Origin of the sequence: Acidovorax sp. YS12 (assembly GCA_021496925.1) — a bacterium.
Taxonomy (GTDB): domain Bacteria; phylum Pseudomonadota; class Gammaproteobacteria; order Burkholderiales; family Burkholderiaceae_C; genus Paenacidovorax.
The window spans coordinates 787953-1018638 of the sequence record CP053915.1; the positions used below are offsets into that span (position 1 = coordinate 787953).

The window sequence follows — 230686 nt, forward strand, 5'->3', positions numbered from 1 at the left end:
CGAGCAGCAGCACCTTGGGCTCCACGGCCAGCGCGCGCGCCAGGGCAATGCGCTGGCGCTGCCCGCCCGAGAGCTGCGAGGGGTAGCGGTCGGCGATCCAGTCGAGCTGCACGAGCTTCAGCAGGTCCATCACCTTCTGGCGGATCTGGGCCTCGCTGGGCCGCTCCTTGCGCGGCTTCATGCGCAGGCCGAAGGCCACGTTGTCGAACACCGTCATATGGCGGAACAGCGCGTAGTGCTGGAACACGAAGCCCACGCCGCGCTCGCGCACGTGCACGTCGGTGGTGTCTTCGCCGCTGAAGTGGATGGTGCCGGTGTCGGGCGTTTCCAGCCCGGCGATGATGCGCAGCAGCGTGGTCTTGCCGCAGCCCGAGGGGCCGAGCAGCGCGATGAGTTCGCCCGAGTCGATGTTCAGGCTGACGTCCTTCAGCGCCTGGAAGTCGCCGAACTGCTTGCTGACGTTGCGGATTTCGATGCTCATAAATTAATAGCTTTCAGCGCTTTATCCATAAGCCCTAGGGGCCATTTTCATGGGGTATTCGGGCGTTCGGGCGGCAGCGCGGCGGCGGCCTTCATCTCTTGCTCGTTCTTCCACTCGGCCACCGTCTTGATGAGCAGCGTGACCAGGGCCAGCAGCGCCAGCAGCGAGGCGGCGGCGAAGGCCGCCACCGACTGGTACTCGTTGTAGAGAATCTCCACGTGCAGCGGAATGGTGTTGGTCTGCCCGCGGATGTGGCCGGAAACGACCGACACCGCGCCGAACTCGCCCATGGCGCGCGCGTTGCACAGGATCACGCCGTACAGCAGGCCCCACTTGATGTTGGGCAGCGTCACGTGCCAGAAGGTCTGCCAGCCGCTGGCGCCCAGCACCACGGCGGCCTGCTCCTCGTCGTTGCCCTGCGCCTGCATCAGCGGGATCAGCTCGCGCGCGATGAACGGGAAGGTGACGAACACGGTGGCCAGCACGATGCCCGGCACGGCGAAGATGATCTTGATGTCGTGCGCCGCCAGCCAGGGGCCGAACCAGCCGTTGGCGCCGAACACCAGCACGTACATCAGGCCCGCCACCACGGGCGAGATGGAGAACGGCAGGTCGATCAGCGTGGTCAGCAGCGCCTTGCCCTTGAACTCGTACTTGGCGATGGCCCAGGCCGCCGCCACGCCGAACACCAGGTTCAGCGGCACGGCAATCAGCGCCGTGACCAGCGTGAGCCGGATGGCCGACCAGGCGTCGGGCTCGCGCAGCCCGGCCAGGTAGGCATCCAGCCCCTTGCGCAGCGCCTCGGTGAACACCGCCGCGAGCGGCAGCACCAGGAACAGCAGCAGGAACGCCAGGGCCACGCCGATGAGCAGCCACTGGACCCAGCGCGCCTCGGTCGTGCCGGCCTGGGCGCGGCGGCGCGGCGCCGTGTGCCCGCCGGTGGCGGCGGCTGGCGCGCCCGTGGGCAGCGCGGTTGCGGTGTCGATGCCACTCATGCCGGCATCCCCGCGTGGCGGCGCTGCCAGGCCTGCAGCGCGTTGATGACCAGCAGCATGACGAAGGAGATGACCAGCATCACCACGGCCACGGCGGTGGCGCCGGCGTAGTCGTACTGCTCCAGCTTGCCGATGATGATGAGCGGCGTGATTTCGGAAACCATGGGCATGTTGCCTGCGATGAAGATGACCGAGCCGTACTCGCCCACGGCGCGCGCGAAGGCCATGGCGAAGCCCGTGAGCAGCGCGGGCGTGATCGCCGGCAGGATCACCTGGGTGAAGATCTGCCAGCGCGTGGCGCCCAGGCTGGTGGCGGCTTCCTCCAGCTCTTTCTCGGTGTCCTCCAGCACGGGCTGGACGGTGCGCACCACGAATGGCAGGCCGATGAAGATCAGAGCGATCACGATGCCGTTGGGGTTGAACGCCAGCTGGATGCCCAGCGGCTCCAGGTACTGGCCGATCCAGCCATTGCCCGCCAGCAGCGCGGTGAGCGAGATGCCGGCCACGGCCGTGGGCAGCGCGAAGGGCAGGTCCACCAGCGCATCGACCACTTTCTTGCCCGGGAACTGGTAGCGCACCAGCACCCAGGCGATGAGCAGGCCGAACACCAGGTTGACGCAGGCGGCGATGAACGACGCGCCGAACGTCAGCCGGTACGAAGCCAGCACGCGCGGCGCGCTGATGGCGGCCCAGAACTGCTCCCAGGTGAGCGAGAAGGTCTTGAACACCAGCGCCGACAGCGGGATCAGCACGATGACGCTCAGGTAGAACAGCGTGTAGCCCAGCGTCAGGCCGAAGCCGGGCAGCACGCGCTTGGGCGCGCGCTTCGGGAGCTGGGCCGTGCCCAGCGCTAGCGTGGTCATGGCGCGCTTACTTGCCGGGCGTGTAGAGCTTGTCGAACTGGCCGCCGTCGTTGAAGTGCACCTTCTGCGCTTCAGACAGCGAGCCGAAGTACTTGGCCACGGTGAACTGTTTGATGGGCTTGAACTGGTCGGCGTGCTTCTTCAGCACCGCCTCGGAGCGCGGACGGATGGCGTGCTTGGCCGCGATTTCCTGCGCCTCGTCGGAGTACAGGTAGTCCAGGTAGGCCTTGGCCAGTTCGCCCGTGCCCTTCTTGGCCACGGTGCGCTCGACCACGGCCACGGGGTTCTCGGCCGTGATGCTGACCGAGGGGTACACGGCATCGACCTTGCCCTTGCCGAATTCGCGATCCACCGACACCACTTCCGACTCGAAGGTGATGAGCACGTCGCCGATGTTGCGCTGCAGGAAGATGCTGGTCGCGTCGCGCCCGCCCTTGGCCAGCACCGGCACGTTCTTGTAGAACTTGCCGACGAAATCGGCCGCCTGCGCATCGCTGCCGCCCTTCTCGCGCACCGAGCCCCAGGCGGCCAGGTAGGCGTAGCGGCCGTTGCCGCCGGTCTTGGGGTTCACCACCACCACCTGCACGCCAGGTTTGATGAGGTCGTCCCAGTCCTTGATGTTCTTCGGGTTGCCGTTGCGCACCAGGAACAGCATGGTCGAGGTGGTGGGCGATGCGTCGTTGGGAAAGCGCTTGGCCCAGTCCTTGGCCACCACGCCGTTGTTCGCCAGGAACTCCACGTCGGTCGTGGTGTTGAACGTCACCACGTCGGCGTCCAGCCCGTCGTTCACGGCGCGCGCCTGGGCGCTGGAGCCGGCGTGCGACTGGTCCACCTTCACGTCCTTGCCGGTGGTCTTCTTGTAGTGGGCGGCGAAGGCGGCGTTGTAGTCCTTGTAGAACTCGCGCGCCACGTCGTAGGAGACGTTGAGCAACTGGTTTTGCGCAAAAGCCGCGCCGCCGAGCGTCAGGGCCAGGGCGGCCACCAGGGTCTTGAGTCGGGAGGAGTTCATGCAGGTATCGCCAAGGGATTGCTAAGGATCGGGCATTGTCCCGGGCGCTGCATAAAACTCAAACGAATATATTTTTGTTAATTAATCGAAATTTGGAATAAAGAACCATGCGGCGCAGTGGAAATATGTCAAAAATCGGCTCAAACCCTTTTGCAGCAAGCGCCAGAAGCTATCAATACAAGAGCAAGAAATCCCGTCAGCGCCCCACTGCGTCCAGCGCCGGATGCAACTGGTCGATCCAGTGGTCCAGTTCGTCGCGCGACACCTGCAGGAAGTCCAGGCACGCCTGGCCGTACTGGTGCCACTCGCGCGCGGGCTCCAGGCCCTCGTGCTGGTACACCAGGAAATCGGCCAGCGCCCCCAGCGCCACCAGCTGGCGCACCACCAGCGGGAAGCGTTCGTCCTGCAGGCAGGCGAAGTCGTGGTGCAGCCAGATGGCCTGGGCCACGTCCCCGGGCAGGTGCCAAGTGCGCGCCACGATGGCGCCGACCACGGCATGGTCGGTGCGGTGGTTGGCGTTCTCGGTCTGGGTGAAGGTGCGGTCCTTGCGCGCCAGCGCCTCCGTCACGGTGCTGGCGTAGCCGCGCACGGCCTTGAGCAGCACCGGAAAGCCCACATGGCAGAACAGCCCGAAGCTGTAGCCCAGGCCCGGCGGCAGGTTGTAGAGCTGCGCGCCGATGTGCTCGCAGGCGATGGCGCGGCGCTGCGAGCTTTCCCAGAAATGCTCCAGCAGCGGCGAACGCACCTGCAGCGCATGGCGGGTGATGAACGCCGTCATCAACTCCAGCGCCGGCCGCAGCCCGAGCACGGTGAGCGCCATGCCCACGGTCTGCACCGGCTGCACCAGCCCGTGCAGCGGGCTGTTGGCCTGGCGGATCAGCGCGGCGGCCAGCGCCACGTCGGAGGAAGCGAGCTGGTCCAGCGGCCCCATCTCGGGCTCGCCGCTGTGCACGATCCGCATCAGCTTCTGCAAGGCCTCGGGGCACGGCGGAATGATGATGGCGCGCACGGCGGGCAGGTTGCGGGCCTGGGCGATGTCCTGGTCAATGGGGTGCGTGGTCACGATGGCTGCGGCACTCATGTAGCAATTTGTTGCATTGTCGCCGCAAAGAAAGCCCCGCACTCCGATAAGCAGCGCGGGGCGCCGGTATTCAGCGCAGTTTCACGTTTGCGGGGCCGCCGCCGCGCGCATGGCCCAGCTGCTGCGCCCGGGCATGGTCTCGCCCAGGAAGTCGAGAAAATGCCGCACCGCCGGCGCCAGGCCGCGGCGCGAGGGAAAGACCGCATGCACGATGCCCTGCTGCGGCTCCCACTCGGGCAACACGTGCACCAGCTGGCGCGCGCGGATTTCCTCATGGCACATGTAGTCCGGCAGCCAGCAGATGCCCGTGCCCGCCAGCGCCGCGAACTTGAGCGTGAGCAGGTCGTCGGCCACGTAGCGCGGGCTGTGGTGCACCGTCTGCTGCGCCCCGTGCGGGCCCGAGAGCACCCAGACGGCCTTGCCATCGGGCGCCGACATGGCGATGCTGTCCATGCCCGCCAGATCGTCGAGGCTGGCGGGCAGCCCCTGGCGGGCGATCAGCTCCGGGCTGGCCACCAGCACCTGGCGGGCGCTGTCCAGCCGTTTCACGACCATGCTGCCGCTGTCGTCCAGCGTAGGACGCACGCGCAGCGCCACGTCGATGCCCTCCTCCACCAGGTTCACCGCGCGGTTGCTGACCTGCATGTCCACGCGCACCTGCGGGCAGCGCGCCAGGAAGTCCGGCATCAGCTCGCCCAGCACGGTCTGCGCCAGCGTAACCGGGCAGCTCACGCGCACCGTGCCGCGCGGCGCGGTCTGCACCTGGGCCACCAGGTCGGCCGCGGCCTCGGCCGACTCGCGCATGGCCTGGCAGTGGCGCAGGTAGGCCTCGCCCACCTCGGTCAGCGCCAGGCGCCGCGTGGTGCGCTGCAGCAGGCGCACGCCCAGTTGCGCCTCCAGCTCGGCCACGCGACGCGACAGGCGCGACTTCGGGATGCCCAGCGCGCGCCCGGCCGCGGCAAAGCCTCCGCGCTCGGCCACCTCGGCGAAATACAGCATGTCGTTCAGGTCCTGCATGGCCATGTACCTTCATCGTTCCACTAGCAGAACAATCTATCGCATCAAAGCCTACTTATCAACAGCAGCGGGCCAATCCACAATCCATCCATCGCCACACCACCGTGGCCTTTTTCTTTCAGGAGCCACCATGCAACTGCTGCACATCGATTCCGCCATCACCGGCGCCCAGTCCGTTTCCCGCCAGCTCTCGGCCCAGATCGTCGAGGCCTGGAAAGCCAGCCACCCCGGCACGCAGGTGCAGTACCTCGACCTGGTGCAGGACGCCCCCGCCCACTTCACCATGGACGCCATGGCCCCACGCACCGGCCAGACCGAGGGCCTGAGCGAAGCCCAGCAGCGCGAGAACGCCGTGTCCGAACGCCTGGTGGCGCAGTTCCTGGCCGCCGACGTGGTGGTGATCGGCGCGCCGTTCTACAACTTCACCATTCCGACCCAGCTCAAGGCCTGGATCGACCGCATCGCCCAGCCGGGCCGCACCTTCCGCTACACCGCCAACGGCCCCGAGGGCCTGGCCAAGGGCAAGACGGTGATCGTGGCCTCCAGCCGCGGCGGCATGTACTCGACCAGCGACGCGGGCCGCGCCATGGAGCACCAAGAGAGCTATCTGCAGACCGTGCTGGGCTTCTTCGGCGTGACCGACGTGCGCTTCGTGCGCGCCGAGGGCGTGGGCATGGGCCCCGAGGCCAAGGCCAAGGCCCTGGAAGCCGCCGCCCAGGTGATCGCGACCGAAGTGCATGGCGGCGCCGCCAACCAGGCGCGCGTGACGCAAGCCGCCTGAGCGGGGTACGTCCATCAAGTGACCTTGCCCCCGAAAGACGTATCCCTTGCTGAGTGTTTCAATGCAAGCAAGGAAGACGTAAATGACGAAGACGGCAAGAGCGCGCTACACGCTCGAATTCAAGCAAGAGGCAGTGCGGCTGGTTGAGGGCGGGCAGAGCATCGCGGCGGCAGCGCGCACCTTGGGCGTGGTCGAGCAGACCTTGTTCAACTGGGTCAAGGCGCAGCGCGAAGGCAAGCTCAGTGGCGCTGACAGCAAGCCTGTGAGCGCCGAGCAGATGGAGATCAGCCGGCTGCGCGCGGAACTGGCGCGTGTGAAGATGGAGCGCGACATCCTGGAAAAAGCGACGGCGTACTTCGCGAAAGCGCAGCGGTGAAGTACGCCTTCGTCCAACGCCACCGACGCGTGTGGCCGATCTCGGTGCAATGCCGGGTGCTGCGAATCAGCATAGCGGGCTACCACGAGCACTTTGTGCGCAAGGCCAGCCCGACGAGGGCTGGTTGTTCCTGGCGGTGGTGATCGACCTGTTCAGCCGCCAGGTGGTGGGCTGGTCGCTGCGGGGTGACATGACGCGCGACATCGTGATCGACGCGCTACGCATGGCGTGATTCAAGCGCCACCCGCACAAGCAGGCCGGGTTGATCTTCCACAGCGACCGGGGCAGCCAGTACGCCAGCCACGACTTCCAGGACGCGCTCAAGGCGTGCGGCATCACCAGTTCGATGAGCCGCAAAGCCAACTGCTGGGACAACGCCTGCAGCGAGACGCTGTTCGGGTCATTGAAGGTGGAGCGGCTGCACGGCCAGCGCTTCAAGACCAGGCGCGAGGCGAAGGACGAAACCATAGCCTGGCTGCTCTGGTACAACCGTGCTCGATTGCACTCGACGCTGGCCTGCGTCAGCCCAATGCAGTTCGAGCAGGACTGGCTTGCCAATCAACCACGGCAAGCCAACTCATGAGATCAGCTATGGGATACGGATTCCAGGGGCAAGGTCAGTCCAGGCCCACGCGGCCAGCGCAGCATCGCGGGTTGATCTGGGCGTAAGGGCGAGACATGGGCTAATTTTAGCCAATATCCATAAAGCAGCCGCGCAGCCCTTGCAGGACATGCGCGGCCAGCTACGGATTCAGTAGCGTTTATTTGCGCTGCGGCGGCACGTCCGTGCAGCTTCCGTGCGCGATCTCCGCCGCCATGCCGATGCTCTCGCCCAGCGTGGGGTGCGGGTGGATGGTCTTGCCGATGTCCACCGCGTCGGCACCCATCTCGATGGCCAGGGCGATCTCGCCGATCATGTCGCCCGCATGCGTACCCACGATGCCGCCGCCCAGGATCTTGCCGTGGCCGTGGGCCTCGGGGCTGTCGTCGAACAGCAGCTTGGTATAGCCCTCGTCGCGGCCGTTGGCGATGGCGCGGCCGGAGGCGGTCCAGGGGAACAGGCCCTTCTTGACCTTGATGCCCTGGGCCTTGGCCTGGTCCTCGGTCAGGCCCACCCAGGCGACTTCGGGGTCGGTGTAGGCCACGCTGGGGATCACGCGGGCGTTGAAGGCTGCTGCCGCCAGTTCCTTATTGCCCTGCAGTTCGCCGGCGATGACTTCCGCCGCCACGTGCGCCTCGTGCACCGCCTTGTGCGCCAGCATGGGCTGGCCCACGATGTCGCCGATGGCGAAGATGTGCGGCACGTTGGTGCGCATCTGGATGTCGACGTTGATGAAGCCCCGGTCCGTGACGGCGACGCCGGCCTTCTCGGCAGCGATCTTCTTGCCGTTGGGCGTGCGGCCCACGGCCTGCAGCACCAAGTCGTACACCTGCGGCTCGGGTGCGGTGCCGCCCTCTTCCGCTGGCGCGAACGTGACCTTGATGCCCTCGGCCGTGGCTTCGGCGCCCACCGTCTTGGTCTTCAACATGATGTTGTCGAAGCGGTGGGCGTTCATCTTCTGCCAGACCTTGACGAGGTCGCGGTCGGCGCCCTGCATCAGGCCGTCCATCATCTCCACCACGTCCAGGCGCGCGCCCAGGGTGCTGTACACCGTGCCCATTTCCAGGCCGATAATGCCGCCGCCCAGGATGAGCATGCGCTTGGGCACGCCCGCCAGCGCCAGCGCGCCGGTGGAATCCACCACGCGCGGGTCGTCGGGCATGAAGGGCAGGCGCACGGCCTGGCTGCCGGCAGCGATGATGGCGCGCTGGAAGGCGATGACCTTCTTGCCGCCCGTCTTCTCCTGGCCGGTGCCCGTGGTTTCCTCCACTTCGAGGTGGTTCGCGCCCACGAAACTGCCCAGGCCGCGCACGGTGGTCACCTTGCGCATCTTGGCCATGGCGGCCAAGCCGCCGGTCAGTTTGCCGATGACCTTTTCCTTATGGCCGCGCAGCGTGTCGATGTTGACCTGCGGCGCGCCGAACTCGATGCCGGCCGCCTTCAGGTGGCTGACTTCATCGACCACCGCCGCCACGTGCAGCAGCGCCTTGGAGGGGATGCAGCCCACGTTCAGGCACACGCCGCCCAGGGTGGCGTAGCGCTCGACCAGGACCACCTTGAGGCCCAGGTCCGCCGCGCGGAAGGCAGCGCTGTAGCCGCCGGGGCCGCCGCCGAGCACGAGCACGTCGCACTCCAGGTCGGCGTTGCCGCCAAAGCTGGCTGCTTCTATTTTAGGAGCTGTTGGCGCAGCTGCAGCGGGCGCTAGAGCCTGTTTTGGTTCGGAAGGAGCCGGGGCCGCTGCCGCGCCCGAGGCTTCGAGCGTGAGCACCACCGTGCCCTCGCTCACCTTGTCGCCCAGCTTCACCTTGAGCTCCTTGACCACGCCCGCGTGGCTCGACGGGATTTCCATCGACGCCTTGTCGGACTCCACGGTGATGAGGCTCTGCTCCGCCTTGACGGTATCGCCGGGTTTCACCAGCACTTCGATCACGCCGACTTCGTCGAAGTCGCCGATGTCGGGCACCTTGATGTCGATCACTGCCATGTCAGTCATCCTTTCACAGCAGGATGCGGCGGTAGTCCGCCAGCACTTGGCCCAGGAAGGCGTTGAAGCGGGCTGCCGCAGCGCCATCGATCACGCGGTGGTCGTAGCTCAGCGAGAGCGGCAGCGTCAAACGCGGCACGAACTGCTTGCCGTCCCACACGGGCTTCATCTGGCCCTTGGACAGGCCAAGGATCGCCACCTCGGGTGCGTTGATGATGGGCGTGAAATGCGTGCCGCCGATACCGCCCAACGACGAGATGGACATGCAGCCGCCCTGCATGTCGGCCGCGCCGAGCTTGCCGTCGCGCGCCTTCTTGGCGAGGTCGCCCATCTCCTGGCTGATCTGGATGATGCCCTTCTTGTCGGCGTCTTTCAGCACCGGCACCACCAGGCCGTTGGGCGTGTCGGCTGCGAAGCCGATGTGGTAGTACTGCTTGTAGACGAGCGTGTCGCCGTCCAGGCTGGTGTTGAACTCGGGGAACTTCTTGAGCGCGGCCACCACGGCCTTGATCACGAAGGCGAGCATGGTCACCTTCACGCCCGACTTCTCGTTCTCCTTGTTGGTGGAGACACGGAAGGCTTCCAGGTCGGTGATGTCGGCCTCGTCGTTGTTGGTGACGTGGGGGATCATCACCCAGTTGCGGTGCAGGTTGGCGCCGCTGATCTTCTTGATGCGGCTGAGGTCCTTGCGCTCCACGGTGCCGAACTTGCTGAAGTCCACCTTGGGCCAGGGCAGCAAGTCCAGGCCCGCGCCCGATCCGCCGCCAGAACCCGCTGCGGGGGCCTTGGCGGCCTGGGCCTGGGTTTGCAGGGCTCCGGCCATCACGGCGCGGGTGAAGCCCTGCACGTCGTCCTGGGTGATGCGGCCCTTGGGGCCGGTGCCCTTGACCTCGGCCAGCGGCACGCCCAGCTCGCGCGCAAACTTGCGCACCGAGGGGCTGGCGTGCGGCAGGCCTGCCGTGGGCGTGCCGGGCTGGTGGGCGGGCACAGCGGCGGCGGCTGAGGCGGGAGCCGCTGCTGCGGGTGCGGGTGCGGGTGCCGGCGCAGCGGCGGGCTGAGCTGCAGGCGCGGCGGCAGTCGCAGCCGGCGCGGAAGCGCCTGCAGCGCCTTCGAGCACAGCCACCAGGTCACCGATGTTCACTGTGTCGCCGATCTTGACCTTGAGTTCCTTGAGCACGCCGGCGGCGGGCGACGGGATCTCCATGGAGGCCTTGTCGGACTCGACGGTGAACAGGGACTGCTCGACCTTGATGGTGTCGCCCACCTTGACCAGCAGCTCGATCACGGCGACGTCCTTGAAGTCGCCGATGTCGGGCACGCGCACCTCGATGGTGGCGCTGGCTGCGGGTGCGGCCGCAGGCGCTTGCGTTTCGATAGCTGCCGCCGCAGGCGTGGCGGGCGCTGGAGCCGTTTTGGGCTCGGAAGCCACGGCAGCCGTTGCGGCCGCCTCGGCCGCCTCCAGCACAGCGATCACGCTGCCCTGCCTGACCTTGTCGCCGAGCTGGACCGTGATCTCCTTGACCACGCCGGCGTGACTCGACGGGATTTCCATCGACGCCTTGTCGGACTCGACCGTGATGAGCGACTGTTCGGCCGCCACGCGGTCGCCTGCCTTGACCAGCAGTTCGATCACGCCGACTTCGTCGAAGTCGCCGATGTCGGGAACCTGGATGTTTACCAATGCCATGACTGTGTCTCCCGGGTCTTCAGGCGTGCAGGGGGTTGCTCTTCTCGGTGTGGATGCCGTACTTCTGGATGGCCTCTGCCACCTTCGCCAGGGGCAGCGTACCCTCTTCGGCCAGGGCCTTGAGCGCGGCCACGGCGATGTAGTGGCGGTTGATCTCGAAGTGCTCGCGCAGCTTGCTGCGGAAGTCGCTGCGCCCGAAGCCGTCGGTGCCCAGCACCTTGTAGGCGCGGCTTGAACCGTCCTGATGGGGGGGGATGAAGGCGCGGATCTGCTCGGCGTAGTTCTTCATGTAGTCGGTCGATGCCACCACCGGGCCACTGCGCTGGCCGAGCTGCTGCGCCACGAAGGGCACGCGCGGCGCCTCCATCGGGTGCAGCAGGTTCCAGCGCTCGGCGTCCTGGCCATCGCGGGTCAGCTCGTTGAAGCTCGGGCAGCTCCACACGTCGGCCTGCACGCCCCAGTCGGCGGCCAGCAGTTTCTGCGCCTCCAGGCTCTCGCGCAGGATGGTGCCGGAGCCCAGCAACTGCACGCGCTTGTCACCTTCGGCGCCGGGCTTGCACAGGTACATGCCCTTGATGATCTGCTCCTCGGTGCCGGGCGTGAGGCCGGGCATGGCGTAGTTCTCGTTCAGCAGGGTGATGTAGTAGAAGACGTTCTCCTGGCGCTCCACCATGCGCTTGAGGCCATGGTGCATGATCACCGCCACCTCGTGCGCGAAGGTCGGGTCGTAGCTCACGCAGTTGGGGACGGTGCCGGCCAGGATGTGGCTGTGGCCGTCCTCGTGCTGCAGGCCCTCGCCGTTGAGCGTGGTGCGCCCCGACGTGCCGCCCAGCAGGAAGCCGCGCGCCTGCATGTCGCCGGCCGCCCAGGCCAGGTCGCCGATGCGCTGGAAGCCGAACATCGAGTAGTACACGAAGAACGGGATCATGATGCGGTTGTTCGTCGAATACGACGTGGCCGCCGCGATCCACGAGCACATGCCGCCCGCCTCGTTGATGCCTTCCTGCAGGATCTGGCCGGCCTTGTCTTCCTTGTAGTACATCACCTGGTCCTTGTCGACCGGGGTGTAGAGTTGGCCCTTGGGGTTGTAGATGCCGATCTGGCGGAACAGCCCTTCCATGCCGAAAGTGCGCGCTTCGTCCACCAGGATGGGCACCACGCGCGGGCCCAGGGCCTTGTCGCGCAGCAACTGCGTGAGGAAGCGCACGTAGGCCTGGGTGGTGGAGATCTCGCGCCCCTCGGCGGTAGGCTCCAGCACGGCCTTGAAGGTGTCGAGCGCCGGCACGGTGAAGCTTTCGTCGGCGTGCGTGCGGCGGTGCGGCAGGTAGCCGCCCAGGGCCTGGCGGCGCTCGTGCAGGTACTTCATCTCCGGCGTGTCGTCGGCCGGCTTGTAATACGGGATGTGGGGCAGCTCGCTGTCGGGGATCGGGATGTTGAAGCGGTCGCGGATGTACTTGATGTCTTCGTCCGCGAGCTTCTTGGTCTGGTGCACGGTGTTCTTGCCCTCGCCGGCCTTGCCCATGCCGTAGCCCTTCACGGTCTTGACCAGCAGCACCGAGGGCTGGCCCTTGTGCGCGTTGGCGGCGTGGAAGGCGGCGTACACCTTGGCGGGCTCGTGGCCGCCGCGGCGCAGCTCGAACACCTCCTCGTCGGTCATGTGCTCCACCAGCTTGAGCGTCTCGGGGTACTTGCCGAAGAAGTGCTTGCGCACGTAGGCGCCGTCGTTGGCCTTCATGGCCTGGTAGTCGCCGTCCAGCGTTTCCATCATCAGTTGCTTGAGCTTGCCGCTCTTGTCGCGCGCCAGCAGTTCATCCCAGCCGTAGCCCCACAGCAGCTTGATGACGTTCCAGCCGCTGCCACGGAACTCGCCTTCGAGCTCCTGCACGATCTTGCCGTTGCCGCGCACCGGGCCGTCCAGGCGCTGCAGGTTGCAGTTGATGACGAAGACCAGGTTGTCCAGGTTCTCGCGCGCCGCCAGGCCGATGGCGCCGAGCGATTCGGGCTCGTCCATCTCGCCATCGCCGCAGAACACCCAGACCTTGCGGTTCTCCGTATTGGCAATGCCGCGCGCGTGCAGGTATTTCAGGAAGCGCGCCTGGTAGATCGCCATCAGCGGGCCCAGGCCCATGCTGACGGTGGGGAACTGCCAGAACTCGGGCATCAGCTTGGGGTGCGGGTAGCTGGAAAGGCCCTTGCCGTCCACTTCCTGGCGGAAGTTGTCGAGCTGCTCCGCGGTCAGGCGCCCTTCGAGGAAGGCGCGGGCATAGATGCCGGGCGCGCTGTGGCCCTGGATGTAGAGCAGATCACCGCCGTGGTTCTCGCTCTCGGCGTGCCAGAAGTGGTTGAAGCCGGCGCCGAACATGCTGGCCACCGAGGCGAAGGAGCCGATGTGGCCGCCCAGGTCGCCGCCGTCGGCGGGGTTCAGGCGGTTGGCGCGCACCACCATGGCCATGGCGTTCCAGCGCATGTAGGCGCGCAGGCGCTTCTCGATCTGGATGTTGCCGGGGCAGCGGGCTTCCTGCGTCGGCTCGATGGTGTTCACGTAGCCCGTGTTGGCCGAGAACGGCAGGTCGATGCTGTTCTGGCGCGCGTGCTCCAGCAGTTGCTCCAGCAGGAAGTGCGCGCGCTCCGGGCCTTCCTTCTCGATGACGGCGGACAGCGCGTCCATCCACTCGCGGGTTTCCTGCAGGTCCTGGTCGTATGCGCTCATGCCGTTGCCGGCCTGTGGGTCGGGTTGTACCGCCATGTCTTGTCTCCTAGGGGTGGGGATGGGTTGGCATCAGGTCAGGTTAGCCCGAGGGCGCACGCGCGCACCAGCGGGAAAACTTGCATGCGAGTTTCGCACAGATTTTTGAAATTTCAAATTACGCCATTTGATTTCATATTATGGAATTTTGCTGCAACTGCACAAATCCAGCCAGGGCGTGGCATGGCGCTCCCCTACACTTGTGCCATGCAACCCACCCCCTTGGAAGCCGAGCCCGCGCCCGCCTCGCGCAGCCTGTGGCTGCGCTGGTGGCGCAGCCTCCCGCCCGTGCGCCAGGACCGCTTCGCCGCCCTGGCGCCGCTGGCGGCCGTGCTCATGTTCCTGGCCGCCATCCTCACGGCGTTCTGGTACCTGCGCATGGAAGAACTGGACCGCGAGCAGGAAGCCCTGCGGCGCGACGTGGAATACGCCCAGCAGCGCGTGCGCCTGCGCCTGCTGGAGCGCCAGGAGCAGCTCATGCGCGTGGCGCGCGACCTGTCCAACCGCGACCTTGACCGCAACGAATTCGCCAACCGCACCGAGGACCTGATCAGCCAGTATCCCGAGCTGCAGGCCATCACCTGGGTGGACGAACAGCGGCGCATCCGCGCCAGCCAGGCCGCGCCCACCGTGGCCAGCAGCCAGCTGCGCATGGCCGGCGAGGTGCTGCGCAACGGCGAGGCGGCCGAAATCTTCGGCCTGGTGCGCCAGCTGCAGCAGCCGGTGTATTCCCAGCCCGTGGCGGCGCCGGGCGAGCCCGCGCCGCTGCTGCAGTTGCAGGTGCCGCTGGCGGCCCGGGGCCGCTTCAGCGGCGTGCTCATGGCCGAATACTCGATCGACAGCCTGCTGCGCTACGGCACGCCCACGGAGGTGCTGGCACGCTACGCCCTGACGCTGCTCGACGCCCACCGCCAGGTGCTGGCCGGCACGCCACTGACGCAGGACGGCCCGGCCCAGTGGTGGGCGCCCTGGCGCACGCGCACCAACGCCTACGATGTCTCGGTTTCGCCCGTGGGCAACAGCCTGGTGCTGCGCGCGCAGGCCTACCGCACGTCGCTGGGCGTGGTGGGCAGCGGCCTGTTCTGGCTCGTGGGCACCCTGAGCGCGATGACCTCCTGGCTGCTGATCGCCACCTGGCGCCACACGCGCCGGCGCATGCGCACGCAGGAGGCGCTGATCGCCGAGACCAACTTCCGCCGCGCCATGGAGAACTCCATCCTCACCGGCATGCGCGCGCTCGACCTGCAGGGGCGCATCACCTACGTGAACGCCGCCTTCTGCCAGATGACCGGCTGGAGCGAAGCCGAGCTGGTGGGGCAACTGCCGCCCTACTCCTACTGGCCCGAGTCGGACCACGAGAACCTGCATGCGAAGCTGCGCGAGGAGCTGTCGGGCAAGACCATTCCAGGCGGCTTCCAGGTGCGCGTGCGCAAGCGCAACGGCGCGCTGTTCGACGCGCGCCTGTACGTCTCGCCGCTGATCGACGCGCATGGCCAGCAGACGGGCTGGATGACCTCGATGACCGACATCACCGAACCCAACCGCATCCGCGAACAGCTCTCGGCTTCGCACGAGCGCTTCACCATCGTGCTGGAAGCCCTCGACGCCTCGGTGTCCGTCGCCCCCCTGGGCAGCCAGGAGCTGCTGTTCGCCAACAAGCTGTACCGCCAGTGGTTCGGCTCGCACACGGGCGGCCACCTGCAGCTCGTGGCCCAGGCCGGCGTGCTGCCCGGCAGCAGCGGCGACGGCGGCGAGGACGAGGACGGCCTGATGGGCCTGCCCACGGACAGCCTGACCAGCGCCAACGCCGAAAACGCCGAGATCTACCTGCCCGAGCTGAACAAGTGGCTCGAAGTGCGTTCGCGCTACCTGAGCTGGGTGGACGGGCGCCTGGCGCAGATGGTCATCGCCACAGACATCACGCCGCGGCGCCTGGCCGAGGAACAGTCTGCGCGCCATGCCGAGCGCGCGCAGTCGGTGAGCCGCCTCATCACCATGGGCGAGATGGCATCCAGCGTAGCGCACGAGCTGAACCAGCCGCTCACCGCCATCAGCAACTACTGCAACGGCATGATCTCGCGCGCCGAGAGCGGGCAGTTGACGCAGGAAGCGCTGCTCACCGCGCTGCAGAAGACCAGCCACCAGGCCCTGCGCGCTGGGCAGATCATCCAGCGCATCCGCGCCTTCGTGAAGCGCAGCGAGCCCAACCGCCAGCGCTCCGACGTGGCCAGCATGGTCAACGAAGCCGTGGAACTGGCCGACATCGAGCTGCGCCGCCACAACGTGCGCCTGCGCCACTACGTGGCCGCGCGCCTGCCGCCCGTGATGGCCGACACCATCCTGATCGAGCAGGTGCTGGTCAACCTGATGAAAAACGGCGCCGAGTCCATCGCGCAGGCGCGGCGCCCCGCCCCTGACCGCAGTGTGGAATTGCGCGTGGTGCCCAAGCAGATCGAGGACCGGCCGGTGATCGAGTTCACCGTGCAGGACACGGGCCGCGGCCTGGCCCCGGAGGTGCTGGAGCGCCTGTTCGAGGCCTTCTTCTCGACCAAGAGCGAGGGCATGGGCATGGGCCTGAACCTGTGCCGCAGCATCGTCGAATCCCACCAGGGGCGCATGCGCGCGGAGAACCTCTACAATGGATCGGAGGTCGTCGGTTGCCGATTCTCCTTCTGGCTACCGCTGGATCAGCCTGCGGACGCCACTATAAATACCGTAGCAGAAGCAACGAAACCCTAGGACTGGCGCATGAGTTTGATTCCGAAAAAAGGCACTGTTTATGTAGTGGACGACGACGAGGCCGTCCGTGACTCCCTCCAGTGGCTGCTGGAAGGCAAAGACTACCGGGTACGCTGCTTTGATTCGGCCGAATCCTTTCTGTCCCGCTACGACCCGCGCGAGGTCGCCTGCCTGATCGTCGACATCCGCATGGGCGGCATGACCGGCCTGGAGCTGCAGGACCGCCTGCTGGAGCGCAAGTCGCCGCTGCCCATCGTCTTCATCACCGGCCACGGCGACGTGCCCATGGCCGTGAACACCATGAAGAAGGGCGCGCTCGACTTCATCCAGAAGCCCTTCAACGAGGACGACCTGCTGGCCCTGGTCGAGCGCATGCTCGACCACGCGCGCGAAGCCTTCGCAGGCCACCAGCAGGCCGCCAACCGCGACGCGCTGCTGTCCAAGCTCACCGGGCGCGAGTCGCAGGTGCTGGAGCGCATCGTCGCCGGCCGCCTGAACAAGCAGATCGCCGACGACCTGGGCATCAGCATCAAGACCGTGGAAGCGCACCGCGCCAACATCATGGAAAAGCTCGGCGCCAACACCGTGGCCGACCTGCTCAAGATCGCCCTGGGGCCGTCGGCTGCCAAGGCTTGAACTTCTGTTTCGATAGCTGCCAGCGCTTGCCCAGCAAGCGCTGCAGTGCTTTTTGACTGGTAATTTTCAAACATGACCGCCCAACTGATCGACGGCAACGCCCTCTCGCGCCAACTGCGCGCCGAAGTCGCCACGCGCACCAGCGCCCTGAAAAGCCGCGGCATCACCCCCGGCCTTGCCGTGATCCTGGTGGGCGACAACCCGGCCAGCCAGGTGTACGTGCGCAACAAGGTCAAGGCCTGCGAGGACGTGGGCTTCCACTCCGTGCTGGAAAAGTACGAGGCCACGCTGACCGAAGCCGAACTGCTCGCGCGCGTCGAGGCGCTGAACAACGACCCGGCCATTCACGGCATCCTGGTACAACTGCCGCTGCCCGCGCACATCGACGACCACAAGGTCATCGAAGCCATCTCGCCGCTGAAGGACGTGGACGGCTTCCACGTCGCCAGCGCCGGTGCGCTGATGGTGGGCGAGGTCGGCTTCAAGGCCTGCACGCCCTACGGCTGCATGAAGATGCTCGAATCCATCGGCATGAAGGACTTGCGTGGCAAGCATGCCGTGGTCATCGGCCGCAGCAACATCGTGGGCAAACCCATGGCGATGATGCTGCTGGCGCAGAACGCCACCGTCACCATCACCCACAGCGGCACCGCCGACCTCGCCGCCATGACGCGCCAGGCCGACATCGTGGTCGCCGCCGTGGGCAAGCGCAACGTGCTCACGGCGGACATGTGCAAGCCCGGCGCCGTGGTCATCGACGTGGGCATGAACCGCAATGACGAAGGCAAGCTCTGCGGCGACGTGGATTTCGACGGCGTGAAGCAAGTGGCCGGATACATCACCCCCGTGCCCGGCGGCGTCGGCCCCATGACCATCACCATGCTGCTGGTCAACACGCTCGAAGCCGCCGAGCGGCTGGCGGCTTGAGGCAACGCTGAACAAGTCCCCGCGTGTCGCGCATCCCTGCTTTGAGACGGTCTGCGGCGTTGCAAATCCTCGCCATAGCGATGGCTATGGCTGCGGTTTACGCCTTGCATCCCATCCCAAACCAGGGCGCGCACCATCGCGGCGACTTATTCAGCGCCGCCTTGAACCTTTTCCCTGGCGCCACCATCTGACTGCGCATGAGCAACCCTCTCCTCGATTTCCAAGACCTGCCGCTGTTCGACCGCATCGCCCCGGACGACGTGGCCCCGGCGGTGGACGCCCTGCTGGCCGCCGCCAACGCCGCACTGGAGCGCGTCACCGCGCCGGACTTTCCGGCCGACTGGAACGCCATCGCCCGTGAACTCGACGTGGCCACCGAGCGGCTGGGCCGTGCCTGGGGCGCCGTCAGCCACCTCAACAGCGTGGCCGACACGCCCGCGCTGCGCGCGGCCTACAACGAGGCATTGCCCCGGGTCACCGAGTTCTGGACGCGCCTGTCCTCGGACGAGCGCCTGTACGCCAAGTACAAGGCCATCGCCCCCGCCTCGCTCAACGGCGAGCAGCGCCAGGCGCTGCACAACGCAGTGCGCAACTTCGTGCTCTCCGGCGCCGAGCTGCAGGGCACGGCCAAGGAGCGCTTCGCCCAGATCCAGGAGCGCCAGGCCGAGCTGAGCCAGAAGTTCAGCGAAAACGCGCTCGACGCCACCGACGGCTACGCCTACTACGCCAGCGCAGCCGAAATCGCCGGTCTGCCCGCCGACGTGGCCCAGGCCGCGCGCGCCGCCGCCGAGGCCGACGGCCAGGACGGCTACAAGCTGACGCTGAAAATGCCAAGCTACCTGCCAGTGATGCAGTTCGCCGACCACGCCGCGCTGCGCGAGCGCCTGTACCGCGCCTACGTGACGCGCGCGTCCGACCAGGCCGAGGGCGAGGCCCGGCGCTTCGACAACACGGCGCTGATCCAGGAAATCCTGGCACTGCGCCAGGAAGAGGCGCGGCTGCTGGGCTATGCCAATTTCGCCGAGGTGTCCCTGGTGCCGAAGATGGCGCAGTCGCCCGCCCAGGTCATCGCCTTCCTGCGCGACCTGGCGCGCCGCGCCCGCCCCTACGCCGAGCGCGACGTGGCGGACGCGCGCGCCTTCGCCGCCGAGCACCTGGGCATCACCGGCCCACAGGCCTGGGACTGGCCCTACATCTCCGAAAAGCTCAAGGAAGCGAGCTACGCCTTCAGCGAGCAGGAGGTCAAGCAGTACTTCACCGCGCCCAAGGTGCTGGCGGGCCTGTTCAAGATCGTCGAGACCCTGTTCGACGTCGCCATCCGCCCCGACGCCGCCCCAGCGTGGCACCCCGCCGTGGCGTTCTACCGCATCGAGCGCGGCGGCCAGTTGCTGGGCCAGTTCTACCTCGACCAGCCCGCGCGCGCCGGCAAGCGCGGCGGCGCCTGGATGGACGACGTGCGCACACGTTGGCTGCGCCCCGACACCGGCGCGCTGCAAACGCCCGTGGCGCACCTGGTGTGCAACTTCGCCGAGGGCGTCGATGGCAAGCCCGCGCTGCTGACGCACGACGACGTGATCACCTTATTCCACGAATTCGGCCACGGCCTGCACCACATGCTCACGCAGGTGAGCGAGCGCGACGTTTCCGGCATCGGCGGCGTGGAATGGGACGCTGTGGAACTGCCCAGCCAGTTCATGGAGAACTTCTGCTGGGAATGGGACACGCTCAGGCACATGACGGCCCACGTTCATACTGCCGAGCCGCTGCCGCGCGCGCTCTACGACAAGATGATCGCGGCCAAGAACTTCCAAAGCGGCCTGGCCACGCTGCGCCAGATCGAGTTCGCGCTGTTCGACATGCTGCTGCACACCGAGCATGACCCTGCGCAGGACGTCATGCCCCTGCTGTGGCGCGTGCGCGAGGAAGTGGCGGTGCTGCAGCCGCCCGCGTTCAGCCGCACGCCGCACACCTTCAGCCACATCTTCGCGGGCGGCTACGCGGCGGGCTACTACAGCTACAAGTGGGCCGAGGTGCTCTCGGCCGACGCCTATGCCGCCTTCGAGGAAACGGTGCGCCCCGACGGTACGCCCGACCCGGCCACCGGCCGCCGCTACCGCGAGGCCATCCTCGAAGCCGGCGGCAGCCGCCCGGCCATGGAATCGTTCAAGGCCTTCCGGGGCCGCGAGCCTACACTGGATGCCCTGCTGCGCCACCAAGGCATGGCGGGCTGAACGCAGCGCAGAGAGGTCCACCCCATGATGCACATCTCCTTCCCCCTGGCGGCCGTGCTGGCCGCGTCGGCGCTGGCCGGCACGGCGGTGCAGGCCCAGCAGGTCTATCGCATCGTCGGCCCGGACGGCAAGGTCACATTCTCCGACCGCGCCCCGGACACGCAACTGGCCCCGACCGCCACGCGCGGCGGCGGCGCGCCCGCGGCGGACGCGGGCCTGCCCTACGAGCTGCGCCAAGTGGCCACGCGCTATCCGGTCACGCTCTACACCAGCAACGACTGCCAGCCCTGCAACAGCGCCCGCAACCTGCTCGTGGGCCGGGGCGTGCCGTTCAGCGAACGCACCATCACGACCAGCGAAGACGTCGAAGCCTTCAAGCGCATCTCGGGCGGCACCAGCTTGCCGTTCGGCACCATCGGTGGCCAGCAATTGCAAGGCTTCTCCGACGCAGAATGGACGCAATACCTCGACCTGGCCGGCTACCCCAAGCAGTCGCAACTGCCTGCCAGCTACCGCCGCCCGGCGGCAGCGCCGCTGGTCGCTGTCGTGGAGAAAAAAGCCCCGGCGCCTGCACCGGAAGCGGCACCGCGGCCTGAGCCAGCGCCTGCAGCACCCGCTAGGACACCGGCCAACCCCGCAGGCATCATCTTTTGACAAAAGCGCCTCTTGCAGGCGCTTTTTTCTCCGGGGTGGAAGGGCTCAGTATTCCAGCGTCTGCACGCCCTGCGCCGTGCCCATCAGGCACACCGCGGCCTTCTGGTGCGCGAACACGCCGACCGTCACCACGCCAGGCCACTGGTTTACCTCGGATTCGAAAGCCAGCGGATCGGCGATGGCCAAGCCACGCACATCCAGGATGTGCTGGCCGTTGTCGGTGACGAGCGGCTGGGCGTCCTTGAGGCGCAGCGTGGCTTGCCCCCCCATGGCGGCGAACCGGCGTGCGATCTGCTGCGCGGCCATCGGAATCACCTCGACTGGCAGCGGGAAGCGCCCGAGGGTTTGGACCCGCTTCGATTCGTCCACGATGCACACGAACCGCCGGGCCAGCGCCGCGACGATCTTCTCGCGCGTGAGCGCCGCGCCGCCGCCCTTGACCATGAAGCCATGGCCGTCGATCTCGTCGGCGCCATCGATATAGACCGACAGGCTCTGCACCGCATTGGCGTCGAACACGGGAATCCCCAGTGCCTGCAGGCGCTCGGTGCTGGCCACGGAGCTGGACACCGCGCCCTTGATCTGCCCTTTCATCGCGGCCAGGGCGTCGATGAACTTGTTGACCGTGGAGCCCGTGCCCACGCCGACGATCTCTCCGGGCACCACGTAGCGCAGCGCGGCCTGGCCTACCAGGGCCTTGAGTTCGTCTTGGGTCAGGGAGGAAGAGGATGCAGGTGTCGTCATGGGGGAGAATCGCGGCAAAGCTTTGAATTATCTCCATGTCCCTGATTCCTTACGCCCTCACTCGCCCTCTTCTCTTCGGTATGGATGCCGAGGCCGCGCACGACCTCACCATGGACATGCTGGCGCGCGGCCAGCGCACGCCGCTGCAATGGGCCTGGTGCAACGAAACCGTGCAAGACCCCATCCAGCTCGCGGGCCTGACCTTTCCGAACCGCGTGGGCCTGGCGGCAGGCCTGGACAAGAACGCCCGCTGCATCGACGCGCTGGGCGCGATGGGGTTCGGCTTCGTCGAGGTTGGCACCGTGACCCCCAAGCCCCAGCCAGGCAACCCCAAGCCGCGCATGTTCCGCCTGCCCGAACGCCAGGCACTGATCAACCGCTTTGGCTTCAACAACGACGGGCTGGAGGCCTTCCTGCGCAATGTGCAGCAAGCGCGCTTTCGCACGGCGGCGCGCCAGCATTCCATGCTGCTGGGCCTGAACATCGGCAAGAACGCCACGACACCCATCGAGGACGCCACCCGGGACTACCTGACCTGCCTGGATGGCGTGTACCCGCATGCCGACTACGTGACCGTGAACATCAGCTCGCCGAACACGCAGAACCTGCGCGCGCTGCAAAGCGACGCCGCGCTTGACGCCCTGCTTGCCGCAATCGCCGAACGGCGCGAAACCCTGGCCGCGCAGCAGGGACGGCGCGTTCCGGTGTTCGTGAAGATCGCGCCGGATCTGCAGGACGGCCAGGTGGCCGTGATCGCCGCCACGCTGCAGCGCCACGGCATGGATGGCGTGATCGCCACCAACACCACCATCGGCCGCGAGGCCGTCAAGGGCCTGCGCCACGCGGAAGAAGCCGGCGGGCTCAGCGGCGCGCCGGTCTACGAGGCCAGCAACCGCGTGATTGCCCAGCTGCGCGCAGCCCTCGGCCAGGGGTTCCCGATCATCGGGGTCGGCGGCATCCTGAGCGCGGAAGACGCCGTGGGCAAGATACGCGCTGGCGCCGACGTGGTGCAGATCTACACCGGGCTGGTGTACCAGGGGCCGGCCCTGGTGGCACAGGCGGCGCGGGCCATCCAGAAGATGGCCGGGCGCTGAAAGCGCCAGAGCCGCCTGCCGCCGTCAGCGGCGGCTGCGCAGCAGCAAAGGCAGCAGCACACCGGCCCAGCGCACCAGCCGGCGTGGCCCTGCGGCCATTGCCACAGCCGCGGCCGCGCTTGCGGTCACGCCAGGGTGCTCGCGCGCGAAGAGCACGGCCTTGGCCAGCCAGGGCATGTCGGCCGGCACACCCGTGTCCGCCACCGCCTGGGCCTCGGCCTGCTCATGGGCCGCCCGGCGTGCGCGCAAGCGCTCGCGCTGGGCGGCAATGCGCTCCAGCACCGCCTGCTGCTCAGGCGTAGGCGTAATGGAAGGAGGTACGAACGAATGGCTCACAACCGCTCCTTGCAGCTCTGCCAGTCCTGCCCCAGCTCGCGCCGGGTCAACGCGAAGCCCTGGCCCACCTGGCGCAACACGGAAAGCAATGCAGCGAGCGCGGCCACCCAGGCCAGGAGCCACGCAATGGCCAGCCCCCAGGCCACGGCCATGCGCTGCGGCGTATCCCAGAACTGGGCAATCAGCGCCAGCGACAGCAGCAGCAGCGCTACCACCGTCAGCCCTCCGACGGCCAGCGTGAGCAGCAGCGCGTGCAGCAGGTGGCGCTTTTGATCGCGCCACTCCAGCCGCGCCAATGCAACGCGGTCATCGAAGGCAATGGCACCTTCGATGACGGCGGCCTGCCAGCGCGCACGCAAGGCATCCAGCCCCAGCAGCGACAGCCAGTTCATGCGCGCGCCGCCTTTGCCACGGTTTGCACGGGGAGCGCCGCTCAACGGCGTGCCAGCAGGAAGCCCACCAGGGCCCCCACGGCCAGCGCAGCGCTGGCCACACGCCAGGGTTCGTCGTGGGCGTAGCGGTCGGCGGCCTGGGCCGCCTCCTTGGCCTGGCGCGCTGCCTCCTGGGCCGCGCGCACAGCGGAATCGCGGACCGTGGACATGCCGTCGTCAATGCGCTGGCGCAGCAGCTTGATTTCGGGAATGGTGTCGAGGTCCTTGTTCGCCAGCAGGCCGCGCAGGTCGCTCACCAGCTTTTCCAGTTCGGTCTGCGCGGTGGATACGGTATCGGTAACAGAAGCAGTCATAGCAGCCTTTCATAGCAGAAAACTCAATGAATGCGCGCCATGCAGCATGGTCGCGCTGCGTCCATGCCATCTTAGCAGTGCATCGGCGGCATGGTTGCATACGCCGGTAATGTTGCCCTGCTACCGCGCCACTGCGGCATCTCCGGAGGGTGCCGGGATACCCCGCCCGGAAACGCCCGCATGTAATGAAAAGCGCGCCAAAGGCAATACAGTCAAGCGCCAGGCGCTCCTTGAAAAATAGCAAACATCGAAGCGGACGGGGCCATGGCGTACACGCTTTGCTTTCTTGGCACATACAGGCGACTGGATGGCGAAGTTTTTTGTATCCAACTGTGGCTTGCCGCTACATTTGGCAAGGTCGCCATCCTCCGCACCCCATGCCACTGCACCCCAGCCACCAGCCCGAAGCGCGCCGCGCGCTGCGCACGGTCCTCATCCTGGCAGCCCTGCTGCTGGTGGCCTTGCTGGCGCCCTTGTCCACGCCATTCGGCGGGACTGCCGGTTACCTGCCGCTGCACATGGCACTGGAGACCCTGGCCATCGCCGTCACCGCGCTGGTCTTTGGCGTGGTGTGGAGCCTGCGCCGCGAACGGCTGCCCTACAACGCGCTGCTGCTGGCCTGTGCCTTCCTCGGGGTGGGGTTGCTGGATTTTTCGCACATGCTTTCGTACGTGGGCATGCCGGACTTCATCACGCCAAGCTCCCCGGAGAAAGCCATCCAGTTCTGGTTAAGCGCACGGCTGCTGGGCGCCTTGGCGCTGCTGGCAATCGCCCTGCCCTGGGGCACGCGCGACATGCCATGGCCCGCCTGGGCCGTGCTGTCCGCGGTACTGGCCCTCGTGATGGCGCTGCACGGGCTGTTTTTCATCTACCCGCAGGTGCTGCCGCGCACCTTCGTGCCGGGCCAAGGACTGACGGCGTTCAAGATAGGCTTCGAGTACACGCTGATTGCCCTGAACCTGATCGCCGCCGCACTCTTGTTGCGCCGCATGCGGCAGCCGCGCAGCTTCAATGCCAGCGGCCTGTTCGCCGCGGCCTGCACGATGGCCATGAGCGAGTTCTTCTTCACGCGCTACGCCGGTATCACCGACGCCTGCAACCTCGCCGGCCACGTCTACAAGGTGCTGGCGTATGCACTCCTGTACCGCGCGGTGTTCGTCGAGGCCGTGCAGCGCCCCTACACCTTGCTGCACGATTCCCGCAGGCAACTGGCGGCAACGCTCGACGCACTTCCGGATCTCCTGCTGGTGATGGATGCGCAGGGCCGCTACCTGGAAGTGCATGCAGCCCGCGCCGGCGACCTGACCACACCCGCCGAGCAACTGCACGGGCGCACCGTGCATGAAACCCTCCCCACCAAGGCGGCCGACACCCTGCTGGCGGCCATTGCACAGGCACGCGAACAGGGGAGTTCACGCGGCAAGGTCATCGAGCTGGCACTCGGAACGGAGAAAAAGGCCTGGTTCGAGCTTTCCGTGGCGCGCAAGGCGGCCCAGCCGGGCGAGGACGAGCACTTCATCATCATCTCGCGCAACATCACGGACCGGCAGGAGGCCGAGCAGACCCTGCGCAAGCTGTCCCTGGTCGTGGAGCAGAGCCCGATTTCGCTGGTCATCACCGACCTGCATGCGCGCATCGAGTACGTCAACGCGGCCTTCACCCGCACCAGCGGCTACGGTGCGCACGAGGCGGTGGGACAGAACCCGCGCATCCTGCAGTCGGGCAAGACGCCGGGATCGACCTACCAGGCCATGTGGGCCCAGCTGACCCAGGGCAAGCCGTGGCAGGGCGAGATCATCAACCGCAACAAGGCGGGCCAGGAGTACGTCGAGTCGGTGCTGATCTACCCCGTGCGAGACAACGAGGGGCAGGTCACGCACTATCTCGCCCACAAGGAAGACATCACCGAGAAGAAGCGCACGGCCGCGCGCATCCAGCAGCTCTCGCGGCACGACCAGCTCACGGGGCTGCCCAACCGCAGCCTGCTGCACGAGCATTTCCGCCATGCCACGGCCAGCCGGCAGCCCCTGGCCGTGCTGTGGATCGACCTGGACAACTTCAAGGACGTGAACGATTCCCTGGGCCACAGCATGGGCGACATGCTGCTGCTGGAGATGACGCGCCGCCTGCGCGCCAGCCTCCAGGCCCAGGACATCCTGTCGCGCCACGCCGGGGACGATTTCATCGCCCTGCTGCCGGCCAGCAGCCAGCACGCCGCAGCCGCGATGGCCGAAGAGCTGCTCGCCACCCTGTCCCAGCCGGTGCAACTGGCGGGGCAGGAGGTCTCGTGTACGGCCTCCATCGGCATCGCGCTCTACCCCACCGACGCCGAACCATTCGAGGCCCTGCTGCACAAGGCGGAAACCGCCATGTACCGCGTGAAGGAGGATGGCCGCAACAGCTACTGCTTCTTCACCCCCGCCATGCAGGAACGCTCGGCGCGCATCCTGGCGCTGGGCCACGCGCTCAAGCAGGCGCAGCAGCGCGGCGAGTTGCACCTGGTGTACCAGCCGCAGATGTCGCTGGCGGACGGCCGCATCGTCGGCGCCGAAGCGCTGCTGCGCTGGAACTCGCCGCAGTGGGGCGCCGTCTCGCCTGGGGAATTCATACCCATCGCCGAGGCCAACGGGCTCATCGTCGCCATCGGCGAATGGGTGCTGCGCAGCGTGCTGGCGCAGCTGCGCGCCTGGATGGACCAGGGCCTGGCGCCGGTCACGGTGGCCGTCAACCTCTCGGCGGTGCAGTTCAACCAGCCCGACCTGCCCGAGCTCGTGGGCCGCCTGCTCGAAGAAGCGGGCGTGCCGCCCTCCTGCCTGGAGCTGGAACTGACCGAAGCCATGGCCATGAAGAACCCCGAAGCGGCGGCGCAGCAGATGCGGGAACTCAACCAGCGCGGCATCCGGCTGTCGATCGACGATTTCGGCACGGGCTATTCGTCGCTGAGCTACCTGAAACGCTTTCGCATCCACAAGCTCAAGATCGACCAGTCGTTCGTGCGCGACATCGGCAGCGATGCCGACGACCAGGCGATCGCGACCGCCATCGTGCAGATGGCGCACAGCCTGGGCCTGTCCACCATCGCCGAAGGCGTGGAGACGGCCGAGCAGCTGGCCGGCCTGCGCTACCGCGGCTGCGACGAAATCCAGGGCTACTACTTCAGCCGCCCGCTGCCGCCGGCGCAGTTCGAGCAGTTCGTACGCGCCCAGGCGGTCGCATCGGCCCAGGCGTGACGAAGGCGCCGAGGCAGCAAAAAAGAAGGGCCTGGAAAATCCAGGCCCCTCTTGGTTTGGTGGGTGATACATGGATCGAACATGTGACCCCTGCCGTGTGAAGGCAGTGCTCTACCGCTGAGCTAATCACCCCTGAAGCCGCCACCTTGCAATGGCAACTTCATGGAAACGATGGTGGGTGATACATGGATCGAACATGTGACCCCTGCCGTGTGAAGGCAGTGCTCTACCGCTGAGCTAATCACCCATTGCCGCAAACATTGCGTTTGCGGCAGCCTTCTATTATGGCACAGCTTTTTCGCCGCTCTCGAAAGCGCGCCAAATTGTTTTGCCGCCGCTGGCCTTGTCGATCTGCGCCAGCACGTCCTCGTGCGCTGCCAGCTCCTGGGCGCTGGCGCGCAGCACCGGCAGCTGGAAGCCGCGCAGGTCGATGTGCGCGGCCTGCAGGCCCGGGGCGCCGCTGTCTGGCGCATCATCCGTCATCAGCAGCGCATCCTGCCCGCGCGTGAGGTTGATGTAGACGTCGGCGAGCAGCTCGGCATCGAGCAAGGCGCCGTGCAGCGTGCGGCCGGAATTGTCCACATCCAGGCGGTCGCACAGCGCATCGAGCGAGTTGCGCTTGCCCGGGAACATTTCCTTGGCCATGGCCAGGGTATCGATGATGCCGCTCACGTAGGTGGTGAACGGCGGCCGCCCGAGCCGCTCCAGTTCCTTGTTGATGAAGCCGACGTCGAACGCCGCGTTGTGGATGATGATCTCCGCGCCCTGCATGAAGTCCAGGATCTGGTCCGCCACCTCGGCGAACTTGGGCTTGTCGCGCAGGAACGCGGTAGTCAGCCCGTGCACGCGCAGCGCGTCCTCGTGGCTGTCGCGCTCGGGGTTGATGTACAGGTGCAGGTGGTTGCCGGTGAGCTTGCGGTTCAGCAGTTCCACGCAGCCGATCTCGATGATGCGGTCGCCGTTTTCGGCCGACAGGCCGGTGGTTTCCGTATCGAAGACGATTTGGCGGCTCATACGCTCCCCCTCAAAGAGGCGCGAGCTTGTTTGGAGCGGGCGCTCATCAGTGGTTTTCCTTGGCGTGGTTGATCGAGTACTTGGGAATCTCCACCGTCAGGTCCTTCTGCGCCACGATGGCCTGGCACGACAGGCGCGACTGCGGCGTCAGGCCCCAGGCGCGGTCGAGCAGGTCCTCTTCCTCTTCCTCGGCCTCGTTGAGCGAGGCCAGCCCTTCGCGCACGATGACGTGGCAGGTGGTACAGGCGCAGCTCATGTCGCAGGCATGCTCGATCTTGATGCCATTGTCGAGCAGTGCTTCGCAGATCGAGGTGCCGGCGGGCGCGGCGATCTCCGCGCCCTCGGGGCAGTACTCGGCATGGGGCAGGACTTTGATGGTCGGCATGTGGGGGAATTCGGTTCGTTAGAAGGATTGCACGCTCTTGCCCGCCAGCGCGTCGCGGATGCCGCGGTTCATGCGCTGGGCGGCGAACGCCTCGGTGCCCTTGGCCAGGGCTTCGGTGGCGGCTTCGATGGCGGCGGCGTCCTGCGCCTCCAGCACGGCGCGCACGGCCTGCATCAGGGCGTCGATGGCGGTGCGCTCGCCCGCCTCCAGCAGGTCGCCGTCGGCGTCGAGCGCGCTCTGCGTGGCCAGCAGCATGCGCTGGGCGTCCACGCGGGCCTCGACCACGGCGCGCGCCTGCATGTCGTCCTGCGCGGTGGCGAAGCCCTCCTGCAGCATGCGCGCGATCTGTGCGTCCGACAGGCCGTAGGACGGCTTGACGTTGATGTGCGCCTCCACGCCGCTGGTCAGCTCCTTGGCACCCACGGACAGCAGCCCGTCGGCGTCGATGGTGAAGGTGACGCGGATGCGCGCCGCGCCCGCCGCCATGGGCGGAATGCCGCGCAGCTCGAAGCGCGCGAGGCTGCGGCAGTCCTGCACCAGGTCGCGCTCGCCCTGCACCACGTGAATGGCCAGCGCGGTCTGGCCGTCCTGGTAGGTGGTGAAGTCCTGGGCGCGCGCGGTGGGAATGGTCTCGTTGCGCGCCACGATGCGCTCGACCAGCCCGCCCATGGTCTCGATGCCGAGCGACAGCGGAATCACGTCGAGCAGCAGCAGGTCGCCCGCCCCGCCCTCATCGCTTCGGTTGCCCGCGAGCTGGTTGGCCTGGATGGCAGCGCCCAGGGCCACCACTTCGTCGGGGTTCAGGTTGGTCAGCGGCGTGCGGCCGAAGAATTCGCCCACGGCGCGCTGGATCTGCGGCATGCGCGTGGAGCCGCCGACCATGACCACGCCCTGCACTTCGTCCTTGGTGAGCTGGGCGTCGCGCAGCGCGCGGCGCACGGCGGCCAGCGAGCGCTGGGTGAGCGCCGCCGTGGCGGCCTCGAAATCCGCGCGGGATACATCGAATTGCACGCTATCGCCCGCCAGGCAAGCGCTGAAAGCTACCATTTCAGTAGCAGTCAGCGCCTCCTTGCAGGCCCGCGCGGCCATGCGCGCGGCCGCCTTGTCAGTGGGGGTGTCGGCGCTGCGGCCCAGGCGCTGCAGCACCCAGTCGGCCAGCGCGGCGTCGTAGTCGTCGCCGCCCAGGGCCGAGTCGCCGCCGGTGGCGATGACCTCGAACACGCCCTGCGTCAGGCGCAGGATGGAGATGTCGAACGTGCCGCCGCCCAGGTCGTACACCGCGTAGACGCCCTCGGCGGCGTTGTCCAGGCCGTAGGCGATGGCGGCGGCCGTGGGCTCGTTGATGAGGCGCAGCAGGTGGATGCCGGCGAGCCGCGCCGCGTCCTTGGTGGCCTGGCGCTGCGCATCGTCGAAATACGCGGGCACGGTGATGACGGCGCCGTACAGGTCGGCGTCGAAGCTGTCCTCGGCGCGCTGGCGCAGCGTGGCCAGGATCTCGGCGCTGACCTCCACCGGCGACTTCACGCCATCCGCCGTGGCGAGGCCGACCATGCCGCCCTGCCCGCTTTCCTGCACGAAGTCGTAGGGCAGCTTGTCGGCGCCAGCGATGTCGGCCAGCGCGCGCCCCATGAAGCGTTTGGCCGAGGCCACGGTGTTGCGCGCGTCCTGCGCCTGGGCCAACACGGCCTCGTGGCCGATCTGGCGGCCGCCGCCCTGCAGGTAGCGCACCACCGAGGGCAGTAGCAAGCGGCCCTGGGCATCGGGCAGGCATTCGGCCACGCCGCTCTTCACGGCAGCCACCAGGGAATGCGTGGTGCCCAGGTCAATGCCGACCGCGATGCGCCGCTGGTGCGGGTCGGGGGACTGGCCGGGCTCGGAAATCTGCAAAAGCGCCATGGAATCTCGGAAGGGGTGAAAAGGAAAGGCAACCCGTTATTGTCCCAGTTGCTCCCGGCGGCGATCGACATCCTGCGCAAATCGCGCAAGGAACATGAGGGCTCTGACCTGCTGGGCAGCGCCCGCCCAGTCCTGCTGGCCGTCGATCAGCGCGCCCACGCGCGCCAGCGCGGCGGCGCGCGCCTGCTGCACCTCGTCGTCGAGCGCGTCGATGGCTGCCGCGCCGCCGGCCTCCTCCAGCGCCTCGCGCCACGCCATCTGCTGCATCAGGAAGGCGGTGGGCATGGCGGTGTTGTCCTCGGCGCGGATGGGCGCGCCGTGCAGCTCGCACAGGTAGGCCGCGCGCTTGAGCGGGTCCTTGAGGCGCTGGTAGGCCTCGTTGATGCGCACCGACCACTGCATGGCCACGCGCTGGGCCGCGGCGCCCTCTGCGGCGAAGCGGTCGGGGTGCGCCTGGCGCTGCAGGTCCTTCCAGCGCGCGTCGAGCGGGGCGCGCTCCTGCGCGAAGCGGCGCGGCACGCCGAAGAGTTCGAAGTCGTCGGATTGCAACTGCATGGTGAAGCTATGCTCTGGAAAAGTGAGCTGCTAGCGCTTGTCCGGCAAGGGTTTCCGTATCTTTCGATGCGATAAACCTTGCCAGTCAAGCGCTGCCAGCTATCGTTTTTGATGCCCTGCCCCGCGCTCCGGCAGAAAAAAACCGCCGGCAGGGCATGCGGGCGGTCGGTGGTGCCGGGGCGCAGCGTGGCCCGCATCCGTTCAGACGCGGAAGCTCTCCCCGCAGCCGCAGCGGTCGCGCTCGTTGGGGTTGTTGAACTTGAAGCCCTCGTTCAGCCCTTCGCGCACGAAATCCAGCTCGGTGCCGTCGATGTAGGCCAGGCTCTTGGGATCGATCAGCACCTTCACCCCGTGGTTCTCGAACACGATGTCCTCGGGCGCCGCCTCGTCCACGTACTCCAGCTTGTACGCCAAGCCGGAGCAGCCCGTGGTCTTGACGCCCAGGCGCACGCCCAGGCCCTTGCCGCGCCGGCCCAGGTAGCGGGTCACATGCCGTGCCGCAGCTTCCGTCAGCGTGATGGCCATGGCGCTCACACGGCCTCGGCGGCGGCAGCGGCGCCGTGCTTGGCCTTGTAGTCGTTCACCGCCGCTTTGATGGCGTCTTCCGCCAGGATGGAGCAGTGGATCTTCACCGGCGGCAGCGCCAGTTCCTCGGCGATGGCGCTGTTCTTGATCTGCGCCGCTTCGTCCAGCGTCTTGCCCTTGACCCATTCGGTCACGAGCGAACTGGAGGCGATGGCCGAGCCGCAGCCGTAGGTCTTGAAGCGCGCGTCCTCGATCACGCCGGTGTCGGGGTTCACCTTGATCTGCAGCTTCATCACGTCGCCGCAGGCCGGGGCGCCCACCATGCCGGTGCCCACGGTGTCGTCGCCTTTTTCAAAAGAGCCCACGTTGCGGGGGTTCTCGTAATGGTCGATCACTTTGTCGGAGTAAGCCATGTCGGTTCCTTTGGATTCTGGTCAGTGCGCTGCCCACTGGATGGTGCTGAGGTCCACGCCATCCTGGTACATCTCCCACAGCGGGCTGAGCGCGCGCAGCTTGGCGACGTTTTCGCGGATGGTGGCGACGGCGTAGTCGATCTCTTCCTCGGTCGTGAAGCGGCCGATGGTCATGCGCAGGCTGCTGTGCGCCAGTTCGTCGCTGCGGCCCAGGGCGCGCAGCACGTAGCTGGGCTCCAGGCTGGCCGAGGTGCAGGCCGAGCCGCTGGAGACAGCCAGGCCCTTGATGCCCATGATCAGCGATTCGCCTTCGACGAAGTTGAAGCTCATGTTCAGGTTCTGCGGCACGCGGTGCTCCATGCTGCCGTTGATGAACACCTGCTCGATGTCCTTCAGGCCGTCCAGCAGGCGCTGCTGCAGGGCGCGGGCCTTGGCGTTCACCTCGTTCATTTCGAGCTTGATGAGGCGGAAGGCTTCGCCCATGCCCACGATCTGGTGCGTGGGCAGCGTGCCCGAACGCATGCCGCGCTCATGGCCGCCGCCGTGGATCTGCGCCTCCAGGCGCACGCGCGGCTTGCGGCGCACGTACAGCGCACCCACGCCCTTGGGGCCATAGGTCTTGTGCGCGGTCATGCTCATCAGGTCGATGGGCAGGACCTTCATGTCGATCTCGACGCGGCCCGTGGCCTGCGCGGCATCGACGTGGAACAGGATGCCCTTCTCGCGGCAGAGGGCGCCGATGGCAGGGATGTCCTGGATCACGCCGATCTCGTTGTTCACGAACAGCACGCTGACCAGGATGGTGTCGGGGCGGATCGCGGCCTTGAACGCGTCGAGGTCGAGCAGGCCGTCTTCCTTGACGTCCATGTAGGTCACCTCGAAGCCCTGGCGCTCCAGCTCGCGCATGGTGTCGAGCACGGCCTTGTGCTCGGTCTTGAGCGTGATGAGGTGCTTGCCCTTGCCCTGGTAGAAATGGGCCGCGCCCTTGAGCGCGAGGTTGATGGATTCGGTGGCACCGCTGGTCCACACGATCTCGCGCGGGTCGGCGCCGATCAGGTCGGCCACCTGGCCACGCGCCTGCTCGATGGCCTCCTCGGCTTCCCAGCCCCAGGCGTGGCTGCGCGAGGCGGCATTGCCGAAGTGCTCGCGCAACCAGGGGATCATGGCATCGACCACCCGGGGGTCAACCGGGGTGGTGGCGCCGTAGTCAAGGTAAATCGGAAAATGGGGTGTCATATCCATGGCTGGCTCTATAGCGGAATCTGGCTGGCGTACGAACGCGAAACGGTCACCGGAAGGACGGCCGGGCACGCGGGCCCCGTCGCTCAGGACTTGGCGAACGCGTTGCCCAGGGCGAACACGGAATTGGGCGCGTTCACACGGATGGGCTTGACCACCGGCGTGGTGGAGATGGCGCGGCGCACCACCGGCTTGTCCTCGATCTGCACGCCCTTGGCGAGCTGCTCATCCACGAGCTTTTGCAGCGTGACCGAATCCAGGAACTCGACCATGCGCTGGTTCAGTGCGGACCACAGGTCGTGCGTCATGCAGCGGCCCGAGTCGCCCAGGCAGTTTTCCTTGCCGCCGCACTGGGTGGCGTCGATGGGTTCGTCCACCGAGACGATGATGTCGGCCACGGTGATGTCGCCCGCCTTGCGGGCCAGCGTGTAGCCGCCGCCCGGGCCGCGCGTGGACTCCACGAGTTCATGGCGGCGCAGCTTGCCGAAGAGCTGCTCTAGGTACGACAGCGAGATCTGCTGGCGCTGGCTGATGGCAGCCAGGGTGACGGGGCCGTTGTTCTGGCGCAGGGCCAGGTCGATCATGGCGGTGACCGCAAAACGGCCTTTGGTGGTGAGACGCATCGTGGAGCTCCTTTGGTCAGGATGTATTCGTTGCAGGGATGGCCGCGACGTCCGGCAAGGACGTGCCCGGCGCGCCGGTAGCTCTTGCACCGCCCCGGATCAGAGCGACTCCCTCGCAATAAGCTGATTTGTTGACTGTTTTGTAGGAGTATAACACAAAGCCCTATTGATTTTGTCGGGCAAGCACGACACAGGCCCGGCACCCCTGCGCAGCCTACGCCAGCACATCCCCGCCGTGCGCGCCGAACGCGCGGTCCTTGAGCAGCGCCAACTGGTCGCGCACCCGCGCCGCCTGCTCGAACTCCAGGTTGCGCGCGTGTTCCAGCATCTGCTTTTCCAGCCGCCGGATCTCCTTGGCGATGTCCTTTTCCGGCATGTCGGCCACCTTGGCACGCTGCAGCGCATCCTGTGCCAGGCGCTCGGCTTCCTTGCCCGCCTTTTCGCTGTAAACGCCATCAATCAGGTCTTTCACCTGCTTGACAATTGCGCGCGGCTGTATTCCGTGCGCCGCGTTGTGCGCGATCTGCCTGGCGCGGCGGCGTTCGGTCTCGCCCATGGCCTTCTTCATCGACTCGGTGATGCGGTCGGCGTACAGGATGGCCTTGCCGTGCAGGTTGCGCGCCGCGCGGCCGATGGTCTGGATCAGGCTGCGCTCGGCGCGCAGAAAGCCTTCCTTGTCGGCGTCGAGGATGGCCACGAGCGACACCTCGGGAATGTCCAGCCCCTCGCGCAGCAGGTTGATGCCCACCAGCACGTCGAACGCGCCCAGGCGCAGGTCGCGGATGATCTCCACGCGCTCCACCGTCTCCACGTCGGAATGCAGGTAGCGCACCTTCACGCCGTTGTCGGTCAGGTAGTCGGTGAGCTGCTCGGCCATGCGCTTGGTCAGCGTGGTGATGAGCACGCGCTCGTTGCGCTCCACGCGGATGCGGATTTCCTGCAGCACGTCGTCCACCTGGTGCGTGGCCGGGCGCACCTCCACCTCGGGGTCCACCAGGCCGGTGGGCCGCACCACTTGGTCCACCACCTGGCCGGAATGCCGCTTCTCGTAGTCCGCCGGCGTGGCCGAGACGAACACCACCTGGCGCATGCGCTGCTCGAACTCCTCGAACTTCAGCGGCCGGTTGTCCAGCGCCGACGGCAGGCGAAAGCCATATTCCACCAGCGTGGTCTTGCGCGCGCGGTCGCCGTTGTACATGGCGTTGAGCTGGCCGATCATCTGGTGGCTCTCGTCCAGGAACATCAGTGCGTCCCTGGGCAGGTAGTCGGTCAGCGTGCTCGGCGGCTCGCCCGGCGCGGCGCCCGAGAGGTGGCGCGTGTAGTTCTCGATGCCCTTGCAGTGCCCCACCTCGCTGAGCATCTCCAGGTCGAAGCGCGTGCGTTGCTCCAGGCGCTGGGCCTCGACCAGCTTGCCCTCGGCGACGAAGAATTTCAGCCGCTCGGCCAGCTCCTGCTTGATCGTCTCGACGGCCGCCAGCACCACGTCGCGCGGCGTCACGTAGTGGCTGCTGGGGTAGACGGTGAAGCGCGGGATCTTCTGCTGGATGCGCCCCGTGAGCGGGTCGAACAGCTGCAGGCTGTCCACTTCGTCGTCGAACAGCTCGATGCGCACCGCCAGTTCGGAATGCTCGGCCGGGAACACGTCGATGGTGTCGCCGCGCACGCGGAACTTGCCCCGGCTGAAATCCTGGTCGTTGCGCTGGTACTGCATGCGGATCAGCTGGGCGATGGCGTCGCGCTGGTTCAGGCGGTCGCCGGCGCGCAGCGTCATCACCATGCGGTGGTAGCTCTCGGGCTCGCCAATGCCGTAGATGGCCGACACCGTGGCCACGATCACCACGTCGCGCCGCTCCAGCAGGCTCTTGGTGCACGACAGGCGCATCTGCTCGATGTGCTCGTTGATCGCGCTGTCCTTCTCGATGAACAGGTCACGCTGCGGCACGTAGGCCTCGGGCTGGTAGTAGTCGTAGTAGCTGACGAAGTACTCCACCGCGTTCTTCGGGAAGAACTCGCGGAATTCGCTGTACAGCTGCGCGGCCAGCGTCTTGTTGGGCGCGAAGATGATGGCCGGCCGCCCCAGCCGGGCGATCACGTTGGCCATGGTGAAGGTCTTGCCCGAGCCCGTCACACCGAGCAGGGTCTGGAAGGCCTCGCCGTCGTTCACGCCTTCGACCAGCTTGGCGATCGCCTCGGGCTGGTCGCCGCCGGGCGGATACGGCTGGAACAGCGCGAACGGCGAATCCGGGAAATGCACGAACTGCCCCGCCGCAGGCGTGCCGTCCGTGGGCTGCGTGACAGGGGGCGTGTTCATGGGCGACTCCGTGCAATGGGCAAACGGCTGAGTTTACGAGCGGCGGTAGGTGGCCGGCGTCATCCCCGTCCATTGCCGGAAAGCGCGGTGGAATACCGCGACGGAGCTGAACCCCACCGCCTCGGCGATGGCCTCGATGCTCTTGTCCGTGTGGCGCAGGTCGCGGATGGCCATGTCGCGCCGCAAGCCATCCTTGATCCGCTGGAACGAGGAGCCCTCCGCCGCCAGTTGCCGGATCAGCGTGCGCGGCGAGCGGTGCAGCGCCTGGGCCGCCTGGTCGAGCGTGCAATCCATGCCCCCGCCGGTGTGCAGCAGCTCGCGCACCTTCAGCGGCAGCGCGTGCTCCTTGCCCGCCGTGAAGATCCAGTCGCGCGGCGCGCGCACGAGGAATTCGCGCATCTCGGCCGCCCGGCGGCCGACCGGCAGCCCGTCCACCGCAGGCGCGAAGCAGATCGCGGAATGCGGCGCGTCGAACCGGATGGCGGCGGGAAACAGGATCGGGTAGTCCTCGGCAAAGGCCGGCCGCGCGAACGCGAAATCCACGCAGGCCAGCGGCACCTCGCGCCCGGCCAGCCAGGAGGCGATGCCGTGCGTGAGCTTGAGCAGCAGCATGTGGCCAAAGCGGTGCAGCGGCACGGCCGCGCCGCGCGCCTCGAGCTGGATGCGGATCGTCCCATCAGCCTCCTGCGCCATCGCCAGGCAGAAGTCGTCGAGCAGCAGGTTCCAGAAGCGCGTGAAGCGCCACAGCGCGGTGCGCATCGACGGCGCGTCCACCACCGCCGCGCACAGCGCCTTGAGCGCGCCCGAGCGGATCGGGCGGCTCCACAGCCCCATCATTTCGTCGCCCGTGCCGACGGCCACCTCCTGGTACAGCCGCACGATCTGGTCGTGCGTGACGCGCCCGCCCGCGCCCTGCGCGTGCGCCATGAACCCGGCACGCGCCAGGAAGGTGGCGTACTGCGGCGCGCTGCAGCAGGCGCGGATGCTTTGCAGCCAGTCATCGACGAAGGCACGCGAGACGGTTGCGAGGTACTCACCTTCCAGCGGTTTGGCGGTTTTTGCAAATTCCTCGTCCATATTTGCAAGAAGTTTCCCATGAATATTGGGTCTCAATGGTATCCATGACGAAACGCCTTGAGGGAAAAATGGCATTTTTTGCCAATTCCACGTCACCCCAGGCCATGGCGCAAGGGCGGGCCGCTCCCTAGCATCGGAGCATTCCCTTTGACTTTCCTGCAAGGAGCGCCCATGCCCTACTCCAGCCTCAAGACCACGGAAGCCGGCCCCGTCGGCATCGTCACCCTGGCACGCCCGGAAAAGCGCAACGCGCTGGACGAACAGGCCATCGCGGAGATCGACGCCTACTTCTCCCGCATTCCCGCGCACATCCGCGCGGTGCTGCTGCAGGCCGAGGGCGCGCACTTCTGCGCCGGCCTCGACCTGAAGGAGCACCACGACAAGGCGCGCAGCGGCGTGGAATTCATGCGCGTGTGCCAGGGCTGGCACCGCGCGTTCGACAAGATCCAGCACGGCGGCATTCCCGTGGTGGCCTGCCTGCAGGGCGCCGTGGTGGGCGGCGGGCTGGAGCTGGCCAGCGCGGCCCACGTCCGCGTGGCCGACAGCGGCGCCTACTTCGCGCTGCCCGAGGGCACGCGGGGCATCTTCACCGGCGGCGGCGCCACGGTGCGCACGGCGCGCATCCTCTCCGCGCCCCGCATGGTCGAGATGATGCTGACCGGCCGGGTCATCGACGCCCACGAGGGGCGCCAGCTCGGCCTGGCGCACTACCTGTGCGATACCGCCCGGGGCGACACCCCGGCCTCCGAATTCGCGCTGGCCCTGGCGCAGAAGATCGCGGGCAACGCGCCGCTGTCGAACTACGCCATCGTCAGCGCCATCAGCCGCATCGCCGACATGTCGGCCACCGACGGCCTGTTCACCGAAGGCCTGGTCATGGCCATGGTGCAGCAGGGGCACGACGTGCAGGAGCGGCTGGCGGCCTTCGTCAACAAAACCGCCGCCAGGGTCAGGCCCGCGTGAAACAGGGGCGGCGCTAGAATCCCAGGCTTCGTCTCTAACCGCTTGCACACGCATCATGTCCCTTTTCTCTGCCGTCGAAATGGCCCCCCGCGACCCCATCCTGGGGCTCAACGAGCAATTCAACGCTGACTCCAACCCCAACAAGGTCAACCTGGGCGTGGGCGTGTATTTCGACGACAACGGCAAGCTCCCCCTGCTTGCCTGCGTGCAGGCCGCCGAGAAGGCCATGATGGAAAAGCCCGCCGCGCGCGGCTACCTGCCCATCGACGGCATCGTCGCCTATGACAACGCCGTCAAGGGCCTGGTGTTCGGCGCCGATTCCGAGCCCGTCACCTCCGGCCGCGTGGCCACCGTGCAGGCCATCGGCGGCACCGGCGGCCTGAAGATCGGCGCCGACTTCCTCAAGAAAGTCAGCCCCGATGCCAAGGTGCTGATCTCCGACCCGAGCTGGGAAAACCACCGCGCCCTGTTCACCAACGCCGGCTTCACGGTGGACACCTACGCCTACTACGACGCCGCCAAGCGCGGCGTGAACTTCGGCGGCATGCTGGCCAGCCTGAACGCCGCCGCGCCCGGCACCATCGTCGTGCTGCACGCCTGCTGCCACAACCCCACGGGCTACGACATCACGCCCGCGCAGTGGGACCAGGTGGTGGCCGCCGTCAAGGCCAAGGGCCTCACGGCCTTCCTCGACATGGCCTATCAGGGCTTCGGCCACGGCATCGCCGAGGACGGCGCCGTGATCCAGAAGTTCGTCGCCGCCGGCCTGAGCTTCTTCGTCTCCACCTCGTTCTCCAAGAGCTTCAGCCTGTACGGCGAGCGCGTGGGCGGCCTGTCGGTGCTGTGCGCCGACAAGGAGGAAGCCAGCCGCGTGCTGAGCCAGCTCAAGATCGTCATCCGCACCAACTACAGCAACCCGCCCACGCACGGCGGCGCCGTGGTGGCCGCGGTGCTCGGCAGCCCCGAGCTGCGCGCCCTGTGGGAAAAGGAACTGGGCGAGATGCGCGCGCGCATCAAGGCCATGCGCCAGAAGCTGGTCGACGGCCTGAAGGCCGCCGGCGTGCAGCAGGACATGTCGTTCATGACGCAGCAGATCGGCATGTTCAGCTACTCGGGCCTGACCAAGGAGCAGATGGTGCGCCTGCGCAGCGAGTTCGGCGTGTACGGCACCGACACCGGCCGCATCTGCGTGGCGGCGCTCAACAGCAAGAACATCGACTACGTCTGCCAGGCCATTGCCAAGGTCATCTGACGGTGCCGCGGCGGCGCTGCGCCGCCGCTTCGTGAGCCAAGCGCTCCAGAACCCGCACAACGCGGCCATTCTGGAGCGTTTGCCGCTTCTGGGCCTGCCCGACGCCTGGCTGGTGGCGGGCTGCCTGTTCCAGACCGTGTGGAACCTGCGCTCGGGCTGCGCGCCCACGGTGCACATCAAGGACTACGACCTGTTCTACTTCGACGCGGCGGACCTGTCCGCACACGCCGAACAGGCCGTGCAGGCCGGGGCGAGCGCGCTCTTCGCCGACCTGCCCATCGCCGTCGAGGCCAAGAACCAGGCACGCGTGCACCTCTGGTACGAGGACTGGTTCGGCCACCCCTACCGCGCGCTGCGGTCGTCGCGCGAGGGCATCGAGCGCTTCCTCATCCCCTGCACCTGCATCGGCCTGCAACCCGGCGCGAACCGCCACGCGCCCACGCTGTATGCGCCCAACGGGCTGGAGGAGCTGTACGCGGGCCTGCTGCGGCCCAACCCCCTGTGCCCGCACCTGGCGCTGTTCCGCGCCAAGGCGCAAAGCTACCAGGCGCGGTGGAACTGGCTGGAAATCCGGGAACCGGCCAGCGTGCGGGAATAAGCATGTTTTAGGCCTCCAGCCCTTACCCATCAAGCGCTGGAAGCTATCAAAAGCAGAGCTGCCCGCGCACCGCGCCCGCCCCCTCCCCGGCCGCCCGTGCCCATGGCCTGTCATGTAGGTTACTCCGCGGCCCCCTGATTGGCGGGGGTTTACCCGCGCCGTTCCGCTGTGCAGAATTTCCGGGTTGTCCGGCGTTCGTCCATCGCCCAAAGTTGGCTCCAGCGGCACGTTTTCCGGCGTGCCCGCAGCAGTCAAGGAGGCATGCATGAACCACGGCGGCAAGGAGGCGTGATGGACACGCTCCTGCAACAAATCCTCAACGGCCTGACCCTGGGCGGCATCTACGGCCTCGTGGCCCTGGGGCTGACGCTGGTGTACGGCATCCTGCACGTGCCCAACTTCGCGCACGGCGCCTTCTACATGGTGGGCGCGTTCGTCTCGTTCCACGCCATGAACGCCTGGGGCTGGAACTACTGGGTGGCCATGGCCGCCTCGGCGCTGGCGGTGGCGGCGCTGGCCGTGGCCAGCGAGCGGCTGGTGTTCCACCCGCTGCGCAAGGCCTCGGGCATCCACCCGATGATCGCCGCCATCGGCGTGCTGCTGTTCCTGGAGGCGGCGGCGCAGGCGCTGTGGGGCGCGGACTTCCAGCGCATGCAGACGCCCTACACCGCCATCGTGGACCTGGGCGGCATCACCGCGCCAGCGCAGCGCCTGCTCATCATCGCGGCGGCCTTCGCGCTGATGGTGGCGCTGCACCTGTTCCTCACGCGCACCACCATGGGCGCCACCATCATCGCCATGGCGCAGAACCGTGAGGGCGCCTCGCTCGTGGGCATCGACGCCCACCGCGTGGCCATGCTCACCTTCGCCATCTCGGGCGCGCTGGCGGCGGTGGCGGCCACGCTGTACGCGCCGATCAACCTGGTCTACCCGGCCATGGGGCACCTGGTCATCACCAAGGCGTTCGTCATCATCATCCTGGGCGGCATGGGCAGCGTGCCCGGCGCCATCGCGGGCGGCCTCATCATCGGCTTCGCCGAGAGCTTCGGCGCCTACTACGTCTCCACCGACTACAAGGACATCATCGCCTTCGTGCTGCTGGTGGTGATCCTGTCGATGCGCCCGCAGGGCCTGTTCGCCAAGAGGGGGCACTGAAGCCATGCGCAGATTCATCGACAGCCACGCCGCCTGGGGCCTGCTGCTGGCCGCGGGCCTGGCCTTTCCCTGGGCCACGGGCAACGACTACCACCTCACGGTGATGAGCACGGCCTACATCTTCGCCATCGCCACGCTGGGGCTGAACCTCATCACCGGCTACACCGGCCAGCTCAACCTGGCGCACGCGGGCTTCATGGCCGTGGGCGCGTACACGGTGGGCATCCTCACCGTGGACCACGGCTGGACCTTCTGGGGCGCGCTGGCGCTGTCGGGCGCAGCGTGCGTGGCGCTGGGCTGGTTCATCGGCATCGTCTCGCTGCGGCTCAAGGGGCACTACTTCTCGATCTTCACGCTGTGCGTGGGCTACATCATGTTCCTGGTGATCGAGAAGTGGGAGAGCCTCACGCACGGCACGGTGGGCATCATGGGCATCCCCGCGCCCGAGCCTATCGGCACGCTGGCGTTCGAGTCGCCGCTGGCGCTGTACTACCTGACGCTGGCCTTCCTGGTGCTGGCCGTGTGGGTGATGCGGCGCATCGTCAAGTCGCTGCTGGGGCGCACTTTCATCGCCATCCGCAACGGCGACGAACTGGCCGAGGCGCTGGGCATCAACCTGATGCGCAACAAGGTGCTGGCGTTCCAGCTCAGCGTCTGCTACGCGGGCCTGGCGGGCGGGCTGTACGCGGGCTTCGTTCGCTTCATCGGCCCCGGCGTGGCAGGCGTGGAACACACCTTCGACATGATGATCTTCATGCTCGTCGGCGGCCTGGGCACGGTGCTGGGGCCGCTGCTGGGCGCGCTGGCCATGCCGTGGCTCACGCAGTCGCTGCAGTTCCTGCAGGAGTACCGCTTCATCGTCTTCGGCCCCATCCTGGTGGCGCTGGTGATCTTCCTGCCCCACGGCGTGGTGGGCAGTTTTCTCGCGTGGCAGGCACGCCGCGACGCCAAGGAGGGCAAGCCCCATGCTCAAGATTGACCGGCTGACGAAGAAGTTCGGCGGGCTGGCCGCCGTGAACAACGTCAGCACCACCATCGAGGAAGGCAAGATCAACGCCATCATCGGCCCCAACGGCGCGGGCAAGACGACGTTCTTCAACCTCATCGCCGCCACGCACCGGCCCACCAGCGGCACCATCACCTTCGGCGGGCGCGACGTGACCGCGCTGCGCCCCGACCAGGTGGCGCGCCTGGGCATCGCGCGCACCTTCCAGAGCACCACGCTGTTCGACCACGCCACGGTGCTCGACAACCTCATCGTCGGCCACCGCCTGCGCACGCGCGCGGGCCTGTGGGACGTGCTGCGCGGCTCCAGCCTGCTGCGCGAGGAGGAGCGCGTGTGCCGCGAGAAGGCGCGCGAGGCGCTCGACTTCGTCGGCCTGTCGCACATCGCCCACCGCCTGGCGGGCGACGTGACGCAGGAGGAGCGCAAGCGCGTGGCCTTCGCGCTGGCGCTGGCCACCGACCCCCGGCTGATGCTGCTCGACGAACCCGCCGGCGGCGTCAACCCCGAAGAGACCGAGGGCCTGGCCGCGCTGATCCGCAAGATCGTGCGCCACGGCATCACGGTGGCGCTGATCGAGCACAAGATGAACATGATCATGCGCCTGGCCGACAAGATCCTGGTGCTGAGCTATGGCGAGAAGATCGCCGAGGGCACGCCCGAGCAGATCCGCCGTGACCCCGCCGTGATCGACGCCTACCTGGGGAGCGAGCATGCTGAAGTTTGAGAATGTCTCGCTGCGCTACGGCAGCTTCCTGGCGCTCGACCAGGTGAGCCTGCACGCCGCCCCGGGCGAACTGGTGGTGCTGCTGGGCGCCAACGGCGCGGGCAAGAGTTCTCTGTTCCTCACGGCCAGCGGCATCCACAAGGCCGCGGGCGGCGCCATCACCTGGAACAGCCAGGCGCTGACGGGCCGCAAGCCCTCGGCCATCGTCCAGGCCGGGCTGGTGCAGTGCCCCGAGGGGCGCAAGCTGTTCCCGCAGATGAGCGTGCGCAAGAACCTGGAGCTGGGCGCCTACGTGCACCGCCGCGACCCCGGCCCGAGCGCGAAAACGCTCGAAGAGGTGCTCGACCTGTTCCCCATCCTGCGCCAGAAGCAGCACGACCCGGCCGGCTCGCTCTCGGGCGGGCAGCAGCAGATGGTAGCCATCGGCCGCGCCATGATGGGCCGCCCCCAGGTGCTGCTGCTCGACGAACCCTCGCTCGGCCTAGCGCCGCTGGTCATCAAGCAGATGTTCGAGACCATCCAGCGCATCAACCAGGGCGGCACCACCGTGCTGCTGGCCGAGCAGAACGCCTACGCGGCGCTGCGCATCGCGCACCGGGCCTACGTGCTGGAGAGCGGCCGCATCGTGCGCGAGGGCCGGCCCGCCGAGCTGCTGGCCGACGACTCGATCCGCAAGGCGTACATCGGCGCCTGACCTTTTCCCCCCATTTCTTTCCCCGTTTTTACCCCCGTCACTTCCCAAGGAGACAGACATGCGCGCATTCCCCCTGTTCACCCGCCGCCGCCTGACCGCCGTGGCCCTGGCCAGCGGCCTGCTGGCGGCCGGTCCCGCCATGGCGCAGGAGGTGGTCAAGATCGGCTACTCCGGCCCGCTCTCGGGCGGCGCGGCGCAGTACGGCAAGAACGTGCTCGACGGCATGCAGCTGGCCGTGGCCGAGCTCAACGCCGCCGGCCCCGAGATCGCGGGCAAGAAGGTGAAGATCGAGATCGTGCCGCTGGACGACAAGTACAACCCGTCCGAAACCGCCATCAACGCCCAGCGCCTGGCGCAGCAGCACAAGACGCCCGCCATCCTGGTGCCGCACTCGGGCGGCATCTTCGCGCTGCAGACCACCAACGAGCGCAACAACTTCATCGTGCTGGCCTACAGCTCGGTGCCGCAGATCACCAGCCGGGGCAACAAGCTGACGCTGCGCATCCCGCCCGAATTCACCAGCTACATCGAGCCCTTCTCCAAATACACCATGGAGCGCTTCGGCAAGAAGGTGGCCATGGTGGGCGCCGACCACGACTACGCCAAGGCCTGGGCCGCCCTCTTCAAGCCCGGCTGGGAAAAGCTCGGCGGCACCGTGGTGGCCGAGAACCCGATGAGCTACAACCGCGCCACCGACTTCTACAGCGGCGTGAGCAAGGCGCTGGCCGAGAAGCCCGACGTGCTGTTCGTCGGCGGCGCCTCCGAGCCCACGGCGCTGGTCGTCAAGCAGGCGCGCGAGCTGGGCTTCAAGGGCGGCTTCGTGGTCATGGACCAGGCCAAGCTCGACGAAATGGCGCGCGTGGTCGGCGGCTACGGCCCGCTCGAAGGCGCCATCGGCGTCATGCCCGTCTCCGAGGACGGCAAGGCCGAAACCAAGGCCTTCGTGGAGCGCTTCGGCAAGGCCTACCCGGGCCGCATCCCCGGCTCGGAGGCGCAGTGGAACTACACCGCCGTCCATGCCACCGTGAAGGCCATGCAGCTCGCGGGCACGGCCAGCGACGCCAAGGCCATCCAGGCCAGGCTCGACGAAGCCTACAAGGCCCTCGCGCCCGGCGTGAACCCCGGCGGCATCAAGGGCGTGGACGAACGCGGCGGCACCCTGTCCGAGGAGCGCGGCGCGGGCGTGCGCGGCGGCAAGATCGAGGTCGTCAAGACCGGCGCGTGAGCGGCACGGCCGTCTTTTTCGCCATTTAGCTATTAAAAATGGAGCTTCCAGCGCTTGCCCAGCAAGGGCTGGAGGCCATTTTCACCCTACACGGCCAATCGCCTGCTGCAGGCGGCGCACCAGGCGCTCCAGCTCGGGCTGGGCGCGCTGGCGCAGGAAGTCCGCCGACACGACGTGGCCCGGGCCGCCGCAGCTCACCGCCATCAGCGGCAGGCCGCGCCCCGGCGCGAACGCCAGGGCCACGGCGTTGATGCCCGGATGCCAGTCGCCGAACGAATGGCACACCCAGGGCTGGGGCGCGTCCCGGGCCACGGGCCACTGGGGCAGTTGCGCCTGCGCCACCTGCCACTGCTCGGGCGCATGGGCCTGCAGGTAGTCCAGCGCCTGCTGCCGCTCGGCGGCGGTGCTGGCCGCCAGCCAGGCGCGGCCCATGGCGGTGGTGGCCAGCGGAATGCGCGCGCCCATGTCCAGGTCGGAGAAGAACGTCTGCGGGCTCGGGCAGTGCTCGATATAGACCATGTTGTGCCGGTCGCGCGTGGCCAGGGCCACCTCGGCCTGGGTCTGGGCCGCGAGCCTGTGCATCAGCGGCCGGGCCATCTGCCGCACGTCCAGCCCCGACAGCATGGCGCTGCCCAGCGCCAGCGTGGCCGTGCCCAGGCGGTACTTGCCCTCCTGCGGCACGTGCAGCAGGTAGCCCAGCGCCGTCAGCGTGCAGGTCAGCCGCGAGACAGTGGACTTGGGCAGGCCGCAGCGCCTGGCAATGTCCTGGTTGCCCAGCAGCTTCTCGCCCGAGCGGAAGCACGACAGCACCTCCAGCCCGCGCGCCAGCGCGGTGACGAAACGGCGGTCATCGGCATCGGCCGGGGCGGGCCGCAGGGTCATGGGGCGGCCCCTTCCCACAGCACCGAGCGCATCGACAGCGACGCGGCCTGGAACCCGGTGTTGAAGAAGCGCGGCACGTCGCCCGCCTGCACCGCGCCGGCGGCGTACAGCAGCGGCAGGAAATGGTCGTGCGTGGGGTGGGCCAGTTGGGCCACCGTGCCCCACTGGGCGAAGCCCGCCAGCGCGTCCAGCTGCCCGCTCTTGACCAGGTCGGCCACGCGCGCGTCGAACCCGCTGGCCCAGGTGTAGGCCGCGTTGATGCCGGTGCCCATGCGCATCGCCTCCAGGTTGTGCACCACGTTGCCGCTGGCCACGATGAGCACGCCGCGCTGGCGCAGGGGCGCGAGCTGCCGCCCCAGCGCCAGGTGCTCGGCGGGCGGGCGCGCGTAGTCCATGCTGAGCTGCACCACCGGAATGTCCGCCGCCGGGAACATGGGCTTGAGCACGCTCCAGGCGCCATGGTCCAGGCCCCACTCGTTCTCATCCCCGCCCTCGTCCACGCCCAGCGGCTTGCCCGTGGCGGGCGAGCGCAGCTGCGCCGCCAGCGCCCGCGCCACGGCGGGCGCCCCCGGCGCGGGGTACTGCTGCTCGAACAGGATGCGCGGAAAGCCGCTGAAATCGTGCAGCGTGCGCGGCCGCGCCATGCCCGTGAGCCACCAGCCGCCGCGCGTCAGCCAGTGCGCCGAGATGCACAGGATGAGCTGCGGCCGCACCGGCCGCGCCAGCAGCTCGCGCCCCAGGTCCTGCCAGGTGTGGTGCCAGGCGTTCTGCTCGATCGCGTTCATCGGGCTGCCATGGCCGACGAACAGCACCGGCAGGCGCGGCGAGGGTTGCAGGGCCAGCGGCGGCGCGGCATCGGGCAGTGAATTCATCGAAACTCCGGCAAAAGGGCGGCAAAGAATGGCACAGGGCGGCGTCGGCATGCTGCCACAAGCCGCCATTTTGTTTGTATAACCCCCTGTCCCCTTCTTGACCCGCGACCATGCCCCTCCAGCCCTTGCAGCCCCTCGCCCAGACCCGCATCCTCAGCCTGGCCCTGAACCTCCCCGGCCCCGCCGCCCTGCTGCGCTGCCGCGCCATGGGCGCCGAGTGCACCAAGCTGGAGCCGCCCGCGCCCGCCGGCCAGGCCAGCGCCGACCCCATGGCCGCGTACTGCGCGCCGGCCTACGCGCAGATGCACGAGGGCGTGCGCGTGCTGCAGGCCCACCTGAAGACGCCCGAGGGCCAGGCCGCGCTGCACGCCGAGCTGGAACGCAGCGACGTGCTCATCACCTCCTTCCGCCCCTCGGCCCTGGCCAAGCTCGGCCTGGGCTGGGAGGCGCTGCAGGCGCGCTACCCGCGCCTGTCGCTGGTGCGCATCGTCGGCGCCGCGGGCGCGCGCGCCGAAGAAGCCGGCCATGACCTGACCTACCAGGCGGAGGCCGGGCTGGTGGCCGGCACCGCCATGCCGCCCTCGCTCTACGCCGACATGGGCGGCGCCCTGGTGGCCAGCGAGGCCGTGCTGCAGGCCCTGCTGGCGCGCGCGGCCAGCGGGCGCGGCGCGTGCATCGAGGTGCCGCTGGCCGGCGCCGCCCAGTGGCTCGCCCTGCCCCGCCACTGGGGCCTGACCGCGCCCGGGGGCGACACCGGCGGCGCCCACGCGGGCTACCGCGTCTACCCCTGCGCCGACGGCCTGGTGGCCCTGGCCGCGCTGGAGCCGCACTTCGCCGCGCGACTGTGCGAGGCCGCCGGCCTGCCACCCGATGCCGACCCGCGCGCCGCCGCCACGCACGAAGGCGTGGCGCGCTTCGTGCAGGGGCAAAGCCGCGCGGCGCTCGACGCCTTGGCCCAGGCACGCGACATTCCGCTGTACACGCTGAACGGCGGCGCATGACGGCACAAGGCACCGTGCGAAGCTGGAACGCCGAAAAAGGGTTCGGCTTCATCCAGGGCACGCACAGCAGCAACGTGTTCTTCCATGTTCGCGACTTTCGCGGCGCAGGCGCCCCCGCCGTAGGCATGGCCGTGGTGTACGAGGAAATCCAGGTCGGCGGCAAAGGCCCTCGCGCCATGCAGGTGCGCCCCGCCAAAGCCACAGCGCCTGCTGCACCACGGCCCCGGCCGCCAGCGAAGCCCCAGCGCCGCAGCATGCAGGCGCCCGCAGGAAGCGGCCTGGCCCTGGCGCTGATGCTGCTGTGGCTCGGCCTGCTGGCCTGGGGCGCTGCCACCCGCGCGCTGCCGCCGTGGGTGCTGGGCGCCCTGGGCCTGCTCAACGCGGCCACTTTCCTCGCCTACGCGCTGGACAAGGACGCCGCACAAAAAGGCCGCTGGCGCACCAGCGAAAAGCACTTGCACCTGCTCGCCCTGCTGGGCGGCTGGCCTGCGGCGTGGTGGGCGCAACAATGGCTGCGCCACAAATCGTCGAAAGCGGAATTCCGCGCGGTGTACTGGGCCACGCTGCTGCTGAACTGCGCGGCGCTGGCGGTGCTGGTGTGGCGGCCCGCCTGGGCACGGCCTTTTTTGCTCTCTTTTCAATAGCTGGCACCGCTTCATTGGCGAGGGACAGGGCCTGAAAAGCACCTGAAACGCTGATGCACCAAGCGCTGCCAGCGCTCGTACAATCAAGACCTCTGCCCCGCTCTTTGCGGGGTAGCCCCCAGCCACGAGGTGCCCAGCCCATGCCATTACACAAACTCTCCCCTCTTTTCGTTCTTCTTCTGGCCGCCTGCGGCGGCGGTGGCGGTGACAATGGCACGCCTGCCAGCGAAAGCCGCGTGCTGCTGGAGCGGGTGGCCGGCCCGGCGGGCGACAGGCCAGGCGCGGCCACTGACCCGGCGCGCGGCTGCGTTGACGGCCCGGCTTCGGACATCCTCCTGGGCGGGGGCGATGCCCTGGCCATTGCGGCGAACGGGCAGACGCTGTACCTGGATGAGCACGGCATGTGCGATGGGCGCTATCGCATCCGCCAGCTCGACCTGGCCACCGGCCGGGTCACGACGCTGGCCACCAGCGCCGGGCGGCCCGCGCCGGACGCGCCCGTGCCGGTGCAGTTGCCCAGCTTTCTCACCCCCACCGCGCTGGCGCAGGCGCCGGACGGCACGCTGCTGATTGCCGACAGCGAAGTCTTCAGCGGCGGCCCGGCCCTCTCCTGGCGCACCCGGCCCGGGCTGGGCCATGGCGTGTGGGCGCTGGCGCCTGGCGGTGCCTTGCGCCAGGTGGCCGGGTTCGCCCAGCCCACGGGCACGCCCATGGCCGATGGCACGGGGCCAGGCGCGGTCTTCGCGTCGATTACCGCCCTCTGCGCCGACGCCCAGGGCGGCGTCTACCTCGAAGACCTGGGCCGCGTGCGCCGGCTGACGGCCGATGGCAAGGTGCAGACGCTGGCCGGCGCACAGGCCCATGGCCTGTATTGCGGCCCGGCAGGCCAGGCCCTGACGACCACGCGCCAAGCAGACGGCACCTACCGGCTGGCGGCGCTGCCCTCGGGGCAGACGCTCGGCGCCTGGGACGCGGCGAGCACCCCCTATGCCCCGGCAAGCGCGCGGACGGCGTGGGCTTGGGCGCCCGGGGCGCTGGTCCTGGCCGATCTGGAAAGCGGCAAGGGCCTGCCGGGCGCGCGCGTCCCGCTCAATACCTCGGGCGCATTGCAGATCGCGGGCCAGGCGTACACCCCCACACGCGAGGCGCTGCGGGCGGCCAGTGGCGAAGTGGCCTATCTGCGTACCGCCTACGGCATCGTGCGCATGACGTACCGTTGAAGCCAGCGCTATCGAATCGGTAGCTGCTAGCGCTTGCTGGGGCTTTATTTACGGTACATTTGATCGGGAAACCGAAGCACAACAAGCGCCAGCAGCTACTGAAAAAATAGCGCCAGTTCATGAAGCTGCCGGCGGCATGCGTCCCCGATCCGGCTACCGCCCCTTCTTCCGTGGCTTGGCCGCGCCCGTCGCACGCGGCGGCAGGCCGGTGTGCTGCGTGAGCACCTGCCCGGGCCGCGGATCGGCGCGGCGAAAGCGCACGTCGCCCTGCGGCTCCTGCGCCTCCTGCGGGCGGCGGCGCAGCGCCACGGCCTTGCCGTCCTTGTTCACGGTGTAGCCGAGTCCGCCGCCCTTGCCCTGGGGCGCGGCACCGGCCTTGGCGCCGCAGCCGGTCATGGGCTGGAAGGTCGGGATCAGGTGGTGCTTGCCGTTGCCGATCAGGTCGGCGCGGCCCATGGCCTTGAGCGCCTCGCGCAGCAGCGGCCAGTTGGCCGGGTCGTGGTAGCGCAGGAAGGCCTTGTGCAGGCGGCGGCGCTTCTCGCCGCGCACGATGTCCACGCGCTCGCCGCGTTCGTCGCGGTGCACGCCCTTGAGCGGGTTGTAGCCCGAGTGGTACATGGCCGTGGCGGTGGCCATGGGGCTGGGGTAGAAGGTCTGCACCTGGTCGGCGCGAAAGCCGTTCTTCTTCAGCCAGACGGCGAGGTTCATCATGTCCTCGTCGCTGGTGCCGGGGTGCGCGGCGATGAAGTACGGGATCAGGTACTGCTTCTTGCCCGCCTCCTCGGTGAACTTCTCGAACAGCACCTTGAAGCGGTCGTAGTTGCCGATGCCCGGCTTCATCATCTTCGACAGCGGCCCGGCCTCGGTGTGCTCGGGGGCGATCTTCAGGTAGCCGCCCACGTGGTGCTGCACCAGTTCCTTGATGTACGCGGGCGAGCGCAGCGCCAGGTCGTAGCGCAGGCCGGAGCCGATGAGGATTTTCTTGATGCCGCGCAGCGCCCGGCCGCGACGGTAGATGCGGATCAGCGGATCGTGGTTGGTCGTCAGGTTCTGGCAGATGCCGGGGAAGACGCAGCTGGGTTTGCGGCAGGCGGCCTCGATCTCAGGGCTGCGGCAGCCCAGGCGGTACATGTTGGCCGTGGGGCCGCCCAGGTCGGAGATGGTGCCGGTGAAGCCCTGCACCTTGTCGCGCACGTCCTCGATCTCGCGCAGGATGGAGTCTTCCGAGCGGCTCTGGATGATGCGCCCCTCGTGCTCGGTGATGGAGCAGAAGGTGCAGCCGCCGAAGCAGCCACGCATGATGTTGATGGAGAAGCGGATCATCTCCCACGCCGGGATCTTGGTCACGCCGTCGTGGCGGCCGTGCTCGTCGGCGTAGCGCGGGTGCGGGCTGCGCGCGTACGGCAGGTCGAACACCTGGTCCATCTCGGCCGTGGTGAGCGGGATCGGCGGCGGGTTGAGCCACACGTCGCGCGCCGTGGCGCCCTCGCCGTGCGCCTGCACCAGCGCGCGGGCGTTGCCGGGGTTGGTCTCCAGATGCAGCACGCGGTTGGCGTGGGCGTAGAGCACCGGATCGCTCTTGACCTGCTCGTAGCTGGGCAGGCGCACCACGCTCTTGTCGCGCGGCGGCAGGCTGCGGCGCGCGGCCAGCGCCGGGTTGGGCACGAAGCGCAGCGGCTGGGCCACGGGTTGGGCGTCTTTTTGGTCTCCAGCGCTTGTCCCGCAAGCGCTGGCAGCTCCTGAATCAGGAGCATCGCCCTGCGCACAGCTGGCGCCCTGGGCCGAGGCCTGCTCGCTGGTGGTCTGGTAGGGGTTGATGAGCGCGTCGATGCGGCCCGGCGTGTCCACGGTGCTGGAGTCGATCTCGAACCAGCCCTGGCCGGTGTCGTCGCCCGGGCGGCGCACGAAGGCGGTGCCGCGCACGTCGGTGATGCGCTCCACGGGCTCGCGCGCGGCCAAGCGGTGCGCGATCTCGACCAGGGCGCGCTCGGCGTTGCCGTACAGCAGCAGGTCGCACTTGCTGTCCACCACGATGGAGCGGCGCACCTTGTCGCTCCAGTAGTCGTAGTGGGCGATGCGGCGCAGCGAGCCCTCGATGCCGCCGAGCACGATCGGCACGTCCTTGTACGCCTCGCGGCAGCGCTGGCTGTAGACGATGGCGGCGCGGTCGGGGCGGCGGCTGCCCTCGGCGCCGGGGGTGTAGGCATCGTCGCTGCGGATCTTGCGGTCCGCCGTGTAGCGGTTGATCATGGAATCCATGTTGCCCGCCGTCACGCCCCAGAACAGGTTCGGCCGGCCCAGGGCCATGAACGGCTCGCTGCTGTGCCAGTCGGGCTGGGCGATGATGCCCACGCGAAAGCCCTGCGCCTCCAGCACGCGGCCGATCACGGCCATGCCGAAGCTCGGGTGGTCCACGTAGGCGTCGCCGGTCACCAGGACCACGTCGCAGCTGTCCCAGCCGAGCTGCTGCATCTCCTCGCGGCTCATGGGCAGGAACGGCGCCGTGCCGAAGCGCTTGGCCCAATAGGGGCGGTAGCTGCCCAGCGGCTTGGCGTCGCGCGGGAAAAAGGAAACGTCTACGGGGGCGTTCATGGCTGGCAGGTGGGCTGGCGGGGGGAGCGTGGGCGGGCGCGCCAGTGTAGTGGGCCGGGCCTTGGCGGGGCTGGCCTGGGGTTTCTCCTTGATCCAGCGCGAAAAGGAGCCCCCATGGAAAACGGTAGACTTGCGGTCTTCGCTCAGGCGGGCAAAAAAACCAAGAGTTTTCGTGCCAGCGCCTTTTTGTTCATCCAGGTACCAGGAGACACCATGAATACCCCCTTTCGCATGAAGACCGTGGCAGCAGCCCTCGGAATGGCCGGCGCGCTGTTCGCCGCAGGCGCCCATGCCCAGATCAAGATCGCCGTGGTCGGCCCCGGCACGGGCCCCGTCACCCAGTACGGCGACATGGTCAAGGAAGGTGTCAATACCGCGGTTGAAATGGCCAACGCCGCCGGCGGCATCAACGGCAAGAAGATCGAGATCGTGGCCGTGGACGACGCCTGCGAGCCCAAGCAAGGCCCGGTGGCCGCCAACCGCGTCATCAACGACAAGATCCACTACGTGGTCGGCCCCGTGTGCTCGGGCGCCAGCATCGCCGCCGCGCCAATCTACAACAACGAGGGCGTGGTCGTCGTGACCCCCTCGGCCACCTCGCCCGCGCTGACCGAGGGCAAGAACTACCACTTCATCTTCCGCACCATCGGCCGCGACGACCAGCAAGGCCCCGCCGCCGCCAAGTTCATCACCGAACACGTCAAGCCCAAGAAGGTCGCCGTGCTGCACGACAAGCAGTCCTACGGCCAGGGCATCGCCGCCTCGGTGCGCGACGACCTGAAGAAGGCCGGCGTGGCCGTGGCGCTGTTCGAAGGCATCAATGCCGGCGACAGCGACTACTCCGCCGTCATCACCAAGCTCAAGAGCGCGGGCGTGGACTTCGTCTACTACGGCGGCTACCACCCCGAAATGGGCCTGCTGCTGCGCCAGGCCTCCGAGCAGGGCCTGAAGGTGCGCATGATGGGCCCCGAGGGCGTGGGCAACCCCGAAGTGAACGCCATCGCCGGCCCGGCCGTGGAAGGCATGCTGCTGACGCTGCCCGCCGACTTCGCCTCCAACCCCAAGAACGCCGCCATCGTGAAGGCCTTCAAGGACAAGAAGCGCGACGCCGCCGGCGCCTTCCAGCTGTCGTCGTACGCTGCGGCCCAGGTCATCATCGACAGCATCAAGGCCGTGGGCGACGACCCCGCCAAGGTTGCGGATCACATGCACAAGGCCACGTTCGAGACGCCCATCGGCCCCGTGAGCTGGAACAAGGGCGGCGACCTGAAGTCCTTCGACTTCCAGGTGTTCCAGTGGCACAAGGACGGCACCAAGTCGGTCGCCAAGTAAGCGCATAGAACGTGTTTGCGACCTTTTCATGGTGCCCGCAAGGCAGCAAAGCGCCGCAACCTAGGCGCGCGCCGCTGGCCATGCTGGCGGCCTGGCCAAGGTGCGCAACGACGGGTGCGGCGCTTGGCTGCCTTGCCCGGAGGGTTGCCCCGCAAAGGCGGCATCTGCGGCGTTGCAAATGCTCGCCGGGCCACCAGCCCGGCTGCGCTTTGCGCCTTGCACCTGCCGCCTTTGCGGGGCAACGGGCACCATGAAAAGGTCGTAAACACGTTCTTTTCCCCGCCCCGACACCCACCCCACAAGGGACAGCGGTGGTCGGGGCTTCGTATTTTCCGGGGTATCCCCCTTCTTCGTTTTCTTCTCTTTATCGAGAGGCCCAGGATGTCTGAACTCCTGCCGCAGCTGGTACAACAGCTCTTCAACGGCCTGTCGCTCGGAGCGATCTATGCGCTGATTGCCATCGGCTACACCATGGTGTACGGCATCATCGGCATGATCAACTTCGCGCACGGCGAAATCTACATGATCGGCGCCTATGCGGGCCTGGTCACGCTCGCGGCCATCGGCACGCAAAGCGGCCTGCCGGTGGCCGTGGTCATCGGCCTGATGCTCCTCATGGCCGTGCTCGTCACGGGCGTGTACGGCTTCGTGGTCGAACAGGTCGCCTACAAGCCCGTGCGCAACGGCCCGCGCCTGGTGGCGCTGATCTCGGCCATCGGCATGTCGATCTTCCTGCAGAACTGGGTCGCCCTGGGCCAGGGCGCGCGCGACATGGCCGTGCCCTCGCTGCTGCCCGGCGCGCTGCGCTTCGGCGCCGAAGACGGCTTCGAGATCTTCGTGCCCTACACCCGCGTGCTCATCATCGCAGTGACGGTGGTGCTGATGATCGCGCTCACGCTGTACATCAAGCACTCGCGCATGGGCCGCGCCTCGCGCGCCTGCTCGCAGGACATGCACATGGCCGGCCTGCTCGGGATCGACGTGAACCGCGTGATCTCGTTCACCTTCATCCTCGGCGCCATGCTGGCGGCCGTGGGCGGCGTGCTGATCGCGCTGGCCGTGGGCAAGCTCAATCCGTTCATCGGCTTCATCGTCGGCGTCAAGGCCTTCACGGCGGCGGTGCTCGGCGGCATCGGCAGCATTCCCGGTGCCATGCTGGGCGGCGTGCTGCTGGGCGTGGCCGAGACGTTCGCCGCCGCCTACATCTCGTCGGAATACAAGGACATCGTGGCCTTTGGCCTGCTGGTGCTGATCCTGCTGTTCCGCCCCACCGGCCTGCTGGGCAAACCCGAGGTGGAGAAAGTCTGATGAGCGCCGCCATCCACACCTCCACGCGCCCCACCTGGCGCCAGAACCTCGCCCACGCGCTCACGGCCGCCGTGCTCACCGCCGTGGTGGTCACGCCCATCTTCGGCCTGCACCTGGAGCGCGCCGGCATGCGCACCGTGATCCAGCAGAACTGGAGCACCGTGGCCTGGGCCTGCCTGCTGGTCTTCGTGGTGCAGATGCTGCGCCCCCTGCTGTCCAGCAGCAGCATGCGCCTGCCGCGCTTCCAGTTGCCCGCCATTCCAGCGCGCCAGCGCAGCATCTGGATCGCCGCCGCGCTGCTGCTGGCCGTGGCCTGGCCTTTCTTCGCCGGCCGCAACGCGGTGGACATCGCCACGCTGGCCATGATCTACGTCATGCTCGGCCTGGGACTGAACGTCGTCGTCGGCTTCGCCGGCCTGCTCGACCTGGGCTTCGTCGGCTTCTACGCCGTCGGCGCCTACACCTATGCGCTGCTGTTCCACTGGGCCGGCTGGAGCTTCTGGGAAGCCCTGCCGCTGGCCGGCGCCGCGGCCGCGCTGTTCGGCTTCGTGCTCGGCTTTCCGGTGCTGCGCCTGCGCGGAGACTACCTGGCCATCGTGACGCTGGGCTTCGGCGAGATCATCCGCCTGCTGCTGGTCAACCTCACCGACTGGACCGGCGGCCCGGACGGCATCTCCAGCATCCCCAAGCCCTCGGTCTTCGGCTTGGAGCTGGCCCGCAGCCCCAGCGTGGAAGGCGGCACCACGTTCCACCAGTTCTTCGGGCTGGAATTCAATTCCATGCACATGGTGATCTTCCTGTACCTGATGGCGCTGGCGCTGGCCGTGGCCACGCTGTGGATCTCCAACCGGCTGATCCGCATGCCCATCGGCCGCGCCTGGGAGGCGCTGCGCGAGGACGAGATCGCCTGCCGCTCGCTCGGCCTGAACCCGATGAAGATCAAGCTCTCGGCCTTCACGCTGGGCGCCATGTTCGCGGGCTTCGGCGGCGCCTTCTTTGCGGCGCGCCAGGGCATCGTGAATCCCGAGTCGTTCACGTTCATCGAGTCGGCGCTGATCCTCGCCATCGTGGTGCTGGGCGGCATGGGCTCGCAGTTGGGCGTGATCCTGGCTGCCATCCTGCTCACCGTACTGCCGGAGCTGGCGCGCGAGTTCGCCGAGTACCGCATGCTGATCTTCGGCCTGGTCATGATCCTCATGATGGTGTGGCGCCCGCAGGGCCTGCTGCCCATGCAGCGCCACCAGGTGGAGGTGAAGTGATGGCCGGCAACAGCTTTTTGCAAGTCGATGGCCTGAGCATGCGCTTTGGCGGCCTGCTGGCCGTCGATGGCGTGGCCTTCGGCGTCAAGGACCGCGAGATCTTCGCCATCATCGGGCCCAACGGCGCGGGCAAGACCACGGTGTTCAACTGCATCAGCGGCTTCTACCGCCCCAGCACCGGCCGCATCAGCCTGCAGGGGCAGGACCTGGCCGGCCTGGGCAGCCACACGGTGGCGCAGCACGGGCTGGTGCGCACGTTCCAGAACGTGCGCCTGTTCAAGCACATGACGGCGCTGGAAAACCTGCTGGTGGCCCAGCACCGCCACCTGCGCACCGGCCTGCTGCCCGGCCTGTTCAAGACGCGCGGCTACCGCGAGAGCGAGCAGAAGGCCCTGGACAACGCGCTGCACTGGCTCGACTACATGGGCCTGCGCGCGTTCGCCAACCGCGAAGCTGGCAACCTGGCCTACGGCCACCAGCGGCGCCTGGAGATTGCGCGCTGCATGGTCACGCAGCCGCGCGTGCTCATGCTCGACGAGCCCGCCGCCGGCCTGAACCCCCAGGAGAAGAAAGACCTGCAGGGCCTGATCGAGCAGCTGCGCCAGCAGTACGGCGTGGCGGTGCTGCTGATCGAGCATGACATGAGCCTGGTGATGGGCGTGTCCGAGCGCATCTTGGTGATGGAGCACGGCCGCCCCATCGCCCTGGGAACGCCCGAAGCGATCCGCAACGACGAGCGCGTGATCAAGGCCTACCTGGGAGAAGAATGATGCAAGCCATGCTGGAGCTGAAAGGAATCAGCACCCATTACGGCGCGATCTGCGCCGTCAACAACGTGAGCCTGCACGTCGACCAGGGCGAGATCGTCTCGCTCATCGGGTCCAACGGCGCGGGCAAGACCTCGCTGCTGATGACCGTGTGCGGCAACCCGCGCGCCAGCGGCGGCAACGTGCTGTTCGAGGGGCAGGACATCACCAACCAGTCCTCGCACCTCATCATGCGCAAGGGCATCGCCATCTCGCCCGAGGGGCGGCGCGTCTTTCCGGCGCTCACGGTGGTCGAGAACCTGCAGATGGGCGGCTTCTTCCTCGCCAAGGACGAAATCGCCGCCGGCATGGAGCACGTGTTCAAGCTCTTCCCGCGCCTGCGCGACCGGGCCGGCCAGCGCGCCGGCACCATGTCGGGCGGCGAGCAGCAGATGCTGGCCATCGGCCGCGCGCTGATGAGCCGGCCGCGCCTGCTGCTGCTGGACGAGCCGACGCTGGGCCTGGCGCCGCTGATCATCGCGCAGATCTTCGAGATCATCCAGGCCATCCGCGCCGATGGCGTGACGGTGTTCCTGGTCGAGCAGAACGCCAACCGCGCGCTGCAGATCGCCGACCGCGGCTACGTGCTGGAAAACGGCCGCCTCGTTCTGGAGGACACCGGGGCCAACCTGCTCAAGAACGACGACGTGCGCAAGGCCTACCTCGGTCATTGATGGCCCAGACCCTGGCCGCCCCCGCGCACAGCGAGCTGATCATCAAGAAAAGCCGCTTCATCGGCTGCGTGCAGCCGATGCCCGACCGCGCCAGCGCCCAGGCCGCGGTCGATGCGCTGTGGCAGCAGCACCCGGGGGCGGCGCACGTCTGCTGGGCGCTGCTCGCGGGCGGCCAGTCGGCCGCCGTCGATGACGGCGAACCCAGCGGCACCGCCGGCCGTCCCATGCTCGACGTGCTGCGCCACCAGGCGCTGGAAGGCGTGCTGGCCACCGTGGTGCGCTATTTCGGCGGCGTCAAGCTCGGCGCGGGCGGCCTGGTGCGCGCCTACACCGACTGCGTGGCCCAGGCGCTGCTCACCGCCCCCAAGGTCACGCTGCAGCGCATGGCCACGCTGCGCTGCGAAGTGCCCTACGCGCTGGAGGGCCTGCTGCGCCGCGAAATCGCCGCCGCCAAGGCGGAACTGCTCGGCGTGGAGCACGGCACGGCGCTGGTCGCGCTGCAGTGGCGCCTGCCCGAGCCGGACGCCCCCGCGCTGGTGCAGCGCATCAACGACGGCTGCCAGGGACGCGCGGGCTGGAGCGATCCGCGCTGAAAACGCTCAAGAACCCCGCGCCGCCGCCGATAATGGGGCAAGCCTTTACTGGAGACCGCCATGGACGTCAGCCTTTCCAACAGCATCATGCACACCGCCACCGCGATGAAGAACGCCGAGACCGCCAACGCGGTGCAGGTGAACGTGCTGAAAAAGTCCATGGACATGCAGGAAAACGCAGCAGCCCAGCTGCTCCAGACCCTGCCCCAGCCGCAGCAGCTCGCCGCATCGGGCACCCTGGGCACGCAGGTCAACACCTACGCCTGAAAGCGCCTGCCCCACAACGTGAAACAGCCCGCAGATGCGGGCTGTTTGCTTTGGTAGGGCGAACAGGCGCTGCTACAGCTTGCGGCGCATCGCCAGATAGCGCGCCTCGTTGGTCACGTTCGACGCCGCGGCGAACTTGCTGCCCAGCAGCGGCTCCAGCCTGCTGGCGCGCTCGGCCGGGGCCGGGTGGGTGCTGAAGAGCATCTGGTAGTTGGCGTCGCTGCCCGAGCCGCTGGCCGCGTACATGCGCAGCACCTTCGGCAGGCCGTTGGCCTGGTAGCCCGCGCGCGCGGCGTACAGCAGGCCCTGGCGGTCAGCGTCGAACTCGTCGGACTGGTCCAGCCCCTTGGCGTACAGGTTGCGCACGGCGTTGACCATGGCGGCCGTCATGGCGCCGCCGTTGCGCGTCTGCGTCTGCACGATCCCACCCGCGATCTGCGCGAAGCCGCCCTTCTTCAATGCGCTCAGATAATGGCCGCGCACCACGTGCGCCACCTCGTGGGCCAGCACGCCGGCCAGCTCGGCCTCGTTGTTCAGCTTGCGCAGCAGCCCCACGGTAACAAACACGTAGCCGCCCGGCGTGGCGTAGGCGTTCACGGCGTCCGAGTCGATCACGCCGAAGCGCCAGGCGAACTGGATGTCGCGCCCGTCCTTGTCCTTGGGCGGCTCGGCCTGCAGCGCCACCCACCAGCCCACCTGGTTCACGTAGCGCTGCACCGCATCGTTGCGCAGCAGGGGGCGCGCGCCCAGCAGCACCGAGGAGAACTCCTGCCCCAGTGCGCGCTGCTCCTGCGGCGAATAGTCCTTGAACACGGCCGAGGCGCCACTGACCACGTCCTGGATGCCATTGGCCATGCCGGCCGAATTGCCGCTGCCGCCCATGGCGCCGCCAAGGGCCGCCGCCAGTCCACCGGCGCCGCCGCCGACGTTGGGCATGGTTTCGCAGCCCGGGAGCAAGAAGGCCGCGGCCAGCGCGGCCGCCCCGATTTTCCAGCGTCGCGTGTTCATTGCTCAGCTCCTGTGTAGGCGGGAATCGGCTGCGCCTTGAGCTTGCCGCCCTGGGCGAACTGCTGGGCCTGGGCCGCGTTGATGGCAAAGCCCTCCATGCGGCTGACCTCGGCGGGCGCGGGCTGGGCGTTGGCCAGTTGCTCCTGCGTCAGGCCGCGCGTGCCGGTCGTGGCCGTCGGGGTGTTGCTGCTGGCGCTGAACACGCCCGAAATCCCCGTCAGCGGGTTGCCCCCCGCCGAAGGCGCGGCGGCGGCGGCCGAGCGCACGTGGGTGGAGCGCACCCAGCCCTCGCTGCCCTTGAAGCGCACGCGCAGCCAGCCGCCCTGCTGCTGCAATTGCTCCACCTGCGCGCCCACGGGCAGCGCAGCCAGCGACTTGGCATTGAGCACCGGGCTGGCGCGCAGCTCGGTGGCCGTGGACACCTGCAGCGACTGGGCCTGGGCCCAGCCTGCCAGCGCGAGCACGGTGGCGGCGGCGAGCCGCCGGACGGTGGCAATTTTCATAGGAACCTCTCTTTGCTATGGTTTTCAACGCAGCGAATCATGCGGGCTCCCCGTTGCAGCGCCTGGGGCGCGGCTCAAACAACCGCACCGCCTGTTCCCGGCCCTTGACCTCGAAGGCCCCCCGGTCGATGAAATCGAACGCCTCGCCGCATTGTGCGCGCGTCGCCTCGGAAACGAGCACCGTGGCAACCCCCTTGGTGCAGCCCTCGATGCGGCTGGCCAGGTTCACGGTGTCGCCGATGGCCGTGTAGTCCAGGCGGCGCGGCGTGCCCAGAAAGCCGACCACCGCCGGGCCGGTGTGCACGCCGATGCCGATGGCGAAGCGCACCGCCGGGTCCTCGCGCGCCAGGTCGCCGGCAAAGCGCTCCAGCGCCTCGGCCATGCCCAGCGCGGCCTGCACGGCCAGCACGGCGTGCTGCGGCTGCGCCATGGGTGCGCCCCAGAAGGCCATGATGGCGTCGCCGATGAATTTGTCGAGCGTGCCCTGGTGGCGGAAGATCACCTCGACCTGCATCTCGAAATAGCGGTTCAGCAGCGCCACGATCTCCTCGGGCCGGCGGTGCTCCGACAGGCTGGTGAAGCCCCGGATGTCGGAAAACAGCACCGTCACCTCACGGCTGGCCGACACCTGGGCCTGCGCCACCTGGGCCGGCTCCGACAGCGCGGTGGCGATGCGCGGATCGACGAAGCGCGCGAACATGGCCTGCACGTGGCGGCGCTGCGCCATCTCCAGCCGCGCCGACAGCAGGCCGAACGCCAGCAGCGCCACGCCCCCCAGCACCAGGGCCGACACCGGAATCCAGTACACCTGCGCCTGCAGCGCCGCCAGCGCCCCGGCCAGGGCCAGCAGCACCGCCAGCGCGAACCCGGCCATGGTGGCCGCCTGCGGCAGGCGTGCGGCGAACGCCAGGCCCAGCGCCGCGACCAGGCCCAGCGCCAGCGCCGGGCTGGCCCAGGCCGGCGCGGGCCGCAGCCAATCGCCCTGGGCCAGGTTGGCCACGCCCGTGGCCAGCACGAAGGGCCCGGGCGTGGTCGCGGCCACCGGCGTGGGCACGAAGTCGTGCAGGCCGCTGGCGGTGGCGCCGATGATGATGACCTTGCCGCGCGCGTCGAACGGCAGTTGCCCGTCGCCCGTCTGCGTGGCCAAGTAGGCCCGGGCGTAGGGAATGCGCGTGAACTCGCGCCCATACCAGTGCAGGCGAAAGCGCGGCTGCGGCGGCTGCGGCAGCCCCAGGTCGTGCGCCACGCGGCCCAGCAGGTGCGGAATCCACCAGCCCTGCACGTCGCGGCCCAGCTCGGTGCTGCGGCCGATGCCGTCGTCGTCCTTGATGAAGTTGATGTAGCCGGTGCGCCAGACCTCGGGCGGCAGCGCCGTGGGGCCGTCGATGCCGTAGCGCGCATCAGGCTGCGCGCCCGGCCCGGGGCGGATGCCCATGGCCGGCGGCGCCAGCGCCAGCGGCGCCTGCTGGGCCGCATCCTCCAGCAGGACCATGGGCACGTAGGCGCGCTCGAAGGCCAGGGCCTCGGCCAGCGCGGCATCGTTCTCCGGGCGGAAGCGGTCGGGCGGCGAAAGGATCAGGTCGAGCAGGATGGCGCGCGGCTGCTGGCGCGCCAGCGCGGTGATCAGCTCGGCATGGATCACGCGCGGCCAGGCCCAGGCGCCGGCCAGCTCGAACATCTGCGGGTCCTTGAGCGAGGGCTGGTCGATGTCGATGATGACCACGTCCTGCGGCGGCACCCTGCCCTGCGCATGCCAGCGCAGCAGCACGTCGCCGAAGCGGTTGTCCAGCGCCTCCAGCAGGTGCAGGCCCTGCAGCTCGGCCAGCGCCAGGGCGGCCAGCAGCAGCCCCAGCGCGGCATGGAGCGCGCGGCGCCCCCAGCGCTGGCGCAGTTGCTGTAAAGAGATGTGCACGGCGCGAGTATGGCGGCAGGCGCACACTGGCGTCAACGCGTTTTTGCTCTTTTATTAATAGCTGCTAGCGCTTGACTGCAAAGGGCTGGAGCCTTTTTTTTACTCTGAATTCCCAGCGATGCTGGCGTCAATGCGCCGCCGTCTTGGAGAACAGCTGGATCACCGCCACCCCGGCCACGATGAGGCCGATGCCCAGCAGCGCCGCCAGGTCGAGCTTCTGCCCGTGCAGGAGCCAGCCCAGGGCCGAGATGAGGACGATGCCCAGCCCGGACCACACGGCGTACACCACGCCCGTGGGCAGGCTCTTCATGACCAGCGACAGCATGTAGAACGCCAGGCCGTAGCCCAGCACGCACACCACGCTGGGCAGCAGGCGCGTGAAGCCGTCGGAGGCCTTGAGCGCCGTGGTGGCGGCAACCTCGGCCACGATGGCGATGCCCAGCAGGGCCGTGGGGGGCAATGGCATGGCGTCACTCCTTGGTTTCGGGCGCCAGCAGCGCCGGCAGGCATTGCGCCGCCGTGCCGCGCAGCACGGCATGGGCGGCATCGTCGAGTTCGCTGGGCGCGGGGTTGAGCACCGCCACGCGCGCCCCGGCATCGCGCGCCAGGCGCGCCAGCCCGGCGGCGGGGTAGACGGCGCCCGCCGTGCCCACCACCAGCATCAGGTCGCAGGCGCGCGCGGCCTGCTGCGCCGCCTCCAGCACGGCCAGCGGCAAGGCTTCGCCAAACCAGACCACGCCGGGGCGCAGCAGGTTGCCGCAGCCGCTGCAGTACGGCGGCTCGCCGGCGGCGGCATCTTCCAAATGGCAGCAGGGGCGCGGCGGGTCGAGCCAGCGGTCGGCCAACAGGTCGCCGTGCAGGCACAGCACGTCCGGGCTGCCGGCCTGCTGGTGCAGGCCGTCCACGTTCTGGGTGATGAGCGCCAGGCGCCCGGGGTGGCGCTGCGCGAAATGCGCCAGCGCCAGGTGCCCGGCATTCGGCGCCACGCCGCGCAGCAGCGCGCGGCGGTGCGCATACCAGCGCCAGACCAGGCCGGGCTGGGCACGGTAGCCGGCCTCGGTGGCCATGTCCTCGGGACGGTACCGGGCCCAGTGGCCAGTTTGCGCATCGCGGAAGGTGGGCACGCCCGACTCGGCGCTCATGCCCGCGCCCGTGAGCACGGCAATGCGCCGGGCCGCCTGCAGCCAGGCGCGCACCCGCGCCACGTCCACCGGCCTACCCCCCGCGCTGGCGCAGCGCCTCGTACAGGCACACGGCGCTGGCCACGGAGACGTTCAGGCTCTCCACCGCGCCCTGCATGGGAATGCCGACCAGCTCGTCGCAGGTCTTGCGCGTGAGCTGGCGCATGCCCGGCCCCTCGGCGCCCAGCACCAGGGCCACGGGGCCTTTGAGGTCCACCTGGTACAGGGTCTTGCCGGCATCGCCGCTGGTGCCGATGACCCAGATGTTGCGCTCCTTCAGCTCGGTGAGCGTGCGCGCCAGGTTGGTCACCATGAAGTACGGCACTGTCTCGGCTGCGCCGCTGGCCACCTTGGCCACCGTGGCGTTGATGCCCACGGCGTGGTCCTTGGGCGCGATCACGGCGTGCGCGCCCGCGCCGTCGGCCACGCGCAGGCAGGCGCCGAGGTTGTGCGGGTCGGTCACGCCGTCGAGCACCAGCAGCAGCGGGTTGGCCACGCCGTCGGCTTCGAGCTGGTCGAGCAGTTCGTCCAGCGAGCGCTGCTGCGCCACCGCCTCCACGCGCGCGGCCACGCCCTGGTGGCCGTGGCTGCCGGCCAGCTTGGACAGGCGCAGGCCGTCGGCCTCGATCAGGCGCACCCCGGCCTCCTTGGCGCGCTCGATGAACTGCCGCATGCGCGCGTCGCGGCGCGTGGGCTCGTAGTAGATCTCGATGACGGATTGCGGCGCCGTCTTCAGGCGCACGCCCACGGCGTGGAAGCCGAACAGGACTTTGGGGGTGGAGGCAGACATGGGCGCGATTATCCGGCGGCACCGGCCGGGTAGACTTGCCCGTACCCCCGCCCCCGCTGAAAAACCATGACAGAAGCACAGACCCCCTCCCCCGCCGCCGCCCTGCCCGAACCCCAGGCCGTGACACAGCCGCAGGGCATGGCCGCGCATTTCATCGTGCTCGCCATCGCCCCCGGCGCGGCGGCGGAAGACGCGGTGCGCGGCTTCCTGGGCAACGCGGCCGGCCTGGCGCGCAGCGTGGGTCGGCGCCTGCCGGAGCACCGGCTGTCGCTGGTCGTGGGCATTGGCTCGGACGCCTGGGACCGGCTCTTCGGCGCGCCCCGGCCCGCCGGCCTGCACCCGTTCAAGGAACTGCGCGGCAGCCGGCACCACGCGCCCGCCACGCCGGGCGACCTGCTGCTGCACATCCGCGCGCAGACCGTGGACATGTGCTTCGAGCTGGCCATGCAGGCCATGCGCGCGCTGGAGGGCGCGGTGCAGCCGGTGGACGAGGTGCACGGCTTTCGCTACTTCGACGCGCGCAGCATGGTGGGCTTCGTCGATGGCACCGAGAACCCCGAGGGCCGCGAGGCGCTGGAGGCCACCTGCATCGGCGCCGAGGACGCGGCCTTCGCCGGCGGCAGCTACGCCATCGTGCAGAAGTACCTGCACGACATGGCGGCCTGGAACGCCCTGCCGGCCGAGGAGCAGGAGCGCGTGATCGGCCGCACCAAGCACGACGACATCGAACTGCCCGACGCGGTAAAGCCCGCCAACTCGCACGTCGCCCTGAACGTGGTCGAGGACGAAGACGGCAACGAGCTGGCCATCGTGCGCGCCAACCTGCCCTTCGCCACGCCCTCGCGCGGCGAGTACGGCACCTACTTCATCGGCTACGCGCGCGACCCGGCCGTGACCGAACAAATGCTGGCCAACATGTTCATCGGCCGCCCGCCGGGCAACCACGACCGCCTGCTCGACTACAGCCGCGCCGTGACCGGCACGCTGTTCTTCGTGCCCGCGCAGGCGCAGCTCGAAGCCCTGGCCGAAGGCAACCCCGCAGCGCCCGCGGCCGCCAGCGCGCCAGGCCAGGCCAGCCAGGCCGCGCCGGTGCTGGCTATCGGCTCGCTCAAGGGCCAGCCGCAGTAATCTCTCCCGCCTGTTTGCCTTTTTTCTACGGAGTCCCGCCATGAACAACCTGCACCGTGCCCTCGCCCCCATTTCCGACGCCGCCTGGGCGCAGATCGAGGAAGAAGTCGCGCGCACCTTCCGCCGCAACCTTGCCGGCCGCCGCGCCGTGGACGTGGCGCTGGCCGAGGCCGGCGCCAAGTGCTCCGCCATCGGCACCGGGCACCTGGCCACGCTCGCGCCGCCGCAGCCCGGCGTGACGGCGCGCCAGCGCATCGTCAAGCCGCTGGTGGAGCTGCGCGTGCCGTTCGAGCTGTCGCGCGAGGCCATCGACGACGTGGAGCGCGGCGCCCAGGATTCGGACTGGCAGCCCGCCAAGGACGCGGCCGAGCAACTGGCCTACGCCGAGGACCGGGCCATCTTCCTGGGCTACGCGGCAGCGGGCATCGAGGGCATCCGCGAAGGCACGTCCAACCCCGTGCTGCCGCTGCCCACCGCCGCCACCGAGTACCCCGACGCCATCGCCGCCGCGCTCAAGCAGCTCAAGCTGGCGGGCGTGGACGGCCCCTACGCCGCCGTGCTCGGCGCCGACGTGTACACCGCGCTGCAGGAGGCCAACGACAGGGGCTACCCGGTCATCAACCACATCCAGCGCCTGATCGGCAGCGAGAACATCCTCTGGGCCCCGGCCATCGAAGGCGCCTACGTGCTCTCCACGCGCGGCGGCGACTTCGAGCTGCACCTGGGCAGCGACCTCGCCATCGGCTACCTGAGCCACAGCGAGACGCACGTGAAGCTGTACCTGGAGGAGACGCTCACCTTCCGCCTGCTGACGGCCGAGGCGGCGGTGGCGATCCTGCCGGCGGCGCAAGCCTGATTTAAGCGCCGCGCAGCGCCCGCGCGTGGTGCGCCACGTGCTCGCCGATGAAGCTGGCGATGAAATAGTAGCTGTGGTCGTAGCCCGGCCACAGGCGCAGCGTAAGCGGGTGGCCGGCCTGGCTGCAGGCGGCGCGCAGCAGCTCGGGCTGCAGCTGGGGCAGGAATTCGTCGTCCTCGCCCTGGTCCACGAGCAGCGGCAGGCGCTCCCGGGCCGTGGCGACCAGCGCCACCGCGTCGTGCGCGGCCCAGGCGGTGCGATCGTCGCCCAGGTAGGCAGCGAACACCTTCTGCCCCCACGGCACCTGCGAGGGCGCCACGATGGGCGCGAAGGCCGACACGCTGGCGTAGCGCCCCGGGTGGCGCAGCGCCAGCGTCAGCGCGCCGTGCCCGCCCATGCTGTGGCCGAAGAGCGCTCTTTTCTCCGTGGCGGGAAAGTGCTGCTCCACCAGCGCGGGCAGCTCGTGCACCACGTAGTCCTCCATGCGGAAGTGCGGCGCCCAGGGGGCCTGCGTGGCGTCGAGGTAGAAGCCCGCGCCCTGCCCCAGGTCGTAGCCCGGGTCGTCGGCCACATCCGCGCCGCGTGGGCTGGTGTCCGGCGCCACCAGGATCAGCCCGTGCTGCGCCGCGTGCTGCTGCGCGCCGGCCTTGGTGATGAAGTTCTGCTCCGTGCAGGTCAGGCCCGAGAGCCAGTACAGCACCGGGCAGCGCTCGCCCGCCAGGGCTGCGGGCGGCAGGTACACGCCCAGCCGCATTTCACAGCCCAGCGCGCGGCTGGCGTGCTTCCACACTTCCTGGCGGCCGCCAAAGCTGGCATGGTGTTCGATGCGTTCCATCGCTGATTTGCTCCTGATTGAATAGCTGCCAGCGCCTTCTAGATAAGCGCTGGAGCCGTTTTTGCTTGAAATCCAGGCGGCGATCAGGCGTAGTGCACCACGCTGCGGATCGACTTGCCCTCGTGCATCAGGTCGAAGGCTTCGTTGATGCCGGTCAGCGGCATGGTGTGCGTGACGAAGGGTTCGAGCTGGATCTTGCCCGCCATGGCGTCCTCCACCATGCCCGGCAATTGCGAGCGGCCCTTGACGCCGCCGAAGGCCGTGCCCAGCCACTTGCGGCCCGTCACCAACTGGAACGGGCGCGTGGAGATCTCCTGCCCCGCGCCCGCCACGCCGATGATGACGCTCTGGCCCCAGCCGCGGTGCGCGCACTCCAGCGCTGCGCGCATCACGTTGACATTGCCGATGCACTCGAACGAATGGTCCACGCCCCAGCCCGTCATCTCGACGATCACCTGCTGGATCGGCTTGTCGAAGTCCTTGGGGTTCACGCAGTCGGTGGCGCCGAAGGTGCGCGCCAGGTCGAACTTGCCCGGATTGGTGTCCACGGCGATGATGCGCCCGGCCTTGGCCAGCTTGGCGCCCTGGATCACCGCGAGGCCGATGCCGCCCAGGCCGAACACGGCCACCGTGTCGCCCTCCTGCACCTTGGCGGTGTTCTTCACCGCGCCCAGGCCCGTGGTCACGCCGCAGCCCAGCAGGCACACCTGCTCGGGGTTGGCATCGGGATGCACCTTGGCCAGCGACACCTCGGCCACCACCGTGTATTCGCTGAAGGTGGAGCAGCCCATGTAGTGGTAGACCGGCTGGCCGTTGTACGAGAAGCGCGTGGTGCCGTCGGGCATCACGCCCTTGCCCTGGGTGGCGCGCACGGCCACGCACAGGTTGGTCTTGCCGCTTTGGCAGAACAGGCACTCGCCGCACTCGGCGGTGTAGAGCGGGATCACATGGTCGCCGGGCTTGACGCTGGTCACGCCCTCGCCCACCTCGACGACGATGCCCGCGCCCTCGTGGCCCAGCACGGCGGGGAAGAGGCCCTCCGGGTCGTCGCCGCTCAGGGTGAAGGCATCGGTATGGCACACGCCGGTGTGGGTGATGCGCACCAGCACCTCGCCCTTTTGCGGCGGCGCCACGTCGATCTCGACGATTTGCAGCGGCTCTCCAGCCTTGAAGGCAACGGCGGCACGGGATTTCATGGACGGATCTCCTGGAAAAAGTTACTTGAGGAAGGAACGCGCCAGGCGCGAGAGGCGGTCGAGTTCGTCCGGCGCCCCGGCATGGCCGAAGGTCTCGCGCAGGTGGCTGTCGAACACCTCGGCCATCAGGCTGGTGGCGGCGCCACGCAGCGCGGCGAGTTGCTGCAGCAGCGCGCCGCACTCGGTGCCGGCCTGCACCGCGCGCTCCAGCGCGGCGGCCTGCCCCTGGATGCGGCGCAGGCGCGCGACGACGCGCTTCTTTTCTTCGGCGGAATGGGGCATGGCAGGCGCTCCGGCATCCACTGCACGGGATACATGGGGGGAGTATAGGGCTTATAGCGCTTTTTCATCAAGCGCAAGAAAGATAGTACTCAGGGGGAGTATCAGGCCACAGGCGCTGCTTCGTCGCTCGCCACGCGCCCGGCCTCGATGGTGATGCAGCGTTCGCACTGCGCGGCAATGCCTCGGTCGTGCGTCACCAGCACCAGGGTCGTGCCGCGTTCGCGGTTGAGGTCGAACATCAGGCGCATCACGCTCTCGCCGGTGGCGAAGTCCAGGCTGCCCGTGGGCTCGTCGGCCAGCAGCAACGCGGGCTGCACGACGAAGGCGCGCGCCAGCGCCACGCGCTGCTGTTCGCCGCCCGAGAGCACCTTGGGGTAGTGCCCCAGGCGCTGGCCCAGGCCCACGCGGCCCAGCATCTCGGTGGCCTGCCGGCGCGCGTCGCGCTGCCCGGCGAGTTCCAGCGGCAGCATCACGTTCTCCAGCGCCGTGAGGTTGCCCATGAGCTGGAAGCTCTGGAACACGAAGCCCACCTGGCGCGCGCGCAGCGCGGCGCGCGCGTCTTCATCCAGCGCGAACAGGTCCTGTCCATTCAGCCGCACGGTGCCGCGCGTGGGCGTATCCAGCCCGGCGATGATGGACAGCAGCGTGCTCTTGCCCGAGCCCGAGGCGCCGACGATGGCGGCGGTTTCCCGCGCCGCCAGCCGGAAATCGATATCCCGCAGAATGTCGAGCGTGCCGGTGGAATCCGACACCGACTTGAAGACATGCTCGACCGCGACCAGCGGCGGGGAAGTGGAATCAGACATGAAAGGCCTAGCGTGGTGATGGGAACGGTGGATCGGCGTGACTTTATCCTGAGCCTGGCAGCCGCCGCCGCGGGGGGGCATGCCGCCGCCGCCCAGGGCGCGCGCGGCGCCACCATCCTGGTGCTGGGCGACTCCATGAGCGCCGAGTACGGGCTGGCGCGCGGCACGGGCTGGGTCGCCCTGCTGGCGCAGCGGCTGGCGCAGCAGAAGATCGCCGCCGAGGTGGTCAACGCCAGCATCAGCGGCGACACCACCGCTGGCGGCCGCGCGCGCCTGCCCGCGCTGCTGGCCCAGCACCGCCCTGGCATCGTGGTGATCGAACTCGGCGGCAACGACGCGCTGCGCGGCCTGCCGCTGCAATCCACCGAGGACAACCTGACCGCCATGGCGCAGGCGGCCCGCCAGGCCGGCGCGCGCGTGCTGCTGGTGGGCATGCAGGTGCCGCCGAACTACGGCGGCGACTACACGCGCCGCTTCGCCACGCTGTTCCAGACCGTGGCCCAGGCGCAGAAGGCGGCGCTGGTGCCCTTCCTGCTGCAGGGCGTGGCCGACGGGCCGGAGCCGGCCAGGCTGTTCCAAGCCGACCGCATCCACCCCACGGCGCAGGCGCAGCCGACGATGCTGGACAACGTCTGGCCCGCCTTGAAGAAGCTACTCTGACGACACGGGCTCCATAGGCGCCATGGGCTCCAGGGCCGCGCGGTAGGCGTGCCAGCTCGCGTGGCCCAGCAGCGGCCCGGTCACCAGCAGGCCCGCGCCCCAGGGCCACAGCGACAGCCCCACCAGCAGCGTGATGAGCGCGCCCCACCAGAGCATGACGCCGGGGTTCTCCAGCACCACGCGCATGCTGGTGATGGCGGCGGTCATGGCGTCGGTGTCGCGGTCCAGGATCATGGGAATGGATACCACCGTGCTGGAAAACACCAGCGCCGCGAACACGCCGCCCACCACCGTGTAGACCGCCACGAACTCCCAGTTCTCGGGATTGAACACGGCCTGCGCCACGCCCGTGGTGGACGGCATGCCGGTGTTGAAGAACACCGCGAACACCACCAGCGAGGCGCGCCCCCACAGCAGCTCCAGCACAATCAACACCAGCACCAGCATGCCCATGCTGCCCATATGGCTGCGCCAGCACACCAGCGACTGGCCCAGGTGCGCCGCCTGGCCCGCCTCGTGGCGCCGGCTGGCGTCGTACAGCCCCATGGCCAGGAAAGGCCCCAGCAGCAGGCAGCCGCTGGCCATCGACATGGTGTATTCAGGCTGCGTGCGGAACACCCAGCCCAGCACGGCGGCCATGAGCCAGAAGCACGCGCCGTAGAACAGCCCCACGGCGGGCGCACGCGCCATATCGCGCAGGCCCAGGGCGAGCCAGCGCAGCGGCGCCCCCATGCCGAGGGGACGCAGCACCACGTGCGAACTCCGTGGTGCGGGAGGTTGTGCAGCAGGGGCGGTCATGGCGGAAACCGGCGGCGCGGCGGCAGTGGCGGTGTGCCCACCTTAGCCGCGTTGCGTATTGACGGCCATCAAGGAAACTACCGAGCTGGCACCTGATGGGCCAGCCTGCCCGCATCGCTGCCAAACAGTGGTGAAACAGGCCCTGGCGCTTATCTGGAAAGCGCTGGCAGCTATCGAAACAGGAGTCCGCACCTGGTTCGTTGGCGCGCGTTCTTGTGCGCGGATCACACCACCGCGCGCAGCACCTGCGGCGCGGCCATGGCGACCCGAATCAGGGTCTGCGCCGCCCCGGAAGGCTGGGATCGGCCTTGCTCCCAGTTCTGCAGCGTGCGCACCGACACACCCAGCAGCGCGGCGAATTGCGATTGCGACAGCCCCACCCGTGCGCGCGCATCGGCGGCATCCGGCAGCTTGACCTGCGTGGCACATGCCGCACGGCCAGCCTTCATGTCGCGCACCGCTTCCAGCAGGTCGGCCTGGAAGGCTTGCATTTCAGGGTCGATCTTCTTGGGCATCGTCTATCTCCTCGGGCAAAGCCACCAGGAATTCCGTGGGCAGGTTGTCGAATTTGGCCTTGGTGTATCCGATCAGCAGCCATACCTGCCCATCTTCGGCGAGCACGTAGGTGATGATCCGCACACCGCCACGCTTGCCCTGCCCCGGATGTGACCAGCGCACCTTGCGCAGGCCGCCGGAGCCAACGATCACATCACCGGCCTGGGGATTGGCTGCAATCCAGTTGATGAACTCCGAGCGTTCACCATCGCCCCAAATGCCCTCCATCGTGCGAATGAATGCGCGGGTTTCGCTGACGGTGAGCATGGCCGGATCATACGCTAAAAGCGTATAGCCCCCCCCCCGCGCCTGGTCAAAGCGCGCCATCCCAGGCGAGCGCACCCCGGCGGGTCATGCCGATTCGTTGCCAAACGCCTGAGCCAGCGCCTGCGCGAGGTCGCGGCGCAGGTCCTCCTGCGCCTCCAGGCCGATGGAAAAGCGCACCACCGTGCCCGCGCACAGGTGCGGCGTGGGCCGCTGGCGCATGCTGGCCAGGTCGTAGGGCATGACCAGGCTCATGGGCCCGCCCCAGCTGTAGCCGATCTTGAACAACTGCAGGCTGTCGCAGAAGCGGTCCACCTGCGCCTGCGAATGGCGGGCGTCGATGACCACGCTGAACAGCCCTGCCGCCGCGTCCGCCGGGCCGCACAGCGCCTGCCAGTGCACATGCCCGGGCGCACCGGGCAGCGCGGGATGGAGCACCTGCGCCACGGCGGCCTGCGTGCCCAGCCAGCGCGCCAGTTCGCGCGCGGCCTGGTCGTGCGCGCGGTAGCGCAGCGCCATGCTGGGCAGCGCGCGCAGCACGGCCTCCGCGTCGTTGGCGCCCACGCCCAGGCCCAGGCGCATGTGGGCGAGCTTGATCTTCAGGTGCAGCGCCTCATCGCGCGTGACGATGCTGCCCATGAGCACGTCGCCGCCGCCGCTGGGGTACTTGGTGAGCGCGTGCGCCGACACGTCCACACCCAGGCTGCCGTCGCCGCACAGGTCGAACGGCGCGAAGGCCAGGCCCGCGCCCCAGGTGTTGTCCAGCGCCGTGCACACGCCGCGCGTGCGGCAGACGCGCACCAGCTCGGGCAGGTCGGGGAATTCGAGCGTGACCGAGCCCGGCGCCTCCAGCCACACCAGGCGCGTGGCGGGAGTGATCCTGGCGGCCAGATCCTGCGGGTCCATGGCGTCGTACAGCACGTGGCGGATGCCGTAGTGCGCCAGCTCCACCTCGGCCAGCGCCTTGTTCGGGCCGTAGGCGTTGTCGGGGATCAGCACCTCGTCGCCCGTGCGCAGCAGCGCCAGCGCCACGGTGGCCAGCGCGGCCAGCCCGCTGGGCACCAGCAGGCACTGCCGCCCGCCCTCCAGGGTGGCCAGGCGCTCTTCCAGCTGGTAGGTGGTGGGGGTGCCGTGCAGGCCGTAGGTGTAGCCTGTCTTGTCCTTCCACTCGCGCTCGCGCATGGCGGCGACGTTGGGAAAAATGACCGTGGAAGCCTTGAAAACCCCGGGCTGGGGTGCCACGAAACCTTCGGGCGGCTGGTAGGGGTGGTGGACGATGCGGGTGCGAATGTCGGGCGTGGAATCGTTCATGCCCGCATCGTAGCGCGCGGCCCGCCAGGGCGCGCGCGCCGGTGCGGCATCAGCCCGCCTGCACGGTGAGCTGGTTGTTCACACCGCCCACGCCCTTCACGCCCTTGGCGATGCCGGTGGCGCGCTCCTTGGCCTGGGCCGTGGGCGCCGGGCCGCTGAGGGTGACCACGCCGCCCTTGGTATCCACGTTGATCTTCAGGGCACTCAGTTCGGGGTCCTTGGCCAAGCCGGCGGCCACCTGGGCGGTGATCGCGGCGTCGTCCGCCACACCCAGCGCCTTGCCGGCCGCATCCTTGGCGGCATCGCCAGCGTCCTTCAGGGCGGTCTCGGCCTTGGCGGCGCCGTCTTCCACCTTGGCGGTGGTGGTCTCCATGGCCTGTTCGGTCTTGCGCTGTGCGTCCGCAGCCACCTGCTCCGCCTTGTGCTGGGCATCGGCGGCGGCCTGCTCGGTCTTGGCAACGGCGGCATCGAGCTTCTGGCCTACAGTCTGCTCCTCGTTGTTCTTGCCGCAGGCGGCCAAGCCCAGGGCCAGGGCACTGACGGCCAGGAGGCTCACCATGCGTTGGGTCGGTTGGCGGTAGTTCATGTGCATTACTCCTTGGTGCTCGTTGAAATGAAAATCCATGGCCGCACTGTACGGCCCCACGCGGCCGCAGGCGGTCGGACGCCGCCGAATCGGCTGTAGGACGGGGCCGCATCCCCCCGCGCAGGCGCTCGCGGCAAAGAGGCCCCGACAATCACGGCATGGCGCATGCATCCCTGACCCGCTGGTTTCCCTTCCTGGCCTGGCCCCGGCCCAGCCGCACCCTGCTGCGGGGCGAATTCTGGGCCGGCATCACCGTGGGGCTAATGCTGGTGCCGCAGGGCGTGGCCTACGCGCAGCTCGCGGGCATGCCGCTGGTGACCGGCATCTACGCCTCGCTCGTGCCCGCGCTGGTGGCCGTGCTGTGGAGCTCCTCCACGCGCCTGGGCGTCGGGCCCACGGCGCTGAGCAGCCTGCTCATCGGCACCTCGCTCACCGGGCTGGCCGAGCCCGGCAGCGCACACTGGGTGGCGCTGGCGGTGTGGATCGCGCTGCTGTCGGGCCTGCTGCAGCTGGTGCTGGGCGCGGTGCGCTTCGGCTGGCTGCTGAACCTGGTGACTTCGCCGGTGCTCACCGGCTTCACGCAGGCGGCAGCGCTGCTCATCCTGGCCTCGCAACTGCCCGCGCTGCTCGGGCTGCGCACCACCTGGCATGCGCTGGCCGCGAGCCCGTCGCTGCACCATTTCGACCCGCTGGCAGCCAGCCTCGGCCTGGGCAGCCTGGCGCTGCTGCTGGGCGCGCGGCGCCTGCGCCCAGGCTTTCCCAGCGCGCTCGTGGTACTGGCGCTGGCGGGCGTGCTGGCATGGGCCACGGGCTTCGCCGACCGCGGCGGCGCCGTGGTGGGCACGCTGCCCGAAGGGCTGCCCGCGCTCTACTGGCCCGGCTGGCCCAGCTGGGACGAACTCGGCAGCCTGCTCATGCCCGTGCTCATCATCACGCTGGTGAGCTTTCTGGAGACCGCCTCCAGCGCCAAGGTGGACCACCAGCGCAGCGGCACGCGCTGGAACGAGAACCAGGACCTGATCGCCCACGGCTTGGCCAAGATGAGTTCGGGCCTGTGCGGCAGTTTCGCCACCAGCGCCTCGTTCTCGCGCTCGGCCATCAACCTCTACGCGGGCGCGCAAAGCGGCTGGGCCACGCTGTTTGCCTGCGCGCTGGTGCTGGTCACGCTGCTGTGGCTCACGCCGCTGCTGTACCACGTGCCGCAGTCGGCGCTGGCGGCCCTGGTGGTGGTGGCCGTGGCCGGGCTGGTCCAGCCCGGCGCGCTGCTGCGGCTGTGGCGCGTCTCGCGCGTGGATGCCGTCATCGGCGGCGTGACCTTTGCCCTCACGCTGGCCACGGCGCCGCGCCTGTACTGGGGCGTGCTGGCCGGGCTGGTGATGAACCTGAGCCATTTCCTGTACCAGCGCCTGCACCCGCGCATCATCGAGGTCGGACTGCACCCCGACGGCAGCCTGCGCGACCGCCACCTGTGGCAACTGCCGCCGCTGGCGCCGCGCCTGCTGGCGCTGCGCATGGACGCGGCGCTGGACTTCGCCTCGGCCAGCAGCCTGGAGCGCCACGTGGCCGAACACCTGGCCGCACACCCCGAAGTGCGCCACCTGTGCCTCTTCGCCCAGCCCATCAACCGCATCGACGTGACGGGCGTGGAGGTGTTCGCGCGCCTGCGCGGCCTGCTGCGCACGCGCGCGGGCACGCTGCACGTCAGCGGCCTGAAGCTGCCCGTGCAGCAGACGCTGGAGCGCGCCGGCGCGCTCGCCCCGGGCCCGGACCTGGCGCTGTACCGGGCCGACGCCCAGGCCCTCGCCGCGCTGCGGGCGGGTGCCGAGCCCGGGACCCCGGCACAAGGCTGCTAAACTCAAGTTTCGTACTTTGTTGCACTTTGTGACCCAACCCGCAGTCCGCCCCCACGTGTTCTTGCACGACCTGCACCTTGCCACGGCGCATGCCCTGGTAGCGCAGGTCGGCGGCGACATGCCCGCGCTGCCCAGCGAGCCCCCGGCGCAGTACCTGCAGGCCCTGATCGACGGGCTGTGCGAGCTGTCGCTCAAGGACCCGCTGACCGGGCTGGCCAACCGCCGCTACCTCTACGCCACGCTCGACCGCGAGATCGACCGCGTGACCCGCGCGGGCGACTCGGCCCTGCTGCTGATGCTGGACATCGACCACTTCAAGCAGATCAACGACGCCCACGGCCACCTGGCGGGCGACCTGGTGCTGCAGTCGGTGGCGCGCACGCTCAACGCCTGCGTGCGGCCCATGGACACCATCGCGCGCTATGGCGGCGAGGAATTCGCCATCGTGCTGCCTTCGTGCCAGGCCAATTTCGCCCGCGTGGTGGGCGAGCGCGTGCGCCGCGCCATCGAATCGACGCCTATCCGCATCTCCCCCGTCGAGCAGGTGCACATCACCGTGAGCATCGGCGGCGCCTTCGCGCTGCAATGGATCCGCAGCACCAAGCAGCTGTGGGTGGAGCGCGCGGACCAGCAGCTGTACGTAGCCAAGCAGGCCGGGCGCAACCGCCTGAGCATCGCGGACCAACCCGACAGCACCGTGAGCGCCGAAGAGAAGAATATGCTGTTCGCCCCCGTCTTCACCCCTTCAGGCTGGGGCGAACTGCCCCCGCTTGACCCCCCAGGTAGCGTCAGATGAAAGCGACCGAGATGAGCGACGCACCATCCACCCCCTCCACCAACTCCGCGCAGGAGCCCCTGGCCCTGGGCACGGCGGCTGGCGCGCATGTCATTGCCGTCACCAGCGGCAAAGGCGGCGTCGGCAAAACCTTCATTTCCGCCAACCTGGCGGCGGCGTTGACGCGCCATGGCCTCAAGGTGCTGGTGCTCGACGCCGACCTGGGCCTAGCCAACCTCGACGTGGTGCTCAACCTGCACCCCAAGATCACGCTGCACGACGTGTTCACGGGCCGCGCCTCGCTGGAGGAAGCGGTGATCGAGGCGCCCGGCGGCTTCTCCGTGCTGCTGGCCGGCTCGGGCATGGTCGAGTACTCGCGCCTCACGCCCGAGGTGCGCAACCAGTTCATCAACGTGCTGCAGACGCTCACGCCGCGCTTCGACGTGGTGCTGCTCGATACCGGCGCGGGCATTTCCGACGTGGTGCTGTTCTCCGTGTCGCTGGCCGCCGAGGTGCTGATCGTGGCCACGCCCGAGCCCACCTCGCTGACCGACGCCTACGCCGCCATCAAGGTGCTGGCCACGCAGCAAAAGCGCCAGCACCTGCGCCTGGTGGTCAACCAGGCAGCGCGCGCGGGCGACGGCCGCGCCATCACCAGCCAGCTGCAGCAGGTGCTCAACCGCTTCGTCACCACCGACTCGGGCCGCCCGGTACGGCTGCTGCACCTGGGCGACATTCCCGCCGACAACGCCGTGCGCGAGGCCGTGATGCGCCGCCAGTTGCTGCTGCAGGGCGCCCCGGGCAGCCCGGCTTCGCTGGCCGTGGCGCAGCTGGCCAACAAGATCCAGGCCACGCTGCTGAGCTGACGAGCGCTCTCAAAAAAATAGCTGCCAGCGCTTTATTAACAAGGGCTGGCAGCTTTTTTATGCCAAATCTCAGGACTTGAAACTCAGGGCTTGAAGCGCCGTGGCGGCAAGGCAATCCACTCCGTCTCGCCCGGCACCTGGCCCATGGCCTGCGCCTCCCAGTCCTGCGCCGCCTGCACGATGCGCTCCTTGCGGCTGGAGACGAAGTTCCACCAGATGTGGCGCGGCCCGTCCAGCGGCGCGCCGCCGATCACCACCCAGCGCGCGGGCGCGGGCGCCCGCACCTGTGCGCCCTGCCCCGCGGGCAGCAGGCCCATGGTGCGCGCGGGCAAGGTCTGCGGCGCGCCATCCTCCAGCTGCAGTTCCAGATCGGCATCGACGCAGTACAGCGCCATCTCCGGTGCCAGCGCGGGCAGCGCCAGCGCCTCCCCAGCGGGCATGCGCACGTCGAGGTAGAGCGTCGGGCCCAGCGTCCGCACGGGCGAGGTCTGGCCCCAGGCCGTGCCCACCAGCACGCGCACCTGCGCCGCACCCTGGCACAGTTCGGGAATGGCCTCGGCAGGCGTATGCACGAACGCGGGCGCCGCTTCCTCGTGCGCGCGCGGCAGCGCCACCCACAGCTGCAGGCCATGGTTGACGTAGCTGCGCTGCGCCAGCGCGGGCGGACGGCGCTCGGAATGCACGATGCCGCGCCCGGCCGTCATCCAGTTGACCGCCCCGGGCGCGATCTCCTGCAGCGAGCCCAGGCTGTCGCGGTGCAGGATCGCGCCCTCGAACAGGTACGTCACCGTGGCCAGGCCGATGTGCGGGTGCGGGCGCACGTCGTGCTGGTCCTGCGGCTGCACCGTGACCGGACCGAAATGGTCGAAGAACACGAACGGCCCCACCGACTGGCGCTGCAGGGACGGCAGCAGGCGGCGCACGGTGAAGCCGCCGCCCAGGTCCTTGGCATGGCCGCCGAGCTGCAGCACGGCGCTCATGGCTGGCGCAGCACCGTGGTGCTGATCTCGGTCGTCACCTGGGTCATGAGCTTGTGCACCGGGCACTTCTGCGCCACCGCCTCCAGTTCGGCCAGTTGCGCGTCGCTCAGATCGCCGCTGACCTCCAGGCGCGTGGCCAGGCGGTAGGTGCCGCTGCGCTCGGCCGAGGCATCGCGCTCCACCACGGTGTGCACATCCTCCACCGGCAGGCCCTTGCGGCGCGCGTACCACAGCAGCGTCAGCGCCTTGCAGGCGCCCAGGGCTGCGTCGTACAGGTCATGCGGGTTGGGGCCGCTGTCGTCGCCGCCCTCGGCGGCGGTGCCGTCCACGCGCAAGGCATGGCCGCGGATGGTCAGCGTCTGCGCCATGGGGGTGGCGCCGATGCGGTGCAATTCGATGGTCATGGGGTTTCCTCCTGCAAAAACGGCGGCGCCCGGCAGCCGCCTGCGCACACTGTAGCCGCAGCCTTCGAGCGGCGGGCGGCAAGGGCCATGCCCCGGGCCCGCGCATCCACACCATGATGCAACTGCGGCCCGGCCTGCCTTGGCGCGTGTAGAGTGGCAGGCTGCAACGCATCCCTTCATGCGCCCGACGAAAGGCCCCGGAATGACCACACCCGCTTCCCACACCCCCACCCCGCCGCGCCCGCCGCGCCCGCCGGCGCGCCGCTTCGCCGTCATCGGTGCCGGCATGGCCGGCGTGGCCTGCGCGCGCACCCTCATGCAGGCGGGGCATGCCGTCAGCGTGTTCGAGCGCCAGGAGCACCCCGGCGGCCGCATGGCGACGCAGGAAACCCCTTTCGGCAGCTTCGACGCCGGTGCGCAGTACTTCACCGTGCGCGACGCCCGCTTCGAGCGCGCCCTGCAGACCGTGAACGGCCTGTGCCGCCCCTGGAGCGCCACCAGCCTGCGCGTGCTCGACGCCACGGGGCAGATGGTGGCCGCCGCCCCCGCGCCCGAGCCGCACTGGGTGGCGCAGCCGGGCATGCAGTCGCTGCTGGCGGCGTGGGCCGAGCCCATCGCCCAGGCCGGCAGCCTGCACACCGACACCCAGGCCGTGCGCCTGGAGCGCGACCGCCTGCGCCCGCAGGGCTGGCAACTGGCCTGCGAGGCCAGCGACGGCAGCGCCGCCGTGCACGCGGGCTTCGACGCCGTGCTGCTGGCCCTGCCCGCCCCCAAGGCCCACGCCCTGCTGCAGTCCAGCGGCGTGGACAGCACGCTGCAGGCGCCGCTGCACGGCGTGACCATCGCCCCGTGCTGGACCCTGATGCTGGCCTACCCCCAGGCCGTGCAGCCCGGCCTGACCACCCTGGGCCCGCAGTGGAACGCCGCGCGCAGCACGCACCACCGCATTGCCTGGCTGGCGCGCGAATCGAGCAAGCCCGGGCGCGGTCAGATCGAGCGCTGGACCGTGCAGGCCAGCCCCGAGTGGTCGCAGGAGCACTTCGACGACACGCCGCAGCGCGTGCAGGCCAAGCTGCAGCGGGCGTTTTCCGAGGTCACCGGCATCCATGCCGAGCCCGCGTGGAGCGACGTGCGCCGCTGGCGCCACGCCCGCACCCTCGCCCCGCTGGGCCGCAGCTACCTGTGGGACAGCGACACCGCCCTGGGCGCCTGCGGCGACTGGTGCCTGGGCCAGCGCGTCGAAGACGCCTTCATCTCAGGGCTGGAACTGGCCCTGGCCGTGGCTTGACGGCGCACGGCGGCTACACCGGCCGCTTCGCCCCCTCGCCCACCGGGCCGCTGCACGCGGGCTCCCTGGTGGCGGCGCTGGCCAGCTGGCTCGATGCGCGCACGCACGGCGGCCGCTGGCTGGTGCGCATCGAGGACGTGGACACGCCGCGCTGCGTGCCCGGCGCAGGCGAGCGCATCCTGGCGCAACTGGCCGCCTGCGGCCTGCACCCCGACGCGCCGCCGCTGTGGCAGTCGCAGCGCGGCGCGCACTACCAGGCGGCGCTGGCGCGGCTGCAGGCCGCAGGCTGGGCCTACCCCTGCGCCTGCACGCGCAAGGAGATCGAGACCGCCTGGGCCGCCCAGGGCCTGGCGCATGAACGCCACGTGGAGCGCCCCTACCCCGGCACCTGCCGCGCGGGGCTGCGCGGGCGCAGTGCGCGCGCCTGGCGCTTCCACACCGCTACTTATCAGAAAAAAGTGGCTCAAACCCTTACCCAGAAAGCGCAAGCAGCTCCCTTTTACATAGCAGATGACGACCTGCACTGGCACGACCGCCGGCTCGGCGCGCAGCGGCAGGACGTGGCGCGCAGCGTGGGCGACTTCGTGCTGCGCCGCGCCGACGGCCTCTGGGCCTACCAGCTGGCCGTGGTGGTGGACGATGCGCAGCAGGGCGTGACCCACGTCGTGCGCGGCGAAGACCTGGCGGACAACACCCCGCGCCAGATGCTGCTGCAGCACGCCCTGGGCGCGCCCGTGCCGCGCTACCTGCACACCCCGCTGGTGCGCACGGCCGATGGCGAAAAGCTCTCCAAGCAGCACGGCGCCCCGGCGCTGGCGCTGCACGCGCCGCAGGCACCGCTCACAGCCCTGGGCGCCGCCGCCCAGGCGCTGGGCCTGGCCCCGGCGCCGTCCGGCGCCGCGAACCTGAGCGATGCGCTCGCGCACTGGATTCGTGTGTGGGCAGATATTTACAATCGGGCCCCGTGACTCCATCGTTTGCTTCCCCGGCCGCCTGCGGCCCCACGCTCCCCCAGGACACAGCGCCTGCGGGCCAGGCCCCTGCGGGCATCCCCTACCCCAAGGCCATCAAGAGCTTCGTGCGCCGCGCCGGCCGCACCACCGCGGCGCAGGCCAAGGCCTTTGCCGACCAGGGGCCGCGCTTCCTGCTGCCCTACAGCGCCGCGCCGCTGGACGCCACGGCCGCGTTCGGGCGCCAAGCGCCGCTGGTCCTGGAGATCGGCTTCGGCATGGGCGAGGCCACGGCGCACATCGCGCGCGTGCGCCCCGGCGACAACTTCCTGTGCTGCGAAGTGCACGAGCCCGGCGTGGGCGCGCTGCTCAAGCGCATTGGCGAGCACGCCATCGGCAACATCCGCATCCTGCAGCACGACGCCGTGGAGGTGCTCGACCACATGCTGCCGCCCGGCAGCCTGGATGGCGTGCACATCTTCTTCCCCGACCCCTGGCACAAGAAGAAGCACAACAAGCGCCGCCTGATCCAGCCGCCGCTGGTGGCCAAGCTGGCGGCCCGGCTCAAGCCGGGCGGCTACCTGCACTGCGCCACCGACTGGCAGCCCTACGCCGAGCAGATGCTGGAAGTGCTCGGCGGCGAGCCCCTGCTGGCCAACACCGCCGATGGCTACGCCCCCCAGCCCGCCTACCGCCCCCTGACCAAGTTCGAGAACCGCGGCCTGCGGCTCGGCCATGGCGTATGGGATCTGGTCTTCATCCGCCGCGACATCGAAGACAGCATTCCGCCCCCCGGGCTGACATGAAAATGAGAAAACCCATTCTCCAGAACCTGGTGGAAATGACGGGCCTGCGCGACCACCTGCGGCTCGAATTGTCCGTGCTGTCCACGCTGCAGGCGCTGTCGGGCATCGTCGACATCCGGGCGCTGGAGCTGTTCACGCGCGAGGGCCAGACCTTCGTGCGGCCGCGCACCTGGCTGGAGCAGGGGCAGCTGCTGTCCAACGACGCGGAAGCGGCCCAGGATCCGCGCCGCGAGCCGCTGGAGCGCCACCCCGACCTGCAGGAGTGCATCGCCTCGCAAAGCGCCAGCGTGGTGCACGTGCCGCGGCGCGGGCGCTACGTGCTGTGGCTGCCGGTGTGGATGAACGACAAGGTCAGCACTTGCCTGGAGATCACCCAGTCGCGCGCCTTCTCGCAGCACCGCCTGGACGTGATCCTGGGCATTTTCCAGGTCTACAAGAACTACCAGAGCCTGCTGGACTACAGCGAGCGCGACGCGCTCACCGGCCTGTTCAACCGCAAGACCTTCGACGAGCAGTTCGCGCGCCACGCGGCCTCCGCCGCCCTGCTGCAGGGCGCGGAGCCCGGCGCCTCCTGCGCCGACGATGAGTACGGGCCACGCCAGCAGTGGCTGGCGGTCGTCGATATCGACCACTTCAAGCAGGTCAACGACCGCTTCGGCCACCTGTACGGCGACGAGGTGCTGATCCTCATGGCCAACCTGCTGCGCAGCTCGTTCCGCAGCCACGACCGCATCTTCCGCTTCGGCGGCGAGGAATTCGTGGTGCTGCTGCGCAACGCCACGCTGGAGACGGCGCGCAAGGCGTTCGAGCGCTTCCGTGAAACCGTGCAGGCCCACACCTTCCCGCAGGTCGGCCACGTGTCGGTGAGCATCGGCTTCGTCGGCACCTCCACGGGCTCGCCGGTGGAAATCCTCGGCCAGGCCGACCAGGCCCTGTACTTCGCCAAGGAGCATGGCCGCAACCAGGTGCATTACTACGACGACCTGGTGGCCGCCGGCCACCTGCAGGCCAAGATGGCCCACGACGACGTCGAGCTTTTCTAGCCCAATCGGCCTCCAGCCCTTATCCAGCAAGCGCTAGCAGCTCTCTTTTCAGGAGCGTCGATAGAAAAAAGCCCGCCCTGGCGAGGGGCGGGCTCGGTTGAGGGCGCAGCCGCGCGGCTTACAGGCGCTCGGCCACCCAGCCCTGCACCGCCGCCAGGGCCTGCGGCAGCGCTGCGGCATTGGTGCCGCCCGCCATGGCCATGTCGGGCTTGCCGCCGCCCTTGCCGCCAACCTGGCTGGCGACGAAGTTCACCAGCTCGCCGGCCTTGACCCGGCCCACGGCGTCGGACGTGACGCCCGCGGCCAGCTGCACCTTGTCGCCCTCGACGGCGGCCAGCACGATGGCGGCGCTCTTGAGCTTGTCCTTGAGCTTGTCCATGGTGTCGCGCAGCGTCCTGGCGTCGGCGCCTTCCAGGCGCGCGGCCAGCACCTTCAGGCCCTTGACCTCGACGGCCTGGCCTGCCAGCTCATCGCCCTGGCTGGAGGCCAGCTTGCCCTTGAGCGCGGCCAGCTCCTTTTCCAGCGCCTTGATCTGGTCCAGCGCGCCGCCGATGCGCGCCGTGAGTTCGGCCGTGGGGCTCTTGAGCGCGCCGGCGGCCTGGTTCACGGTGTCTTCGAGCTGCTGCAGGTAGGCCAGCGCGTTGGCGCCGGTCACGGCCTCGATGCGGCGCACGCCGGCGGCCACGCCGGATTCGCCCACGACCTTGAACAGGCCGATGTCGCCCGTGCGCTGCACGTGCGTGCCGCCGCACAGCTCGCGGCTGGTGCCGATGTCGAGTACGCGCACGGTCTCGCCGTACTTCTCGCCGAACAGCATCATGGCGCCGGTCTTCTGCGCCGATTCGATGTCCATCACGCGGGCATCAGTGGCCGTGTTGGCCAGGATCTCGGCGTTCACGCGGGCTTCGATGTCGCGGATCTGCGCGTCCGTCACCGGCGCGTTGTGCGCGAAGTCGAAGCGCGTGCGCTCGGCGTTCACCAGCGAGCCCTTTTGCTGCACGTGCGCGCCCAGCACCTCGCGCAGCGCCTTGTGCATGATGTGCGTGACCGAGTGGTTGCGCATGGTCGCGGCGCGCAGCGCGGTATCCACCTGCGCCTGCACCGCGTCGCCCACGTTGAGCGTGCCGCTGGCGAGCACGCCATGGTGGCCGAACACGTCGGCCTTGATCTTTTGCGTATCGGCCACGGCGAAGCGCGCCGAGCCCGCACCGATCTCGCCCTGGTCGCCCACCTGGCCGCCGCTTTCGGCGTAGAACGGCGTGCGGTCGAGCACCACCACGCCGCTCTGGCCTTCCTTCAGCGCGGCCACACTGGTGCCGTCGGCGTAGAGCGCGACGATCTTGGCAGCTTCGGCCAGGTGCTCGTAGCCGGTGAAGGCATTGGCCACGCCGGTGTATTCCAGCGCGCGGTCCATCTTGAACTTGCCGGCGGCGCGGGCCTTGTTCTTCTGCGCGTCCATGGCGGCGTTGAAACCGGCCTCATCGACGCCGACGCCGCGCTCGCGGCATACGTCGTTGGTCAGGTCGAGCGGGAAGCCATAGGTATCGTGCAGCTTGAAGGCCACGTCGCCGGGCAGCACCTTCTCGCCGGCACCGAGCGCCGCGTCCAGGATTTCCATGCCGTTGGCGAGCGTCTCGAAGAAGCGCTCTTCCTCGGCCTTGAGGATCTCGGTGATGCGCTGCTCCTGCACGCGCAGTTGGGGGTAGGCGTCGCCCATCTGCTGCACGAGATCCTTCACGAGCTTGTGGAAGAACGGCGTCTTTTGGCCCAGCTTGTAGCCATGGCGGATGGCGCGGCGCACGATGCGGCGCTGCACGTAGCCACGGCCCTCGTTGCTGGGGATCACGCCATCGCTCACGAGGAACGAGGTGGCGCGGATGTGGTCGGCGATGACCTTGAGCGAAGGGTTGGCGAGGTCGGTGGTGTGCGTCTCGCGCGCCGCGGCCTTGATGAGCGCATCGAACAGGTCGATCTCGTAGTTGCTGTGCACGTGCTGCAGGATGGCGGCCAGGCGCTCCAGGCCCATGCCGGTGTCCACGCAGGGCGCGGGCAGCGGCGTGACGGAACCGTCCTCCTTCATGTCGAACTGCATGAACACGTTGTTCCAGATCTCGATGAAGCGGTCGCCGTCCTCGTCGGGGCTGCCCGGGGGGCCGCCGGGGATCTCGGGACCGTGGTCGTAGAAGATCTCGGAGCACGGGCCGCAGGGGCCGGTGTCGGCCATCATCCAGAAGTTGTCGCTCTTGTAGCGCCCGCCCTTGTTGTCGCCGATGCGGATCACGCGCTCGGGCGGCAGGCCGATTTCCTTGGTCCAGATGTCGTAGGCCTCGTCGTCCTCTTCGTACACCGTGGCCAGCAGGCGCTCCTTGGGCAGCTTGTAGACCTCGGTCAGCAGCTCCCAGGCCCATTGGAGCGACTCGCGCTTGAAGTAGTCGCCGAACGACCAGTTGCCCAGCATCTCGAAGAAGGTGTGGTGGCGCGCGGTGTAGCCCACGTTCTCCAGGTCGTTGTGCTTGCCGCCCGCGCGCAGGCAGGCCTGCACCGAGGTGGCGCGGTTGTAGGGCCGCTTGTCGGTGCCCAGGAACACGTCCTTGAACTGCACCATGCCCGAGTTGGTGAACATCAGCGTCGGGTCGTTGCCCGGCACCAGCGAACTGGAGGGCACCACCGTGTGGCCCTTGGATGCGAAGAAGTCCAGGAAGGTCTTGCGGATGTCGGCAACGCTTGCCGGAGGGGTAGAGGTCGTCATGGGGGCTCTGAAGGCGTCAGGCGGAATAACCGGACATTCTATCCAGCGGCGCATGGCCGCAGGCTCACTGCGCGTCCTGGCCGCCGCGCTCGATGCAGCGGTCGAGAAAGCGCCACAGGCGCTCGTCCTGGCTGAACGCCACGTTGAAGCGCAGCCACCCCGTGGGGCGCGGCTCCACCAGGAAGAGCTGGCCCGGCCCCAGCATGATGCCCTCGCCCGTGGCCTGCTGCGAGAGCACGGCGCTGTCGGGCAGGTCCGGGTGGCGCGCCCACAGGTACATGCCGGCCTCGGGCTCGTGGAACAGCTCGAAGCCGCGGCTGTCCAGGCTGCGGCCCACCTGGCGGTGCGCCTCGGCCAGGCGCTCGCGCACCGACCGCAGGTGCTTGCGCCAGCGCCCGTCGGTCACCACGCCGAAAGTGATGCGCTCGGTGATCTCGGACGAAGTCAGGCCCGAGATCATCTTGAGCTGCGTCAACGCATCGAGCAGGTCGCGCCGCGCCAGCAGGAAGCCGGTGCGCAGGTTGGGCGAGATGGTCTTGGAGTAGCTGCCGATATAGACCACGCGCTCCAATTGGTCGAAGCTCGCCAGCGACGAGCGCTGGCTGCCGTCCATGTCGGCGTAGAGGTCGTTCTCCACGATGGTCAGGCCGTGCTGCGCCGCCAGTTGCAGCAGCCGGTGCAGGTGCGCGACCGAGGCCATGGAGCACGTGGGGCTCTGCAGGCGCGGCTGGGTGAAGAACACGCGCGGGCGGTGCCGCACGAGCAGCGCCTCCAACGCGGGCAGGTCGTAGCCCGTGGGCGTGCGCGGCACGCCCAGCAGGTGGGCGCCGGCGGCGCGCAGCACGAACAGCAGGTTGGGGTAGCCGGGGTCGTCCACCAGCACCACGTCGCCCGGCTTGACGAGGCAGCGCGCGGCCAGGTCCAGCGCCTGGCTGGAGCCCTGGGTGAGCAGCACCTGGTCGGCGTCCACGGCGAGCTGGTGCTCGGCCAGCGACTCGGCCACCACCATGCGCAGCGCCATGTGGCCCTGGGGCAGGCCGTAGCCGTCCAGCGCCGGGCCGTCGGTGGAGAGCTGGCGCAGGCTGCGGCGCACCGCATCGCCAAACAGCCAGTCGTGCGGCAGCCAGCCGCAGCCGGGCTTGAGCGGCAGGTTGCGGTTCTCGAAGATCTGCTTCAGGTACCAGGCCGCGTCGAAGCGCGGGCGCGGGCGCTGCGGCAGGGCGGCGCCGGGTGCCGCCGCGTCGTCGCGCCGCTTGACGAAGAAGCCCGCGTTGGCCCGCGAGACCAGCCAGCCCTGCGCGACCAGCCGGTCGTACGCCTCGACCACGGTGAACACGCTCACGCCGTGCGACGCGGCGAACGCGCGGATCGAAGGCAGCTTGGCCCCCGGCTTGAGCACCTGGCCAACGATCAGCCCGCGCAGCCCGTCCACGATCTGGCTCACCAGCGGGGTCTGGAGGTCGGGGCTGAGATGGAGCATGGGTGAGCGGAAAAGGGGCGCATTGTGCACCGTGTTGGCGCGCCCCCCATCAGGGATTGCCTGTACAGGGGCCGCGACCTGCACAGTACGCAAAAACGATGCCGTGCGTGTACATGGCCCGATGGCGGGAGCACTTCCAGAATCCGTTCCATTCCTTCACAGCCCGCACACACGCCATGCAGCAAGACCGCCACTTCACCAACGCCGCCCTCCTCGCCCGCCGCCACGCCGCCGTGGCGCGCGGCGTGGGACAGGCCCACGAAATCTTCGTCCAGCGCGCCCTCAACGCCGAGCTGTGGGACGTGGAGGGCCGCCGCTACATCGACTTCGCGGGCGGCATCGCCGTGCTCAACACCGGGCACCTGCACCCGCAGGTCATCGCCGCCGTGCAGCAGCAGCTGGAGCGCTACACGCACACCTGCTTCCAGGTCGTGGCCTACGAACCCTACGTGGAGGTGTGCGAGCGCCTGAACACGCTGGCGCCCGGCGCAACGCCCAAGAAAAGCCTGCTGCTGACCACCGGCGCCGAGGCGGTGGAGAACGCCGTCAAGATCGCCCGCGCCCACACCCGCCGCCCCGGCGTGATCGCCTTCACGGGCGGCTACCACGGCCGCACCAACCTGACGCTGGGCCTGACCGGCAAGGTGGCGCCGTACAAGACGGGCTTCGGCCCCTTCCCCGGCGAGGTCTACCACGCCCTCTTCCCCAACCCGCTGCACGGCGTGAGCGTGCGGGACGCGCTGCACACAGTGGAGCTGCTCTTCAAGAACGACGTGGAGCCCGAGCGCGTGGCGGCCTTCATCGTCGAGCCGGTGCAGGGCGAAGGCGGCTTCTACGTGGCGCCGCCGGAGTTCATCACCGGCCTGAAGGCGCTGGCCGAGCGCCACGGCATCCTGCTGATCGCCGACGAGGTGCAGACCGGCGCCGGCCGCACGGGCACCTGGTTCGCCTGCGAGCAGTGGCCGGTGGCGCCCGACCTCATCACCACGGCCAAGTCGCTGGCCGGGGGCTTTCCGCTCTCGGGCGTGGTGGGCCGCGCCGACGTGATGGACGCGCCCGCCCCCGGCGGCCTGGGCGGCACCTACGCCGGCAGCCCCGTGGCCTGCGCGGCGGCGCTGGCGGTGATCGACGCCTTCGCGCAGGAGCAACTGCTGGAGCGCAGCCGCGCCGTGGGCCAGCGCCTGGTGGCGGGCCTGCAGGCCCTGGCCGCGCAAGAGCCCGCCATCGGCGACGTGCGCGGCCTGGGGGCGATGGTGGCCATCGAGCTGTTCGAGGGCGGCGACCGCGCCCGGCCCGATGCGGCGCTCACGAAAAAGGTGGTGGCCGAGGCGCTGCGGCGCGGGCTCATCCTGCTGTCGTGCGGCACCTACGGCAACGTGATCCGCGTGCTGGTGCCGCTCACCGCCTCCGACGCGCTGCTGGACGAGGGCCTGGACGTGCTGGCCGCGAGCTTCGCCGCCGTGCGCTGATGCCGGGAGCAGAACCCATGGCCATGGACCCCCTGGTGCGCTTCAGCGGCGTGCAAAAGACCTACGACGGCGAGCAACTGGTGGTGCGCCAGCTCGACCTGGACATCCAGCGCGGCGAATTCCTGAGCCTGCTCGGCCCCTCGGGCTCGGGCAAGACCACCACGCTGATGATGCTGGCGGGGTTCGAATCGCCCACGGCGGGCGACATCCTGCTGGGCGGCCGCCAGATCACCGGCGTGCCGCCGCACCGGCGCAACTTCGGCATGGTGTTCCAGAACTACGCGCTGTTCCCCCACCTCACGGTGGCGCAGAACGTGGCCTACCCGCTCACCGTGCGCAAGGTGCCCAAGGACGAACAGGCCCGGCGCGTGCAGAAGGCGCTGGACATGGTGCGCCTGGCGGGCCTCGGCGAGCGCCTGCCCGCGCGCCTGTCGGGCGGGCAGCAGCAGCGCGTGGCGCTGGCGCGCGCGCTGGTGTTCGAGCCGCAGCTGGTGCTGATGGACGAGCCCCTGGGCGCGCTCGACAAGCAGCTGCGCGAACACATGCAGATTGAGCTGAAGGAGCTGCACCGCCAGCTCGGCGTGACCTTCGTCTACGTCACGCACGACCAGGGCGAGGCCCTGACCATGAGCGACCGCGTGGCCGTGTTCAACGAGGGCGTGATCCAGCAGCTCGACGGCGTGGAAGCGCTCTACGAGACGCCCGCCAACCGCTTCGTCGCGGGCTTCGTGGGCGACAGCACCGTGCTGCGCGGCACGCTGCAAGGCCAGGGCGACGGCGCCACGCTGGTGCTGGCCAACGGCCAGCGCCTGCAGGGCATCAACGTCAACGGCGCGGCGCCCGGCGCCGTGGTGGAGGCCTGCATCCGCCCCGAGCGCATCGCCCTGCACGAAGGCCCGGACGGCGCCCCCGGCGTGCTGGCCGCCACCGTCACCGGCTCCATCTACCACGGCGACCACCTGCGCCTGCTGTGCTACGTGGGCGCGAGCCAGTCCGAGGCCACCGTGAAGCTGCCGCTGGCGCGCCACGGCGGGCTGCCCCACCCGCAGCCGGGCGAGGCGGTGCGGCTCGAATTCCCGGCCGCCGCGCTGCGCCTGTACGCGGCGTAGCGCTCCCCCATTCCCCCCCGTCCCTCCGTCCCGCAACCTCCATACAGAAGGAAACCGCACCATGTCCCATCGCCTGATCGCCCTGGCCGCCGCCGCGTGCCTCGCCCTGCCTGCCCTGGCGCAGCAGCAGATCACCGTCGTCAACTTCGGCGGGGCCAACGCCAACGCGCAGAAGAAGGCCTACTACGAGCCCATCGAGAAGGCCGGCATCAAGGTCGTGCCGGTGGAATACAACGGCGAGCAGGCCAAGATCAAGGCCATGGTCGAGACCCGCAAGGTCACCTGGGACGTGGTCGAGGTCGAATCGCCCGACGCCGTGCGCGGCTGCGACGAGGGCCTGTTCGAGAAGCTGGACTACGCCAGGATCGCGCCCAAGGCCGACTTCCTGCCCGCCGCCGTCACCGAGTGCGCCGTGGGCGTGTTCGTCTGGTCCACCGTGATGGCCTACAACGGCGACAAGCTCAAGACCGCGCCCGCGAGCTGGGCCGACTTCTTCGACGTGGGCAAGATCCCCGGCAAGCGCGGCATGCGCAAGGGCGCGCGCTACAACCTGGAATTCGCCCTGCTGGCCGACGGCGTGGCCCCGGCCGATGTCTACAAGGTGCTGGCCACCAAGGCCGGCGCCGACCGCGCCTTCAAGAAGCTGACCGAACTCAAGCCCCATATCCAGTGGTGGGAAGCAGGCGCCCAGGCGCCGCAGTTCCTGGTGGCGGGCGACGTGGCGCTGACCACCGTGTTCAACGGCCGCATCGACGCCGCCAACCGCGAGGGCCGCAACCTCAAGATCTACTGGCCCGGCGGCATCTACGACCTGGACTACTGGGTCATCCCCAAGGGCGCGCCCAACAAGGACGCCGCCTACAAGTTCATCGCCTTCGCCTCGCAGCCGGAGAACCAGGCCGTCTATGCCCAGAACATCGCCTACGGCCCCAGCAACACCAAGGCCCTGGCCCGGCTCGACGCCAAGGTGCTGAACGACCTGCCCACCTCCCCGGCCAACGCCAAGGAAGCGCTGCAGTTCAGCGTGGGCTTCTGGGCCGACCAGGGCGAGGCGCTGGAAAAGCGCTTTGCCGCCTGGGCCACGCAGTAAGCCATACGTTCAAAAAAGATAGCTGCCAGCGCTTGATTGGCAAAGGTTTCAGATGGTTTTCCATCTGAAACCCAGAAGAAGAAAGCGCAAGCAGCTCATTTTTATATAGCAGGAGCCCCGCCCCATGCATGCCCTCCCCGCCCCCGGCGCGCTGCGCCAGGCCCTCTCGCGCGCCGAGGCGCGGCGCAAGTGGCGCGCCTTCGGCCTGACGCTGCCGCTGCTGGTCTTCCTGCTGCTCACGCTGCTGGTGCCCATCGTGGCGCTGCTACAGCGCGCGGTGGAAAACCCCGAGGTGGCGGGCGCCCTGCCCGCCACGGTGGAAGCGTTGGCCGCCTGGGACCGCCAGGGCCTGCCCAGCCCCGGCGCCTACGCGGCGCTGGCGCTGGACCTGACGCGCCTGCCCGACAGCGCCGACGCCGGCGCCGTGGCGCGGCGGCTGAACGCCGAGCTGCCCGGCGCGCGCTCGCTCATCATGGGCGCCTTCCGCGCGCGGCCCTACGAAGGCACGGCTGAGGCCATGCGCGCGCGGCTGCTGGAGGTGGATGCGCGCTGGGGCGAGGCCGCCATCTGGCAGGCCATTGCCAAGAACGGCACGCGCTGGACGCCGGACTACCTGCTCGCCTCCGTCGATCTGCACCGCGACGCCCACGGCCGCGTGGAACGCATGCCCGAGGAACAGCGCGCCTTCGGCGCCATCCTGGCGCGCACCTTCCACGTCAGCGCCGTGGTCACGCTGCTGTGCCTGCTGCTGGCCTACCCGCTCGCGTGGTGGCTGGCGCAGTTGCCCGCGCGCCAGGCGAACGTGCTGATGATCCTGGTGCTGGTGCCGTTCTGGACCTCCATCCTCGTGCGCGTGGCGGCGTGGATCGTGCTGCTGCAGTCCGAGGGGCTGGTGAACCGGGGGCTGATGGGCGCCGGACTCATCAGCGAGCCGCTGGCGCTGCTGTTCAACCGCACGGGCGTCATCATCGCCATGGTGCACATCCTGCTGCCGTTCATGATCCTGCCGCTGTACAGCGTGATGAAGAGCGTGCCGCCCACCTACGTGCGCGCCGCGGTGTCGCTGGGCAGCAGCCCGCTGGCAGCCTTCCTGCGCGTGTACGTGCCGCAGACCTACCCGGGCATCGGCGCAGGTGCGCTGCTGGTGTTCATCCTCTCCATCGGCTACTACGTCACGCCCGCGCTGCTGGGCGGCGCGGACGACCAGATGCTGAGCTACTACATCGCCCGCTACACCAACGTGGAAGTGAACTGGGGCATGGCCTGCGCCCTGGGCGCGCTGCTGCTGGCGGCCACCCTGGTGCTGTACGGCGTGTACCGCCGCATCGGCAAGGCCGACCTGGCCCTGGCCTGAAAGGAACGCCCCATGCTGCCCGAATTCCCCCGCTACGCCACCTTCGCCGACAAGCTCGGCTGGTGGCTGCTGCGCGCCGCCTGCGTGGGCGTGCTCGTCTTCCTGCTGGCGCCCATCCTGGCCATCGTGCCGCTGTCGTTCTCCGACAGCTCCTTCCTCGCCTACCCGGTGCCGGGCTGGTCGCTCAAGTGGTACCGCAACCTGTTCGAGTCGGCCGAGTGGACGCGCGCCACGCGCAACAGCTTCATCGTCGCGCCCGCCGCCACGCTCATCGCCACCGTGCTCGGCACGCTGGCCGCCGTGGGCCTGTCGCGCGGCGACTTTCCCGGCAAGGGGCTGCTGATGGCCGTGCTGATCGCGCCCATGGTGGTGCCCATCATCGTGGTGGGCGTGGCCACCTACCTGTACTTCGCCCCGCTGGGCCTGGCGGACACGTACTTCGGCCTGATCGTGGTGCACGCCGCGCTGGGCGCGCCCTTCGTGCTGACCACGGTGCTGGCGACGCTCGCCAACTTCAACCACAACCTGGTGCGCGCCTCGCTGAGCCTGGGCGAGACGCCGTTCAACACCTTCTTCCGCATCACGCTGCCGGTGATCGCGCCGGGTGTCATCAGCGGCGCGCTGTTCGCCTTCGCCACCTCGTTCGACGAGGTGGTGGTCACGCTCTTCCTGGCCGGTGCCGAACAGGCCACGCTGCCGCGCCAGATGTTCACCGGCATCCGCGAGAACATCTCGCCCACCATCGCCGCCGTAGCCACGCTGCTGATCCTGTTCACCACCGCGCTGCTGCTGGCGCTGGAATGGCTGCGCGGGCGCAAGGCATGAAGGCCTTGCGCGCCCGCATCCACCGCGCGGCAGACCAGGGTGATAGCCTGCTGCCGCCCAACCCTTCCTGACCGTAGACTCCCGCCATGACCACATCCGCCTCTCCCCTCGCCCTCCTGGCCGATCCCGGCCTGCTCAAGACCGACGCGCTCATCGACGGCCAATGGGTCGCCGGCACCAGCCGCTTCGACGTGCACGACCCCGCCACCGGCGCCAGGCTGGCCGACGTGGCCAACCTGGGCGCCCAGGATGCGAAGGCCGCCATCGCCGCCGCCAACGCCGCATGGCCGGCCTGGCGCGCCAAGACCGTCAAGGAGCGCAGCGCCATCCTGCGCAGGTGGTACGACCTGCTCATGGCGAACCAGGACGACCTGGGCCGCCTCATGACCGCCGAGCAGGGCAAGCCCCTGCCCGAAGCCAAGGGCGAGGTGGCCTACGGCGCCAGCTTCGTCGAATGGTTCGCCGAGCAGGCCAAGCGCATCGACGGGGAAACGCTGCCCAGCTTCGACAACAACAAGCGCCTGCTGGTACTGCAGCAGCCCATCGGCGTGTGCGCGGCCATCACGCCGTGGAACTTTCCCCTGGCCATGATCACCCGCAAGGTGGCGCCCGCGCTGGCGGCGGGCTGCCCGGTGGTCATCAAGCCCGCCGAGCTGACCCCGCTCACCGCCCTGGCCGCCGCCGAGCTGGCGCAGCGCGCCGGCATGCCGCCCGGGGTGCTCAACGTCGTCACGGCCGACAGCGCGCAGTCCGTGGCAGTCGGCAAGGAACTGTGCGCCAGCGACGTGGTGCGCCACCTGTCGTTCACCGGCTCCACCGAGGTCGGCCGCATCCTGATGGCGCAGTGTGCGCCGACGGTGAAGAAGCTCTCGCTGGAGCTGGGCGGCAATGCCCCGTTCATCGTGTTCGACGACGCCGACCTCGACAGCGCCGTGGAAGGCGCCTTCGCCAGCAAGTACCGCAACGCGGGCCAGACCTGCGTGTGCTCGAACCGCTTCTACGTGCAGGCGGGCGTGTACGAGGAATTCGTGGCCCGCTTCGCCGCCAAGGTGCGCACCGCCAAGGTGGGCAACGGCTTCGAGCCCGGCGTGAACCAGGGCCCGCTGATCGAGGAAGCGGCGCTGGACAAGGTGCAACGCCACCTCGACGACGCCCTGGCCAAGGGCGGCCGCGTGGTGGCGGGCGGCCAGCGCCTGCCCGGCCTGGGCAGCGGCCAGTTCTTCGAGCCCACCGTGGTGGCCGATGCCACGCCCGCCATGCTGTGCGCGCGCGAGGAAACCTTCGGCCCGTTCGCGCCCATCTTCCGCTTCGAGACCGAGCAGGAGGCGGTGGACGCGGCCAACGCCACCGAATTCGGCCTCGCCAGCTACTTCTACAGCCGCGACATCGGGCGCATCTTCCGCGTGGGCGAAGCGCTGGAATACGGCATGGTGGGCGTGAACACCGGCATCATTTCCACCGAACACGTGCCCTTCGGCGGCGTCAAGCAATCGGGCCTCGGGCGCGAGGGCTCGCGCCACGGCATCACGGAGTACCTGGAGACCAAGTACCTGTGCGTGGGCGACATCGAAAAATAACCCTGCACCGAGGAAAAACGCCACAGGCCAATGCTGGTGGCGTCAGGACGCGCTCAAAACACCTTGATCACCCGCAACTGGGTGAAGGTGCCCGACTTGGCGTTGCGCGAGTCGAAGGTTTTCATCACCTGGGCCGTGACGGCTGCGTCCAGCCCCGGGATCTTCGTCGTGAAGAAGACGCCGGCATTGGAACTGCGGAACCGGCTGGTGCCCCATGCGTTTCCGCTGTCGTCCTGGTACTGCTGCACCAGCACCGTGTGCACGCCAATGGCCCCCACAGGGGTCTTGTAGGCCAGCGCCCCTTCCAGACCGGCCCAGTTGCCGCTGCGCAGATCGTTGTCCTTGTTCCTCGTATTCCAGCCCAGCGTGATCTTGGCGGCACCGGCGAAATCTGGCGTAAAGAGATAGCCCACCTGCACTGCCGGGCGCAACGTATAGAAATTGCCGTAACCAATGTCCGGCCCGTCGCTGGCGCTGTACCGTCCGGTCGGAAGAACCAGCGAAACGCCGGCCAGTACCCGCAGCCTGTCATCGGTATATTGCCAGCCGCCCAGCAGTTCGATATCTCCGAGGCCGGACACTTCGCCGCTTTGGGCAGCCGCCTGCGCAGCAAGCCTTCCTTGGTAGGATGCGTTGAACTGGTTCTGCACCGCGGCCTGCGTCGACGCCGGGACGGCGGGGTTCCATTGGAGCGCGGGCGTCGCTGCGTTGGCCCCGAAGTTCTGCGTCTTCACGCCGTAGGGGACATTGATGCCCAGCGCGAGGCGCCCGCCGGCATAGCGGTCGGTGGTGACGTAGCCGATGGCCAGGTTGTAGACCTTGAACGTTCCATGAACGTCCACCTCGGCCGTGTTCGCCCCGTAGGTCGGATAGAGCGCGCTGGGGGCCGGGGCCGGCAAAGGCACCGTGCCGCCAGGCACCGGGCTCTTGAGCGTGTTGCCGTCGTTGCCCGTGATCTTGTTCACATTGATGTAAGTCATCGCGACGCCCATGGCCAGGCCAGACTGGTCTGGCGGGGCGAACACCTCGCCGCCCAGGCTGCCGGCAATGTTGTACCGGACCTGGAAATCTTCAGCCGCATGGGCAGTGCCGCCGAGCAGGCCCAGCAGGCCGAACGAGGCGATGGCGGAGGTTTTGGTGATGGGAAATGGCATGGTTGTCTCCTTTTTGGGGTTTGCCGATGGTTTCGCGTGAGAACTGTGCAGAGGCACCCCTCGGACCTGGCACGAGGCTCCGATGTCAAAGGGACGAGGGGGTAGCGCCTGCCGATTCAGTCGGGGGGGACTGGCAGGGGGTAATACGTCATGGAGAGCACGTGGCGATCGGAATCGCTCAGGCCATGCGGCAGGCCACCCGGCCCAGCGCCGCGATGCGCGCTTCGATCACATCGCCGGCCTGAACCGGCACCATCGGACCGAGTGCGCCGGAGAGAATCACCTCGCCGGCTTTCAGCCCCTGCCCCTGGGCCGCCATCGTGCGGGCCAGCCAATACGCGGCGCGCAGGGGATGACCGAGACAAGCGGCGCCGGTGCCCACGGATACCGGCTCGCCGCCACGCGCCATCGCCATGCCCAGGTCGCCCAAGGGCAGCGCGCCAATAGCCACCGGCTGATCGCCCAGGACGTACAGGCCCGACGAAGCGTTGTCGGCCACGGTGTCAAAGAGCGTGATCTTCCAGTCGGTGATCGCGCTGTCGACGATCTCCAGCGCGGGCAGTGCATAGGCCAAGCCATTGAGGAATTCCGCATAGGTCGGCGCCTCGCCATCGATGTCGCGCGCGACCACGAACGCCACCTCGGCCTCGATCTTCGGCTGGATCAGGCGTTCGCAGGGAATCTCGGCGCCATCGAGAAATTCCATGTCATCGAACAGCACGCCGAAGTCCGGCTGATCGACGCCGAGTTGCTGCTGCACAGCCTTGGCCGTGAGGCCGATCTTCTTCCCGACGATGCGGCGGCCTTCGGCCACCCGCGCGGCCGTGTTGAGTTCGGCGACCCGATAGGCATCGGCCAGGCTGGAAAGCCCGAAGGCGGCCGACACGGGCGGCACGGGGATTCGTTGCAGCCGTGCCTGGCGCAGGGCCGAGGCAGCGGCCGTGACGGCATCGGTTGGATTCATGCGGACTCCAGGGTTTGCAAAGGGGCGCCATGGCCGTGGCGCATGGGCTGTCCGGTTGTCGCAGGCTCGCGTTCCAACACCAGGACGTTCACGCCCTGCTGGCCCAGGGTATGCGCCAGCACGAGCCCCGTGGGGCCGAGCCCGGCGATGACGACGTCGTGCTCGATGGCGGCGGTCATGCCGCACCTCCCACCTGGTGCTCGCGCCGGGTCAGCGAGAGCAGGCCACGGCCGAACTGCCGGGCTTTCAGGCCCGCGGTCAGGTTTTCCGGGAAATGGCCCCACAGGCTGATGCCCTGGTAGGCCCCAGGCTGCCAGGCGGGCTCGTCTTCCTCGCTCACGGTGAGCGGATTCCAGCCCAGCTCGATCTCGAAATCCGACGGGGACTGCACGTAGAAGGACAGCTCCTTGTCGTTGGGATGCTGGCCGATGGCGCTGGCGATCGGATAGCCCAGCGCCCGGCACTGGCGGTAGCCCTGCACCACGTCGTCGAACGAGGCCGCCTGCAGGTTGAGATGGTGGATGCTCGTGCGCAGCGGATCAAGGCGCAGGCCGCGCGTCGAGGCGATCGCGATCGAATGGTGGCGCTCGTTGAGCCGCAGGAAGGCGAAGTCCATGGTCACGCCGTTCAGCCGGTCCTCGATGCGGTCGGAGAGGCGCGCATCGAAGGTTCTGGCCCAGAAGTGTTCCATCGCCTCGGGCTCGCGGCTGGTGATGGCCATGTGGCCGAGCCCGGACGCGCCCGTGACGAAACCGCTGGCGCGCATGCGCAAAGGCGCATCGGTCCGCTGGACGCAGGCCTCGGTGAACAGTTCGATGAACGTGCCCTTGGGCCCCTGGCAGCGCCAGCCCTCGTCGATTCCCCGCAGCGCGGCCTCGGGGCCGGACAGCCGAACGGGGGCCGGGCCCAGGGCGCGCAGGCGTGCCAGGGCCAGGCAGAGCGCATCGCAGTCGTCCATCTGCCAGCCCGTCGCCACCACGTCCTCGGCCGGGCCAGGGCGCACGACGATGCGGCGCTGGCGGTCGTCAACGCGCAGGGCCAAGGTGCCGTCGCTGGCGGCTTCCGCGTGAAGCCCCAGGCCTTGCGTGGCGAAGCGCTGCCATGCATCGAGCCGGCGCGACGCGATGAGCACGTAGCCAAGCCGCATGCGGCCGAAAAGGCTGCTGGTCATGCCGCGCTCTTCTCTTGGGGCTGCGGTTCGCGGGCGGTGGTGCCGGCGGCACGCCCGCAGAGCTTGGCGATCAGGTCCGAAGGCAAGGCCGGGATGGCGTTGCCGCGCCAGACGACGTGCTGGTCGCGCCGAACGATGAGCAGGGCGTGCTTGAAAGCCGGGTCGCCGCGGCGCGCCGGTACGTCCAGCAGCGCCAGCGGCATGCAGGCATTACGCGCCGCAGCCAGCAGGGGTTCGACCGCCACGGCCGGGTCGAAGCGCAGCAGCGTGTAGGCCGTCCCCAAGTGGTCGTACACCGAGTCGTCCGGTGCCAGCCAGAAATGCGGCATCCGGCAGCCGGGGACGGTCGAAGGCGTCATGCTGCCCATGGTGTACGGCGGTGCCTTCTCGCCGTCGTAGGCGATGACGGGGGAGCCTTCGTAGTAGTAGCCGAAGTTCAGCCCTTCGGGCGCGAACTGGGGCACGTTGAGCTTGTGCAGCTTGGCGCCGATCACCTTGCGCATTGCGATGCCCGCCGGATTGAAGCGCGATGCCAGGCTTGGCGGCACCGCGTTCTCCGCCATCACGTCCACCGTGTCCAGCATGCTTTGCATGGCCAGCCGCGAGACCTGCTCGGTGATGGGATGCCGCTCGGCCTCGTAGGCATCGAGCATGGCCGGGTCGGCCCAGCCTTCGAGCACGTTCGCCACCAGCCAGGCGATGTTCATGCCGTCCGCGATGCCTGCGTTCATGCCGTAGCCTGCAAAGGGCACCCACAGGTGCGCCGCATCGCCGGCCAGGAAGACGCGGCCATCCCGCAGGCGCGAGGCCACCATCCGGCGGCCGATCCAGTCCTCGTGGCTCAGGACTTCGTAGCGGAAATCCTCCGGCACGCCCAGCAGGTCGCGGATCGAGCCGTGCAGGTCCAGCGCGTCGAAGTCGCTCGCGCCCGAAGGCACCTGGCGGTGCAGCAGCCAGGTGTCGGCACCGTCGATGGCGACGGCGACGCCGCGCACCTTGTGGTTGGCGATCCAGGTCATCCAGGCCGGCCTGCGGCCATCGAACAAGGCCTTGAGGCCCGGGGCGCGCACGAGGGTCGAGCGCATGCGGGCCAGTTCCGCATCGCCCTGAAGCCGCACGCCCATCGCATGCCGGATCGCGCTGCGGCCGCCATCGGCGCCGATCAGATACTGGGCGGTCAGCGTCCGGGTTGCGCCTGTGCTGTCCTTCACCTGCACGCGGATCTGCCCGGCGTCCTGCTCGTAGCCCAGCACCTCGGTGTCATGCAGAACGGTGATGCCCGGCGTGGCATGCATGCGGCGGGCAAGGATCGGGTTGAGGTAGAGCTGGCTTACGCGCACGAAGGGCTCGGGGGTTCTCCAGCCCGTGTCGGGAAAGCCCTTCGGGAAGGGGTCGGGCCTGCGCTCGGCGCGTGACGGCAGGCCGATGCGCGTGAACTCCGGGCCGGCCACGCTGGAGGCGTAGACCACGTCGGTCGGAAAATCGTCAGGCAGTCCCGCACCCCGCACCTGCTGCGCGATGCCGAAGCCGCGCAGCGTTTCCATCGTGCGCGAGGCCACCGTGTTGCACTTGGCGTCGGCGGGCCGGTCGGCGGAACCCGCTTCCACGACCACGACGCCGATACCGCGGCTTGCCGCCGCGATGGCGGCACACATGCCGACCGGGCCGGCTCCGGCAATCAACAGGGGTGCGTTCATGCTTTTTCTCCTGCGTCGAGATGCTTGCGGGCGAAGGCGACGACAGCCGCATTGAATTCCGCGGACCGCTCCCACTGCACCCAGTGCCCGGTCCGGCTGAAGAGGTAGACGTCGCAATGGGGCATGCGGCGCTGCAGCGACTGCGCCCCGCTGGGCCGGTTGACCAGGTCCTCGGTGCCCCAGAGCACCAGGGTGGGCGTCTGCAGAGAGGACAGCCGGGGGTCGCGCGTGAAGTCGATCAGCTTGAACTTCGGCAGGCCCTTGGGCCGCACCAGTGGCGGCTTGGCCACGACGGCCGGGTCCATGCTGGCCTGGAAGCGGGCCTCGATGACGCTGTCGGGAATCCCGCTGCCGTCATGGACGAGGTAATTGCGGATGAAGACGCGCAGCTTCTCCTTGCTGGGACCTTCGCCCGCGTAGTAATCGAGCAGGAGCTTGAGCCCCTTGGTCGGCAGGCTGCGGGTGGTGTCCACGCCGCCGGGGCCCATCAGCACCAGTCCGGCGATCCGCTGCGGGTGATCGAGCGCCATGCGCAGCGCGCAGGCGCCGCCCAGGGAATTGCCCACCACGCAGGTGCGCCGGATCTTCAGATGGTCCAGCAAGGCCAGCATCGCCTTGGCGCAGTCGCCGAAAGGATCGGCACGGTCCAGCCCTTTCGTCGAGCCGCCGTAGCCCGGCATGTCCGGCACGATGACGCGGAAGTGGCGCGCCAGCTCGGCGATGTTGCGCTCGTAGTTGGGCACACCCGAGGCGCCCGGGCCGCCGCCGTGCAGCAGCACCAAGGGCTTGCCCGCGCCGGCTTCGGCGAAGTGGATGTCCTTGCCCGCGATGCGGACGGTCTGGGTCTTGAGGTCGGTCGAGGGAGGGCTGGCACTCATGGAAGGTTGGTGATGTCTTGATGTTCTCATAATGAGATATGTCTCATTATGAGAACATTGTCGTTTTCACCTAGACTCCTGCTTTTCTTTCTCTTGAGCCTTTCATCCCTACCTATGTCCAAGATGCCGAACGCCGACCATCGAACCCGGGTTGCCGCAGAGCGGCGGGAACGGATGCAGGCGCGGCTCGTCGAATGCGCCCTGGCCGTGTTTGCCGAAAAAGGCGTTGGCGCAAGCGTCATCCAGGACGTCATCGCCACCGCGGAAGTTTCACAAGGGACCTTCTACAACTACTTCAGGACCAATGACGAACTGCTGGCCGCCGTCGTGCAGGAACTGAGCAACGAACTGCTGGAAGGCATCGAGGGCGCGGTGAGCCGCCACGAGGATCCCGCCGCCCGCATCGCCCATGGCGTGCGGCTCTACCTCTACCGCGCAAGGGACTTTCCCTTGTTCGCGCGCTTCGTCGTGAGCGCCGCATTCCACCTGGCGAGCCCGAACAACCTCATCTATGAGTACCTGCCGCCCCACCTCGAAGCTGGCTTCGCCTCCGGCCGTTTCGTGAGGATCCCTGTCGAGGTGGCCCTCGATCTGGTCAGCGGCTTCGCGCTGGCGGCCATCGTCCGCTTGACGACCGGCGAGGTCGGCGGCGACTATCCGGAACAGGTGGTGTTGACACTGCTGCGTGCGCTCGGATTCGACGAGCAGAAAGCCCGCAACGTTGCGTTCGCGCCATTGGAACCCCTGCCCGTACCACCAATTTCGCTGATCTCCCGCGCTACGGCGCGACTCGATGCCTAGAGCGGAAACGATGCCTGTTGAACAAGCGGCTATGCCGCTTGTGTCGTGGACGGCCTCGATGCCGGTAGAGAGGCGCTGGCCAGTGCACGGGCTTCCGCACGAGACACGCCCAGTGAAACGAGCACCAGTTCGGCGGTGTCCGAACCCGCGTCGCGCCAGGTCTTGAAACCTTCCAGCACGACAAAGATCGCGCCCAATACCGAGCCCCCCAGCAAGCCGATGACGGAAGCGAGCTGCTCGGGCTGGAAGTGATACCTCCCGGTCTGCAGTCCCTCCATCAAGTCCAAGGCTGGCTGTCCCTTCCAAATCTGCTGCAGTGACGCGTTGCTGCAACCAAAGTGGGTCAGGAATCGCCCCCAGTGGGGCTCTTCGTGCGCCCGCCGGATGTAGAGCCGAATGCCGTTCGCCAGCCGCTGCGCGGGATCGGTAATTCCATCGAAGCCCGCCACAATCCGGTCATTCATCTCCTCGGCGAACTGCGCGGCGACCTCATCGAACAACCGGGCGGGATCGCTGAGATTGTTGTATACAGTGCCTCGGGCCACGCCTGCAGCATGGGCGAGTTCCCGCACGTTCACCTGGGTCACGCCCCGCTCGGCAAATAGCTTCAGCGCCGCAGCGTGAAGACGTTGCTGGGCTGCAGTCAGTGTTGTCACACGAATCGCTCCAATTTTCAAAATACGCTTGCAGTCACCAGCCTCCACCCAGCGCCTGATAGAGCTGCACGCTGGCGATGGCCTGCTCCATGCGCAACTGCGCCAAGGCATCCTCCGTTCGGGTGATCTCAACCCGGGCCTTCAGAACCTCGTCACGGGTCGCTTCTCCCGCATCGAACAGCAGTCGCTTCGATTCAGCAACGTGGCGAGACGCATCCAGGCTGCGCTCCAGCCCCGATATTCGAGCATCGAGCCCAAAGCGCATGCCATAGGCATTCTCCACGTCTTCCAGTGCCGCCAATACCGCTTTGTCGTAGTCGGCCACTGCGGCTTGCAATTGAGCATCGCCAGCACGGACATTCGCCTTCAGGCGACCGGCATTGAACAAGGGCAAGGAAACGCGCAGGCCCATCAGTCCTCCGAAACCGGAGACATCGGGAATGGTATCGAACGTCAGGCGCCCATCGCCACCCAGGAATACGATGCCGAAGCTGGGCAGCAGATCCGCCTTGAGGCGCTTGAGCTGCGCCACCCGAGCCTCCACCGCCCACAGCGCGGCACGTGCGTCCGGCCGGCGATTCAGGACGCTGGATGGCAGTTGACCGCTGGGCGGCGGCGGGACGGGCATGGCTTCGGACGCCAGCGCCGGCGCATGTTGTGGCGGCAGTCCGCACAGCACGGCCAGCCGGCGCAGACGTGTTTCAAACAGCGCTGCAAGATAAGGTCTCGCCGCCTGCTGTTCTTCCAGGTGGGCGCGCGTGAGGGCGACCTCGGCCGCCTTCACATGCCCCGCCGTGAAGCGGGCCTGCACATACCGGTGCAGTTCTTTGGTCGTGGCGATGGACTCGTCGAGGATCGCCAGGCGCTGACGCAGCGCGAGCGCCTGGCGGTAGTTTCCGGCGACCTCCGCCGCCACCAGGACGTGCGCGCCATGCAGCCTTTCCTCTGCGATGGCGGCTGCGGCGCGGGCGGCCTGCTCGTTGGCACGGTTGCCGCCGAATACGTCTGGCTCCCAAGCCGCGGACACACCGGCTCCGTAGCCTTTGACTTGGCTGGGGGGTGGAATGCTGGAGGTCAAGGGCGGCAGCATCGCGCGCCAAGGATCCTGATCCCGCCAGTCGATTTTCCCGGTGACGCCAGCCGCATTGGCGGAGAGCGTTGGGTACAGCGCGGACTCGGCCGCAGTGACCATCGCCCGGGCAGCTTCGAGGTTGGCCTGCGCAGTACGGATGTCGGGGTTCGCGGCCAGCGCCTGGTCTATCAGCGCGTGCATCGCCGGGTCGTTCCAGACATGCCACCACGCACGCACGTCCTGTTCGTCACCCGGCATACGCGCCACAGGCGCACTGAATGCCTGCGGCGGACTTGCCTGCGGGGAAGGAGGCTCGACATGAACAATGGAACTGCAGCCAGCAAGCAGGCCCAGCAGAAGCACGCAATGGGGAAGCGCAGAACAGCGCAGGAGTCTCATGATCAACCTTGTCTTGCCAGCATGGAACGGAAGCGCGACAGCGCGAGGCCGAGAAACAGTGCGCCAGACAGGGCAATGCCAATGATCTGCGCAGCGATGGTCTGGGCCCCGGCGCCTCGGTACAGCACCGCCTGCGAGAGTGCGACGAACTGGGTCGTGGGCAGAATTTGCACAATGCCCTGAAGCAGCACAGGCATGCTCTCCACGGGTGTGGCCGCGCCGGAAAGCAGATAGGAGATCGCATACACGGGCACCACCAGCAGACCGAACTGCGGCATGGTCGAAGTCAGCGTGGCCAGCCACATGCCCAGCGCGGTGGTGGAGAACAGGTACAGCGACATCACGGCGGCGAACAGCAGCCAGGAGCCTGCGATGGGCACGCCCAGGCCGAGATGCACCACCAGCCACAGGGACAGCATCGAAGCTACCAGTATGACCAGACCGTTTGCAAGGATCTTGCCCATCGCGATTTCGCTCGCGCGCACCGGCATCACCAGCAGGTGTTCGATGGTGCCGTGCTCGCGCTCCCGGATGACCGCGGCTCCCACCAGGATGATCGATAGGATCGTGATGTTGGTGACGATCTGCATCACCGAAGTGAACCAGGACGATTCGTTGTTGGGATTGAAGTGCAGGCGGCTCTCGACAACGAGCGGCATCATCGATTGCAAATCACGCGAGCGCATCCAGGCCAGGGTCTCCACCAGGAAGATCTGCTGGAAATAGGCGGCGCCCAGACCTGCCTGCGTCATTGCGGTCGCGTCCACCAGCACCTGCACGCCCGGTCGGCGGCCCGCAAGCACGTCGGCCTCGAATCGCGGCGGAAACTGCACCACGAAGATATAGCGGCCCGCGTCCATGTCCGGCCCTGCCCGGTCGCGCGGGATTTCAACCGGCGTCTTGAAGTACGGCGGCAGGATCGCGTCTCGCAGCCGCAGGCTCAGTTGCGAGCGGTCATCATCGATCACTGCCACCGAGGCATTCGATACGTCGGCGCGAATGCCGTGCGCAATCGAAACGATGGCGGCCGTGAACGCGAACACGATCAATGCCATCAGGATGTAGTCGCGCATGACGCTGCGCAGTTCCTTGCCCACCAGCAGCCCGACATTGACCAGCCAGCGTCCCATCTCATGCCTCCTGCTTACGCAGAAAAAGCCGTGCGCCGACCAGGCAGATCAGCGCGGTCGCCGCCAGCATGAAATAGGCCTGGCCGAAGCTGGCGGGCCCCAACCCCTTGGAGAAAGTGCCCAGGCTGACCAATTGGAACCAGGTGGAAGGGAAGAACTGCCCCAGCCAATAGCTGGCTCCCGTCAGCGTCGAGACCGGGTACAGCAGGCCGGAGAAGTTGACCGAAGGGATGAGGCACAGCAGCGCCGTACCGAAAATCGCCGCGACCTGCGAGCTGACCAGGGTCGACACCAGCAGCCCCAGCGCGGTGACCACCAGAACGAACAGCGCCCCGCCGAGAAACAGCGCCGCGAACGATCCCTTTAATGGCACGCCCAGCCACACCACAGTCAGCAGCACCAGCGTGAGAAAACTGAGAGCGGCCAGTACGGCATAGGGCAACTGCTTGCCGACCAGGAACTGGCCGACGCTGGCAGGAGACGCATAGAGATTGACGATGGAGCCAACCTCCTTTTCGCGCACTACGCCCAAGGCGGTGAGCATGGTAGGAATCAGGATCGTCGCCAGCATGAGCACGCCTGGCGCAATCGCATAGATGCTGCGGAAGTCCTGGTTGTAGACGAAGCGCGCCTCGACCCTGATCGGAAGCGCAGCCCCGACCTCCAGGGCCACCGGCTGCTGCCCGAGCAGCCTCCGTGTGTAGTCCAGGGTGATGGCATTGGCATAGGCACGCACATTGGCGGCGGTGAACGGCACGGCGCCGTCCACGGCGAAATCGACGACGGGTTGCCTGCCAGCCATCAGGTCGCGGCCGAAACCGGGCGGAATATCGATCAGCAAGCGCAGTTCTCCGTCACGCAACAGGTCATCCCCCCGCCCGCGGTCGGGCGGTGACGGCCTCTCGATGAAGTAGGGTGACCCCTGGAACTGCTCGATGAAGCCGCGGCTGGCTGCGGTGCGGTCATGGTCGAGCACCGCGAACGGAATGTTCGCCACGTCAAAGGAAATGCTGTAGGCGGCGATGATGCTCAACACGATCGGCCCCAGCAGGGCGAAGGCCAGGCGCTGGCGGTCCCGCGCCAGTTCGAGCGTCTCCCGGCGAGCGAAGGTCCATGCCATCGCCAGCCAGTGCCGCAAACCCGAACGCGGCGCGGATGCCGCTTCGCCGGGTCCGCGGGCGGCCTGCAGCGCCACGGCGGCACGCTCGTGGTCCGAAGCGTTCCCCTGTCTATCGGCCTCCACGTCGTCCAGGTAAGCGATGAAGGCTTCTTCCAGGTTGCCAAGGCCGCGCTGGCCCGCCAGATCGGCCGGCGTGCCAACCGCAAGCACCCGGCCCCGGTGCATCAGCGAGATGCGGTCACACCGCTCGGCCTCGTTCATGAAGTGCGTGGACACGAAGATGGTAACGCCCTTGTTACGCGAGAGCTCGGCCAGATGACGCCAGAACATGTCGCGCGCGGCAGGATCGACACCGGAAGTGGGCTCGTCCAGGATCAGGATTTCCGGCTGGTGCAGGCAGGCCGCGGCCAGTTGCAGGCGCTGGCGGATGCCCAGCGGCAGCGAGGAGGGCTGCAGATCCGCATACGGCTGCAACTCGAACTGCAGCAGCGCGCGCTCCACGACCGTTGCCGCCTCCTGCGCCGGTATTCGATACAGCCGCGCATGCAGCATCAGGTTGCGCCGCACGCTCAGTTCCTCATACAGCGAGAAAGCCTGCGACATATAGCCCACCCGCATGCGGGTCTCCATGTCGCCGTGGTGAATGGGCTGCCCGAGCAGTTCGGCGCTGCCGCTGGAGATGTCGAGCAGGCCCGTCAGCATCTTCATCGTGGTGCTCTTGCCGCAGCCGTTGGAGCCGAGGAAGCCGAAAATCTCGCCCCGTCCAATGCGGAAGCTGACATCGTCCACCGCGATGAAGTCGCCGAAGCGGCGGGTCAGATGGCTAGCCTGGATCGCCGGGGCGCCGCCAGGATCCTTCCAGGCAGGGATGGCCAGCTTTTCGGCGGGCGGGCGCCGCTCCGGGGGGAGAAACTGGGCATAAGCCTCCTCCAAGGTGGAGCAAGCCGTACGCTGCTTGAGTTCGTCGGGACTCCCCTGGGCGAGGATACGTCCATCGTCCATGGCCACCAACTGATCGAAGCGCTCGGCTTCGTCCATGTAGGCGGTGGAAATGACGACCGTCATATCCTTGCGCTCGCGGCGCAAATCGTCCACCAGCGCCCAGAATTGCCGACGCGACAGCGGATCCACCCCCGTGGTGGGCTCGTCCAGGATCAGCAAATCCGGGTCGTGCACCAGCGCGCAGCACAGCCCCAGTTTCTGCTTCATGCCGCCAGACAGCTTGCCCGCCGGACGGTCGGGAAAGGGCGCGAGGCCCGTGGCCTGCAGCAGGCGTTCGATACGGGCGTGCCGCTCGCCCGCATCCAGCCCGAACAGGCGGGCGAAGAAATCGACGTTCTCGTAAACGCTCAGGGTTGGATACAGGTTGTGGCCCAGGCCCTGCGGCATGAACGCCACACGCGAGGACAGGGCGCTGCGCTTGCGCGGGTCGGCAATGTCCTGACCGAGCACGCGTACCCGCCCCTGCTGCACGCGTTTGACGCCCGACACCAGGGCCAGCAAAGTCGATTTGCCGACTCCGTCCGGCCCCAGCAGGGCAATACTGGCACCAGCCGGCAGGGTCAGGGATACGTCCCGCAGAGCCACGGTACTGGAATAGCGATGGCCGAGCCCTTCCACCACCACCGCGCCCGGGGCTCCATCGCCGAAAGCGTGGGACGTCATCGCTGCTGGACCTGCAAGCCGACAGGCCAGGACTCGACGCTCGTGCGCACGTAGCCGTCGCCAATCACGCCGCCCTTGAGCTTGCCGTTGAACTCGCTCGCCACCTCACGCGGAACACGCAGCCTGACCCGGTAAACGAGATTCTGGCGTTCACTGGTGGTTTCAACGTACTTGGGCGTGAATTGCGCGTCGGAGTCAACCATATCGACGGTGGCGGGCAGTGCCCGGCCCTCGAAGCCCTCCAGCACAATGCGCGCCTCGTCACCGACCTTCAACGCCCCGGCCACCGCGGCGGGATAGAACACGGTCAGAGAGACATCCTGAGGATCCAGCAATACCGCCACCCGCCCGCCAGGCGGCAGCATGGCACCAGGCTCCACCAATCTGTATTCCACCCGTCCGGCGATGGGGGCGCGCAATTTCAGCCCATCGAGCATCGTCTGGATCAGTCTGATTTGCGCCCGGGCTTCATCTGCGGCATGTCCCGCAGTGGTCACCTGATTGCTGGAACCTGCCTGCGCCGCCGACTCCGCCTCAAACACGAGGCGGCGCTTGTCCAATTCCACGGCAGAAATCTCTTGCTGAGCCCGCAAGCCCTCCGCCTGCTGCCATTCGAGGCGCGCGAGCGCAACTTTGCGGGTCTGGGCATCCTGCCCGGACCGCGCGCGAGCCTGCTCGGAAAGTGCGCGCCCCAAAGCGGCCTCGGCCTGCGCCAGTTTCGCCAGGAGCTCATCGCCTTCCTGAGTCCCCAGGATCTGCCCGGCCTCCACCGGATCGCCTTCATGAACCTGCAACGTGACCAGACGCCCAGGGTACTTCGCCGCGACATCGATCCGGGTCAGCTCCAGACGTCCATTGGCGCGGTGAAAGCTCGCGGGCCAGGTATCCACGCGCTGATGCTTCCACCAGTACGTGGCGGTGAGCAGGGCCAATCCCGCAAGGGAAAGTGCCAGTAAGAGTCGATTGCGCTGTGTCATGGGCGAGACGATGTGGGTTCAGCAAATTGCAATGAATTCTAGACGGAAAATGAAAAATTGAACACATGTGTTCAATTTAGTTGTAAATGTCGCATTCCTTGTAGCGGGTGCGCAATCTGTTCAACGTGTGGCAGTTCTACGAATCAGCCGGCCTGAGTGACAGCGTGGCCGAGTGCTTCGTGGCCTACCTCGCTGGGCACAATCGCCCGCCGCACGCAGTGCTGTTCGGTGACACGTACTTCTTGAACACACTCGCGATCTGCTCCAGGCTGCTCTGCCGACCGCCCTTCAGCGCGGGCAGTTGACGCATGCAGGCGCAGACCTGGCACAACTGTTCCGCCGCGTGGCATTCAACGTCGCGGTCGGCAACCGGGACGATCACCTGCGCAACCACGGCTTCGTGCTTGGCAAGACAGGGTGGCGCCTCGCGCCAGCGTTTGATGTCAACCCGAACATCGACAAGGCGGAGCATGTCCTGAACATCGACGATGTCGACAACCGGCCGAGCCTGGAGACGGTTCTCAGCACGGCGGCGTTCTACGGGCTTGCGGACAGCCCTGCCCGGCAGGTGGTGGAAGAGGTGGCAGCAGCGGTCGATGGATGGCAGGACGCAGCGCGCAGGGCTGGCATCTCAGGCGCCGACATCGACCTGACGGCGGGGGCTTTCTCGGCCCACGCGGAGTTTCGTACGTCCGTAGGGCAGGCGGATGCAAACACTGTGCCGCTCCGGAGGTAGAGGAACCGGTTCCACGCCTGCGAATCCTGGCTTTCATGCCGTGGATGCGGGACGTCCTTCAAGTCGCATCAATGCGGTGACCCGGATATCGCATTGTTGGCCCGAAAAATGTACTTGATTGGGTAAGCTGTGGGCAGATTCCACTGATTGCCAGCGAAGCCCAGACGAAAAATTTCCTGTTATTTCAACAACTTAGGAAACTTCTCAGAGTCACACGGCGGGTGTGATTCTCAAAATGAGCGGGTGAAGGGAATCGAACCCTCGTATGAAGCTTGGGAAGCTGCCGTTCTACCATTGAACTACACCCGCAGAAGCACCGCATTATAGGTGCGGTGCGCCAGCCCGGCATCGATGTGCCGGAGAACATGCCGAAGCAGCGCCGCTCAGGCTGCGCAGGCACGCAGCGTCTTGGCGGCGGAGACCATGGCGCTCAGCGCCGGGATCACCTCCTCCCACTGGCGTGTCTTGAGGCCGCAGTCGGGGTTGACCCACAGGCGCCCGGCCGGCACGCGCTCGGCGGCCTTCTTCATGAGCTGGACAATGTGCTCCTGCGTCGGGATGTTGGGCGAGTGGATGTCGTACACGCCGGGGCCGATCTCGTTGGGGTACTGGAAATTCTCGAAGGCGTCGAGCAGTTCCATGTCCGAACGGCTGGTCTCGATGGTGATCACGTCGGCATCCATCCCGGCGATCGACGCGATGATGTCGTTGAACTCCGAGTAGCACATGTGCGTGTGGATCTGCGTTTCGTCGCGCACGCCGTTGGCGGTGATGCGGAAGCTCTCCACCGCCCAGTCGAGGTATTCCTGCCATTGCGCGCGGCGCAGCGGCAGGCCCTCGCGCAGCGCCGCCTCGTCGATCTGGATCACGCGCACGCCGGCCTTCTCCAGGTCCAGCACCTCTTCGCGGATGGCCAGTGCCAGTTGTTTGCACGACGCCGAACGCGGCTGGTCGTCGCGCACGAAGGACCAGTTGAGGATGGTCACCGGGCCGGTGAGCATGCCCTTCATGGGCTTGTGGGTGAGCGACTGGGCGTAGGTGATCCATTCCACGGTCATGGCCTTGGGGCGGCTGATGTCGCCGAACAGGATCGGCGGCTTCACGCAGCGCGAGCCGTAGGACTGCACCCAGCCGAACTGGCTGAACGCATAGCCTTCGAGCTGCTCGCCGAAGTATTCGACCATGTCGTTGCGCTCGGCTTCGCCGTGCACCAGCACGTCCAGCTCCAGCTTCTCCTGCTCGCGCACGCTGCGCTCGATTTCAGCGCGCATCGCGGCCTGGTAGCCGGGGTAGTCCAGGCGGCCGGCCTTGAATTCGCTGCGCGCATGGCGGATCTCCGCGGTCTGCGGGAAGGAGCCGATGGTGGTCGTGGGATAGGCCGGCAGCTTCAGGAAAGCGGCCTGCTTGGCCGCACGCTTGGCGTAGGCGCTCTCGCGCTGGCCCAGGTCGGCACCGATGCGCGCCACCGCCGCCTGCACCGCCGGGTTGTGCACGCGCGGCGAGGCGCGGCGCGCGGCCAGCGCTGCGGCGTTGGCGGCCAGCTCCGCCTTGACCGCGTCACGCCCGTCGCGCAGCGCCTTGCCCAGCACGCGCAGCTCGCCCAGCTTCTGCAGCGCGAAGGCGAGCCAGGACTTGACCTCGGGGTCGAGCTTCTGTTCGCTGTCCAGGTCCACCGGCACGTGCAGCAGCGAGCACGACGGGGCGATCCACAGGCGTTCGCCCAGGCGCTGGGCCAGGGGCTCGACCCAGTCGAGCACAGCCGCCAGGTCGGCCTTCCAGATGTTGCGGCCGTTGATGACACCCAGCGACAGCACCTTGTGCGCCGGCAGCAGGCCCAGCAGCGGCTGCACGCCGCCCTGGTCGTTGATGGCGTCCACGTGCAGGCCGGCCACCGGCAGGTTGGCGGCCAGATAGGCGTTCTCCTGCAGTTGGCCGAAGTAGGTCGCCAGCAGGATCTTGACCTTGGCCGCCTTGAGGTGGTGGTAGGCGGTGTTGAAGGCGTGCTGCCAGTCGGCATCCAGCTCCGTCACGAGGATGGGTTCGTCGATCTGCACCCATTCCACGCCCTGCGCGGCCAGGGTGTCGAGCAGCTCGGCATAGACCGGCAGCAGGCGTTCCAGCAGCGCCAGCTTGTTCGAGTCGTCCTTGGCCTTGCCGATGGCCAGGTAGGTGACCGGGCCGACGATGACGGGCTTGGCGTTCACCCCCTGGGCCTGGGCTTCGGCCAGTTGCGCCAACAGGCGCGCGGCGTCGAGCTTGAATTCGGTGGCGGCGTTGAACTCGGGGACGATGTAGTGGTAGTTGGTGTCGAACCACTTGGTCATTTCGCCCGCGGCCACGCCGCCGCAGCAGGCGCTGTGGTCCTCGGTGCCCCGGGCCGAGCGGCCGCGCGCCACGCGGAAGTAGTTGTCCAGCGCGTCGCCGTGAAAGCCCTGCACGCGCTCGGGCAGGTTGCCGAGCAGGAAGCTGGTGTCCAGCACCTGGTCGTAGAACGAGAAGTCGCCCACGGGCACGAGGTCCAGGCCCTCCTGGTCCTGCCAGTGCCGCTGGCGCAGCTGGGCGCCCAGGGCCGTGAGTTCGTCGCGCGAGGAGGCACCCTTCCAGTAGGACTCCAGCGCGAACTTCAGTTCGCGGCGGGCGCCGATGCGGGGAAAGCCAAGGTTGTGGATCGTCGTCATGTCGGTGTTCGTGAAAGCAGTAAACGGGAGGAAAACGAAGGAAACGGGCGCATGGTAGGCACTGCATTCGATGAAGTAAAATGGTCTTATTTCACATATCGATCAATTTCATTCATATATCATGCTGGAACGCATCCATCTCGCCGTGGTGCAGGAGGTCGAGAAGCAAGGCTCGCTCACGGCCGCCGCCGACAAGCTGTGCGTCACCCAGTCGGCCCTGAGCCACAGCATGAAGAAGCTGGAGCAGCAGCTCGGCACCGACATCTGGCTGCGCGAGGGCCGCAGCCTGCGCCTGACGCAGGCCGGCCAGTACCTGCTGGCGGTGGCCAATCGGGTGCTGCCGCAGCTCGACCTGGCCGAGGAGCGCCTGCGCCAGTTCGCCCAGGGCGAGCGCGGCAGCCTGCGCATCGGCATGGAGTGCCATCCGTGCTACCAGTGGCTGCTCAAGGTGGTGTCGCCCTACCTCGCCGCGTGGCCCGACGTGGACGTGGACGTGAAGCAGAAATTCCAGTTCGGCGGCATCGGCGCGCTGCTGGGCTACGAGATCGACGTGCTGGTCACGCCCGACCCGCTGCACAAGCCCGGCCTGCGCTTCGAGCCCGTGTTCGACTACGAGCAGGTGCTGGTGGTGGCGCGCGGCCACGCGCTGGCCCAGGCCCCGTACGCCAGGCCCGGGCAGCTCGCGCAGGAGGTGCTCATCACCTACCCCGTGGCCACCGACCGGCTCGACATCTACACCCAGTTCCTGCTGCCCGCGGGCATCACGCCGCAGCGCCACAAAACCATCGAGACCACCGACATCATGCTGCAGATGGTGGCCAGCGGCCGCGGCGTGGCGGCGCTGCCGCGCTGGCTGGCGCAGGAGTACGCCACGCGCATGGACGTGGTGCCCGTGCGCCTGGGCCCCAAGGGCATCGCCAAGCAGATCCACCTGGGCATGCGCGAGGCAGATCTCGCCATCGACTACGTGCAGGACTTCATTTCGCAGGCCCGCAAGCCGGTCTGAAGCGCCTCTCCATGCTTCGTTTTCCGTAGCTGCTTGCGCTTGACTGCAAAGGGTTTGCGCCGGTTTTCATGCAAAACCGGCGCCCTCCCCTCCCCGGTTAGGCGAATTCGATCAGCAGGTCCTTGGCCTCCACGCGGTCGCCCGGCGCCACCAGCACCTTGGCCACCGTGCCGTCGCGCTCGGCGCTGACGGCGTTCTCCATCTTCATGGCCTCGATGGACAGCAGCGGGCTACCGCGCGTGACCTTCTGGCCCGGCTTGACCGCGACCGCCGCCACCGCCCCCGGCATGGGCGCGCCCACGTGCAGCGGGTTGCCCTCCTGCGCCTGGGCGCGCGCCTTGCGCAGCGCGCCCTCCTGGCCCGCGCGCTGGATGCGCACCGGCCGGGGCTGGCCGTTGAGTTCGAAGAACAGGCGCGTCTCACCGCTGTCCTTGTCCTCGGCCTGGCCGAGCAGGCGCACCACCAGGGTCTTGCCCTGGTCGATGTCCACGGCCATCTCGCCCTGCTCGGGCAGGCCGTAGAAGAACACCGGCGTGGGCAGCGCGGACACGTCGCCGTACTGGCGCCGGTGCGCCATGTACTCGGTGAACACCTTGGGGTACATGAGCCAGCTCGCCAGGTCGGCATCGCCGATGCGGTGGTCGGCGGCCTTGGCGGCCCTGGCGCGCTCGGCCTCCAGGTCCACGGCGGGGATGTGCGCGCCGGCGCGGCCCTCGACGGCGCGCGCGCCCTTGAGGATACGCTGCTGCACGCCGGCCGGAAAGCCGTCGGCCGGGTACCCCAGGTCGCCGCGCATGAAGGACACGACGGAATCGGGGAAGGAGATCTCCCGCCCGGGTTCCATCACGTCGGCCGCGGTGAGGTTGCCGGCGACCAGGAAGATCGCCATGTCGCCCACCACCTTGGACGAAGGCGTGACCTTGACGATGTCGCCGAACAACTGGTTCACCTCGGCGTAGCTGCGCGCGATCTCGTCCCAGCGGCTGTCCAGCCCCATGGCGCGCGCCTGCTCGCGCAGGTTGGTGTACTGGCCGCCGGGCATCTCGTGGCGGTACACGTCCGAGGTGCCGCTTCGCATGTCGGCCTCGAAGGGCGCGTAATAGCGCCGCACGCCTTCCCAGTAGCGCGAGAAGGGCTCGATGCGCGCCGGGGTCAGGCCGGTGTCGCGCCCGGTATGGGCCAGGCCCGCGATGATGGTGCCCAGGCTGGGCTGCGAGGTCAGGCCGCTCATGGCGTCCATGGCGCCGTCCACGGCATCGGCCCCGGCCTCTGCGGCGGCCAGCACGCTGGCCACCGCGCCGCCGCTGGTGTCATGGGTGTGGAAGTGGATGGGCAGGCCCGTTTCCTCGCGCAGCGCCTTGACCAGCGCGCGCACGGCGGGCGGGCGGCACACGCCCGCCATGTCCTTGATGCCGATGATGTGCGCGCCGGCCTTTTCCAGCTGCCGGGCCATGTCCACGTAGTAGCGGAGCTGGTACTTGGGGCGGCTGGCGTCGAACAGGTCGGCGGTGTAGCAGATGGTGCCTTCGCACAGCGCGCCGGTCTCGATCACGGCGTCCATGGCCACGCGCATGTTCTCCACCCAGTTGAGCGAGTCGAACACGCGGAACAGGTCGATCCCCTCCTTGGCCGCCTGCTGCACGAAGTAGCGCACCACGTTGTCGGCGTAGTTGGTGTAGCCCACGGCGTTGGCGCCGCGCAGCAGCATCTGCAGCAGCGTGTTGGGCACGGCGGCGCGCAGGCGGCGCAGGCGCTCCCACGGGTCTTCCTTGAGGAAGCGCATGGCCACGTCGAAGGTCGCGCCGCCCCAGCATTCGAGCGACAACAGCTCGGGCAGCAGGCGCGCGTAGTGTGGCGCGATGGCGGCCATGTCGGCCGTGCGCATGCGCGTGGCGAACAGCGACTGGTGCGCGTCGCGCATGGTGGTGTCGGTGAGCAGCGTGCGCTCCTGCGCGCGCATCCATTGCGCGAAGCCCTGCGCGCCGCGCTCGCGCAGTTCGTCGCGCGTGCCGCGCGGAACCTGCGCGCCGCGCTCCAGTTTTGGGAGCGCCGGCCGCGCCAGGGGCTGCGCGGGCGCGGCGCGGCCCTTCATCTCGGGGTTGCCGTTGACCACCACCTCGCCGACGAACTTCAGCAAACGGCTGGCGCGGTCCTTGCGCGGCGCGATCTGGAACAGCTCGGGCGTGGTGTCGAGGAAGCGCGTGGTGCACTCGCCGCGCTTGAACAGCGGGTGCGCGATCACGTTCTCCAGGAAGGCCAGGTTGGTCGCCACGCCGCGGATGCGGAACTCGCGCAGCGCGCGGTCCATGCGCCGGATGGATTCCTCGGGGTCGTGGCCGCGCGCCGTCACCTTGACCAGCAGCGAGTCGTAGTACGGCGTGATGACCGCGCCGCCGTAGGCCGTGCCCGCGTCGAGCCGGATGCCCGCGCCCGCCGCGCTGCGGTAGGCCGTGAGGCGCCCGTAGTCGGGCGCGAAGCCCTTCTCGGGGTCTTCGGTGGTCACGCGGCACTGCAGCGCGTGGCCCGAGAGGCGGATGTGCGGCTGCGCGGGCAGGTAGTCGTCCTCGCCGATGCGCGCGCCTTCCGTCACGCGGATCTGCGCCTTGACGATGTCCAGGCCCGTCACTTCCTCGGTCACGGTGTGCTCGACCTGGATGCGCGGGTTCACTTCGATGAAGTAGAAGCGGCCCGTGTCCGCGTCCATCAGGAACTCCACCGTGCCCGCGTGCGTGTAGTCCACGCCGCGCGCGAGTTTGAGCGCCGCCTCGCACAGCCCGGCGCGCTGCGCGTCGTCCAGGTACGGCGCGGGCGCGCGCTCCACCACCTTCTGGTTGCGCCGCTGCACCGAGCAGTCGCGCTCGAACAGGTGCACCAGGTTGCCGTGCTGGTCGCCCAGCACCTGCACCTCGACGTGGCGCGCGCGCTGCACCAGCTTTTCCAGGTAGACCTCGCCGTTGCCAAAGGCGGCGATGGCCTCGCGCCGCGCGGCGGCGATCGAGGGCAGCAGCTCGGCTTCCTCGTGGATGGCGCGCATGCCGCGCCCTCCTCCCCCCCAGCTCGCCTTGAGCATCAGCGGATAACCCACCTCGCGGGCCAGGCGCAGGCATTCGCCATCGTCCTCGGGCAGCGCGCCGGTGGCGGGCACCACGGGCACGTTCAGCCGCTCGGCCAGGGCACGCGCGGCCACCTTGTTGCCCAGCTCGCGCATCACGTCGGGCCGGGGGCCGATGAAGGCGATGCCCGCATCCGCGCAGGCCTGGGCGAACTCGGGGTTCTCCGACAGGAAGCCGTAGCCGGGGTGGATGGCATCGACGCCCGCGCGCCGGGCGATTTCCAGGATGCCCGCGATGTCGAGGTAGGCCTCGATGGGCCGCCGCCCCTCGCCCACGAGGTAGCTCTCGTCGGCCTTGAAGCGGTGCAGCGCCAGCCGGTCCTCGCTGGCGTAGATGGCCACGGTGCGGATGCCCAGCTCGGCGGCGGCGCGCATGGCGCGGATGGCGATCTCGCCCCGGTTGGCAACGAGGATGCTCTGGATGGTCTTTTTCATGGTGGGAGCGCGTTGGAAAGTGGAAAGGCGCGGCTACGCGGCCTCCGGCAGGCCCTGGTGGCGCGCCAGCCGCTGCCGCAGCACGTAGGGCAGGATGCCGCCGTGGCGGTAGTAGGCCTCCTCGATCGCGGAGTCGATCCGCGCGCGCAAGGGCACCGTGGTCCGGTCGCCGTTGCGCCGCTGGATCACCAGGTCGAGGACCTGCCCGGTGTGCACGCCGCCCACATCGCCAACCAGGTCGAACACCTCATCGCCCGCCAGGCCGAGTGACTGCGCGCTGGCGCCGTGCATGAATTCGAGCGGAAGAATGCCCATGCCGACCAGGTTGCTGCGGTGGATGCGCTCGAAGCTGCGGGCAATGACGGCGCACACGCCAAGCAGCCGCGGCCCCTTGGCCGCCCAGTCGCGGCTGGAGCCGTTGCCGTACTCCTCCCCGGCGAACACGAGCATGGGCACGCCGTCGGCCGCGTACCGGGTCGCCGCGGCGAAGATACTCATGCGCTCGCCGCCGGGCTGGTGCAGCGTGATGCTGCCCTGCTCGCCGCCCGCCATGAGGTTGCGGATACGCAGGTGCGCGAAGCTGCTGCGCACCATCACCTTGTCCTGCGCGCGCCGCGAGATGTAGCTGTTGAAGTCCTCCGGCCGCACGCCCAGGGACATCAGGTACTGGCCCGACTCCGAGGACGGCGGAATCTCCCCGCCGGGGTTGATGTGGTCGGTCGTCACCGAGTCGCCCAGGATGGCGAGGGCGCGCGCGCCCCGGATGCCGGTGGCCTCGGGCAGCCGCGCGTCCACGCCGTCGAAGAACGGCGGGCGCTTCAGGTAGGTCGAACCGTCCTCCCACGTGAACAGGTCGCCCGTGGGGGCCGGCAGGCTGTCCCACAAGGGGTCCGCCGGCTTACGCGCCTGGATCTCCAGCACATGGCGCGGGTCCTGGGCGAAGGGCAGGACCTCTTCCAGCTCCTCGGCGCTCGGCCAGATGTCGCGCAGGTAGACGGGCTGGCCATCGGCGCCCTGGCCCAGGGGCTCGGTCGCGGGGTCGAGGTCGCTGCGGCCCGCGATGGCGAACGCCACCACCAGGGGCGGGCTCATCAGGAAGTTGGCCTTGATGGCCTGGTGGATGCGCGCCTCGAAATTGCGGTTGCCCGACAGCACGGCGGCGACCGTGAGGCCGCCCTCCTGGATCTGCGCCATGATCTCCGGCGCCAGCGGGCCGGAGTTGCCCATGCAGGTGGCGCAGCCGTAGCCCACGGCCTGGAAGCCCAGCGCGTCGAGGAACGGCTCCAGCCCCGCCGCGCGCAGGTAGGCCGGCACCACGCGGGAGCCCGGCGTGAAGGAGGTCTTGACGTGGGCGGCGCTGCGCAGCCCCTTTTCCACTGCCTTGCGCGCCAGCAGCCCGGCGGCGAGCATCAGCCGCGCGTTCGACGTGTTGGTGCAGGAGGTGATGGCGGCCAGCACCACGTCGCCGTGCTGCAACCCGGCCCGGCCCTGGTCGCGGGACGCGCCCTCGGGGAGCAGTTGGCCCACGGCCTGCTTCAGGCCGGTGAGCGCAATGCGGTCCTGCGGGCGGGACGGGCCGGCCACGCTGGGCACCACCGCGCCCAGGTCGATGTGCACCGTGTCGCTGTAGTCGATGGTGCCGCGCGCGGGCATGCCGAACATGCCCTGGGCCTCGAAGTACGCGCGCAGCGCCGCCAGCTCCCGGGGCGTGCGGCCCACCGTTTTCAGGTAGCTCAGGGTGTTGTCATCAACCGGAAAGAAGGCTGCCGTGGCGCCGTATTCCGGCGCCATGTTGGAGATGGTGGCGCGGTCCGGCCCGGTCAGGCCCGCGGCGCCGTCGCCAAAGAATTCGACGAACTTGCCCACCACTTTTTTGGCGCGCAGCGCCTGCACCACGGTGAGCACGATGTCGGTGGCCAGCACGCCGGGCTGCGGGGCGCCGGTCAGTTCCACGCCCACCACGTCGGGCGCGACCAGGTACATCGGCTGGCCCAGCATGGCCGCCTCGGCCTCGATGCCGCCCACGCCCCAGCCCAGCACGCCCACGCCGTTGATCATGGGCGTGTGGCTGTCGGTGCCGAGCAGCGAGTCGAAGTGGTACACGCCCTGCGCGTTGCGATGCACGCCGCGCGCCAGGCGCTCCATGTTCAACTGGTGCACGATGCCGGCCCCCGGCGGAAAGATGCGGATGCCCTTGAAGGCGCCCGCCGCCCATTTCAGGAAGGAGTAGCGCTCGGCGTTGCGCTGGTACTCCAGCTCCATGTTCAGGCGCAGGGCATCCTTGCTGCCGGCATGCTCGACCAGGATGGAATGGTCCACCACCAGGTCCACCGGCACCATGGGTTCGATGTCGGCCGGCGCCATGCCCAGTTGCGCGGCGGCATCGCGCATGGCCGCCAGGTCGGCCAGCAGCGGCACGCCGGAGGAGTCGGGCGCGATGACGCGCGCCACCACGAACGGGATTTCGTCCGTGCGCTTGCCCTTCGGCTGCCACGCGGCGAGCTGGCGCAGGTGGTGCTCCTGCACGCTGGCGCCGTCGATGTTGCGCAGGATGGACTCCAGCAGCACGCGCAGCGTGTGCGGAAGCCGGGAAATGGCGCCGAACCCCTGCGCTTCGAGCGCGGCCAGGGAATGGAACTGGCCCGCCGGTTCTCCGTCGATGGCGAGCGTGCGCAGGGTGTCTTGGGGGTGGAATGTCATCTGGCGGGAGGAAATGGCAGCCCCGGCTTGGAGTCCCGGGGCCTGGACCGTTTGGGGATCAGGTGTAGCGCTTTTCCAGCGCGTCCCATTCGTGCTTGCTGACCAAGCGCTGGCGCTCGGCGAACGGGGTGACAAGGCCGCTCGATTCCTGCACTTCCTTGGCGTCGCGCAGCGTGGTCAGCGCCTTTTGCATGCCCATCACCGCGCCCTGCAGCGCGGCGTTGGCGTACAGCACGATGCCGAAGCCGAGTTCGCCCAGCTGCTCGGCGTTGAAGATCGGCGTCTTGCCGCCGATCACCATGTTCATGAGCTGGGGCTTCGCCAGGCGCTGCGGCAGCGCGCGCACTTCCTCAGGCTTGGTCACGGCCTCGACGAAGAGGATGTCGGCGCCCGCCTCGGCGAACTTCTGCGCGCGCTCCACGGCGGCCTCGAAGCCGTGCGTGGCGGCGGCGTCGGTGCGCGCCATGATGAGGAAATCGGGGTCGCGCCGCGCATCGACGGCGGCCTTGATCTTGCTCACCGCTTCCTCGGTGGAAATCACTTCCTTGCCGCTGAAGTGGCCGCAGCGCTTGGGCGCCACCTGGTCTTCGAGCTGGATGCAGTCGGCCCCGGCGCGCTCCAGCGTGCGCACGGTGTGGACCACGTTCAGCGCGTTGCCAAAGCCCGTGTCGGCATCGACGATGAGCGGCACGTCCACCGCGTCGCGGATGCGCGCCGTGTGGTCGGCGATTTCGTGCAGGCCCATGAAGCCCTGGTCCGGCATGCCGAACCACATATTGGTCACGCCCGCGCCGGTCACGTAGATGGCCTGGAAGCCCAGGTCGGCGATCACCTTGGCCGACAGCGCGTTGAACGCGCCCGGAACGAGCAGGCCGTTGCGGGCCTCGACGAGTTGCTTGAGTTGCTTGCGGGTGGACATCCGTTGCTCCAATTTTTGATAAAAAAATAGCTGCCAGCCCTTATATGGCAAGCGCTGGCAGCTATGAAAACAGGAGTTTTTGCCATGTCTCCGAGGGAGAGCGCTCCTGCAGAAGAAACACGGTGCTAGCCAGGTACCCTCACCCAGCCTTCCATGAGGATGCGGGCGCTGCGGCTCATCACGGCCTTGGTGACCGTCCACTGGCCGTTGTCCTGTTTCGCCTCGGCGCCCACGCGCAGGGTGCCGGAGGGGTGGCCGAAGCGCACCGCCGCGCGTTCGCCGCCGCCCGCCGCCAGGTTCACCAGCGTGCCGGGAATGGCCGCCGCCGTGCCGATGGCCACGGCGCAGGTGCCCATCATGGCGTGGTGCAGCTTGCCCATGGACAGGGCGCGCACCAGCAGGTCCACATCCGCCGCCGCGATGGTTTTACCGCTGGAGGCGGTGTAGTCCTTGGGCGGGCTAACGAAAGCGATCTTGGGCGTGTGCTGGCGCGTGGCGGCTTCCTCGGGGGTCTGGATGAGGCCCATGCGCAGCGCGCCGGCGACGCGGATTTTTTCGAACCGCGCCAGTTGCGCCGGGTCGCCGTTGATGTCCTCGCGCAGCTCCGTGCCCTGGTAGCCGATATCGGCGGCGTTGACGAACACGGTGGGAATGCCCGCGTTGATCATGGTGGCGGGGAAATTGCCGACGCCCGGCACCTCCAGCGTATCGACCAGGTTGCCCGTGGGGAACATGGCCCCGCCCTCGTCGCCATCGTCCGACGGGTCCATGAACTCCAGCACGATTTCGGCAGCCGGAAAGGTCACGCCGTCCAGCTCGAAGCCGCCGGTTTCCTGCACCTGGCCGCCCGCCACGGGCACGTGGGCAATGATGGTCTTGCCGATGTTGGCCTGCCAGATGCGCACCACGCACACGCCGTGGTCCGGGATGCGGCCCGCCTCCACCAGGCCCGCGTGGATAGCGAACGCCCCGGCGGCGGTGGAGAGGTTGCCGCAGTTGCCGCTCCAGTCGACGAAGTCCTTGTCGATGGACACCTGCCCGTAGAGGTAGTCCACGTCATGCCCGGCGCGCGTGCTCTTGCTCAGGATGACGCACTTGCTGGTGCTGGAGGTGGCCCCGCCCATGCCGTCGATCTGCGCGCCGTACGGGTCGGGGCTGCCGATGACGCGCTGGAACAGCTTGTCGCGCGCCGGGCCGGGCTGGCGCGCGGCCTCGGGCAGGTCCTGCAGGCGGAAGAACACGCCCTTGCTGGTGCCCCCGCGCAGGTAGGTGGCGGGGATGCGGATCTGGGGAAGGTGCTGGATCATATCGATTTTGATAGCTGCTCGCGCTTGTCTGACAAGGCTTCAGAGCGTGTTCACGATCTCGCGCGAAGGGGTGCAGGATGCGGATCGGGATGGGCTGCTAGGCGCAAACCGCAGCAATAGCCTTGCTATTGCGAGGATTTGCAACAACGCAGACCGCCCGATTCCGCGCCTGCACACCCGCGTGGAGATCGTGAACACGCTCTCAAGCCCGATTGGATGCCAAGAAGTCTTGCGCGAAGCGCTGCAGCACGCCGCCCGCTTCGTAGACCGAGACTTCCTCGGCGGTGTCGAGGCGGCAGGTGGTGGCCACGCGGTCGGTCTGGCCGTTTTGGCGGTGGATGACCAGCGTGAGGTCGGCGCGCGGCTCCAGCTTGCCTTCCACATCGTAGGTCTCGGTGCCGTCGAGCTGCAGCGTCAGGCGGTTCACGCCCGGCTTGAACTCCAGCGGCAGCACGCCCATGCCGATGAGGTTGGTGCGGTGGATGCGCTCGAAACCCTCGGCCACCACCGTCTCCACGCCCGCCAGGCGCACGCCCTTGGCAGCCCAGTCGCGGCTGGAGCCCTGGCCGTAGTCGGCGCCGGCGATGATGATGAGCGGCTGGCGGCGGTTCAGGTACGCCTCGATGGCCTCCCACATGCGCACCACCTTGCCCTCGGGCTCGATGCGCGCCAGCGACCCCTTCTTCACCTGGCCATCGACCACGGCCATCTCGTTGACGAGCTGCGGGTTGGCGAAGGTGGCGCGCATCGCGGTCAGGTGGTCGCCGCGGTGCGTGGCGTAGGAGTTGAAGTCCTCCTCCGGCAGGCCCATCTTGTGCAGGTACTCGCCCGCAGCGCTGTCCAGCAGGATGGCGTTGGACGGCGACAGGTGGTCGGTGGTGATGTTGTCGGGCAGCAGGGCCAGCGGGCGCATGCCCTTGAGCGTGCGCGGAAAGGCCGCCAGCGCGCCCACGCCTTCCGTGTCCCAGTACGGCGGGCGGCGGATGTAGGTGGACTGCGGGCGCCAGTCGTACTGCGGCGCCGCCTTTTCACCGTCGTCCTTGCGGATGGCGAACATGGGCTCGTACACGGCGCGGAACTGCTCGGGCTTGACGGCGCGGGCGACGATGGCGTCGATCTCCTCGTCGCTGGGCCAGATGTCCTTGAGGCGGATCTCCTTGCCATCCACCACCTTCAGCACATCGTTCTCGATGTCGAAGCGCACCGTGCCCGCGATCGCATAGGCCACCACCAGCGGCGGCGAGGCCAGGAACGCCTGCTTGGCATACGGGTGGATGCGCCCGTCGAAGTTGCGGTTGCCCGAGAGCACGGCCGTGGCGTACAGGTCGCGGTCGATGATCTCCTGCTGGATCTTGGGGTCGAGCGCGCCGCTCATGCCGTTGCAGGTGGTGCAAGCGAAGGCGACGATGCCGAAGCCGAGCTTTTCCAGGTCGCCGAGCAGGTTCGCTTCCTTCAAATACAGCTCCACGGCCTTCGAGCCGGGCGCCAGCGAGGTCTTGACCCAGGGCTTGCGCACCAGGCCCAGGCGGTTCGCGTTGCGCGCCAGCAGCGCGGCCGCGATGACGTTGCGCGGGTTGCTGGTGTTGGTGCAGCTGGTGATGGCGGCGATGATCACGGCGCCATCGGGCATCAGCCCCTCGGCCTCCTCGGCGCGGGCCATTTCGAGCTTGATGGCGCCGGCGATGCCGCGGTCCACCAGTGCCGAGGTGGGCAGGCGGCGGTGCGGGTTGCTCGGGCCGGCCATGTTGCGCACCACGCTGGAGAGGTCGAACGCGAGCACGCGCTCGTACTCGGCGGTCTTCAGGTCGTCGGCCCAGAAGCCGGCGGCCTTGGCGTAGGTTTCCACCAACTGCACCTGTTCGGGGCTGCGGTCGGTCAGGCGCAGGTAGGCCGTGGTCTGCGCATCGATGAAGAACAGCGCGGCGGTGGCGCCGTACTCGGGGCACATGTTCGAGATGGTGGCGCGGTCGCCGATCGACAGGCTGTCCGCGCCCTCGCCGAAGAACTCCACGTACGCACCCACGACCTTCTCCTTGCGCAGGAATTCGGTCAGCGCGAGGGCAATGTCGGTGGCGGTGATGCCCGGCTGGCGCTTGCCGGTGAGCCTGACGCCCACGATGTCGGGCAGGCGCATCCACGAGGCGCGGCCCAGCATCACGTTCTCGGCCTCCAGCCCGCCCACGCCCACGGCGATCACGCCCAGCGCATCGACGTGCGGCGTGTGGCTGTCGGTGCCCACGCAGGTGTCGGGGAAGACCACGCTGCCCTCTCCATCCTTCTGCACGTACACGACGGGCGACATCTTCTCCAGGTTGATCTGGTGCATGATCCCGTTCCCCGCCGGGATCACGTCCACGTTGGCGAAGGCCTTCTTCGTCCACTCGATGAAGTGGAAGCGGTCCTCGTTGCGGCGGTCCTCGATCTCGCGGTTCTTGCGGAAGGCGTCGGGGTCGAAGCCGCCGCACTCCACGGCCAGCGAGTGATCGACGATCAACTGCACCGGCACCACGGGATTGACGGCAGCCGGGTCGCCGCCCTCCTTCGCAATCGCGTCGCGCAGGCCCGCCAGATCGACCAGCGCGGTCTGGCCCAGGATGTCGTGGCACACCACGCGCACGGGGAACCACGGAAAGTCGATCTCGCGCTTGCGCTCGATGAGCTGGCGCAGGTAGCCGGCCAACTGCGCCGGGTCGGCGCGGCGCACCAGGTTCTCGGCGTGCACGCGCGCCGTGTAGGGCAGCCTGGCCCAGGCGCCGGGTTGGAGGGCATCGACGGCCTCGCGCGCGTCGAAGTACTGCAGGGACGTGCCGGGAAGGGGTTTGCGGTGGGCGGTGTTCGTCATGGGGCGGGCAGGTTCACTATTCTTCTGATAGCTGCTGGCGCTTGTCCACAGCCATTTTCAGCATGAAATTACGCTGAAAATGGCTTCTGGAAAGCGCTGGCAGCTATGGTTTTTGTCAGAGGCGCTCCTCGATGGGCACGAACTTCTGGTCTTCCGGCCCGGTGTAGTTGGCGCTGGGGCGGATGATCTTGTTGTCCACGCGCTGCTCGATCACGTGCGCGGCCCAGCCGCTGGTGCGCGCGATGACGAACAGCGGCGTGAACATGGCGGTGGGCACCTGCATCATGTGGTAGCTCACGGCGCTGAACCAGTCGAGGTTGGGGAACATCTTCTTGACTTCCCACATCACGGATTCGAGCCGCTCGGCGATGTCGTACATCTTGGTGCTGCCCGCCTCATCCGACAGGCGCTTGGCCACGCCCTTGATGATGACGTTGCGCGGGTCGCTCACCGTGTACACCGGGTGGCCGAAGCCGATCACCACCTCCTTGGCCTCGACGCGGCGGCGGATGTCGGCCTCGGCTTGGCCGGGGTTGTCGTAGCGCTTCTGGATCTCGAACGCCACCTCGTTGGCGCCGCCGTGCTTGGGGCCGCGCAGCGCGCCAATGGCGCCCGAAATGCTCGAATACATGTCGCTGCCCGTGCCGGCGATGACGCGCGCGGTGAAGGTGGAGGCGTTGAACTCGTGCTCGGCGTACAGGTTCAGCGAGGTGTGCATGGCGCGCACCCAGCCCTCCGAGGGCGGCGCGCCGTGCAGCAGGTGCAGGAAGTGGCCGCCGATGGAGTCGTCATCCGTCTCCACCTCGATGCGGCGGCCCGAATTGCTGAAGTGGTACCAGTACAGCAGCATGCTGCCCAGGCTGGCCATCAGGCGGTCGGCAATGTCGCGCGCGCCCGGCAGGTTGTGGTCATCCTTCTCGGGCAGCGCGCAGCCCAGGGCCGAAACGCCGGTGCGCATCACGTCCATCGGGTGGCTGGCGGCAGGCAGTTGCTCCAGCGCGGCCTTCACGCTGCCGGGCAGGCCGCGCAGGGCTTTGAGCTTGGCCTTGTAGGCCTTGAGTTCGGCGCGCGTGGGCAGCTTGCCGTGCACCAGCAGGTGGGCGATTTCCTCGAACTCGCATACCTCGGCAATGTCCAGGATGTCGTAGCCGCGGTAGTGTAGGTCGTTACCCGTGCGGCCCACGGTGCACAGGGCGGTGTTGCCGGCCGTGACGCCCGACAGAGCGACGGACTTCTTGACTTTGGGGGCTGCCACGGCCTCGGCGGTGGGGGTGTTCATGGTTGGGTCTCCTGGTTGCGATAAGAACATGCGATGGCGACGGGACGGCCGGCGGCATCCACCGCCACCATCTCGAACACCCCTTTCAACACCTCCTCGGGCGGAATGCCCGGCTGGTCCGCCAGCCCGGTCACGCACACGGTCATGGAGCTGCGGCCCACGCGGCTGACCCAGCCGCGCAGCGTGAGCTGGCTGCCGACCGGCACGGGCGCGAGGAAATCCACGCCCGTCACGCCGGCCATCACCACCTCGCGCTGCGCCAGGCCGCGCGCGGCCAGAAAGGCGGCCTGCGCCATCAGCTGCAGGCCCTGCCCGGCAAACAAGGTGCCGTGGTGGTTGGCCCGCGCCGGCAGCACCAGTTCGCGCGTCTCTACGGTTCCTGGGGGTGTTGTCATGCTTCGCAATTTACGCAGAATAGAGCCCCAGGAACAGGGCTGAAAAGGCGAAATCTTGCGAAACAAAACCCCGCGAATTGCGAATTCTGCGAATATCATCACCCCCCACATACCAGGAGCAGCGGCATGAAAAAAACCTTCATGGGCGTCAAGCTGCGCAAGCTGCGCGCCGAGCGCGGCCTGTCGCAGATCGCGCTGGCCCAGGCGCTGGGCCTCTCGCCCAGCTACCTGAACCAGATCGAGCAGAACCAGCGCCCGCTCACCGTGCAGGTGCTGCTCAAGCTGCACCGCACGCTGGGCGTGGACATCCAGCAGTTCTCCGAGGACGAGGAAGCGCGCCTGATCGCCGGCCTGCGCGAGGCCCTGGCCGACGCCGCCGAGCCCGTGGCCGTGCCCGAGCTGCAAGAGGTGGCGGCGCAGATGCCCGCGCTGGGCCGCGCCGTCATCGCCCTGCACCGCCGCGCGCTGGAGGCGCAGGAGCGCCTGGAAACCCTGGCGCTGCGCCTGGGCGACGGCCGCTCCGACATCGTGGACAGCGTGGCCCCCGCGCGCGCCATGCCCTTCGAGGTGGTGCGCGACTTCTTCTTCGCGCACCAGAACCACTTCGACGCCGTGGACCACGCCGCCGAGGCCCTGGCGCAAGACGCCCCGCGCGTGCACGGCGGGCGCCTGGGCGAATGGCTGGCGCAGCGCCTGCAGCAGCGCCACGGCGTGCGCGTGGTACTGACCAGCGATGGCCCGGGCGCGGAAAGCGCCGAGGGCAGCAAGCGCCGCTTCGACCCCGGCCAGCGCACGCTGCAGCTGGCCTCCACGCTGGAGCCCGCGCAGCAGGCCTTCCAGCTCGCCACGCAACTGGCGCTGCTGGAGGTGGCCGACACCATCGACCAGCTCACCGACGCCCCGCCCTTCGCGCACGACCCCGCCTCGCGCAAGCTCGCCCGCGTGGGCCTGGCGAACTACTTCGCCGGGGCGCTGCTGCTGCCCTACGGCGTGTTCCTGGAAGCCGCCGAGGCGCTGCGCTACGACATCGACCTGCTGGAGCAGCGCTTCGGCGTGGGCTTCGAGACCGTGTGCCACCGCCTGTCCACGCTGCAGCGCCTGGGCGCGCCCGGCGTGCCGTTCTTCTTCATCCGCGTGGACCGCGCGGGCAACATCAGCAAGCGCCAGTCGGCCACGCACTTCCACTTCAGCCGCACCGGCGGCACCTGCCCGCTGTGGAACGTGTACGAAGCCTTCGGCCAGCCCGAGCGCGTGCTGCGCCAGCTCGCCAGCATGCCCGACGGGCGCAAGTACCTGTGGATCGCGCGCACCGTGAGCGGCGGCCGGCGCGGCTACGGCGCGCCGCGCAAGACCTTTTCAGTGGGCCTGGGCTGCGACATCCGCCACGCCCCGCGCCTGGTCTACGCCAAGGGCCTGGACCTGAACGACCCCGGGGCCGCCACCCCCATCGGCATGGGCTGCAAGGTGTGCGAACGCGAAGCCTGCCCGCAGCGGGCGTTTCCGTACATCGGGCGGGGACTGGAGGTGGATGAGAACCAGAGCCGGTTTGCGCCGTATGGGGCGGTGTAGGCGGAGGTTGGTTTTCGGGGGACAGAAGGTGGTGGGTTCCAACCAGAAGCTGTCGATCTGACCTGCAACCCGCGACCCGTACCAAGGCAATAGAGAATCCGCGCAACCGAGAGGAAGCGCGATGCGCAAGAGCAGGTACACGAACGAACAGATCATTGGGTTCATCAAGCAGGCCGACGCTGGCATGAGCGTGGCGGACCTGTGCCGCCGAGAGGGTTTCAGCTCGGCCACGTTCTACAAGTGGCGAGCCAAGTTCGGCGGCATGGAAGCCAGCGACGCCAAACGGCTGCGCGACCTCGAAGCCGAGAACAACCGGCTCAAGAAGCTGCTGGCCGAAGCGGTGTTGGACAACGAGGCGCTGAAGGTGGCCTTCGGCGTAAAGCGCTGAGCCCACCGGCGAGGCGACGCGCGGTGGGCGAGATGTTGAAGGCGACCTCGATCAGTGAACGGCGCGCCTGCGCCTTGGTGGGCCTGTCGCGCGGCAGCTGGCGGCATCCGCCCCAGCGTGCGCAGCACGACCTGGCAACGAGCCAGCGCATCGTCGAGCTGGCCCATGAACGTCGGCGCTTCGGCTACCGACGCATCGGCGACCTGCTGCGTGCCGCGGGCAACAAGATCAACTACAAGCGCGTGTACCGGCTCTACAGGCTGGCCGACCTGTCGGTGCGTAAGCGGCGCGGCAAGCAGCGCCTGAAGCTCGAACGCGTGCCGTTGCACAAGTGCCGGACCATCAATGAAGTCTGGAGCATGGACTTCGTCAGCGACAGCCTGGCCAGCGGGCGGCGCATCAAGTGCCTGACCGTGACGGACGACTTCAGCCACGAGTGCGTGGACATCGCTGTGGACCATGGCATCGGCGGCCAGTACGTCGTGCGCGTGCTCGACCAGGTTGCGCGGTTCCGGGGCTACCCGCAGGCCGTGAGAACCGACCAGGGGCCAGAGTTCACGAGCCGGGCCTTCATGGCCTGGGCCCAGGCCCAGGGCGTGCGCCACATCCTCAACCAGCCAGGCAAGCCCACGCAGAACGCCTACATCGAGAGCTTCAACGGCAAGTTCCGCGACGAGTGCCTGAACGAGCACTGGTTCCAAAGCCTGAAGCAGGCGCGTGTTGAGATTGCGCGCTGGCGGATCGACTACAACGAGGTACGGCCGCACAGCAGTTGCAGGCGGATGCCGCCAGCGAAGTTCGCGGCGCAGCATCGACAGACAACCGGTGGCGCCGTCCCGGCGCCGCTGCAAACCCAGGAGTAATCTCCTTCAACCCAGCGGATTCCTCAAATCGACTGGTACGGGTTCTGGGGGCAGGTCAAATAAACGGATTACCGAATCTTCCAGGGCAGGCGAGTGCGTATTCCAAAGCTTCACGAGCTGAGACTCTGTATCCGCCGAGAAAACAGGCATCGGCTATCGCAGCAAGAATCCATGTCGATGCCTCCCAGTCATTTTGCGGGGGGGGGGGACAAGCTCCCATGCTTTGTTGTACTGAGCCACCGCTTCGTCATAACGAAGAAGATTGGCCAAACGATCCCCCTCTGCACACAGAGACTTGATCGTTTCATGCGTTTGCGCATCTAGCTCGTATTGATGAGGCATTTATTAACCAGACTTGCCCTCGCGCAACTCACGAATCACACGGTTCCAATACCGCACCGCTTCAATGTGTTGCTGCCTTGTCAACCAAGCCTTGTTCTTGGGATCGTTTGGATCACCGCCAAAAATCACCGGCGTGATATCGAATAACTCCATGCTTGGCGGACGCGCATCGCCACGCGGATCAAATGACTTCTTCATTTGGCCAACGGGAAAAGAAGATCGTTGAAGTTTTCGGCGACACGCGAGGCATATCGAAGGTCCATGCCAATGAACGGAATCCGAACTATTGGCATAGTCGCCTCTCGCGTATCAAACCCATAGCCTTCGCCACCGCCATCAGACCCGAAGAGCACGATTCCCGGTGCGTATTGTTCGACCTCATATTCACGATTGAAGGTGGCCAGTTCTCCAGACCTCCAAAGAATCAAGTAGCTATCGCCAATGAACCCTTCACCTCCATCGTGTTCACCGATGAACTGCAAGTAGTCAGATGGCAATGACTGACCGAGGGCCGCAACAACAGCCTGGATTGCCTCACTAGAGGCGCCCTCGTTCAGCTGTCCATCCTTCAATACGTCTTGAATGCTCATTTCTCGATCCGGTTATTGCCCGCTCAGGTCTCTCATCAGGGTTCCTCTCAAAACCTGTCAATATGCAAATGTGATTTATTATTGCATGCACATAGTCGGCCCTGGCTTTGTTGCACAAATCGCCTCGCCGCCGCCCGTAGACTGACGGCGTGACAGAAGCGAAGAGAAGGCAGCGGAGCAAGTACCGCACGACGAACTGGAAAGCGTACAACGCGGCGCTGAAGGCGCGAGGCTCGCTGACGATGTGGCTGGATCAGGGCATGCAGTGGCTTGGCACGCCGACTGGCAAGCGCGGACGCAGCCCGACCTTCTCGGACGCAGCAATCCAGTTCTGCCTGAGCATCAAGTGCCTGTTCGGCCAGCCCTTGCGCCAGGCGCTTGGCATGGTGCAAAGCCTGCTGCGGCTGGCCAAGCTGGACTGGCCAGTGCCTGACTTCAGCACGGTCTGCCGACGCCAGAAGACCTTGCAGGTCGAACTCAGCTACCAGCGACCCCAGTCGCCGCTGCAGTTGCTGGTGGACAGCACCGGCATCCAGTTCCTGGGCGAAGGCGAGTGGAAACGCAAGAAGCATGGTGCCGAGTACCGGCGCGAATGGCGCAAGGTCCATCTGGGTATCGACGCGCAGACGCTGGAGATACGCGCCATCGAGGTGACCAGCAATGCCATCGGAGACGCACCGATGCTGCCCGAGTTGCTGGCCCAGATTGCCGCCGACGAGCCCATCGAAAGCGTCTGTGCGGATGGTGCCTACGACACGCGAGGCTGCCTGGACGCCATTGCCCAACGGCAGGCGATGGCGGTGATCCCGCCGCGCAAGAACGCCAGCCATTGGAAGAAGTCGAGTCCGGGCTCGGCGCACCGCAACGAAGCCATTGCCGCGTGCAAGCGCCTGGGTCGCAGCATCTGGAAGAAGTGGAGCGGCTACCATCGGCGCAGCCTTGTGGAGACGAAGATGCACTGCTTCAAGCGACTGGGCGAACGGGTGACGGCGCGCACGTTCGAGCGCCAAGTGGTGGAGTTGCATGTACGCGTGGCATTGCTGAATCGCTTCAGCCAGATCGGCCGTCCTCGAACCGTACCAGTGGCTGCCGTGGCATAGATCCGTCTGGGGTGAGGGTCATGCCGTCTGCAACTCGATTTGTGCAACAAAGCCGCTCGTATTAATGAGGCATTTGCAGAGTTTATTTCAGGGTCGAGAATTTTGGTGCCGGCTGCTGATATTTTTTCCTCAGCTTTGCTCCTGCTGAGCTATTTTTTGAGTCAATTTACAAAACATAGTTTTCTGAATTCAGTATGAACTGGCGTACCTCAGGTGCTTTCGGGCCATAGGTGCGTCCAACTTCGTTCCACCAAGTAACTGCATCGACGCGGTGAGCCATATAAAGATACAAACCAACCCGATGTATTACCAATCAATTTACCGAAATATTTCCATATTCATCAAAACCAGTGGTATTGCAGTTCGAATTTGAGACCACCCTTCATCACGCTCGTGATGTTCGCTCCTCTTCAACTAGGAACAAGCTTTGTAAATCACCACTCAGCTTGACTCCGCTTTCACAACTCAACACCAATTGCTCGTCCACGCCATTCAACGCATTCACTCCGTCAATCACACCCAAGACGTTTGCTGTCGTGTCGGTCGCCACCTGGCGAACAACCTGGAAAAAGACTTCTTGCTGTTCAGAACTTAGGCCATTGAAGAGAGCCAAGGCACTTTTCCAATATGGATCGGATGCATTCGCCACCGACGTGCCATTGAAGAGCTGACGGTAAATTCCAACATTTTCCTCAAAAACAGCCACTCTCAGGCACGAAACAAATTCAGCAGGCGTCATAACTCTTACTTTCCAAAGGCGTCAGGGTAGGCATTCTTGTTCATTCGAATGAGGTCTTGCAATGAAGAATTCGGCACGTCAGAGTACACCCGCCGTAGTTCCGAAATATCGCGCGCAAGGACATCTCTTGGGCTGCTAAACCCATCAGCGCTGCGCGAAACAATGCCATTAGGCCCTTTGATCGTATGACCGACTTTCGGCACCAAGATTGCTGGGGCAGTCATCGCATCGTAGCCGGGAATCAGGTCCTGCATCAAAGCCTTGCAGGTCAGCTGCGTGCTACGACATCAAGCGGCTGGCGATGTTCCCGCACAGTAAGCGTCCGGCGATCCCATGTTGACCGCAGCCGGTTGCACAGGCATTGATCAGGAGTTCGGGCTCTGCCAGCGATGCGGCAGCAATTCCTCGATCCGGCTGGCCCGGTGCGTGGGCAGGCGCGTGAGCACGTCCTTCAGGTAGGCATAGGGATCGTGTCCGTTCATGCGCGCCGACTGCACCAGGCTCATCACCGCCGCCGCCCTCTGGCCCGCACGCAGGCTCCCGGCGAACAGCCAGTTGTTTCTCCCCATCGCAATCGGCCGGATCTGGTTCTCGATCCAGTTGTTGTCCACGGGCAGTTGCCCGTCATCAACGAAGCGCGTCAACGCAGTCCAGCGCCGCAGGCTGTAATCCAGCGCCTTGGCCGTGGCCGAGCTGTCGGGCAGTTTTTGCCGCTGTAACCGCATCCAATCGTGCAGTGCATCGAGCAGTGGTTTGGTGTGCTGCTGCCGCATCGCCTTGCGCTGATCGGCGTTCAGTTCCTTGACCTCGCGTTCGATGTCATAGACCTTGGTGAACTGCTCCAGCGCGAAGCCGGCGATCTGGCTCTTGTTCGCCGCATGCAGGTCGAAGAACTTGCGCCGGGCATGCGCCAGGCAGCCAACTTCGGTCACGCCGCTGGCGATCAAGGCCTTGTAGCCAGCGAAGTCGTCGCAGATCAGCGCACCCTTCCAGTCGCCCAGGAAGTGGCGCGCATGCTCGCCGGCTCTGGACTCGCAGAAGTCGTACACCACGGCTTTCATGTCTTCGAAGACCCCAGGGGCGTAGGCCCAGAGGTACGCCCGGTGCGTCGCTCCCTTGTCGGGCTTGAGCACCTGCACCGGCGTCTCGTCGGCATGCAGCACTTGGCGCCCAAGCATCTCGGCCTTGAGCGCATCCACCAGCGGCTGCAGCCGCACGCCGCAGGTGCCGACCCATTGCGCCAAGGTCGAGCGCGGGATGGCCAGGCCGGCACGCGCATAGATGCCCTCCTGGCGGAACAAAGGCAGATGGTCTGCGTACTTGGCCACCAGCACCTGGGCCAGCAGGCCGGCAGTCGGGATGCCCTTGTCGATCACATGCGCCTCGACCGGTGCCTGGGTGATGGTTTCGCACTTCGCGCAGGCCCATTTGCCACGCACGTGGCGCTCGACGGTGAATACGCCCGGCACATAGTCCAGCTTCTCGGCCACGTCTTCACCGATGCGCTTCATCACACAGCCACAGGCGCAGGTGGTGGACTCGGGCTCGTGCCGGATCTCGCGGCGCGGCAGATGGGCGGGCAGCGGCTGGCGTTTGGGTTGCTGCCTGGTCTCGGGGGATGCTGCAGGCGGCTGCAGCTGCTCGATCTCGTGGGCGACGGCTGCCAGATCGGCTTCGATCTCGTCATCGAGCAGGCTACGCTGCTCGGCATTGAAGCGCTCCGACTGGGCGGCGAACTTCATGCGCTTCAAGAGCGCGTTCTCGTGGGTGAGCTTGGCGTTCAGGGCCTGGCTATGGCGCAACTGGGCCAGCAGCCGCGTGGTCATCTCGCGCAGTTGCTCTGCGCTCAGATCCTCCAGGGATTGGGGCGGCATCAACATCAGCGCCAGTGTGCCAAGGATGGCACGGCGCTTTCACGCGCAGATGTACCGATTGCACACCCGCTTCAGACCACGGTGATGACGCCAGCGTCTCCCATGCGTCGCCAAGGCAGGCCCAGCACCAGGGCTTGGAGCTGATCGGACTCCAACTGCCACTGCTCATTGCTGGTTGCCGGCCAGACGAACTTGCCCTGGTGCAGGCGCCGAGCCGCCAACCAGATGCCGATGCCGTCGTGCACCAGCACCTTGATGCGGTTGGCGCGTTTGTTGGTGAACAGATAGGCGTGATGAGGACGGGCCGCGCCGAACACGGCGACCACCCGGACCAGGGCCGTGTCGGTGCCGGCGCGCATGTCCAGCGGGGCGGTGGCAAGCCAGGCGGCGTCGATGCGGATCATTGCCGCAGCACCTGCAGCAAACCCTGCAATGCGCGGGAACACTCGGCAGCCGCTGCCACCGGCCAATTGACCGTCACGCGGGTGCCATGGTGACAGCACTCGATGCGGATGTCTGATGAGGGAGTTGACGATGCAGCACTGGAGGCAGCTTGCGCATTCGCTGCCTGAGGGTGCATCGCCTGCGGGTCCAGTGCCATCGCGATGAAGGCGGGCACCGTGCTGGCAAGCACCGGATGGGCCTGATGCGTCGGGGTGCGAGCAGGTTGTGCATTGACCACTGGTTCAACAGCCGCATCGACGCAGGCAGGGGCGCTGCTGGGCGCAGCAACATGGGCGGTATTGGAGGCGGCCTGATGCAGACCCAGGCGATGCTCCCTGAGCCAGCGATGCAGCACATTGGCATTCATGCCATGTTGACGTGCCGTGGCGGCAATGGATGCGCCGGGTTGCTGGCAGGTGGCAATCAGCTCGGCCTTGAATTGCGCGCTGTAGACCCGGCGTGTGCGAGGGACTGAGTAGCGCGAAGTGGGGATGTCTTGAGACATGGTGTGCACGATGGTTTACGTGGACACGATGGTGCTTGCAATGCCTCGATCGGGGTAGATGGGTTGGCCGGACGGATACCCCGCACAAGGGCGTGGACTCGTTCTACAAACATGCCCAAGCGTAGGCGCAGGGGCCTCAGGGCCATCGAGCGCCAAAAAGCCTGGCGGTGGGCAATCAAGTCGCTCGCCAGCGACCATCATCCAAGACCTTGCGTGAGGCGGCAACGCGTGAAAGCGTGCTTGGTTCACCCTACGTTCGCACCGAAGCTGCCCCTTGAGCCGGTTCTGATAGAAAGCCCGGGTATTGAGAGGTTCCCGTCAGGGAACCTCTCACAACCCCATGATTGACGGATCCGAATAGGCACGATTGGACGCCAGCCGTTTTGAATGCGCGATGAGGCCTTACGGCGGTCTGCACCTCGTGCATTGAGGGGCCTTGCAGCCCCGATGGCTCAGGCTTTCGCCGTTTGCAGGCGCACCTGTGCCTTGGTGGTCGCCGGTTTGAAGAACGCATCCACGCCTCGCTCAAGGAACGAGGCCAGGCGCTTCATGTTGTAGCAGGCAGCCATCATCGTCATCGCCACCGTGGCCCGCGCCTGCCCGATCGTGCGTACGAACTTGCCGCCCAGGTGCCGGATGCCGGCAAACGCATGTTCGACCCGGGCACGCTTGCTGGCAATGCGCTGGTTGCGCCGCTTCTGGCACTCGCTCAGGGGCTGGCCCGGCTGGGCCCGGCGCTGCATCGCGTCCACGAAGCCCAGCACTTGCAGCATCTGCCGGCGCTGCCGGCTCGCGTAGGCCTTGTCCGTGTGCACGCTGCGCCCGGTGTTGTGCATGTCCAGCACCTCGTCGAAGTGGTGTCCGTCGTGCTCGCTGGCCGTGCCCGTGGCGATGCGGCGGATGAAGCCGTGCTTGAGGTCCACGCTCACGCTGAGCTTGTAGCCGAAGTAGCTCTTGCCGTGCTTTTTCGTGTGTGTGGCATCCACATCCCTTTGCCGGCGCTCGGCCTCTCACTCCAATCGGGCGTTCTGCCTTCGGCCAGGGCCTCGCGCTCCGGCCTGTCCAGGCGCTGGCGCGGCGCGGGCACCAGCGTCGCATCGATGGCTTGTCCGCCCCGGGCCATGTAGCCATGGCGGTGCAGTTGCGCATCCACTCCCTGGAACAGCACCGTGGCCCCATCCACGCCCAGCCGCTCGCCGAAGCGCCAGATCGTGTTGCGGTCCGGCACGTTCATCGCATCCTGCAGCAGGCAAAAGCGCTGGTAGCTCGCCCGATCCAGCAACTGGTACTCCATCTGCTCGTGCGAGAGGTTGTACAGCTGCTTCAAGACCAGGATGCGCACCATCACCTCGGTGGGATAGGCCGGCCGGCCACCCCGGCGGCCATCGCCACGCTCGATCAAGGCATCCACCAGCCCGGCCAGGGCTCCGAAGTCGATGTGCCGCGCGATCACCTGCAGCGGATCGCCCACCTCATCTCTCTTGTGTTGGCGCGAGGCCTCGGCGAACAGGTCAAACTTCAGCGCGCTGCGGGGTGTGATCATGGCAAGGGGCGGGTCAGGCTTCTCGGGTCAGGAAGAGAGCGGATGGGTTTTGAGAGGTTCCCGTCAGTCTACGGGTGCGGCCGAGGCGATTTGTGCAACAAAGCCGATTTAAAACCAAATTTCTCGCAAACAATAGCATTCCGCAAATTAACCCAAGACGAGAATATATTTCCCTGATTTGAGCTTCGGAACTTTCTAATTTTTTGACACTTACGCAATCGCCGAGAAGTCAAATTCAGGATGAAGGCCATCGTTATAGCGCCATTTCTTTCCCGACATGAAAACTTCATCTCCGAAGTGTTGATGTATTGAAATTCGCACCTCTTCCGGGACTTGATCAGTTAATAACTCTGTTGCCTGAAGCCAATAAAAATCATCGGCCAGCTGCTCAATATGGTGAAACGGAGCACTCTCAATTTTCTCTCTTCCGAAAAAATCAATGTAAGGCTTACCATAGATAGACACATTCGGAATTTCAGGAAGACGTACGCTGAGGTTGAACGGGGTGTCCCAGCCAGCAAACTCCATGCTTCGAATGTCGCCATACACAATATTTACCACGGGCGCCAACTTTTTTATTAACGCCAAAAAATCCACTAGTACATCTGGTTTCTTGTCAAACGCATTTCGCAACAGAAAGCCGCCAACAAATGGAAATGAAGGCGGATTTGACCTATTCCACTGAACCTGGTACTCGCAGTTTCTGCCGGCCCTAAGTACAAGGCTTCCAGCCTCAGTATGCTTGCCGGTCTGAGAAATAAATTTTACTGGCTCATCAAAATCTGCAAGCAGACTAACTCCTTCGAAAGGCCCAAACTTAGACGGACGAATGCTGCCTGATACGCCACAGATGGTTTGCACAATTTTCCTCGCCAGCGATGGGTTCGAAAAATCGCTAGTTGAAATCAACGAGAATGCAATGCCTGGAACTAAATTATTCATGGGACTCCAATCTGTTTTATTTGCACACCGCGTTGCCGTGCGTAGTTCAGCAAGCTTGGGTTAATCGGTGTTGTGCCCTCTGGGGTGTAGTAGATCAGGGTTTTGCTCTTGGTTGTTGTCGACCACTCAACTAAACCCCGTGCCTGCAAATCGAATGGAATCGAAGTACCTGTCTTGGCATCTGCATAGGCAGCCACTTGGCCCTTTTGCGTATAGATCGTGTAATCAGGCTTGACGTATTTCTTACGAATGAAAGGGACTTCCCCGTCCCAAGCGCAGCGCGCATTTGCGCAGAACGGCAACCAAGTGCCACGATGGGAAGTGCAATCTCTCATCAACACGCTTGTTTTATGGAAGGGGAAGTCCATGACCATCGTAACCGTAGGAATCGACCTGGCAAAGAACGTCTTCGCCGTTCACGGTGTGGATGCAGCAGGTAAGCCCGCGCTGGTGCGCCCCAGCGTGGCCCGAGACAAACTGCTGGAACTCATCGCCGCCTTGCCCCCGTGCCTCATCGGCATGGAAGCGTGCTCCGGCGCACACCACTGGGCCAGGGAATTCGACAAGCTCGGCCACACCGTGCGCCTGATGGCCCCCAAGTTCGTCGCCCCCTACCGCCTCTCGGGCAAACGAGGCAAGAACGATGCCGCCGACGCTGCGGCGATCTGCGAAGCTGTCACCCGGCCCCAAATGCGCTTCGTGCCCCTCAAGACCATTGAACAACAAGGCCAGTTGATGGTGCACCGCGCCCGCCAGGGCTTCGTGGAGCAGCGCACCGCCACCCTCAACCGCATCCGGGGCCTGCTGTCGGAACTGGGCATCGTGCTGCCCCTGAAGGCCGCCACCGTGCGGCGCGAAGCATTGGCCCACCTCGAAGACCTGCCCGGCTGGGCCAACACCGTCATCGGCGACCTGCTCAGTGAAGTCACCGGGCTGGATGAACGCATCGCCGAATACGACCGCCACATTGCCTTCATGGCCCGCCACAACACGCAGGCACGGCAGTTGATGCAACTGAGCGGCATAGGCCAGACCACCGCCATGGCCCTCATCAGCACCGTGGGCAACGGCCACGACTTCGCCTGCGGGCGCAGCTTCAGCGCCTGGCTGGGCCTGGTGCCCGGGCAATACAGCTCGGGCGGCAAACAGCGCCTGGGGCGCATCACCAAGGCAGGAGACGCCTACCTGCGCAGCCTGCTCGTGATGGGAGCGCGGGCCGTGCTGGCTGCCGCCATGAACCCCCGAGCGCCCAAGCAAGACAGCCTCAGCCGCTGGGCACGCAGCCTGGCCGAGCGCCGGGGCTACTGGCGCGCGGTGGTGGCGATAGCGGCCAAGAACGCACGCATGTGCTGGGCCGTGCTGCAAAGGGGGGAGAACTTCAAGATGCCCGCCTGAGCCGATCAGGCCAGGCAAGACAAACAACGCAAGCAAGACAAGCCCAACAGATCAGGAATCCGCCGCGTGAAGGCAGTCGTTGATGTGCAAAAGGTTGGACCTGCGCCGGGGAATGCTCGGTTAACTGGAGGGGAGCCATGGGAGAGATCCCAAGACCCGACTAACGAATGGAGCCCCCGGCGCGCGTCTTTCATCAGGGTTTGCTGCCGACACAGAAGGTAGCGCTAATGACCGTTTGTAGTCACGCCGTCCGCACCGTTTGCCAAGAAGCATCGACGCGCTGCACGCACAAGGCTGGGAACTGAGCTGAAACCGTTGAAGACCATGCCTGGGTCTATCGCTGCGCGATAAACCCAGGGAGAGGTATTGCTTGCGAATGTGGGGAAGCCCTTGTAGCAAGTTAAGGCCTCCCGATCTTCAGGATGACGCCATTTGACTTTATGTGCTGTCATCACAGCCCGCCAGAGGGTTTTAGATTTGGGGCTACCCTAAATTTGGCATTCGCACAAACCATAAAGGTTAATTTCAAAATACTCGTAAACCGCCGAAAAATTCCACAGTGGTGGACAACACAGTACAATCAATTCTCCCAGAATTTATCTCCTTCAGCTTCGACAAATCTTTCAAGGAAAATCAGAAATGAAGCGGCAACAAAATTCCATTCATTTCTTTTATCGATTGGCAGCGCTACCAAGATAGATCCAAAATCTTCGGCACCCCTATCATTGCGGATCACCAGCAAATCCGAATCCCCAAGAAACCTACCAATAACAAGATCAGATTCCAAAAAATCTTCCGGGCGATTTGAGAAAACCCTCAATGATTCCGCCTTAGCCTTTTGCGCATCAAATATTTCAAGCCCCCATTGACCATATTCAGCATCTTTGAAAAGATTTGCAGCGCTAGCATGCCGCCAAAATTCAGCCAAATCAGGAGGTAAATTTTCAGAAAATCCCAACAGGAATTCCGAACGCACCGGGAAGAATTCGCAACAAAGCTGAAAAGGCACCGCTTCGCCACGATGGATTGCAGAATGCGCCTTTCCCCAGTTTACCTGAAGTTCATCAATTAAACTCGATATATTTTTCATAAACCACCAAATTCGCGCCAAAAGCTATTAAACAAGTTCTGATGAGTACTTCTCTCTACGGGAGCTAGATTCCAGAAATCATTTGTCCCACCAAACTCTCGTGGTTTGATGTGATGAATATCATAGTTTTCCCATCCACCTCGTGGAGTCTCATAACCCCTTTTATACCAATCCGAAATAAATGCACCACGCTCTTTAGCGCCCCATAAAACACGTTGATCTTTTGATACTACCCTCCCAACATCAAAGGGCATTGGAATATTTCTCCCGGTCCGAGGATCTATGATTTGCGGATATTGATTCAGCTTTCCAAGTATGCTGTCAACTGTGGGGTTTGAGGGAAAGCCAGTTGTTGTTTTCGCAGCATCCACTCCATTGCCCGCATTGGACACTGCTCCACAAACCCCACCCGGACAGGTATTGCACGGCCCCACGTTGTGCACCCAGGCCCCAAACCCGCCCACGAAGAAGGTGTGCCCCTTCTCCACCGTCAGGTTGTAGGTCGTGCCTTGCGGTGATTCCAGGCTCAGGGCTCGCACGCGCAGGTGCGTTCGCGTAGCCAGCGACACCAGTTCATCCCCGGCTTGCAGTTCCTCCACGCTCACGAAGCCGCGCCCCGGCACGTAGAACGGGTGGCCCGGCGTGACCAGCAGGTCTTCAGTGCTTTCTTCCCCCTCCTGCCCCGGCTGGATTTGCTCCACGCTCAGGCGCAGGATCGGTCGGTCGTCACGGATGTGGGTCGCAGTCACCGCCGCCAGGAAGGCCGCTCCCGTGCCGTCTTCCAGGCGTGTCCAGACCCGATCACCCACCCGAATGGTTTCGATGGGACGCTCTCCCGCTTCTGTGGCGACCATGGTGCCGGGCGCAAAGCAGCAGGGGTCGCTGAACTCGGGCCGCGCTGTCTTGCCCGTTGGCTGCGCTTTCGCCACGGTGTTGAGTCCATCGCCTTCGGCGGCCATCTTGGGCGTTGCATCGCCCGCCTGCACGCGCACCGGCGGAGGCTCCAGTTCTGGCGTTTTCGCCCCCAGCACCGGGTCGGCTGCTCGCAGTTCCTGCGCCAGCGCCTGGGCTGCCACCCGGCCCTTGGCAGCGTTGTTACCCGCCGCGGCCAGTCCTTTGTCCGCCAGGCTGACTGCACCCTTGGCCGCTTGCGGCAGCGCTGCGATCGCCAGCGCTATTTCGCCCGCGTAGTTGCCCCGCAGCATGGCCGCCGTGAAGGTGTTGCCCGCTGCGTCTTCGGCGTGTGCCTTGTCGTCTATGTTGACAATCGCCTGCTTGACTACCGCCGGGATCTTGTCGGCGTTGTCGATGAGGCCGTTGATGACGTCCAGGCGCTGGCTGTTGCGTTGCCGCGCGGCTTGGCTACCGAATAGGTCCAGGTAGCCGTCGGCAACGAACTTGACGGCCTCCATCGTGCCTTCGGCGAACTTGAGCGTTGTCAGCCCGATGCTGCCGACGACGCCGCCGCTGGCCTTGATGCTGCAGTCGCGCAGGTCATCGCATTTGCCGTTGGGGTCGGTGTACCGGTAGGGGTTGTACCGCCCGTACTGGTAGGCCCCCCAGGTGATGGGCAGGGTGGCCTCGCCCTCGACCGGGTCCCGGCTCACGAATTGCCCGCTGGCCGGGTCGTAGTAGCGTGCCCGTGCGTACAGCAGGCCTGTTTCGGGGTCTGCGTAGTAGCTGCCGAAGGCGTTGCCGTTGCTTCTGAGCCCCGCGCCCGCGTTGCCGCTGGCTTCGCTGTCAATCAGCCCGTAGGGGCTGTGGATGAGCAGGCTGTCGGCCTTGGCTGCCCCTGCTTCGCTGAGCACGGTGGCGATGACCGTGCCCTGGCTGTCGGCGTGCAGTTGCGTGGTGCTGCTGGCGCTGCCTACGCCGTTGGCGTAGGTGGTGCGGTTGAACAGGATGGGGGCAGCGTTGCCGCTTGGTATTGCCGCGTCGGTGTCGCTGCGCAATGTCTGGACGGTGTTGTTCGCGCCCGTCACTTCGTAGCTGCGCCGCGCGTGCAGGCCGTCCCATTGGATGCGTTCGTAGGCCAGCGCGGTGTTGGCTGCGCCGCTGCCTTGCGCGGCGTTGTCCAGGCCGGCGTCGCCGAGGATTTTTTCCGCGCGCAGGTTGTCCGCGTTGTAGCGGTAGCTGGCCAGCAGTTGCGGGGTGCCGCCTGTGCCCTGCTCTACCTTGACGAGCTGGTCCTGGGCGTTCCAGTGGTAGCGCGTGGTTTGGCTGTTGGCGCCCTGGGTTTGCGTTTGCGTCAGGCGGTTGCCGTTGGCGTCGTAGGTGTAGCTGTGGACCACGCCTGGGAACACCGATAGCCACAAGAAGCAAAGCAGGCTAAACAGGGAGAAGAAGCAATGGGCCGTTCGGGATGCGGGCATGGAGGACGCAGCCCCCTCGCGCAGCGTCAAGGATGGATGGGGTGGAAGGGCTTTGGCTTCACGAGCCATTGGGGCGGTGGTGGAGGATGCGCTTGTGTTGCGAGGGTTTTGAGTGTTTTAAGGCTCTAGCGCTTATGGGGCAAGCGCTGGCAGCTATCATTAATATAGCAATTTGCGGACCGGTGGGTTTTGAAGATACAACTTGACCCGATGTGCTATGACCAATTCGCTGCAGCACTCTCCATATTTATCAAAATAGCGGGGTTGCAGTTCGGATTTGAGACCATCCTATCAGATTCTATCGTTTTCCTCCTCATTAGCCAAGTAAGCGAGAAAATCACCATAACTCTTCCACACCTCGGGTTTATTGATCAATTCACCCTTTCCTAATTTAGGTGCATCTATTGCATCACACCAAACTACCTCACCATTACTACAATCAAGAACCAGTAAACTTTCCGGAGGCTCTCCAAGAACAAGAAAATTTTCAGGCAATCCAATACTTTCTCTCAGTCGCCTAGTCTCACTCAACACATTAGTCTTTGGGCTATGAGCAATTGCATGCAATGGCATAACAGCAATGCCACTACCATTAAAAAATTCAGCGGCCAACAAGAAATCCTGGGGAAGGGATATTGGAAGCTCTTGTTCCAATTCGCGCAAATAAACACCGCTCACAGGACGTAGGCCATTCAATTTTTCATACAGTTGCTTCAGATGATTCACATCAAACATATGATCTCACTTATTTGGATTTTGCCAACGCCACTGCCAATACTCTCTCGTATCTACAGAGAAAGCACGACGATCAATTGAATAAACTGGATGCGGTGCATTTCGCCCGTAGAGACTGTGAAGTGCATCCTGCCCTGATTTACCAACTCCGTGATATCTTGTACTTGCCTCGGCAAGAGCGCCACGAGAATCTTGGCCAATATGATGAAGCGTAGCAAGACTTCCATCTGATAGTTCTGGTGCGAGGCCTTTTCTAGCTGCTTCAGCATTTGTTCTTCCAACAAAATCTGCTGGGCCGTCTTTACGCACCAAACCCCAGTCAATATCATTTCGTTGAATAACCGAGTAGGTTTGACCTGTACCTCTGGGACGAGTAGCAGTCCAGTCAGCTCTCCTCGTAAAAACATCATTGTCCGCAAATGTCTTCCAAGAGCCTCCTTCCTTCGCCTGGCTCATATCAGAAACCACCCCACAAGCCCCACCAGGACAAGTATCACACGGCCCCACGTTGTGCACCCAGGTCCCAAACCCTCCCACGAAGAAGGTGTGCCCCTTCTCCACCGTCAGGTTGTAGGTCGTGCCTTGCGGTGATTCCAGGCTCAGGGCTCGCACGCGCAGGTGCGTTCGCGTAGCCAGCGACACCAGTTCATCCCCGGCTTGCAGTTCCTCCACGCTCACGAAGCCGCGCCCCGGCACGTAGAACGGGTGGCCCGGCGTGACCAGCAGGTCTTCAGTGCTTTCTTCCCCCTCCTGCCCCGGCTGGATTTGCTCCACGCTCAGGCGCAGGATCGGTCGGTCGTCACGGATGTGGGTCGCAGTCACCGCCGCCAGGAAGGCCGCTCCCGTGCCGTCTTCCAGGCGTGTCCAGACCCGATCACCCACCCGAATGGTTTCGATGGGACGCTCTCCCGCTTCTGTGGCGACCATGGTGCCGGGCGCAAAGCAGCAGGGGTCGCTGAACTCGGGCCGCGCTGTCTTGCCCGTTGGCTGCGCTTTCGCCACGGTGTTGAGTCCATCGCCTTCGGCGGCCATCTTGGGCGTTGCATCGCCCGCCTGCACGCGCACCGGCGGAGGCTCCAGTTCTGGCGTTTTCGCCCCCAGCACCGGGTCGGCTGCTCGCAGTTCCTGCGCCAGCGCCTGGGCTGCCACCCGGCCCTTGGCAGCGTTGTTACCCGCCGCGGCCAGTCCTTTGTCCGCCAGGCTGACTGCACCCTTGGCCGCTTGCGGCAGCGCTGCGATCGCCAGCGCTATTTCGCCCGCGTAGTTGCCCCGCAGCATGGCCGCCGTGAAGGTGTTGCCCGCTGCGTCTTCGGCGTGTGCCTTGTCGTCTATGTTGACAATCGCCTGCTTGACTACCGCCGGGATCTTGTCGGCGTTGTCGATGAGGCCGTTGATGACGTCCAGGCGCTGGCTGTTGCGTTGCCGCGCGGCTTGGCTACCGAATAGGTCCAGGTAGCCGTCGGCAACGAACTTGACGGCCTCCATCGTGCCTTCGGCGAACTTGAGCGTTGTCAGCCCGATGCTGCCGACGACGCCGCCGCTGGCCTTGATGCTGCAGTCGCGCAGGTCATCGCATTTGCCGTTGGGGTCGGTGTACCGGTAGGGGTTGTACCGCCCGTACTGGTAGGCCCCCCAGGTGATGGGCAGGGTGGCCTCGCCCTCGACCGGGTCCCGGCTCACGAATTGCCCGCTGGCCGGGTCGTAGTAGCGTGCCCGTGCGTACAGCAGGCCTGTTTCGGGGTCTGCGTAGTAGCTGCCGAAGGCGTTGCCGTTGCTTCTGAGCCCCGCGCCTGCGTTGCCGCTGGCTTCGCTGTCAATCAGCCCGTAGGGGCTGTGGATGAGCAGGCTGTCGGCCTTGGCTGCCCCTGCTTCGCTGAGCACGGTGGCGATGACCGTGCCCTGGCTGTCGGCGTGCAGTTGCGTGGTGCTGCTGGCGCTGCCTACGCCGTTGGCGTAGGTGGTGCGGTTGAACAGGATGGGGGCAGCGTTGCCGCTTGGTATTGCCGCGTCGGTGTCGCTGCGCAATGTCTGGACGGTGTTGTTCGCGCCCGTCACTTCGTAGCTGCGCCGCGCGTGCAGGCCGTCCCATTGGATGCGTTCGTAGGCCAGCGCGGTGTTGGCTGCGCCGCTGCCTTGCGCGGCGTTGTCCAGGCCGGCGTCGCCGAGGATTTTTTCCGCGCGCAGGTTATCCGCGTTGTAGCGGTAGCTGGCCAGCAGTTGCGGGGTGCCGCCTGCGCCCTGCTCTACCTTGACGAGCTGGTCCTGGGCGTTCCAGTGGTAGCGCGTGGTTTGGCTGTTGGCGCCCTGGGTTTCGGTTTGCGTCAGGCGGTTGCCGTTGGCGTCGTAGGTGTAGCTGATGGCGCGCGCGCCGCTGATGTGCGTGAGCTGGTCGCGTTCGTTGTAGCTGTAGGTTTGTGTGCCAATGGGTTCGGCCGCACGGGCTTCCAGGGCGTTGGGCGGGCCGGTGGCGCCTACCGTGGCGACCACGGTTTGCTGCAGGCGCCGCCCGCCCGCGTCGAGCTGCCAGGTGATGGTGCGCTCGGGTGTGGTGTGGCTTACGAGGCGGTCTTGCGCGTCGTAAGTCCAGCGCTCGGTGCGCGTGCGGCTGTGGCTGCCGGGGTTGGCGCCGCCGGGCAGTTGGGCGCTGAGCGTGGCGCTGCGGTTGGCCGCGCTGAGCGATTCGGTGCTGCTGCTGGCGGTGCGGTTGCCATTCGCGTCATATTCGTGGCTGCTGGCGCGGAGGGTGTTGCCTGCCCCAGCATGGGCTTGCGTGCTGCTGGTTTCCGTGGCCACGCGCCCTGCCTTGTCGTAGCTGGTGGCGGTGCTGCTGCCGTCGGGGTGGTCTATGCGGGTGATGCGGCTGGATTTGTCGTAGCCGATGCGCGTGAGGCCGCCTGCGCCGCTCTGGGCTGTGGGCCGGTTCAGCGCGTCGTAGCCGATGCTGGTGACGCTGCCGCCGGGCTGTGCGGTGGTGCTGATGCGGTTGCCTTGGGCGTCGTAGCCATGGGTGAGGCTGTTGCCCCAGGCGTCGGTGACTTTGACGGGGCGGTCGAAGGCGTCGTAGCTGGTGGCTTCCGTGCGCGTGCCCCATTCGTCCACTTGCGTGGTGCTGGTGAGGTTGCCGTTGCCGTCGTAGCCGTAGCGCGCTTGCGTGATGCTGCCCGCGCCGTTGGCGCTGGCGGCGGTGGTGGCGGTCTGGGTGCGCCGGCCGCGCGCGTCCAGGGTGTGGGTGAAGTGGTTGCCGTTGGCGTCGGTGTGGCTGGTGAGGCCGTCGGCGTTGTCGTAGCCGTTGGTTTCCTGGGCGCCGCCGGGCAGGGTTTTGCCGGTGCGGCGGTTGCGGGGGTCGTACTGGTAGCGGGTGGTGTGGCCGTTGTAGTCGGTTTGGGCCACGAGGTTGCCGCTGGTGTCGTAGCTGCGGCTGGCCTGTATCTGGCCGCTGGCCAGGCTTTGGGCGATGGTGACCAGACGGTTGGCGGCGTCGTAGCCGTAGCGCGTGGTGGCACCGTTGGGGGCCGTGGCTTCGGTGAGGTTGCCCGCGAGGTCGTAGGCGTTTTGCGTGGTGTTGCCCTCGCCGTCGGTGACGCTGGCTGCGCGCCGGCGCAGGTCGTACTGGGTCTTGATGGTGCGGCCTTCGGGGTCGGTGGCCTGGGTGACGTCGCCCATGGCGTCGCGTTGCAGGAGGTCGATGGCGCCCAGGCTGCGGCTGGTTTTGACCAGCAGGCCACGCTTGTCGTATTCGTAGCCGACCTTGTTGCCAAGGGCGTCGGTTTCGAATTGCACGCGGCCGGCTTCGTCGTATTCGTTCTTGTGCAGTTGGATGCCGGCGCGGGTGGTGCTGGTTACGCGGTTGAGCGCGTCGTACTGGTAGCTGGTGGTGGTGCCGTTGGCGTCGGTTTCGCTGGTCTTGTTGCCGTGCAGGTCGTAGTCGAGGGTGCTGACGGCGCCCAGGTTGTCGCGGGTGGCGGTGCGCAGGTTGTATTCGTTGTAGGTGTGGGTTTGCGTGCGCCCGCGTCCGTCGGTCTGGGTCAGGGCGTTGCCTACGGCGTCGTAGGTGGTGGTGCTGATGGTGCCTACGCTGTCGCTGGCGTGCCGCGGGCGGTTGCGTTCGTCGTATTGGGTGGTGGTGACGTTGCCGTTGGGCGCGGTGACGCTGATGGCGTTGCCGGCGGCGTCGTAGCGGGTGGTGGTGGTGGCGCCGCCGGCGCCGCTGGGCTGGGTGCGGCTGAGCTGGCGGCCCGTGCCGTCCCAGGTGGCGGTGGTGGCGTTGCCGCGCCCGTCGCTCTGGCTGGTGATGTTGCCGTCGGCGTCGTACGCGGTGGCGCTGAGCTGGCCCAGGCTGTCGCGGCTGGCGGTGCGCCGGTTCATGCTGTCGTATTCGTGGCTGACGGTGTTGCCGTTGGGCCAGGTTTCGGTGAGGCGGTTGCCTGCCTTGTCGTAGCTGTAGGCGGTCTGGCGGCCCTCTTCGTCCTGGGCCACCACGACCCAGTTGCGCGCGTTGTATTGCCACTTGCGCGCCTGGCGCAGCGGGTTGGTCACTTGGAGCTTGTTGCCGACCTTGTCGTAGTCGGTGGAGGTGTCCCTGCCCAGCGCGTCTATCTCGGATACCACGCGGCCCAGCGCGTCGTAGGCCAGGCGGCTGGTGTTGCCGTTGGCGTCCGTGCGGCTGACAAGGTTGCCGTTCGCGTCGTAGGCCATGCTGCGCTTGCTTTGGCCGGCGATGGTTTGGCGGGTGAGCCGGTTCAGGCTGTCGTAGGTGTAGGTGGTGACGCGGCCCAGGGCATCGGTTTCGCTGGTTTTGTTGCCGTTGGCGTCGTAGGTGGCGGTGCTGGCGGTGTCGCCGGGGTATTTGGTGGCGGTGCGCTGGTTGAGTTTGTTGTAGGTGTAGTGGGTCTGGCGGCCGAGGGCGTCGGTTTCGGTGACGATGTTGCCCACGCCGTCGTAGGCGTAGCCGGTGACTTTGGGCGGGGTGGCGGGCTCGGTGCGGCTGGTGAGGCGGTTGGCGCCGTCGTAGCCGTAGGTGGTGGCGTTGCCGCGCAGGTTGGTTTCGCTGGTCTTGTTGCCCGCAAGGTCGTAGGCGGTGACGATGGCGCCGATGGGCAGCGATTTGCGGACGACGCGGTTCATGCCGTCGTACTGGTAGCTGGTGGCGCGGCCTTCTTCGTCGGTTTCGCTGAGTTTGTTGCCCAGCGCGTCCCAGGCCATGGTTTTGTTGCCGCTGGCGGCAGTGCTTGCGGCCAGGGTGATGCGGGTGGGCTGGTCCAGGGTGTTGTACTGGATTTCGGTGGTACGGCCTTCGGCGTCGGTGACGGTGGTTTGCCGGCCCCGGTTGTCGTGGCCGGTGCGGGTGGTGCCGCCCAGGGCATCGATCACGGTGCTGGGCATGCCCCGGCCGTCGTAGCGCATGGTGGTGGTGTTGCCCAGCGCGTCGGTGCTGCTTTGGCGGTCGCCGTTGGCTGCAACGCTGTGGCTCACGCGGCTGCCGTCGGGCCTTTGTTCGCTTGTGAGGTTGCCGCGTTCGTCGTAGCCGTAGGTGGTGGTGTGCCCGCGCCGGTCGGTTGCGCTCAGGCGCTTGTTCTTGATGAAGGGGGGCGTGGTTTGCGCCATCCAGGTTTGTGACGAGGTGGCACCGCCTTCGCCTGCTATCTGCTCGCTGGTCTGGTTGCCATTGGCGTCGTAGGTGTAGTGGGTGGCGACGCCGTTGGCGTCGGTTTTGCTGAGCATGACCACGTCATGGGTGGCCCAGGTCATGGTGGTGGTGCCCGCGGGGCCGGCGATGGCGAGCGGATTGCCGTATTTGTTAAAGCTGTAGCGGGTGGCGGCGCCCAGGGGGTCGGTGACGGTGGTGGCGGGTGCGTCGGGGTTGGCGTTGTAGGCGAAGCCGGTGGTGGCGCCGTCCGGGGTGGCGACGCTTATCACGGTGGTTTCGAACGAGGGAACCTGGCCGTTGCCGAATTTGCGCAGGACGGGGCCTGCGTTGTAGTTGAACTGCGTTGTATGGCCCAGCGCATTGGTGTGGCTGAGCATCATGTTGGGCACGCCGAGCGGGCTGGTGTAGTCGGTATAGCTGTAGGTTTCGCTGGCGCCAGGGGCGTCGGTGCGCGCGATCTTGATGAGGTTGCCGGTGGCGTCGTAGTCGAATGCCAGCCCCATGCCTTCGGGGCCTTGAACGGCTTTGAGGACGTTGACGGGCGCTCCGGCACCGACGAAGGCGCTGATCTGGTAGACGAATTGCAGGGCCTGGCCGTAGTCGTTCTGCACACTGAGCAGGGGGGCGTCCACGCCCATGTCGTAGGTCAGGGTGAGGGCGTTGCCGTTCGTGTCGGTGATGGATTTCAACGCCCATTGGCGCTTGCCGCCGATGAAGGCGAAGTGGTAGCGCGTGCCGTCCTTGGAGTAGAAGTCGTAGCTTTTGTCGGCGTGGTTGGCGATCAGGGTACCGTGGTAGCCCTTGGCGGGGTTGAGCGTGCCATCGTTGGCCGGGAAGAAGCGCACGGAGCCGCCATCGCCAGCGTTGATGAGGATGTCGCCGCACGGGGTGGTGGACAGGGATGCGTCGAAATTGTGCCCCCAGTTCGCGCCCAGCACGCCGATACGGCCCGAGCCGCCGGATGAATAGGACGGGCGCAGGGCCAGTTGCGGACCGCGCGCGGCCACGCCGAAGCCCATGCCCGACAGCGTGATGCGGCCGGATTTGACGTTGACGCCATGGACGAGGATGCTGCCCACGGGCAACGCATCGTTGAGGGTCAGGGTGGAGATGACCTTGCCGTGGTTGGGCTCGACCGAGCCGTCCTTGTCGGCGACGGCGGTGAGGGTGAATGCATACCCGTTCTTGGTGGGCAGCAGGGCGTCAGGCCCCAGGGTGATGCTGTGGGCGCCCGCGCCGAAGGATTGCCCATCGACCAGGCGCACGGGGCTGCCGGTGGGCGTCCCGCTGTCGTCGTCGCTGAGCTGGGTTGCCTCAAGGGTAATCCTGGCGCCTTGGCTCAGGGTGAAATTGAGCGCGCTGCCCAGCCCGCAATAGCGGTCGTTGGCGATGTCCACGTCACGCGAAAGGCGAAGCAGCCGGTCGTAGCTGGTGACGATGCGTTGCTTGAAGGGGATATCTACTTTTTCCGAGACGATGTTGTCGCTGATGTAGGCGTCAACCTGGTAGTTCTTGGCGATGTCGAAGTAGTTGCCACGCTCTATCTGCATGTCGCCCTGGCGCTGCTTGCTGGTGGATGGGCGCACGTCGATGAGCTGGCCGTCTTCGAAGACGCGCAGATGAACGGCGGGCGCTTTGTAGGCGTCGGGTTCGAGCTTGAAGGTGGCTTTGATGGGGTAGGTGTTCAGGCCGCCGTCCGACAGGTACATGCGGTGGGGGTCGAGGTTGGCATCGGTTTCTTCCGAGGTGATGTCGGTGATGCTGGCACGCACGCCGAACACGGAGGCGCCAGCGAAGCTCGCGTCGATGGGCTGCTCCATGGGGGTGCGCGTGGTGCAGTCGGAGGTCCAATGGGTATCGATGGTGTACTTGCCTCCCACGATCCACACCAGTTCATTGGCAGCAGGCTGGGGCCCGGTCATCACATGGGTTTCCCATGTGCCCGCCCCGGTGCTGGTTACACCCAGTGCACTGCCACCAGCAGAGACTTGCGCAGAAACCGTGGCCGTGGTGACTGGCTCGAACCTGCGAGCAGCCGACCAGACGCATTGATTTCTGGAATTCTTGACGATGCGGACGGCGCGCTCCTGGAAGAGCTTGATCCCAAAAGTGCGCTCGAAACGCTTGCCAAGGCCCGTTGCGGCACTGGGTGCGCCGTCTTTGTCCAAGTAGCTCCAGACCAGCGCTCGCAAGTTTGCAGCAGTCCCATCGCACTCTTCGGTCACATGCACTTCGACGGTTGTCGTGAGCCCGCCCGCAGTTACCTTGACAGGCGACACGGTGCCGTTGGTCGGCCCCGGCGTGACCTTGAGAAACGCCACGCCCGAAGTGTCGCTCTTGAAGGGTCCATCGACCGTGGCAGGCGTGGTTTCCGCCTCGGGATCGCAGTTGGCGCGGGGTTGCTGCCCACTGCCCTCGACACTGACATTGGCAACGGGATTGGAGAACTGATCCAGTACTTCAATGGAGAACTCGCTCTGCGAGGTGGCCATGCCAGGCATGGCCGAGCCTTTGGCGAGCTGCTTGGCATTAAGGGTCGCGGGCTGATCTGGCCATGCATAGGCACGCATGGGCGCTTCAGGCCTGCGCGTGCCTGCGGCGGACGAAACGGCAACGTCAAAGACATTCAGTCCTGCTTGGGTGACGTACTCGTCGCCACTGTTGCGACGTATGAATACCGGGGAATCGGCCGTGGATTTGCCGAGCGTGACGGTGGCAGTGGCAACGCCCATCCCGTTCGTGATGGCGCTGGCAGGACTGACGCTGCCCCCGCCGCGCACAGGCAGGAAATTGACGCCCGCGCCCTTGACGGGCCGGCCTTCACGGTCGCGCACCAGTACACGCAGGGGTTCGCCCAGGGCTTGCCCGGCCGTTCCCTCCAAATCCCCGCCTGCACCCAGGATTTCGACGCTCCACGCAGACGATGGATCGTTGTCCGCAGCATCGCTATGGGCTCCGGCCAATGCGTCGGCCAGGAATTGGTTGGTCCAGGGGCTTTCCGCCGTAGCGCCGCCTGCGATGCCGCCAGAAAGGTAATAGCCGCTCGCACCGGTGGTGGGGTCGCTGACGATCCAGCCCGTGCCGCGCCAGGCGTGGTGCGCAATGCTTTGCGCAGGTGTTTCAACGCCATAGCCCAGTTGCAGAAAGGACTTGAGTTCGGCCTTGGTGGCCTGCGTGACCGGCAGCGTGTCGACTTCAGGCGCTCCGGGCGAGGCAAGGGTGTGCACGGCGGTGTTCTGCGCGCGCGCCAGGGCGATGAGCTTGCCGGCGGAAACGGATTCCGCGCCGAATTGCGCCTCGAACACCCGGTGTTCCAAAGAAGCGCCAGCCAAACCTGTGGCGCTGTACAGGCCGCGAGCATTGGCGGTGCTTGCGGCGACGACCTCGGTGGAGTGTGCGGCGGCGTCGATGGTGACGCCCTTCCACTCCAGGGTGTACGGCACGGCATTGACGCTGTAGACATTCAGCGCGTTGCTGACGATGGTCACTGAAGGCGCCGGGTGGACGATCGCAGCGCCGCTCAGTTGGCCCGCGCCTGCCTCGAAGGCGCTCCACTGTGTTTCATAGCGCTGGACGATGCCGTCGAGCAGGCGAGCAGCGTCGTATTCGCTGTCACGCGCGGATCGCGTGGGGCTGCGCGCCACGCCGGATTGCCCTACGCCGATGGCGTGGTAAGCGCCGACGAGGAAGGTTTGTTCGATGCTTTGCGTAGCGGCCGGCATCTGGATGTCAAGACGGAATTTGACATTGCTGCCACCCGTCAGAGAGGCCAGGCCGACGCTGTACTGATAGCCGTCGAGGCGCAGTTCCGGCCGCAACTGGAACAGGTAAACGGGCGCCAGATCCAACCCACCGGCGAGCAGGATGGCGCGGTGGTCATCCACCGCTGCGGGAATGTAGTTGATGGTGGCGCGCTGGTTGAACAACTCATGGACGGGCAAAGTGATGTCCAGGCCAGCGCTGCCGGCCCCCGTGGCATCGTTGAACAGGCGGATGCGGGCGATGGAGCGCAATGCGTCCGGCAAGGCCGCGGATTCGGCTGTGACGGCCACGACCGGGAAGGCAAGCGTGTTGGGCAACAGGCCCAGGGCTTGGGGCTTGATTGGCGCGGGCGCCGTGATGGCATCGTAGGTGGCGCCGGCTGCGGCGGGTTGCGCCTGCAATGCCGTATCGACTTGCGCGCGCACATAGCTCGCGAAATCCAGCGCCTGCTGTGTGGCGCGGTACTGGGCCGCGAGCTTTTGCCAGTCGAGGCCCAGGCTGGCTTGGCTCACGCTGCTGGCTCTGGGGAGCAGGGTTTTGTAGAACACGTCCAGCGCCAGCCAGGTCTTACCTGTCGCGTCGAGCACGATGCCGCGGTAGTTGGTGTAGGGCACGCGCACCGTCACCCAGGTGTGTTCGACGCGCACCAGCGTTACACGACCGCCCTGGATGACAGGGGAATACGCAATGCCGGCCTTGGCCAGGAGATCGGGCACGAGACTGGCATCTGCGAGGCCAGCGGCGCTGGCAATAGTGTCCACGCCAACCTCTACCACCCCTTGCACGTAGCGTGCTGGCGCGCCAGCGGCGCGCATCATGGCAACGAGCAGCGCGGCTTGGTCTGCGGCATTGCCGGCACCGGTGCGCAAGGTACCCAGGGCTCCTTTGGCGCTACCGGTGTACCACTCGCTGCGTACGTTGTTGCGCACGTATTCGTAGATGCGCACGTAGTCGTAGTCAAGCTCCTGGGTTTTGGCGAGGATTTCTTCGCTCAAGGGTGCTTCAGGGGCGTCGGCCACATCCTCCGGGGTGGAAGCGATGTCTTGCTCTGCTTCATAGCTCGGGCGGATGGCGGGGCTGGTCGCGGGTGCGCGGGTAGCCAGCGCCAGGGGGCGCACAGGAAGCAAGGCAGCGCGCAACACCGGGGCATCGCCCTGCCCCTGGGTCGTGGCCTTGAGCACGGCGCGCAGCGCCGCCATGGCTGCCGCCTGCTGCTGGGCATCGCCACTGAGGCCGGCCGACGCAGCGGACAGTTGCTGCATCAACTGGCTGAGCTGGCTTTGCACCGTGGCGCGGCGTGATTCAAAGCTGGCGGGCAAGGACGGATCGGCAATCTTGGCCTTCAGGTCTTCGCTGTCGTCCTGCACCAGCATGGCACTGGCGCGTACCTGTTCGTAGGTTTGCTGGACACGCTTTACATCTCCGGCATTCACCGCGCTGGCCATGGCCGTCAAGGCTTCTGCCAGTTGCTTGCCCGTGGTGTTGCGTGCCGCGATGCCGCCCCCCATCCGGTTATCCAGGCCTTGCAGCAGGGCCGAGGCATCGCGGCCCGCCGAAATGGCGCTGATAACGTCTTCTTGCGTAGCGGGTTCCGCCGCATGGACAGGTGCTGCGATGGCGAGTGCGGCCATCAGCATCATGGCTACCAGGGAAGCACGCAGCAAAAACCATTGCGTGGCGCGTATGCGGAGAGGAACTTGAAACATCATCTTGTTTGTGTTTTTCCGTAGATGGCGCGGGCAACGAGGACGATGGCCAGGTACATCAAGGCGAGCGCAGCCTTGTTCATGGGCCACAGAGGAATTTGCGCTGGTTCCTGCAAGGCAGCGGTGGCCACAAAGGCAAGGATCTGCTGCGTTTCGTTGCCGGCCTGGTCGCGTGCGGTGATGTGCAATTGGTGCTCCCCAGTGCTGCTCACGCGCTGGCCCGGGCTGAAGGGCTGCCCATCGAGGGTACTCACGACACTCTGCAAATGCGCGTCAGTGACCTGGAAGGCAATGACATGCCCTATCGGATAGCGCCCGCCATTGAGCACACTGAGCTGGTCGATGACTGGCGGTGTGTTGTCCATGGTAAGGACATGCGCCACAGCGGGATGGCTGACGCCGCCGAGATCGACCGCACGAACCCGCAGCGTGACGGGGCCATCGGCCTGATGGGGGACAGGTATGTCATAAACGCCGCTGCCACGCGGCTGCATGCTGGTGTAGATGGTGCTGGCACCAATAGCCATTTCCAGACGGGCGACATTGCCGAAGGGCTGGACGGAAGCGACGAGGAGTACGCCAGACTTGACGATGGCGTTGGCTGACGGCTCCGTGATGGCGACCGACGGCCCATTGGCACCCGCGGAGGTCACCTCGAATGTGACGGACACGATGGTTTCATTGCCCGCGATATCGCGTGCAGCGACAGTCAACGTGTAGAGGCCCGGCGCGGCGATGGGGCTGCCAGAGACGTAAGGGCTGCCATTGAGCGTGCTGGAACTGCTGCTCAGGTGGAGGTCGCTGATGGCGATGGCAGCGCTGGCCGAGCCTGGGTATTTGCCATCGTTGGCAATGCCGCTGACTTGAACGCTGGGGGCGGTGTTGTCCACCGTGAAGTGGCGCACTTGCACGTCGGAAGTGTTGCCCGCGTTGTCGGTGGCACGCACGGATGCGGCATGCAAGCCATCAGGCAGGTTGCCCACCTCCAGGGTGTATTTGCCGGTGGTGGCAGAAACGCCCATCCCTGCCCATTGCGGCTGGGCATCGAGTTTTTGCTCAACCCCTGCGACCCCTGAGCCGGTGTCTGTGGCGGAGACTGCCAACAATGCGCCACGGCGAATGTGCGCCCCCTCGATGGGCTGCTCGATGAAGACGGCAGGTGGCGTGTCATCGACCATGGGCAGACGCATGGAGAACTGGAGCGTGGCTGTTGCAGTATTGCCGGCCTTGTCCACGGCACTGACGCTCAAGGTGTAGTCGCCATTGATGGAAATGGGCGTACCGCTGGCATAGACAGCGCCGTTGAGGGTGGCCGAGCTGCCGAGCAGTGCGGCATCCGTCACAGTGATGACGGGAGTGACTGCTGCACTGTATTGCCCTGCCGTGACGCCTGTGATGGTGATCACGGGCGGCGTGTTGTCAACCGTGAAGCTGCGCGCGCTGGTGCTGGCTTCATTGCCCTGGGTGTCACGGGCACGCACTACGACACTGTACGCACCATCCGCCAGCGTATCCAGCGAGGCTGCGTACAGGTTGGCAATGTTTTGGCTGGCATCGATAGCCATCGGGGCGAATACCCCACCGTCAATGCCGAACTCTGCGGCTGCGATGGCGGACTCTGCATCCACGACCGTGGCGGTCAGCCCACCGGTGCCGCGCCGTAGGTAGGCTCCTGCCAGCGGCGTTTTGATGTCGATCACAGGAGGCGTGGTGTCGGCGGAATTCGCTGCAATGCTGAAACGGACCATTTGGCTGGCGGTGTTGCCAGCCAAGTCGATGGCGTCCACTTGCAGTACATAGGCCCCGGTCTGGCTGATCTGGGTGCCAGACACATAGGGTGAGCCGTTAAGGCGGATCTGGGTGACGGACAGGTTCTGGTCGGTCACGGCAACGACGGGGGTCACGGCATTCGTATAGGCAGCTTCGGCAACGCCGGTTACGGTGATGACCGGGGCCACGCTGTCCACGACAAAATTGCTGTGTACGGGCTGGGACACATTGCCGGATTTGTCGGTGGCACGCACCGCGATCCTGTGCATGCCATCGGACAGTTGCGGCAGGACACCTGCATAGTTGGAGCTGACGGGGTCGGCCAACGCCGTGCTCCGCCAAGCGCCGCCATTGACCTGGAATTCAACCTGGCGCACGCCAGACAGCAGGTCGGTCGCAGCGGCGAGTACCGATTGCGCGGCACGCAGATAGGCACCCTCCACAGGCTGCTTGATGACCACCGTCGGTGGATCCAGTTCGAACAGGGCGATTTCCCGTTGCCTGAGCAGGTTGGGGTTCAAACCGCTCTTGGCGGCGATGCGCTTGAGCACAAGCGAGGTGCGCAACTGGATCCACAGCGTGCCGATGGGCATGCCCACAGCGGGGAAGCTGAAGGTCGCGCGCGTTTCGGTACCACGCGCCAGGGAGGCGACGTCGTTCACCCAGCGAGCCAATACTGTGCCGGAACGAGGGTCGATCACGTCCACCTCGTACTCGAAGCTGCCCAGATCGGTCTCGCCAATGTTGGTCAGAATGACCGTGCCGGAGATATCCCCCGTGTAGGGCGTACTGGAGCGGTCCAGCACGATGTCGCCCGCCAATGCGGCAACCGGGCTGGCTGCCGCGACGATGTCAAATGCGGTGCTGGCATGCGCGACGTCTTGCCCCCCTACCTTGCCACTCAACTCAACCGAATAGGTGCCCAGGGCCAGGCCACGGGTGTCCAGCGTCTTGGCCAGTTGTGCGGGTGAGAGCAGCCCGACGGTGTCCGTCGTTTCCAGCACGGAGTTCCCCCCTGCATTGCGCACCTGAATGGAGGCTTGCATCGTGCTGGTGGTTGGAGAGGTTCCCGCCGGGTCGATCTGCGCGACGATGCGCGCCATGTTCCCCAACGCATAAGAAGAGCTGTCACTGCTGACCTTGGCACTGACCTGCACATGGGGTTGCACCAGGAATGCCGCTGTGGACTGGGCCAGCACAGTGTTGCCATGGGTCCAGACGGCCCGCACCTTGTAGGGGGCATCGAAAATGGCCGGAACAGTCCAGCTGAAATCCACGGTACGGCTTTGCCCATAAGGCAGCAGCGGCTGGTTTTGCACCGGCAGCGTGGCCACGCTGTAGCCTTGCTCGTCTTCGATGCTGAGGTTGAGCTGTCCCGCAATATCGGCCTGCCCGTTGAAAAGCATCGCGCTTGCGCTCAGGGTGGCGCCGACCGGGTACGTGGCCTTGTCGAGGCTGACAGCCACAGTCCGGGCAGCATCCGCATCGACAACATGTACGGGCAGAGCAAGGAAGTTGTTGTCTTCCGAGACTTCATCCACCTCGTCAGCTGCGTCCACGGCAACACTCAGTTGCCAATCCCCAACGGCAGCGAACGCTGTATCGGCCCTGAAGACCTGGCTGCCGCCGGCTGCGATTGCCGCCGAGCGGGTGTTCAGCAGTTCGATGCGTGTTCCGCCGGGCGCAATCGCGAGCATGCGAACGCCCACGGCCGGAGCATCGGCCGCGCCCTGGTTGTTGACAACCAGCGTGATACGCGCTGGCACTCCGACCTTGGGAACCTGAGGCACCACCGAGAGATCCGCTGCCTGCACGGAGAAGTCGGGCTTAGCGTTCTGCTGCGTGCTATAGGTCACGCTGATGGCTTTCGACTTCGGCCCGACATTGCCTGCAGCGTCGAAGGCATGCGCGGAAAGCAGGTTCTCTCCGGCCTTCAACTGCACAGGCGGAAATATGGTTGTTCCTGGGAGCAGGTTGGACGTGATGCTGCCCCCCCCTTCGATGAAGAGCACACCGGATTTTGCCCACTGAAGCCGGTAGGCAGATAAACCGATAGCACCCTCTATCGCAACCGTGTTGGTTCCATCCCAGACATGCAATTGATCTCCGGAAATAAACGCCAGCGCTCCTGCAGGCGAGATTGCATAGTCATCCACGCCATTGGCCTCGGACGTTACTGCAATGGGCGGGCCGTCTCCTATCTTTACGCGATAGACCTGTCTGTCCCATGAGGCGGAATCGCGGCCTGCGAAATACAGGGACTTCCCGTCCGGTGTCCATGCCAGCGGTCCTTGGGAAACAAGATCGGGCGCCATAACCGGGCTCGAAGTGCCATCACTCAGTGACAGCACTTTGAGTTCGCTGCCATCAACGATGGCAACATGTTGCCCGCCAGGAGAAGCCGCGTATGCGGAAAATTCGTGGGACGCCGTGGCGATGGAGCGGCTCGCACCGGAGTCGGCTTGAATCTCCAACAGTTCCGCCCCATAGTGGGCCGTGGCAATCAGCCGCTTTCCATCGGCGTGCCAAGCCAGCGTATCAATAGGTGCGTCAGAGACGCGATCGGAGACGCTGCCATCTCCCACCCTGACGATCTTGATACTGTCGTAGCCGTTGGACAGTGCGATCTGCTCGGCGTCTGGCGACCAAGCCAGCGATGACCATCCATCGATTTGAGGAACGACCCGCTCGATCGTGGGAGAAATGCTTCCGTCGAGGCCCACCACCAATCGTTTAATGACCAGCGCGCCGTCTGACAGGTATGCGAACCGGTCCCCATGCGGGGCTTTCACCCAGTTTCTGTAGACGCTGGCGACGGGGATGGATTGAGTCGCCGCCAGGGCCGTGGCCATGGACAAGGTGGTGCCATCCCGGCTCAGCGTAACCTGCGCGCCCGGTTCGGCAAACGCACGAACCGACGTACTGTTGTGATCGACGGACAAAGGATGGTCACTGTCGGTCGGATAGAAGATGGCCGGCGCCAGGGGAGCAACCCGGTCAAGCGCCACTCCACTGACCTCGTTAGACGATGCCCCCTCATTGCCAACTACGTCACGCGCACGCACCACATAGTAATAGCGAATTCCATTGATGACCGTGGCATCCGCATACGTCAGCACCTCGAACCCCGTCTCGTCCAGCAAGACGTAGGGCCCGCCCACAGCTTCGGCCCGATAGAGGGCATAGGAAGCCGCCGTCCCGCCGGAAGTTGGCGGCGCCCAATGCAAGCGAAGTTCTCCCCCTGCCGGCGGTACTTCCAGCGTCAATTGCAAAGGAGCGCCAGGCACAGCCGAGGCAATGGATGCGACTGCATCGTTCGAGAGTTGCCCCACGTTGCCGGACCGATCGATGGGCCTGACGGTGTAGGTGTACAGGCCGTTGGTCAATGGACCATCCACATGCTCTCGCGGTTCGCTGGCAAGCACCGAGGCGATGACGGCACCATCACGCAGAACTTCATACTTCTCCACATCAGGAGCCTCGCTTTCACTCCAGCTCACCGTCGCTCGCGCGCCGCTCACGCTGACGCTGGCCTCCACAGGCGGAGGGGGCGTGTAGTCACCAATGCCACTCGGACTGGAACTGGCCGCAGTACCCAACAGACCAAGGGTACTCAGGGCCCGCACAGAGACCGTGTGAATGCCATCGCCAACGGACATGTTCTGCGAAGTGCCCACGACAACCGGCAGTGACTTGCCTTTCACATTGCTGATCGTCGGAGCCTGGTAGCGATACTCACTTGTTCCGATGGAAATGCGAATGCGATCGGTGTAATAAGGCGGATCCAGCAGCAGCTGCAAGCTGTTCTCAGAATTCGCTTGCTCCTCCTTCAGCGGTACCCATACGAATCCATCCCAGGCTTCGATGCTGAAACGCATTGGGCTCTGATACACATACGAATTCCAGAGGATCGATAACTCTGTAATGAGCTCCTTGCCAGCAGCTCGCAACTCAATACTCGCATGCGTATCTTTGTATGCCGGCTGCCAATATGTGTAATCGTACGAATCAATCGCTCGATCTGCACTGGCATACCCGCCCGCGCTCGAACTTGCCGTGGCATCGACAAAGTTGAACGGCATTGGCATTGGTTTACCGTCGATCTGAACCACATATCCGGCAAGATCCGTGCTGCTGCTCGGGGTCCAGGTGACCAGATACGCACTGCCAGAGGCTGCGGCAGTGACATGATCAGGCGGTGCAGGCAGATCGCCTCGCGCTACACGCACACTCGCGACTTTGCTGTGATTGCCTTGCGGATCGGTTTGCCGGGCCGATATTCCGTTACCGCCCTTTTCCAGCGGCACGGCATCGCTGCTGAATTCACCACTGGCGTCGGGAACAGCCGACTGAGAAACCGTGGCTCCGCTCTCTGGAACGACCGTTATCGCAACTGCATCCGTGGCATTTGGAGAGTTGCCCTTCAATGGAGAAGAAACAGATGCCACCGGCGTGTACGGTTGCTTCAAATAGACCGAATAAACCACTGCGACGGCTGGAGAGGACGGATCCGACTCGTTGTCATCGCTGTTGACCGACAGCACCTGGTACCGATAGTTGCCATCAGGCCGATCTATATCCACAAAGGTCGTGCTGGCTATCATCGTAGAAGTCAAGCGGATCGAGCTGGAATCCGCATTCGCCGCGTCCGAGCGCTGCACGTGGTAGCCGCGCACGTTGCTGCTGCCGCTGGCAGTCCAATTCAGGGTCACGGTCCCACCATCAACCAGCGCGGTCAATTCGGAAGGCGCCAATGGCCGCTGAAGGTTTTTCCGGGTCACCGCAATGGTGGGTGGCACCGGGTCGGTATGGCCAGCCAAATCCGTGGCCACCGCGCGAAGCTGATAACCGCCATCGGCCAACCCATTGGTATCCCAATTGGTGCTGTAGGGTGTCTTATTACTGGTGCCGATAGGGGTCCAAGTGGAAGCGGATGCCGGCTTGTACTCGAAGCGAACGCTGGCAATATCCTTGTCCGGACTGACTGCTCGCACGTACACCACACCATCGACGTTTGCCCCGTCGACAGGTTGAATGATCGTCGCTTGCGGTGTGCGATTGTCCACCAGCACGCTAGCGGGATCGGAGCGGCTACTCTGGTTTTCCGCCTGATCGACAGCGACCACGGTATAGACGAACGTACCGTCCGGGAGTGCTTTGTCCAGATAGGTCGCCGCGTTAAGCAGATAGGGCCGGATAGAGTTGTCATTCAGATCAATCTGGTTCACCAGTTGTCCGTCACGGTAGAGTAGATAACCGGCGAGATCCGATTCCGTGTTGGCAATCCAGTTCAAAACCACGTCGCTGGAGCCGGAAAGCTGCGCCTGCAAACCCATGGGTTTCGCGGGAGCCAGATTGTCAATGGAAACTACCACTACGGCGGTAGAAACTCCTCCCTGGATGTCTTCCGCCGTAAGCCGAATGCTGTAGATTGCCCCCTCCGGGAGGCCCACGGTAGACCAGTTCGACAACACTCCACCCTGGATTGGAAGTGCCGATGTCCGCAGGACGGTCCAGGTGGTCGGCGTCTCTCCTGCCCCGACTGCAACCTCGTATGCACGGAAATTCATCGATGCGAAGGCACTGCCCTCAATGGACACCACTCCACTCACTGACGTATGGTGCGTAGGTTTGGTGATTTGCGCGGTCGGCCCGCGCTCATTGATATTGATGGTGACGGTATTGGAGCGTGGACTCTCCAGACCGCTATGCGATAGCGCGGCAACCGCGTAGGCGTAACTTCCATCGAGCAACCGCACGTCCAGATATTCCATTCCGGAAAGCGGTGCGGCGTTGACCCGGATATCGTTCCGGTAGAGGTTGTAGCCACTGATGCGGCTGGACTCGTTTGTCGCCGTCCAGTTCAACCGCGCATCGCTGCGTTGCTCACGCCGCCCGGACAGAACGGGCGCATTCGGAGGCGTCGTGTCGATTTGCAATGGCACGTCGAAGATCGACGTATTGCCACCTTTGTCGAGTACAGTGAGCCGCAATGTGGCGGGGCCATCCGGGGGCAGACCGATCAACGAACCCAATTCGCGATTCTGTATCCCACCTGTTCCCCTATTGATGACGGTCAAGCCATCCAGGCTCTGTCCCACTCCGCTACCGATCTCAAGTTTCCAACTTTCCATGTTGACATCGCTGGCAGTTCCAATCACCGCAATCCTGGTTCCAATAGCAGCATTGGCTGCTGGTACCGTGATGACTGCCGTTGGCGGGGTGTTGTCGACATTGATCGATGTATTAGCCACACCGACATTGCCTGACCTGTCCGTTCCGATCAACTGTGTCGGATAAATACCATCCGGAACAGTCGAGCCGTCGAAGGGGAACAACACAGCGGTGGGAGATGACGCCACAGGCGCCGCAAGGACACGCTGATCCTTGATCGCCAACTCCACACTGAGAAGATTAATGTCATCGGCGGCGCCGCTGATGTCGGCCGGCCTGGCTCGGCTGACGAAAGTTCCCGACACTGGGTTCGAGAACGAAACTACAGGTGCTTTCGAATCGATCTCGAACTCGGTCGATTGAAAATCGGTGTAATTCTCGGCTTCATCGTTCGCAACCACGCGAATCCGATATCGCGCATCATCCAACCCAAGCTGATCCAGGCTCCCCAGCATTGTATTCGCGAAGGTTTGTGATCCTTCCGCAAGCAGCAATTGCTTCGTACCTGGCAATGGGCCAACGATATAGACTTGATAGCTGTTCAGCGTCAGGTCCGCGATAGAACCTATGAACGCTGCGTTGCCAGGCAGGAACGGGCGCAATTCAGACTTCAGAGTGAACTGCGGTGCAGTGGTATCCAGCAACACCGAGGTCTCTTCTGTTTGAATATTGGTCGGATCAGCACTGGATATTGCCTTGATTTCCAGGATATATTCACCATCCAATGCAGGGACAAGGGCCGAATTCTTGCCATCCCACATAACAGTACGCTCGCCCGGCGTTGTAAAGACCTGCGACAGGAGTTTTCGCACCACGACACCGCCTCGCTTGATGGTTAGATTCATTTCTACGGGTTGGAATACGTCATAAACAATCCGCGAGGTGTCCAGTCGGCCATCACCATTCGGTGAGAACGGGTAGGGAGATGCTTCGAACTTGCGAATCAACGCAATGGGATCCTGGGTCCGAAGCACGCGTACAGCCTCTGAACTCAACTCAACCTTATCGCTTGCCCTCAAACGCAACGTGATGGTGCCTCTTGGCATAGTGGCATCGAGCACTGCAAGCTTTTGCAGATCGACCGCCTTGGTTCTGGATGCAATGATGGTCCAAATGTCTGGCTCCTTGTCAGTGCTGTATTCAAGAACCCATTGCAGCAGGTTTTTATCCTTGATGCTGCCAATAACATCCAGGAACGAACTGGTAACATTCCCGGCCGCTGGCTTATTGATTTGCAAATCAGGCGGCGTCCTGTCCACCTGGACGATCAAGCTGCGGCGGACAGTATCGAGAACGGGACCGGCTCTGGGTACTTTCTTGTTGCCGCAGCCATCCTCATAGCTGATATCGAAAGTGTATTCACCATCGAGCACGTAATGACCAGCGTCATCCTTACCGTCCCAAACGATCTCCCTCTGGCCTGCCAGCACGGGCAATTTGTTGACGATTCGGCGAATGATGCCATCCGCGAGAGAGCGCTGATCATTTACCACAACGACACGGCGGACATCCACGGTCACACTTACCGGTTCCATCGGATTTATCGCCAGCGATACGCTACTCAAGCTGCTGGTCGTGCCGGGCGAGAAAAGCCGCATATCGACACTCGGTGCATCGACATCAACGGTACCATCAAGGTAGAAATTGACCTGCCGGCAAGAGCGCGCTCCAGACCAATCATATACCACCACCCGGGCTGCGACAGGGCCCGAAATATTGACAATTGGCCCTAGCTCTCCAGCTATGCGCCGTCCTGTCATGTAAGAACGATCTTTTTTCCCCTTGGAACTCCGAAGAAATTCTCTTTTCTCGTAGGGAAGCTGGCTATCGTTCCAATCCGGTGGATCCGTAGGATCAGGTCCATAAATACTCGGCAGACGGCCCTCCACAGGCTGCCAAGACTGATCACCGTCAGGTAGTTCGAAATTCAATTCGTAATCGAAACCTGCGGCGTCCTCGATTTCAGAAATCGGCCGCAGCACGTTGGCGAAAGCCTCTCCTACACCGGCTCCTCCCCTATGCGACTCAGGAATTCCGCAAACACGCTGATTCTCTTGCGGATAGGTAATTCTCAGCGACGCAGGCGTATGGTCGATGGGAACTGCAAGACGGCTGCTGCGCTGCACCCCATCCCGGTCTGTAGTTATCCCGAGCAGCGTAACATCACCTTCAGGAAATGATCCGTGTTCAAACGTGAATTCATAGTCCTGATATTTTGGATCAACCACATTAAAGATCAACTGACGACCACCATCAGGCCTCTCCACATAAACCTCGAATGTCACTAGCGGCACGCGTCCTGCATCTCCAGGCTCTGGAGTTGCGAATACATGCCATTGGTGCATGGCAGGCTCATCACAAGCCGTGAAATTTGGGCGAACCTTGAATTGAACTCCACCGCAGCCTAGCGCCACCATGGTGGTCTCGATTTTTCTGCGATTATCTTCCAGAACAACTTCTGCACGCAATTTATATCTCGCGCAAGAAACATATCGCCCCTCACGAGAGAAATAAAACTCAGAAGGAGGAACAACAGAGTTTAATGATTGACTATGTATCTTGCGCTCAATCGAAAAATTAGGATCATCATCACTAGATGCAAATACCTCAAGAGAACGCGCGATACCAGCTGTTTTCAGAACCAAAACGCCCTCAAGTGATCCGACACTAGCGAACCCCCTCTTAAAACCTATATAATTATTATCATAAACAGCAACTGCATCCGTAAGATATTGCAAACCACTCCGGCCAACAAGTTTAAGCCGGATGCTCACACCTTGCTCCACAGAAATATTTTTATTAAAGAACGCGACCATCCCATAATTCTGTGGAATAGCGCCACTCTCATCCAGGACAGAATTCTCTACAGTCTCGACGTGGGGAATCTGTTTTTCCGCATTATTCAAATAATGGATACCCATCCCATCATAGATGGGATAAACCTGAACATTGGGCTGCTCCAGCCATTCCCCTTTTTCCGCGAGAGCCAGCTCATTAAACTGAATGGAAACAGAAACAATGGGGTCATTCAATGTCTCCGCAAACACCAATGCAATGCCTGCAGCAGGTCGCAGCTGCTTTGCTTTTGAGTTATAAAGAATGCGAAGACTCTCCCCAGGATTCGGATGAATTTCCCCATCAGGCAAATCATTCGCCATGATTTGCCCGATAAGGAGAATTTTAGCATCCTCCAATGACGGTTCAAATTGCTGTACCGTACGATTGCCAGCGAGGTCAACCACAACCAGCCTGAACCGCCTATCCACATAATCCACAAGCGGAAGGTAAACAGAAAATTCCTTATTTATCTTGTTTTCACTATCGATAACGCTCAAGGACGTTCTATAAGATCGCCATTTTGATGGAGAAACTCCATCACCGATCTCCAATTGCACTGATTTGAAATTAACATCGCTGACGGATCCTCGCAGAACCGTAGTACGGATCATTGACCCATCAACAACACTAAACGGCTCAGAATTACTCAATGCATGGATTATAGGAACCGCATTGTCGACAGTCACAAAAAAGTCAAAACCAACAACATTTATTCTATATTCTCCGTCCACAACAATCTGACCATTATTATCTCTACCGTCCCACAGGATATTTGCATCGATAGCTCCAACGGGGTGATCACGAGAGATCGTCCGCACCAAAACGCCTTGCCGATTAAAGATGCTGAATTCCAAATGAACAGGTTCCAGCACTCTGTAGCTCAACCTCATCTCATCGTTGCTGCCATCACCATTAGGCGAGATATAGGCTGGCTCCCGAAGAATATTCGTAATTGGTGGCCCCGCCTCGGCGATAGTGATCCTCCGAAGCTTCTGCTTCTTATTGCCAGCTAGATCTTCCGCTGTCATGCGGAGGGCATACCTTCCCACGCCTGGCGCAGCCCAAGTAGTGAGATCTTTGTTCCAGACGGCAGTTGATTCAGCAGCGAGGATAGGGTGCCAGACGTCTGGAGCGTCATCACTCGCATACTCCAACCAATATCGTGCGAAATTTTTATCGGCCACACCACCATGTACTTTTACCGAGTTGCCATCTGCTCTACGAGACAGCACCAGATCGATTTGGAGGTTAGCCAACGAACGGAAAACGTAAGCATCCTCACGGTAGGACGTATCATCCACACCACAGGAAGAGCCGTCTACAGAACTTAATGAGGTTCTATAGATCAATCCCCGCCCATATTCAATGAAGTCACTTTCATTCCATGCATGTTCTAGAGCAGACCCAACTCTTATAGTCGGAGGTGCATCGCCAAATAATACCCCCGTCACTTCAACAGGATCTCTGAGACCAATTACACGGTAGTCGGAATTATCATCATCAAATGCAGCCGCCTTGGATTTTTTTCTTTCAGCATATCTATGCTCTATGGATATTGGATAACTATGGGCAAGCACTTCATTTCGCCCGGGAATAGCCGTCAAGTCAACATAAAGCCTATCGCCATTCGGCTCGATCTTGTGCATGAATGCAGTGAGATCGACAAAACGCCCCGACCGGATATCAATGCGCCGGATAACGACAGGACATTCCCTGAATATGTCACCGCCTCCACGACATTCTTGCACCATGGGAACATAAAGCTCGGAGGAGTCATCTGCCCAAGCTTCGTTTCCACTCTGGAACGGAATTTCAATTTCCCTATAGGCATTACCAGCCTTATCAAGCAGAATAAATTTATTATGCAGATTGGCAACCAAAAAATCACCACTGGGCGTCCAATAATATTCACCATCCAAAATTTTGCGATTCCCATCGATCAGATCGATGAGCACGTCACCATCATCAGCAGATTTGGCAATAAGCCTACTTCCATCCGAAGATATCTGCACACCATTAACGCTGGACACCCCTAGATCACGCTGAGCGCCGGTCGTGATATTTATTGCATTCAAGCCACCATCATCGGCAGTAACAATGACTTCTTTATCTTCATTGGCTAGTCCTGCAAGCATTTGAATGTGCTTATTGTAAATAACTCTTCTTTCCTCACCTTCGCCCCCCGCAGATACGAGCTGGTGCTTTTCCCGGTTGTACGCTACGATATGCGTACCCTGGTTATTCGTGACAAAAGAATCCCACCTTGAAGGCACATCGCTGTCAGCCCGCTCCAGCAAGCCACCCAATACTTTCCGCAATCCCCGTCCCCAATCATCGATTCGATAGATGCCCGCAGGCAAGTCTTCCCAAACATCCCGTGCGGTGGGAACATCAATATAGAAACCTGCGCCGTCCGGAATCGATGTAGCTCGCGAAGCCGAAGGAAAGTTACATGTCAGACGGGTATTAGTACCGTACGAAGAACCTATCGCAGACAACAGCGAGCTACGGTTGGTGTCCACCTCCACCGAATCACCCCCCATGATTACGCCGTCCATATTCCGCACGGTCAAATCGTATCTTCCGTCCTGCACAAGCCTGCCATCATCGTCTAGGCCATCCCATTGCCATGAACCAGAAGATTCGGAGGCTTTCAACGCGGTGGTACGCACTAATCTGCCGGATGCATCTCGTACCTGAATGCTCACCGGCATGGCTGCCGGCAGCCGGTAGCTTAAGACCGTACTGTCTTTGACTCCATCGCCATTCGGAGAAATATAGGCCTCGGAAAGAGCAAAGTTTCCCTCCTGCGTTCCGAAGGGAATTTTCGCGCTGTTGTTGGTGCGAATACGTTCCTTGACAGTAAATGAGGGGTTCACCACTACCGTGATGAAACCGAGGCCCGAGCTGGCAGGAGCATTGAATTCAAAATGTGCGATGGAATTGGCCTTGCCTTCTACTGAGGGCAGCACTACGTCAGGTGCCAACTTAACTCCGCTATCGTCCCCACCAATGAATGCACTCACCACGACATTACTCGCGGCCTGCTCGCCCAGATTGGAAACCACTACGGACAAGGTGGAGACCTCACCGGGCTTGGGTATGGATGGCGTGAGGGTAATGGCTCCTTGGGAAATAGCGAAATCCGGTAAGGTTAGTACCTTTATATTCTTAAATGTAATATTGTCTTCCAGCGTTATTTCACCGGTTTGGACATGTTCCGGATCTACCGATACGAAAACAAGACGTTCCGCGGCCGTCGGAACTTCCCAGTTGACAGTCGCGGTTGCCTCGCCGTCTGGCGGCACGGCAGTGATGCGAGCCACGCCGATAGATACACCTCCGGCCTCTGGATCTCCGTCATGGAACTGGACATTGAAGCTGGATGAAGGGATATCGCCCACATTACGCACAACAGCGCTAACTGCGACGTTATAGCCTTCCAGCGCTGGGGTAGGCGCAAAACTCAGGTCTTTGTAGCTCACTGCCAAGTTCAAGCCGGATGTGGCAGCTACGTCGAAATCCACTATCGCGACGTTATCAGCAGTGTTTTCGTCACCACTCTTCTTTTCAGGGTCCATCTCCACGACGAAGCTATAGCTTCCGCCCTGCCCTGCCCGCCACGCAATCTGCTGTTCGGCGGCTGCCCCCGCAGCGATCTGCACCACATTGGTCAGCATGGGGATCGTGCCCGACTGGGAGCGAATGCTGTAGCGAACATTGAAGGACGTCGAATCCAATGTACCGGCGTTGAGCAACCGCACGGTAAATGCCACATCAGCCCCCGGACGCGGCTTCTCCGGAGATATAGTGATGTCCGACTTGTTTACTGACAGTGAAACGCCACCCGTAGTCCTGAGCGTAACGGAAGCGCTGTTGTTGGATCGAGTGGCCTCATTAACAAGCCCTTCGGGATCCAGCTCAACGGTATAGACCGTAGCACCGGCCTCGGAAAGCATGGTCTGGAATTGCAGTCCGGTTGTTGCGCGTCCCGCCACATCGAAAACAGCATCGGCAACCCGGATCCGAGATTCCCCGGTACCACGCCACAAGACAGCTTTCGCGTTGCTCACGGCCGCAACGCCGGCATTGCTGACGAGTGCGCTGATCTGGATATTTGTGGGGAGCGTTGATATCGTCGATGGTGTTGCCCACACATCACCGTCCGCTACCAGCAGGTCGGCAAGTTGATTGGCATCTTGCACCATCAACTGCAGCGATGTGATGTTGTCCTGCCGATTCAAATCAGCGATGGCTTGTTCAAGGTCCACGACGGCAAATACCGTATGTGGTCCGGCCCGAGAAGTGGTATTCCAGATGACTTGAACCGTTTTGCTGTCGCCGCTTACCAACGCTGGAATTGCCACAGGCTCGCCAATAGGTATGCCTCCAGCGGCAGGATCACCATCGAAGAAGCGCACGGTGCTCGGTATGGATTGAATCGTTCCCAAATTGATGACCTTCGCCGAAAGGGTCACCCTTTGTCCGTCGAAAACCTGCAGAGGAAAAGCCCGAAGGCTCTCAATAGCAAGATTTGTGGAAGATGCATTGCCCAGCAACTGCAAAGCCAGAACCGTACTGTAGACGCTCCCCTGCCAACTCCCGTCTAGGCGCTGACTTTCGGCAACGAAGCGCTCCGCAGTCGCGATATTGATATCCGACCTGAATCCAGCCTCGGACATTGCCAATACCACATTGGCGGTATCATGAATTGAACTGACGCCATCCCCGAACCCCCCGTCAGTATTTTGATGTTCCTTAAGAAAACGCCGTGATTTCACAAGATCTGGATTCCCGTCAACAAGGCCGGCCAATGCCTTGAGCGATTGCGATGTAACAGTCACTCGACTAGGACTATTTGGCGCATTCCCCCAACCTCCATCGGCGTTTTGCCACGAAAGCAAGATGTCCATCGCAGGTTTGAGGAGGATTCCATCGGCATTGACCTTGCGCAACGCCTGTAGGGCAAGTGCCGTATCGAGAGGGTTGCTTCGCAAACCATCACCCAGGCCCCAGCCACCGTCAGGATTACGCCCCCCCAGCAACATGGAAACATCGTCAACGCTGCGTTCAGAGGCTGTGCTCTCGATTAACTTCCTAGCAAGAAAATCGGTGTTTCTTGCCTCTTGGCTGGCAAGCCAGAGTCGAGCGGAATTTAATCCGCTATATACAGGATCGGCTGTGCGGAGGTAGGAGCGAGCGAGGAGCGTATCCCGGGGAGCGAGTCCTGCGGCATCCATGAAAGAACCATCAGGCTTCTGCTGTATTTTCAGCCAAGCAAGACCGGCTGCATTATTCCCTGGATTTGCAGCGTCAGGCGTACCTGGCGGCAAGATGGTGATAGGGAAGCCCGGTTTTGCCGTATGCGTTGGCTCTGAAAATACATTAGCATTCCCCATCCCATGAGTCAATGCGTTATAACGCAAACCGACTTGCCGACGCGCTTGGGCTACAACATTAACTTGCGCCGGGTCAATTGCTTCGCCAGGTCGAACAAGATAGATGAACGCAAAACGGAAAGATTTCTGCGATGCATCTGCACTTGGTATACGATGTCCTTCGACAGAAATGATATCATCAACAGTAACGGTGCGTTTTATTCCGCGAATAGTTGTACCAACTGGCGGCGGCAAAGCTGTCGCATCAATATTAGCCGCTTCGACAAAAACAAAAGGGGGAACCCTCGACTTATCGATCATTCCAGCCAGATAAAGATCTAGCGGACTATAAATACTCCTAATTTCCGTATTGGTGAATGAACCATCACCATTATCTCGCCAATTTGCCCCATACATGACGGACCCTTGCGAATCCAAGGGGTAACTCCAGTGGGAGCCACTCTCACCAAGTAGGGCTTCGCTTACTTTCCCATTCCAGTCGCGAAATCTGACATACGACCCCCAACGGTGCTGTACCTCATGGGCAAACGTGGACAGCATTGAATCATAGTTTGGATTTGACATGGAGGCAGACATGCGAGTAATGGCTGCCATATCCAAATAGCCCTGCAAAACCCCCTCGCTACCAAATGAACGAGAATTATCAAATACCTCTAGGCCAATACCCTCAACATCATTGCGGACATCATTATAGAAAGCTCGCGCATCTACTCCATCACTTGAGATTGTAGGAAATTCAAAACTTGTAAATACCACCAAGAAATCATAAACATCGGCATGCGCGCGAAGAAACTCTTTTCCAATCGTCTTACGAGGAGCATAAAGCCCCCTATCATAATCTCCCGAAAATTCTATAATGCTTACATTATTCTCATCACGAATGAACCTAGCAACGCCAGGCAAATCATTCTGCAGCGTCTTTGCATTTATTGGAATCGATCTATTCTGCGTTGACGCAACCAGATTTTGCGGAAAGAACAAAAGCAAAAATAATACAAGCAATGCACCAAAAACATCACCCCATCTTCCGCCGCAAAAAGATAATATAAATCCAAAAATCCTCAGAAACTTGCGCTTTACATAAGCAATATCTCCCAACATCAGATGAATCACGATGCCAAAAGCCATTCCTCCGAGAATTTTTTTCATAATCACGGCAGAATCACCCATCCGCCTGTAGATGATCGCGCTGGGGGCTGCAAGCGCGCAATGCTTGTAATCTGACTCCCATTGAGCAATGTGATACTGATGCGATCAACTTTTTCTTCGCCGGCTGTAGCTAAAGGTTGAAACACCGCTGTACTACCAGATATTCCTGCCAGATAAACTGAAAACCCAGGAATTGCAGCGCCACGTTTCGTAACAATGAGACGCCCACCATCTATTTTAATCACAGCCTGCTGACGCCTGGCATCTAGCGCAATGATACTCAAATATTTTTGGTCACTTTTTGCCCAGTACCAAAAATCTACCGGCGAAGTAGATTCGCCACGCTGAATAACCTGAGCTAACGAAGGCGATGGTGAAACCGCACATGGACACAAAGCAAATACCCATACAATGTTTCGCCATAGCATGGCACATCTCGCACCACAGCAGCGCAGAAATCCACCCAGGCACATATCCCCCCCTTGTTTTTTATCATATTGCCCCGTCTATCATAAAAGACAACAATCAGCAACATGCGGCGCCCCAAAAAGTCCCGTCTACTTTTTTTAGTAGATGGCAAAGCCTCCGGAGGAGTATTGATTTTTCTCAACCTTTGCATGCCCATTGCATTTTTCCGGCTAACGCCTGAGAGGCCGATCCAAGCTTAATGCGGAAAACATCATCTACCGCACAAGGCAGGGCCTGTGACCTTGCCCCTGGAATGACCTTGCCCCCGAAAGACGTATCCCTTGCTGAGTGTTTCAATGCAAGCAAGGAAGACGTAAATGACGAAGACGGCAAGAGCGCGCTACACGCTCGAATTCAAGCAAGAGGCAGTGCGGCTGGTTGAGGGCGGGCAGAGCATCGCGGCGGCAGCGCGCACCTTGGGCGTGGTCGAGCAGACCTTGTTCAACTGGGTCAAGGCGCAGCGCGAAGGCAAGCTCAGTGGCGCTGACAGCAAGCCTGTGAGCGCCGAGCAGATGGAGATCAGCCGGCTGCGCGCGGAACTGGCGCGTGTGAAGATGGAGCGCGACATCCTGGAAAAAGCGACGGCGTACTTCGCGAAAGCGCAGCGGTGAAGTACGCCTTCGTCCAACGCCACCGACGCGTGTGGCCGATCTCGGTGCAATGCCGGGTGCTGCGAATCAGCATAGCGGGCTACCACGAGCACTTTGTGCGCAAGGCCAGCCCGACGAGGGCTGGTTGTTCCTGGCGGTGGTGATCGACCTGTTCAGCCGCCAGGTGGTGGGCTGGTCGCTGCGGGGTGACATGACGCGCGACATCGTGATCGACGCGCTACGCATGGCGTGATTCAAGCGCCACCCGCACAAGCAGGCCGGGTTGATCTTCCACAGCGACCGGGGCAGCCAGTACGCCAGCCACGACTTCCAGGACGCGCTCAAGGCGTGCGGCATCACCAGTTCGATGAGCCGCAAAGCCAACTGCTGGGACAACGCCTGCAGCGAGACGCTGTTCGGGTCATTGAAGGTGGAGCGGCTGCACGGCCAGCGCTTCAAGACCAGGCGCGAGGCGAAGGACGAAACCATAGCCTGGCTGCTCTGGTACAACCGTGCTCGATTGCACTCGACGCTGGCCTGCGTCAGCCCAATGCAGTTCGAGCAGGACTGGCTTGCCAATCAACCACGGCAAGCCAACTCATGAGATCAGCTATGGGATACGGATTCCAGGGGCAAGGTCACTCAAGCACGGCTTCATCCGCCGCATCGCCACGGGCACAGCCAGCGAGCACGACGGACACCACTTCGACGAGGTGCTGGACATGCACAACACCGGGCGCAGCGTGCACACGGACAAGGCCTACGCGAGCCGGCAGCGTCGACAGATGCTGCAAGTGCTGGGCTTCGTGGACGCGATGCAGCGCAGGGCCCAGCCGGGCCAGCCCCTGAGCGAGTGCCAGAAGCGGCGCAACCAGCGCATTGCCAGCAAGCGTGCCCAGGTCGAACATGCGTTTGCCGGCATCCGGCACATGGGCGGCAAGTTCGTGCGCACGATCGGGCAGGCGCGGGCCACGGTGGCGATGACGATGATGGCTGCCTGCTACAACATGAAACGCCTGGCGTCGTTCCTGCATCGGGGCGTGGATGCGTTCTTCAAGCCCCAACCGGGCACCTGCAAGGCACAGGTGCGTCCGCACACAGCGAAAGCATGAGCCGCTGGGGCCGCCAGGCCCCGGGGGCACGGGGCTCGGCCCCTTGAGCAAGCGCTACCGCGCACTCAAGGCTCGGGAATATGCGCGGATGGCATTGATGTTCTGCGCGGATCAGGGGTTATGAGAGGCTCCCTATAGGGTCGCCTCCCACCAAACGCCCCCTACCTCAACCCCAACCCACTCTCAAACCCCCGCCCTTCCCCCGTCACCGGATCGACAAACTCCAGCCGCCGCGCCAGCAATTGCAGCGGATTGGAATAGTCCCCGTCCGGCGGATCGTTCACCTCGGGGTAGAACGCATCCCCGCGCAGCGGCAGCCCCAGCGCGTTCATGTGCACGCGCAACTGGTGGCGCTTGCCGGTGATGGGCTCCAGCCGGTAGCGCGCCCAGGGGGCGGCCACCTCCAGCACGGCGATGCGCGTGTGGGCGTTGGGCTCGCCGGGCACTTCGTGCATGCGGAAGAACTGCGGGCTTTCCTCGATGCGGCTGATGCGCTCGCACGGGAACGCGAGTTCCGGCCGCCACGGCGCGACGGCCTCGTACACCTTGCGCACGCTGCGCTCGCGGAACAGCGCCTGGTAGCGCCCGCGCGTGGCGCGCTGTACCGAGAACAGCACCAGCCCGGCGGTGTCGCGGTCGATGCGGTGGATGGGCGACAGCTCGGGCAGGCCCAGCTTGCGCTTGAGGCGCACCAGCAGCGTGTGCTGCAGGTAGGCCCCGGTGGGCACCACGGGCAGGAAGTGCGGCTTGTCGGCCACCACCAGGTGTTCGTCCTGGAACAGCACGCTTTCCTCGAACGGGATGGCGGCCTCGTGCGCCAGCGCGCGGTAGTAGTACAGGCGCAGGCCGGGCACGGCGGGCCGCTCGGGGGTGGCGCGCTGGCCGTGTTCGTCCACCACGTCGCCCGCGGCCATGCGGCGCACCCAGTCGTCGCGGGGCACGGCGGGCAGGCGCTGGGCCAGGAAGTCGAGCAGGCTGCCCTCCACGCGCGAGGGCAGCACCACGCAGCTCGGGCTCACGCCGTCGCGCAGCGGCAGAACGCGGGGGTCGTGCGGGTTGTGCATGGGGTCGATGGTTTCAGATTTGATAGCTGCCAGCGCTTGGCTGGCAAGGGCTGGAGGCCATTTTCATGCACAACGCCCTGCGCGCGTGCCTCACACGCCCGCCAGCCACTGGCCGCAGGCGTCGCACCAGTCGGCCACGGCGGCGTCGCCCGCGCTGGCGCGCTCGGCCAGCCGGGGCCAGCGCCGCTGCACGGCGTTGACCAGGGCCTGCAGTTGCCACAGGGCTTCGCCCCCGACCAGGGCCAGCTCGGCCAGGCCCTGGCCGTCGCCCTGCAGCAGGGGCAGCATGTCGGCCAGCTGGCGCGGGTGCGAGCCGGCCTCGGTAAGGGCTTTTTGCAGTGCCGCCAGGCGGGCATCGATGAAGGCGCCGGCCTCGGGCATGCCGGCCGCCAAGGGCGCGCGCAGCTGTGCCCAGCGCGCGAACGCCTGGGCCAGCGCGCTGGCGTGCTGCTCGGCCTCGTGCTGCATGGCCTGGGGGTCGGCGCCCGTGGTGCTGGCATCGGCCAGCAGCGGCAGCACCAGCGCCACCAGCGGCGCAGGGAATTTGCGGTGGTTCAGCCGCAGGGTGAGCGACAGGCGCTGGGCCGGGTGGTCGGCGTATTTATCGAAGAAGGCAGCCACCACCTCGGCCAGCAGCAGCACCTGGCCCATGGCGGAGATGCGCGCGCCCTCCAGGCCGCGCGGGTAGCCGGTGCCGTCCATGCGCTCGTGGTGCTCCAGCACCGCCTGCGCCACGGCGGGCGGGTAGTCCGGCTGCGCGCGCACCAGCAGCATGGCGGTGACGGGGTGGGCCACCAGGTGCTTGCGCCCGGCGCCGGCCACCTTGTGCGCCGGGTCGCGCCAGATGGGGTCCATGTGCAGCACGCCGATGTCGTGCAGCAGCGCCGCGGCGGCCAGGGGGGCGCAGCCCGGCGCGTCCAGGCCGCTTTGCAGGCCCAGGTACAGGGCCACCAGCATCACGCCCACGCTGTGCGCGAGCAGCGCGGGCTGCTGCTCGCGCATCACCGTCAGCTTGAAGGCCATGGGCGCGGGCAGCGGCAGGGCCGCCAGCGGGGCCAGCAGCCGCGCCTCGCCGCCCACGGCCTGGGCCATGCGCTGCAGCAGGGGCTCCTGGCAGCGCTGGCGCGCCAGGGCGGCGATGGCGGGCAGGTCCACGGCGTCCTCGGCACTCAGGTGGCCGTCGATGCCGTCCTGCAGGCGGTGCTGCACCAGCCGGTCGTACAGCCGCGCGTCGATGCGCGCGCCCTTTTCCACCAGCTTGATGCCGCTGTCGTTGTAGATGGCGCTGTGCGCCACCACCGGGCAGCGCTCGGCCATGTCGGTCACGGACTGCAGGTAGTGCGGGCCGTCGGGCGGCGGCGCATTCAGGTCGATGGGTGGGGTGGCAGCCATGGGCAAGAAATTCTCAAAACCAGCGCGGCCCAGGCCAGCAGACGCCGCGCAAGGGCCTTGGCCGGCCGCGCCGCCCCGCCGCGCTGGCGTCGTCCCCCTGCCCGCATTGCGCAGCAATGCGAGAGCGGGGGGAAGCGGCGCAGCCGCTCAGGGGGGGCCGCATCTCACACTTCGGGCACGATGGCCTCGGCCCAGTCGTACAGCGCACTCAGGATGTCGTGGGCGCGTTCGTCCTCGCGCTCCTCGGCCTGCTCCATGCGCTGGTCGATGCGGTCGAACAGCGCCTGCACCGTGAGCGCGCCGCCCTGCCCCTGCAGCAGGCAGGCCGCGCAGTGCTGCTGCCAGCGCTGCTGCTCGGCGGCCGAGAGCGTTTGCGGATAGTTGCGCGCACGGTAGCGAAACAGCAGCTCGCCCAGACGCGGGTCGTCGAAGCCGGTGCGCGCGTGCGCCAGCTCGGCGCCGGAGAGCTGGCGCAGCTGCGCCAGGCGCCGCCGGTCCTCGTTGCCGACGAAGCCGCCGTACAGGTCCTGCTCCACGTCGGGCGCGCCCTCCTGCGGGCGCTCGAACACCGCGGCCCAGGTGGCGCTCAGGTCGGGCAGCGCGCGCGCGGCCTGCGCGTGCCGGGCGGCGCGCTCCACGTCGATGCCCCAGCGCTGCGCCAGCGCGGGCGTGAGGGTATTGAGGTTGCCCACCACCATGGGCGACTTGTTCAAGTGCACGCTCTTGAGCGGCAGCCGCGTCACGCCCTCGGGCAGTTCCGCCTGGCGCGTGAACAGGCGCAGGCGGATGTCCTCGGGGCGCAGCGTGGCCAGCTCGGCGGGGTCGTGCGCCAGATCCCAGGCCAGCAGCTCGTTCTTGTTGGTGGGGTGGCTGGCCAGGGGCCACATCAGGGCCATGCAGCCCTGCTGCGCCGGAAACATGCCCGAGATGTGCAGAAAAGGCCGCGCCGTCTGCGCCGTGGCGGGCAGGCGCAGCTCGGCCATCACGCGGTCCTTCTTGTGCAGGCCCAGGGCGAAGTCGAACAGCCGGGGGTTGTGCTGGCGCACCAGCCGCGCCAGGGCGATGGTGGCGCGCACGTCCGAGAGCGCGTCGTGCGCGGCCTCGTGCGCCAGGCCATTGGCCTTGGAGAGGTCTTCCAGCCGGAAGCTGGGCGCACCGTCCTCCTTGGTGGGCCAGCGGATGCCGTCGGGGCGCAGCGCGTAGGCCATGCGCACCACGTCCAGCAAATCCCAGCGGCCGCACTGGTTCTGCCACTCGCGCGCGTAGGGGTCGATGAGGTTGCGCCAGAACATGAAGCGCGTGATCTCATCGTCGAAGCGGATGGTGTTGTAGCCCACGCCGATGGTGCCGGGGCGCGCCAGCTCGGCCTCGATGCGCGCGGCGAACTCGTGCTCGGGCACGCCGCGCTCCATGCACAGCTGGGGCGTGATGCCGGTGATAAGGCAGGACTCGGGGTCGGGCAGATAGTCGTTGGCAGGCTGGCAGTACAGCATCAGCGGTTCGCCGATCTCGTTCAGCTCGGCATCGGTGCGGATGCCTGCGAACTGCGCGGGCCGGTCGCGGCGCGTGTTGGCGCCAAAGGTTTCGTAGTCGTGCCAGAGGAAGGTGTGCATGGAGGAAAAAACGCTGCCCGGCGCCAAGGCGCAAAGCGCCAAGTATGCCGGGTGCGGGCGCCGCCCGGTGCGCGCGGGAATGTGGCGCGCAAATACTGATATTCATTCTCATTTGCTATGCTCGCGCCCCATGCGCACGCCGGCCCGCCTCTCCCTCCTTGACGAATTCCCCTTGCGGTACGACGCGCTCGTGCGCTTTCTGCGCCACCGCACGCGCAACGGCGACGACGCGCGCGAAATCGCCCACGAGACCTGGCTGCGCCTGGCCGAGCAGCGCGGCGCGGCGGGCGGGCACGTGGAGGATGCCGTGAAGGACGCGCGCGCCTACCTGTGCACCGCTGCCGCGCACATCGGCCTGGACCGCCAGCGCCGCGCGCAATGGCTGCACGGCCATGCGCTGGAGAACGCCGCCACCGGCGCCGCTGCCAGCCACGCCCCGGACGTGGCCGACGGCCTCATGTACCGCCAGGCGCTGGCCGCCGTCGAAGCGGCGCTGGCCGCCCTGCCCGCGCGCACGCGCGAAGCCTTCCTGGCCCACCGCGTGCAGGGCGAAAGCCAAGGGGCCATCGCCGCGCGGCTGGGCGTATCGCTGGGCGCCATCGAGCGCGACCTGGCCGCCGCTGGCGACCGCATCGAAGCCGCCCTGCACCACTGGCGCGGCGACCCGCGCCCGCAGGCCCGCGCCAAGGGGCGGCGCAAGAGCCTGGCCTCGCTGCTCGCCCTGGGCGGCTTCGGCGTGGCGGGCGCTCTCGGCTGGCGCCTGTGGCACGACCAGGCGCTGCGCTGGGACGGCAGCTACGCCGCCGCGCGCGGGCGCGGCCTGGCCCAGCCGCTGCCGGACGGTTCCAGCCTCACGCTCGACGCGCAAAGCCGCATCGCCTTCGCCTACGACGCCCGCCGCCGCGGCGCGCGGCTGCTCGAAGGCGCGGCCTTCTTCGCCGTGCAGCACGATGCGCAGCGGCCCTTCGTGGTGCAGGCGCTGGACGTGACGGTCACCGTGCTGGGCACGCGCTTCGGCGTGGAGATCGAGCCCGGCGGCGCCGTGCTGGTGCAGGTCGAATCCGGGCGCGTGCGCGTGGAGCGCGGCGGCGCCATGCTGGCCGGCGGCCTGGGCGCGGGCGAGGGCCTGCGCGTCACGCCCGGCGGCACGCCCGAGGCCGTACCCGGCACCGCCGCGCCCTGGCGCCACGGCCGCCTGCACTTCGACGCCGTGCCGCTGGGCGAGGCCGCGGCACGCCTTGCGCGCTATGCCCGCTTCGACCTGCGCACCGACGCCCGCGCCGCGCGGCTGCGCATCAGCGGCACGGTGGAAATCGCCGAGGCGGCCGACTGGCTGCAGGCGCTGCCCAGCGTGCTGCCCGTGCGCGTGGTGCGCGAAAACGGCGGGGGCATGCTGTTGGCGGGGCGGTAGAGCGGGCACCCCGCCTTGGCCGGATGCTATCTCCGGCGCTATCATCCAGCCCATGAAGCGCGTGGTTGTCGATACGAATGTTTTTGTCGCTGCCTTGCGCAGCGCCGATGGCGCGGCGCGCGAGGTGCTGCGGCGCTGGCTGGCGGGGCGCTACGACGTGTGCATGTCCTTGCCCTTGTTCGCCGGATACCGCGATCTGCTGGGGCGGCATGCGCTGTTTGCGGCCTCCCCACTCGACCCGCAGGAACGGCAGGCCCTGTTCCACGCGCTGATGGCCGCGAGCCGCCTGGTGGATGTGTATTTCCTATGGCCGCCCAACTTGCCGGACGAAGCCGACAACCACGTCCTGGAGCTGGCGGTGGCTGCGTCCGCCCACGCCATCGTGACGCACAACGCCCGCGACTTCCGCCGTGCCGAGCTGCGTTTTCCGAATCTGGCCGCGCTGACCCCGGCCGAACTCTTGATGGAGGATTGACATGTCCGTAGTGACCCTGCGCATTCCCGACGACAAGCACGCCCGCCTGAAGGAACTGGCGGAAAGCCGCCATGTCAGCGTGAACCGCCTGTTCGACGAACTGGCCACGGTCGCGCTGGCCCAGCATGACCTGGCCGCGCAATTCCGCGCCGCGGCGGCGGCGGGCGACCCGCAGCGCGGACTGGCACTGCTGGACAAGCTCGACAGGCATTTCAGCACGCCATGAGCGACCGAGGCAGTTCATAAGCCAAATCGGCCTCAAACCCTTGCCAGTCAAGCGCTGGAAGCTATCAAATTGATATTCTTTACGGCCCAGCGCAAAAAACCTTCAGGGTTTTCGCATCTCGTTCGTCCAGCAAGGTGAAAGCCAACATTTCACCCTGAACGAAGGACTCACCCGCCATGCGATCCCCCGCCACCCTGCCCCACACCCTGCGCCTGCGCGGCGTTGCCCATGCCGCCATGGCGGCGGCCCTGGCGCTGCAGCTGCAGTGCGCCGCCGCGCAGACCGCGCGCTTCGACATTCCGGCCCAGCCCCTGGCCCCGGCGCTCGCCGCGCTGGCGGCGCAGGCCGGGCTGCAACTGGCGTTCGCGCCGGAGCTTGCGGCGGGCCGCCAGGCCCCGGCCGTGCAGGGCACGCACGACGTGGCCGACGCGCTGCGCGCGCTGCTGGCGGGCTCGGGCCTGCAGGGCCGCGTACAGGGGCGCACGCTGGTGGTGGAGCGCCCGGCGCGCACCGGCGCCACGCTGGACGAAGTGACGGTGCGCGCCAGCACCGAGCCCGAGAGCGCCACGGGGCCGCTGCGCGGCTACGCGGCCCGGCGCAGCGCCACCGGCACCAAGACGGACACCCCGATTCTGGAAACGCCGCAGTCCCTCAGCGTCGTCGGCGCCGAGGAGATCGAGACGCTCAAGGCGCAGAGCCTGCAGGACGCGCTGGGCTACGTGGCCGGCATCAGCCGCACCGAGGGGCTGGACCGCACGACCGACGGCATCTTCCTGCGCGGCTTCCAGTCGAGCAACGTGGGCACCTATCTGCGCGACGGCACGCCCTACACCGTCAACTACTACAACGGCAGGCAGGAGCCGTATGGGCTGGAGCGCATCGAGGTGCTCAAGGGCGCGGCCTCGGTGCTCTACGGCGCCTCGGCGCCGGGCGGCATCATCAACACCGTGAGCAAGCGCCCCACCACGGAGCGGCTGCGCGAGCTGAACCTGGAGCTGGGCAGCTTCGCGCGCAAGCAGGTGTCGGGCGACTTCGGCGGCGCGCTGGACGCGGATGGCGAGTGGTCTTACCGGCTCACGTTCCTGGCGCGCGAAAGCGACAGCTTCATCAACCATGTGCCCGACGACCGCACCTACTTCGCCCCGGCGCTCAAGTGGCAGCCCAGCGCGCGCACCTCGCTGACCCTGCTGGGCGAGTACCACCAGGACAAGACGGCCTATGTCTACGGGCTACCGGGCCCCGGCACCGTGCTGCCCAACGCCAACGGGCCCATGCCGCGCAATCTCTACACGGGAGAGCCCGGTTACGACAAGTTCCACCTCACGCGCTACTCCGTGGGCTACCTGCTGGAGCACGCCTTCAACGAACGCTTCACGCTGCGCCACAACCTGCGCTACTACCACGCGCAGAACGCCTACAACAATGCGGGGATCTGGGGCCTGGCGAGCGACCAGCGCACCACGCTGGATCGCGATGCCCAGGATCGCTGGGACCGCTCCTCGGCCACGAACATCGACACCTCGCTGCAGTACCAGGGCACGCATGGCAGCGTGCAGCACACGGCCCTCATCGGCTTCGACTATTCGACACCACGGCACGAAACCGAGCGCTACAACCGCAGCGGCAAGCCCCTCGATTACTACGCGCCCGTCTATGGCCAGCCCCTGGGCCCCGCAGTGCCTGCAGGGAATTCCTCGACCTTGCAGACCAAGCGCATGGGCCTGTACCTGCAGGACCAGATGAAGATCGGCGAGAAATGGGTGCTGCTGCTGGGCGGGCGCTACGACACGCTGCGCTACGACGAGCGCGCCTTCTTCACGGGTGAGAAGTGGGCCGATGGCGAGAAAAGCAACGCCTTCACGGGCCGCGCGGGCCTGGTCTATCTGGGCGAGGGCGGCGTCGCGCCCTTCTTGAGCTACAGCGAATCCTACGAGCCCACCGAAGGCCGCGACCGCGAGGGCCGCCGCTTCAAGCCGACCACCGGCACGCAGATCGAGGCCGGCGTGCGCTGGCAGCCGCCGGGCGCGGACACGCTGGTGTCGGCAGCCGTGTACCAGCTCACGCGCGACAACCTCACGGTGACCGACCCCGAGGACCCGAACTACGCCATCCAGCACGGCCGGGTGCGCTCGCGCGGGGCCGAGCTGGAGGCGCGCACGCGCGTCGGGCGCAACGCCCACCTGATCGCCGCCTATGCCTACACTGACGCGCGCACCGTGCGCGCCAGCCCGCTGCAGCCCGCGCAGGAAGGCGCGCGCTCGATCGCCGTGCCCTACCACCAGGTCTCGCTGTGGGCCGACTACGACTTCGGCGCCTTCGGCCTGCCGGGGCTGAAGGTGGGCGCGGGCGTGCGCCACATGGGCGAGGCGCGCGGCATGGCGCACGGCACGCCCGTCTCCGTGCCCTCGTTCACGCTGTTCGACGCCATGGTCGGCTACCACACCGGCCCGTGGCGCTTCGCGCTGAACCTCAGCAACCTGGCCGACAAGACCTACATCGGCAGTTGCGCCATGTACGGCTGCTTCTACGGGGAGCCGCGCAAGCTCATCGGCACGGCCACCTACCGCTGGTAACGCGCACGGCCCGGGCGGGGGACAATCCACGCATGCACCCTGCCCCCTCCCCCCGTTCCTTCTGGCCCCTGGCCGCGCTGGCCCTCGCCCTCGCGGGTTGCGCCAGCGCCCCCGCGCCCCAAGCCTCCGCCCCGGCCGTCCCCGCCGCCCCCCTGCCCGCGCCTGCCGGCACGGCACCGGCGGAGCCCGACGCGCAGCAGGCGGGCTTCGCCGCCTGGCTGGCCGAGGTGGAGCGCGAGGCCCTCGCCCAGGGCCTGCGCCCGGCCACCGTGCGCCAGGCGCTGGGCAGCGCCCAGCTGCTGCCGCGCGTGATCGCGCTCGACCGCGCGCAGCCCGAGTTCACACGCACGCCCTGGGCCTACCTGGACGCCGCCGTCTCGCCCCAGCGCATCGCCCAGGGCCAGGCCCAGCGCGCCGCGCACCGGGCGGCGCTGGAGGCCGCCGCCACGCGCTACGGCGTGCCCAGCGCCATCGTCACCGCCATCTGGGGCATGGAGAGCAACTACGGGCAGAACTTCGGCAGCTTCCGCACCGTGGACGCGCTGGCCACGCTCGGCTTCGAGGGGCGGCGGCGCGCCTGGGCGCGGCGCGAGCTGCTGGCGGCGCTGCGCATCCTCGACCAGGGCGACATCGCGCCCGAGCGCATGCAGGGCTCGTGGGCCGGCGCCATGGGGCACACGCAGTTCCTGCCCTCGGTGTTCCTGGCCTATGCGGTAGATGCCGATGGCGATGGCCGCCGCGACATCTGGGGCAGCGTGCCCGACGTGGCCGCCTCCACCGCGCACTACCTGGCGCGCTCGGGCTGGCGCGGCGGCGAGCCCTGGGGCGTGGAGGTGCAACTGCCCCCGGGCTTCGACTACGCGCGCGCCGGGCTGGCCGGGGTGCGCCAGGCCAGCGCCGCCTGGGCGGCCGAGGGCGTGCGCAGCCTGGACGGCACCGCGCTGCCCGCGCTGGAGGGGGCCGCGCTGCTCACCCCGGCGGGCGCGCGCGGCCCGGCGGTGCTGGTGGGGGCGAACTTCCGGGCGCTGCTGCGCTACAACAATTCCGAGAACTACGCGCTGGCCGTGGGCCTGCTGGCGCGCCAGATCGACGGCGGCACCGGCCTGCAGGCGCCCTGGCCGCGCGAGGAGGCGGCGCTGTCACGCGCCGAGGTGAAGGCGCTGCAGCAGGCGCTGAACGAGCAGGGCTACGACGCCGGCGCGCCCGACGGCGTGATCGGCCCGGCCACACGCGCGGCGCTGCGCCGCTACCAGCAAGGCCAGGGCCTGGTGGCCGACGGCTTTGCCACCCAGGCGCTGCTGCGGCGCATCGTGCCGCCCCCGCAGGAATCAGGACAAAAATAGGCGCCAGCCCTTGACTGGCAATCGCTGGCAGCTCTTCTTTCAATAGCACAACCCGGGGCGGTTTCGGCCTTGGCGCGGCGCTGCGCGCGCACTGGACAAAACGTCCAGTGCCGCGCCCCGCGACTGGACAGCTTCCCCAGGACAAGCCCGCGGCGGCGCACCACAATGCGCCCGACGCCACCGCCACGCCGCCACCGCCATGTCCCAGAACGCCCACACCCTGACCCTGTTCTTCGAGCCGCCGCTGCTGCACCGCCAGTTCCAGTTGCTGCTGCAATACCTGCAGCGCGACGACGCCGACAACACCGCACACTGGGCGCAAGAGCTGGGCGGGGTGGACGCCGCCCAGCTGTGGGGCGCCCCGGCGCGCTTCAACCACTGGTTCGCCGGCCACCGCACGCACCTGGTCTACGGGTTCGAGACCGGCACCTCGGCCCCCGTGCCCTGGGCGCTGCTGGAGCACCTGGGCCGGCACGGCCTGCGGGCCGCGGTGATGGAGGTGTTCTACGACCAGGTGTGCGAGCGCGAGCGCTACCACATCGACGCGGGCCAGTGGATCGGCCACCGCGAATGGCTGGCGCGCCACCCGCAGCACCGCGCGCTGATCGACCCCGAGGGCGGCATCTACCCGCCCGAGGGCGCCGCGCCCGGCCCGGCGCCGGACTGCACCCTGAGCGACCCGGCGCGGCCCACCCCCGTGGCGCAGGTGGCGGCGCAGCAGGCCACGCAGGCGCGCGAGGCCCAGGAGACCGTGCAGGCCCTCGCCGGCTTGGCGGCGGAACTGCGCGGCAAAGGGGTGTCCCCCGTGGAGGCCGTGGCGGGTTTCGCCGTGCTGGGCGCGGGGCTCAAGGGGCTGTGGCACGCCGTGCTGTTCACCATCGTCACGGCGCTGCTGTTCAAGGGCCTGTGGCTCTGGCTGGGCCTGGGCCTGCTGCTGGCCGTGGCCTGGCCCCTGTTCTACATGCACCGCGCACGCCAGCGCTGGGAGGGCGACGGCGATGACGACGACGAAAGCGCTAGCGATAGCGATGGCGATGGCGATGGCGGCACCGCTCCAAAGCCCTGACGCCCTGCGCACAACCAACCTGGAGATGAAACCATGCTGACACCGATCGAGTGGTGGGGCGGACTGCTTTTCGTGCTGGGCTTTGCCTGCTGGCACGCCATGCTGCAGCCCGATGGGGCGGCGGGCGATGCCGGCCCGGACGACCGCTTTCCCTGGCTGATCCACCTGACCTTCCTGGCCCCGGGCGTGGTGCTGGCAGGCTACTTCTACCCGCTGCAGGCGCCCGCGCTGCAGTACGCCTACGCCGCCACGCTCGCGCTGGCCGTGGCGCTGCTGCTGTGGCACGCGGGCATGGAGGTGCGGGACTGGCGCCGCACCGGCCCCGAGGCGGAGCCGGGCGATGGCATGGCCACTTTTCTGGGCTTCGCCATGCTCTACAGTCCATTGCTCGCGGCCTGCGTTCTGGGCTGCATCAAGGCCTGGCCGCTGCTGCGGCCCTGGCTCTGAACCGCCCTGCCCCCCCACAACCCCAGACCATGGCCGAGGATTCCTTTTCGCACCTGCTTTCGCTGTACATGCGCCGCATCCGCGCCAGCGCCTCGGGCGTGGCCACCGAGATCGGCCTGAGCCGCGAGGCGGTGAACAACTGGCGCAACGGCGTCTCGCTGCCCAACGCGCGCTCGCGCGACCGGCTGGCCTCGTGCGCCGCCTACCTGCGCCTGACCGAGGCCGAGACCAACCGCCTGTTCCTCGCGGCCGGGTTCGCGGCGGAGTTTCCACTGCAGGCCGAGCCGCAGGCGGGCGTGCCGTTCGCCGGGTTCATGGACCGGCTGCTGGCGCAGCTGGCCCAGGCCGCGCCCTACCCCATCACCATGCTGCTGTCGCAGGCGCACTGGGGGCAGCCGCCGTTCCGCCAGGAGCTGCTGCTGCGCGCGCGGGCGCACTATGGCGCCGACGCGGTGCTGCACATCCAGCCGCCCTACAGCACCAGCACCGCGCCCGAGGAGTACTTCGCCGCCCTGGGCCGGCAATGCGGCCTGGGCGACATCGATTCCGACTGCGCGTTCGAGAGCCGGCTGGAGCAGCGCCTGCTGGCCGGCGGGCGCCTGTTCTGCCTGGTGAGCCGCTTCGAGCAGGGCACGGCGGCGCTGCGCGAGTCGCTGGCGGGCATTCTGCGCAGCCTCAGCGAAATGCACAGCGGCCGCCTGCACCTGCTGCTGTGCGGCGGCGAGGCCCTGGCCGACCTGAAGTACCGCAGCGGCGACCTGTCGCTGCTCAACATCGCCCAGGTGCACTACTGGCCCGAACCCACGCTGGACGACGTGGCGCTGATGGCGCACCAGCGCTGGCCCGGCGTGGACTGGCCCCGGCCCACGCTGCAGGCGCTGCTGGAGGCCAGCGGCGGCCACCCCGCGCTGATCGACGACGGCCTGCAGTGGCTGTGCGCCCAGGGGCCGGTGCAGGCGCACACGGCGCGGGCGCCGCTGCACGCCCACCTGGCCGCCAGCCCGCGCCTGTGGCAGACCCTGCTGGCGCTGGCCCGCCAGCCCGGCCTGCCGCCGCGCCTGGCGCAGTTGCTGCAGGCGCCCACGCTGGGGCGCGCGCGCCCCTACCTGCAGGACGACGTGCTGCGCACGCTGTTCTGGGGCAACCTCATCCACGCGCGCCCGGCCGAGGGCGGCGCGCAGTTGCACTGGCGCTGCGACACCGTGCGCGCGGCCGCCCGGGCGGTGCTGGAATCCTGCGCGGCATGAGCCCCGTCCTGTCCTGGCCGGTGCTGCGCGGCCTGGTGCTCGCCGTGCTCACCTGGCTCGTGGTCAGCGCGGTGCTGCTGCCGCAGTACAACCCGTTCACGCGCAAGAGTGCCCTGGGCGCCGCCCAGGCCGGGGCGGTATGGGCCGAGATTGCGCAATGGCGCCTGGCCCTCAGCGAGGCCGTGGCGCAGGAAGATGAGTGGCCCGCCGACTTGCAGGCCCTCGCGCCCCCGCATCTGCCGGGCCTGGTGCAGGTGTCCTCGCCCGCCCCCTACCAGCTTGGCATGCGCGTCGCCGACCGCCCGGAGCTCGGCGCCCTGGCCGGCACGCAGGTGCTGCTGCGCATGGACGCGCCCTCGCGCCACTGGTCCTGCCGCGCGGGCCAGCCCGCCCCGCCGCCGCGCCTGCTGCCGCTGAACTGCGAGCGCGCAGACAGCAGCGGTAGCGCCCCTGCAGAGGAATACGACCCGTTCGGCTGGCTGCGCACCCTGATGCTGGTGTGCGCCGGCGTGTTCCTGGCCGCGGGCGCGCTGTGGCTGCTGCGCCACCCGCTCATCGGGCCGGCGCAGCTGCGGCCCGCGCGGCTGCGCCGCACCCCGCTGGACCGGCTGGCGCCGCTGGACCGGCTGCTGCGCTGGACCGGCCGCCTGCGCGCCACGCTGGTGGCCGCCGCCATCTCGCCGCGCGACTGGCAGCGGGCGCTGCGCTACACCCAGGCCAACCCCACGGCGCGCGCCCAGGCCCTGGCCGAGCGCGTGGCCGCGCGCTGCCAGGCGGCGCAGGACTGGCCCCTGCCCGGCCACGTGTTCGTCTGGACCTTCGCGCCGGACATGCCCGTGGCGCTGGACCGCTGCGTGGCCTACTTTCCGCCGCCGGAGCTGAGCGCCTCCTCGCTGGTGCAGCGCCTGCGCACCCTGACCACCGGGGCCGACGTGCTGCTGGTCTGCGCGCCGCACAGCGACGAGACGCCGCTGCACGCGCTGGCGGGCTACACCGCCGACCGGGCCAACCTGCACGTGCTGCTCGACAGCCCGAGCCAGACGGAATGGCTGCTGGCGCCCGACGCGCAGGCGGTGCTGCTGCGGGTGCTGACGGAGCAGTTGCGCGTCACGCGCATCTCGCCCTACCAGACGCGCGGCGGCGTCACGCGCGAGGACGCCTTCTTCGGCCGCGAGCGCCTGCTGGCGCGCATCCTCGGGCGCGAGCCCGCCAACTACCTGGTGGTGGGCGGGCGCCAGCTGGGCAAGAGCAGCCTGCTCAAGGCCGTGCAGCGGCGCCTGCGCGACCACCCGCAGATCGTGTGCCACTACGTCTCGCTGCGCGACCACCGGCTGGCGCCGCGCCTGGCGGCGCAGTTCGCGCTGGACGTGCACACGCCGCTGGACGGCGTGATCGCCCACCTGCAGGCGCAGGACCCGCGCAAGCGCATCTACCTGCTGGTGGACGAGGCCGACCAGTTCTTCCGCGACCAGTCGCGCAGCCACTACGCCGGGCTGGCCGCGCTGCGCGCGCTCAGCGACGAAGGGCGCTGCTGCTTCATCCTGGCGGGCTTCTGGGACCTGTACGAAGCGGCGGTGCTCGACTACCAGTCGCCGCTGCGCAACTTCGGCGAGGTGCTGGCCATCGGCGCGCTGGAGCACGACGCCTGCCTGCGCCTGGCGACCGAGCCGCTGCAGCGGCTGCGCCTGGCGTTCGCCCACCCGGGGCTGGCCGAGCGGCTGGCGCAGGCCAGCGGCCAGCGCGCCAACCTGGTGTCGATCCTGTGCCAGGAATGCCTGGAGGCCCTGCAAGGCGGCGAGCGCGCCATCGAACTGCGCCACCTGAACCAGGCCCTGGCGTCGCAGGCCGTGCAGGACACCCTGGCCGGCTGGAGCCGCCTGAGCAGCGACCCCACGGCCTGCCGCCTGGACCGCATCGCCGTCTACCACACGGCCCGGCACGGCTGCACCGGCCTGGCGCCGCTCAACGCCCTGCTGGAAGCCCACGGCATTCCCGGCCAGGCGCGTGCGCTGCAAACGTCGCTGGCCCGGCTGCAACTGGCCTACGTGCTGCGGCGCCAGGAGGCGGAGTACCGCTTCGCCGTGCCGCTGCTGCAGCAGCAGTTCGAGCCCAGCGAGGTCGAAGTGCTGCTGGCGCAGGAGCTGCTGGCACTGGCGCGGGGCTGACAAGCGCTCTTTTTTCAATAGCTGCTGGCGCTTGTCCAGCAAGGGGAAAAGCCACTTTCCATAAAAAAACCGCAGCGGGTGCTGCGGTTTTCTGCGGGGGCGGGCGGAGGTCAGTCCGCCGTCGCTTCCTCGGGTTCGGCGGGCTCCGACTTGGCGCCACGCTCCTTCTTCGCCAGCGACTGGATGTCCAGCAGCACCTCGGAGGTCTCCACGCCCTTGTCATCCGTCTTGTGCGCAATGTCCACCGACAGGCGGCCGCCCTCGGTCAGGCGGCCGAACAGCAGCTCGTCGGCCAGCGCGCGGCGGATGGTGTCCTGGATCAGGCGCTGCATCGGGCGCGCGCCCATCAGCGGATCGAACCCCTTCTTGGCCAGGTGCTTGCGCAGGTCGTCGGTGAAGGTGACTTCCACCTTCTTCTCGGCGAGCTGGGTTTCGAGCTGCAGCAGGAACTTGTCCACCACGCGCAGGATGATCTGCTCGTCCAGCGGCTTGAAGCTGACGATGGCGTCCAGCCGGTTGCGGAACTCGGGCGTGAACAGGCGCTTGATGTCGCCCATCTCGTCGCCCGCCTGGCGCGGGTTGGTAAAGCCGATGGTGGCCTTGTTCATGGTCTCGGCGCCCGCGTTCGTCGTCATGATGATGATGATGTTGCGGAAGTCGGCCTTGCGCCCGTTGTTGTCCGTCAGCGTGCCGTGGTCCATGACCTGCAGCAGCACGTTGAAGATGTCCGGGTGCGCCTTCTCGATCTCGTCGAGCAGCAGCACGGCGTGCGGCTTCTTGGTGATGGCCTCGGTCAAGAGGCCGCCCTGGTCGAAGCCGACATAGCCCGGGGGCGCGCCGATCAGGCGGCTCACGGCGTGGCGCTCCATGTACTCCGACATGTCGAAGCGGATCAGGTCCACGCCCATGATGTAGGCGAGCTGCTTGGCGGCTTCGGTCTTGCCCACGCCCGTGGGGCCGCTGAACAGGAACGAGCCGATCGGCTTGTCGCCCTTGCCCAGGCCCGAGCGCGCCATCTTCACGCTGCTGGCCAGCACCTCCAGCGCCTTGTCCTGGCCGAACACCACGCTCTTGAGGTCGCGCTCCAGCGTCTGCAGCTTGCTGCGGTCGTCGTTGCTCACGTTCGCGGGCGGGATGCGCGCGATCTTCGCGACGATTTCCTCGATCTCGGTCTTGCCGATGGTCTTCTTGCGCTTGCTCGGCGCGAGGATGCGCTGCGCCGCGCCGGCTTCGTCGATGACGTCGATGGCCTTGTCGGGCAGATGGCGGTCGTTGATGTACTTGGCGCTCAGCTCGGCCGCCGCCTGCAGCGCGGCGGCGGCGTACTTGACGCTGTGGTGCTCCTCGAAACGCGATTTCAGGCCCTTGAGGATCTCGATGGTCTCGGCCACCGTGGGCTCGACCACGTCCACCTTCTGGAAGCGGCGCGACAGCGCGGCGTCCTTCTCGAAGATGCCGCGGTACTCGGTGAAGGTGGTGGCGCCAATGCACTTGAGCTGGCCCGACGACAGCGCGGGCTTGAGCAGGTTGCTCGCGTCCAGCGTGCCGCCCGACGCGGCGCCGGCGCCGATCAGCGTGTGGATCTCGTCGATGAACAGGATGGCGTGCGGCTTGTCCTTGAGGCTCTTGAGCACGCCCTTGAGGCGCTGCTCGAAATCGCCACGGTACTTGGTGCCCGCCAGCAGCGCGCCCATGTCGAGCGCGTAGACGTTGGCCTCCAGCAGCACCTCGGGCACGGTGCCTTCGGTGATGCGCCAGGCCAGGCCCTCGGCGATGGCCGTCTTGCCCACGCCGGCCTCGCCCACCAGCAGCGGGTTGTTCTTGCGGCGGCGGCACAGGATCTGGATGGTGCGCTCGACCTCGTAGTCGCGCCCGATCAGCGGATCGATCTTGCCTTCCTTGGCGGCCTGGTTGAGGTTCTGCGTGTACTGCTCCAGCGGCGAGGCTTTCTCGCTGCCGCGCTCGCCCTGCGGGCCGCCGTCCTCGCCATCGCCCTGGCTCTCGGGCTTGGGCGGCTCGGACGGCTCGCCCTTCTTGATGCCGTGGGCGATGTAGTTGACCACGTCCAGGCGCGTGACGCCCTGCTGGTGCAGGTAGTACACGGCGTGCGAGTCCTTCTCGCCGAAGATGGCCACGAGCACGTTGGCGCCGGTGACTTCCTTCTTGCCGTTGCCGGTGGACTGCACGTGCATGATGGCGCGCTGGATGACGCGCTGGAAGCCCAGCGTGGGCTGGGTGTCGACCTCGTCGGTGCCCGCCACCTGGGGGGTGTTGTCCTTGATGAAGTTGGACAGCGACGCGCGCAGATCGTCGATCTGCGCGGCGCAGGCGCGCAGCACCTCGGCTGCGCTGGGGTTATCGAGCAATGCAAGCAACAGATGCTCCACGGTGATGAACTCGTGGCGCTGCTGACGGGCCTCAACGAAGGCCATGTGCAAGCTGACTTCCAGTTCCTGGGCAATCATGTGAGAACTCCTTTGTGCTTGCGTTGGGATGACTTTATTTCAGGGCCAAAGGCCTTTTATTCAACAGGCTCACTGACGGCCTGCAGCGGATGGCCGGCCTGGTGGGCGGCGGCCAGCACCTGCTCCACCTTGGTGGCGGCCACGTCGCGCGAGTACACGCCGCAGACGCCTTTGCCGTCGAGGTGGATCCTGAGCATGATCTGCGTGGCGGTCTCGCGGTCCTTGCCGAAGAACTCCTGCAGCACGACGACCACGAACTCCATCGGCGTGTAGTCGTCGTTGAGCATGAGCACCTGGTACATCCGGGGCGGATCGGTCCGCTGGGTGCGCCGCTCCAGCACCACCGAGCCGCCGTCGTCCACGGCGGGGCTGCGCACGGGAGGCGCAGGTGGAAGGGACGGAGGGGTCGTTGCCATGAAATTCATTCTAGCGAGCGCCGCGCGGCGCATGAGCGGGTAAGAGTGGTGCCATTTCGGCGCTTTTCAAGCCATGCGGGCCATTTTGCGGCCGGGCCGGTTTCATTTTGAATGAAATCGGCCTCAAACGCTTATCCAGAGAGCGCAAGCAGCTATTAAAAGATGAGTGATTCTAGTCGTACACCACGCTGGCGCTGCCCGCGCCGGCCTGGGCCGTCCAGGCGGCAAGCGCGGCGTCGCTGGGGTAGAAGCGGCTGCCCTCGCCCAGTTGCAGCTCGGCCTCGGCCGCGCCCTGGGGGGCGGCGCAGCGCAGGCCCAGGCGGATGCGCAGGCCATGCTGCAGCTCGCCGTGCTCCGTGGCCTCGCTCTGCGGCGGGAACTCGCGCAGCAGCCGCGCCACGTCGGGCGCCTTGTCGCCCATGCGCACGTGCAGGTAGCGGCCGAACTTGCAGCGCGCCGCCGCCAGGCTCCACACCTGCTGCGCCTTCACGCGCAGGCCGCCGCTGAAGTGGTCGAGCTGCAGGCGGCCGCTGATGACCACGAATTCGTCGTCCTTGAGCAGGTCGCGGTGCTGGTTCAGCAGCGCCTCGTCCACCGAGGCCTCGATGGCGCGCGACTTGTCGTCAAGCCTGAACAGCGCCAGCCGCCCGCGCTGGCCGTTGATGACGCGCAGGTCGCTGATGATGCCCGAGAGCAGCTGCGGCTCGCGGCTGTCCTGCAGCTCGCTGATGCGCGTGCGCACGAAGCGGCGCACCTCGCCCTCGACCTCGTCGAACAGGTGGCCCGAGAGGTAGAAGCCGATGGCCGTCTTTTCCTGCATCAGCCGCTCCTTGATGCCCCAGGGCAGCGCGTCCACCAGATCCGGCTCCTGCGTGCTGGAGCCGTGGGCGTCCTCGCCCATCATGTCGAACAGGCCGCCCTGGTTGGCGTTGGCGATCTGGGCGCTGGCGAAGTCGAAGGCGCGGTCGATCGACGCCACCAGCTCGGCGCGGTTCAGGTGCAGGGCGTCGAACGCGCCGGCCTTGATGAGCGCCTCCACGGTGCGCTTGTTGATGCGCTGGCGGTCCACGCGCACGCAGAAGTCGAACAGGCTCTTGAACGGGCCGCGCGTGCCGCCCTGCGGCCCCACGCCCTGCCCTTCGCGCGCCGCGACGATGGCCTCGATGGCCTGCTGCCCCGTGCCCTTGACGGCGCCCAGGCCGTAGCGGATCACCTTGTCGGTCACCGGCTCGAAGCGGTACACGCCGCGGTTCACGTCGGGCGGCTCGAACGACAGGCCCTCGCGCAGCGCATCTTCATAGAGCACCTTGAGCTTGTCGGTGTCGTCCATTTCCACCGTCATGTTGGCGCAGAAGAACTCGGCGGTGTAGTGCACCTTGAGCCATCCGGTGTGGTAGGCCAGCAGCGAGTAGGCGGCGGCGTGCGACTTGTTGAAGCCGTAGCCCGCGAACTTCTCCATCAGGTCGAACACTTCGTCGGCCTTGTCCTGGGCTATGCCCTTCTCGGCCGCGCCCTTGCGGAAGATGGCGCGGTGTTCGGCCATTTCCTCGGCCTTCTTCTTGCCCATGGCGCGGCGCAGCATGTCGGCGCCGCCGAGCGAGTAGCCGCCCAGCACCTGCGCGGTCTGCATCACCTGCTCCTGGTACACCATGATGCCGTAGGTCTCGGCCAGCACCGGCTCGACCAGCGGGTGCGGGTACTCCACCACCTCCTTGCCGTGCTTGCGGTTCACGAAGCTGGGGATCAGGTCCATCGGCCCCGGGCGGTACAGCGCGTTCAGGGCGATCAGGTCTTCCAGGCGGCTGGGCTTGGCCTCTTTCAGCATGCCCTGCATGCCGCGGCTTTCAAACTGGAACACGGCCTCGGTGCGTCCCTCGGAGAACAGGCGGTAGGTGGGCCCGTCGTCCAGCGGAATGTTCTCGTAGGCGAAGTTCTCCTGGCCCTTGTGGCGCTTCATGATGAATTCGCGCGCGATCTCCAGGATGGTCAGCGTGGCCAGGCCCAGGAAGTCGAACTTCACCAGGCCGATGGCCTCCACGTCGTCCTTGTCGTACTGGCTCACCGCCGATTCGCTGCCGGGCTGCTGGTACAGCGGGCAAAAATCCGTGAGCTTGCCCGGCGCGATCAGCACGCCCCCGGCGTGCATGCCGATGTTGCGCGTCATGCCTTCGAGCCTTTGCGCCATCTCGATGATGGTGCGCACGTCCTCTTCCTTGCGCACGCGCTCGTAGAGCATGGGCTCCAGCTCCAGCGCGTAGTTGTTCTTGTCGCCGTCCTTCTTCGGCTCGGGCGGGTAGGCCAGCGTGTAGGTCTGGCCGGGCTTGCCGGGCACCAGTTTGGAGATGCCGTCGCAGAACGTATAGCTCATGTCCATCACGCGGCCCACGTCGCGGATGGCGGCCTTGGCCGCCATGGTGCCGAAGGTGGCGATCTGGCTCACGGCGTCCTTGCCGTACTTTTCCTTCACGTAGTCGATCACGCGGTCGCGGTTGGCCTGGCAGAAGTCGATGTCGAAGTCGGGCATCGACACCCGTTCCGGGTTCAGGAAGCGCTCGAACAGCAGGTTGTACTGCAGCGGATCGAGGTCGGTGATCTTGAGCGCGTAGGCCACGAGCGAGCCAGCCCCCGAGCCCCGGCCCGGCCCCACGGGGCAGCCGTTGGCCTTGGCCCACTGGATGAAGTCGCCCACGATGAGGAAGTAGCCCGGAAAGCCCATCTTCAGGATGGTGCCCAGCTCGAACTCCAGCCGGTCCACATAGCGCGGGCGCTGCTTCTCGCGCTCCGCCTCGTTGGGATACAGGTGCAGCAGGCGCTCGTTCAGGCCCTCGTGCGAGGCGTAGCGGAAATACTCCTCGATCGGCATGCCGTTGGGCGTGGGGAAGTCCGGCAGCTGCGGCTTGCCCAGCACCAGCGTGAGGCTGCAGCGCCGCGCGATCTCCACGGTGTTTTCCAGCGCCGACGGCAGGTCGGCGAACAGCGCCTGCATCTGCGCCGTGGTCTTGAAATACTGCTCGCGCGTGAAGCGGCGCACGCGGCGCGGGTTGGCCAGGATCTCGCCCTCGGCGATGCACACGCGCGCCTCGTGGGCCTCGTATTCGTCCTCGGCCAGGAACTGGATCGGGTGCGTGGCCACCACCGGCAACTGCAGGCGCGCCGCCAGCGGTACGGCCGCCGCCACGTGGGCCTCGTCGTCGGGGCGCCCGGCGCGCTGCAGCTCGATGTAGAAGCGGTGCGGGAACAGCCCCGCCAGGCGCAGCGCCAGCGCGGCCGCGCCGGCTTCGTCGCCGCGCAGCAGCGCCTGCCCCACCGGGCCAGCCTGCGCGCCGGACAGGGCGATCAGGCCCTCGCCCAGCTCCTCCAGCCAGGCCCAGGTGCAGACGGCCAGGTTCTTGACCACGTTGCGCGTCCAGGCGCGCGCCAGCAGTTCGGAGAGGTTCAGGTAGCCCTGCTTGCCCTGCACCAGCAGCAGCAGGCGCGAGGGCGCGCCGCCACCGCCGGCCGGGTCTTCGAGGAAGATCTCGGCGCCCAGCACGGGCTTGACGCCCTTGCCGCGGTTTTCCTTGTAGAACTTGATGGCGCCGAACAGGTTGTTGAGGTCGGTGACCGCCATGGCGGGCTGGCGGTCGGCGGCGGCGGCCTTGGCCAGTTCGTCGATGCGGGTGGTGCCGTCGACGACGGAAAATTCGGTGTGCAGGCGCAGATGGACAAACATCCCGCCATTGTAGAAACCCGCCCTGTCCGCCCGGCCCGGGCCAGCGGCAAGCCCTCGTGGCAGGCCGGTACAATGGCCGTTTCGCCTGCCCGCAGGCCGCCTCGTTCATCCACCGGAAAGCCCTCCTGCCATGCTGCGTGCTCCCCTGCCCCTTCTTTCGGCCCTGCTGGCCGCCGGCCTGATCGCCGGCTGCTCCAGCACCAGCGAGGACAAGACGGCAAACTGGAGCCCCGACAGGATCTATTCCGAAGCCCGCGAAGAGATGACCGGCGGCGCCTACGACAAGGCCGTGCCGCTGCTGGAGAAGCTCGAAGGCCGCGCCGCAGGCACGCCGCTGGCGCAACAGGCGCAGCTCGACAAGGCGTACTCGCAGTTCAAGAGCGGCGAAAAGGCCCAGGCCATCGCCACGCTGGACCGTTTCCTGAAGCTGCACCCCGCCAGCCCCGCTGCCGACTACGCGCTGTACCTGCGCGGCCTGGTGAACTTCAACGACAACCTGGGCATGTTCTCGTGGCTGTCGCGCCAGGACCTGTCCGAGCGCGACCAGAAGGCGGCCAAGGACTCGTTCGAGTCGTTCCGCGAGCTGACAACGCGCTTTCCCGACTCCCGCTACGCGCCCGACGCGCGCCAGCGCATGACCTACATCGTCAATGCGCTGGCCCAGTACGAGGTGCACGTGGCGCGCTACTACTACGAGCGCGGCGCCTACGTGGCCGCGGTGGGCCGCGCGCAGCAGGCCATCAGCGACTACCAGAACGTGCCTGCCACGGAAGAGGCGCTGTACATCCTGATCCGCTCCTACGACGCGCTGGGCATGACCCAGCTGCGCGACGACGCCACGCGCGTGATGAACACCTCGTACCCCGAGAGCAGCTACGTCAAGGGCGGCTTCAAGGCGCGCGAGAACCCGTGGTGGAAGTTCTGGTAACCCAGCGCTACACCCGCTTGACGCGCCTGCGGTAGTCGCCCACGTTGTTGCCGCTGATCGCGGTGGCCTGCGTGCCACGCACTTCGCTCACCTTCACATCGGCCTGCATGCCCGATACCGGCTGGGCCGTGATCGCGGTTTCACGCTCGAAGGCGTGCGACTTGTCGGTGTTGCGGTAGTAGCGGTACAGCATCCAGTACAGCCCGGCGGCGCTGGCCGGGCCCATCGCGAGCAAGAGGAGTGTGCTGTCGTTGTCCATGCTCAGCGTCCTATGAACCAGAGGGCCAGGCCCTCGACGATAGTGCCGACGGTGAGCGCGGCGGTGATCAGCTTCCACTGCTGCACCGGCACGCTGCCCATGGTCTTACCGGTACGGCCGTTCACCGCGATGTAGTGCAGCATGCCGCCTTTGCCGCCCTGCTGGTACGAGTACAGCCACACCGGCAAGTACATCGCCACCCAGCGCGTGCCATGCACGTCGAGGTGCTCCTGCTCCCAGCGCACACCCCGGTCGTAGCCGCGCACCGCGGACTGCACCTGCGCGCGGGCGATGGAGAGCAGCTGGTCCTCCAGGCGCGGGCGCAGCTGCTCCACGTCGCGGTCGCGCTTCTCGGAGCTGTAGCCCATGAGGTAGGAGGCGTTCCATTTCACCGCGTTCTTGGTGTCGAACGGCAGGATGGCGTTGATGACGTTGTTGGTGTTGGCCTGGGTGTCGAGGTTGCCGCGCGCGGCGTTGGATTCCATGGTCAGGTCGTCCACCGTGAAATCCACGTGCCGCCGTACCTGGTACACGTCGGCGTCGTAGTAGGTCTTCTGGTCCTTGCCCTCGCCACGCGTGTAGCGGCGCGTCTCCACCTCGCCGTAGCCGGCCACGTCGGCGCTGGCGTTGGCGTCCACCACCATGTAGGGCAGGTACACGCCGAGCACGTTCTCGGGCGCGAACTCTTCCTTGAACGCCTTGAGCGCGAACATCTGGCGCTTGCCCACGAACTGGCGGATGCGCGCCACCGCATCGTCCTTCTGGATGTGGAAGGGCAGCACCGCGTCGGGCACGGCACCGTTGTCGATCTGCTCGTTCACGCCCAGCACGTGGCGGCACCAGTGGCAGCGCGCGGTCATCGCGTTCTCGGTGTTGACCACCACCTCGGCGCCGCAGCCGCTGCACTTGAAGGTGCGCAGGCTGGCCGCGTCGGCGCTGATGTCCTGGGCGCCGGAGGCGATCTGCGTGCCTTTCAGCTCGCCGATGCCTTCGCCCAGGCCGAACTCCTCTTCCACGCGCGCCGCCGTCCACTGGTGGCGGCAGAACAGGCAGATGAGCTGGTCGGTGCCCGCGCGCTGGCGGATCTCGGTGGAGCCGCACTTGGGGCAGTGGTTGAGGCCGTCCTTGAGCTCCTTGGACGCAGTGTCAATGGCAACCGGATCGGGCGCCTGCAGCTCGTCGCGGATCGGCCCGGGCAGCGTGGCCGGGTCGATCGGAAACTGGCCCGGCGCGGGTGGTACGTCCTGCGGCGAGCCCGGGCCGGTGGGTAGCGGCGGCTTGGTGGTCACAGCCCCAGCGCCTTGGCCTTGACCGCGTCGTAGTCGGCCTGCGTGATCAGGCCCGCGTCAAGCATCTGCTTGGCCTTGGTCAGCTTGGCGATGGGGTCGTCCGCCGCCGGTGCCGCCGCAGCCGGTGCGGGCGCGGGCGCCACGGGCTGCTGCAAACCCGCCAGCCCGCCCAGGCCGCCGGTGGCGATGCCCATGCCCATGAGCCCGCCCACCCCGGCGTTCTGCCCGGCGGACTGGATGCCCGCCGCCACCGAGGCCTGCAGGTTGGAATTGCCGCGCGCGCCGGAGAGCGCGTCGGCGCGCTGCACGGTCTTGAGCAGTTCGCGGGTAGTGGCGTCGTACTCGATGGAGACGATGGCTGTCTTGGCGATGACCAGGCCGCGGTCCGAGCGCCACTGGTAGGCGTTCTCGACCACGGCGGACAGGCTCTGCGCGAAGCCCACCGCGTCCTGCTGGATCTTGGTGATGCGGTTGCCCTTGGCCGGGTCGTTGGTGTACAGGCTGAACGCGGGCGCGAGCGAGCCCACCACCTCGTTGAACAACTGGCTGGCCGCCGCGTTGTCGAGGTCGGTGAAGTCGAACACCTGGCCGGGCTGCAGGTACGCGGCGGGCACGAAGTTCTTCACGAACAGGATCGGATCGACGATCTTGAGCGTGTAGCTGCCGCGCGTGATGGCGCCCACCTGCGTGTTCAGGAAGCCGTCGTCCCAGTAGATCTCGGACTGCGTGCCGAAGCGGTTGTCCGGCAGCTCTTTCAGCGACACGAAGAACGCCGTCTGCTGCGAACCCGGCTGGCCGCCGAACTTGAAGCGCTCCCAGCTCTGCTTGACGAGCGAATCGACGAAGCCGCCGCCGGTGAAGATGGACTGTGAATTGATGTCGTTCGAGTTCCACTCGTAGCCGCCCGGCTCGGAGGCGAAGCCGGTGATGGCCCCGTCCTGGAACAGCAGCAGGCCATAGCCCTCGGGCACCACGATCTTGGAGCCGTTGGTGATGATGTTGGTGGAGCCCCGGGTGTTGGAGCCGCGCCCGGCGTTGGTGCCGCGCGGCACGGCCGCGAACAGCGCCGCCGTGGACGGCAGGCCGTCCGGCACCGTCAAGAAATCCTTCCACTGGTCGGCCAGCGCGCCGCCAATGGAACCAACCGCTGCCTGGATGAGACCCATGATGTATTCCCTTGTGTCTGTACCGCCCGGATGGGCCGTGCCGGCAAAAGCATAAACGAAACCAGGGGGTCGCATCCCGCAGTCCAGCCATCAAAAAAAGGAGCTGCCAGCGCTTGCCTATTCCCGGTTTCAGATAGTTTTCATACTGAAACCCAGCAATATCAAGCGCTGGCAGCTCCTTTTTTCGAAGCGCCGCACGTCAGCGGCACGCCCACCGGAGTGCGCGTGCCGTTCACGGCCTCACTGCAGCAGCGGCACGCCGGTCTTGGACTGGATTTCCTCGAACGTCACGCCAGGCGCGAGCTCCACCAGTTTCAGGCCCTGGGGCGTCACGTCCATCACACCCAGGTCGGTGATGATGCGGTTGACCACGCCCACGCCGGTCAGCGGCAGCGTGCAGGCGGGCAGGATCTTCAGGTCGGTGGTGCCGTCCTTCTTCTTGGCCACGTGCTCCATGAGCACGATCACGCGCTTGACGCCCGCCACCAGGTCCATGGCGCCGCCCATGCCCTTGACCATCTTGCCGGGGATCATCCAGTTGGCCAGGTCGCCCTTCTCGCTCACCTGCATGGCGCCGAGGATCGACAGGTTGATCTTGCCGCCGCGGATCATGGCGAACGACTGGTCGCTGCCGAAGATGGCCGAGCCGGGAATCGTGGTCACGGTCTGCTTGCCGGCGTTGATCAGGTCGGCGTCCACCTGCTCCTCCGTCGGGAACGGGCCGATGCCCAGCATGCCGTTCTCGGACTGCAGCCACACCTCCTTGTCGCCCGTGTGGTTGGCCACCAGCGTGGGAATGCCAATCCCCAGGTTCACGTAGAAGCCGTCTTCCAGCTCTTGCGCCGCGCGCGCGGCCATTTGGTCTTGCGTCCAGGGCATGGTTCAGGCTCCTTGCTTTTCAGTGATGGTGCGCTTCTCGATGCGCTTCTCGGGGTTCGGGTTGTGCACGATGCGGTGCACGTAGATGCCGGGCAGGTGGATGTCGTCGGGCGCCAGCTCGCCCACCTCGACGATCTTCTCCACCTCCACGATGCAGACCTTGCCCGCCGTGGCGGCGGCCGGGTTGAAGTTGCGCGCCGTCAGGTTGAAGCGCAGGTTGCCCGACTTGTCGGCCACGTCGGCCTTCACCAGCGACACCTCGGGCACCAGCGAGCGCTCCATCACGTAGGTCTCGCCGTCGAACTCGCGCAGTTCCTTGCCCTCGGCCACGATGGTGCCCACGCCGGTCTTGGTGAAGAACGCCGGAATGCCCGCGCCGCCCGCGCGCAGCTTCTCGGCCAGCGTGCCCTGGGGCGTGAACTCCAGCTCCAGCTCGCCCGCCAGGTACTGGCGCTCGAATTCCTTGTTCTCGCCCACGTAGGACGAAATCATCTTCTTGATCTGGCGCGTCTCCAGCAGCTTGCCCAGGCCGAAGCCGTCCACACCGGCGTTGTTCGACACCACGGTCAGGTTCTTCACGCCGCTGTCGCGCAAGGCATCGATCAGCGCCTCGGGAATGCCGCACAGGCCGAAGCCGCCCACGGCCAGCAACTGGCCATCGGCAACCACGCCCTCGAGCGCAGCGGCTGCACTGGGATAGAGCTTGTTCACGAATGTCTCCTCATAGGGGTGGGATAAAAGGTATGCGCTACGATACTACGTATGCGAATAAGTAGTTTCTCGTAAAGAATTACACCATGGAGACAGATTACCAACTGGCCTTCGAGCTGGCCCCGGTGGGCTTGGTGTTATCACGCAACCGTGCCATGGTGGACTGCAACCGCCATGTCTGCGACATGTTCGGCGCCTCGCGCGAACTGATGGTGGGGCAGTCGTTCCAGATCCTGTACCCCAGCGCCGACGAATACGAGCGCCTGGGCGCGCACATGGCCCCCATCCTCAACGCCAAGGGCTACTACAGCGACAACCGCATCATGAAGCGCGCCAACGGCGAGCTGTTCTGGTGCCACGTCACCGGGCGCTCGCTGCACCGCGAGGACCCGCACGCCGCCGGCATCTGGAGCTTCGAGGACCTGAGCGCCCAGCGGCCCGTGAAGGCCGACCTCACGGGCCGCGAGCGCGAGGTGGCGGCGCGGCTGCTGGAGGGCCTGACCTCGAAGGAGATCGGCAAGATCCTCAACATCAGCCACCGCACGGTGGAGATCTACCGCGCGCGGCTCATGCGCAAATACGGCGCATCCACCGCGGCGGACCTGGTGCACAAGCTCGTGGCTTGAAGAAAATGTGAGCGGCCGGCGCTTGCCTGGCAAGGGTGCAAAGCCGAAAAGCATCCGTTTCCACCCGGGTGGCCGATTTCCTTGCGCGCTACCGCCGCTTCCCGCGCAGGCCGGCAAACCGCGCCACAATCACCGCCCTATGCAAGCGAATACCCGCCTCAACGAACGCCGCCTGGCTGACGCCTGGGAAGAACTGCACACCCAGGCCCACAACGGCAACCCTTTGCAACCGGACTCCAACCGCCTGGCCTTTGCCGACCCGGAGTTCCTGTTCCGCCGCGAAACGCGCGGCATCCGCTTTCAGCTGGAAATGCTCAAGCCCGACCTGGAGCAGTCGGCCCAGGGCATCGAGAACACCGTGGTGGTGTACGGCAGCGCGCGCTTCGTCTCGCACGAAGAGGCCACGCGCCAGGTGGCCGAGGCCGAAGCCAGCGGCGACGCCCAGCGCATCGCGCTGGCCCGGCGCGCGCTGCGCAACGCGGCGTACTACGAACAGGCGCGCCAGTTCGCGCGCTTGGTGGCCGAGCACAGCCAGCACCAGCCACCCGAGGACCGCATCTACGTCTGCACCGGCGGCGGCCCGGGCATCATGGAGGCGGCCAACCGGGGCGCGCACGACGCGGGCCAGCCCACCATCGGGCTGAACATCGTGCTGCCGCACGAGCAGCACGGCAACCCGTACATCACGCCGTCGCTGAGCTTCAAGTTCCACTACTTCGCGCTGCGCAAGATGCATTTCATGATCCGCGCGAAGGCACTGGTGGCTTTTCCCGGCGGATTCGGCACGCTGGACGAGCTGTTCGAGGTGCTGACCCTGGTGCAGACGCGCAAGGCCAAGCCGGTGCCCATCGTGCTGTTCGGCAAGGCGTTCTGGAGCCGCTTCCTCAACTTCGACGTGCTGGTGGAGGAAGGCACCATCGCCCCCGAGGACCTGGGGCTGTTCCACATCACCGACGACCCGCAGGACGCCTGGGCCACCATCCAGCAGTTCTACGCGCTGTAAGCGCGCTCAGTCCGCGTCCTCGCCGCGCGCGGCCTCCACCAGGGCCGGCGGCAGGGCCTTGGCGGGCTTGATGCCCAGCTCCTTGAGCATCTCGGCGCGGCGGATCACGTTGCCGCGGTTCTTGCTGAGCTTGTTGAAGGCCTTGTGGTAGGCGTCCTGCGCCTGCCCCAGGCTCTTGCCCACCTTTTCCAGTTCCTCGACGAAGGCCGTGAGGTGGTCGTAGAGGTCGGCGCCGCGCTGGGCGATTTCCTGGGCGTTGCGCGTCTGCGCCTCCTGGCGCCACAGGTGCGCCACGGTGCGCAGCACGAACAGCAGCGTGGACGGGCTGACGAGCAGCACGTTGCGGTTCCAGGCGTCGCTGTAGAGCTGGTTGTCCGCCGTCACGGCGAGCATGAAGGCCGGCTCGATGGGCACGAACATGAGCACGAAGTCGAGCGACTGCAGCGCGTAGAGCTGCTGGTAGTTGCGCTCGGCCAGGCCCTTGATGTGCTGGCGCACCGAGTCGAGGTGGCGGCGCTGCGCGCCGGCGCGCACGGCTTCGTCGTCGGCATGGGCCCATTCCTCGTAGGCCAGCAGCGAGGCCTTGGCGTCGATGACAAGGTGGCGGTCTTCGGGCAGGTGGATCACCACGTCGGGCTGGGCGCGCGAGCCGTCGGCGCGCAGGTGGTTTTCCTGCACGTCGTACTCGAAGCCCTTGCGCAGGCCGGCCGACTCCAGCACCCGCTCCAGGATCAGTTCGCCCCAGTTGCCCTGGGCCTTGGTGGAACCCTTGAGCGCCTGGGTCAGGTTCCGGGCGTCCTCGCTCAGGGTCTGGTTGAGCTGCAGCAGCTGGTGCACCTGCTGCGCCAGGGCCGAGCGCTGCTTGCCCTCGGCGTCGTAGAACTGCTCCACGCGCCCCTGGAAGTCGGCCAGGCGCGAGCGCAGCGGGTCGAGCAGCTGGCCCAGGCTCTGCTGGTTCTGCTCGGCGAAGCGGCGGCTTTTTTCTTCCAGGATGTCGCTGGCCAGGCTCTTGAACTGGTGCGTGAGGGCTTCGCGCGCCTCGGTGAGCAGCGCCAGCTTGTCGTGCGCGGCGCGGCGCTCGGCCTCCAGCTGCGTGGCCTGGGCAGCCAGCTGGGTCTGCAACTGGCTGGCATGCTCCTGCGCCATCTGCAGTGCGCCCCGGTCCTGCTGCAGTTCGGCCAGCAGGGCCAGGCGCTCGGCCTCCAGCCCGCGCACACGCTCCTGGGCCGCCGCCAGTTGCGCGCCAGCCTGCGCCTGCTGGGCCATGCCGGCCTCGCGCTGCGCCTGTGCCTGGGCCGCGGCGGCCTCGGCCGCGCCGCGCGCACGCGCCGCACCGGCCAGCCAGCCCAGCAGCAGCGCCACGGCCGCGCACAGCGCCGCGACCCCGAGGGCCATGGAAAACGGCATCATGGCGGATTCACTCTCATTTCAATAGCTTCCAGCGCTTGTTGGACAAGGCCTAGAGCCTGTTTTCATGCAAATTCTCAAACGGGGCACACGAGCTGGTTCACCGGAGTCAGCGGGCCACGTCCGTCGAAGAAGGCGATCAGGTTGTCGGCCGCCAGGTTGGCCATGGCGCGGCGCGTGGCCACGGTGGCACTGGCGATGTGGGGCGTCAGCACCACGTTGGGCAGCGCGAGCAGGTCGGGGTGAACGGCGGGCTCGCCCTCGAACACGTCCAGCCCCGCAGCGGCCAGGCGCCCTTCGCGCAGCGCGGCGGCCAGCGCTGCGTCGTCCACGATGCCGCCGCGCGCGATGTTCACCAGCGTGGCGGTGGGCTTCATCCGGGCCAGCTCCTGCGCGCCGATGGTGTGGTGGTTGCCCGGGGTATAGGGCAGCACCAGCACCACGTGGTCGGCGTTGGCCAGCAGCACGTCCTTGCCCACGTGGCGCGCCTTGCACTCGGCCTCCAGCGCGGGCGGCAGGCGCGTGCGGTTGTGGTACAGCACCTCCATGCCGAAACCGTGCGCGGCGCGGCGCGCGATGCCCTGGCCGATGCGCCCCATGCCGATGATGCCCAGCGTGCTGCCGTGCACCTCGGAGCCGGCCAGCAGGTCGTAGCGCCAGTCCTTCCACTGGCCCGCGCGCAGGTAGCGCTCGCCCTCGGTGATGCGGCGCGCCGCCGCCATGAGCAGCGCGAAGCCGAAGTCGGCCGTGGTGTCGGTCAGCACGTCGGGCGTGTTGGTGCCCTGCACGCCGGCCGCCGTCATCGCGGCCACGTCGAAATTGTTGTAGCCCACGGCCATGTTGGCCACCACGCGCAGGCGCGGGCAGGCGGCGAGCAGCGCCGCGTCGATGCGCTGCGCCCCGGTGGTGAGCGCGCCGTCCATGCCCGCGAGCCGCTCGGTCAGCTCGGCCGGGCTCCAGCGCGCATCGTCCTGGTTGGCCTGCACCTCGAAATGCTGCGCCAGGCGCTCCAAGGTCTCGGGAAAGATGGCCTGCGCCACCAGGATGCGGGGTTTGTCCATGCCACCCTCCTCGTGCATTCAGCGGAAAAAAATGACCGTCATCACGATGAACAACGGCACCAGGATGGCGCCAGACCACAGCATGTAGCCGAAGAAGCTGGGCATCTTCACGCCCCGGTCCTCAGCGATGGCCTTGACCATCAGGTTCGGCGCGTTGCCGATGTAGGTGTTGGCGCCCATGAACACGGCCCCGGCCGAGATGGCGGCCAGCGTGGGCGCCATCTGCGCCATCAGCGTGGCAGCATCGCCTCCGGCCGTGTTGAAGAACACCAGGTAGGTGGGCGCGTTGTCGAGGAAGGAGGAGAGCACGCCCGTGGCCCAGAAGTACATGGCGGGGTCGGGCGAACCATCGGGGCGCGTCACGGCGCGGATGATGGCGCCGAACGGACCCTCGGTGCCGGCCTTGAGCATGGCGATGACCGGGATGATGGTCAGGAAAATGCCGGCGAACAGCTTGGCCACTTCCTGCATCGGCCCCCAGTTGAACTGGTTGGCCGCGTGCACCGCCTTGGGCGTGAGCGCCAGGGACGCCAGGGTGACCAGGATCAGCCCCGCGTCGCGCACCAGGCCGGGCAGGCCGACCTCGGTCCCCGCCACGTCGAACGCGATACCCGGCTTCCAGAAGCCGCTGAGCAGCACCAGCGCCACCACCACGCCCAGCAGCGCGAAGTTGACCTTGCCGTCGAAGCCGAAGCCCTTGGTATCGGGCGTGGGATCGACGCGGCGCAGTTCGTCGCGCTGGCGGAAGAACCAGCTGTCCAGGGCGTAGAACAGCGCCAGCAGCACCCCCACCAGGAACAGCGTCTCGGGAAACACATGCTGCAGGGTCCAGAAAAAGTCCACGCCCTTGAGGAAGCCCAGGAACAGCGGCGGATCGCCCAGCGGCGTGAGCGAGCCCCCGGCGTTGGACACGATGAAGATGAAGAACACCACCACGTGGGCGATGTGCTTGCGGTGGTCGTTGGCGCGGATCAGCGGCCGGATCAGCAGCATGGACGCGCCCGTGGTGCCCATGAAGCTGGCCAGCACCGCCCCCAGGGCCAGGATGCCCGTGTTCAGCGCCGGTGTGCCATGCAGGTTGCCCCGGATGTAGATGCCGCCCGCCACGGCGAACAGCGCCGCCAGCAGGATGACGAAAGGCACGTACTCGGCCAGCAGCGCATGCACCAGGTTCACGCCCGCCGCGGCCGGCCCGAACACCGCCGCGAACGGCAGCAGGAAGGCCAGCGCCCAGGCAGCGGCCACCTTGCCGAAATGGTGGTGCCAGAACACCGGGGCCAGCAGCGGCATGAGCGCGATGGACAGCAGGATGCCCGCGAAGGGCACGCCCCACAGCAGCGACAGCGCGCCGCCATCCAGTTCGGCGGCCCCCGCCCAGGCCGGTGCCATGCAGCAGGCGGCCGCGGCCAGCCAGCGCCAATACGTCATGAGAAGTCTCCTTGAGGTTGTCAAGTCGCGCTGGGGATGTCGAACACCTGGCGCAGGTAGGCCAGGTATTTTTCATCGTCGCACATGCCCTTGCCTGGGGTATCCGACAGCTTGGCCACGGGCTGGCCGTTGCAGCGCGTCATCTTGATGACGACCTGCAGCGGCTCGTAGCCCAGATCGTTGGTCAGGTTGGTGCCGATGCCGAAGGCCAGCTGGCAGCGGCCATGGAAGCGCCGGAACAGCTCGATGGTGCGCGGCACCGTGAGCGCGTCGCTGAAGATCAGCGTCTTGGTCAGCGGATCGACGCGGTTGTCGCGGTAGTGCTGCAGCAGGCGCTCGCCCCAGGCGAACGGGTCGCCGCTGTCATGGCGCGCGCCGTCGAACAGCTTGCAGAAGTACAGGTCGAAGTCGCGCAGGAAGGCGCTCATGCCGTACACGTCCGACAGGGCGATGCCCAGGTCGCCCCGGTACTCCTTGGCCCAGACCTCGAAGCCGAAGACCTGGCTGTCGCGCAGCCGGGGGCCCAGCGCCTGGCAGGCCTGCAGGTACTCATGCGCCATGGTGCCCAGCGGCGTCAGGCCCAGCTTCATGGCGTACAGCACGTTGCTGGTGCCCGCGAACTGGCCATGCGTGCCCGTGCCCAGGCGCGCGCACAGCACGCGCAGCACCTCTTCATGCCAGGCCCGCGAAAAGCGCCGGCGCGTGCCGTAGTCGGCAATCTTCAGTTCCGCCAGGCCGGGCTCCTGAAGCTGGCCGATCTTCGCGTCGAGCCGGCGGCGGCCCTCGGGAAAATCGGGCACTTTCTGCGTATTGCGGAAATACACCTCGTTGACGATGGCCAGCACCGGAATCTCGAACAGGATGGTGTGCAGCCACGGCCCCTGGATGGTGATGTCGATCTCGCCGGAGGGCAAAGGCGTGACCTGGACATATTTTTCGCCCAGCTTGAACAGCCCGAGAAAATCGACGAAATCGCTTTTGATGAAACGCAGCGAGCGCAGATAGGCCAGCTCGGCATCCTGGAAACGCAGGCTGCACAGCGCGCGGATCTCATCCCGGATTTCACTCACCAGAGGCGCCAGCGCGACGCCGGCATTGCGGCAGCGGAAGCGGTATTCGACCTGGGCGCCCGGAAACTGGTGCAGCACCACCTGCATCATCGTGAATTTGTACAGGTCGGTGTCGAGCAGGCTGGTAATGATCATGGCGTCAAAAGAGGGCTCGGCGCGGTCCCCGCGCAGGCGAAGGGACAGTGTAGGCCATCCCCCCGCAACGGCGTGCCCAGAGGAAATGGCTCAGGGCCGCAGCGCCTGCAGCACCTCGCGCAGGCGCTGCGGCAACGGCACCGGCCGGCGCGTGGCACGGTCCACGTACACATGCACGAAATGCCCGGACGCTGCGCTCAGCGGCTCGTCGGCGGCGAACAGCCCCAGTTCGTAGCGCACGCTGGAGGTGCCGACATGCGCCACGCGGATGCCTGCATCCACCGCCTGCGGGAAGGCCAGGGGTGCGAAATAGTTGCACTGCGTCTCGATCACCAGCCCGATGGTCTGCCCGCCGTGGATGTCGAGCGCACCCTGCTCGATCAGGTGGGCGTTCACCGCCGTATCGAACCAGCTGTAATAAACGACGTTGTTCACATGGCCATAGAGGTCGTTGTCCATCCAGCGGGTGCCAATGGCCTTGAAGGCCCGGAAGGCGCTGCGGGGCTCGGGCGCACGGCGCGGCGCGGCAATAGGGGTTGCAGTGGTCATGGCAAACGATTGTGCCAGTGCAGGCCGGCACCGCCAGGCCGGGGCGGCGCGCCATGACGCCACCGCGACAAATACCGTTTTTTGATATGCGCATCTAATATTTGCTGCACCGCAGCATGGATATTGCATTTCCCGCGCACACCGCTACAATTCAACCCATGCTGCACTGCAACATGGGTCAAGGGCTCCATGTCAGCGCAGATCTCTTGAAACCACCCGGGTTCACCCCCTTTCTTTTGGAGATATTCCATGTCGCTGACCGCAGAGCAAATCCTGGCCTCCCACAAAGCCAACGTCGAAACCCTGTTCGGCCTGACCAGCAAGGCCTTTGAAGGCGTCGAGAAGCTCGTCGAGCTGAACGTCACCGCCTCGCGCGCCGCCCTGAACGAAGCCGCCAACCACGCCCAGGCCGTGCTGAGCGTGAAGGACGTGCAGGAACTGCTGGCACTGCAAGCCAACATGTTCCAGCCCCTGGCCGAGAAGACCGCCGCCTACAGCCGCCACCTGTACGACATCGCCGCCGGCACCGGCGCCGAATTCGGCAAGGCCCTGGAATCCAAGACGGCCGAAGCCCAGCAAAGCTTCGCCACCCTGGTGGACAACGCCGCCAAGAACGCACCCGCCGGCTCGGAAACCGCCGTCGCCGTGATGAAGAGCGCCGTGTCGGCCGCCACCAACGCCTTCGAGTCGGTGCAAAAGGCCGTGAAGCAGGCTTCCGACGTGGCCGAAGCCAACTTCAACGCCGTGGCCAACACCGCCACCAAGGCTGCAACGCCCCGCAAGCGTTAATCAGTGTGTTGTCTGGAGTGCACACTCTAGGCAACCCACAGGGATTACCCTGATAATCGAACCATTGCCCTGAGCCTCTCGTTTCTGGGCCCCAGTTGTCTCCTTGGATCCTCTCGAAACCCCCGTTTCAAGGATCCCTTCCAAGCCCGGTGTTCGCACTGGGCTTTTTTTTGCCCGGCGCGCCCGTCCGGACACACAGCGGGCCTGCGCGACAATGGCGCCTTGCCTTTGCCCACCGCCTGCCGCATGCCGACTCCCCTGCCCTGGCTCGAACCCCGCGACGCCTTTCCGGACCCCGAGCAGGCGTGGGGCCCCAAAGACCCGGTTCCCGGCCTGCTCGCCGCGGGCGGTGCGCTCGACACGGCGCACCTGCGCACGGCCTACGGGCGCGGCATCTTTCCCTGGTTCAACGAGGGACAGCCCATCCTGTGGTGGTCGCCCGACCCGCGCATGGTGCTGCCCCCGGCGCAATTCCGGTTGCACCAGTCGCTGCGCCGCACGTTGAAGAAATTCCGCGCCGATCCGCGCTGCGCGGTGCGCGTGGACCATGACTTCGGCGCCGTGGTCCGCGCCTGCGCATCCACGCCCCGCGAGGGACAGGACGGCACCTGGATCCTGCCGCGCATGGTCGCCGCGTACGAGGCATTCCACGCCGCCGGCCACGCGCACAGCGTCGAGACCTGGGTCGATGGCCAGCTCGTCGGCGGGCTGTACTTCATCGCGCTGGGGCGCGCGGTGTTCGGCGAGTCGATGTTCGCCCACGCGACCGATGCCTCGAAGATCGCGCTGTCGGCCCTGGTGTGCCTGTGCCTGCGCCATGGCGTCGAACTGATCGACTGCCAGCAGAACACCCGCCACCTGGCCTCGCTGGGCGCACGCGAGATCCCGCGCGCGCAATTCCTGCGCACCATCGCGCGCACGCAGCACGCGCCCTGCCCTGGCTGGGCCTTCGACCCCGTATACTGGGACGCGCTTTTGCCCCCCGCCCAAGCCATGGCACCCACGGCATGACGCAACTCAACGATCTTCCGCTGCAAACGCTGCAGTTCTACGCCACCGCGGCCTACCCCTGCAGCTATTTGCCGGACCGCCAGGCGCGCTCGCAGGTGGCCACGCCCAGCCACCTGATCCAGTCCAGCGTCTACTCCGACCTGGTGGCCCAGGGCTTCCGGCGCAGCGGCATGTTCACCTACCGCCCCTACTGCGACGGCTGCAAGGCCTGCACCCCGCTGCGCGTGCTGGCGCATGAATTCACCCCCGACCGCAGCCAGCGCCGCGCCTGGGCGCGCCATGCGCACCTGCAGGCGCGCGTGCTGCGCCTGTGCTACCTGCCCGAGCACTACCAGCTCTACCTGCGCTACCAGCAGAGCCGCCACGCTGGCGGCGGCATGGACCACGACAGCATCGACCAGTACACCCAGTTCCTGCTGCAAAGCCGCGTGAACTCGCGCCTGGTGGAATTCCGCGAGCCCGGCACGGGCGACGGCCCCGGCGCGCTGAAGATGGTGTCCATCCTCGACGTGCTCGATGACGGCATCTCCGCCGTCTACACCTTCTACGAGCCCGAGGACAAGGCCAGCTACGGCACCTTCAACGTGCTGTGGCAGATCGAGCAGGCGCGCCAGCTCGGCCTGCCCCATGCCTACCTGGGCTACTGGATCGCGCAGAGCCCGAAGATGCGCTACAAGGCCCGCTTCCTGCCGCACGAGGTGCGTAGCGACGGGTTGTGGCAACGGGTGGAACGCGCCCAGCGCGAAGACATTTCATAGGGTAAAATTTCGCTTTTGCGCCTTGCATTGCCTCCATGCGAAAAAGCGACCCTGACATCCCCACCCAGCCCAGCGTCCAGGTTCTGGAACGCATGTTCACGCTGATCGATGTCCTGGCCTCGCGCGAAGAAGCGATTTCGCTCAAGGAAATCAGCGAACGCACGGGCCTGCATCCCTCCACGGCGCACCGCATCCTCAACGACCTGGCCATCGGCCGCTTCGTGGACCGGCCCGAGTCGGGCAGCTACCGCCTGGGCATGCGCCTGCTGGAGCTAGGCAACCTGGTCAAGGCACGCCTGTCGGTGCGCGACGCGGCCCTGACGCCGATGCGCAACCTGCACAAGCAGATCCAGCAGCCCGTGAACCTCAGCGTGCGCCAGGGTGACGAGATCGTCTACGTGGAGCGCGCCTACAGCGAGCGCTCGGGCATGCAGGTGGTGCGCGCCATCGGCGGCCGCGCGCCGCTGCACCTCACCTCCACGGGCAAGCTGTTCCTGGCCGTGGAAGACCCGCAGCGCGTGCGCGCCTACGCCACGCGCACCGGCCTGCCCGGCCATACGCACAACAGCATCACCCAGCTGCCCGTGCTGGAGCGCGAACTGGCCAAGGCGCGCCAGTACGGCATGGCGCGCGACAACGAGGAGCTGGAACTCGGCGTGCGCTGCATGGCCGCCGGCGTGTTCGACGACCAGGGCAAGCTGGTGGCGGGGCTGTCGATCTCCGCCCCCGCCGACCGGCTGGACGAAGGCTGGCTGCCCAAGCTGCAGGCCACGGCGCGGGAAATCTCCACCGCGCTCGGCTACCAGGAAGGCAGCACCCCGCCCATGGGGCTGGGCAACTGACCCGCCCCGCCGCACTGGCGCTCTCTTCTCGATAGCTGCCAGCGCTTGCCAGCAAAGGGCTGGCGGCCATTTTTCCTGCTAATCAGCGCAAGACGTCAACGCCGCCAGCGCGCCGCCGGGTGGCGCTGCGGCAGGCGGTCGCCAGCGCCAAAGAGCTGCTGGCGCAGCGTGCCGCCCTCGTAGCCGGTGCGGTAGCGCCCCCGGTTCTGCAGCTCCGGCACGACCAGCGTGGCGAAGTCCTCCCAGGTTTCGGGCACGACGAGGCGCGTGAGGTTGAAGCCGTCGATCTCGCCCACGTCCACCCAGCGCTCGAGTTCATCGGCCACCTGCGCCGCATCGCCGACGATGGTGGTGTAGCGGCTGCCCAGCGTGAACTGTTCCAGCAGCTTGCGCCGGGTGGTCCAGCCCTGTTGCCGGACCGCCGCGGCCGCCGACTGGATGGCATTGCTCTGGCCGAAGGCAATCGGTTCGTCGAGCCCGTAGCGCGCGAAATCCACCCCGGTGCTGGCGGCGAAATGCGCCAGGCCGCCCTCGGCGCTCGCGTGGGCCTGGTACTCGGCGTATTTTTCGTGCGCCTCGGCCTCGGTGCGGCCGGGCACCACGGCCACGCCGACGTAGATCTTGATGTCGTCGGGCTGCCGGCCCGCATCCACCGCCGCCTGGCGCAACTGGCGCGAGGCCTCACGCGCGGCCTCGGGCGTGCGCGCGCCGATGAAGACGCCCTCGGCATGCTGGCCGGCAAAGCGCAACCCGCGCGCCGACGTGCCGGCCTGGAACAGCACCGGCGTGCGCTGGGGCGACGGCGCGCTCATGTGGATGGCGTTGGCGCGGTAGAACGGCCCCTCGTGCACCACCGGGTGCACCTTCCCGGGCAGCGCGTGGATGCGCCGCGCCTTGTCGGCAATGACGGCACCGTCCTCCCAGCTTCCCTCCCACAGCTTGTACGACAGCGCCAGGAAATCGTCGGCACGGTCATAGCGGCTGTCGTGCTCGGCCAGGCCGTCCTGGCCCAGGCCGCGCGCGCCGCTGTCCACGTAGCCGGTGACGATGTTCCAGCCGATGCGCCCCTGGGTGAGCTGGTCCAGCGTCGTCACGTCGCGCGCGAAGGCGTAGGGGTTGTGCGCCCCCACGGTGGCCGTGACGCCGAAGCCGATGTGCTGCGTCACCGCCGCCATGGCCGACACCAGCAGCCACGGGTTGTTCACCGGCAGCTGGATGGCCTCGCGCAGCGTCAGGTCCACGCCGCCCTGGTAGACGTCGTAATAGCCGATCACGTCGGCGATGAAGATGCCGTCGAACAGGCCGCGCTCCAGCACCTGCGCGATGTTCGTCCAGTACTGCAGCGTGCCGTGCTGCGTGGACTGGTCGCGCGGGTGCGTCCACAGGCCGTGGTGGATGTGCCCCACGCAGTTCATGTTGAAGGCGTTGACGTGAATGTGCTTCTTGCGGGCCATGGCCGTCGTCTTTCTTGGAGCGGGGATGGGAATCAGATCGCGCCGTGGCGCGGCGGGCGCACGCCGTTGAGCACGTAGTTGCCCACGGCGTGGTACTTCCAGCGCACGGGGTCGTGCAGCGTATGCACGCGGGCGTTGCGCCAGAAGCGGTCCAGGCCGTGCGCGGCCAGCGTGGCGCCGCTGCCGCCCAGCTCGAACAGCTTGCTGCCCGCCAGCAGGCTGGCGCTGGTGCTCAGGGCCTTGGCCCCCGCCACGGCCACCGAGGCGGCGGCCACGCTGTCGTCGGTGGGCAGGCGCTGGGCCGCGTCCACCGCCAGGGCGGCGCGGGCGATCAGCGCGTCGGCGGCGCGCAGGCGCACGTGCACGTTGCCCAGTTGCTGCAACAGCAGCGGGTCCTGCGTGGCGCTGTCCACGCCGGCGTCGATCCAGGGCCGCGCGTGCTCGCGGATGAACGGCAGGGCGGCCTGCAGCGCGCCATGGCCGATGCCCGCGTCCAGCGCCGCGTGGATGATCTGCGCGAACGGCCCGATGGTGGTGGGCCGCTCGAACGAGGCGGTGAATGGCACCACCCATTCGGGCTCGACGCGCACCCGCTCGAACTGCACCGAGCCGCTGCCGGTCACGCGCTGGCCGAAGCCGTCCCAGTCATCAATCACCGTCACGCCGGGCGCACTGCGCGGCACGAACACCAGGTACTGGCGCTCTCCCTGCGCCTCCTGCGCGCTCACCAGCGTGGGAATCCAGTGCGCGAAGATGGCGCCGGTGCAATAGAACTTCTGCCCCTGCACGAACCAGCCGCCGGGCTCGCGCAGCAGCTGCGTGCGGCGCTTGAAGTCCTTGTGCCCGATCTCCGCCAGCGCATTGCCCAGGCGCTCGCCGCGCAGCACGCGGCCATAGAAGAACGCCTTCTGCGCGCTGGAGCCGCCCACGCGCAGCGCTTCCAGCGCGTAGTAGTGGTTCTGCGGGATGTGGCCGAAGTTGCCGTCGGCCGCCGCGATCAGCGCGACGACCTGCGTCAGCACGCCGGTGGACACGCCCGCGCCGCCGTATTCGCGCGGCACGGTGATGCCCCACAGGCCGCTCTGGCTGAAGCGCTCCACCTCCCGCCACGGCAGGGTGCGGTCGCGGTCGCGCGCCTGGGCGCCCGGGGCAATCTCCTGGGCGAACCGGCGCGCGGCCTCCAGGGCTTCCTCCGCGCTGCGGATCACCTGCGTGCCCTGCCGCGGCGCCGAAGCCGGCACGGGCTGCGGCCCCGGCGCAGCCGGGGCTAAGGGCACGGCACGCGCCGTAGGTACTGTCGTCGTGTCTGTCATGCGAATTCCTAGTTCCACTGGTGGCGCCGGGGCAGCGCGCCGTTGAGCAGGTAGTTGCCCAGCAGGTGGTATTTCCAGCGCACGGGGTCGTGCAGCGTATGCACGCGGGCGTTGCGCCAATGGCGGTCGAGGTGGTGCGCGGCGCGGCTGGCGGCCGAGCCGGCCAGGGCGAACAGTTGCTCGCCGGCCTGCAGCGCAGCCTCGGTGGTGAGGATCTTGGCCTCGGCCACGGCCACCGAGGCGCGCGCGCTGGCCTGCGCGTCCACAGGCTGGCGCGCCAGCGCATCGAGCGTGCGCGCCGTCTCGAGCAGCACGGCGTGGGCCGCGTCGACCGCGATCTGCAACTGCCCCACCTCCTGCACGATGTGTGGGTCGGCGCTGGCGCTGGCCACGCCCGCATCGGTCCACGGGCGGCTCCTGTCGCGCACGAAGTCCAGCGCATCGTGCAGCGCCGCCTGGGCGATGCCCGCGTCGATGGCAGCCTGGATGAGCTGCGACACCGGGCCGGAGAGCGTGGGCGTGTGCGCGAAGCGCCATACCGGCACCACGTCGTCCTCGCCCAGGGGCACGCGCTCCAGCACCACGCTGCCGCTGGCCGTGGTGCGCTGGCCGAAGGCGTCCCAGTCGTCGTACACCCGCAGGCCCGGCGCGTCGCGCCGCACCCGCACCAGCACCGCCCTGCCCTCCTCGTCCTGGGCGCGCAGCGGCACCCAGTGGGCAAAAGCCGCGCCGGTGGAATAAAAGCGCGTGCCGCTCAGGCACAGGCCGCCGCCGGGCGCGCGCGCCAGGCGCACCGTGGCCTGCTGCACCTGCGCGGCGCGGGCCTTGCGCTCCGGCCCGGCGTTGCCGAAGCGGTGGCCGGCCAGCACGTCGGCGAACCAGCGCTGCTTCTGCGCCTCGCTGCCCATGTCGGCCAGGGCCTGCACGACGGCGAAGTGGTTCTGCGGAATCTGCCCCAGCGACGGATCGGCCGCGCACAGGATGGCGAACACCTGCGCCAGCGTCTCGTACGAGGCGCCCAGCCCGCCGTAGGCCCGGGGCACGGTGATGGCGCCCAGGCCGCTGGCGGTGTACTGCTCGATCTCGTCCCACGGCAGGCGCCGCTCGCGGTCGCGCGCGGCCGCGCCAGCGCGGAATTGCGCCGCCAGGCGGTGCGCCGTCTCCAGCGCCTCGGCCTCGCTGGCGATGCGCCGGGGCGGCTGCGGCGGCAGGGGCAGCCGTGTCAACAGCCGGGATTCTTCGGGCAGGGCTGCGCCCGCAGCATGCGATGGGGTCATTGCGTGCCTTCTGGTTTGGTTTCAAGGGTTCGTGGCGGCTGGCATGCGCGCCACGTGATTCATGCCTTTTTTGGCCTCCAGCCCTTGTCCATCAAGCGCTGGAAGCTATCGAAAAAGGAGTTCTAGCGGACATCTCAGCTTTCCATGGCGCCACCCACCATCAGCAGCCCCTGAAACCGGCGCGGCCCACGCGCGGGCAGCCGCGCAAGGGCCGCCCCGCCGCGCTGGCTGCGTCCCCCTCCCGTAGCGCGAAGCGCGTAGAGAGAGGGGGAAGCCGCGCAGCGGCTCAGGGGGTGCTTCATTTCAGCGGCTGCGCAGCCAGTGCACGTAGCGGTCGCCGAGGGTCTGCACCACCGTCACCAGCACGATGAGCATGGCGATCACGATCAGCATCACCTGGGTGTCGAAGCGCTGGTAGCCGTAGCGGATGGCCAGGTCGCCCAGCCCGCCCGCGCCCACGGCGCCGGCCATGGCCGAGGAGCTGATGAGCGCCACCAGCGTGATGGTGAAGCCGCCGATGATGCCGGGCAGCGCCTCGGGCAGGTAGACGTGGCGCACGATGTCCCACTTCTTGCAGCCCATGGCCTGGGCAGCCTCGATCAGCCCGGCATCGACCTCGCGCAGGCTCACCTCGGCGATGCGCGCGAAGAACGGCGTGGCGCTGATGGCCAGCGGCACGATGGCCGCCCACACGCCGATGGTGGTGCCCGCGACGATGCGCGTGAACGGAATCAGGGCCACCAGCAGCACGATGAAGGGCGTGGCGCGAAAGCCGTTGACCACGCTGCCCACCGCGCGGTGGATGCGCGGCGACGCCAGGAAGCCCCCGGGCGCGGTGACGATCAGCAGCACCGCCAGCGGCACGCCCGCGGCGAAGGCGATGCCGCCGGAGACGCCGACCATGGTCAGCGTGTCGGCCAGCGCGCCCCAATAGCGCTCAATGGGAATGGACAGATTCAGCGACATAGCCGAGTACCTTGATTTCGTGGGCAATGGCCTCGCGGCCCTGGGTGAAGGGGGTCCAGTCGGCCTGCTCGGCAGCGCCTTCGAGCGCCACCAGCAACTGGCCCTGGGCATGGCCCTGGATGCGGTCCACGCCGCCGTGCAGCAGGCGCACGCGCGCGCCCAGCGCCTGGGCGATGCGCGGCAGGTCGGGCTCCAGCCCGTCCTCGCCGCGGTAGCCCAGCTGCAGGATCTGCGTGTGCGCGCCGGACGGGGGCTGCGCCTGCAGGCGCTGGCGCAGGTCGTCCGGCAGGCCGTGCTGCAGCGGCGCCAGCAGCGCCCGCGTGGCCGCGTGCCGGGGGTTGCCGAACACCTGCCACACGGCGCCCAGCTCGGCGATGCGGCCCTGCTCCAGCACCAGCACCTGGTCGGCGATCTCGCGGATCACGCTCATCTCGTGCGTGATGAGGACCACGGTGATGCCCAGTTTGCGGTTGATGTCGCGCAGCAGCTGCAGGATGGACTGCGTGGTTTCCGGGTCCAGCGCCGAGGTGGCTTCGTCGCACAGCAGGATTTCGGGCCCGGTGGTCAGCGCGCGCGCAATGCCCACGCGCTGCTTCTGCCCGCCCGAGAGGCGGCTGGGGTAGGTACCGGCCTTGTCCTGCAGGCCGACGAGCAGCAGCAGCTCCTGCACGCGCGCCGCGATCTGCGCCGCTGGCACGCCGGCCACCTTCAGCGGCAGCGCCACGTTCTCGGCCACGGTCTTGGCCGACAGCAGGTTGAAGTGCTGGAAGATCATGCCGATGCGCCGCCGCAGCTGCACCAGCCCGGCCTCGGACAGCGTGCCGATGTCCACGCCATCGACCAGCACCTGGCCGCTGGTGGGCTGCTCCAGCCGGTTGATGGTGCGCAGCAGGCTGGACTTGCCCGCGCCGCTGCGCCCGATGATGCCGAAGATGCTGCCCGGCGCGATCTCCAGGCTGATGGCGTCCAGCGCCTGCACCGTGCCCGCCGAGGAGCGATAGGTCTTGGCCACGCCGCGGAACGCCACCGCGCCCGCGCCGCGCGGGGCAGCGGGTGCGGGCGCGCTGCCCCGCGCACCCGCGGCCTGGACGCGGCCCGGCAGGCCCCCCCAGCCGGCCAACATGCGCCGCGCGGTCAACGTATCACTTGCCATGGGACGGCTCCTTGGTGGTTTGCTGCCAGGGCAGCGTGTAGAGCTTCGGGTCGTGGCCGAAGCCCTGGCTGATGGTCTGCTTCACAGCCTCGGAGTTCTGGTACAGCTGCACCAGCTTGCGCAATCTGGCTTCCTGCGCGCGGTCGCTGCGGGCCACGAAGCCCATGGCGTAGAAGGTGTCGGCAATGCCCGAGTACAGCAGCGCCTGGCTCGCCTGCGCCTTCTTGCCGGCGTTGACGAAATAGCTCGGCCACACCACCACCAGGTCCAGGTCGTCGAGCGCGCGGATCAGTTGCGGCCCCTCGATCTCGAAGAAGCGCAGCTTCTTCGGGTTCTCCACCACGTCGTGCACGCTGGCGCCCACCGCGCTGCCGTTGCGCAGCGTGATGAGCCCGGCCTTTTGCAGCAGCAGCAGGCCCCTGCCCTGGTTCACCGGGTCGTTGGCCACGGCCACGCGCGCCTTCTCGGGCACGTCGGCCAGGCGCTGGTAGCGGTTGGAGTAGATGCCGATGTTCTGCAGCAGCCCCAGCCCGACGAACGCCAGCTGGTAGCCGCGCTCCTTGACGGCGTTGTTCAGGAACGCCTGGTGCTGGAAGAAGTTCAGGTCGATGTCGCCGTTGTTCACCGCCTCGTTGGGCAGCGTCCAGTCGGTGAACTCCACCAGTTGCAGGTCGATGCCGGCGGCGCGGGCCTCGGGCACCAGGGCCTGCACCGCGTCGGACGTGACGCCCGGCGTGGAGCCGACCTTCACCACCTCCCCGGCATGGGCCGGGAGAGCCAGCAGCGCGGCGCCCAGCCAAGCCAGCCATGTGCGTTTTCGCATGTTCGGACCTCTTTCGGGAATGGCCGCGGCGGCTTACTGCCGGGTCCAGGTCAGGGTGTAGAGCTTGGTGTCGCCCGCGAACGCCTTGTGGATGGCGGCCTTGACGGCGTCTGAGTTCTGGAAGACCTTGACGAACTTCTGGATCACCGGGTCCTTGGTGCGGTCGGCCTTGACGACGAACTGGATGGAAAAGCGCGCGTCCTCGATGCCGGAATACGCCAGGCCGCTGGAGGGGTCGAAGGCCTTGGACGCGACGATGAAGTGCGGGTAGCCCTGCGCGATGTCCACGTCCGGCGTGATGCGCACCAGCTGCGGCCCCTCCACCTCGACGAAGCTGAGCTTCTTCGGGTTGTCGGTGATGTCGTTGATCGTGCCCAGGAAGCCCACGCCGGGCTTGAGCTTGATGAGCCCCACCTTCTGCAGCAGCAGCAGGCCCCGGCCCTGGTTCACCGGGTCGTTGGCGATGCCGACCTTGCCGCCCTGCGGCACCTGGTCCACCGACTTGTGCTTGAGCGAATACAGGCCGATGTTGGCCAGGAAGCTCACGCCCGCGCTGCCCAGCTTGTAGCCGTTCTTCTGGATGGCGTTGTCCAGGAAGGGCTGGTGCTGGAAGAAGTTGATGTCCAGGTCGCCGCTGTCCACGGCCACGTTGGGCGTGGTCCAGTCGGTGAACTCGGTGACGGTGACGTCGATGCCCTGGGCCTTGGCGTCCTTGGCCGCGGCGCCGATGGCGTCGGCATAGACGCCGGGCAGCACGCCGATGCGCAGCTTGTCGGCCGCGTGGGCCTGCAGCACGGCGAATGCGGCCAGGGGGGCGATCAGAAGGCGGGCGAATTTCATGCGATATATCTCCAAAAAACGGTAGGCAAAAAGGGAAGGAAGATCCGGCTCAAGGCTGCTTCACGCGCCAGGGCAGGCTGTAGAGCTTGTCGTTGCCGGCATAGGATTTGTGGATCTGCGCCCGCACGGCGGGCGAGCTTTGGTACAGGCGCACGAATTTGTCGATGCGCGCGTCCCTGGCGTTGTCGCGGCGCGCCACGAAGCGGATCGCGTAGTACAGGTCGTCGATGCCCGAATACAGCAGCGCGCTGCCCGCCACCTGGGGCTTGCCGGCGTTGACGTAGTGCGCCGGGTAGCCTTGGGCCAGGTCCACGTCGTCCAGCGCGCGCACCAGCTGCGGCCCCTCGATCTCGACGAAGCGCAGCTTTTTCGGGTTGGCCACGATGTCGTCCAGGCCCGGCCGGGTGCCCGCGCCGTCGCGCAGCTGGATGAGCCCGGCCTTCTGCAGCAGCAGCAGGCCGCGCCCCTGGTTCACCGGGTCGTTGGCCACGCCGACGCGGGCGCCCTCGCGCAGCGCGTCAAAGCGCTGGACGCGCAGCGAATACAGGCCGATGTTGGGCAGCAGCCCGGTGCCCACGCTGGTGAAGGCGTAGCCGCGCTCGCGCACGGTGTTGTCGAGAAAGGCCTGGTGCTGGAAGTAGTTCAGGTCGATGTCGCCCGCCGCCAGGGCCGTGTTCGGCGTGGTCCAGTCGGTGAACTCGATGACCTCCACGTCCAGGCCCTGCTGGCGCGCCTCCTGGGCCGCCACGGCCACGGAATCGGCCAGCGAGCCGGGCGTGACGCCGATCTTCAGGGGCTGCGCGGCAGCGGCCAGCGCCGGCCAGGCCGCCAGGGCGATCAGGTGGAGTGCGAGAAATTTCCGCAGGTGCGCGAGCATGGTGCCTTTCCTTGGAGGGCCGCGCGCCGGCGGCGCCCCCAGGCACCGCACCGGCACGCAGCCGCCGATGAAGGCCATTGCACCATCGGGTGCTGCACTGCACCACGAAGGATTCCGCATTTGGAAATGCCAAAAAAAAGCCGCAGGCGGTGCTGCGGCTTTCGGGGTGCGGGGCGGGCTTGGGTCAGATCTTGACGCCGGCCATGTACTGGTTGAACGGGAACTCGGAGAAGCGGTTCCACAGGATCTGGTCGCGCTGGAAGGCGCGCATGTCCTGGTGGATCTTCTTGAACTCGGGCGACTTGGCCTCGTGTTCGGCAAAGACTTCCATCGACGCCTTGAAGCCCGCGTCCATCACAGCCTTCGGGAAAGCCTTGAGCTGGGTCTTGTTGGCCACCAGGCGCTTGAGGGCGACGGGGTTCACGGCCATGTACTTGGAGGTCATGTCGGCCGCGGCCACGCGCGTGGCGGCATCCAGGATGGCCTTGTTCTGCGCCGACAGCGCGTTGTACTTCTTGAGGTTGATGAAGAACTCCAGGTCGGCGCTGCCCTCCCACCAGCCCGGGTAGTAGTAGTACGGCGCCACCTTGTTGAAGCCGAGCTTCTCGTCGTCGTAGGGGCCGACGAACTCGGCCGCGTCCAGCGTGCCCTTTTCCAGCGCCTGGTACACGTCGCCCGCGGGCATGTTCTGCGCCACCACGCCCAGCTTGGCCATGGCCTCGCCGAACACGCCGCCGCCCAGGCGCATCTTCAGGCCCTTGAGGTCGGCCACGCCCTTGATTTCCTTGCGGTACCACCCGCCCATCTGCGTGGTGGTGTTGCCCGCGCTGGCGATGCGGAAGTTGTACTTCTCGAAGAAGGCGTCGAGCAGCTTGCGGCCGTTGCCGTGGTCCTTCCAGGCGGCCATCTGCAGCGTGGTCAGGCCGAAGGGCACGGCGCAGCTGAAGGCGAAGATGGGGTCCTTGCCGGTGAAGTAGTAGGCTGCGGTCTGGGCCATGTCGATGGTGTCGGCCTGCAGGGCATCGACCACGCCGAAGGCGGGCATCAGCTCGCCCGCGGGGTGCACGGAGATCTCGAACTTGCCGCCGGAGAGCGCCTTCACGGTTTCAGAGAGCTTTTCGGCGCTGCCGAAGATGGTGTCCAGCGACTTGGGGAAGCTGGAAGCCAGGCGCCAGCGCACGGTTTCCTGCGCGTGCACGGCGGGCGCCACGCCCGCGGCGAGCACGCCCGCGATACCGGCATTTTTGATGAGGGAACGACGATCCATGTAGGGTCTCCTGGATAGTTGAAAACTCGGGCCGCCCCATGGTGTGCAAGGCGGCCGAGGACTTCGCAGCCGAGGTGCATTGTAGGAACATGCACCGGCCCCTGGAGGCAACCGCGCGTATGTCCTTATCGGCGCTCAGAACGTGTTCACGGTCTTATGCCTGGGCGAAACGCTGGCGCACGGCACGCGCGATGCCCTCGGCATCCAGCCCCTGCAGCGCCAGCAGCCTGGCCGGGTCGCCGTGTTCGATGAAGACGTCGGGCAGGCCCAGCTGCAGCACCGGCCGCGTCACGCCGGCAGCGTTCAGGGCCTCGCACACGGCGCTGCCCGCACCGCCCATGATGGCGCCCTCCTCCACGGTGACGATGGCGTCGTGCGTGGCCGCCAGCGACAACAGCAGCTCGGTATCGAGCGGCTTGGCCCAGCGCATGTTGGCCACCGTGGCGTCCAGCGTCTCGGCGGCGGCCAGCGCCGGATACAGCAGCGTGCCGAACGCCAGGATGGCGATGCGCTGGCCCTGGCGCCGCACCTCGCCCTTGCCGAACGGCAGGCCCTCCAGTCCGGCCAGCGGTGCCACGCCCGCGCCGCTGCCGCGCGGGTAGCGCACGGCCACGGGGTGGTCCTGCTCGTAGGCGGTGGTGAGCAGTTGGCGGCACTCGCGCTCGTCGGCCGGGCAGGCCAGGCTCATGTTGGGAATGCAGCGCACGAACGGGATGTCGTAGGCGCCCGCGTGCGTCGCCCCGTCGGCCCCGACCAGGCCCGCGCGGTCGAGCGCGAAGACCACCGGCAGGTTCTGCAGCGCCACGTCGTGGATCAGTTGGTCGTAGGCGCGCTGCAGGAAGGTGGAGTAGATGGCCACCACGGGCTTCACGCCCTCGCAGGCCAGGCCGGCGGCAAAGGTCACGGCATGCTGCTCGGCGATGCCCACGTCGTAGTAGCGGCCCGGAAAGCGGCGGTGGAACTCGACCATGCCCGAGCCCTCGCGCATCGCCGGGGTGATGCCCACCAGGCGCTGGTCCTTGTCGGCCATGTCGCACAGCCACTGGCCGAACACCTGGGTGAAAGTGGGCTTTTGCGGCGTGCTCGGCGGCACCAGGCCCACGCTGGGGTCGAACTTGCCGGGGCCGTGGTAGGCCACGGGGTCGGCCTCGGCCAGCTTGTAGCCCTGGCCCTTCTTGGTGACCACGTGCAGGAACTGCGGGCCTTTCAGCTCCTTGATGTTCTCCAGCGTCGGGATGAGCGAGTCGAGGTCGTGCCCGTCGATCGGGCCGATGTAGTTGAAGCCGAATTTCTCGAACAGCGTGGCCGGCACCACCATGCCCTTGGCCTGCTGCTCCAGGCGCTTGGCCAGCTCCCACAGCGGGGGGGCATTCTTGAGCACGTTCTTGCCCATGTCGCGCGCCTTGGCGTAGAACTGCCCGCTCATGAGCTGCGCCAGGTAGCGGTTGAGCGCGCCCACGGGCGGGCTGATGCTCATGTCGTTGTCGTTGAGGATGACCAGCAGGTTGGCGTCGGCCACGCCGGCGTTGTTCAGCGCCTCGAAGGCCATGCCGGCGGTCATGGCGCCGTCGCCGATGACGGCGATGCTGTAGCGGCTCTCGCCGCGCTGCCGGGCCGCCAGCGCCATGCCCAGCGCGGCGGAGATGCTGGTGGACGAATGCGCGGTGCCGAAGGTGTCGTAGATGCTCTCGGCGCGCTGCGGAAAGCCCGACAGGCCGCCGAGCTGGCGCAGCGTGTGCATGCGCTCGCGCCGCCCGGTCAGGATCTTGTGCGGGTAGGTCTGGTGGCCCACGTCCCACACCACGCGGTCGTGCGGGGTGTTGAAGACATGGTGCAGCGCCACGGTCAGCTCCACCGTGCCGAGGTTGGAGCTCAGGTGCCCGCCAGTCTTGGACACGCTGTCGAGCAAGAAGGCGCGCAGCTCCGCCGCCAGTTGCCCCAGCTCGGCGCGCGAGAGACGGCGCAGGTCGGCAGGATCGTTCACGCGCGAGAGCAAAGGGTAGGAAATCGTGGTCATGGACTCTTCTTTTGATAGCTGCTAGCGCTTGATGGATAAGGGCCAGAGGCGTTTTTGACTGGTATTTTCAACCCTGCTCATCACAAATTAGCCACAGGTGCATGAAACCGGCGCAGCCCAGGCGAGGGCAGCCGCGCAAGGGCCGCCCCGCCGCGCTGGCTGCGTCCCCCTCCCACGCGAAGCGTGAGAGAGGGGGAAGGCGCGAAGCGACTCAGGGGGTGTTCCATCTCAATTCGAGCGGTTCACGACCATCTCGGCCAGGGCATGCAAGGCACGCGTATCGGGCAGGCCGCTGGCGGCCAGCGCGGCCAGCGCCTCGCCCAGCAATGCATCGGCATGCGCGCGCGCGCGCTCCAGCCCCAGCAGCGACACGTAGGTGGGCTTGTCGCTCGCGGCGTCCTTGCCTGCGGTCTTGCCCAGGGTGGCGGAGTCCTGCGTCACGTCGAGGATGTCGTCCACCACCTGGAAGGCCAGGCCCAGCGCCGCGCCATAGCGCGCCAGCGCCGCCTGGCCGGCGGCATCGGCGCTGCCGCAGGCCGCGCCCATGGCCACGCTGGCCTGCAGCAGCGCCCCGGTCTTGAGGCGGTGCATCTGGCGCAGTTGCGCTTCGTCCAGCGCCACGCCCACGCTGGCCAGGTCGATGGCCTGGCCGCCTGCCATGCCCTCGGCCCCGGCCGCGCGCGCCAGCAGGCGGCACAGCGCGGCCTGCACGCGGTCGGGAATGCCCGCGCCCTCGGGCACCAGCAGCTCGAAGGCCAGCGCCTGCAGCGCATCGCCCGCCAGCAGCGCCTGGGCCTGGCCGAACTGCACGTGCACCGTGGGCTTGCCCCGGCGCAGCACGTCGTTGTCCATGCACGGCATGTCGTCGTGCACCAGCGAATAGGCGTGGATCAGCTCCACCGCGCACGCGGCGCGCAGCGCGGCCTCGGGCTGGCCCGCCACCGCCTCGCTGGCGGCCAGCACCAGCAGCGGGCGCAGGCGCTTGCCGCCGTCCAGCACGGCGTAGCGCATGGCCTCGCCCAGCCCGGCCGGGGCGTCCGGGGCGATCCATTGCGACAGCGCCTGCTCCACGCGCGCGAGGTGGTGGTGGCTCCAGGCGCCCAGGTCGAAGGAAGCCGCCACGGCGGAAGAATCGGAACAGCTCACTCTTGCGTCCATGGTTGCAGCGCCCCCTCGTCCAGCACCTTGATCTGCTCCTGCACGGCTTCGAGCCGCGCGCGGCAAAAGGCCAGCAGCGCATTGGCGCGCTCGTAGCCCGCGAGCATCTGGTCCAGCGGCAACTGGCCCGACTCGATGCGCGCCACCCATTGCTCCAGTTCCTCCAGCGCGGCTTCGTAGCTGGCGGGTTCGGGGGGCGTGGCGGGTGCGGCGGGGGCCTTGGGCATGGGGATTCCAGGAAGGGGGGACGCGGGGTCAAAACGCAGGATTTTAGGCGCTGGCACCCACGCGGCGTGGAGAGAGCCCCCCAGCCCCCTGCGCTGGCACGGCCACCCAATACACGCATGGAGGATGCGGAAATAACCCTGCCAGCTATAATCCCATTCCCCCGCGAGACCGGCCCTGGGTACCCATCCCGGCCGGTTTTGTCTTTTATTCAACCGCGCATGCACGCGCACCTCCCTGTGGGGAGTCTTTAGGTCAGGTCGCCCATGTCTGATTTAAGTCTTCAACTGCAGCAGGCCGCAAGCCAACTACCAGTTTCCAGCTACTTCGACGAAGCACTGTTCCAGCGTGAAATGCAGGCCCTGTTCCAAGGCGGCCCGCGTTACGTGGGACACGCGCTCAGCGTCCCCAACCCGGGCGACTACCACGCCCTGCCCCAGGAAAGCGAGGGCCGCGCGCTGGTGCGCAATGCGCAAGGACAGGTGGAGCTGATCTCCAACGTCTGCCGCCACCGCCAGGCCGTGATGCTCAACGGCCGCGGCTCGCTGCAGGGCCAGGGCAAGGGCCACGCGGGTGGCAACATCGTCTGCCCCATCCACCGCTGGACCTACGCCGCTGGCGGCGAGCTGCTGGGCGCGCCGCATTTCGCGCACGACCCGTGCCTGAACCTCAACAACTACAAGCTGCGCGAGTGGAACGGCCTCCTCTTCGAGGACAACGGCCGCGACATCGCCGCCGACCTCTCGGGCATGGGCCCGCGCGCCGACCTGTCGTTCGAGGGCTACGCGCTCGACCGCGTGGAGCTGCACGAGTGCAACTACAACTGGAAGACCTTCATCGAGGTCTATCTGGAGGACTACCACGTCGGCCCGTTCCATCCCGGCCTGGGCAACTTCGTCACCTGCGACGACCTGCGCTGGGAGTTCAGCAAGGAGTTCTCGGTGCAGACCGTGGGCGTGGCGCCCACCTTCGGCAAGCCGGGCTCGGATGTGTACAGGCAGTGGCATGAGGTGCTGCTCAAGTACCAGGGCGGCCAGCGCCCCGAGCGCGGCGCCATCTGGCTGACCTACTACCCGCACATCATGGTGGAGTGGTACCCGCACGTGCTCACCGTCTCGACGCTGCACCCCGTCAGCACGACCAGGACGCTAAACATGGTGGAGTTCTACTATCCCGAGGAAATCGTCGCCTTCGAGCGCGAATTCGTCGAGGCGCAGCAGGCCGCCTACATGGAGACCTGCATTGAGGACGACGAGATCGGCGAGCGCATGGACGCCGGCCGCAAGGCCCTGCTGGCGCGCGGCGAGAACGAAGTCGGCCCCTACCAGAGCCCGATGGAAGATGGCATGCAGCACTTCCACGAGTGGTACCGGGCCAAGCTCGGCGCGGCACTCTGAGCCGCTGCGCGGCCGCTGAAAAACACAAAGCCCGCATGCCTTGCCTGGCGCGCGGGCTTTGCCGCGTCTGGGGTGCCGGCCGGTGCGCGCCACTGTTTGACTCAATGAATTCGTGAGTCTTTCTAACCCCAAGGCAGGCCCGCTCCGCTAATTTTCGCGCATGCCGCGCGATGCCAAGCCTCCTCCCACAGAAGCGCAAGCCTTTGCGCAGCGCCTGCGGCGCGCGCTGGAGCAAGCCGGCCATCCGGCATCCCCCACGGCCGTGGCGCACGAATTCAACCTGCGCTACTGGGGCCGGAGCATCTCCATCTACGCCGCGCGCAACTGGCTGCTGGGCATCTCGCTGCCGCGCCACGACAAGCTGCGCGTGCTGGCCGAATGGCTGCGCGTATCCCCCGAGACCCTGCTGCTGGGCACCGCGCCCCCTCTGCCCAAGGCCGGTACGGCGGATGCCCTGCGGCGGCAGGACCTGCCCTTGCCCGCCCTCGGGCTGACCGACCAGCACATGCTCCACACCTACCTGCGCCTCTCGCGCGAAAGCCAGCGCACCGTGCAGGCCGTGGTGGCCGCATGCCAGGCGCTGGACGCGGCGCGCAACAGGCCGCCGGGCTGAGGCCACAGGCCCCGTCACGCTCCTATTACAATAGCTGCCAGCGCTTGGCGCATAAGCGCTGGCAGCCTTTTTCATTCATACTCCGAAGTTCCATGCAAGCCCTCTGGATGGTGCTGGCCGCATTCCTTTTCGCCAGCATGGGCGTGTGCGTCAAAACCGCCTCGGCCTTTTTCAACACCGCCGAGCTGGTGTGCTACCGGGGCCTCGTCAGCATGGCGCTGCTGTGGGCGCTGGCGCGCGCGCAAGGCGTGCCGCTGGCCACGCGCTACCCCGGCATGCATGCCTGGCGCAGCCTGCTGGGCGTGGCTTCGCTCAGCGCGTGGTTCTACGCCGTGGCCTACCTGCCGCTGGCGACGGCCATGACGCTCAACTACATGAGCAGCGTGTGGATCGCCGCCTTCCTGGTCGGCGGCACGCTGCTCGCCTGGCGCCCGTCGGCGGGGACGCCGCGTCCGCCGCTGCAGGTGCCGCTGGTGCTGACGGTGCTGGCGGGCTTCGGCGGGGTGGTGCTGATGCTGCGCCCCAGCATCGCCCCGGAGCAGATGTTCGCCGGGCTGGTGGGCCTGGCCTCGGGGCTCACGGCCGCGTTCGCCTACATGCAGGTAGTGGCGCTGTCGCGCCTGGGCGAGCCCGAGACGCGCACGGTGTTCTATTTCGCGCTCGGCGCCGCCGTGGGCGGCAGCGCGGGCATGGTGGCGGCGGGCACCTCGCCCTGGCCGGGCTGGAGTGCGCTGTGGCTGCTGCCGCTGGGCCTGTTCGCGGCGCTGGGCCAGCTGTGCCTGACGCGCGCCTACGCCTCGGCGCGCACGCAGCGCGGCACGCTGGTGGTGGCCAACCTGCAGTACACGGGCATCGTCTTCGCCAGCCTGTACGGCATGCTGCTGTTCGGCGAGCGCATTCCGCCCATCGGCTGGGCCGGCATGGCGCTGATCGTGGCCAGCGGCATGGCAGCGACCATCCTGCGCACGCGGGCCGCGCCCGGCACGCCGCCGGTCAAGGAAGACTGACACAATCCCCTGCTTCTTCCCTTCTTCGCCCGCTGCCATGCCCTACACCACGCTGATCTCCGCCCCCGAACTGCAAGCCTTGCTGGCCAGCGGCCAGCCGCTGATGGTGTTCGACTGCAGCTTCGACCTGGCGCAGCCCGAGGCGGGCACCCAGGCCTACCTGGCATCGCACATTCCCGGTGCGGTGCATGCGCACCTGGACCGCGACCTGAGCCTCAAGCAGCCCGCCCCGGGCGAACAGGCCGCGTCCGGCGGGCGCCACCCGCTGCCCGGCCGCGAGCGCTTCGCCGCGTGGCTGTCGTCGGTGGGGTTCGCCAACGGCATGCAGGCCGTGGTCTATGACCGCAACGGCTGCAACTACTGCGGCCGCCTGTGGTGGATGCTGAAATGGGCCAGCCACGACGCCGTGGCCGTGCTCGACGGCGGGCTGCAGGCCTGGACGGCCGCGGGCGGCCCCGTGGCCGCGGGCGCCGGGCCCGCCCGCCTGCCCGCCAGCTTCGCGCTGCAGGCGCCACTGCGCCGCCTGGCCAGCGCGGCCGAGGTGCTGGCCACGCTGGGGCAGGACGGCCAGACCGTGCTCGACGCCCGCGCCGCACCGCGCTACCGTGGCGAGGTGGAGCCGCTGGACCCGGTGGCCGGGCACATTCCAGGGGCGCTGAACCGCCCCTTTACCGAGAACATTGCCGCCGACGGGCGCTTCAAGCCCGCGCAACTGCTGCGCGCCGAGTTCGAGGCGCTGCTGCAGGGCCGCCCCGCCGCCACGGTGGTGCACCAGTGCGGCAGCGGCGTGAGCGCCCTGCCCAACCTGCTGGCGATGGAGGTGGCGGGCCTGGGGCCCACGGCGCTGTTCGCGGGCAGCTGGAGCGAGTGGTGCAGCGACCCGCAGCGCCCCGTGGAGCGCGGCTGACGCAGCGAAGTGCTGTGGCGCGCGGCCCTATGCCCCTGTAAGGCAAATTCCTACAGCGCCGGCTGTGCACCCTGACGCAGTGCGCAGCCAAACCCCGACTTAATTTTTGATTGGGCCCAAATCACAATCCATTTCAACGGATCACGCATTGTTTCACTGCGTATCCAACTGAAAGGATTGCATCATGACCAACGAACAACTGCTTGCCGAGATCCGCGAAGCCAACCTCACCTACCTGATGCTGGCGCAGAACCTGATCCGCCACGACAAGGCCGAAGCCGTGTTCCGCCTGGGCATGAACGAGGAGGCCTGCGACATCCTGGCCTCGCTGTCGGCCGCCCAGGTGCTCAAGCTGGCTTCGCGCAACACGCTGCTGTGCAGCTTCCGCGTGGACGACGAACTGGTGTGGAGCTTGCTGACCAACCACTCGCTGAAGAAGGTCGGCAACGACGCCACCAACACGCTGCACGCCAACATCCTGATGGCCAGCCGCGTGGCCGAAGTGCTCTGAGACCCGTTGCCGCAAGGAGCCCGCCCCATGACCACCGCCGCCCCCGCCGCCAAGAGCGTGCTCAACGAGTCCCGGCAGATCGAGCGCGCCGCCATGCTGATCCGCATGGGCGCCCGCATGCAGGTTCTCGAATCGGAGACCACGCTGTCCTACGAGCGCCTGATCCGCCTGTACAAGGAGATCGCGGGCAAGTCGCCCTCGAAGGGGCAACTGCCGTTCTCCACCGACTGGTTCCTGACCTGGCAGGAAAACATCCACAGCTCGCTGTTCCTCAACATCTACGAGTACCTGGCCAAGGGCGTGAGCATCGACACGGTGGAGCAGCTCACCAAGGCCTACCGCCTGTACACCGAGCAGATCGAAGCGGCCGGCCTGGAGGCGCTGCTGTCGTTCACCCGCGCCTGGCGCCTGGTCAAGTTCGTCGATGCCAACATGCTCACGCGCACCAAGTGCTCCGGATGCGGCGGCCTGTTCGTGACCGAGCCCTACGAGAACGCGCGCCACTACCAGTGCGGGCTGTGCAACCCGCCCGCGCGCGCCGGCAAGAGCAAGAGCGCCGGGGCCCTGCAGCTGCACTGATTCTTTCTCTATAAAAATAGCTGCCAGCGCTTGATGCACAAGCGCTGGCAGCTATTTTTTCAGGAGCATTTTCCTAATTTTCCATAGGGCCAGGCGCCGCCCGTTGCGCATGAAACGGGCGCGACCCAGGCCAGCGGACGCCGCGCAAGGGCCGCCCCGCTGCGCTGGCGTCGTCCCCCTGCCCGCCACGCCAGGCGTGGCGAGAGCGGGGGGAAGGCGCAAAGCGCCTCAGGGGGGTGCTACTTCAGTAGTCCGCGCAGCTCGGCGGTCATGGGCACGGCGTAGTCCTGCGCTGCCACCACCAGGTTGCCCTCGGGCCGCACCAGCTTCAGGCTGATGAACACCTGCCGGGGCGAGGCCGCGTAGGTACCCACCACCACGGCCTGTGCCTGGTGCGCCTGGCTGACCTCGCGCAGCTCGCGCGACAGCAGCAGCTCGCCCTGCGCGGGCTGCAGCGCCAGTTGCTCGCGCAGGCGCACCTCGGTCACGGGCACGCCGCGCTGCACCAGGCGGCCGGCGATCTGCTCGGAACAGATGCGCCCCAGGCGCGAGGATTCGCCCAGTCGGTCCACGTTCACCAGCGTGGCCACGAGCACGCTGGCGCGCGGGTCCAGGCGCGCGGACTGCAGCAGCGCATCGGCGGCCTGCTGGTTGGCCTGCAGCAGATCGGCCTGCGGCGCGGCGGCAGCGCCGGCATCGCCGTAGTAGTACGAGGCGCAGCCCGGCGCCACGGCAGCGGCCAGCAGCGCCAGCCAGGCGGCGCGGCGCTTCATCATGGCGTCACCACCTTCCAGGTCTTGCCCGGCGGCGGCGGGGGCGGCAGCACGGGCGGCTCGGGCCGGTAGAGCGCGGCGTCCTCGCGTTCGATGTAGTACATGTCGGCCGACCCGGCCAGGTAGCGGTCCTGGCTCTTCAGCGCGGTGGTGATGAGCACCTCGGTGCGCGTCGGCCCGCCGGCCGCCTCGCCCTGGGTGTGGCGCTGCGCCAGGTCCAGCGCCACGCCGGCGCCCAGGCCGATGGCCGTGGCCACGCCGGGCAGCAGGTAGCGGTCGGAGTAATGCGTCTGCCAGTCGCGCCACACGCCCACGCCGGTGGCCAGCATGGTGAAGGGCAGCGGCCCGGGCAGCCGCACCGGCGTGGCCGAGGGGTGCTGCACCACCTGCGCCTGCACCTCCAGCTCCACCCCGGTGGGCACGGCGGATACGGCCACGCCCCGGTCGAGCAGGCGCACGCGCAGCAGTTTCAGAAAGCCCTGGTTGAAGCTGGAGTCGTCGGGCACGGTGACGTAGATGGGGTGCTCGCCCGCCGGCCAGGCGGCGATCTTCCCGGCGACGCGCGCGGCCACGTCGTCGGCCAGCACGTCCCAATGGTGCACGGCACGCGCCTTCTTCTGGCCGGTGGCGGGATAGTTGTCGGCGCGCGGCACGTCCAGGTTGGCGCAGCCGCCCGCCAGCAGCGCCGCTGCCAGCAACGCGGCGAGGTGTCGGTGTGTCATGCGTGGGTTCCCGGAATGGTCATGGCGGTGCTAGCTTTTGCGCACCGATCCTAGCGCTCCCCGCCCTGCCGCCATCGGCGGAACAGGGACGGTTTTGGCGCCTTCTTCGGCGGCGCGTGCCGCACGGCTCACCCCGTATTGCGCAGCCCCGCGGCAATGCCGTTGATGGAGATGTGGATACCCGTCTGCACGCGCTCATCGGCCTGCCCCGCGCGCCAGCGGCGCACCAGCTCGACCTGCAGGTGGTGCAGCGGGTCGATGTACGGGAAGCGGTGGCGGATGGAGCGCGCCAGCGCCGTGTTGGCCGCCAGGCGCTGCTTCTCGCCGGTGATGCGCGTGAGCGCCTCGGCCGTGCGCTGCCACTCGGCCTCGATGGCGGTGAACACCTTCTTGCGCAAGCGCGCGTCGGCCACCAGCTCGCTGTAGCGCGAGGCCAGCGCCAGGTCGCTCTTGGCCAGCACCATGTCCATGTTCGACAGCAGCGTGCTGAAGAACGGCCAGTGCCGCACCATCTTGCGCAGCAGCGCCAGTTGCGCCTTCGGGTCCTTGCCCGGCGTGGCCAGGAACTGCTCCACCGCCGTGCCGAAGCCATACCAGCCCGGCAGCGTGAGGCGGCACTGGCCCCAGCTGAAGCCCCAGGGAATCGCGCGCAGGTCCTCGATGCGCTGGCTGGCCTTGCGGCTGGCGGGGCGCGAGCCGATGTTCAGCTCGGCGATCTCGCGGATCGGCGTGGCGTTGAAGAAATAGTCGGTGAAGCCCGGCGTTTCATAGACCAGCGCGCGGTAGGCCGCCATGCTGGCCTGCGAGAGCTGGTCCGCCGCCGCCAGGAAGGCGGGCACGGCCGGCTTGGTGGGCTGCAGCAGCGTGGCCTCCAGCGTGGCGGCAACCAGGGTCTCCAGGTTGCGCCGGCCGATCTCGGGGTTCGCGTACTTGGAGGCGATGACCTCGCCCTGCTCCGTCAGCCGGATCTGCCCGCGCACCGTGCCCGGGGGCTGCGCCAGGATGGCCTGGTAGCTCGGGCCGCCGCCGCGCCCCACCGTGCCGCCGCGGCCGTGGAACATGCGCAGGCGGATGCCGTCGAGTTCGTCGAACAGCGCCACCAGCGCGATCTCGGCGCGGTACAGCTCCCAGTTGCTGGTGAAGATGCCGCCGTCCTTGTTGCTGTCGGAATAGCCGAGCATGATGTCCTGCTCGCCGCCCGAGCGCGCCACCAGCGCCGCCACGCCGGGCAGCTGGTAGAAGGCGCGCATGATGGGCGCGGCGTTGCGCAGGTCCTCGATGGTCTCGAACAGCGGCACGACGATCAGCTCGGCGCGCGCCTCGGCGCTGTCGAGCGTGCCGTGCAGCAGGCCCACTTCCTTTTGCAGCAGCAGCACTTCGAGCAGGTCGCTCACGGTTTCGGTGTGGCTGATGATGTAGTGGCGGATGGCCTCGCGCCCAAAGCACGCGCGCAGGCGCCGTGCGGCCTCGAAGATGGCCAGCTCGCCCTGCGCCAGCGCCGAATACTCCGCACCCACCACGCGCAGCGGCCGCGCGTCCTGCAGCAGGCGCAGCAGCAGCGCGCGCTTGGCCTCTTCACCCAGGCTGGCGTAGGCGCTTTCCACGCGTGCCGTGGCCAGCAGCTCGGCCACCACGGCCTCGTGCTGGTCGGAGCTCTGGCGCAAGTCCACCGTCGCCAGGTGGAAGCCGAACACCTCCACGGCGCGGATCAGCGGCTGCAGGCGTTCGGCC

At 66.9% G+C, this 230686-nt stretch carries 179 protein-coding genes, 3 tRNA genes and 6 pseudogenes (2 of these 188 only partly in view); 74 read left to right on the forward strand and 114 right to left on the reverse strand.

Annotation, left to right across the window (positions count from 1 at the left end):
- From YS110_03725 to YS110_03750, 6 genes are all read right to left on the reverse strand, one after another.
- Positions 1-481: the 5' end (the start) of a sulfate ABC transporter ATP-binding protein gene (locus YS110_03725; GenBank protein ID UJB63942.1), read on the reverse strand. It extends 632 nt beyond the left edge of the window; only the first 481 of its 1113 coding nucleotides appear in the window; the start codon lies at positions 479-481; its stop codon lies beyond the left edge, outside the window.
- Positions 482-528: 47 nt separating this feature from the next.
- Complete coding sequence (cysW, locus tag YS110_03730; protein ID UJB67333.1) at positions 529-1449, reverse strand: sulfate ABC transporter permease subunit CysW; 921 nt, start codon at positions 1447-1449, stop codon at positions 529-531.
- 23 nt (positions 1450-1472) lie between these two features.
- Positions 1473-2339: a sulfate ABC transporter permease subunit CysT gene (gene cysT, locus YS110_03735; protein ID UJB63943.1), complete on the reverse strand. Its 867-nt coding sequence runs from the start codon at positions 2337-2339 to the stop codon at positions 1473-1475.
- Between the two features lie 7 nt (positions 2340-2346).
- Complete coding sequence (locus YS110_03740) at positions 2347-3348, reverse strand: sulfate ABC transporter substrate-binding protein (protein ID UJB63944.1); 1002 nt, start codon at positions 3346-3348, stop codon at positions 2347-2349.
- Positions 3349-3544: 196 nt separating this feature from the next.
- Positions 3545-4429 carry an HDOD domain-containing protein gene (locus tag YS110_03745; protein UJB63945.1) on the reverse strand — a complete coding sequence of 295 codons (885 nt, stop codon included), beginning with the start codon at positions 4427-4429 and terminating at the stop codon, positions 3545-3547.
- Between the two features lie 81 nt (positions 4430-4510).
- Positions 4511-5446 carry a LysR family transcriptional regulator gene (locus YS110_03750; protein ID UJB67334.1) on the reverse strand — a complete coding sequence of 312 codons (936 nt, stop codon included), beginning with the start codon at positions 5444-5446 and terminating at the stop codon, positions 4511-4513.
- Between the two features lie 130 nt (positions 5447-5576).
- Between YS110_03750 and YS110_03755 the strand changes: the two genes are divergently transcribed.
- A complete protein-coding gene (locus YS110_03755) occupies positions 5577-6227 on the forward strand; it encodes an FMN-dependent NADH-azoreductase (protein ID UJB63946.1) in 651 nt (216 codons plus the stop codon).
- An 82-nt stretch (positions 6228-6309) separates the two neighbouring features.
- Positions 6310-7186 (forward strand): annotated as a pseudogene (locus YS110_03760) (IS3 family transposase).
- A 178-nt stretch (positions 7187-7364) separates the two neighbouring features.
- On the opposite strand, the gene lpdA reads toward YS110_03760, so the two are convergent.
- Genes lpdA through aceE form a run of 3 tightly spaced genes read right to left on the reverse strand, consistent with a single transcriptional unit; the run spans position 7365 to position 13621 of the window.
- A complete protein-coding gene (lpdA, locus tag YS110_03765) occupies positions 7365-9188 on the reverse strand; it encodes a dihydrolipoyl dehydrogenase (protein ID UJB63947.1) in 1824 nt (607 codons plus the stop codon).
- 13 nt (positions 9189-9201) lie between these two features.
- Positions 9202-10875 (reverse strand): dihydrolipoyllysine-residue acetyltransferase, encoded by a 1674-nt coding sequence (aceF, locus tag YS110_03770; GenBank protein UJB63948.1) that lies wholly within the window; start codon positions 10873-10875, stop codon positions 9202-9204.
- A 19-nt stretch (positions 10876-10894) separates the two neighbouring features.
- Positions 10895-13621 carry a pyruvate dehydrogenase (acetyl-transferring), homodimeric type gene (gene aceE, locus YS110_03775; GenBank protein ID UJB63949.1) on the reverse strand — a complete coding sequence of 909 codons (2727 nt, stop codon included), beginning with the start codon at positions 13619-13621 and terminating at the stop codon, positions 10895-10897.
- Positions 13622-13828: 207 nt separating this feature from the next.
- Between aceE and YS110_03780 the strand changes: the two genes are divergently transcribed.
- The 5 genes from YS110_03780 (at position 13829) to YS110_03800 (ending at position 20808) form a co-directional block, all read left to right on the forward strand.
- The gene (locus tag YS110_03780; GenBank protein ID UJB63950.1) at positions 13829-16360 is read left to right on the forward strand and encodes a PAS domain S-box protein; all 2532 of its coding nucleotides are present in this window, start codon (positions 13829-13831) and stop codon (positions 16358-16360) included.
- Between the two features lie 9 nt (positions 16361-16369).
- A complete protein-coding gene (locus YS110_03785) occupies positions 16370-16996 on the forward strand; it encodes a response regulator transcription factor (GenBank protein UJB63951.1) in 627 nt (208 codons plus the stop codon).
- A 72-nt stretch (positions 16997-17068) separates the two neighbouring features.
- A complete protein-coding gene (folD, locus tag YS110_03790; protein ID UJB63952.1) occupies positions 17069-17923 on the forward strand; it encodes a bifunctional methylenetetrahydrofolate dehydrogenase/methenyltetrahydrofolate cyclohydrolase FolD in 855 nt (284 codons plus the stop codon).
- 197 nt (positions 17924-18120) lie between these two features.
- The gene (locus YS110_03795) at positions 18121-20154 is read left to right on the forward strand and encodes a M3 family metallopeptidase (GenBank protein ID UJB63953.1); all 2034 of its coding nucleotides are present in this window, start codon (positions 18121-18123) and stop codon (positions 20152-20154) included.
- A 27-nt stretch (positions 20155-20181) separates the two neighbouring features.
- A complete protein-coding gene (locus tag YS110_03800) occupies positions 20182-20808 on the forward strand; it encodes a glutaredoxin family protein (GenBank protein UJB67335.1) in 627 nt (208 codons plus the stop codon).
- Between the two features lie 45 nt (positions 20809-20853).
- Here YS110_03800 and rpiA read toward each other — a convergent pair whose 3' ends face one another.
- A complete protein-coding gene (rpiA, locus tag YS110_03805) occupies positions 20854-21552 on the reverse strand; it encodes a ribose-5-phosphate isomerase RpiA (GenBank protein ID UJB63954.1) in 699 nt (232 codons plus the stop codon).
- 35 nt (positions 21553-21587) lie between these two features.
- Here rpiA and YS110_03810 point away from each other — a divergent pair, with 35 nt between their 5' ends.
- Complete coding sequence (locus YS110_03810; GenBank protein ID UJB63955.1) at positions 21588-22646, forward strand: quinone-dependent dihydroorotate dehydrogenase; 1059 nt, start codon at positions 21588-21590, stop codon at positions 22644-22646.
- 24 nt (positions 22647-22670) lie between these two features.
- Here YS110_03810 and YS110_03815 read toward each other — a convergent pair whose 3' ends face one another.
- The 3 genes from YS110_03815 to YS110_03825 are packed head-to-tail and all read right to left on the reverse strand — an operon-like array spanning position 22671 to position 23727.
- Positions 22671-22982, reverse strand: coding sequence for a hypothetical protein (locus YS110_03815; GenBank protein UJB63956.1), 312 nt, complete (start codon positions 22980-22982; stop codon positions 22671-22673).
- The gene (locus tag YS110_03820; GenBank protein ID UJB63957.1) at positions 22979-23374 is read right to left on the reverse strand and encodes a phage holin family protein; all 396 of its coding nucleotides are present in this window, start codon (positions 23372-23374) and stop codon (positions 22979-22981) included. Before YS110_03820 ends, YS110_03815 begins: the two co-directional genes overlap by 4 nt.
- 41 nt (positions 23375-23415) lie before the next feature.
- The gene (locus YS110_03825; protein UJB63958.1) at positions 23416-23727 is read right to left on the reverse strand and encodes a DUF883 domain-containing protein; all 312 of its coding nucleotides are present in this window, start codon (positions 23725-23727) and stop codon (positions 23416-23418) included.
- Between the two features lie 377 nt (positions 23728-24104).
- Here YS110_03825 and YS110_03830 point away from each other — a divergent pair, with 377 nt between their 5' ends.
- A complete protein-coding gene (locus YS110_03830) occupies positions 24105-26957 on the forward strand; it encodes an EAL domain-containing protein (GenBank protein ID UJB63959.1) in 2853 nt (950 codons plus the stop codon).
- A 57-nt stretch (positions 26958-27014) separates the two neighbouring features.
- Here the strand turns inward: YS110_03830 and YS110_03835 are convergent.
- From YS110_03835 to YS110_03890, 12 genes are all read right to left on the reverse strand, one after another.
- A tRNA-Val gene (locus tag YS110_03835) sits at positions 27015-27089 on the reverse strand.
- A gap of 40 nt (positions 27090-27129) precedes the next feature.
- Positions 27130-27204: transfer RNA gene (locus YS110_03840), tRNA-Val, on the reverse strand.
- 35 nt (positions 27205-27239) lie between these two features.
- On the reverse strand, positions 27240-27971 hold the full coding sequence (gene dnaQ / locus YS110_03845; GenBank protein UJB63960.1) for a DNA polymerase III subunit epsilon: 732 nt from the start codon (positions 27969-27971) through the stop codon (positions 27240-27242).
- A gap of 46 nt (positions 27972-28017) precedes the next feature.
- The gene (fdx, locus tag YS110_03850; protein ID UJB63961.1) at positions 28018-28356 is read right to left on the reverse strand and encodes an ISC system 2Fe-2S type ferredoxin; all 339 of its coding nucleotides are present in this window, start codon (positions 28354-28356) and stop codon (positions 28018-28020) included.
- Between the two features lie 18 nt (positions 28357-28374).
- A complete protein-coding gene (gene hscA / locus YS110_03855; protein ID UJB63962.1) occupies positions 28375-30252 on the reverse strand; it encodes a Fe-S protein assembly chaperone HscA in 1878 nt (625 codons plus the stop codon).
- Between the two features lie 36 nt (positions 30253-30288).
- Complete coding sequence (hscB, locus tag YS110_03860; protein ID UJB63963.1) at positions 30289-30807, reverse strand: Fe-S protein assembly co-chaperone HscB; 519 nt, start codon at positions 30805-30807, stop codon at positions 30289-30291.
- 201 nt (positions 30808-31008) lie between these two features.
- Positions 31009-31332: an iron-sulfur cluster assembly protein IscA gene (iscA, locus tag YS110_03865; GenBank protein UJB63964.1), complete on the reverse strand. Its 324-nt coding sequence runs from the start codon at positions 31330-31332 to the stop codon at positions 31009-31011.
- Between the two features lie 5 nt (positions 31333-31337).
- Positions 31338-31745 (reverse strand): Fe-S cluster assembly scaffold IscU, encoded by a 408-nt coding sequence (iscU, locus tag YS110_03870; protein UJB63965.1) that lies wholly within the window; start codon positions 31743-31745, stop codon positions 31338-31340.
- Between the two features lie 21 nt (positions 31746-31766).
- Positions 31767-32987: an IscS subfamily cysteine desulfurase gene (locus YS110_03875; GenBank protein UJB63966.1), complete on the reverse strand. Its 1221-nt coding sequence runs from the start codon at positions 32985-32987 to the stop codon at positions 31767-31769.
- A gap of 83 nt (positions 32988-33070) precedes the next feature.
- Positions 33071-33607, reverse strand: coding sequence for a Fe-S cluster assembly transcriptional regulator IscR (gene iscR / locus YS110_03880; GenBank protein ID UJB63967.1), 537 nt, complete (start codon positions 33605-33607; stop codon positions 33071-33073).
- A gap of 214 nt (positions 33608-33821) precedes the next feature.
- Positions 33822-35918: an excinuclease ABC subunit UvrB gene (gene uvrB / locus YS110_03885; GenBank protein UJB63968.1), complete on the reverse strand. Its 2097-nt coding sequence runs from the start codon at positions 35916-35918 to the stop codon at positions 33822-33824.
- A gap of 33 nt (positions 35919-35951) precedes the next feature.
- Positions 35952-36995, reverse strand: coding sequence for an AraC family transcriptional regulator ligand-binding domain-containing protein (locus YS110_03890; GenBank protein UJB63969.1), 1044 nt, complete (start codon positions 36993-36995; stop codon positions 35952-35954).
- A gap of 171 nt (positions 36996-37166) precedes the next feature.
- Between YS110_03890 and YS110_03895 the strand changes: the two genes are divergently transcribed.
- The 8 genes from YS110_03895 (at position 37167) to YS110_03930 (ending at position 44612) form a co-directional block, all read left to right on the forward strand.
- Positions 37167-37958, forward strand: a complete 792-nt coding sequence (locus tag YS110_03895) for a crotonase/enoyl-CoA hydratase family protein (protein ID UJB63970.1) — start codon at positions 37167-37169, stop codon at positions 37956-37958.
- Positions 37959-38013: 55 nt separating this feature from the next.
- Positions 38014-39210 (forward strand): aspartate/tyrosine/aromatic aminotransferase, encoded by a 1197-nt coding sequence (locus YS110_03900; protein ID UJB63971.1) that lies wholly within the window; start codon positions 38014-38016, stop codon positions 39208-39210.
- Positions 39194-39808, forward strand: coding sequence for a nucleotidyltransferase family protein (locus YS110_03905; GenBank protein ID UJB63972.1), 615 nt, complete (start codon positions 39194-39196; stop codon positions 39806-39808). The genes YS110_03900 and YS110_03905 overlap by 17 nt, the downstream gene beginning before the upstream one ends.
- Positions 39809-40099: 291 nt before the next feature.
- Entirely contained in the window at positions 40100-40963 is an 864-nt protein-coding gene (locus YS110_03910; protein UJB63973.1) for a branched-chain amino acid ABC transporter permease, read from the forward strand.
- Between the two features lie 4 nt (positions 40964-40967).
- Positions 40968-41942 carry a branched-chain amino acid ABC transporter permease gene (locus YS110_03915; protein UJB63974.1) on the forward strand — a complete coding sequence of 325 codons (975 nt, stop codon included), beginning with the start codon at positions 40968-40970 and terminating at the stop codon, positions 41940-41942.
- Complete coding sequence (locus YS110_03920) at positions 41929-42693, forward strand: ABC transporter ATP-binding protein (protein ID UJB63975.1); 765 nt, start codon at positions 41929-41931, stop codon at positions 42691-42693. Before YS110_03915 ends, YS110_03920 begins: the two co-directional genes overlap by 14 nt.
- Positions 42680-43387, forward strand: coding sequence for an ABC transporter ATP-binding protein (locus tag YS110_03925; protein UJB63976.1), 708 nt, complete (start codon positions 42680-42682; stop codon positions 43385-43387). The genes YS110_03920 and YS110_03925 overlap by 14 nt, the downstream gene beginning before the upstream one ends.
- Before the next feature lie 58 nt (positions 43388-43445).
- Positions 43446-44612: an ABC transporter substrate-binding protein gene (locus YS110_03930; GenBank protein ID UJB63977.1), complete on the forward strand. Its 1167-nt coding sequence runs from the start codon at positions 43446-43448 to the stop codon at positions 44610-44612.
- Positions 44613-44693: 81 nt separating this feature from the next.
- Here the strand turns inward: YS110_03930 and YS110_03935 are convergent, their stop codons facing one another.
- The gene (locus tag YS110_03935) at positions 44694-45494 is read right to left on the reverse strand and encodes an IclR family transcriptional regulator (GenBank protein UJB63978.1); all 801 of its coding nucleotides are present in this window, start codon (positions 45492-45494) and stop codon (positions 44694-44696) included.
- Complete coding sequence (gene ygiD, locus YS110_03940) at positions 45491-46366, reverse strand: 4,5-DOPA dioxygenase extradiol (GenBank protein ID UJB63979.1); 876 nt, start codon at positions 46364-46366, stop codon at positions 45491-45493. Before ygiD ends, YS110_03935 begins: the two co-directional genes overlap by 4 nt.
- A 110-nt stretch (positions 46367-46476) precedes the next feature.
- Between ygiD and YS110_03945 the strand changes: the two genes are divergently transcribed.
- The 3 genes from YS110_03945 (at position 46477) to YS110_03955 (ending at position 49231) form a co-directional block, all read left to right on the forward strand.
- Positions 46477-47367 (forward strand): CoA transferase, encoded by an 891-nt coding sequence (locus tag YS110_03945; protein UJB63980.1) that lies wholly within the window; start codon positions 46477-46479, stop codon positions 47365-47367.
- Positions 47364-48011 (forward strand): DUF1294 domain-containing protein, encoded by a 648-nt coding sequence (locus tag YS110_03950; GenBank protein ID UJB63981.1) that lies wholly within the window; start codon positions 47364-47366, stop codon positions 48009-48011. The genes YS110_03945 and YS110_03950 overlap by 4 nt, the downstream gene beginning before the upstream one ends.
- 140 nt (positions 48012-48151) lie before the next feature.
- Entirely contained in the window at positions 48152-49231 is a 1080-nt protein-coding gene (locus YS110_03955; protein ID UJB63982.1) for a hypothetical protein, read from the forward strand.
- 153 nt (positions 49232-49384) lie between these two features.
- On the opposite strand, the gene YS110_03960 is transcribed toward YS110_03955, so the two are convergent.
- Positions 49385-51823 (reverse strand): YgiQ family radical SAM protein, encoded by a 2439-nt coding sequence (locus YS110_03960; GenBank protein UJB63983.1) that lies wholly within the window; start codon positions 51821-51823, stop codon positions 49385-49387.
- A gap of 213 nt (positions 51824-52036) precedes the next feature.
- On the opposite strand from YS110_03960, the gene YS110_03965 reads away from it, so the two are divergent.
- The 7 genes from YS110_03965 to YS110_03995 all read left to right on the forward strand — a co-directional run bounded on the left by YS110_03965 (position 52037) and on the right by YS110_03995 (position 58062).
- Positions 52037-53155, forward strand: a complete 1119-nt coding sequence (locus YS110_03965) for a branched-chain amino acid ABC transporter substrate-binding protein (GenBank protein UJB63984.1) — start codon at positions 52037-52039, stop codon at positions 53153-53155.
- A gap of 381 nt (positions 53156-53536) precedes the next feature.
- Positions 53537-54463, forward strand: a complete 927-nt coding sequence (gene livH, locus YS110_03970) for a high-affinity branched-chain amino acid ABC transporter permease LivH (protein UJB63985.1) — start codon at positions 53537-53539, stop codon at positions 54461-54463.
- Positions 54463-55722 carry a high-affinity branched-chain amino acid ABC transporter permease LivM gene (locus YS110_03975; GenBank protein UJB63986.1) on the forward strand — a complete coding sequence of 420 codons (1260 nt, stop codon included), beginning with the start codon at positions 54463-54465 and terminating at the stop codon, positions 55720-55722. Before livH ends, YS110_03975 begins: the two co-directional genes overlap by 1 nt.
- A complete protein-coding gene (gene livG / locus YS110_03980; GenBank protein ID UJB63987.1) occupies positions 55722-56492 on the forward strand; it encodes a high-affinity branched-chain amino acid ABC transporter ATP-binding protein LivG in 771 nt (256 codons plus the stop codon). The genes YS110_03975 and livG overlap by 1 nt, the downstream gene beginning before the upstream one ends.
- On the forward strand, positions 56492-57202 hold the full coding sequence (locus YS110_03985) for an ABC transporter ATP-binding protein (GenBank protein ID UJB67336.1): 711 nt from the start codon (positions 56492-56494) through the stop codon (positions 57200-57202). The genes livG and YS110_03985 overlap by 1 nt, the downstream gene beginning before the upstream one ends.
- Complete coding sequence (locus YS110_03990; GenBank protein ID UJB63988.1) at positions 57202-57795, forward strand: YigZ family protein; 594 nt, start codon at positions 57202-57204, stop codon at positions 57793-57795. Before YS110_03985 ends, YS110_03990 begins: the two co-directional genes overlap by 1 nt.
- Before the next feature lie 60 nt (positions 57796-57855).
- Positions 57856-58062, forward strand: coding sequence for a YjfB family protein (locus YS110_03995; protein UJB63989.1), 207 nt, complete (start codon positions 57856-57858; stop codon positions 58060-58062).
- Between the two features lie 72 nt (positions 58063-58134).
- On the opposite strand, the gene YS110_04000 is transcribed toward YS110_03995, so the two are convergent.
- From YS110_04000 to rlmB, 6 genes are all read right to left on the reverse strand, one after another.
- Positions 58135-59070, reverse strand: a complete 936-nt coding sequence (locus YS110_04000; protein UJB63990.1) for a M48 family metalloprotease — start codon at positions 59068-59070, stop codon at positions 58135-58137.
- The gene (locus YS110_04005; GenBank protein UJB63991.1) at positions 59067-59573 is read right to left on the reverse strand and encodes an SH3 domain-containing protein; all 507 of its coding nucleotides are present in this window, start codon (positions 59571-59573) and stop codon (positions 59067-59069) included. The genes YS110_04000 and YS110_04005 overlap by 4 nt, the downstream gene beginning before the upstream one ends.
- Positions 59574-59610: 37 nt before the next feature.
- Entirely contained in the window at positions 59611-61485 is a 1875-nt protein-coding gene (locus YS110_04010) for an adenylate/guanylate cyclase domain-containing protein (protein ID UJB63992.1), read from the reverse strand.
- Positions 61486-61612: 127 nt separating this feature from the next.
- Positions 61613-61951: a QacE family quaternary ammonium compound efflux SMR transporter gene (locus YS110_04015; protein ID UJB63993.1), complete on the reverse strand. Its 339-nt coding sequence runs from the start codon at positions 61949-61951 to the stop codon at positions 61613-61615.
- A 4-nt stretch (positions 61952-61955) separates the two neighbouring features.
- Positions 61956-62696, reverse strand: coding sequence for an NAD-dependent deacylase (locus YS110_04020; protein UJB63994.1), 741 nt, complete (start codon positions 62694-62696; stop codon positions 61956-61958).
- Between the two features lie 4 nt (positions 62697-62700).
- Complete coding sequence (rlmB, locus tag YS110_04025) at positions 62701-63456, reverse strand: 23S rRNA (guanosine(2251)-2'-O)-methyltransferase RlmB (protein ID UJB63995.1); 756 nt, start codon at positions 63454-63456, stop codon at positions 62701-62703.
- A gap of 66 nt (positions 63457-63522) precedes the next feature.
- On the opposite strand from rlmB, the gene YS110_04030 reads away from it, so the two are divergent.
- Complete coding sequence (locus YS110_04030; protein ID UJB63996.1) at positions 63523-64584, forward strand: Dyp-type peroxidase; 1062 nt, start codon at positions 63523-63525, stop codon at positions 64582-64584.
- 40 nt (positions 64585-64624) lie between these two features.
- Positions 64625-65440 carry a bacteriocin family protein gene (locus YS110_04035; GenBank protein UJB63997.1) on the forward strand — a complete coding sequence of 272 codons (816 nt, stop codon included), beginning with the start codon at positions 64625-64627 and terminating at the stop codon, positions 65438-65440.
- Between the two features lies 1 nt (position 65441).
- On the opposite strand, the gene fghA is transcribed toward YS110_04035, so the two are convergent.
- The 4 genes from fghA to YS110_04055 all read right to left on the reverse strand — a co-directional run bounded on the left by fghA (position 65442) and on the right by YS110_04055 (position 68559).
- Positions 65442-66275: an S-formylglutathione hydrolase gene (gene fghA / locus YS110_04040; protein UJB63998.1), complete on the reverse strand. Its 834-nt coding sequence runs from the start codon at positions 66273-66275 to the stop codon at positions 65442-65444.
- An 83-nt stretch (positions 66276-66358) separates the two neighbouring features.
- Complete coding sequence (locus YS110_04045) at positions 66359-67471, reverse strand: S-(hydroxymethyl)glutathione dehydrogenase/class III alcohol dehydrogenase (GenBank protein UJB63999.1); 1113 nt, start codon at positions 67469-67471, stop codon at positions 66359-66361.
- A gap of 21 nt (positions 67472-67492) precedes the next feature.
- Positions 67493-67753: a metal/formaldehyde-sensitive transcriptional repressor gene (locus YS110_04050; protein ID UJB64000.1), complete on the reverse strand. Its 261-nt coding sequence runs from the start codon at positions 67751-67753 to the stop codon at positions 67493-67495.
- Positions 67754-67854: 101 nt separating this feature from the next.
- A complete protein-coding gene (locus YS110_04055) occupies positions 67855-68559 on the reverse strand; it encodes an ABC transporter ATP-binding protein (GenBank protein UJB64001.1) in 705 nt (234 codons plus the stop codon).
- Between the two features lie 18 nt (positions 68560-68577).
- Between YS110_04055 and YS110_04060 the strand changes: the two genes are divergently transcribed.
- Positions 68578-69219 carry an arylesterase gene (locus YS110_04060; GenBank protein UJB67337.1) on the forward strand — a complete coding sequence of 214 codons (642 nt, stop codon included), beginning with the start codon at positions 68578-68580 and terminating at the stop codon, positions 69217-69219.
- Here YS110_04060 and YS110_04065 read toward each other — a convergent pair.
- The 5 genes from YS110_04065 to YS110_04085 form a co-directional block, all read right to left on the reverse strand.
- Positions 69211-69951: a DUF2189 domain-containing protein gene (locus YS110_04065; protein ID UJB67338.1), complete on the reverse strand. Its 741-nt coding sequence runs from the start codon at positions 69949-69951 to the stop codon at positions 69211-69213. The two genes, YS110_04060 and YS110_04065, sit on opposite strands and share 9 nt — an antisense overlap.
- Positions 69952-70241: 290 nt before the next feature.
- Positions 70242-70520: a helix-turn-helix domain-containing protein gene (locus YS110_04070; protein ID UJB67339.1), complete on the reverse strand. Its 279-nt coding sequence runs from the start codon at positions 70518-70520 to the stop codon at positions 70242-70244.
- Positions 70510-70839: a transcriptional regulator gene (locus YS110_04075; GenBank protein ID UJB64002.1), complete on the reverse strand. Its 330-nt coding sequence runs from the start codon at positions 70837-70839 to the stop codon at positions 70510-70512. Before YS110_04075 ends, YS110_04070 begins: the two co-directional genes overlap by 11 nt.
- Before the next feature lie 84 nt (positions 70840-70923).
- Entirely contained in the window at positions 70924-72147 is a 1224-nt protein-coding gene (locus YS110_04080) for a PLP-dependent transferase (protein UJB64003.1), read from the reverse strand.
- Positions 72148-72196: 49 nt separating this feature from the next.
- Positions 72197-72733 carry a BON domain-containing protein gene (locus tag YS110_04085; GenBank protein ID UJB64004.1) on the reverse strand — a complete coding sequence of 179 codons (537 nt, stop codon included), beginning with the start codon at positions 72731-72733 and terminating at the stop codon, positions 72197-72199.
- 158 nt (positions 72734-72891) lie between these two features.
- Between YS110_04085 and YS110_04090 the strand changes: the two genes are divergently transcribed.
- The 3 genes from YS110_04090 to YS110_04100 all read left to right on the forward strand — a co-directional run bounded on the left by YS110_04090 (position 72892) and on the right by YS110_04100 (position 76227).
- Positions 72892-74586, forward strand: coding sequence for a SulP family inorganic anion transporter (locus tag YS110_04090; protein ID UJB64005.1), 1695 nt, complete (start codon positions 72892-72894; stop codon positions 74584-74586).
- 118 nt (positions 74587-74704) lie between these two features.
- Complete coding sequence (locus YS110_04095) at positions 74705-75382, forward strand: GGDEF domain-containing protein (GenBank protein ID UJB67340.1); 678 nt, start codon at positions 74705-74707, stop codon at positions 75380-75382.
- 11 nt (positions 75383-75393) lie between these two features.
- Complete coding sequence (locus YS110_04100; GenBank protein UJB64006.1) at positions 75394-76227, forward strand: MinD/ParA family protein; 834 nt, start codon at positions 75394-75396, stop codon at positions 76225-76227.
- Between the two features lie 83 nt (positions 76228-76310).
- Here the strand turns inward: YS110_04100 and YS110_04105 are convergent, their stop codons facing one another.
- Together YS110_04105 and YS110_04110 are read right to left on the reverse strand one after the other, a co-directional pair.
- Entirely contained in the window at positions 76311-77207 is an 897-nt protein-coding gene (locus tag YS110_04105; GenBank protein UJB64007.1) for a pirin family protein, read from the reverse strand.
- Entirely contained in the window at positions 77204-77611 is a 408-nt protein-coding gene (locus tag YS110_04110) for an OsmC family protein (protein UJB64008.1), read from the reverse strand. The genes YS110_04105 and YS110_04110 overlap by 4 nt, the downstream gene beginning before the upstream one ends.
- A gap of 286 nt (positions 77612-77897) precedes the next feature.
- On the opposite strand from YS110_04110, the gene YS110_04115 reads away from it, so the two are divergent.
- The 4 genes from YS110_04115 to YS110_04130 are packed head-to-tail and all read left to right on the forward strand — an operon-like array spanning position 77898 to position 81698.
- Positions 77898-78899: an FAD-dependent oxidoreductase gene (locus YS110_04115; protein ID UJB67341.1), complete on the forward strand. Its 1002-nt coding sequence runs from the start codon at positions 77898-77900 to the stop codon at positions 78897-78899.
- Positions 78896-79867: a tRNA glutamyl-Q(34) synthetase GluQRS gene (gluQRS, locus tag YS110_04120; GenBank protein UJB64009.1), complete on the forward strand. Its 972-nt coding sequence runs from the start codon at positions 78896-78898 to the stop codon at positions 79865-79867. Before YS110_04115 ends, gluQRS begins: the two co-directional genes overlap by 4 nt.
- Positions 79837-80655: a tRNA (guanosine(46)-N7)-methyltransferase TrmB gene (gene trmB, locus YS110_04125; protein ID UJB64010.1), complete on the forward strand. Its 819-nt coding sequence runs from the start codon at positions 79837-79839 to the stop codon at positions 80653-80655. Before gluQRS ends, trmB begins: the two co-directional genes overlap by 31 nt.
- Complete coding sequence (locus YS110_04130; protein UJB64011.1) at positions 80652-81698, forward strand: GGDEF domain-containing protein; 1047 nt, start codon at positions 80652-80654, stop codon at positions 81696-81698. Before trmB ends, YS110_04130 begins: the two co-directional genes overlap by 4 nt.
- Positions 81699-81816: 118 nt before the next feature.
- On the opposite strand, the gene alaS is transcribed toward YS110_04130, so the two are convergent.
- A complete protein-coding gene (alaS, locus tag YS110_04135) occupies positions 81817-84447 on the reverse strand; it encodes an alanine--tRNA ligase (GenBank protein ID UJB64012.1) in 2631 nt (876 codons plus the stop codon).
- 64 nt (positions 84448-84511) lie between these two features.
- Positions 84512-85927 (reverse strand): PLP-dependent aminotransferase family protein, encoded by a 1416-nt coding sequence (locus YS110_04140; GenBank protein ID UJB64013.1) that lies wholly within the window; start codon positions 85925-85927, stop codon positions 84512-84514.
- A 176-nt stretch (positions 85928-86103) separates the two neighbouring features.
- Between YS110_04140 and gabT the strand changes: the two genes are divergently transcribed.
- The 6 genes from gabT (at position 86104) to YS110_04170 (ending at position 93351) form a co-directional block, all read left to right on the forward strand.
- Complete coding sequence (gene gabT, locus YS110_04145) at positions 86104-87396, forward strand: 4-aminobutyrate--2-oxoglutarate transaminase (protein ID UJB64014.1); 1293 nt, start codon at positions 86104-86106, stop codon at positions 87394-87396.
- 17 nt (positions 87397-87413) lie between these two features.
- A complete protein-coding gene (locus YS110_04150) occupies positions 87414-88505 on the forward strand; it encodes an ABC transporter ATP-binding protein (protein UJB64015.1) in 1092 nt (363 codons plus the stop codon).
- Positions 88506-88566: 61 nt separating this feature from the next.
- Positions 88567-89595 (forward strand): ABC transporter substrate-binding protein, encoded by a 1029-nt coding sequence (locus YS110_04155; protein UJB64016.1) that lies wholly within the window; start codon positions 88567-88569, stop codon positions 89593-89595.
- A 124-nt stretch (positions 89596-89719) separates the two neighbouring features.
- The gene (locus YS110_04160; protein ID UJB64017.1) at positions 89720-90949 is read left to right on the forward strand and encodes an ABC transporter permease; all 1230 of its coding nucleotides are present in this window, start codon (positions 89720-89722) and stop codon (positions 90947-90949) included.
- 12 nt (positions 90950-90961) lie between these two features.
- Positions 90962-91774 carry an ABC transporter permease gene (locus tag YS110_04165; GenBank protein UJB64018.1) on the forward strand — a complete coding sequence of 271 codons (813 nt, stop codon included), beginning with the start codon at positions 90962-90964 and terminating at the stop codon, positions 91772-91774.
- 86 nt (positions 91775-91860) lie between these two features.
- A complete protein-coding gene (locus tag YS110_04170) occupies positions 91861-93351 on the forward strand; it encodes an NAD-dependent succinate-semialdehyde dehydrogenase (protein UJB64019.1) in 1491 nt (496 codons plus the stop codon).
- A 53-nt stretch (positions 93352-93404) separates the two neighbouring features.
- Here the strand turns inward: YS110_04170 and YS110_04175 are convergent, their stop codons facing one another.
- The 6 genes and pseudogenes from YS110_04175 to YS110_04200 all read right to left on the reverse strand — a co-directional run bounded on the left by YS110_04175 (position 93405) and on the right by YS110_04200 (position 99215).
- A complete protein-coding gene (locus YS110_04175; GenBank protein ID UJB67342.1) occupies positions 93405-94493 on the reverse strand; it encodes a transporter in 1089 nt (362 codons plus the stop codon).
- A 190-nt stretch (positions 94494-94683) separates the two neighbouring features.
- Positions 94684-95469, reverse strand: coding sequence for a fumarylacetoacetate hydrolase family protein (locus tag YS110_04180; GenBank protein ID UJB64020.1), 786 nt, complete (start codon positions 95467-95469; stop codon positions 94684-94686).
- A gap of 65 nt (positions 95470-95534) precedes the next feature.
- Positions 95535-95648, reverse strand: a pseudogene (locus YS110_04185) (FAD-dependent monooxygenase).
- Positions 95645-96640, reverse strand: a complete 996-nt coding sequence (locus YS110_04190; GenBank protein UJB64021.1) for a VOC family protein — start codon at positions 96638-96640, stop codon at positions 95645-95647. Before YS110_04190 ends, YS110_04185 begins: the two are co-directional and overlap by 4 nt.
- Positions 96637-98337: an FAD-dependent monooxygenase gene (locus tag YS110_04195; GenBank protein ID UJB64022.1), complete on the reverse strand. Its 1701-nt coding sequence runs from the start codon at positions 98335-98337 to the stop codon at positions 96637-96639. Before YS110_04195 ends, YS110_04190 begins: the two co-directional genes overlap by 4 nt.
- On the reverse strand, positions 98334-99215 hold the full coding sequence (locus YS110_04200; protein ID UJB64023.1) for an alpha/beta fold hydrolase: 882 nt from the start codon (positions 99213-99215) through the stop codon (positions 98334-98336). Before YS110_04200 ends, YS110_04195 begins: the two co-directional genes overlap by 4 nt.
- 114 nt (positions 99216-99329) lie before the next feature.
- On the opposite strand from YS110_04200, the gene YS110_04205 reads away from it, so the two are divergent.
- Positions 99330-100016: a TetR/AcrR family transcriptional regulator gene (locus YS110_04205; GenBank protein UJB64024.1), complete on the forward strand. Its 687-nt coding sequence runs from the start codon at positions 99330-99332 to the stop codon at positions 100014-100016.
- A gap of 29 nt (positions 100017-100045) precedes the next feature.
- Here the strand turns inward: YS110_04205 and YS110_04210 are convergent, their stop codons facing one another.
- From YS110_04210 to YS110_04230, 5 genes are read right to left on the reverse strand one after another with little or no spacing between them, the layout of a single operon-like run.
- The gene (locus tag YS110_04210; protein ID UJB64025.1) at positions 100046-100783 is read right to left on the reverse strand and encodes a TetR/AcrR family transcriptional regulator; all 738 of its coding nucleotides are present in this window, start codon (positions 100781-100783) and stop codon (positions 100046-100048) included.
- A complete protein-coding gene (locus YS110_04215) occupies positions 100707-102143 on the reverse strand; it encodes a TolC family protein (protein UJB64026.1) in 1437 nt (478 codons plus the stop codon). The genes YS110_04210 and YS110_04215 overlap by 77 nt, the downstream gene beginning before the upstream one ends.
- A 2-nt stretch (positions 102144-102145) precedes the next feature.
- The gene (locus tag YS110_04220) at positions 102146-103273 is read right to left on the reverse strand and encodes an ABC transporter permease (GenBank protein UJB64027.1); all 1128 of its coding nucleotides are present in this window, start codon (positions 103271-103273) and stop codon (positions 102146-102148) included.
- Between the two features lies 1 nt (position 103274).
- Complete coding sequence (gene rbbA / locus YS110_04225; protein UJB64028.1) at positions 103275-106058, reverse strand: ribosome-associated ATPase/putative transporter RbbA; 2784 nt, start codon at positions 106056-106058, stop codon at positions 103275-103277.
- Complete coding sequence (locus YS110_04230; protein UJB64029.1) at positions 106055-107035, reverse strand: HlyD family efflux transporter periplasmic adaptor subunit; 981 nt, start codon at positions 107033-107035, stop codon at positions 106055-106057. The genes rbbA and YS110_04230 overlap by 4 nt, the downstream gene beginning before the upstream one ends.
- Before the next feature lie 307 nt (positions 107036-107342).
- Here YS110_04230 and YS110_04235 point away from each other — a divergent pair.
- Positions 107343-107771: pseudogene (locus YS110_04235) on the forward strand (HipA domain-containing protein).
- A gap of 238 nt (positions 107772-108009) precedes the next feature.
- On the opposite strand, the gene YS110_04240 reads toward YS110_04235, so the two are convergent.
- Together YS110_04240 and metE are read right to left on the reverse strand one after the other, a co-directional pair.
- A tRNA-Gly gene (locus tag YS110_04240) sits at positions 108010-108080 on the reverse strand.
- 74 nt (positions 108081-108154) lie between these two features.
- Positions 108155-110449, reverse strand: a complete 2295-nt coding sequence (gene metE / locus YS110_04245; protein UJB64030.1) for a 5-methyltetrahydropteroyltriglutamate--homocysteine S-methyltransferase — start codon at positions 110447-110449, stop codon at positions 108155-108157.
- Between the two features lie 121 nt (positions 110450-110570).
- Between metE and YS110_04250 the strand changes: the two genes are divergently transcribed.
- Complete coding sequence (locus YS110_04250) at positions 110571-111455, forward strand: LysR family transcriptional regulator (GenBank protein UJB64031.1); 885 nt, start codon at positions 110571-110573, stop codon at positions 111453-111455.
- A gap of 97 nt (positions 111456-111552) precedes the next feature.
- Here YS110_04250 and YS110_04255 read toward each other — a convergent pair whose 3' ends face one another.
- The 7 genes from YS110_04255 to YS110_04285 form a co-directional block, all read right to left on the reverse strand.
- Complete coding sequence (locus YS110_04255) at positions 111553-115002, reverse strand: pyruvate carboxylase (GenBank protein ID UJB64032.1); 3450 nt, start codon at positions 115000-115002, stop codon at positions 111553-111555.
- 33 nt (positions 115003-115035) lie between these two features.
- A complete protein-coding gene (gene acnA, locus YS110_04260; protein UJB67343.1) occupies positions 115036-117717 on the reverse strand; it encodes an aconitate hydratase AcnA in 2682 nt (893 codons plus the stop codon).
- Positions 117718-117760: 43 nt separating this feature from the next.
- Positions 117761-118621, reverse strand: coding sequence for an isocitrate lyase/PEP mutase family protein (locus YS110_04265; protein UJB64033.1), 861 nt, complete (start codon positions 118619-118621; stop codon positions 117761-117763).
- A gap of 125 nt (positions 118622-118746) precedes the next feature.
- A complete protein-coding gene (prpF, locus tag YS110_04270; GenBank protein UJB67344.1) occupies positions 118747-119925 on the reverse strand; it encodes a 2-methylaconitate cis-trans isomerase PrpF in 1179 nt (392 codons plus the stop codon).
- Between the two features lie 205 nt (positions 119926-120130).
- Complete coding sequence (gene acnD / locus YS110_04275) at positions 120131-122770, reverse strand: Fe/S-dependent 2-methylisocitrate dehydratase AcnD (GenBank protein UJB64034.1); 2640 nt, start codon at positions 122768-122770, stop codon at positions 120131-120133.
- Positions 122771-122885: 115 nt separating this feature from the next.
- Positions 122886-124049 (reverse strand): 2-methylcitrate synthase, encoded by a 1164-nt coding sequence (gene prpC, locus YS110_04280; GenBank protein UJB64035.1) that lies wholly within the window; start codon positions 124047-124049, stop codon positions 122886-122888.
- Positions 124046-124444: an acyl-CoA thioesterase gene (locus YS110_04285; protein ID UJB64036.1), complete on the reverse strand. Its 399-nt coding sequence runs from the start codon at positions 124442-124444 to the stop codon at positions 124046-124048. Before YS110_04285 ends, prpC begins: the two co-directional genes overlap by 4 nt.
- 126 nt (positions 124445-124570) lie before the next feature.
- Here YS110_04285 and YS110_04290 point away from each other — a divergent pair, with 126 nt between their 5' ends.
- The gene (locus tag YS110_04290; GenBank protein ID UJB64037.1) at positions 124571-126013 is read left to right on the forward strand and encodes a DUF2083 domain-containing protein; all 1443 of its coding nucleotides are present in this window, start codon (positions 124571-124573) and stop codon (positions 126011-126013) included.
- 121 nt (positions 126014-126134) lie between these two features.
- A protein-coding gene (locus YS110_04295) for an IS3 family transposase (protein ID UJB64038.1) occupies positions 126135-127264 on the forward strand; the annotation gives its coding sequence in 2 pieces (ribosomal slippage) (positions 126135-126396 and positions 126396-127264; 1131 coding nt in all).
- A 345-nt stretch (positions 127265-127609) separates the two neighbouring features.
- On the opposite strand, the gene YS110_04300 is transcribed toward YS110_04295, so the two are convergent.
- Both YS110_04300 and YS110_04305 read right to left on the reverse strand, forming a co-directional pair.
- Entirely contained in the window at positions 127610-127804 is a 195-nt protein-coding gene (locus YS110_04300) for a hypothetical protein (GenBank protein UJB64039.1), read from the reverse strand.
- The gene (locus tag YS110_04305; GenBank protein ID UJB64040.1) at positions 127801-128196 is read right to left on the reverse strand and encodes an SMI1/KNR4 family protein; all 396 of its coding nucleotides are present in this window, start codon (positions 128194-128196) and stop codon (positions 127801-127803) included. The genes YS110_04300 and YS110_04305 overlap by 4 nt, the downstream gene beginning before the upstream one ends.
- Before the next feature lie 149 nt (positions 128197-128345).
- Between YS110_04305 and YS110_04310 the strand changes: the two genes are divergently transcribed.
- Positions 128346-129296: an IS5 family transposase gene (locus tag YS110_04310; protein UJB64041.1), complete on the forward strand. Its 951-nt coding sequence runs from the start codon at positions 128346-128348 to the stop codon at positions 129294-129296.
- Positions 129297-129681: 385 nt separating this feature from the next.
- Here YS110_04310 and YS110_04315 read toward each other — a convergent pair whose 3' ends face one another.
- From YS110_04315 to YS110_04350, 8 genes and pseudogenes are all read right to left on the reverse strand, one after another.
- On the reverse strand, positions 129682-130035 hold the full coding sequence (locus YS110_04315; GenBank protein UJB64042.1) for a hypothetical protein: 354 nt from the start codon (positions 130033-130035) through the stop codon (positions 129682-129684).
- Positions 130036-130040: 5 nt separating this feature from the next.
- Positions 130041-130289, reverse strand: coding sequence for a hypothetical protein (locus tag YS110_04320; protein ID UJB64043.1), 249 nt, complete (start codon positions 130287-130289; stop codon positions 130041-130043).
- Positions 130290-130400: 111 nt separating this feature from the next.
- The gene (locus YS110_04325) at positions 130401-131915 is read right to left on the reverse strand and encodes an IS66 family transposase (GenBank protein ID UJB64044.1); all 1515 of its coding nucleotides are present in this window, start codon (positions 131913-131915) and stop codon (positions 130401-130403) included.
- A gap of 65 nt (positions 131916-131980) precedes the next feature.
- Positions 131981-132313, reverse strand: coding sequence for an IS66 family insertion sequence element accessory protein TnpB (tnpB, locus tag YS110_04330; protein UJB64045.1), 333 nt, complete (start codon positions 132311-132313; stop codon positions 131981-131983).
- Positions 132310-132858 (reverse strand): transposase, encoded by a 549-nt coding sequence (locus YS110_04335; GenBank protein UJB64046.1) that lies wholly within the window; start codon positions 132856-132858, stop codon positions 132310-132312. Before YS110_04335 ends, tnpB begins: the two co-directional genes overlap by 4 nt.
- A 452-nt stretch (positions 132859-133310) precedes the next feature.
- Positions 133311-134398, reverse strand: a pseudogene (locus YS110_04340) (IS5 family transposase).
- Between the two features lie 213 nt (positions 134399-134611).
- Positions 134612-135343, reverse strand: a complete 732-nt coding sequence (locus YS110_04345; protein ID UJB64047.1) for a hypothetical protein — start codon at positions 135341-135343, stop codon at positions 134612-134614.
- Positions 135340-135711 (reverse strand): hypothetical protein, encoded by a 372-nt coding sequence (locus YS110_04350; protein ID UJB64048.1) that lies wholly within the window; start codon positions 135709-135711, stop codon positions 135340-135342. Before YS110_04350 ends, YS110_04345 begins: the two co-directional genes overlap by 4 nt.
- Here YS110_04350 and YS110_04355 point away from each other — a divergent pair.
- On the forward strand, positions 135710-136738 hold the full coding sequence (locus YS110_04355) for an IS110 family transposase (GenBank protein UJB64049.1): 1029 nt from the start codon (positions 135710-135712) through the stop codon (positions 136736-136738). The two genes, YS110_04350 and YS110_04355, sit on opposite strands and share 2 nt — an antisense overlap.
- 580 nt (positions 136739-137318) lie before the next feature.
- Here the strand turns inward: YS110_04355 and YS110_04360 are convergent.
- The 6 genes from YS110_04360 to YS110_04385 form a co-directional block, all read right to left on the reverse strand.
- Positions 137319-137828 (reverse strand): SMI1/KNR4 family protein, encoded by a 510-nt coding sequence (locus YS110_04360; GenBank protein UJB64050.1) that lies wholly within the window; start codon positions 137826-137828, stop codon positions 137319-137321.
- Positions 137825-140230, reverse strand: coding sequence for a Hint domain-containing protein (locus YS110_04365; GenBank protein ID UJB64051.1), 2406 nt, complete (start codon positions 140228-140230; stop codon positions 137825-137827). The genes YS110_04360 and YS110_04365 overlap by 4 nt, the downstream gene beginning before the upstream one ends.
- Positions 140231-140491: 261 nt before the next feature.
- Positions 140492-140935: an SMI1/KNR4 family protein gene (locus YS110_04370; protein ID UJB64052.1), complete on the reverse strand. Its 444-nt coding sequence runs from the start codon at positions 140933-140935 to the stop codon at positions 140492-140494.
- A 6-nt stretch (positions 140936-140941) separates the two neighbouring features.
- Positions 140942-151975, reverse strand: a complete 11034-nt coding sequence (locus YS110_04375) for a Hint domain-containing protein (GenBank protein ID UJB64053.1) — start codon at positions 151973-151975, stop codon at positions 140942-140944.
- 74 nt (positions 151976-152049) lie between these two features.
- The gene (locus tag YS110_04380; protein UJB64054.1) at positions 152050-169380 is read right to left on the reverse strand and encodes an Ig-like domain repeat protein; all 17331 of its coding nucleotides are present in this window, start codon (positions 169378-169380) and stop codon (positions 152050-152052) included.
- Between the two features lie 2 nt (positions 169381-169382).
- Positions 169383-169808, reverse strand: a complete 426-nt coding sequence (locus tag YS110_04385) for a hypothetical protein (GenBank protein UJB64055.1) — start codon at positions 169806-169808, stop codon at positions 169383-169385.
- Between the two features lie 357 nt (positions 169809-170165).
- Between YS110_04385 and YS110_04390 the strand changes: the two are divergent.
- Positions 170166-171042: pseudogene (locus YS110_04390) on the forward strand (IS3 family transposase).
- 37 nt (positions 171043-171079) lie between these two features.
- Positions 171080-171550 (forward strand): annotated as a pseudogene (locus YS110_04395) (transposase).
- 161 nt (positions 171551-171711) lie between these two features.
- Here YS110_04395 and YS110_04400 read toward each other — a convergent pair.
- From YS110_04400 to sbcB, 3 genes are all read right to left on the reverse strand, one after another.
- On the reverse strand, positions 171712-172614 hold the full coding sequence (locus tag YS110_04400; protein UJB64056.1) for a pseudouridine synthase: 903 nt from the start codon (positions 172612-172614) through the stop codon (positions 171712-171714).
- A gap of 90 nt (positions 172615-172704) precedes the next feature.
- Positions 172705-173931: an HD domain-containing protein gene (locus tag YS110_04405; protein ID UJB67345.1), complete on the reverse strand. Its 1227-nt coding sequence runs from the start codon at positions 173929-173931 to the stop codon at positions 172705-172707.
- 239 nt (positions 173932-174170) lie between these two features.
- Complete coding sequence (gene sbcB, locus YS110_04410; protein UJB64057.1) at positions 174171-175619, reverse strand: exodeoxyribonuclease I; 1449 nt, start codon at positions 175617-175619, stop codon at positions 174171-174173.
- A gap of 130 nt (positions 175620-175749) precedes the next feature.
- Here sbcB and YS110_04415 point away from each other — a divergent pair, with 130 nt between their 5' ends.
- The 9 genes from YS110_04415 (at position 175750) to YS110_04455 (ending at position 186572) form a co-directional block, all read left to right on the forward strand.
- Positions 175750-177030, forward strand: a complete 1281-nt coding sequence (locus YS110_04415; protein ID UJB64058.1) for a sigma-70 family RNA polymerase sigma factor — start codon at positions 175750-175752, stop codon at positions 177028-177030.
- 52 nt (positions 177031-177082) lie between these two features.
- Positions 177083-177505: a putative toxin-antitoxin system toxin component, PIN family gene (locus YS110_04420; protein UJB64059.1), complete on the forward strand. Its 423-nt coding sequence runs from the start codon at positions 177083-177085 to the stop codon at positions 177503-177505.
- A 1-nt stretch (position 177506) separates the two neighbouring features.
- Positions 177507-177731, forward strand: coding sequence for a toxin-antitoxin system HicB family antitoxin (locus YS110_04425; GenBank protein UJB64060.1), 225 nt, complete (start codon positions 177507-177509; stop codon positions 177729-177731).
- 176 nt (positions 177732-177907) lie between these two features.
- Positions 177908-180304 carry a TonB-dependent siderophore receptor gene (locus tag YS110_04430; GenBank protein UJB64061.1) on the forward strand — a complete coding sequence of 799 codons (2397 nt, stop codon included), beginning with the start codon at positions 177908-177910 and terminating at the stop codon, positions 180302-180304.
- Positions 180305-180336: 32 nt separating this feature from the next.
- Positions 180337-181647, forward strand: a complete 1311-nt coding sequence (locus YS110_04435) for a lytic murein transglycosylase (protein ID UJB64062.1) — start codon at positions 180337-180339, stop codon at positions 181645-181647.
- Positions 181648-181846: 199 nt separating this feature from the next.
- Positions 181847-182713, forward strand: coding sequence for a hypothetical protein (locus tag YS110_04440; protein ID UJB64063.1), 867 nt, complete (start codon positions 181847-181849; stop codon positions 182711-182713).
- A 33-nt stretch (positions 182714-182746) separates the two neighbouring features.
- Positions 182747-183160, forward strand: a complete 414-nt coding sequence (locus tag YS110_04445; GenBank protein ID UJB64064.1) for a hypothetical protein — start codon at positions 182747-182749, stop codon at positions 183158-183160.
- 29 nt (positions 183161-183189) lie between these two features.
- The gene (locus tag YS110_04450; GenBank protein UJB64065.1) at positions 183190-184407 is read left to right on the forward strand and encodes a hypothetical protein; all 1218 of its coding nucleotides are present in this window, start codon (positions 183190-183192) and stop codon (positions 184405-184407) included.
- Positions 184404-186572 carry an ATP-binding protein gene (locus tag YS110_04455; protein ID UJB64066.1) on the forward strand — a complete coding sequence of 723 codons (2169 nt, stop codon included), beginning with the start codon at positions 184404-184406 and terminating at the stop codon, positions 186570-186572. Before YS110_04450 ends, YS110_04455 begins: the two co-directional genes overlap by 4 nt.
- A gap of 110 nt (positions 186573-186682) precedes the next feature.
- On the opposite strand, the gene clpA is transcribed toward YS110_04455, so the two are convergent.
- The 3 genes from clpA to dnaE all read right to left on the reverse strand — a co-directional run bounded on the left by clpA (position 186683) and on the right by dnaE (position 193165).
- Positions 186683-189037, reverse strand: coding sequence for an ATP-dependent Clp protease ATP-binding subunit ClpA (clpA, locus tag YS110_04460; protein UJB64067.1), 2355 nt, complete (start codon positions 189035-189037; stop codon positions 186683-186685).
- A 56-nt stretch (positions 189038-189093) separates the two neighbouring features.
- Entirely contained in the window at positions 189094-189462 is a 369-nt protein-coding gene (gene clpS / locus YS110_04465; protein ID UJB64068.1) for an ATP-dependent Clp protease adapter ClpS, read from the reverse strand.
- 163 nt (positions 189463-189625) lie between these two features.
- Positions 189626-193165 carry a DNA polymerase III subunit alpha gene (gene dnaE / locus YS110_04470; GenBank protein ID UJB64069.1) on the reverse strand — a complete coding sequence of 1180 codons (3540 nt, stop codon included), beginning with the start codon at positions 193163-193165 and terminating at the stop codon, positions 189626-189628.
- Between the two features lie 130 nt (positions 193166-193295).
- Between dnaE and YS110_04475 the strand changes: the two genes are divergently transcribed.
- The gene (locus tag YS110_04475) at positions 193296-194093 is read left to right on the forward strand and encodes an outer membrane protein assembly factor BamD (protein UJB64070.1); all 798 of its coding nucleotides are present in this window, start codon (positions 193296-193298) and stop codon (positions 194091-194093) included.
- Between the two features lie 7 nt (positions 194094-194100).
- Here YS110_04475 and YS110_04480 read toward each other — a convergent pair whose 3' ends face one another.
- The 5 genes from YS110_04480 to YS110_04500 all read right to left on the reverse strand — a co-directional run bounded on the left by YS110_04480 (position 194101) and on the right by YS110_04500 (position 198397).
- A complete protein-coding gene (locus tag YS110_04480) occupies positions 194101-194352 on the reverse strand; it encodes a hypothetical protein (protein UJB64071.1) in 252 nt (83 codons plus the stop codon).
- Positions 194353-194354: 2 nt separating this feature from the next.
- Positions 194355-195641, reverse strand: coding sequence for a TFIIB-type zinc ribbon-containing protein (locus tag YS110_04485; protein UJB64072.1), 1287 nt, complete (start codon positions 195639-195641; stop codon positions 194355-194357).
- Positions 195638-196807 (reverse strand): SPFH domain-containing protein, encoded by a 1170-nt coding sequence (locus YS110_04490; GenBank protein ID UJB64073.1) that lies wholly within the window; start codon positions 196805-196807, stop codon positions 195638-195640. Before YS110_04490 ends, YS110_04485 begins: the two co-directional genes overlap by 4 nt.
- A 240-nt stretch (positions 196808-197047) precedes the next feature.
- Positions 197048-197686 carry a CoA transferase subunit B gene (locus YS110_04495; protein UJB64074.1) on the reverse strand — a complete coding sequence of 213 codons (639 nt, stop codon included), beginning with the start codon at positions 197684-197686 and terminating at the stop codon, positions 197048-197050.
- 3 nt (positions 197687-197689) lie between these two features.
- The gene (locus YS110_04500; GenBank protein ID UJB64075.1) at positions 197690-198397 is read right to left on the reverse strand and encodes a CoA transferase subunit A; all 708 of its coding nucleotides are present in this window, start codon (positions 198395-198397) and stop codon (positions 197690-197692) included.
- A gap of 86 nt (positions 198398-198483) precedes the next feature.
- On the opposite strand from YS110_04500, the gene YS110_04505 reads away from it, so the two are divergent.
- Together YS110_04505 and YS110_04510 are read left to right on the forward strand one after the other, a co-directional pair.
- Complete coding sequence (locus tag YS110_04505) at positions 198484-199023, forward strand: PAS and helix-turn-helix domain-containing protein (protein ID UJB64076.1); 540 nt, start codon at positions 198484-198486, stop codon at positions 199021-199023.
- Positions 199024-199162: 139 nt separating this feature from the next.
- On the forward strand, positions 199163-200026 hold the full coding sequence (locus YS110_04510; GenBank protein ID UJB64077.1) for a TIGR00730 family Rossman fold protein: 864 nt from the start codon (positions 199163-199165) through the stop codon (positions 200024-200026).
- 6 nt (positions 200027-200032) lie between these two features.
- Here the strand turns inward: YS110_04510 and rmuC are convergent, their stop codons facing one another.
- From rmuC to YS110_04535, 5 genes are all read right to left on the reverse strand, one after another.
- A complete protein-coding gene (gene rmuC / locus YS110_04515; protein UJB67346.1) occupies positions 200033-201421 on the reverse strand; it encodes a DNA recombination protein RmuC in 1389 nt (462 codons plus the stop codon).
- 89 nt (positions 201422-201510) lie between these two features.
- A complete protein-coding gene (locus YS110_04520; protein ID UJB64078.1) occupies positions 201511-202494 on the reverse strand; it encodes a D-glycerate dehydrogenase in 984 nt (327 codons plus the stop codon).
- Positions 202495-202512: 18 nt separating this feature from the next.
- Complete coding sequence (locus YS110_04525) at positions 202513-203922, reverse strand: sodium:proton antiporter (GenBank protein ID UJB64079.1); 1410 nt, start codon at positions 203920-203922, stop codon at positions 202513-202515.
- Positions 203923-203942: 20 nt separating this feature from the next.
- The gene (gene pncB / locus YS110_04530; protein UJB64080.1) at positions 203943-205127 is read right to left on the reverse strand and encodes a nicotinate phosphoribosyltransferase; all 1185 of its coding nucleotides are present in this window, start codon (positions 205125-205127) and stop codon (positions 203943-203945) included.
- Positions 205128-205217: 90 nt separating this feature from the next.
- Entirely contained in the window at positions 205218-205676 is a 459-nt protein-coding gene (locus tag YS110_04535) for an acyl-CoA thioesterase (GenBank protein UJB64081.1), read from the reverse strand.
- 249 nt (positions 205677-205925) lie between these two features.
- Between YS110_04535 and YS110_04540 the strand changes: the two genes are divergently transcribed.
- The 4 genes from YS110_04540 to YS110_04555 all read left to right on the forward strand — a co-directional run bounded on the left by YS110_04540 (position 205926) and on the right by YS110_04555 (position 209076).
- Positions 205926-206465 carry a phasin family protein gene (locus tag YS110_04540; protein UJB64082.1) on the forward strand — a complete coding sequence of 180 codons (540 nt, stop codon included), beginning with the start codon at positions 205926-205928 and terminating at the stop codon, positions 206463-206465.
- 246 nt (positions 206466-206711) lie between these two features.
- Positions 206712-207476, forward strand: a complete 765-nt coding sequence (locus YS110_04545) for a leucyl/phenylalanyl-tRNA--protein transferase (GenBank protein ID UJB64083.1) — start codon at positions 206712-206714, stop codon at positions 207474-207476.
- The gene (locus YS110_04550; GenBank protein ID UJB64084.1) at positions 207473-208234 is read left to right on the forward strand and encodes an arginyltransferase; all 762 of its coding nucleotides are present in this window, start codon (positions 207473-207475) and stop codon (positions 208232-208234) included. Before YS110_04545 ends, YS110_04550 begins: the two co-directional genes overlap by 4 nt.
- Positions 208235-208269: 35 nt before the next feature.
- The gene (locus tag YS110_04555; protein ID UJB64085.1) at positions 208270-209076 is read left to right on the forward strand and encodes an IclR family transcriptional regulator; all 807 of its coding nucleotides are present in this window, start codon (positions 208270-208272) and stop codon (positions 209074-209076) included.
- 95 nt (positions 209077-209171) lie between these two features.
- Here YS110_04555 and YS110_04560 read toward each other — a convergent pair whose 3' ends face one another.
- The 12 genes from YS110_04560 to xseB form a co-directional block, all read right to left on the reverse strand.
- Positions 209172-210530 (reverse strand): LLM class flavin-dependent oxidoreductase, encoded by a 1359-nt coding sequence (locus YS110_04560; protein ID UJB64086.1) that lies wholly within the window; start codon positions 210528-210530, stop codon positions 209172-209174.
- 32 nt (positions 210531-210562) lie between these two features.
- Positions 210563-211843 carry an SfnB family sulfur acquisition oxidoreductase gene (locus YS110_04565; GenBank protein UJB64087.1) on the reverse strand — a complete coding sequence of 427 codons (1281 nt, stop codon included), beginning with the start codon at positions 211841-211843 and terminating at the stop codon, positions 210563-210565.
- A gap of 8 nt (positions 211844-211851) precedes the next feature.
- Positions 211852-213120, reverse strand: coding sequence for an SfnB family sulfur acquisition oxidoreductase (locus tag YS110_04570; GenBank protein ID UJB64088.1), 1269 nt, complete (start codon positions 213118-213120; stop codon positions 211852-211854).
- A 303-nt stretch (positions 213121-213423) separates the two neighbouring features.
- Positions 213424-214086 carry an ABC transporter permease gene (locus YS110_04575; protein ID UJB64089.1) on the reverse strand — a complete coding sequence of 221 codons (663 nt, stop codon included), beginning with the start codon at positions 214084-214086 and terminating at the stop codon, positions 213424-213426.
- A complete protein-coding gene (locus tag YS110_04580) occupies positions 214058-215239 on the reverse strand; it encodes an ATP-binding cassette domain-containing protein (protein ID UJB64090.1) in 1182 nt (393 codons plus the stop codon). The genes YS110_04575 and YS110_04580 overlap by 29 nt, the downstream gene beginning before the upstream one ends.
- Positions 215229-216062 carry a MetQ/NlpA family ABC transporter substrate-binding protein gene (locus YS110_04585; GenBank protein UJB64091.1) on the reverse strand — a complete coding sequence of 278 codons (834 nt, stop codon included), beginning with the start codon at positions 216060-216062 and terminating at the stop codon, positions 215229-215231. Before YS110_04585 ends, YS110_04580 begins: the two co-directional genes overlap by 11 nt.
- A gap of 33 nt (positions 216063-216095) precedes the next feature.
- Positions 216096-216902, reverse strand: a complete 807-nt coding sequence (locus YS110_04590; GenBank protein UJB64092.1) for a MetQ/NlpA family ABC transporter substrate-binding protein — start codon at positions 216900-216902, stop codon at positions 216096-216098.
- A gap of 49 nt (positions 216903-216951) precedes the next feature.
- Positions 216952-217779, reverse strand: a complete 828-nt coding sequence (locus YS110_04595; protein UJB64093.1) for a MetQ/NlpA family ABC transporter substrate-binding protein — start codon at positions 217777-217779, stop codon at positions 216952-216954.
- 184 nt (positions 217780-217963) lie between these two features.
- Entirely contained in the window at positions 217964-219046 is a 1083-nt protein-coding gene (locus YS110_04600) for an ABC transporter substrate-binding protein (protein UJB64094.1), read from the reverse strand.
- A 154-nt stretch (positions 219047-219200) separates the two neighbouring features.
- A complete protein-coding gene (dxs, locus tag YS110_04605; protein UJB64095.1) occupies positions 219201-221063 on the reverse strand; it encodes a 1-deoxy-D-xylulose-5-phosphate synthase in 1863 nt (620 codons plus the stop codon).
- 228 nt (positions 221064-221291) lie between these two features.
- On the reverse strand, positions 221292-222221 hold the full coding sequence (locus YS110_04610; GenBank protein ID UJB64096.1) for a polyprenyl synthetase family protein: 930 nt from the start codon (positions 222219-222221) through the stop codon (positions 221292-221294).
- The gene (gene xseB, locus YS110_04615) at positions 222206-222448 is read right to left on the reverse strand and encodes an exodeoxyribonuclease VII small subunit (GenBank protein UJB64097.1); all 243 of its coding nucleotides are present in this window, start codon (positions 222446-222448) and stop codon (positions 222206-222208) included. Before xseB ends, YS110_04610 begins: the two co-directional genes overlap by 16 nt.
- A 264-nt stretch (positions 222449-222712) precedes the next feature.
- Between xseB and YS110_04620 the strand changes: the two genes are divergently transcribed.
- The 6 genes from YS110_04620 (at position 222713) to flhC (ending at position 227460) form a co-directional block, all read left to right on the forward strand.
- Positions 222713-223843, forward strand: coding sequence for an aromatic ring-hydroxylating dioxygenase subunit alpha (locus YS110_04620; GenBank protein UJB64098.1), 1131 nt, complete (start codon positions 222713-222715; stop codon positions 223841-223843).
- A gap of 160 nt (positions 223844-224003) precedes the next feature.
- Positions 224004-224456 (forward strand): hypothetical protein, encoded by a 453-nt coding sequence (locus YS110_04625; GenBank protein ID UJB64099.1) that lies wholly within the window; start codon positions 224004-224006, stop codon positions 224454-224456.
- Positions 224457-224548: 92 nt separating this feature from the next.
- Positions 224549-225463, forward strand: a complete 915-nt coding sequence (locus YS110_04630) for a DMT family transporter (protein ID UJB64100.1) — start codon at positions 224549-224551, stop codon at positions 225461-225463.
- A gap of 37 nt (positions 225464-225500) precedes the next feature.
- Positions 225501-226370: a sulfurtransferase gene (locus tag YS110_04635; protein ID UJB64101.1), complete on the forward strand. Its 870-nt coding sequence runs from the start codon at positions 225501-225503 to the stop codon at positions 226368-226370.
- Positions 226371-226554: 184 nt separating this feature from the next.
- Positions 226555-226881 carry a flagellar transcriptional regulator FlhD gene (flhD, locus tag YS110_04640; protein UJB64102.1) on the forward strand — a complete coding sequence of 109 codons (327 nt, stop codon included), beginning with the start codon at positions 226555-226557 and terminating at the stop codon, positions 226879-226881.
- A 27-nt stretch (positions 226882-226908) separates the two neighbouring features.
- Positions 226909-227460 (forward strand): flagellar transcriptional regulator FlhC, encoded by a 552-nt coding sequence (flhC, locus tag YS110_04645; protein ID UJB64103.1) that lies wholly within the window; start codon positions 226909-226911, stop codon positions 227458-227460.
- A 239-nt stretch (positions 227461-227699) separates the two neighbouring features.
- Here the strand turns inward: flhC and YS110_04650 are convergent, their stop codons facing one another.
- The 3 genes from YS110_04650 to ppc form a co-directional block, all read right to left on the reverse strand.
- Positions 227700-228233, reverse strand: coding sequence for a hypothetical protein (locus YS110_04650; GenBank protein UJB67347.1), 534 nt, complete (start codon positions 228231-228233; stop codon positions 227700-227702).
- Positions 228233-228955 (reverse strand): hypothetical protein, encoded by a 723-nt coding sequence (locus YS110_04655; GenBank protein ID UJB64104.1) that lies wholly within the window; start codon positions 228953-228955, stop codon positions 228233-228235. The genes YS110_04650 and YS110_04655 overlap by 1 nt, the downstream gene beginning before the upstream one ends.
- 128 nt (positions 228956-229083) lie before the next feature.
- Positions 229084-230686 carry the 3' portion of a phosphoenolpyruvate carboxylase gene (ppc, locus tag YS110_04660; GenBank protein ID UJB64105.1) on the reverse strand. 1235 nt of this gene lie beyond the right edge of the window, so the window shows 1603 of its 2838 coding nt (coding positions 1236-2838); the start codon falls outside the window, past its right edge; it ends in the stop codon at positions 229084-229086.

What these genes read in the sequence shown, in the direction of transcription:
- cysT (UJB63943.1), bottom strand. Translation starts at nt 2,339, where the DNA reads ATGACCACGCTAGCGCTGGGCACGGCCCAGCTCCCGAAGCGCGCGCCC.
- YS110_03740 (UJB63944.1), bottom strand. Translation starts at nt 3,348, where the DNA reads ATGAACTCCTCCCGACTCAAGACCCTGGTGGCCGCCCTGGCCCTGACG.
- YS110_03745 (UJB63945.1), bottom strand. Translation starts at nt 4,429, where the DNA reads ATGAGTGCCGCAGCCATCGTGACCACGCACCCCATTGACCAGGACATC.
- YS110_03750 (UJB67334.1), bottom strand. Translation starts at nt 5,446, where the DNA reads ATGCAGGACCTGAACGACATGCTGTATTTCGCCGAGGTGGCCGAGCGC.
- YS110_03755 (UJB63946.1), top strand. Translation starts at nt 5,577, where the DNA reads ATGCAACTGCTGCACATCGATTCCGCCATCACCGGCGCCCAGTCCGTT.
- lpdA (UJB63947.1), bottom strand. Translation starts at nt 9,188, where the DNA reads ATGGCAGTGATCGACATCAAGGTGCCCGACATCGGCGACTTCGACGAA.
- aceF (UJB63948.1), bottom strand. Translation starts at nt 10,875, where the DNA reads ATGGCATTGGTAAACATCCAGGTTCCCGACATCGGCGACTTCGACGAA.
- aceE (UJB63949.1), bottom strand. Translation starts at nt 13,621, where the DNA reads ATGGCGGTACAACCCGACCCACAGGCCGGCAACGGCATGAGCGCATAC.
- YS110_03780 (UJB63950.1), top strand. Translation starts at nt 13,829, where the DNA reads ATGCAACCCACCCCCTTGGAAGCCGAGCCCGCGCCCGCCTCGCGCAGC.
- YS110_03785 (UJB63951.1), top strand. Translation starts at nt 16,370, where the DNA reads ATGAGTTTGATTCCGAAAAAAGGCACTGTTTATGTAGTGGACGACGAC.
- folD (UJB63952.1), top strand. Translation starts at nt 17,069, where the DNA reads ATGACCGCCCAACTGATCGACGGCAACGCCCTCTCGCGCCAACTGCGC.
- YS110_03795 (UJB63953.1), top strand. Translation starts at nt 18,121, where the DNA reads ATGAGCAACCCTCTCCTCGATTTCCAAGACCTGCCGCTGTTCGACCGC.
- YS110_03800 (UJB67335.1), top strand. Translation starts at nt 20,182, where the DNA reads ATGCACATCTCCTTCCCCCTGGCGGCCGTGCTGGCCGCGTCGGCGCTG.
- rpiA (UJB63954.1), bottom strand. Translation starts at nt 21,552, where the DNA reads ATGACGACACCTGCATCCTCTTCCTCCCTGACCCAAGACGAACTCAAG.
- YS110_03810 (UJB63955.1), top strand. Translation starts at nt 21,588, where the DNA reads ATGTCCCTGATTCCTTACGCCCTCACTCGCCCTCTTCTCTTCGGTATG.
- YS110_03820 (UJB63957.1), bottom strand. Translation starts at nt 23,374, where the DNA reads ATGAACTGGCTGTCGCTGCTGGGGCTGGATGCCTTGCGTGCGCGCTGG.
- YS110_03825 (UJB63958.1), bottom strand. Translation starts at nt 23,727, where the DNA reads ATGACTGCTTCTGTTACCGATACCGTATCCACCGCGCAGACCGAACTG.
- YS110_03830 (UJB63959.1), top strand. Translation starts at nt 24,105, where the DNA reads ATGCCACTGCACCCCAGCCACCAGCCCGAAGCGCGCCGCGCGCTGCGC.
- dnaQ (UJB63960.1), bottom strand. Translation starts at nt 27,971, where the DNA reads ATGAGCCGCCAAATCGTCTTCGATACGGAAACCACCGGCCTGTCGGCC.
- fdx (UJB63961.1), bottom strand. Translation starts at nt 28,356, where the DNA reads ATGCCGACCATCAAAGTCCTGCCCCATGCCGAGTACTGCCCCGAGGGC.
- hscA (UJB63962.1), bottom strand. Translation starts at nt 30,252, where the DNA reads ATGGCGCTTTTGCAGATTTCCGAGCCCGGCCAGTCCCCCGACCCGCAC.
- hscB (UJB63963.1), bottom strand. Translation starts at nt 30,807, where the DNA reads ATGCAGTTGCAATCCGACGACTTCGAACTCTTCGGCGTGCCGCGCCGC.
- iscA (UJB63964.1), bottom strand. Translation starts at nt 31,332, where the DNA reads ATGGCCATCACGCTGACGGAAGCTGCGGCACGGCATGTGACCCGCTAC.
- iscU (UJB63965.1), bottom strand. Translation starts at nt 31,745, where the DNA reads ATGGCTTACTCCGACAAAGTGATCGACCATTACGAGAACCCCCGCAAC.
- YS110_03875 (UJB63966.1), bottom strand. Translation starts at nt 32,987, where the DNA reads ATGGATATGACACCCCATTTTCCGATTTACCTTGACTACGGCGCCACC.
- iscR (UJB63967.1), bottom strand. Translation starts at nt 33,607, where the DNA reads ATGCGTCTCACCACCAAAGGCCGTTTTGCGGTCACCGCCATGATCGAC.
- uvrB (UJB63968.1), bottom strand. Translation starts at nt 35,918, where the DNA reads ATGAACACGCCCCCTGTCACGCAGCCCACGGACGGCACGCCTGCGGCG.
- YS110_03890 (UJB63969.1), bottom strand. Translation starts at nt 36,995, where the DNA reads ATGGACGAGGAATTTGCAAAAACCGCCAAACCGCTGGAAGGTGAGTAC.
- YS110_03895 (UJB63970.1), top strand. Translation starts at nt 37,167, where the DNA reads ATGCCCTACTCCAGCCTCAAGACCACGGAAGCCGGCCCCGTCGGCATC.
- YS110_03900 (UJB63971.1), top strand. Translation starts at nt 38,014, where the DNA reads ATGTCCCTTTTCTCTGCCGTCGAAATGGCCCCCCGCGACCCCATCCTG.
- YS110_03910 (UJB63973.1), top strand. Translation starts at nt 40,100, where the DNA reads ATGGACACGCTCCTGCAACAAATCCTCAACGGCCTGACCCTGGGCGGC.
- YS110_03915 (UJB63974.1), top strand. Translation starts at nt 40,968, where the DNA reads ATGCGCAGATTCATCGACAGCCACGCCGCCTGGGGCCTGCTGCTGGCC.
- YS110_03920 (UJB63975.1), top strand. Translation starts at nt 41,929, where the DNA reads ATGCTCAAGATTGACCGGCTGACGAAGAAGTTCGGCGGGCTGGCCGCC.
- YS110_03925 (UJB63976.1), top strand. Translation starts at nt 42,680, where the DNA reads ATGCTGAAGTTTGAGAATGTCTCGCTGCGCTACGGCAGCTTCCTGGCG.
- YS110_03930 (UJB63977.1), top strand. Translation starts at nt 43,446, where the DNA reads ATGCGCGCATTCCCCCTGTTCACCCGCCGCCGCCTGACCGCCGTGGCC.
- YS110_03935 (UJB63978.1), bottom strand. Translation starts at nt 45,494, where the DNA reads ATGACCCTGCGGCCCGCCCCGGCCGATGCCGATGACCGCCGTTTCGTC.
- ygiD (UJB63979.1), bottom strand. Translation starts at nt 46,366, where the DNA reads ATGAATTCACTGCCCGATGCCGCGCCGCCGCTGGCCCTGCAACCCTCG.
- YS110_03945 (UJB63980.1), top strand. Translation starts at nt 46,477, where the DNA reads ATGCCCCTCCAGCCCTTGCAGCCCCTCGCCCAGACCCGCATCCTCAGC.
- YS110_03950 (UJB63981.1), top strand. Translation starts at nt 47,364, where the DNA reads ATGACGGCACAAGGCACCGTGCGAAGCTGGAACGCCGAAAAAGGGTTC.
- YS110_03955 (UJB63982.1), top strand. Translation starts at nt 48,152, where the DNA reads ATGCCATTACACAAACTCTCCCCTCTTTTCGTTCTTCTTCTGGCCGCC.
- YS110_03960 (UJB63983.1), bottom strand. Translation starts at nt 51,823, where the DNA reads ATGAACGCCCCCGTAGACGTTTCCTTTTTCCCGCGCGACGCCAAGCCG.
- YS110_03965 (UJB63984.1), top strand. Translation starts at nt 52,037, where the DNA reads ATGAATACCCCCTTTCGCATGAAGACCGTGGCAGCAGCCCTCGGAATG.
- livH (UJB63985.1), top strand. Translation starts at nt 53,537, where the DNA reads ATGTCTGAACTCCTGCCGCAGCTGGTACAACAGCTCTTCAACGGCCTG.
- YS110_03975 (UJB63986.1), top strand. Translation starts at nt 54,463, where the DNA reads ATGAGCGCCGCCATCCACACCTCCACGCGCCCCACCTGGCGCCAGAAC.
- livG (UJB63987.1), top strand. Translation starts at nt 55,722, where the DNA reads ATGGCCGGCAACAGCTTTTTGCAAGTCGATGGCCTGAGCATGCGCTTT.
- YS110_03985 (UJB67336.1), top strand. Translation starts at nt 56,492, where the DNA reads ATGCAAGCCATGCTGGAGCTGAAAGGAATCAGCACCCATTACGGCGCG.
- YS110_03990 (UJB63988.1), top strand. Translation starts at nt 57,202, where the DNA reads ATGGCCCAGACCCTGGCCGCCCCCGCGCACAGCGAGCTGATCATCAAG.
- YS110_03995 (UJB63989.1), top strand. Translation starts at nt 57,856, where the DNA reads ATGGACGTCAGCCTTTCCAACAGCATCATGCACACCGCCACCGCGATG.
- YS110_04000 (UJB63990.1), bottom strand. Translation starts at nt 59,070, where the DNA reads ATGAACACGCGACGCTGGAAAATCGGGGCGGCCGCGCTGGCCGCGGCC.
- YS110_04005 (UJB63991.1), bottom strand. Translation starts at nt 59,573, where the DNA reads ATGAAAATTGCCACCGTCCGGCGGCTCGCCGCCGCCACCGTGCTCGCG.
- YS110_04015 (UJB63993.1), bottom strand. Translation starts at nt 61,951, where the DNA reads ATGCCATTGCCCCCCACGGCCCTGCTGGGCATCGCCATCGTGGCCGAG.
- rlmB (UJB63995.1), bottom strand. Translation starts at nt 63,456, where the DNA reads ATGTCTGCCTCCACCCCCAAAGTCCTGTTCGGCTTCCACGCCGTGGGC.
- YS110_04030 (UJB63996.1), top strand. Translation starts at nt 63,523, where the DNA reads ATGACAGAAGCACAGACCCCCTCCCCCGCCGCCGCCCTGCCCGAACCC.
- YS110_04035 (UJB63997.1), top strand. Translation starts at nt 64,625, where the DNA reads ATGAACAACCTGCACCGTGCCCTCGCCCCCATTTCCGACGCCGCCTGG.
- fghA (UJB63998.1), bottom strand. Translation starts at nt 66,275, where the DNA reads ATGGAACGCATCGAACACCATGCCAGCTTTGGCGGCCGCCAGGAAGTG.
- YS110_04045 (UJB63999.1), bottom strand. Translation starts at nt 67,471, where the DNA reads ATGAAATCCCGTGCCGCCGTTGCCTTCAAGGCTGGAGAGCCGCTGCAA.
- YS110_04050 (UJB64000.1), bottom strand. Translation starts at nt 67,753, where the DNA reads ATGCCCCATTCCGCCGAAGAAAAGAAGCGCGTCGTCGCGCGCCTGCGC.
- YS110_04055 (UJB64001.1), bottom strand. Translation starts at nt 68,559, where the DNA reads ATGTCTGATTCCACTTCCCCGCCGCTGGTCGCGGTCGAGCATGTCTTC.
- YS110_04060 (UJB67337.1), top strand. Translation starts at nt 68,578, where the DNA reads ATGGGAACGGTGGATCGGCGTGACTTTATCCTGAGCCTGGCAGCCGCC.
- YS110_04065 (UJB67338.1), bottom strand. Translation starts at nt 69,951, where the DNA reads ATGGGGGCGCCGCTGCGCTGGCTCGCCCTGGGCCTGCGCGATATGGCG.
- YS110_04075 (UJB64002.1), bottom strand. Translation starts at nt 70,839, where the DNA reads ATGCTCACCGTCAGCGAAACCCGCGCATTCATTCGCACGATGGAGGGC.
- YS110_04080 (UJB64003.1), bottom strand. Translation starts at nt 72,147, where the DNA reads ATGAACGATTCCACGCCCGACATTCGCACCCGCATCGTCCACCACCCC.
- YS110_04085 (UJB64004.1), bottom strand. Translation starts at nt 72,733, where the DNA reads ATGAACTACCGCCAACCGACCCAACGCATGGTGAGCCTCCTGGCCGTC.
- YS110_04090 (UJB64005.1), top strand. Translation starts at nt 72,892, where the DNA reads ATGGCGCATGCATCCCTGACCCGCTGGTTTCCCTTCCTGGCCTGGCCC.
- YS110_04095 (UJB67340.1), top strand. Translation starts at nt 74,705, where the DNA reads ATGCCCGCGCTGCCCAGCGAGCCCCCGGCGCAGTACCTGCAGGCCCTG.
- YS110_04100 (UJB64006.1), top strand. Translation starts at nt 75,394, where the DNA reads ATGAGCGACGCACCATCCACCCCCTCCACCAACTCCGCGCAGGAGCCC.
- YS110_04105 (UJB64007.1), bottom strand. Translation starts at nt 77,207, where the DNA reads ATGAGCGCCGTGCTGCAGCTCGGCGGCCATGCCAAGGACCTGGGCGGC.
- YS110_04110 (UJB64008.1), bottom strand. Translation starts at nt 77,611, where the DNA reads ATGACCATCGAATTGCACCGCATCGGCGCCACCCCCATGGCGCAGACG.
- YS110_04115 (UJB67341.1), top strand. Translation starts at nt 77,898, where the DNA reads ATGGCCGGCGTGGCCTGCGCGCGCACCCTCATGCAGGCGGGGCATGCC.
- YS110_04130 (UJB64011.1), top strand. Translation starts at nt 80,652, where the DNA reads ATGAAAATGAGAAAACCCATTCTCCAGAACCTGGTGGAAATGACGGGC.
- alaS (UJB64012.1), bottom strand. Translation starts at nt 84,447, where the DNA reads ATGACGACCTCTACCCCTCCGGCAAGCGTTGCCGACATCCGCAAGACC.
- YS110_04140 (UJB64013.1), bottom strand. Translation starts at nt 85,927, where the DNA reads ATGCTCCATCTCAGCCCCGACCTCCAGACCCCGCTGGTGAGCCAGATC.
- gabT (UJB64014.1), top strand. Translation starts at nt 86,104, where the DNA reads ATGCAGCAAGACCGCCACTTCACCAACGCCGCCCTCCTCGCCCGCCGC.
- YS110_04150 (UJB64015.1), top strand. Translation starts at nt 87,414, where the DNA reads ATGGCCATGGACCCCCTGGTGCGCTTCAGCGGCGTGCAAAAGACCTAC.
- YS110_04155 (UJB64016.1), top strand. Translation starts at nt 88,567, where the DNA reads ATGTCCCATCGCCTGATCGCCCTGGCCGCCGCCGCGTGCCTCGCCCTG.
- YS110_04160 (UJB64017.1), top strand. Translation starts at nt 89,720, where the DNA reads ATGCATGCCCTCCCCGCCCCCGGCGCGCTGCGCCAGGCCCTCTCGCGC.
- YS110_04165 (UJB64018.1), top strand. Translation starts at nt 90,962, where the DNA reads ATGCTGCCCGAATTCCCCCGCTACGCCACCTTCGCCGACAAGCTCGGC.
- YS110_04170 (UJB64019.1), top strand. Translation starts at nt 91,861, where the DNA reads ATGACCACATCCGCCTCTCCCCTCGCCCTCCTGGCCGATCCCGGCCTG.
- YS110_04180 (UJB64020.1), bottom strand. Translation starts at nt 95,469, where the DNA reads ATGAATCCAACCGATGCCGTCACGGCCGCTGCCTCGGCCCTGCGCCAG.
- YS110_04190 (UJB64021.1), bottom strand. Translation starts at nt 96,640, where the DNA reads ATGACCAGCAGCCTTTTCGGCCGCATGCGGCTTGGCTACGTGCTCATC.
- YS110_04195 (UJB64022.1), bottom strand. Translation starts at nt 98,337, where the DNA reads ATGAACGCACCCCTGTTGATTGCCGGAGCCGGCCCGGTCGGCATGTGT.
- YS110_04200 (UJB64023.1), bottom strand. Translation starts at nt 99,215, where the DNA reads ATGAGTGCCAGCCCTCCCTCGACCGACCTCAAGACCCAGACCGTCCGC.
- YS110_04205 (UJB64024.1), top strand. Translation starts at nt 99,330, where the DNA reads ATGTCCAAGATGCCGAACGCCGACCATCGAACCCGGGTTGCCGCAGAG.
- YS110_04210 (UJB64025.1), bottom strand. Translation starts at nt 100,783, where the DNA reads ATGCCTTGGCGCAGTTGCGCATGGAGCAGGCCATCGCCAGCGTGCAGC.
- YS110_04215 (UJB64026.1), bottom strand. Translation starts at nt 102,143, where the DNA reads ATGAGACTCCTGCGCTGTTCTGCGCTTCCCCATTGCGTGCTTCTGCTG.
- YS110_04220 (UJB64027.1), bottom strand. Translation starts at nt 103,273, where the DNA reads ATGGGACGCTGGCTGGTCAATGTCGGGCTGCTGGTGGGCAAGGAACTG.
- rbbA (UJB64028.1), bottom strand. Translation starts at nt 106,058, where the DNA reads ATGACGTCCCACGCTTTCGGCGATGGAGCCCCGGGCGCGGTGGTGGTG.
- YS110_04230 (UJB64029.1), bottom strand. Translation starts at nt 107,035, where the DNA reads ATGACACAGCGCAATCGACTCTTACTGGCACTTTCCCTTGCGGGATTG.
- metE (UJB64030.1), bottom strand. Translation starts at nt 110,449, where the DNA reads ATGACGACGATCCACAACCTTGGCTTTCCCCGCATCGGCGCCCGCCGC.
- YS110_04250 (UJB64031.1), top strand. Translation starts at nt 110,571, where the DNA reads ATGCTGGAACGCATCCATCTCGCCGTGGTGCAGGAGGTCGAGAAGCAA.
- YS110_04255 (UJB64032.1), bottom strand. Translation starts at nt 115,002, where the DNA reads ATGAAAAAGACCATCCAGAGCATCCTCGTTGCCAACCGGGGCGAGATC.
- YS110_04265 (UJB64033.1), bottom strand. Translation starts at nt 118,621, where the DNA reads ATGTCCACCCGCAAGCAACTCAAGCAACTCGTCGAGGCCCGCAACGGC.
- acnD (UJB64034.1), bottom strand. Translation starts at nt 122,770, where the DNA reads ATGACGAACACCGCCCACCGCAAACCCCTTCCCGGCACGTCCCTGCAG.
- prpC (UJB64035.1), bottom strand. Translation starts at nt 124,049, where the DNA reads ATGAACACCCCCACCGCCGAGGCCGTGGCAGCCCCCAAAGTCAAGAAG.
- YS110_04285 (UJB64036.1), bottom strand. Translation starts at nt 124,444, where the DNA reads ATGACAACACCCCCAGGAACCGTAGAGACGCGCGAACTGGTGCTGCCG.
- YS110_04290 (UJB64037.1), top strand. Translation starts at nt 124,571, where the DNA reads ATGAAAAAAACCTTCATGGGCGTCAAGCTGCGCAAGCTGCGCGCCGAG.
- YS110_04300 (UJB64039.1), bottom strand. Translation starts at nt 127,804, where the DNA reads ATGAAGAAGTCATTTGATCCGCGTGGCGATGCGCGTCCGCCAAGCATG.
- YS110_04305 (UJB64040.1), bottom strand. Translation starts at nt 128,196, where the DNA reads ATGAGCATTCAAGACGTATTGAAGGATGGACAGCTGAACGAGGGCGCC.
- YS110_04315 (UJB64042.1), bottom strand. Translation starts at nt 130,035, where the DNA reads ATGACGCCTGCTGAATTTGTTTCGTGCCTGAGAGTGGCTGTTTTTGAG.
- YS110_04320 (UJB64043.1), bottom strand. Translation starts at nt 130,289, where the DNA reads ATGCAGGACCTGATTCCCGGCTACGATGCGATGACTGCCCCAGCAATC.
- YS110_04325 (UJB64044.1), bottom strand. Translation starts at nt 131,915, where the DNA reads ATGTTGATGCCGCCCCAATCCCTGGAGGATCTGAGCGCAGAGCAACTG.
- tnpB (UJB64045.1), bottom strand. Translation starts at nt 132,313, where the DNA reads ATGATCCGCATCGACGCCGCCTGGCTTGCCACCGCCCCGCTGGACATG.
- YS110_04335 (UJB64046.1), bottom strand. Translation starts at nt 132,858, where the DNA reads ATGTCTCAAGACATCCCCACTTCGCGCTACTCAGTCCCTCGCACACGC.
- YS110_04345 (UJB64047.1), bottom strand. Translation starts at nt 135,343, where the DNA reads ATGAATAATTTAGTTCCAGGCATTGCATTCTCGTTGATTTCAACTAGC.
- YS110_04355 (UJB64049.1), top strand. Translation starts at nt 135,710, where the DNA reads ATGACCATCGTAACCGTAGGAATCGACCTGGCAAAGAACGTCTTCGCC.
- YS110_04350 (UJB64048.1), bottom strand. Translation starts at nt 135,711, where the DNA reads ATGGACTTCCCCTTCCATAAAACAAGCGTGTTGATGAGAGATTGCACT.
- YS110_04360 (UJB64050.1), bottom strand. Translation starts at nt 137,828, where the DNA reads ATGAAAAATATATCGAGTTTAATTGATGAACTTCAGGTAAACTGGGGA.
- YS110_04370 (UJB64052.1), bottom strand. Translation starts at nt 140,935, where the DNA reads ATGTTTGATGTGAATCATCTGAAGCAACTGTATGAAAAATTGAATGGC.
- YS110_04375 (UJB64053.1), bottom strand. Translation starts at nt 151,975, where the DNA reads ATGGCCGCACTCGCCATCGCAGCACCTGTCCATGCGGCGGAACCCGCT.
- YS110_04380 (UJB64054.1), bottom strand. Translation starts at nt 169,380, where the DNA reads ATGAAAAAAATTCTCGGAGGAATGGCTTTTGGCATCGTGATTCATCTG.
- YS110_04385 (UJB64055.1), bottom strand. Translation starts at nt 169,808, where the DNA reads ATGCTATGGCGAAACATTGTATGGGTATTTGCTTTGTGTCCATGTGCG.
- YS110_04400 (UJB64056.1), bottom strand. Translation starts at nt 172,614, where the DNA reads ATGCACAACCCGCACGACCCCCGCGTTCTGCCGCTGCGCGACGGCGTG.
- YS110_04405 (UJB67345.1), bottom strand. Translation starts at nt 173,931, where the DNA reads ATGGCCGAGCGCTGCCCGGTGGTGGCGCACAGCGCCATCTACAACGAC.
- sbcB (UJB64057.1), bottom strand. Translation starts at nt 175,619, where the DNA reads ATGCACACCTTCCTCTGGCACGACTACGAAACCTTTGGCGCCAACACG.
- YS110_04415 (UJB64058.1), top strand. Translation starts at nt 175,750, where the DNA reads ATGCGCACGCCGGCCCGCCTCTCCCTCCTTGACGAATTCCCCTTGCGG.
- YS110_04420 (UJB64059.1), top strand. Translation starts at nt 177,083, where the DNA reads ATGAAGCGCGTGGTTGTCGATACGAATGTTTTTGTCGCTGCCTTGCGC.
- YS110_04425 (UJB64060.1), top strand. Translation starts at nt 177,507, where the DNA reads ATGTCCGTAGTGACCCTGCGCATTCCCGACGACAAGCACGCCCGCCTG.
- YS110_04430 (UJB64061.1), top strand. Translation starts at nt 177,908, where the DNA reads ATGCGATCCCCCGCCACCCTGCCCCACACCCTGCGCCTGCGCGGCGTT.
- YS110_04435 (UJB64062.1), top strand. Translation starts at nt 180,337, where the DNA reads ATGCACCCTGCCCCCTCCCCCCGTTCCTTCTGGCCCCTGGCCGCGCTG.
- YS110_04440 (UJB64063.1), top strand. Translation starts at nt 181,847, where the DNA reads ATGTCCCAGAACGCCCACACCCTGACCCTGTTCTTCGAGCCGCCGCTG.
- YS110_04445 (UJB64064.1), top strand. Translation starts at nt 182,747, where the DNA reads ATGCTGACACCGATCGAGTGGTGGGGCGGACTGCTTTTCGTGCTGGGC.
- YS110_04450 (UJB64065.1), top strand. Translation starts at nt 183,190, where the DNA reads ATGGCCGAGGATTCCTTTTCGCACCTGCTTTCGCTGTACATGCGCCGC.
- YS110_04455 (UJB64066.1), top strand. Translation starts at nt 184,404, where the DNA reads ATGAGCCCCGTCCTGTCCTGGCCGGTGCTGCGCGGCCTGGTGCTCGCC.
- clpA (UJB64067.1), bottom strand. Translation starts at nt 189,037, where the DNA reads ATGATTGCCCAGGAACTGGAAGTCAGCTTGCACATGGCCTTCGTTGAG.
- clpS (UJB64068.1), bottom strand. Translation starts at nt 189,462, where the DNA reads ATGAATTTCATGGCAACGACCCCTCCGTCCCTTCCACCTGCGCCTCCC.
- dnaE (UJB64069.1), bottom strand. Translation starts at nt 193,165, where the DNA reads ATGTTTGTCCATCTGCGCCTGCACACCGAATTTTCCGTCGTCGACGGC.
- YS110_04475 (UJB64070.1), top strand. Translation starts at nt 193,296, where the DNA reads ATGCTGCGTGCTCCCCTGCCCCTTCTTTCGGCCCTGCTGGCCGCCGGC.
- YS110_04480 (UJB64071.1), bottom strand. Translation starts at nt 194,352, where the DNA reads ATGGACAACGACAGCACACTCCTCTTGCTCGCGATGGGCCCGGCCAGC.
- YS110_04490 (UJB64073.1), bottom strand. Translation starts at nt 196,807, where the DNA reads ATGGGTCTCATCCAGGCAGCGGTTGGTTCCATTGGCGGCGCGCTGGCC.
- YS110_04495 (UJB64074.1), bottom strand. Translation starts at nt 197,686, where the DNA reads ATGCCCTGGACGCAAGACCAAATGGCCGCGCGCGCGGCGCAAGAGCTG.
- YS110_04505 (UJB64076.1), top strand. Translation starts at nt 198,484, where the DNA reads ATGGAGACAGATTACCAACTGGCCTTCGAGCTGGCCCCGGTGGGCTTG.
- YS110_04510 (UJB64077.1), top strand. Translation starts at nt 199,163, where the DNA reads ATGCAAGCGAATACCCGCCTCAACGAACGCCGCCTGGCTGACGCCTGG.
- rmuC (UJB67346.1), bottom strand. Translation starts at nt 201,421, where the DNA reads ATGGCCCTCGGGGTCGCGGCGCTGTGCGCGGCCGTGGCGCTGCTGCTG.
- YS110_04520 (UJB64078.1), bottom strand. Translation starts at nt 202,494, where the DNA reads ATGGACAAACCCCGCATCCTGGTGGCGCAGGCCATCTTTCCCGAGACC.
- YS110_04525 (UJB64079.1), bottom strand. Translation starts at nt 203,922, where the DNA reads ATGACGTATTGGCGCTGGCTGGCCGCGGCCGCCTGCTGCATGGCACCG.
- pncB (UJB64080.1), bottom strand. Translation starts at nt 205,127, where the DNA reads ATGATCATTACCAGCCTGCTCGACACCGACCTGTACAAATTCACGATG.
- YS110_04535 (UJB64081.1), bottom strand. Translation starts at nt 205,676, where the DNA reads ATGACCACTGCAACCCCTATTGCCGCGCCGCGCCGTGCGCCCGAGCCC.
- YS110_04540 (UJB64082.1), top strand. Translation starts at nt 205,926, where the DNA reads ATGTCGCTGACCGCAGAGCAAATCCTGGCCTCCCACAAAGCCAACGTC.
- YS110_04545 (UJB64083.1), top strand. Translation starts at nt 206,712, where the DNA reads ATGCCGACTCCCCTGCCCTGGCTCGAACCCCGCGACGCCTTTCCGGAC.
- YS110_04550 (UJB64084.1), top strand. Translation starts at nt 207,473, where the DNA reads ATGACGCAACTCAACGATCTTCCGCTGCAAACGCTGCAGTTCTACGCC.
- YS110_04555 (UJB64085.1), top strand. Translation starts at nt 208,270, where the DNA reads ATGCGAAAAAGCGACCCTGACATCCCCACCCAGCCCAGCGTCCAGGTT.
- YS110_04560 (UJB64086.1), bottom strand. Translation starts at nt 210,530, where the DNA reads ATGGCCCGCAAGAAGCACATTCACGTCAACGCCTTCAACATGAACTGC.
- YS110_04565 (UJB64087.1), bottom strand. Translation starts at nt 211,843, where the DNA reads ATGACAGACACGACGACAGTACCTACGGCGCGTGCCGTGCCCTTAGCC.
- YS110_04570 (UJB64088.1), bottom strand. Translation starts at nt 213,120, where the DNA reads ATGACCCCATCGCATGCTGCGGGCGCAGCCCTGCCCGAAGAATCCCGG.
- YS110_04575 (UJB64089.1), bottom strand. Translation starts at nt 214,086, where the DNA reads ATGTCGCTGAATCTGTCCATTCCCATTGAGCGCTATTGGGGCGCGCTG.
- YS110_04580 (UJB64090.1), bottom strand. Translation starts at nt 215,239, where the DNA reads ATGGCAAGTGATACGTTGACCGCGCGGCGCATGTTGGCCGGCTGGGGG.
- YS110_04585 (UJB64091.1), bottom strand. Translation starts at nt 216,062, where the DNA reads ATGCGAAAACGCACATGGCTGGCTTGGCTGGGCGCCGCGCTGCTGGCT.
- YS110_04590 (UJB64092.1), bottom strand. Translation starts at nt 216,902, where the DNA reads ATGAAATTCGCCCGCCTTCTGATCGCCCCCCTGGCCGCATTCGCCGTG.
- YS110_04595 (UJB64093.1), bottom strand. Translation starts at nt 217,779, where the DNA reads ATGCTCGCGCACCTGCGGAAATTTCTCGCACTCCACCTGATCGCCCTG.
- YS110_04600 (UJB64094.1), bottom strand. Translation starts at nt 219,046, where the DNA reads ATGGATCGTCGTTCCCTCATCAAAAATGCCGGTATCGCGGGCGTGCTC.
- dxs (UJB64095.1), bottom strand. Translation starts at nt 221,063, where the DNA reads ATGACCACGATTTCCTACCCTTTGCTCTCGCGCGTGAACGATCCTGCC.
- YS110_04610 (UJB64096.1), bottom strand. Translation starts at nt 222,221, where the DNA reads ATGGACGCAAGAGTGAGCTGTTCCGATTCTTCCGCCGTGGCGGCTTCC.
- xseB (UJB64097.1), bottom strand. Translation starts at nt 222,448, where the DNA reads ATGCCCAAGGCCCCCGCCGCACCCGCCACGCCCCCCGAACCCGCCAGC.
- YS110_04620 (UJB64098.1), top strand. Translation starts at nt 222,713, where the DNA reads ATGTCTGATTTAAGTCTTCAACTGCAGCAGGCCGCAAGCCAACTACCA.
- YS110_04625 (UJB64099.1), top strand. Translation starts at nt 224,004, where the DNA reads ATGCCGCGCGATGCCAAGCCTCCTCCCACAGAAGCGCAAGCCTTTGCG.
- YS110_04630 (UJB64100.1), top strand. Translation starts at nt 224,549, where the DNA reads ATGCAAGCCCTCTGGATGGTGCTGGCCGCATTCCTTTTCGCCAGCATG.
- YS110_04635 (UJB64101.1), top strand. Translation starts at nt 225,501, where the DNA reads ATGCCCTACACCACGCTGATCTCCGCCCCCGAACTGCAAGCCTTGCTG.
- flhD (UJB64102.1), top strand. Translation starts at nt 226,555, where the DNA reads ATGACCAACGAACAACTGCTTGCCGAGATCCGCGAAGCCAACCTCACC.
- flhC (UJB64103.1), top strand. Translation starts at nt 226,909, where the DNA reads ATGACCACCGCCGCCCCCGCCGCCAAGAGCGTGCTCAACGAGTCCCGG.
- YS110_04650 (UJB67347.1), bottom strand. Translation starts at nt 228,233, where the DNA reads ATGAAGCGCCGCGCCGCCTGGCTGGCGCTGCTGGCCGCTGCCGTGGCG.
- YS110_04655 (UJB64104.1), bottom strand. Translation starts at nt 228,955, where the DNA reads ATGACACACCGACACCTCGCCGCGTTGCTGGCAGCGGCGCTGCTGGCG.